This is a genomic window from Brevibacterium antiquum CNRZ 918 (genome assembly GCF_900169145.1).
Lineage (GTDB): Bacteria > Actinomycetota > Actinomycetes > Actinomycetales > Brevibacteriaceae > Brevibacterium > Brevibacterium koreense.
Window position 1 is genome coordinate 57,672 of sequence record NZ_FXZD01000005.1, and the last position, 224,566, is coordinate 282,237.

The 224,566-nt window shown below is 62.7% G+C and carries 194 protein-coding genes, 2 tRNA genes and 2 pseudogenes (1 of these 198 running past the window's edge); 83 read left to right on the plus strand and 115 right to left on the minus strand.

Features of this window, described 5'->3' with window-relative positions; translation table 11 throughout:
* A protein-coding gene (mtrA, locus tag BANT918_RS08540) for an MtrAB system response regulator MtrA (protein ID WP_101619852.1) crosses the window boundary here: on the minus strand, positions 1–118 show its 5' portion. Its footprint begins 563 nt before the window's first position; only the first 118 of its 681 coding nucleotides appear in the window; its start codon is at positions 116–118; the stop codon falls past the left edge of the window.
* A gap of 135 nt (positions 119–253) precedes the next feature.
* Here mtrA and BANT918_RS08545 point away from each other — a divergent pair, with 135 nt between their 5' ends.
* Genes BANT918_RS08545 through BANT918_RS08565 form a run of 5 tightly spaced genes read left to right on the plus strand, consistent with a single transcriptional unit; the run spans position 254 to position 5,518 of the window.
* Positions 254–1,306: a hypothetical protein gene (locus BANT918_RS08545; RefSeq protein ID WP_101619853.1), complete on the plus strand. Its 1,053-nt coding sequence runs from the start codon at positions 254–256 to the stop codon at positions 1,304–1,306.
* A complete protein-coding gene (locus tag BANT918_RS08550) occupies positions 1,303–1,959 on the plus strand; it encodes a DUF4129 domain-containing protein (RefSeq protein ID WP_101619854.1) in 657 nt (218 codons plus the stop codon). Before BANT918_RS08545 ends, BANT918_RS08550 begins: the two co-directional genes overlap by 4 nt.
* Entirely contained in the window at positions 1,956–3,221 is a 1,266-nt protein-coding gene (locus tag BANT918_RS08555; RefSeq protein WP_101619855.1) for a DUF4350 domain-containing protein, read from the plus strand. Before BANT918_RS08550 ends, BANT918_RS08555 begins: the two co-directional genes overlap by 4 nt.
* A complete protein-coding gene (locus BANT918_RS08560; RefSeq protein WP_208618059.1) occupies positions 3,218–4,231 on the plus strand; it encodes an AAA family ATPase in 1,014 nt (337 codons plus the stop codon). Before BANT918_RS08555 ends, BANT918_RS08560 begins: the two co-directional genes overlap by 4 nt.
* Complete coding sequence (locus BANT918_RS08565) at positions 4,232–5,518, plus strand: DUF58 domain-containing protein (protein WP_101619856.1); 1,287 nt, start codon at positions 4,232–4,234, stop codon at positions 5,516–5,518.
* A 31-nt stretch (positions 5,519–5,549) separates the two neighbouring features.
* On the opposite strand, the gene BANT918_RS08570 is transcribed toward BANT918_RS08565, so the two are convergent.
* Complete coding sequence (locus BANT918_RS08570; RefSeq protein ID WP_101619857.1) at positions 5,550–6,548, minus strand: stage II sporulation protein M; 999 nt, start codon at positions 6,546–6,548, stop codon at positions 5,550–5,552.
* Between the two features lie 93 nt (positions 6,549–6,641).
* Here BANT918_RS08570 and BANT918_RS08575 point away from each other — a divergent pair, with 93 nt between their 5' ends.
* A complete protein-coding gene (locus BANT918_RS08575) occupies positions 6,642–7,466 on the plus strand; it encodes an RDD family protein (RefSeq protein ID WP_233430407.1) in 825 nt (274 codons plus the stop codon).
* 42 nt (positions 7,467–7,508) lie between these two features.
* Here the strand turns inward: BANT918_RS08575 and ahcY are convergent, their stop codons facing one another.
* Genes ahcY through BANT918_RS08590 form a run of 3 tightly spaced genes read right to left on the minus strand, consistent with a single transcriptional unit; the run spans position 7,509 to position 10,881 of the window.
* Positions 7,509–8,969, minus strand: a complete 1,461-nt coding sequence (gene ahcY / locus BANT918_RS08580; protein WP_101619859.1) for an adenosylhomocysteinase — start codon at positions 8,967–8,969, stop codon at positions 7,509–7,511.
* Between the two features lie 44 nt (positions 8,970–9,013).
* A complete protein-coding gene (gene manB, locus BANT918_RS08585; RefSeq protein ID WP_101619860.1) occupies positions 9,014–10,489 on the minus strand; it encodes a phosphomannomutase/phosphoglucomutase in 1,476 nt (491 codons plus the stop codon).
* Complete coding sequence (locus tag BANT918_RS08590) at positions 10,486–10,881, minus strand: DUF3499 domain-containing protein (protein ID WP_267892087.1); 396 nt, start codon at positions 10,879–10,881, stop codon at positions 10,486–10,488. Before BANT918_RS08590 ends, manB begins: the two co-directional genes overlap by 4 nt.
* 73 nt (positions 10,882–10,954) lie before the next feature.
* Here BANT918_RS08590 and BANT918_RS08595 point away from each other — a divergent pair, with 73 nt between their 5' ends.
* Positions 10,955–11,314, plus strand: a complete 360-nt coding sequence (locus BANT918_RS08595) for a metallopeptidase family protein (protein ID WP_101619862.1) — start codon at positions 10,955–10,957, stop codon at positions 11,312–11,314.
* A 23-nt stretch (positions 11,315–11,337) separates the two neighbouring features.
* Here BANT918_RS08595 and BANT918_RS08600 read toward each other — a convergent pair whose 3' ends face one another.
* Genes BANT918_RS08600 through BANT918_RS18000 form a run of 3 tightly spaced genes read right to left on the minus strand, consistent with a single transcriptional unit; the run spans position 11,338 to position 16,357 of the window.
* Complete coding sequence (locus BANT918_RS08600) at positions 11,338–12,795, minus strand: DUF5719 family protein (RefSeq protein ID WP_101619863.1); 1,458 nt, start codon at positions 12,793–12,795, stop codon at positions 11,338–11,340.
* A complete protein-coding gene (locus BANT918_RS08605) occupies positions 12,792–15,917 on the minus strand; it encodes a glycosyltransferase (RefSeq protein ID WP_101619864.1) in 3,126 nt (1,041 codons plus the stop codon). The genes BANT918_RS08600 and BANT918_RS08605 overlap by 4 nt, the downstream gene beginning before the upstream one ends.
* Complete coding sequence (locus tag BANT918_RS18000) at positions 15,914–16,357, minus strand: WhiB family transcriptional regulator (RefSeq protein ID WP_269465931.1); 444 nt, start codon at positions 16,355–16,357, stop codon at positions 15,914–15,916. Before BANT918_RS18000 ends, BANT918_RS08605 begins: the two co-directional genes overlap by 4 nt.
* A gap of 494 nt (positions 16,358–16,851) precedes the next feature.
* On the opposite strand from BANT918_RS18000, the gene BANT918_RS08615 reads away from it, so the two are divergent.
* Genes BANT918_RS08615 through BANT918_RS08630 form a run of 4 tightly spaced genes read left to right on the plus strand, consistent with a single transcriptional unit; the run spans position 16,852 to position 20,177 of the window.
* Positions 16,852–17,982 (plus strand): coenzyme F420-0:L-glutamate ligase, encoded by a 1,131-nt coding sequence (locus BANT918_RS08615; RefSeq protein WP_233430408.1) that lies wholly within the window; start codon positions 16,852–16,854, stop codon positions 17,980–17,982.
* Between the two features lie 36 nt (positions 17,983–18,018).
* Positions 18,019–18,723: a hypothetical protein gene (locus BANT918_RS08620; protein ID WP_101619865.1), complete on the plus strand. Its 705-nt coding sequence runs from the start codon at positions 18,019–18,021 to the stop codon at positions 18,721–18,723.
* Positions 18,711–19,499: a CoA transferase subunit A gene (locus BANT918_RS08625; protein WP_101619866.1), complete on the plus strand. Its 789-nt coding sequence runs from the start codon at positions 18,711–18,713 to the stop codon at positions 19,497–19,499. Before BANT918_RS08620 ends, BANT918_RS08625 begins: the two co-directional genes overlap by 13 nt.
* Before the next feature lie 12 nt (positions 19,500–19,511).
* Positions 19,512–20,177 (plus strand): CoA transferase subunit B, encoded by a 666-nt coding sequence (locus BANT918_RS08630; RefSeq protein ID WP_101619867.1) that lies wholly within the window; start codon positions 19,512–19,514, stop codon positions 20,175–20,177.
* A 530-nt stretch (positions 20,178–20,707) separates the two neighbouring features.
* Here the strand turns inward: BANT918_RS08630 and manA are convergent.
* From manA to BANT918_RS08675, 9 genes are all read right to left on the minus strand, one after another.
* Positions 20,708–22,018: a mannose-6-phosphate isomerase, class I gene (gene manA / locus BANT918_RS08635; protein ID WP_101619868.1), complete on the minus strand. Its 1,311-nt coding sequence runs from the start codon at positions 22,016–22,018 to the stop codon at positions 20,708–20,710.
* 270 nt (positions 22,019–22,288) lie between these two features.
* Positions 22,289–25,306, minus strand: coding sequence for an NlpC/P60 family protein (locus BANT918_RS08640; RefSeq protein ID WP_233430409.1), 3,018 nt, complete (start codon positions 25,304–25,306; stop codon positions 22,289–22,291).
* Between the two features lie 263 nt (positions 25,307–25,569).
* Positions 25,570–27,090, minus strand: coding sequence for an LCP family protein (locus BANT918_RS08645; protein ID WP_101619870.1), 1,521 nt, complete (start codon positions 27,088–27,090; stop codon positions 25,570–25,572).
* Positions 27,091–27,394: 304 nt separating this feature from the next.
* The gene (locus BANT918_RS08650; RefSeq protein WP_180959914.1) at positions 27,395–28,546 is read right to left on the minus strand and encodes an acyl-CoA dehydrogenase family protein; all 1,152 of its coding nucleotides are present in this window, start codon (positions 28,544–28,546) and stop codon (positions 27,395–27,397) included.
* A gap of 34 nt (positions 28,547–28,580) precedes the next feature.
* On the minus strand, positions 28,581–29,156 hold the full coding sequence (purE, locus tag BANT918_RS08655; protein ID WP_373270349.1) for a 5-(carboxyamino)imidazole ribonucleotide mutase: 576 nt from the start codon (positions 29,154–29,156) through the stop codon (positions 28,581–28,583).
* A 1-nt stretch (position 29,157) separates the two neighbouring features.
* Positions 29,158–30,402 carry a 5-(carboxyamino)imidazole ribonucleotide synthase gene (locus tag BANT918_RS08660; RefSeq protein WP_096167471.1) on the minus strand — a complete coding sequence of 415 codons (1,245 nt, stop codon included), beginning with the start codon at positions 30,400–30,402 and terminating at the stop codon, positions 29,158–29,160.
* A gap of 73 nt (positions 30,403–30,475) precedes the next feature.
* A complete protein-coding gene (locus tag BANT918_RS08665) occupies positions 30,476–31,660 on the minus strand; it encodes a methyltransferase (RefSeq protein WP_096177446.1) in 1,185 nt (394 codons plus the stop codon).
* A 35-nt stretch (positions 31,661–31,695) separates the two neighbouring features.
* Positions 31,696–32,859 carry an alkaline phosphatase family protein gene (locus BANT918_RS08670; protein WP_101619871.1) on the minus strand — a complete coding sequence of 388 codons (1,164 nt, stop codon included), beginning with the start codon at positions 32,857–32,859 and terminating at the stop codon, positions 31,696–31,698.
* Positions 32,859–33,446 (minus strand): DUF5998 family protein, encoded by a 588-nt coding sequence (locus tag BANT918_RS08675; RefSeq protein ID WP_096167603.1) that lies wholly within the window; start codon positions 33,444–33,446, stop codon positions 32,859–32,861. The genes BANT918_RS08670 and BANT918_RS08675 overlap by 1 nt, the downstream gene beginning before the upstream one ends.
* Before the next feature lie 122 nt (positions 33,447–33,568).
* Here BANT918_RS08675 and BANT918_RS08680 point away from each other — a divergent pair, with 122 nt between their 5' ends.
* The 3 genes from BANT918_RS08680 to BANT918_RS08690 all read left to right on the plus strand — a co-directional run bounded on the left by BANT918_RS08680 (position 33,569) and on the right by BANT918_RS08690 (position 40,170).
* Positions 33,569–36,241 (plus strand): bifunctional GNAT family N-acetyltransferase/acetate--CoA ligase family protein, encoded by a 2,673-nt coding sequence (locus tag BANT918_RS08680; RefSeq protein ID WP_101619872.1) that lies wholly within the window; start codon positions 33,569–33,571, stop codon positions 36,239–36,241.
* Positions 36,242–36,609: 368 nt separating this feature from the next.
* Positions 36,610–37,164: a TetR/AcrR family transcriptional regulator gene (locus BANT918_RS08685; protein ID WP_009884548.1), complete on the plus strand. Its 555-nt coding sequence runs from the start codon at positions 36,610–36,612 to the stop codon at positions 37,162–37,164.
* 258 nt (positions 37,165–37,422) lie between these two features.
* Positions 37,423–40,170, plus strand: coding sequence for a DNA gyrase/topoisomerase IV subunit A (locus BANT918_RS08690; protein WP_009884549.1), 2,748 nt, complete (start codon positions 37,423–37,425; stop codon positions 40,168–40,170).
* Between the two features lie 276 nt (positions 40,171–40,446).
* Here BANT918_RS08690 and BANT918_RS08700 read toward each other — a convergent pair whose 3' ends face one another.
* Together BANT918_RS08700 and BANT918_RS08705 are read right to left on the minus strand one after the other, a co-directional pair.
* Complete coding sequence (locus BANT918_RS08700) at positions 40,447–42,030, minus strand: adenylate/guanylate cyclase domain-containing protein (protein WP_069599881.1); 1,584 nt, start codon at positions 42,028–42,030, stop codon at positions 40,447–40,449.
* Positions 42,027–43,001: a biotin--[acetyl-CoA-carboxylase] ligase gene (locus tag BANT918_RS08705; RefSeq protein ID WP_096158572.1), complete on the minus strand. Its 975-nt coding sequence runs from the start codon at positions 42,999–43,001 to the stop codon at positions 42,027–42,029. Before BANT918_RS08705 ends, BANT918_RS08700 begins: the two co-directional genes overlap by 4 nt.
* A gap of 67 nt (positions 43,002–43,068) precedes the next feature.
* On the opposite strand from BANT918_RS08705, the gene BANT918_RS08710 reads away from it, so the two are divergent.
* Complete coding sequence (locus BANT918_RS08710) at positions 43,069–44,649, plus strand: acyl-CoA carboxylase subunit beta (RefSeq protein WP_069599879.1); 1,581 nt, start codon at positions 43,069–43,071, stop codon at positions 44,647–44,649.
* The gene (locus BANT918_RS08715; protein WP_233430410.1) at positions 44,646–44,927 is read left to right on the plus strand and encodes a hypothetical protein; all 282 of its coding nucleotides are present in this window, start codon (positions 44,646–44,648) and stop codon (positions 44,925–44,927) included. Before BANT918_RS08710 ends, BANT918_RS08715 begins: the two co-directional genes overlap by 4 nt.
* Positions 44,928–45,154: 227 nt before the next feature.
* On the opposite strand, the gene BANT918_RS08720 is transcribed toward BANT918_RS08715, so the two are convergent.
* The 4 genes from BANT918_RS08720 to BANT918_RS08735 form a co-directional block, all read right to left on the minus strand.
* Complete coding sequence (locus BANT918_RS08720; RefSeq protein ID WP_101619873.1) at positions 45,155–47,002, minus strand: MDR family MFS transporter; 1,848 nt, start codon at positions 47,000–47,002, stop codon at positions 45,155–45,157.
* Entirely contained in the window at positions 46,999–47,811 is an 813-nt protein-coding gene (locus tag BANT918_RS08725) for a TetR/AcrR family transcriptional regulator (RefSeq protein ID WP_101619874.1), read from the minus strand. Before BANT918_RS08725 ends, BANT918_RS08720 begins: the two co-directional genes overlap by 4 nt.
* Positions 47,812–47,935: 124 nt before the next feature.
* Entirely contained in the window at positions 47,936–48,733 is a 798-nt protein-coding gene (locus tag BANT918_RS08730; protein WP_101619875.1) for a carbon-nitrogen hydrolase family protein, read from the minus strand.
* A gap of 91 nt (positions 48,734–48,824) precedes the next feature.
* Positions 48,825–50,021, minus strand: a complete 1,197-nt coding sequence (locus tag BANT918_RS08735; RefSeq protein WP_101619876.1) for an MFS transporter — start codon at positions 50,019–50,021, stop codon at positions 48,825–48,827.
* A gap of 299 nt (positions 50,022–50,320) precedes the next feature.
* Between BANT918_RS08735 and BANT918_RS08740 the strand changes: the two genes are divergently transcribed.
* Both BANT918_RS08740 and BANT918_RS08745 read left to right on the plus strand, forming a co-directional pair.
* Complete coding sequence (locus BANT918_RS08740) at positions 50,321–51,991, plus strand: DUF885 domain-containing protein (RefSeq protein ID WP_101619877.1); 1,671 nt, start codon at positions 50,321–50,323, stop codon at positions 51,989–51,991.
* A gap of 61 nt (positions 51,992–52,052) precedes the next feature.
* On the plus strand, positions 52,053–52,751 hold the full coding sequence (locus BANT918_RS08745) for a GntR family transcriptional regulator (protein WP_101619878.1): 699 nt from the start codon (positions 52,053–52,055) through the stop codon (positions 52,749–52,751).
* Positions 52,752–52,753: 2 nt separating this feature from the next.
* On the opposite strand, the gene BANT918_RS08750 is transcribed toward BANT918_RS08745, so the two are convergent.
* The 3 genes from BANT918_RS08750 to BANT918_RS08760 all read right to left on the minus strand — a co-directional run bounded on the left by BANT918_RS08750 (position 52,754) and on the right by BANT918_RS08760 (position 56,741).
* Complete coding sequence (locus tag BANT918_RS08750) at positions 52,754–53,479, minus strand: aspartate/glutamate racemase family protein (protein WP_101619879.1); 726 nt, start codon at positions 53,477–53,479, stop codon at positions 52,754–52,756.
* Between the two features lie 13 nt (positions 53,480–53,492).
* Complete coding sequence (locus BANT918_RS08755; RefSeq protein ID WP_101619880.1) at positions 53,493–55,010, minus strand: NCS1 family nucleobase:cation symporter-1; 1,518 nt, start codon at positions 55,008–55,010, stop codon at positions 53,493–53,495.
* A 315-nt stretch (positions 55,011–55,325) separates the two neighbouring features.
* Complete coding sequence (locus BANT918_RS08760) at positions 55,326–56,741, minus strand: MFS transporter (protein ID WP_167389428.1); 1,416 nt, start codon at positions 56,739–56,741, stop codon at positions 55,326–55,328.
* 761 nt (positions 56,742–57,502) lie between these two features.
* On the opposite strand from BANT918_RS08760, the gene BANT918_RS08765 reads away from it, so the two are divergent.
* Entirely contained in the window at positions 57,503–58,207 is a 705-nt protein-coding gene (locus tag BANT918_RS08765) for a DUF559 domain-containing protein (protein WP_145996960.1), read from the plus strand.
* A 213-nt stretch (positions 58,208–58,420) separates the two neighbouring features.
* On the opposite strand, the gene BANT918_RS08770 is transcribed toward BANT918_RS08765, so the two are convergent.
* The 5 genes and pseudogenes from BANT918_RS08770 to BANT918_RS08785 form a co-directional block, all read right to left on the minus strand.
* Positions 58,421–59,731, minus strand: coding sequence for an MFS transporter (locus tag BANT918_RS08770; RefSeq protein WP_101619883.1), 1,311 nt, complete (start codon positions 59,729–59,731; stop codon positions 58,421–58,423).
* A 98-nt stretch (positions 59,732–59,829) separates the two neighbouring features.
* Positions 59,830–60,387, minus strand: a complete 558-nt coding sequence (locus BANT918_RS17715) for a hypothetical protein (RefSeq protein WP_233429309.1) — start codon at positions 60,385–60,387, stop codon at positions 59,830–59,832.
* Between the two features lie 51 nt (positions 60,388–60,438).
* Positions 60,439–61,146: pseudogene (locus BANT918_RS17720) on the minus strand (NtaA/DmoA family FMN-dependent monooxygenase); the annotation flags it as partial.
* 21 nt (positions 61,147–61,167) lie between these two features.
* Positions 61,168–61,482, minus strand: coding sequence for an MHS family MFS transporter (locus tag BANT918_RS08780; protein ID WP_145996961.1), 315 nt, complete (start codon positions 61,480–61,482; stop codon positions 61,168–61,170).
* Positions 61,483–61,501: 19 nt separating this feature from the next.
* Positions 61,502–61,903, minus strand: a complete 402-nt coding sequence (locus BANT918_RS08785; RefSeq protein ID WP_145996962.1) for an MHS family MFS transporter — start codon at positions 61,901–61,903, stop codon at positions 61,502–61,504.
* A 289-nt stretch (positions 61,904–62,192) separates the two neighbouring features.
* Between BANT918_RS08785 and BANT918_RS08790 the strand changes: the two genes are divergently transcribed.
* The 3 genes from BANT918_RS08790 (at position 62,193) to BANT918_RS08800 (ending at position 64,234) form a co-directional block, all read left to right on the plus strand.
* Positions 62,193–62,720 (plus strand): flavin reductase family protein, encoded by a 528-nt coding sequence (locus BANT918_RS08790; RefSeq protein ID WP_101619886.1) that lies wholly within the window; start codon positions 62,193–62,195, stop codon positions 62,718–62,720.
* Positions 62,721–62,783: 63 nt separating this feature from the next.
* The gene (locus BANT918_RS08795) at positions 62,784–63,224 is read left to right on the plus strand and encodes a hypothetical protein (protein ID WP_418904346.1); all 441 of its coding nucleotides are present in this window, start codon (positions 62,784–62,786) and stop codon (positions 63,222–63,224) included.
* A 182-nt stretch (positions 63,225–63,406) separates the two neighbouring features.
* Positions 63,407–64,234, plus strand: coding sequence for a hydrolase (locus BANT918_RS08800; RefSeq protein ID WP_101619887.1), 828 nt, complete (start codon positions 63,407–63,409; stop codon positions 64,232–64,234).
* 167 nt (positions 64,235–64,401) lie between these two features.
* Here BANT918_RS08800 and BANT918_RS08805 read toward each other — a convergent pair whose 3' ends face one another.
* The 4 genes from BANT918_RS08805 to BANT918_RS08820 form a co-directional block, all read right to left on the minus strand.
* The gene (locus BANT918_RS08805; protein WP_233429307.1) at positions 64,402–65,553 is read right to left on the minus strand and encodes a fatty acid desaturase family protein; all 1,152 of its coding nucleotides are present in this window, start codon (positions 65,551–65,553) and stop codon (positions 64,402–64,404) included.
* 85 nt (positions 65,554–65,638) lie between these two features.
* Entirely contained in the window at positions 65,639–66,367 is a 729-nt protein-coding gene (locus tag BANT918_RS08810; protein ID WP_101619889.1) for a response regulator transcription factor, read from the minus strand.
* A complete protein-coding gene (locus BANT918_RS08815; RefSeq protein ID WP_101619890.1) occupies positions 66,364–67,785 on the minus strand; it encodes a sensor histidine kinase in 1,422 nt (473 codons plus the stop codon). The genes BANT918_RS08810 and BANT918_RS08815 overlap by 4 nt, the downstream gene beginning before the upstream one ends.
* Positions 67,786–68,020: 235 nt before the next feature.
* Positions 68,021–68,878 carry a DUF4352 domain-containing protein gene (locus BANT918_RS08820; protein WP_233430411.1) on the minus strand — a complete coding sequence of 286 codons (858 nt, stop codon included), beginning with the start codon at positions 68,876–68,878 and terminating at the stop codon, positions 68,021–68,023.
* A gap of 372 nt (positions 68,879–69,250) precedes the next feature.
* On the opposite strand from BANT918_RS08820, the gene BANT918_RS08825 reads away from it, so the two are divergent.
* Positions 69,251–70,600 carry a sensor histidine kinase gene (locus BANT918_RS08825; protein ID WP_233430412.1) on the plus strand — a complete coding sequence of 450 codons (1,350 nt, stop codon included), beginning with the start codon at positions 69,251–69,253 and terminating at the stop codon, positions 70,598–70,600.
* A 109-nt stretch (positions 70,601–70,709) separates the two neighbouring features.
* Positions 70,710–71,396: a response regulator transcription factor gene (locus BANT918_RS08830; protein WP_101619893.1), complete on the plus strand. Its 687-nt coding sequence runs from the start codon at positions 70,710–70,712 to the stop codon at positions 71,394–71,396.
* 140 nt (positions 71,397–71,536) lie between these two features.
* Here BANT918_RS08830 and BANT918_RS17390 read toward each other — a convergent pair whose 3' ends face one another.
* Positions 71,537–72,931 (minus strand): HNH endonuclease signature motif containing protein, encoded by a 1,395-nt coding sequence (locus tag BANT918_RS17390; RefSeq protein ID WP_167389429.1) that lies wholly within the window; start codon positions 72,929–72,931, stop codon positions 71,537–71,539.
* Here BANT918_RS17390 and BANT918_RS17395 point away from each other — a divergent pair.
* The 3 genes from BANT918_RS17395 (at position 72,899) to BANT918_RS08845 (ending at position 77,078) form a co-directional block, all read left to right on the plus strand.
* Complete coding sequence (locus BANT918_RS17395) at positions 72,899–73,321, plus strand: hypothetical protein (protein WP_167389430.1); 423 nt, start codon at positions 72,899–72,901, stop codon at positions 73,319–73,321. The genes BANT918_RS17390 and BANT918_RS17395 overlap by 33 nt on opposite strands.
* 945 nt (positions 73,322–74,266) lie before the next feature.
* Positions 74,267–75,565, plus strand: a complete 1,299-nt coding sequence (locus tag BANT918_RS08840; RefSeq protein WP_101619895.1) for an SLC13 family permease — start codon at positions 74,267–74,269, stop codon at positions 75,563–75,565.
* A 214-nt stretch (positions 75,566–75,779) separates the two neighbouring features.
* Positions 75,780–77,078: an ArgE/DapE family deacylase gene (locus tag BANT918_RS08845; RefSeq protein WP_101619896.1), complete on the plus strand. Its 1,299-nt coding sequence runs from the start codon at positions 75,780–75,782 to the stop codon at positions 77,076–77,078.
* 82 nt (positions 77,079–77,160) lie between these two features.
* Here BANT918_RS08845 and BANT918_RS08850 read toward each other — a convergent pair whose 3' ends face one another.
* Both BANT918_RS08850 and BANT918_RS08855 read right to left on the minus strand, forming a co-directional pair.
* Positions 77,161–78,666 carry an acetyl-CoA hydrolase/transferase family protein gene (locus tag BANT918_RS08850; protein ID WP_101619897.1) on the minus strand — a complete coding sequence of 502 codons (1,506 nt, stop codon included), beginning with the start codon at positions 78,664–78,666 and terminating at the stop codon, positions 77,161–77,163.
* A gap of 83 nt (positions 78,667–78,749) precedes the next feature.
* Complete coding sequence (locus tag BANT918_RS08855; protein WP_101620011.1) at positions 78,750–80,054, minus strand: amidohydrolase; 1,305 nt, start codon at positions 80,052–80,054, stop codon at positions 78,750–78,752.
* Between the two features lie 177 nt (positions 80,055–80,231).
* Here BANT918_RS08855 and BANT918_RS08860 point away from each other — a divergent pair, with 177 nt between their 5' ends.
* The gene (locus BANT918_RS08860) at positions 80,232–80,888 is read left to right on the plus strand and encodes a CDP-alcohol phosphatidyltransferase family protein (RefSeq protein ID WP_145996963.1); all 657 of its coding nucleotides are present in this window, start codon (positions 80,232–80,234) and stop codon (positions 80,886–80,888) included.
* A 57-nt stretch (positions 80,889–80,945) separates the two neighbouring features.
* A complete protein-coding gene (gene ribA / locus BANT918_RS08865) occupies positions 80,946–82,367 on the plus strand; it encodes a GTP cyclohydrolase II RibA (RefSeq protein WP_101619899.1) in 1,422 nt (473 codons plus the stop codon).
* On the opposite strand, the gene BANT918_RS08870 is transcribed toward ribA, so the two are convergent.
* From BANT918_RS08870 to BANT918_RS08895, 6 genes are all read right to left on the minus strand, one after another.
* Positions 82,285–83,157 (minus strand): lysylphosphatidylglycerol synthase domain-containing protein, encoded by an 873-nt coding sequence (locus BANT918_RS08870; RefSeq protein ID WP_167389432.1) that lies wholly within the window; start codon positions 83,155–83,157, stop codon positions 82,285–82,287. The genes ribA and BANT918_RS08870 overlap by 83 nt on opposite strands.
* Before the next feature lie 5 nt (positions 83,158–83,162).
* The gene (locus BANT918_RS08875; RefSeq protein WP_101619901.1) at positions 83,163–84,128 is read right to left on the minus strand and encodes a class I SAM-dependent methyltransferase; all 966 of its coding nucleotides are present in this window, start codon (positions 84,126–84,128) and stop codon (positions 83,163–83,165) included.
* Positions 84,125–85,198 (minus strand): glycosyltransferase, encoded by a 1,074-nt coding sequence (locus BANT918_RS08880; RefSeq protein WP_101619902.1) that lies wholly within the window; start codon positions 85,196–85,198, stop codon positions 84,125–84,127. The genes BANT918_RS08875 and BANT918_RS08880 overlap by 4 nt, the downstream gene beginning before the upstream one ends.
* Complete coding sequence (locus BANT918_RS08885; RefSeq protein WP_101619903.1) at positions 85,195–85,578, minus strand: 6-pyruvoyl trahydropterin synthase family protein; 384 nt, start codon at positions 85,576–85,578, stop codon at positions 85,195–85,197. The genes BANT918_RS08880 and BANT918_RS08885 overlap by 4 nt, the downstream gene beginning before the upstream one ends.
* Positions 85,579–86,571, minus strand: a complete 993-nt coding sequence (locus BANT918_RS08890; RefSeq protein WP_145996964.1) for a zinc-dependent alcohol dehydrogenase — start codon at positions 86,569–86,571, stop codon at positions 85,579–85,581.
* 145 nt (positions 86,572–86,716) lie between these two features.
* Entirely contained in the window at positions 86,717–87,169 is a 453-nt protein-coding gene (locus tag BANT918_RS08895) for a hypothetical protein (RefSeq protein ID WP_101619905.1), read from the minus strand.
* 275 nt (positions 87,170–87,444) lie between these two features.
* Between BANT918_RS08895 and BANT918_RS08900 the strand changes: the two genes are divergently transcribed.
* Both BANT918_RS08900 and BANT918_RS08905 read left to right on the plus strand, forming a co-directional pair.
* On the plus strand, positions 87,445–88,089 hold the full coding sequence (locus tag BANT918_RS08900) for an RNA polymerase sigma factor (protein ID WP_208618060.1): 645 nt from the start codon (positions 87,445–87,447) through the stop codon (positions 88,087–88,089).
* Entirely contained in the window at positions 88,086–88,310 is a 225-nt protein-coding gene (locus tag BANT918_RS08905; protein ID WP_101619907.1) for a hypothetical protein, read from the plus strand. The genes BANT918_RS08900 and BANT918_RS08905 overlap by 4 nt, the downstream gene beginning before the upstream one ends.
* An 81-nt stretch (positions 88,311–88,391) precedes the next feature.
* On the opposite strand, the gene BANT918_RS08910 is transcribed toward BANT918_RS08905, so the two are convergent.
* The 3 genes from BANT918_RS08910 to BANT918_RS17400 form a co-directional block, all read right to left on the minus strand.
* Positions 88,392–89,648, minus strand: a complete 1,257-nt coding sequence (locus BANT918_RS08910; protein ID WP_101619908.1) for a phospholipase D-like domain-containing protein — start codon at positions 89,646–89,648, stop codon at positions 88,392–88,394.
* 120 nt (positions 89,649–89,768) lie between these two features.
* Entirely contained in the window at positions 89,769–90,272 is a 504-nt protein-coding gene (locus BANT918_RS08915; RefSeq protein ID WP_101619909.1) for a nuclear transport factor 2 family protein, read from the minus strand.
* Positions 90,273–90,435: 163 nt separating this feature from the next.
* Positions 90,436–90,579 carry a GPGG-motif small membrane protein gene (locus BANT918_RS17400; protein ID WP_167389433.1) on the minus strand — a complete coding sequence of 48 codons (144 nt, stop codon included), beginning with the start codon at positions 90,577–90,579 and terminating at the stop codon, positions 90,436–90,438.
* Positions 90,580–90,655: 76 nt separating this feature from the next.
* Between BANT918_RS17400 and BANT918_RS17225 the strand changes: the two genes are divergently transcribed.
* From BANT918_RS17225 to BANT918_RS08940, 4 genes are all read left to right on the plus strand, one after another.
* Positions 90,656–91,711 carry a hypothetical protein gene (locus tag BANT918_RS17225; RefSeq protein ID WP_145996966.1) on the plus strand — a complete coding sequence of 352 codons (1,056 nt, stop codon included), beginning with the start codon at positions 90,656–90,658 and terminating at the stop codon, positions 91,709–91,711.
* Positions 91,712–91,862: 151 nt separating this feature from the next.
* On the plus strand, positions 91,863–93,443 hold the full coding sequence (locus tag BANT918_RS17725) for a macrolide 2'-phosphotransferase (RefSeq protein WP_233430414.1): 1,581 nt from the start codon (positions 91,863–91,865) through the stop codon (positions 93,441–93,443).
* Between the two features lie 18 nt (positions 93,444–93,461).
* Positions 93,462–94,916, plus strand: a complete 1,455-nt coding sequence (locus BANT918_RS08935; protein WP_101619911.1) for a dihydrolipoyl dehydrogenase family protein — start codon at positions 93,462–93,464, stop codon at positions 94,914–94,916.
* 29 nt (positions 94,917–94,945) lie between these two features.
* On the plus strand, positions 94,946–95,734 hold the full coding sequence (locus tag BANT918_RS08940) for a fructosamine kinase family protein (protein ID WP_101619912.1): 789 nt from the start codon (positions 94,946–94,948) through the stop codon (positions 95,732–95,734).
* A 106-nt stretch (positions 95,735–95,840) separates the two neighbouring features.
* Here BANT918_RS08940 and BANT918_RS08945 read toward each other — a convergent pair.
* Positions 95,841–96,074 (minus strand): annotated as a pseudogene (locus tag BANT918_RS08945) (transposase); the annotation flags it as partial.
* A gap of 69 nt (positions 96,075–96,143) precedes the next feature.
* Positions 96,144–97,067, minus strand: a complete 924-nt coding sequence (locus BANT918_RS08950; RefSeq protein WP_233430415.1) for a DUF4190 domain-containing protein — start codon at positions 97,065–97,067, stop codon at positions 96,144–96,146.
* Positions 97,068–97,642: 575 nt separating this feature from the next.
* Here BANT918_RS08950 and BANT918_RS08955 point away from each other — a divergent pair.
* Positions 97,643–98,632 (plus strand): universal stress protein, encoded by a 990-nt coding sequence (locus BANT918_RS08955; protein WP_101619913.1) that lies wholly within the window; start codon positions 97,643–97,645, stop codon positions 98,630–98,632.
* 65 nt (positions 98,633–98,697) lie between these two features.
* Here BANT918_RS08955 and BANT918_RS17730 read toward each other — a convergent pair whose 3' ends face one another.
* Both BANT918_RS17730 and BANT918_RS17735 read right to left on the minus strand, forming a co-directional pair.
* Positions 98,698–99,141, minus strand: a complete 444-nt coding sequence (locus tag BANT918_RS17730; protein WP_418904415.1) for a nucleoside hydrolase — start codon at positions 99,139–99,141, stop codon at positions 98,698–98,700.
* A complete protein-coding gene (locus tag BANT918_RS17735) occupies positions 99,117–99,887 on the minus strand; it encodes a nucleoside hydrolase (protein WP_324761562.1) in 771 nt (256 codons plus the stop codon). The genes BANT918_RS17730 and BANT918_RS17735 overlap by 25 nt, the downstream gene beginning before the upstream one ends.
* 81 nt (positions 99,888–99,968) lie before the next feature.
* Between BANT918_RS17735 and BANT918_RS08965 the strand changes: the two genes are divergently transcribed.
* The 3 genes from BANT918_RS08965 to BANT918_RS08975 are packed head-to-tail and all read left to right on the plus strand — an operon-like array spanning position 99,969 to position 101,929.
* Positions 99,969–100,754: a GntR family transcriptional regulator gene (locus BANT918_RS08965; RefSeq protein WP_233429515.1), complete on the plus strand. Its 786-nt coding sequence runs from the start codon at positions 99,969–99,971 to the stop codon at positions 100,752–100,754.
* Positions 100,755–100,791: 37 nt separating this feature from the next.
* A complete protein-coding gene (locus tag BANT918_RS08970; RefSeq protein ID WP_101619914.1) occupies positions 100,792–101,691 on the plus strand; it encodes a PfkB family carbohydrate kinase in 900 nt (299 codons plus the stop codon).
* Between the two features lie 52 nt (positions 101,692–101,743).
* Complete coding sequence (locus tag BANT918_RS08975) at positions 101,744–101,929, plus strand: hypothetical protein (protein WP_145996967.1); 186 nt, start codon at positions 101,744–101,746, stop codon at positions 101,927–101,929.
* Positions 101,930–101,944: 15 nt separating this feature from the next.
* Here the strand turns inward: BANT918_RS08975 and BANT918_RS08980 are convergent, their stop codons facing one another.
* Both BANT918_RS08980 and BANT918_RS08985 read right to left on the minus strand, forming a co-directional pair.
* Positions 101,945–102,703, minus strand: a complete 759-nt coding sequence (locus tag BANT918_RS08980) for an SDR family NAD(P)-dependent oxidoreductase (RefSeq protein ID WP_101619916.1) — start codon at positions 102,701–102,703, stop codon at positions 101,945–101,947.
* A 32-nt stretch (positions 102,704–102,735) separates the two neighbouring features.
* The gene (locus tag BANT918_RS08985; protein ID WP_101619917.1) at positions 102,736–103,737 is read right to left on the minus strand and encodes an acetamidase/formamidase family protein; all 1,002 of its coding nucleotides are present in this window, start codon (positions 103,735–103,737) and stop codon (positions 102,736–102,738) included.
* A 257-nt stretch (positions 103,738–103,994) separates the two neighbouring features.
* Between BANT918_RS08985 and BANT918_RS08990 the strand changes: the two genes are divergently transcribed.
* Positions 103,995–104,627, plus strand: a complete 633-nt coding sequence (locus BANT918_RS08990) for a phosphatase PAP2 family protein (RefSeq protein WP_233430416.1) — start codon at positions 103,995–103,997, stop codon at positions 104,625–104,627.
* 889 nt (positions 104,628–105,516) lie between these two features.
* On the opposite strand, the gene BANT918_RS08995 is transcribed toward BANT918_RS08990, so the two are convergent.
* From BANT918_RS08995 to BANT918_RS09005, 3 genes are all read right to left on the minus strand, one after another.
* Entirely contained in the window at positions 105,517–105,699 is a 183-nt protein-coding gene (locus tag BANT918_RS08995; RefSeq protein ID WP_101619919.1) for a hypothetical protein, read from the minus strand.
* Positions 105,700–105,918: 219 nt separating this feature from the next.
* Positions 105,919–106,824 (minus strand): ectoine hydroxylase, encoded by a 906-nt coding sequence (thpD, locus tag BANT918_RS09000; protein ID WP_101619920.1) that lies wholly within the window; start codon positions 106,822–106,824, stop codon positions 105,919–105,921.
* Between the two features lie 149 nt (positions 106,825–106,973).
* The gene (locus BANT918_RS09005) at positions 106,974–108,830 is read right to left on the minus strand and encodes an acyl-CoA dehydrogenase (protein ID WP_233430417.1); all 1,857 of its coding nucleotides are present in this window, start codon (positions 108,828–108,830) and stop codon (positions 106,974–106,976) included.
* A gap of 188 nt (positions 108,831–109,018) precedes the next feature.
* Here BANT918_RS09005 and BANT918_RS09010 point away from each other — a divergent pair, with 188 nt between their 5' ends.
* From BANT918_RS09010 to BANT918_RS09035, 6 genes are all read left to right on the plus strand, one after another.
* Positions 109,019–110,347 carry a dicarboxylate/amino acid:cation symporter gene (locus BANT918_RS09010; RefSeq protein WP_101619921.1) on the plus strand — a complete coding sequence of 443 codons (1,329 nt, stop codon included), beginning with the start codon at positions 109,019–109,021 and terminating at the stop codon, positions 110,345–110,347.
* Between the two features lie 258 nt (positions 110,348–110,605).
* The gene (locus BANT918_RS09015; protein ID WP_101619922.1) at positions 110,606–111,076 is read left to right on the plus strand and encodes a hypothetical protein; all 471 of its coding nucleotides are present in this window, start codon (positions 110,606–110,608) and stop codon (positions 111,074–111,076) included.
* Between the two features lie 68 nt (positions 111,077–111,144).
* The gene (locus BANT918_RS09020; protein ID WP_101619923.1) at positions 111,145–112,170 is read left to right on the plus strand and encodes a D-cysteine desulfhydrase; all 1,026 of its coding nucleotides are present in this window, start codon (positions 111,145–111,147) and stop codon (positions 112,168–112,170) included.
* Positions 112,171–112,222: 52 nt separating this feature from the next.
* A complete protein-coding gene (gene rraA / locus BANT918_RS09025) occupies positions 112,223–112,690 on the plus strand; it encodes a ribonuclease E activity regulator RraA (RefSeq protein ID WP_101619924.1) in 468 nt (155 codons plus the stop codon).
* A 182-nt stretch (positions 112,691–112,872) separates the two neighbouring features.
* The gene (locus BANT918_RS09030) at positions 112,873–113,934 is read left to right on the plus strand and encodes a 2,3-butanediol dehydrogenase (protein WP_101620016.1); all 1,062 of its coding nucleotides are present in this window, start codon (positions 112,873–112,875) and stop codon (positions 113,932–113,934) included.
* A 94-nt stretch (positions 113,935–114,028) separates the two neighbouring features.
* Complete coding sequence (locus BANT918_RS09035) at positions 114,029–114,286, plus strand: PH domain-containing protein (protein ID WP_101619925.1); 258 nt, start codon at positions 114,029–114,031, stop codon at positions 114,284–114,286.
* A 42-nt stretch (positions 114,287–114,328) separates the two neighbouring features.
* Here the strand turns inward: BANT918_RS09035 and BANT918_RS09040 are convergent, their stop codons facing one another.
* Positions 114,329–114,826, minus strand: a complete 498-nt coding sequence (locus tag BANT918_RS09040) for a hypothetical protein (RefSeq protein ID WP_101619926.1) — start codon at positions 114,824–114,826, stop codon at positions 114,329–114,331.
* 459 nt (positions 114,827–115,285) lie between these two features.
* Positions 115,286–116,875 (minus strand): acetolactate synthase large subunit, encoded by a 1,590-nt coding sequence (locus tag BANT918_RS09050; RefSeq protein WP_101620017.1) that lies wholly within the window; start codon positions 116,873–116,875, stop codon positions 115,286–115,288.
* 139 nt (positions 116,876–117,014) lie between these two features.
* On the opposite strand from BANT918_RS09050, the gene BANT918_RS09055 reads away from it, so the two are divergent.
* Positions 117,015–117,680 (plus strand): VOC family protein, encoded by a 666-nt coding sequence (locus BANT918_RS09055; RefSeq protein ID WP_208618061.1) that lies wholly within the window; start codon positions 117,015–117,017, stop codon positions 117,678–117,680.
* 229 nt (positions 117,681–117,909) lie between these two features.
* Here BANT918_RS09055 and BANT918_RS09060 read toward each other — a convergent pair whose 3' ends face one another.
* The 3 genes from BANT918_RS09060 to BANT918_RS09070 all read right to left on the minus strand — a co-directional run bounded on the left by BANT918_RS09060 (position 117,910) and on the right by BANT918_RS09070 (position 121,697).
* Positions 117,910–118,680 (minus strand): CPBP family intramembrane glutamic endopeptidase, encoded by a 771-nt coding sequence (locus BANT918_RS09060; RefSeq protein WP_208618064.1) that lies wholly within the window; start codon positions 118,678–118,680, stop codon positions 117,910–117,912.
* Between the two features lie 69 nt (positions 118,681–118,749).
* On the minus strand, positions 118,750–119,520 hold the full coding sequence (locus BANT918_RS09065; RefSeq protein WP_101619928.1) for a MerR family transcriptional regulator: 771 nt from the start codon (positions 119,518–119,520) through the stop codon (positions 118,750–118,752).
* Between the two features lie 62 nt (positions 119,521–119,582).
* On the minus strand, positions 119,583–121,697 hold the full coding sequence (locus BANT918_RS09070) for a heavy metal translocating P-type ATPase (protein ID WP_101619929.1): 2,115 nt from the start codon (positions 121,695–121,697) through the stop codon (positions 119,583–119,585).
* A gap of 216 nt (positions 121,698–121,913) precedes the next feature.
* Between BANT918_RS09070 and BANT918_RS09075 the strand changes: the two genes are divergently transcribed.
* The 4 genes from BANT918_RS09075 (at position 121,914) to BANT918_RS09090 (ending at position 126,699) form a co-directional block, all read left to right on the plus strand.
* Positions 121,914–123,416, plus strand: coding sequence for a GntP family permease (locus BANT918_RS09075; RefSeq protein ID WP_101619930.1), 1,503 nt, complete (start codon positions 121,914–121,916; stop codon positions 123,414–123,416).
* Positions 123,413–124,834: a four-carbon acid sugar kinase family protein gene (locus BANT918_RS09080; protein ID WP_233429520.1), complete on the plus strand. Its 1,422-nt coding sequence runs from the start codon at positions 123,413–123,415 to the stop codon at positions 124,832–124,834. Before BANT918_RS09075 ends, BANT918_RS09080 begins: the two co-directional genes overlap by 4 nt.
* An 85-nt stretch (positions 124,835–124,919) precedes the next feature.
* Positions 124,920–125,963, plus strand: coding sequence for a 4-hydroxythreonine-4-phosphate dehydrogenase PdxA (pdxA, locus tag BANT918_RS09085; RefSeq protein ID WP_180957475.1), 1,044 nt, complete (start codon positions 124,920–124,922; stop codon positions 125,961–125,963).
* Between the two features lie 10 nt (positions 125,964–125,973).
* Positions 125,974–126,699: a DeoR/GlpR family DNA-binding transcription regulator gene (locus BANT918_RS09090; RefSeq protein ID WP_101619931.1), complete on the plus strand. Its 726-nt coding sequence runs from the start codon at positions 125,974–125,976 to the stop codon at positions 126,697–126,699.
* 26 nt (positions 126,700–126,725) lie between these two features.
* Here the strand turns inward: BANT918_RS09090 and BANT918_RS09095 are convergent, their stop codons facing one another.
* Positions 126,726–128,303, minus strand: a complete 1,578-nt coding sequence (locus BANT918_RS09095; protein WP_233430418.1) for a BCCT family transporter — start codon at positions 128,301–128,303, stop codon at positions 126,726–126,728.
* Between the two features lie 417 nt (positions 128,304–128,720).
* On the opposite strand from BANT918_RS09095, the gene BANT918_RS09100 reads away from it, so the two are divergent.
* Entirely contained in the window at positions 128,721–130,337 is a 1,617-nt protein-coding gene (locus tag BANT918_RS09100; protein ID WP_101619933.1) for a nuclease-related domain-containing DEAD/DEAH box helicase, read from the plus strand.
* 33 nt (positions 130,338–130,370) lie between these two features.
* Here BANT918_RS09100 and BANT918_RS09105 read toward each other — a convergent pair whose 3' ends face one another.
* Together BANT918_RS09105 and BANT918_RS09110 are read right to left on the minus strand one after the other, a co-directional pair.
* Positions 130,371–131,933 carry an AMP-binding protein gene (locus tag BANT918_RS09105; RefSeq protein WP_101619934.1) on the minus strand — a complete coding sequence of 521 codons (1,563 nt, stop codon included), beginning with the start codon at positions 131,931–131,933 and terminating at the stop codon, positions 130,371–130,373.
* 103 nt (positions 131,934–132,036) lie between these two features.
* Entirely contained in the window at positions 132,037–132,735 is a 699-nt protein-coding gene (locus tag BANT918_RS09110) for a TetR/AcrR family transcriptional regulator (RefSeq protein ID WP_167389434.1), read from the minus strand.
* A gap of 167 nt (positions 132,736–132,902) precedes the next feature.
* On the opposite strand from BANT918_RS09110, the gene BANT918_RS09115 reads away from it, so the two are divergent.
* Positions 132,903–134,045 (plus strand): thiolase family protein, encoded by a 1,143-nt coding sequence (locus BANT918_RS09115; RefSeq protein ID WP_101619936.1) that lies wholly within the window; start codon positions 132,903–132,905, stop codon positions 134,043–134,045.
* 59 nt (positions 134,046–134,104) lie between these two features.
* Positions 134,105–135,271, plus strand: coding sequence for an acyl-CoA dehydrogenase family protein (locus tag BANT918_RS09120; RefSeq protein WP_101619937.1), 1,167 nt, complete (start codon positions 134,105–134,107; stop codon positions 135,269–135,271).
* On the opposite strand, the gene BANT918_RS09125 is transcribed toward BANT918_RS09120, so the two are convergent.
* A complete protein-coding gene (locus tag BANT918_RS09125) occupies positions 135,272–136,243 on the minus strand; it encodes an NADPH:quinone oxidoreductase family protein (RefSeq protein ID WP_101619938.1) in 972 nt (323 codons plus the stop codon).
* 153 nt (positions 136,244–136,396) lie between these two features.
* Here BANT918_RS09125 and BANT918_RS09130 point away from each other — a divergent pair, with 153 nt between their 5' ends.
* The 4 genes from BANT918_RS09130 (at position 136,397) to BANT918_RS09145 (ending at position 141,339) form a co-directional block, all read left to right on the plus strand.
* Complete coding sequence (locus BANT918_RS09130; RefSeq protein WP_101619939.1) at positions 136,397–137,431, plus strand: phosphotransferase family protein; 1,035 nt, start codon at positions 136,397–136,399, stop codon at positions 137,429–137,431.
* Positions 137,428–138,336: an SDR family oxidoreductase gene (locus tag BANT918_RS09135; RefSeq protein ID WP_101619940.1), complete on the plus strand. Its 909-nt coding sequence runs from the start codon at positions 137,428–137,430 to the stop codon at positions 138,334–138,336. Before BANT918_RS09130 ends, BANT918_RS09135 begins: the two co-directional genes overlap by 4 nt.
* Entirely contained in the window at positions 138,320–139,537 is a 1,218-nt protein-coding gene (locus tag BANT918_RS09140) for an acyl-CoA dehydrogenase family protein (RefSeq protein WP_101619941.1), read from the plus strand. The genes BANT918_RS09135 and BANT918_RS09140 overlap by 17 nt, the downstream gene beginning before the upstream one ends.
* A gap of 65 nt (positions 139,538–139,602) precedes the next feature.
* On the plus strand, positions 139,603–141,339 hold the full coding sequence (locus BANT918_RS09145; protein ID WP_101619942.1) for a class I adenylate-forming enzyme family protein: 1,737 nt from the start codon (positions 139,603–139,605) through the stop codon (positions 141,337–141,339).
* A 112-nt stretch (positions 141,340–141,451) separates the two neighbouring features.
* Here the strand turns inward: BANT918_RS09145 and BANT918_RS09150 are convergent, their stop codons facing one another.
* Both BANT918_RS09150 and BANT918_RS09155 read right to left on the minus strand, forming a co-directional pair.
* Positions 141,452–144,100, minus strand: coding sequence for an AAA family ATPase (locus tag BANT918_RS09150; RefSeq protein ID WP_101619943.1), 2,649 nt, complete (start codon positions 144,098–144,100; stop codon positions 141,452–141,454).
* The gene (locus BANT918_RS09155) at positions 144,097–145,230 is read right to left on the minus strand and encodes a metallophosphoesterase family protein (RefSeq protein ID WP_101619944.1); all 1,134 of its coding nucleotides are present in this window, start codon (positions 145,228–145,230) and stop codon (positions 144,097–144,099) included. The genes BANT918_RS09150 and BANT918_RS09155 overlap by 4 nt, the downstream gene beginning before the upstream one ends.
* Positions 145,231–145,565: 335 nt before the next feature.
* On the opposite strand from BANT918_RS09155, the gene BANT918_RS09160 reads away from it, so the two are divergent.
* The 5 genes from BANT918_RS09160 to BANT918_RS18085 all read left to right on the plus strand — a co-directional run bounded on the left by BANT918_RS09160 (position 145,566) and on the right by BANT918_RS18085 (position 150,666).
* Positions 145,566–146,735, plus strand: a complete 1,170-nt coding sequence (locus BANT918_RS09160) for an ABC transporter substrate-binding protein (protein ID WP_101619945.1) — start codon at positions 145,566–145,568, stop codon at positions 146,733–146,735.
* A gap of 93 nt (positions 146,736–146,828) precedes the next feature.
* On the plus strand, positions 146,829–147,704 hold the full coding sequence (locus BANT918_RS09165) for a branched-chain amino acid ABC transporter permease (RefSeq protein WP_101619946.1): 876 nt from the start codon (positions 146,829–146,831) through the stop codon (positions 147,702–147,704).
* On the plus strand, positions 147,704–149,440 hold the full coding sequence (locus BANT918_RS09170) for an ABC transporter permease subunit (RefSeq protein WP_101619947.1): 1,737 nt from the start codon (positions 147,704–147,706) through the stop codon (positions 149,438–149,440). The genes BANT918_RS09165 and BANT918_RS09170 overlap by 1 nt, the downstream gene beginning before the upstream one ends.
* A gap of 8 nt (positions 149,441–149,448) precedes the next feature.
* Positions 149,449–150,150 carry an ABC transporter ATP-binding protein gene (locus tag BANT918_RS09175; RefSeq protein WP_167389435.1) on the plus strand — a complete coding sequence of 234 codons (702 nt, stop codon included), beginning with the start codon at positions 149,449–149,451 and terminating at the stop codon, positions 150,148–150,150.
* Positions 150,151–150,375: 225 nt separating this feature from the next.
* Positions 150,376–150,666, plus strand: coding sequence for an ATP-binding cassette domain-containing protein (locus tag BANT918_RS18085; protein ID WP_418904416.1), 291 nt, complete (start codon positions 150,376–150,378; stop codon positions 150,664–150,666).
* A gap of 1 nt (position 150,667) precedes the next feature.
* Here BANT918_RS18085 and BANT918_RS09185 read toward each other — a convergent pair whose 3' ends face one another.
* Positions 150,668–151,579: a helix-turn-helix domain-containing protein gene (locus tag BANT918_RS09185; RefSeq protein ID WP_101619949.1), complete on the minus strand. Its 912-nt coding sequence runs from the start codon at positions 151,577–151,579 to the stop codon at positions 150,668–150,670.
* Between the two features lie 18 nt (positions 151,580–151,597).
* On the opposite strand from BANT918_RS09185, the gene BANT918_RS09190 reads away from it, so the two are divergent.
* On the plus strand, positions 151,598–152,017 hold the full coding sequence (locus BANT918_RS09190; RefSeq protein WP_233430419.1) for a VOC family protein: 420 nt from the start codon (positions 151,598–151,600) through the stop codon (positions 152,015–152,017).
* A 15-nt stretch (positions 152,018–152,032) separates the two neighbouring features.
* On the opposite strand, the gene BANT918_RS09195 is transcribed toward BANT918_RS09190, so the two are convergent.
* From BANT918_RS09195 to BANT918_RS09205, 3 genes are read right to left on the minus strand one after another with little or no spacing between them, the layout of a single operon-like run.
* On the minus strand, positions 152,033–152,683 hold the full coding sequence (locus tag BANT918_RS09195; protein WP_101619951.1) for a hypothetical protein: 651 nt from the start codon (positions 152,681–152,683) through the stop codon (positions 152,033–152,035).
* Positions 152,676–154,214, minus strand: coding sequence for a sodium/proline symporter (locus BANT918_RS09200; protein WP_101619952.1), 1,539 nt, complete (start codon positions 154,212–154,214; stop codon positions 152,676–152,678). Before BANT918_RS09200 ends, BANT918_RS09195 begins: the two co-directional genes overlap by 8 nt.
* Positions 154,211–154,414, minus strand: coding sequence for a hypothetical protein (locus BANT918_RS09205; protein ID WP_101619953.1), 204 nt, complete (start codon positions 154,412–154,414; stop codon positions 154,211–154,213). The genes BANT918_RS09200 and BANT918_RS09205 overlap by 4 nt, the downstream gene beginning before the upstream one ends.
* A 342-nt stretch (positions 154,415–154,756) precedes the next feature.
* On the opposite strand from BANT918_RS09205, the gene BANT918_RS09210 reads away from it, so the two are divergent.
* A complete protein-coding gene (locus BANT918_RS09210) occupies positions 154,757–156,775 on the plus strand; it encodes an acetoacetate--CoA ligase (RefSeq protein WP_101619954.1) in 2,019 nt (672 codons plus the stop codon).
* 5 nt (positions 156,776–156,780) lie between these two features.
* Here the strand turns inward: BANT918_RS09210 and BANT918_RS09215 are convergent, their stop codons facing one another.
* The 6 genes from BANT918_RS09215 to BANT918_RS09240 form a co-directional block, all read right to left on the minus strand.
* Complete coding sequence (locus tag BANT918_RS09215; protein ID WP_101619955.1) at positions 156,781–158,355, minus strand: molybdopterin-dependent oxidoreductase; 1,575 nt, start codon at positions 158,353–158,355, stop codon at positions 156,781–156,783.
* A gap of 158 nt (positions 158,356–158,513) precedes the next feature.
* Complete coding sequence (locus BANT918_RS09220) at positions 158,514–158,861, minus strand: hypothetical protein (protein ID WP_101619956.1); 348 nt, start codon at positions 158,859–158,861, stop codon at positions 158,514–158,516.
* Positions 158,862–158,927: 66 nt separating this feature from the next.
* Entirely contained in the window at positions 158,928–159,722 is a 795-nt protein-coding gene (locus tag BANT918_RS09225) for a Bax inhibitor-1/YccA family membrane protein (protein ID WP_101619957.1), read from the minus strand.
* A 303-nt stretch (positions 159,723–160,025) separates the two neighbouring features.
* On the minus strand, positions 160,026–161,609 hold the full coding sequence (locus BANT918_RS09230; RefSeq protein ID WP_101619958.1) for an AbgT family transporter: 1,584 nt from the start codon (positions 161,607–161,609) through the stop codon (positions 160,026–160,028).
* Positions 161,610–161,882: 273 nt separating this feature from the next.
* A complete protein-coding gene (locus tag BANT918_RS09235; protein ID WP_101619959.1) occupies positions 161,883–162,968 on the minus strand; it encodes an inositol-3-phosphate synthase in 1,086 nt (361 codons plus the stop codon).
* 186 nt (positions 162,969–163,154) lie between these two features.
* Complete coding sequence (locus tag BANT918_RS09240; protein ID WP_101619960.1) at positions 163,155–164,747, minus strand: peptide chain release factor 3; 1,593 nt, start codon at positions 164,745–164,747, stop codon at positions 163,155–163,157.
* 128 nt (positions 164,748–164,875) lie between these two features.
* Here BANT918_RS09240 and BANT918_RS09245 point away from each other — a divergent pair, with 128 nt between their 5' ends.
* Positions 164,876–165,250, plus strand: a complete 375-nt coding sequence (locus BANT918_RS09245; protein WP_101619961.1) for a hypothetical protein — start codon at positions 164,876–164,878, stop codon at positions 165,248–165,250.
* 185 nt (positions 165,251–165,435) lie between these two features.
* Here BANT918_RS09245 and hrpA read toward each other — a convergent pair whose 3' ends face one another.
* On the minus strand, positions 165,436–169,782 hold the full coding sequence (hrpA, locus tag BANT918_RS09250; RefSeq protein WP_233430420.1) for an ATP-dependent RNA helicase HrpA: 4,347 nt from the start codon (positions 169,780–169,782) through the stop codon (positions 165,436–165,438).
* A 259-nt stretch (positions 169,783–170,041) separates the two neighbouring features.
* Between hrpA and BANT918_RS09255 the strand changes: the two genes are divergently transcribed.
* The 5 genes from BANT918_RS09255 to BANT918_RS09275 all read left to right on the plus strand — a co-directional run bounded on the left by BANT918_RS09255 (position 170,042) and on the right by BANT918_RS09275 (position 173,358).
* Positions 170,042–170,422, plus strand: coding sequence for a YidH family protein (locus tag BANT918_RS09255; protein WP_101620022.1), 381 nt, complete (start codon positions 170,042–170,044; stop codon positions 170,420–170,422).
* Complete coding sequence (locus tag BANT918_RS09260; protein WP_101619962.1) at positions 170,419–170,769, plus strand: DUF202 domain-containing protein; 351 nt, start codon at positions 170,419–170,421, stop codon at positions 170,767–170,769. The genes BANT918_RS09255 and BANT918_RS09260 overlap by 4 nt, the downstream gene beginning before the upstream one ends.
* 59 nt (positions 170,770–170,828) lie before the next feature.
* Positions 170,829–171,146, plus strand: a complete 318-nt coding sequence (locus BANT918_RS09265; RefSeq protein ID WP_101619963.1) for a hypothetical protein — start codon at positions 170,829–170,831, stop codon at positions 171,144–171,146.
* 104 nt (positions 171,147–171,250) lie between these two features.
* On the plus strand, positions 171,251–172,177 hold the full coding sequence (locus BANT918_RS09270) for an AEC family transporter (RefSeq protein ID WP_101619964.1): 927 nt from the start codon (positions 171,251–171,253) through the stop codon (positions 172,175–172,177).
* Between the two features lie 131 nt (positions 172,178–172,308).
* A complete protein-coding gene (locus BANT918_RS09275) occupies positions 172,309–173,358 on the plus strand; it encodes a TIGR01906 family membrane protein (RefSeq protein ID WP_101619965.1) in 1,050 nt (349 codons plus the stop codon).
* Positions 173,359–173,531: 173 nt separating this feature from the next.
* On the opposite strand, the gene ppk2 is transcribed toward BANT918_RS09275, so the two are convergent.
* Positions 173,532–174,434: a polyphosphate kinase 2 gene (gene ppk2 / locus BANT918_RS09280; protein ID WP_101619966.1), complete on the minus strand. Its 903-nt coding sequence runs from the start codon at positions 174,432–174,434 to the stop codon at positions 173,532–173,534.
* Positions 174,435–174,538: 104 nt separating this feature from the next.
* On the minus strand, positions 174,539–175,861 hold the full coding sequence (locus BANT918_RS09285) for an MFS transporter (protein WP_233430422.1): 1,323 nt from the start codon (positions 175,859–175,861) through the stop codon (positions 174,539–174,541).
* Between the two features lie 77 nt (positions 175,862–175,938).
* Here BANT918_RS09285 and BANT918_RS09290 point away from each other — a divergent pair.
* Positions 175,939–176,012: transfer RNA gene (locus BANT918_RS09290), tRNA-Leu, on the plus strand.
* A gap of 306 nt (positions 176,013–176,318) precedes the next feature.
* Positions 176,319–176,780 carry a hypothetical protein gene (locus tag BANT918_RS09295; protein ID WP_101619968.1) on the plus strand — a complete coding sequence of 154 codons (462 nt, stop codon included), beginning with the start codon at positions 176,319–176,321 and terminating at the stop codon, positions 176,778–176,780.
* A gap of 346 nt (positions 176,781–177,126) precedes the next feature.
* Here BANT918_RS09295 and BANT918_RS09300 read toward each other — a convergent pair whose 3' ends face one another.
* The 5 genes from BANT918_RS09300 to BANT918_RS09320 form a co-directional block, all read right to left on the minus strand.
* A complete protein-coding gene (locus BANT918_RS09300; RefSeq protein ID WP_101619969.1) occupies positions 177,127–178,500 on the minus strand; it encodes an NAD(P)/FAD-dependent oxidoreductase in 1,374 nt (457 codons plus the stop codon).
* Positions 178,501–178,580: 80 nt separating this feature from the next.
* Positions 178,581–179,876 carry a S8 family peptidase gene (locus BANT918_RS09305; protein WP_101619970.1) on the minus strand — a complete coding sequence of 432 codons (1,296 nt, stop codon included), beginning with the start codon at positions 179,874–179,876 and terminating at the stop codon, positions 178,581–178,583.
* Positions 179,873–180,820, minus strand: coding sequence for a Ppx/GppA phosphatase family protein (locus tag BANT918_RS09310; protein WP_101619971.1), 948 nt, complete (start codon positions 180,818–180,820; stop codon positions 179,873–179,875). Before BANT918_RS09310 ends, BANT918_RS09305 begins: the two co-directional genes overlap by 4 nt.
* A 9-nt stretch (positions 180,821–180,829) precedes the next feature.
* Entirely contained in the window at positions 180,830–181,360 is a 531-nt protein-coding gene (locus BANT918_RS09315; RefSeq protein ID WP_101619972.1) for a DUF501 domain-containing protein, read from the minus strand.
* Positions 181,360–181,851, minus strand: coding sequence for an FtsB family cell division protein (locus tag BANT918_RS09320; RefSeq protein WP_101619973.1), 492 nt, complete (start codon positions 181,849–181,851; stop codon positions 181,360–181,362). The genes BANT918_RS09315 and BANT918_RS09320 overlap by 1 nt, the downstream gene beginning before the upstream one ends.
* Before the next feature lie 519 nt (positions 181,852–182,370).
* On the opposite strand from BANT918_RS09320, the gene BANT918_RS09325 reads away from it, so the two are divergent.
* Positions 182,371–183,408, plus strand: coding sequence for a DUF559 domain-containing protein (locus BANT918_RS09325; protein WP_233430423.1), 1,038 nt, complete (start codon positions 182,371–182,373; stop codon positions 183,406–183,408).
* A 272-nt stretch (positions 183,409–183,680) separates the two neighbouring features.
* On the opposite strand, the gene eno is transcribed toward BANT918_RS09325, so the two are convergent.
* The 5 genes from eno to mfd all read right to left on the minus strand — a co-directional run bounded on the left by eno (position 183,681) and on the right by mfd (position 190,357).
* Positions 183,681–184,961: a phosphopyruvate hydratase gene (gene eno / locus BANT918_RS09335; RefSeq protein WP_101619976.1), complete on the minus strand. Its 1,281-nt coding sequence runs from the start codon at positions 184,959–184,961 to the stop codon at positions 183,681–183,683.
* Positions 184,962–185,043: 82 nt separating this feature from the next.
* Complete coding sequence (locus tag BANT918_RS09340) at positions 185,044–185,859, minus strand: tyrosine-protein phosphatase (protein ID WP_101619977.1); 816 nt, start codon at positions 185,857–185,859, stop codon at positions 185,044–185,046.
* A complete protein-coding gene (locus BANT918_RS09345; protein WP_233430424.1) occupies positions 185,856–186,314 on the minus strand; it encodes a MazG nucleotide pyrophosphohydrolase domain-containing protein in 459 nt (152 codons plus the stop codon). Before BANT918_RS09345 ends, BANT918_RS09340 begins: the two co-directional genes overlap by 4 nt.
* A gap of 109 nt (positions 186,315–186,423) precedes the next feature.
* A complete protein-coding gene (locus BANT918_RS09350; protein WP_101619978.1) occupies positions 186,424–186,618 on the minus strand; it encodes a CsbD family protein in 195 nt (64 codons plus the stop codon).
* 121 nt (positions 186,619–186,739) lie between these two features.
* Positions 186,740–190,357: a transcription-repair coupling factor gene (mfd, locus tag BANT918_RS09355; protein WP_101619979.1), complete on the minus strand. Its 3,618-nt coding sequence runs from the start codon at positions 190,355–190,357 to the stop codon at positions 186,740–186,742.
* Positions 190,358–190,442: 85 nt separating this feature from the next.
* Here mfd and BANT918_RS09360 point away from each other — a divergent pair, with 85 nt between their 5' ends.
* Both BANT918_RS09360 and BANT918_RS09365 read left to right on the plus strand, forming a co-directional pair.
* A complete protein-coding gene (locus BANT918_RS09360) occupies positions 190,443–191,903 on the plus strand; it encodes an arylsulfotransferase family protein (protein WP_101619980.1) in 1,461 nt (486 codons plus the stop codon).
* 106 nt (positions 191,904–192,009) lie between these two features.
* Positions 192,010–192,762: a rhomboid family intramembrane serine protease gene (locus tag BANT918_RS09365; protein WP_101619981.1), complete on the plus strand. Its 753-nt coding sequence runs from the start codon at positions 192,010–192,012 to the stop codon at positions 192,760–192,762.
* 9 nt (positions 192,763–192,771) lie between these two features.
* Here the strand turns inward: BANT918_RS09365 and pth are convergent, their stop codons facing one another.
* The 6 genes from pth to BANT918_RS09395 form a co-directional block, all read right to left on the minus strand.
* Positions 192,772–193,371 (minus strand): aminoacyl-tRNA hydrolase, encoded by a 600-nt coding sequence (gene pth / locus BANT918_RS09370; protein ID WP_101619982.1) that lies wholly within the window; start codon positions 193,369–193,371, stop codon positions 192,772–192,774.
* Positions 193,372–193,544: 173 nt separating this feature from the next.
* Positions 193,545–194,180, minus strand: coding sequence for a 50S ribosomal protein L25/general stress protein Ctc (locus BANT918_RS09375; RefSeq protein WP_101619983.1), 636 nt, complete (start codon positions 194,178–194,180; stop codon positions 193,545–193,547).
* Positions 194,181–194,337: 157 nt separating this feature from the next.
* Positions 194,338–195,378 carry an alpha/beta hydrolase gene (locus BANT918_RS09380; protein WP_101619984.1) on the minus strand — a complete coding sequence of 347 codons (1,041 nt, stop codon included), beginning with the start codon at positions 195,376–195,378 and terminating at the stop codon, positions 194,338–194,340.
* Between the two features lie 102 nt (positions 195,379–195,480).
* On the minus strand, positions 195,481–196,452 hold the full coding sequence (locus BANT918_RS09385; protein ID WP_101619985.1) for a ribose-phosphate diphosphokinase: 972 nt from the start codon (positions 196,450–196,452) through the stop codon (positions 195,481–195,483).
* Positions 196,445–197,902: a bifunctional UDP-N-acetylglucosamine diphosphorylase/glucosamine-1-phosphate N-acetyltransferase GlmU gene (gene glmU / locus BANT918_RS09390; RefSeq protein ID WP_101619986.1), complete on the minus strand. Its 1,458-nt coding sequence runs from the start codon at positions 197,900–197,902 to the stop codon at positions 196,445–196,447. Before glmU ends, BANT918_RS09385 begins: the two co-directional genes overlap by 8 nt.
* 33 nt (positions 197,903–197,935) lie before the next feature.
* Positions 197,936–198,007 (minus strand) — tRNA-Gln (locus tag BANT918_RS09395).
* 63 nt (positions 198,008–198,070) lie between these two features.
* On the opposite strand from BANT918_RS09395, the gene BANT918_RS09400 reads away from it, so the two are divergent.
* Complete coding sequence (locus BANT918_RS09400) at positions 198,071–198,490, plus strand: hypothetical protein (protein ID WP_101619987.1); 420 nt, start codon at positions 198,071–198,073, stop codon at positions 198,488–198,490.
* A 160-nt stretch (positions 198,491–198,650) separates the two neighbouring features.
* Positions 198,651–201,146, plus strand: a complete 2,496-nt coding sequence (locus BANT918_RS09405) for a UvrD-helicase domain-containing protein (RefSeq protein ID WP_101619988.1) — start codon at positions 198,651–198,653, stop codon at positions 201,144–201,146.
* Positions 201,147–201,314: 168 nt separating this feature from the next.
* Here BANT918_RS09405 and BANT918_RS09410 read toward each other — a convergent pair whose 3' ends face one another.
* From BANT918_RS09410 to purN, 4 genes are all read right to left on the minus strand, one after another.
* On the minus strand, positions 201,315–201,497 hold the full coding sequence (locus tag BANT918_RS09410; RefSeq protein WP_101619989.1) for an antitoxin: 183 nt from the start codon (positions 201,495–201,497) through the stop codon (positions 201,315–201,317).
* Between the two features lie 139 nt (positions 201,498–201,636).
* Entirely contained in the window at positions 201,637–201,888 is a 252-nt protein-coding gene (locus tag BANT918_RS09415) for a DUF3017 domain-containing protein (protein WP_233430426.1), read from the minus strand.
* A gap of 91 nt (positions 201,889–201,979) precedes the next feature.
* Complete coding sequence (gene purH, locus BANT918_RS09420) at positions 201,980–203,563, minus strand: bifunctional phosphoribosylaminoimidazolecarboxamide formyltransferase/IMP cyclohydrolase (RefSeq protein WP_101619991.1); 1,584 nt, start codon at positions 203,561–203,563, stop codon at positions 201,980–201,982.
* A 49-nt stretch (positions 203,564–203,612) separates the two neighbouring features.
* On the minus strand, positions 203,613–204,233 hold the full coding sequence (gene purN / locus BANT918_RS09425) for a phosphoribosylglycinamide formyltransferase (RefSeq protein ID WP_101619992.1): 621 nt from the start codon (positions 204,231–204,233) through the stop codon (positions 203,613–203,615).
* Positions 204,234–204,341: 108 nt separating this feature from the next.
* Here purN and BANT918_RS09430 point away from each other — a divergent pair, with 108 nt between their 5' ends.
* Positions 204,342–204,788 carry a hypothetical protein gene (locus BANT918_RS09430; RefSeq protein ID WP_096177513.1) on the plus strand — a complete coding sequence of 149 codons (447 nt, stop codon included), beginning with the start codon at positions 204,342–204,344 and terminating at the stop codon, positions 204,786–204,788.
* Positions 204,789–204,889: 101 nt separating this feature from the next.
* Here the strand turns inward: BANT918_RS09430 and BANT918_RS09435 are convergent, their stop codons facing one another.
* Positions 204,890–206,170 carry a DUF6350 family protein gene (locus BANT918_RS09435; protein ID WP_101620024.1) on the minus strand — a complete coding sequence of 427 codons (1,281 nt, stop codon included), beginning with the start codon at positions 206,168–206,170 and terminating at the stop codon, positions 204,890–204,892.
* Between the two features lie 116 nt (positions 206,171–206,286).
* Between BANT918_RS09435 and BANT918_RS09440 the strand changes: the two genes are divergently transcribed.
* Positions 206,287–207,996 (plus strand): hypothetical protein, encoded by a 1,710-nt coding sequence (locus tag BANT918_RS09440; RefSeq protein WP_101619993.1) that lies wholly within the window; start codon positions 206,287–206,289, stop codon positions 207,994–207,996.
* A 119-nt stretch (positions 207,997–208,115) separates the two neighbouring features.
* Here the strand turns inward: BANT918_RS09440 and BANT918_RS09445 are convergent, their stop codons facing one another.
* From BANT918_RS09445 to clpS, 10 genes are all read right to left on the minus strand, one after another.
* Positions 208,116–209,516 (minus strand): amidase, encoded by a 1,401-nt coding sequence (locus BANT918_RS09445; RefSeq protein ID WP_101619994.1) that lies wholly within the window; start codon positions 209,514–209,516, stop codon positions 208,116–208,118.
* A 52-nt stretch (positions 209,517–209,568) separates the two neighbouring features.
* Positions 209,569–211,374: a dipeptide ABC transporter ATP-binding protein gene (locus BANT918_RS09450; RefSeq protein WP_101619995.1), complete on the minus strand. Its 1,806-nt coding sequence runs from the start codon at positions 211,372–211,374 to the stop codon at positions 209,569–209,571.
* Positions 211,367–212,269 (minus strand): ABC transporter permease, encoded by a 903-nt coding sequence (locus BANT918_RS09455; RefSeq protein WP_096177518.1) that lies wholly within the window; start codon positions 212,267–212,269, stop codon positions 211,367–211,369. Before BANT918_RS09455 ends, BANT918_RS09450 begins: the two co-directional genes overlap by 8 nt.
* A complete protein-coding gene (locus BANT918_RS09460; RefSeq protein ID WP_101619996.1) occupies positions 212,266–213,213 on the minus strand; it encodes an ABC transporter permease in 948 nt (315 codons plus the stop codon). The genes BANT918_RS09455 and BANT918_RS09460 overlap by 4 nt, the downstream gene beginning before the upstream one ends.
* A gap of 13 nt (positions 213,214–213,226) precedes the next feature.
* The gene (locus BANT918_RS09465) at positions 213,227–214,729 is read right to left on the minus strand and encodes an ABC transporter substrate-binding protein (RefSeq protein WP_101619997.1); all 1,503 of its coding nucleotides are present in this window, start codon (positions 214,727–214,729) and stop codon (positions 213,227–213,229) included.
* Between the two features lie 166 nt (positions 214,730–214,895).
* Complete coding sequence (rdgB, locus tag BANT918_RS09470) at positions 214,896–215,501, minus strand: RdgB/HAM1 family non-canonical purine NTP pyrophosphatase (RefSeq protein WP_101619998.1); 606 nt, start codon at positions 215,499–215,501, stop codon at positions 214,896–214,898.
* The gene (gene rph / locus BANT918_RS09475; protein WP_101619999.1) at positions 215,498–216,220 is read right to left on the minus strand and encodes a ribonuclease PH; all 723 of its coding nucleotides are present in this window, start codon (positions 216,218–216,220) and stop codon (positions 215,498–215,500) included. The genes rdgB and rph overlap by 4 nt, the downstream gene beginning before the upstream one ends.
* Positions 216,221–216,267: 47 nt before the next feature.
* A complete protein-coding gene (locus tag BANT918_RS09480) occupies positions 216,268–217,089 on the minus strand; it encodes an MBL fold metallo-hydrolase (protein WP_101620000.1) in 822 nt (273 codons plus the stop codon).
* On the minus strand, positions 217,086–217,661 hold the full coding sequence (locus BANT918_RS09485) for a DUF2017 family protein (protein WP_101620001.1): 576 nt from the start codon (positions 217,659–217,661) through the stop codon (positions 217,086–217,088). The genes BANT918_RS09480 and BANT918_RS09485 overlap by 4 nt, the downstream gene beginning before the upstream one ends.
* Before the next feature lie 3 nt (positions 217,662–217,664).
* Positions 217,665–217,970, minus strand: a complete 306-nt coding sequence (clpS, locus tag BANT918_RS09490; RefSeq protein ID WP_101620002.1) for an ATP-dependent Clp protease adapter ClpS — start codon at positions 217,968–217,970, stop codon at positions 217,665–217,667.
* Between the two features lie 52 nt (positions 217,971–218,022).
* Between clpS and BANT918_RS09495 the strand changes: the two genes are divergently transcribed.
* Entirely contained in the window at positions 218,023–219,342 is a 1,320-nt protein-coding gene (locus BANT918_RS09495; RefSeq protein ID WP_101620003.1) for a nicotinate phosphoribosyltransferase, read from the plus strand.
* 59 nt (positions 219,343–219,401) lie between these two features.
* Here the strand turns inward: BANT918_RS09495 and BANT918_RS09500 are convergent, their stop codons facing one another.
* Together BANT918_RS09500 and BANT918_RS09505 are read right to left on the minus strand one after the other, a co-directional pair.
* Entirely contained in the window at positions 219,402–221,183 is a 1,782-nt protein-coding gene (locus BANT918_RS09500; RefSeq protein WP_101620004.1) for a DEAD/DEAH box helicase, read from the minus strand.
* Positions 221,184–221,438, minus strand: coding sequence for a DUF3039 domain-containing protein (locus tag BANT918_RS09505; protein ID WP_092102889.1), 255 nt, complete (start codon positions 221,436–221,438; stop codon positions 221,184–221,186).
* A 31-nt stretch (positions 221,439–221,469) separates the two neighbouring features.
* On the opposite strand from BANT918_RS09505, the gene BANT918_RS09510 reads away from it, so the two are divergent.
* Positions 221,470–221,985, plus strand: a complete 516-nt coding sequence (locus BANT918_RS09510; RefSeq protein WP_101620005.1) for a flavin reductase family protein — start codon at positions 221,470–221,472, stop codon at positions 221,983–221,985.
* Between the two features lie 157 nt (positions 221,986–222,142).
* On the opposite strand, the gene gdhA is transcribed toward BANT918_RS09510, so the two are convergent.
* Positions 222,143–223,489 carry an NADP-specific glutamate dehydrogenase gene (gdhA, locus tag BANT918_RS09515; RefSeq protein WP_101620006.1) on the minus strand — a complete coding sequence of 449 codons (1,347 nt, stop codon included), beginning with the start codon at positions 223,487–223,489 and terminating at the stop codon, positions 222,143–222,145.
* Positions 223,490–223,629: 140 nt separating this feature from the next.
* Here gdhA and BANT918_RS09520 point away from each other — a divergent pair, with 140 nt between their 5' ends.
* Positions 223,630–224,283, plus strand: a complete 654-nt coding sequence (locus BANT918_RS09520) for a GNAT family N-acetyltransferase (protein WP_233430427.1) — start codon at positions 223,630–223,632, stop codon at positions 224,281–224,283.
* A gap of 107 nt (positions 224,284–224,390) precedes the next feature.
* On the opposite strand, the gene BANT918_RS18090 is transcribed toward BANT918_RS09520, so the two are convergent.
* Positions 224,391–224,561 carry an integrase core domain-containing protein gene (locus BANT918_RS18090; RefSeq protein ID WP_418904359.1) on the minus strand — a complete coding sequence of 57 codons (171 nt, stop codon included), beginning with the start codon at positions 224,559–224,561 and terminating at the stop codon, positions 224,391–224,393.
* Between the last annotated feature and the right edge of the window lie 5 nt (positions 224,562–224,566).

Genomic DNA, 224,566 nt, shown 5'->3' on the forward strand with positions numbered 1-224,566 from the left:
CGAAGGCCTGATCGCCGGTAGCGCAGAAAAAGGGCTCGAAGCCTTCACTTCTGAGCACAATTCCGATCATTTCGGCCAAAGCCGTGTCATCATCAACTACGAGGATACGAGCGTTCATCTCTCCATTGTCGCTTATGAGCGTCCCATCTTTCGACCTCGACACCCCTTCCCGTGAATGCAGACGTTGTGAACTCGGCTTCAGGAGCGGTTCGACTCGGCGGTGGGCTGAAAATCATGGCAGGATTGTCCGGTGATGGGACGATCGAATGCGTGGACCTCCGAGGTCGACTGGCAGACCGGTCAGTGGCAGCGACGAGATCAGGGCCCGACGCATCACGAATGGCACCCGCCTTCCCCGCGTGGAGTCCTGGCCAAGCGGCCACTGACCTTCTTCGAGGTGCTCGATTCCGGCTTCCGACTGCTGCGTTTCGTCCCCGGGCTCACCATCGGTGCGGCCCTCATCGTGTTCACGCTGTGGACTCTCGTCCTCACCGCGGTCGGTACCTTCGCCGTCCTTGAGTTCCTGCCCTTCCTCAACGACCTCGTCAGCAATGACGATGCGATGTCCGGGTTCTTCCTGCTCGCACAGATGGGGTCGTTTGCGATCAGCCTGCTCAGCCTCGGCGTCGCTCATTTCCTTGCCGGACTTGCCGCCAGCGGTGCCGAGAGCTCGTTCGGGGCACGTAAGACCACTCTGACGCACTCGTGGAGGTCTCTGCACGGGCGCCGCTGGTCACTGATTCTGACTGCCCTGCTCCTGGGAGCCATCAATCTGGGCCTGCTCATTCTGCTCGGGCTGCCCTCTCTTCTGTTTGCACTGTTCGACAACACGGGCCTCGCGATCGTCACCGCTTTTCTCGCGCTGGGACTCTGGCTGTGCGCCTTGATCTGGCTCAATCTGCGGTTCGCCTTCACCGGCTCCGCAATCGCCGTCGAAAGGTTAGGCGTGCGAGCCGCTCTGAGACGCTCCTGGAAGCTGACCGGCAGCGGATTCTGGCGTACCTTCGGACAATTGGGCCTCGGCTACTTCCTGTCCACCCAGCTGGTGCAGCTCATCATCACCCCCCTCGTCACAGTCGTCACCGTCGTCGCCACGATCGCCATCGGCACCGCTGCTGCCGGTTCTTCATCGACGACGGTCATCCTCGTCATCGCCGGAGCGATTCTCCTGCTCCTGACGACGGTGTCATCGGCAATTCTCTTCGCCTACTTCTCGTGCCTCGTCTGCGTCTGCTACTTTGACCAGCGCATGCGCTCCGAAGGGTTCGACCTGGTCCTCATCCGCCGTGAGGAGGGCACTGCATGAGCATGCTTGGCAGTTCGACCATCGATCGTGAAACCGGCCGGGAATGGGTCGAAGGCGAGCTCTCGAAGAAGGAGTACTCGGACACAGACCTCACCCCTTTGGAGCAGCTCGGACAATGGCTGAGCAACATCTGGGACTCGATCGTCTCCAGCGCACTTCAAGGCAACTCTCCCTGGCTGATTCTCATCGTCGTCGTGGCACTGGCTGCCATTGTCGGACTCATCATCTGGCGGGTCCGCCGAGTCGGGCTGAGGAAGACTTCTCTGCCTCTGTCGGCCTTCGACCCTGTCGTCGCCTCGCCAGAGCCCGGCCCTTGGAGGGACAGTGCGCTAGCCGCCGCCGAGCGCGGCGACATGATGACCGCGGTCATCGATTCCGCACGTGCCATCTTCGCAGTGCTCTCCCAGAAGCAGATCATCACACTCGATTCGGCGTCGACAGCCAGCGAGCTCAGCCGCACTGCCGGAGGCGAACTGCCCGAGCATCGGCAGGAACTGGCCCGGGTTGCCAACGCCTTCAACGACCTCCTCTTCGGTGCGGACCCGGCCCAGACCTCGATTGCTTCACTGAATGCGACTTATAGCGAGTTCCTTGCACTTGATGAGAGCCTGAGTGCCCTGACTCCACGGCATCGATCGGCGGTGGCATCATGAGCGCCCTCATCGACGTCGCCACCAGAGGCACTCGCGCCAGCGCGGCGGTCCCAGTGACCGCTCGGCTGAGATCGGCTGGGGTGTGGATCGTCGCGGCCGTCGTCATCCTCATCACCGTGATCGCGACGATGCTGATGACCTCTGACCGTGGGTCCCAGCTGCCGCTGCATTACGATTCCACTGCTCGCGATGGTATGAAGGCCATGGTCGAAACACTGCGCGACCACGGGGTCGACGTCACCACCACCGAGGATTTCGACACGGCTCACAAGGCCTCCGGACAGCCGGAGACGACACTCCTGATTCCAACGAAGGCCGACCTGCTCTCGCAGGGCGACATCGACGGCTTCCGGTCTCAGCTCGCTGCCAACGACAACCGGCTGGCGCTCATCGATCCCGGCTACACGGTCCAGGGCTTCACCAACCGCATCACGGTCGATGACAGCGTCAGTCCCCTGGCGACACCGGAGAAGATCTCACAGGCTGATTGCGATGTGCCGGCTGCCCAGGCTGCCGGCTCGGTTGAGACCGGCGATACGGAGTATGCCGAGGCCCGGAAGGGCACCGAGGGTCTGAGCACCTGCTATCCATTCACCGGCCCCGGCGTCACACAGATCGACGGCGGCGAAGTCACCCCCGGGTCGGCGCGCGGCCAGCTCATCGTCGATGAGGGCGACGGAGGCAAGGGAGGCTTCCCCATCACCGTCCTGGGCAATCCCGACTGGGTGACCAACGCCGGCATCGATGACGAGGGCCATGCCTCACTGGTGCTCTCCCAGCTGTCGCAGACCGACCACCTTGTCGTCTACTACCCCACCGAGTCCGGTGAGTTCGAGTCGCCGCCGTCGACCCTGGACTATGTGCCCAGCTGGTTCATCGCCGGAGCCCTGTGGCTGGTTCCGTGCGTCTTCATCCTCCTGCTCATCCTCGGCCGCAGATTCGGTCCCCTGGCGATCGAACGACTGCCGGTCATCGTTCCCGCGGTGGAGACGGTGCACGGCCGGGCGGCTCTGGCCGCGCGCAGCCACGACCGGACCGGGGCTCTGCACACCCTGCGCACGGGCTCCCTGCTGCGCATTGTGAAACGGTTGGCCCTGAGTCCCGAAGCCGGCCATCGCGACATCATCGCCGGCATCGCGAACGCGACAGGCCGCGACCCGGCCCAGGTCGAATGGGTCTTCTCCTCGGCCACGCCCCGCACCGACTCAGAGCTGCAGAAAATCGTCCATCTGCTCACCCTCATCGAAAGTGAGATCTCATGACACAGGTTCCAAACGAGAACTCCGCCCAGCAGCAGGTCCCCGCACAGCCGCCTCAGGAGCGCGACCCTTTGCGGGAGGCGTTCGTCGACGTGCGCACACAGATCGCCAAGGCCGTCGTGGGCCAGGACGAGGCGGTCACCGGCATGCTCATCGCACTGCTGTGCCAGGGTCACGTGCTGCTCGAGGGTGTGCCCGGTGTCGCCAAGACCCTTCTGGTGCGCAGCTTCGCCACCTCGGTCAGTCTCGACAACACCCGTATCCAGTTCACGCCCGACCTCATGCCCAGTGATGTCACCGGCTCGCTGGTCTACGACGCGTCCGTGTCGAACTTCGAATTTCGTCCCGGTCCCGTGTTCACGAACATCCTCATCGCCGACGAGATCAACCGCACCCCGCCCAAGACTCAGTCGGCCCTGCTCGAAGCCATGGAGGAACACCAGGTCTCGGTGGGCGGTGGATCCCGTGCCCTGCCCGAACCGTTCATGGTCGCGGCCACACAGAATCCGCTTGAGTACGAGGGCACCTATCCCCTGCCCGAAGCACAGCTCGACCGGTTCCTGTTCAAACTCGTCCTCGGACTGCCCGAACGCGACCTGGAGTTCGAGATCCTCGACCGCCATGCCCGCGGTTTCGACGCCTCTCATCTCACCGAGGCGGGACTGACACCCGTCGTCGACGCCGCTATGATCGCTCAGGCCCGGGAGCGCATCGCCGAGATCTATATTGCTCCGCAGGTCATCACCTACATCGTCGATCTGGCCCGGGCAACCAGACAGGCGCCATCGCTGGCTCTGGGCGTCTCCCCTCGCGGTGCCACCCGCATGCTCGGTGCCGCGCGTGCCTTTGCCTGGCTATCGGGTCGCGGCTATGTGACACCCGACGACGTCAAGGCGCTGGCCCACATGACCCTGGGCCACCGTGTGATTCTGCGTCCTGAGGCGCAGATGGACGGACTCAACGTCGATCAGGTCCTCAACTCGATCATCGCGACCACCGAAGTCCCCCGCTGAATGACCACCCGACTGCTCCTGCTGGCCCTGCTCGGGCTCGTTCCCGTCATGCTCGTGCCGGGGTGGACGAGTGCACTGATCGTGGCCGGCGTCATCGTTGTCATCGCACTGTTCGACTTCTTCCTCGTTCCCCCGCCGAGGTTGGTCTCCCTGCAGCGCACACCTGGGCCGATGGTCCGGCTGGGTGACCCCACCGACTGCACACTCACCCTGGTCAACGAGTCCCCCAAACGTCTGCGCGTCGCGGTTCGTGATGCTTGGTCACCCAGTGCAGGAGCCAAGAACACCCGCTCACATTTCGACCTGCCCCCGGGCGAGAACACACGGGTGGTCACACAGCTTCTGCCCGTGCGCCGCGGCGCCCTGCACGCGGACAAGGTCACCATCCGCTCCCGCAGCGTCCTCGGGTTCATCGCCCGACAGAAGAGCTTCGATGTGCCGGCGATCGTCCGGGTCCTGCCCCCGTTCATCTCCCGACGCGAACTTCCGTCGAAGACGCAGAAGCTGCGTGAACTCGACGGCCGATCTGCCGTGATGATCCGCGGCATGGGCACGGAGTTCGATTCCCTGCGCGACTACGTCGATGGTGATGATGTGCGCTCAATCGACTGGCGTGCCAGCGCCCGCGCCCAGGACCTGGTCGTCAAGACCTGGCGACCCGAGCGTGACCGCAGGGTCGTCATCGTCGTCGATTCCTCGAGGCTGGCTGCGCGACGGTGCGGAGACGGCACGATCTTCGATGCTGCCCTGGAGTCTGCCCTGCTGTTGACTGCTCTGGCCTCTGGAGCAGGTGACCGAGTCGATGTCATCGTCGCCGATGCACGTATCCGCGCAATCGCCTCAAGCCATCGTTCGAAGGATCCAGTCCATGACCTGTCTGTGGCGCTGACAACGGTCCACCCGGAACTCTACGATGCCGACTGGGAGCAGATCTCGTCGACCGTTCTGGCCACCTCACGCCAGCATGCCCTCGTCGTCCTCGTCACCGCTTTGGATGAGGGCAGCGTCTCTGATGAGATCCTGCCGGTTCTGCCGACACTGTTGGCCCGTCACCGGGTGGTGCTGGCTTCGGTGGAGGACCCTGGCCTGAGCGAACTGACGGCGAAGCGCGAGAGCCCAGATGAGATCTTCACGGCCGCCGCTGCAGAATCGGAGCTGCTGACGTCGAAGTCCCTGCAGACTCGTCTGCGTGGAGCCGGTGTCCAGTCCGTCGAAGCCGGCCCCGATGACCTGCCTGGTGCACTGGCCGATCTCTACATCAACCTCAAGGCCACGGGCAAGCTTTAGTGCCCTCACACAGCGGTGGAGGTTCTGCCGGTCACCGGTCTGTGGCGAGGATCGAGTAGCCGGCTTGGTGTTCGTCGAGATCGGCACTGAGCCCGGCTCTGGCGGCACGCTTTCCGAAGTACCACGCGTAGGCGATGACTGCGGCAGTGTAGAGGACGCCGATGGCGATCTTGAGTGTCGGCGGAATCGGGTTGGGGGTGACGAATCCTTCGATGAGTCCCGAGATGAACAACATGATGACCAGCCCACCGGCAACGGTCAGCAGCGACCTGGCCTCCGAGGCGAGTTTGTTCCGCCGCAGCTGCGGTCCCGGCACCACCCAGGCGAAGAACAGTCTCAGACCCGCTGCTGCTGCGAGGATGATGCAGCTGATCTCGGGGATTCCGTGCGGGAGGATGTACCAGAAGAAGTCCGAACCGCGGTCGAACTCGAACATCATCGCACCGGAGAAGCCCACGTTGACAGCGTTGGAGAACAGCCCGGAGACGACGAAGACTCCGGTAATGCCCAAGAGCACGAACTGCACCGCGATCCACGCGTTGTTCGTCCACACGCCCACGGCGAAGAACCCGTTCGGATTCTCCTTGTAGTAGTCGACGAAATCATGTTCGGCGAACTGTTTGCGGAAGGAGTGGTCGCCGAAGGTCTCGAGGACCTCCGGGTGCATGCCCGCCCAGATCCCGGCCAGGCTCGCCACGGCCAGGAAGCACGCGGCGACGATGAGGAAGTCCCACCTCAGCCGGTAGATCGACAGCGGCAGGCTGATCACGAAGAAACGAGAGAAGCCAGACAGCCCGCCGGCGGGAACTGCCGAGAGATGGTTGCGTGAACGATGGACTATCGCCGACAGCCGCGCAGCCTCCAGAGAGTCAGGAGCCACCGTCATGATCCGTGACAAGTCCTTCGACGCATCTCGATAGAGGTCGAGGAATCTGTGGGTCTGGGCCGGGTTCAGCGAGTTCTTCTTCGCCAGCATGGACAGCTCTCGCCACTTGTCGCCGTGCAGTTCGGCCAGCAGATTCGGGTCCATGGTTCAACCCTATCTGAGAGCTCCACCGACCAGAATGTGTGTCCCAGGCGATCCGCTGTGAAGTGGGGGTGCCGATTATGACAGGATGGATTTGTGAGTACTTTGGTGACGGGTGAAGCCGTCGAGCTGAGCATCCAACCTGCGGCCCTGGCGGCACGCGCGTTGAGCTGCCTCATCGACTACATCGTCTACACGATCGTCAACATCGGGCTCATCATCGCCATGTTCTGGTTCCTGCTGCGGGTCCTCGACGTCAATGAACTACTGCTGACATCGGTTCTGACCATCATGAGCATCTCGGTGTTCGTGCTCCTGCCCATGGTCATCGAAGTCCTCACCCATGGCCGCTCGATCGGCAAGCTCATCCTCGGCCTGCGAGTCGTCCGCGACGACGGTGGTGCCGTGCGCGCCAGGCATTCGTTCATCCGCGCCATCCTCTGGCCCTTCGAGATCCTATCGACCGGCGGCGGACTGGCTGCCCTTTCCGGTCTGGTCTCGCCACAGTCCAAGCGCCTCGGCGACTACATGGCCGGGACCATGGCCGTCAGCGAACGCAGCGCCCCACCCCAACCGGTCCGCACGCATGTCTCACCGCACCTGCGGAATTGGCTGGCAGAGACCGACATCGCCACGCTTCCTGCCGGACTGCACCGACGAGTTGTGCAGTTCCTGGCGATGTCGGAGAATCTGGGCCGCGATTCGCGCTGGGAGCGGGCGAAGGAGCTCGCCACCGAACTCAACCCCTATGTCGCACCGGCACCGCCGGAGGGGACGATGCCCGAACAGTTCCTGTCAGCGGTCATCCACCGGCAACGGTCCGCAGAGTTCGCGAAGCAGCAGCGCCGCAGCGAGCAGTCTCAAGCCTTCCGTGCAGGAGTCAACTCTCTCCCTCATGGACTGAGCCTGCAGAGCCGCTAGGGCTCCACAGGCTCAGGTTCGACTCAGTACCTCATCAGTCCCTCAGTACCGGTAGTGCTCGGGCTTGTAGGGTCCGGCGACGTCGACTCCGATGTATTCGGCTTGTTCCTTCGACAGCTCGGACAAGTTCGCTCCAAGTGCAGGCAGGTGGAGGCGGGCGACCTTCTCGTCGAGTTCCTTCGCCAGACGGTGCACATCGTTGTCGTAGCGATCGGGGCTGACCCAGAGTTCGATCTGGGCGAGCACCTGATTGGCGAACGAGGCGCTCATCACGAACGAGGGGTGACCGGTCGCGTTGCCCAGGTTGAGCAGGCGGCCTTCGGAGAGGACGAGGAAGTCCGTCTGATCGCGGTCCAGCCCCATGTCGGCAGGGACGGGCACGCGCCATTCGTGGACCTGGGGCTTGATCTCGACCTTTGCGACTCCGGGGATCTTGGCCAACCCGGCCAGATCGATCTCATCGTCGAAGTGCCCGACGTTGCCGATGATTGCCCCGGGTTTGAGGCTGCGGAGCACCTCGACTCCGACCACACGCGTGTTGCCGGTGGTCGTGATGACGATGTCAGCGGTTGGTGCCACAGTGTCGAGGTGTTCGACCTGGTAGCCGTCCATCGTCGCCTGCAGAGCACAGATCGGGTCGATCTCGGTGACGATGACCCTGGCACCCTGACCGCGCAGAGCCTCGGCGGCTCCCTTACCGACGTCACCGTAGCCGACGACGACGGCGATCTTGCCGCCGATGAGAACATCGGTGGCACGGTTGAGGCCATCGGGCAGGGAGTGGCGAATGCCGTAGCGGTTGTCGAACTTCGATTTCGTCACCGAATCGTTGACGTTGATGGCGGGGAAAGGAAGGTTCCCCTCCTCGGCCAGACGGTAGAGGCGATTGACTCCCGTTGTGGTCTCCTCGCTGACGCCCTTGATGTCGGCAGCCATGCGACCGAAGCGGCCAGGTGAGGCCTCAAGCGATTTCTGCACCTGTGCCAGAAGGACCTTGAATTCCTCCGGGGCGTCCTCACCCGCGGCGGGGACTCCCCCGTCGAGTTCGGCCTGGGCACCCTTGAGGACGTACATGGTGGCGTCGCCGCCGTCGTCGAGGATGAGGTTCGCGCCCTGCGCGAAGTCGAAGATCTTGTCTGCGGCCCACCAGTACTCTTCGAGGGTCTCACCCTTCCAGGCAAAGACCGGCACACCGGCCGGGGCGTCGACACTGCCGGTGCCGACGACAACGGCGGCAGCCGCCTCGTCCTGAGTGGAGAAGATGTTGCAGCTGGCCCAACGCACCTGTGCCCCGAGTACGACAAGAGTCTCGATGAGCACAGCCGTCTGCACCGTCATGTGCAGGCTGCCGGCGATGCGGGCCCCGGTCAGCGGCTTGCTCTGACCGAATTCTTCACGCAGTGCGATGAGCCCTGGCATCTCACGTTCGGCCAGTCGGATCTGGTGCCGGCCGGCCTCGGCCAGGCTCAGATCGGCAACCTTGAAATCGGTGGATTCGAGCACAATACCTCCATCGGGAACGGAAACTGTTGTCGTCTGAGTCGAGTCTATTGCCTTCGAGCCTCGACGAATTCACTGGCCTGTGCGGTCAGTTCGCGAAGTCGTTGCGGATCGCTGGCTTCAACATTGAGTCGCACCAGGGGCTCCGTGTTCGACTTGCGCAGGTTGATCCACCAGTCCTCTCCCTGCAGCCCGATCCCGTCGAGGTCGTCGACCGTGTTCGTCGGGAAATCACCGGACTTCGTGGCGAAGGCGGTCAAGACTGAGTCGGGGTCTGCCACGGTGAAGTTGATCTCTCCCGATTGGACGTAGAGGTCGTAGTCGGAGACGAGTCGTGACGCCGGTGCCCCGGTCTTCGCCAGGGCGGCAATCAAGTGGCAGGCAGCGAGCATACCGGAGTCCGCACCGTAGAACTCGTCGAAGTAGAAGTGAGCGGAGTGTTCGCAGGCAAAGACGGCATGCTCGGTGCGCATGAGTGTTTTGATGCCCGAATGCCCGACCTTCGAACGGACCGCCACCCCGCCGGCGGCTGCGATTGTGGCCGGAACACTGCGTGAGGTGATGAGATTGTGGATGACCACCGGTTCAGCGACACCGGCGGCCTTGGCGCGGGCGATCTCGCGTTCGGCGACGAGTGCGCCCACGGCCGAGGGCGACATGGTCGCTCCGGTTTCGTCGATGAAGAAGCAGCGATCGGCATCCCCATCGAAGGCCAGCCCCAAGTCCGCACCGTGAGCGACCACCGCACGGGAGACGTCGAGGAGGTTCTCCGGTTTCAGCGGATTCGCCTCATGGTTGGGAAACGTGCCGTCGAGTTCAGTGAAAAGACCGATGACATTGAACGGCACCCCTGCGTACCCGGAATCGGTGCCGAAGACCTCACCGAGGAGTTTGCCCGCCATGCCGTTGCCGCAGTCGACGACGACCTTCAGCCCTGTGACCTCGTCGACGTGAGTCAGGGTTCGGATGCGTTCGACGTAGCGTTCGCGCATCTCCGCGGCGGCGGCCCCATCGATGCGGACCGCAGGTGCCGAGCCAGAGGCTGCGTGATCGGTGGGTGCCTGCGGTGCCAATTCCTTGATCCGGCCCAGGCCTGAGGCGAGGCTGACACCTGCGGCACGTGGGCCGCAGATCTTGATCCCGTTGTAGTCGGCCGGGTTGTGACTCGCAGTGATCATCGCGCCGGGAAGGTCGAAGATCCCCGAGGCGAAGTACAGCTGGTCCGTCGAGCACAGGCCCAACACCACCGCTCGATATCCGGCCGCTTCGATGCCTGCGGCGAAGGCCTGGGCGAAGCCGGGTGAACTGGGTCGCATATCGTGTCCGAGAACCAGCTCGGTGGTCGAATGGAGTTCCGACATGGCAGTGGCGGAGGCCCAGCCGAGGGCGTAGAGGACATCGGCATCGAGCTGGTCGGGGATGCGGCCACGGATGTCATAGGCACCGACCGCGAAGTCGAGCGCAGTCGCACGAGCAGCGACGAGTTCGGGACTGGGATCGGCGCCGCGACTGGGTTCGGTCATGAATCGCCGATGATGCGCAGGTGACCGTGTTTGCGGCCAGGCATCGATCCGTCGCTGCGCCTCTCGGTCGTCGACGTCGACGGCGCTGCTGCCTCACCTGTTCTCGCGCCGTCCCCGGGTCGTCCCGCGGCTTCCCGGACAGCGTCGGCGATGGCCAACAGGTCGTCATGGGTGCGCTCGGGCGGCGCCTGCTCACCTTGAATGCGGATGAGCTGCCACCCCACCGGCGGGGTCAGTTTTGCGGCATGGTCGGCACACAGGTCATGGGCACCGGGCTCGGCACGACGCGACAGCGGACCGATGACGACACAGGCATCAGCGTGCACGTACGTCATGGTGGCTGCGGCACTGCGCGAGCAGCTGACTTTTGAACACAATCTCACGGCTGACACAGTCGACCACTTTACACGCGAGGACCGCCTGTCCCCGTCAGCCAGGGCCGTATGGTCAGTACAATGTTGACTCATGAGTACCAGGCGTCATCGTGACCGGCACGGCCGCGGACTGCGGTCCCCGCTGTTCTTAGCCGACGTCCCAGCGCGTCTGCGCCGGGCGGAGAGCTTCGCTCGTGTCGCGGCCGAGGAGTTCGCCCGTTTCCGGGTGCAGGAACCGGCACTGCTCGCCGAGGTGGTGCTGGCCATCGATGCAGTTCCACCGGCAAGTTCTACTGAACCTGCCTTCGGCCGGGTCTTTCCGGCCACCGCGCACAGGCTCACGCACATCGTCCTCTATCGGCGAGTCATCGAGTACCACAGCAGCGGGCAGCGGGATTCCCTCATTGCCGAAGTGGTCGCCGACCAGGTCGAAATCCTCCGCAACTCATAGATGCGACTACGCTCTCACGATTGTCAGCCGAGGCGGATGTCGCGGTAGGCCACACCGGCAGGTGCCGGAGCCGGCTGCACGGCGGAGATCCCGGAGTCGGTGGTGACCACATAGCTGGCGTGGACGCCGTCGGACTGGGATCCCGAAGCATTCTCGCCGCTGATGACGATGGCGCGAACTGCATCCGGTGAGACCTCAGCAGGGCTGAATTCGGTGGTGCCGGTGGGGTTGAGGTCGATCGACTGGGGCTGCGTGAGCGATCCATCGTCGAGCATGCCTCTTACCTGCACCCGTCCCTGCCCTGGTGAAAGGTACAATTTTCCGGTGCCCGTGCGAGGCAGGGCCATGATCTGGGAGTCGGCGAGGGTGTCGGTGGCGTTGATGCTTCCGAAGTCTGCGCTGCCCTTCTCTCCGTCCTGACCGATGAATGCGCTGGCCTGAATGCTCTGGTTTGAATCGAGGACGACGCTCGTGGCTTCAAGATCACCGAGCTCAGCCTCGGCGACTCCGTGTGCGACCACGGTCATCGATGAGCGCGGTATGTCGATCTCCCCGTCAGGTCCGTAGGCCTTGAGCGAAACCTCCGCCAGGTCGTCGCCCGGGTTGGCCACGCGCAGGCGTGCGTCCTTCCCGTCGAGTCCGGTGACGACCTGCTGCGAAGCGGAATCTGCTCCGCTGGTGGCCAGGTCGATGCCCTTGGGGGTCAGTCCGTCGAGCACGGTCTCTTGGAGGGAGCCGGCCACGACTCCCCCGTCGACCTTAACGTCGACGGCCAGTGCCTCGGCTCCCGCGGCGAGGCCCGCCAGTCGGATAGCTCGCTGTTTCCCGGCTTTGATGCTCACCTCTGTCGGCTCCCCGCGCTGTCCGGATGGTGTCATGAGAGTGACCTCGGCTTGGACGGGAACGTCGCCGGGATTGCTCAGCAGCAGCTGGGAGTTCGATCCTGTGCCCCCGGAGCCAGCCAGAATCCGGAAGTTGCTCGCCGCTGACCCGCAGGTCAGGGTCGCCAGTCCGGTGAGATCGCCGGATGTGCCTTCAACGGTTTCCACGCCGGTCGTCAGCGCCGGCGCCCCCGGACGGGCGAACCCGGTGATGAGTTTGGTCTTGTCGATCGGATCGTCACCGGAGACGAAGCCGTCGGAGCTGGGGTTGTCGAAGTTTGCTGACCCGCCCAGATCCGCAACCTGAAGACGGGCGGCGGAGACCGAGCCGTCGGCGGCACTGATCGGAGCGGAAGCGGAGACGGCACGAGTGGACACGTTCGAGTCGTCGACGAACTCCGCGTCGGTGCCCTCTGCCTCCTCATCGGTCAAGAGTGGGCCGGGGCAGATCACACGGGTGTCGGCGGTGGGCATTCTCACCTGCTCGGGGCTGCGGTCGAGTGTGCCCGGTGTCAGCGGGGTCAGGAATGAGGTCGTGGCTACGAGCACTCCAGGCACGGCGATCGCCGCGAAGGTCACGATGCTGCGCATGTGTTTCATGGCTTCGCCTCCACAGGATGCTCGGTTGTTCGTCCGGACTTCCGCTTGGATCTCACACCAGTCGATCGCTTGGTTTTCGCACGAGTTGTTCGTGACCAGGCCAGGGTCTGGCGCTGAGATCCGAAGGGGATCGCAACGATGATGGTGAGAAGGCCGAGGATCCAGCCGACGATGATGCCCGGGGCGTAGAGCGCCGAACCGTAGGTGAGATCGACTTCTCCGCCTGCGGCAGGCAGTGAGAATTCGGAGGCCCAACCGATCGCGGACTTCTCCGGCTGAGGCAGGTCCTTGCCATCGATGCTGGCGGTGATGTTGTCTGAGCTGTCGGACACGATCAGGGTGCGGCCATCGTCACCGGGGGCCACCTCGGCGATGCTGCCGTGCATCGGTGCGGTGCTCATCGAACCGTCGGGTTCTCGGATGAGGAACCGGCCGCTGTAGGGGGTGTCGACCCGCCACAGTCCGCCCGATTCGGTCGGTCCGACCTGGACCACTCCATCGGCGGCGGCCACCGAATTCGCCAGGTTCTTCGCACCCGAGTCGACGAGGACGAAATCCACGCCCAGCTGACCCAGAATGGATCGGACATCTCCGGCGTCATCGCCCGAAAGCGCTGCGGCGGCCTGCGCGATGAGTGTCTGGTCTTCGCTGATGGGCAGGGGTCGACGCTCCCACGGCCAGCCACCGACCGCCTTTGCCGACTGGATGGTCGAGGTGCCGATGACGGTTCCGTCGGCGGATGAGAGCAGTCGGGCGCGGACCTCGCCGTCGAGGACATCGAGTCTCAGGGTGCGTGCCTGGGTGTCACCAGCGGCACGGTCGGCGGCCAATGCCGGAACGGTGCCGTGTTCCTGGGTGGTGACGATGTCCGCCGAGGTGGTGCTGCCTCCGGCGCCGACGATGATGAGGCCGACGGCCGCGACGACCACGAGCCCGGACAGACCGCGCATGGGCAGTCGGCGGGAGTTCGTCGATCGCGTCGTCGTGGTCTGTGCACCGAGCGTGAGCAGCATGATCGCGCCGAGGCTGAGCAGGGTCAGGCCCGCGGCAGGATAGGAGCCGATGAGGTGGAAGGGGCCGGTTTGGGCCGGGATGAGGACCTGGACTGTGGCCAAGAGCAGACCCGCGAGGTAGAGGCCCACGGCCCACATCAGGCGGGAGAGTTGGAGGTGAGCTTCGATGAGCGTGAGGAACCCGAGGATGAGCATCGGCAGCACCAGAATCGGGGCCCACAGCTGCAGGATCCCGGGACTGACGCTGCTGACGCCGACGGCGGACAACAGATCTGCCAGCCAGCTCATGTCGATCGGTGAGGGGAAGCCGACCGCAAGGAGGTAGGTCGGAGGAGCGGGTGGGGCCAAGGTCTGGCCGGGCATGACGAAGACCGCACCCGGGTCGCTCACGAGCGCGACCAGCCATGGCCAGGCCAGAAACAGGGTCGGGGCCAGCAGCCACAGATGACGCAGACCGCAACCGGTACACAGCAGCACGACAGTGAGGATGATGCCCAGTGGCAGCATCAGCGGCACGCCGGCGATCATCAGGAACAGCAGGAGTCCCGCACTCGCGGCAGCGGCGATCGACCCGGTGCGCAGGCTGCGGCGCAGGGCGATGACGAAGAGCGGTGCCGCAATCCAGACGAGGATCACGCCGAGGCGGCCGGCCGAGAGTGCGGTGACGAAGAGTGGGGCGGCGATCCACAGCAGACCGGCGAATCCGCGGACCCACTTCCGTTTCACGATCGCACCCGCTGCGCTGTAGGCGGCGATGACGGCAAGGATCGGAGCGAGGAGGATCAAGGTGCGGACCATGATGTCGACGTCACCCAGGAACGGAACGCTGAAGGCTGCGAGGACCAGCTGGTAGGGGTCGGCGACAGCAGCGGCCCCGGTGGAGACGTCGAGGCGAGGGCTGAGCAGACGGCCGACGAGATCGCCCAGTGTCACGTCGGTGGAACCCAGCCCACCGCCGACGACGTGGCCGGGACCGAAGAGGCGGAACGAGGCGAAGCCGCTCAGCGCCGCGGCCGCGAGGAGGAGGTAGGTCAGGGGATTGCGGAAGAGTCCCGAACCTCCGGTGACCTCGAGGCGTGAGAACGAGTCGATGGCCTCTTCCGTGTCACCTACAGGGTTGAGCTCGGTTTCGTCGATGTGCTCCGGGCCTGTGCCGGCTGCCGAGCCGGCCTGGGTCAGCCGGGCTTCCTGGGCGGAGTTCATGCTCCGGCGCTGAACGGCGAGTTCGTCCGGGTCCGCGTAGAGCGCGGCCACATGGGAGTCGGTGGTGCGCTTCACCAGACGGCTGCGACGGGCGTTGGACCGTCTCAGATGCGAGGTGGTGCGGGCGTCGGCGACGAGACCGAGCAGCGCGGAGAAGTACCAGGAAGCGGCGCGGACGTTGTTCGACAGCAGGCCCGCCAGAGTGTTCTTGAACTGGGTGAGGATGAGGAGGCAGAAGATGCCGCCGAATCCGGGGCTGGCGAGGCTGAGTCGGTAGCGCTGTTCGCTCCGGATCTGAGACTTCGAGCGCGGTGGCAGCGGTGAGGACCCCAGCTGGGCGGCCGAGGTTGCGGACACCGTGAGTCTGGCACGTGGGGCGACGACGACCCGACGGCCGAGGTCGCGCAGTCGACGCGAGTATTCGAGACCACGATAGGCCACGCCGAGGACACGGGACGGAGCTCCGATTCTCTCGAACTCAGTAGTGGAGATGAGCATGCCGGGCAGGTCGAGGCCCAGCGCCTCCGACTGGCCGTCACGCTGCCCCTGATCGATTTCTCCCTCCGCCACCGGGTTGACCCTGGCCCCCGCCGAGGTGGTAGTGACACCCGCGGAGACGATGTGGTCTGTGTGCATGATCTTGGGGCCCACAGCAGCGATTGATTCGGTCGCACCGATGGCGTCGAGCAGTTCTCCGAGGCAGTCGGGCTCTGGACGCGAGTCTGCGGTGAGGAACCACAGATGGGTGCTTTCGGCAACAGCAGGGAGGGCAAGTGCCTCCCTGATGGCAAGACCCCCGAGATCCACGATCGGAATCCCGGGGTAGGTCGTACTCAGAGCTGTTTCGAGCTCCATCCTGCTGTTGTCGTCGCCTGAGGCGACGACAACGGTGACGGCAGATTTCACACGACCTGTTTCTTGAGTCGACGGCGTTCACGTTCAGACATGCCGCCCCAGATTCCGAAGCGCTCGTCATTCGCCAGCGCGTATTCGAGGCAGTCCGAGCGGACGTCGCACGAGGCACAGACACGTTTGGCCTCACGAGTAGATCCGCCCTTCTCAGGGAAGAACGCCTCGGGGTCAGTCTGAGCGCACAGCGCTTGGTCCTGCCAGGAAAGCTCGCCGTCCTCTGCAGCTCCGAAGAGCAGTGAGAGCGGCGATACGGCGGAGTTGTCCGTGGGCAGCGGTGTCAGATCGTTCGGATCGATCGCCAATGGATCAGGCAGAGTATCCGGTGTACGCGCCCCTGGTTCGACGAACCAGTCCTCGGCACTTCGAGAAGTGACTCCGGGCACGACTGTGGAGAAGTCTTCCCTCTCCTGCCTTTTGCTCTGTGCGCTTTGCACGGTTTTCCCCTTTCTCACGCTCAGCTCACCTACCACTGCGAGCTCCTGTTCCGGTACCGTTCGAGGAGTGAAATGGTCTGGGTGCGACCGACTCCCCGGATGGTTCCGGAGGTGAAGCTCGTGCTGACGGTATCAGCGTGGTGGATGCTCGAATCCGAGGATTCGTGCTAAGTGCGTTCCCCTGTTAAGTCTAAATTACACGCGTGTCATTACCGCCTCGTCAAGCCCTCGTGGAGTATTACGGGGGGCACTTGCGGATTATTCGAACACACCTTCACATACACACGCGCCAGGAACACCACATATAGCGACCGCCGTCTGGCATTGACACAACCTGTGGTGCCCACCTGATCAAATCTGGAGAATTTCGAAAACATTTGCCGTCGGTGGGATTATGGAGGCATGAGAGTCGAATCACTCGCGATCGTCGCCCGATCCCCGCATCCGCCCACTGATCCCGGGCGCCGAGGCTGCCCGACGACGATACGGACGCGATGATGAATGACCGACTGCTCACCGTCTATGCGCCGCCCGTCGAAGAGGACATCGCGCCCGGTTCCGATCTGGCAGCGATACTTGTCAACTCCCTGCGCCGGAATCGGATCGACCTCAAGGACGGCGACATCCTCGTCATCGCGTCGAAAGTAGTGTCCAAAGCTGACGGGCGCCTGCGCAACGTGAATGATCGGGCGGAGTTCGAGGACCTCGTCAGAGATTGCTCGAACCACCTCGTTGCCGAACGGACTTATGCCTCGGGAAGCACCGTCCAGATCGTGCGCACCCATTCAGGCACCGTGCAGGCGGCGGCCGGACTCGACCAGTCGAATTCGAGCGGCGCCGTCGTCTTCCACCCTCACGACAGCGATGATTCGGCTGAGAAGCTGCGCCTTCGGGTCGAAGAGTCCTTCTCCGTGCGGATCGGGGTCGTCATCTCCGACACCATCTCCCGGCCTTGGAGGATCGGCGTCGGTGACTTCGCGCTCGGTCTCTCCGGCTTCTCCGGCCTCGACGATCAGCGCGGCAAACCTGACGACGATGGCCGCGTGCAATCGGTGACTGTCCGCGCGGTGGCCGATGAGATCGCCGCCGCAGCCGATCTGGTCAAGGGATCATCGCGAGGTCTGCCGATGGCACTCGTTCGAGGTGCCGGCGGATACCTGGACAATGGCCGAGCCGGGGCAAAGGCTCTGAGCCGCGACCTCGGTGAGGATTGGTTCCGCTACGGCCATGTCGAAGCAATCCACAGGGGACTCGGCGTCACCGAGCTGCCGGGCCGTGCCGCTGCCGGTGACAACAGCGACGACATCCTCGAACGCGTCTCCCGCGCCATCCGGGTCGTCCGCGCCGGAGCCTCACGCACCCCTGGGCAGGCTGCTTGGCGGATGCGCATCGAAGGGTCCGGATCCCGGATCACGATGGGGCCCTCCGACTCACCCGCAACGCCGCAAGCCGGTGGCCCTCCCCTCCTGGAGGCGATGGTCGGCCTCGGCTCTCTCGTCGAGCGCATGCACACTGCACTCTTCGCCGAGGATCTCAGCGCGACCACGAAATGGGAGTGGGCCGACGGAGAGCTCGGAGCATTCCCCCGCGGGGTCCGCATCAACATCGGGCTTCTGTCCCACTGAACGCCTCACAACCATTGAGAAAGCAGGTCATCCCTCGTGGATCTTTCCATCATCAGCCGCACAGGCGGACCCGTCCTCTTCTGGCGCGGCCCCGACTTCGACCGACTCGACCTCACCGGTCCGGTCGTGGCGAACTGGGTGAACAAGGGCGTTGGCCTCTTCGGAGACTACGATCTCGGCCCTGATTTCACGCTCTTCGTGCCGATGCCTGCTGGACTGCACTGGCGGGAACTCGTCGCGATTCTCAGCGTCCTCCTCGCCGACGGTCGTGTCGTCCTCGGCACGGACGCTCAGGCCAGCAGATCGGCAGCACCGGATGCCGACTTCCACGCGTTCGTGCCACTGGGCCACGAGGACGATGAGTGCCTCACCGCGGCAGAGGAGGTCTTCGTCTACAACCCACCCGCCCTGGCTCTGAGCACACCGATCGATGAGGACTTCATCGACGTCAACTCGGCGATCCGCGCCTACCCGGACGTGACACCTCGGCGCCTCCAGTCCACCGGGACTCTCCTCGTCGGTGACCAAGAGATCCAGTGGACCGAGTCTCCGAACGACTCCAGCTCAGCCATCCTCGTCTCGAACTCGACACCCCGCCCCGAGGAGTGGGCGACGTTCCTGTGCCACCTTCTTCGCGGGGGTGAGTCTCTGCTGGCCAACGGGATGGACGATGGTGGCATGACGGACCTGGCGAGCAGCCTCGGCGAGGTCCGTGGCAGACTGGGATCATGGACAAAGTAGTTGATACCCCCGCTGCAGCGGTAGCCGATATTGCAGATGGATCATCGATCGCCGTAGGCGGTTTCGGTGTCGTCGGCGTGCCTGAGTTCCTGATCCGAGCGATCAAGGACCAGGGTGCCAAGGACCTCGAGGTGATCTCGAACAACGCCGGAGTCGACGGGCGGGGCTTGGGCCTGCTGCTCGCTGATCACCGCCTCCGCCGCATCATCGCCTCCTACGTCGGTGAGAACAAGGAATTCGCTCGCCAGTACCTCTCCGGCGAACTCGAGGTCGAGCTGACCCCGCAGGGAACCCTCGCCGAGAAGCTGCGCGCCGGTGGAGCCGGAATCCCCGCGTTCTACACGATCACCGGTGCCGGCACCCAGGTCGCAGACGGCGGGATGCCGTGGAAGTACGATACCGAGGGCAACGTCGTCAAGGAATCACCGGCCAAAGACACACGCGTCTTCGACACCTTCGGCGAAGAGAAGGAATACGTCCTCGAAGAGTCACTGGCACCCGACTACGCGCTCGTCCGCGCCGCTGTCGGAGACCGCCACGGCAACCTCGTCTTCAACTCTTCGGCCAGGAACTTCAATCCCCCGGCCGCACAATCGGCCCGGATCACCATCGCCGAGGTCGAGAAGCTCGTCGAGCCCGGAGAGATCGATCCCGATGACGTCCACGTTCCCGGCATCTTCGTCCACCGCGTCGTCGAGCTGACCGCGGAACAGGTGGCCGACAAGCCCATCGAAAAACGCACCGTTCGCACAGATCCAACCGTTGACAAGGGCTGAGGAGAACTAGTTATGTCATTGACAAGAAACCAGATGGCGGCCCGCGCAGCCCAGGAACTCGAAGACGGCAGCTACGTCAACCTGGGCATCGGAATGCCGACACTCGTGCCCAACTACCTGCCCGAGGGCGTCGACCTCGTCCTCCAGTCGGAGAACGGTCTCCTCGGCGTCGGCCCCTACCCCACCGAGGACGAGATCGACCCTGATCTCATCAACGCTGGCAAGGAGATCGTCACGATGCTCCCCGGTGCTTCCTACTTCGATTCTGCCGCCAGCTTCGGCATGATCCGCGGCGGCAAGGTCAATGCTGCGATTCTCGGCGCCATGCAGGTCGCCACGAACGGCGACATCGCGAACTGGATGATTCCAGGCAAGATGGTCAAGGGAATGGGCGGTGCCATGGACCTGGTCCACGGAGCGCAGCGCGTCATCGTCATCATGGACCATGTCGCCAAGGACGGCTCGCACAAACTCCTGTCCAGTTGTGAGCTGCCACTGACCGGCAAGGGCGTTGTCAGCCGCATCATCACCGATATCGCCGTCCTCGACGTCTCCGGAGACTCATTCACCCTCGTCGAACTGGCTCCCGGTGTCACCGTCGAAGAAGTCAAGGAGAAGACCGGCGCCCAGGTGAACGTCCCCGACGACGTCCCCACCATCAGCGTCGACGCCGCCTGAGGCACTGACCGCCGGGTGGCTGGAGGGTTGCGGCGTTCAGCCTCCTGATGCACCCAAGTGCTGGGTGGTACCACGAGGTGCTGCTGTCGCGGTAGTTTGCTGCGAGGCCGTTCTGGGCCGATTCCTTCCGAGGAACTCTGCCCGGGGCGGCCTCTTCGCATGTCTCAGGGTGCCGCGAGTGACCCGGGTGAGCACTTCGCTAGCGCGTCTCGGCGATCAGAGCACTTGCCGCCCGGTGCACCACGCACCACCAGTCGCTGAACACCGCGTTAGCTGCATAGACACCATGTAGTTCAGCAACCCCTACACTCAGCAGCAAACGGCACGTCAGCAACGAGTTGATCTGCTGCTGACGGTACGGGGTGCGCGAGGCCTCAGTGCCCAAATCGCCCGCTGCCCAAATCGCTCGCGCCCACCAACACCAACACACGTCGAATATGCGAGAGGCACAGGCGGAATCTGCGCGACACGTCCAGCAACGGCAGGTGGCTCGGACCACCGCTAGTCGGCTCGGACCCAGCGCAGACGGTTCAGGCGAAGGGCAGCGAGGTATCGAGACCGGTAGTCGCCACGAACAGATCCCCATGGCCGTCCGCGGTCACTGTGGGCTCGTTTGCCGGGATGAACACGCTCTGACCACGTGTGAGTGTCACTGTGGACCCGAGGGAGGCCACAGTGATGCTTCCCGACGTGCACAGGGCGATGCTCGCGCCTCGGCGTTCAACCTGCGTCAGTCGTGGGCACCGCAGCGACTGCAGTGCGAAGTCCTCGGTCGTGCCGAGGAGGATTCCGTCACGGTCAGGTTCAACCATGCGAGGCTTGGCCGCGGTGAACTTCGCAACCTTGCCCAGCTCCGGGATATCGATGTGCTTGTTCGTCAGTCCCCCGCGCAGAACATTATCGCTCGAGGCCATGACCTCGATCCCGGTCCCACCCAGGTAGGCGTGCAGCACGCCCGATTCCATCGCCAGGGCTTCCCCCGGTTGGAGATGGACGCGATTGAGCATGAGTGCCATGAGCACCCCCGGATCGGAGGGGTAGTCAGCCACAAGTTCGTGAAAGGTCTCAGCAGGATCGACTGCTGTGCCTGAACGACTGATGTGGCCTTCGGGCAGTTCTGCCAAATCCTGACTGGCGACCTCGTCAACGAAGCCAGCAGACCGCGAGTCGCCGAGGACGAGCTCGACTGCTTTGGCGAAGGCCTTGGCCTCGATCACGGATTTCAGCGCCGAGATCACGTCACCCAGAAAGTCCAGGGAGGTCGGTGACAATGACAGTGACAGCAGACGCTCGAAGGTTGCACGCACGGCCTTGCGCGACCGGAATCCGGTCAGCGCGTGGAATTCGGTGAGGGCGTAGATGAGTTCCGGTTTGGCGGAGGTGTCTTTGTAGTTGCGAGTCGGGGCGTCGAGATCGGGGCCCTCAGACTCCTCCCGGGCGAATCCGATGACCGCCTGCTCCGGATTCGGATGCACCTGGATCGAGAGCGCCTTCCGCGCGGAGAGGACCTTGAGCAGGAATGGCAGACGTGGACCGAATACCTGCAGCGAATCGTGGCCCAACAGGCCCGCAGGGTCGCCGGCAAGGTATTCGATGAGGTTGGGGCCAACCGTGCTGCTGTCCGTCTTCACATCCAGAGATGATGATCCCTGCTGCGCGGCACGGCAGGTCGAGCGCTGCTGATCAAACTGTCCGGTGTCCAGATGAGAGGGGCTGAGGGGGTGCGCTCCGAGCCAGAGCTCTGCGCAGGGAGTGCCGTCGGGTGCGGTTCCCAGAATTGCTGGGATCGCGTCCGTACTGCCCCAAGCGAAATTCTTGACCGTGTTGTGCAATCGACGCACTGTCTTGGTCCCCTTCGGCTGGACTCATCGGATGAACATACGCAATTGTCGTGCGTGTTTCTCCACGTTAGCGCGTTCACCTGGACTAATCACGGTTTTCCGAGGTGGCTTCACTGACTGTTCAGACCAGTACATCTGCAATTCATCGCATGGTCAAAGGCGCATGGAACCGCAACCAAAAGTGCCTCGCGGCCGGTTCATTTCAGAACCGGCCGCGAGGCACTGGAGCTATCTGCCGAGTCTTACCCGACCGATGCAACCTTGCAGTCATCAGCCGACGACGCGAATGACCTTCGCTCCACGATTGAGCATCCAGCTGTAGCTGCGCTTCGTCGTGTTCGTCCGGGTCGAGCCCGCATCGTACATCTGCCCCTTGGTCTCGGAGATGATGCCGATGTGTCCTGGGATCCAGATCATGTCGCCTGCTTTGGCTTCGCTGGCCGGGATGACCGTGCCGGCGTTACGCTGCTGACTAGTAGTACGCGGCAGGTTGATGCCGTGTTTGCCATAGACGTACTGGGTGTATCCCGAGCAGTCCCAGCCCCTCGTCGGTGAGGTTCCGCCCCAGACGTACCTCACGCCGAGGTGAGCTTTCGCTTCCTTGACGATGGAGTCACGCTGAGCCTGGATCTTCTCAGCCTTCGACGGCTTGTCGTCCTTCTTGTCGTCCTTGGACTTTTCGTCCTTGTCTTTCTTGTCATCCTTAGGCTTGTCCGACTTCGGCTTGTCGTCGTCCTTGGACTTGTCGTCCTTGGACTTGTCGTCATCCTTAGGCTTGTCCGACTTCGATTTATCGTCGTCCTTGGACTTATCGTCCTTGGACTTATCGTCCTTAGACTTATCGTCCTTAGACTTATCGTCGTCCTTGGAATCCTTGTCGTCACCCTTGGCGTCTGTATCGTCTGTAGAACCTTCCCCGGAGTCTGCAGCCGAACCGCCATCGGTGGCGTTGTCCCCCGGTGGCGCCGACTCATCGGCACCACCGGAGGCCTTGGCATCATCGGGATCACCCGGACCATTGGTATCGACTACGCCGCCGTCAATGGTTCCGGTGGGCGAGAACTCTGTGGTTCCATAGCCCTCGGCCCAGACGAGTCGAGCACCTTCGAACAGCTGCTCTCCTCGTCCGTCCTTGTACACCGGATCCGACTCGGGGTAACCGAGGTGTCCTTTGACGGTACCTTTGTCACCCCAATACTTCAGAAGTGTTCCGGTGGTGTAGTGAGCACCTGTGTCTTTCGACCAGTAGATATTGCCCTTCTGGAACGACTGCGCCGCTCCCCCGTCCTTCAAGCCACCCTTCTCTTTCGAAGTGGGCAGGCCCAGCTGGGTCACGACATCACCCTTATACGAGTTCTTGATCGCTCCCGAGAGGTGGTAAGCACCGGTCTTCTTGGACCAGTAGACATTGCCCTTCTCGTAGGCACGGGCACGTGCGCCGTCCACGCCCTTGAGGTCGTGTTCCTTGCCTGTGGCCTTGCCGAGTTCCTTCGCGTGGTCCGCAGCGTACTTCTCGATCTCGGTCTTCGGCTTCGGCGTCGCCGTCTTGCCGTCGTCCTTCTTGGAGTCGTCCTTCTTGGAGTCGTCCTTCTTGGAGTCGTCCTTCTTCTTGTCGTCCTTCTTCTTGTCGTCCTTCTTGGAGTCGTCCTTCTTCTTGTCGTCCTTCTTCTTGTCGTCCTTTTTGCTGTCGTCCTTCTTCTTGTCGGACGGCAGGTCACCGGACTTCATGACGTCGGAGACGGTTGAACGGATTTCGCCGAACTTGGCGTAGAAGGCATCGCCCGGGCAGGCAGTGGTGCCGAGGTTACGGTGACCGACGATGGTCGACTTACCGGCCTTGACGTTGTTGAGAGAGAACTTCCAGGCGATGGCCGCTGCCACCGCATCGCGGGTCTTCTTCGGCGGCGCCTTGGTGTCGAAGCTGCCCATCACGGAGATTCCGACAGTGCCTGTGTTGTGTCCTGCAGTATGTGCACCGATCACTGCTTTGTTGATGTCACCGCCACGGCCCTGCCACAGACGGCCGTACTTGTCGGCGAGGATGTTGTAGCCGATGTCGTTCCATCCACGGCCTTTCTGGTGGAAGCTCTGGATACCGCGCAGAATTGCCGGCACGTCTTCCGCGGAGTAGCTGTTCGATCCATCGGTGTGGTGGATGACGGCCTGTTTGATTCCGCTGGCGTAGTCGGGGCTTCCGCTGTAGGACTTCGCCCCCCATGAAGAGCGCGAGCCGATCTTGGGCTTCGGCACCTTCTTCGACTTCGCAACAGTCGTCACTGAAGACGAGTCAGGTACGTAGTTCTGATTGCTCACCTCAGCCTGACCGGGGGCGGCAACTGTCTCCACAGTTGAGTCATCTGAGGCGGCCGGTGAAGAGCCTCCGACGCCTTCGGATGGGTTGGAGCTCTGCGGCTCGATCTGAACCGGGTCATTTTCAGCCACAGCGGCAGCATCGTTGGCGTCGCGTTTGGGATCAACGAGGACGAGTTCGGCGTCGCTGGGCGCCTTGTCGCCCAGAATGCGCATCTGCACACCCGAGGCATGGTTGACCGTAAACGGCTCGGAACCCCGGTTCTTCGATTCGTCCTGCCGGTCCTCATCGAGAGAATCCCAGCTGCCCCACTCAGAACCGCTCTTGACCCGGACCTGGATGCGGATGTTGGACTGCGACTCGGAGAAGGTAAAGCCGACGAGGCTCGGGTTGTTGGTGGGAACGTCGAGCACGTCGGAGATCAGCGCGATATTTACGCCGTCCTCGGTCTTCTGACGAACCGAGCCGGAGATGTCGTCGCTGTCGCCGGACTTGTCGGACGATTCAGCCCCCTTGGACTTCTCGTCCTTCGTTGCTGAGTCCTGCTTACCTGATTCATCGGCAGGAGCAGATGGATCGGCCTTCGAGGCGGACTCTGCAGGGGCACTGGCTTCGCTTCCGCCCTCGGGTGACGACAGTCCCGTGGAGACGGGATTGATCGAACCGGTGGAAGCGCCGACAGCAGAAGCGCCCGAACTCACGTTGACGGTGGCAGGCACACGCGTAGAGGCGACAGCGGTCTGCGACTTGAAGATGTTCGGCAGGTTGCTGGTTGCGCTCTGGTTGGCGACATTGGCAGAGGAATCACTGGAAGCGCGGGCGCCGGGGACGTTGAGTCCGTCTTCGCTCACGCTCAGCGCCTCTTGGGTCACTTCCGGCTCAGTCGACGCCGCGAAGGCAGTCGGTGCCGTGACCGCTAAGGTGCCGACGAGTGCGACCGAAGCGCAGCCCGCGACTGTGGGCAATAAAAGTTTCATCGTTACAGCCTTTTCGAGGAAGTCAGGGAAGTTCAGGCCCTGGAATCATCTCACCGTTGGCAGGACGGTGGGTAATCCCAACATCTCAAAATTGTTACACATATACGGCGTGTCAGACTAGCCAAATAACAAAATAATCAAGTTACACCGGTGTGGTTCCCAGTGTTTGCAAGGGACACACCGAGCGAAACTTTTTCCTGGAATCCGTCGCAATTCCCGGCTGCGGTCAGCCAGCGCACAAGGTCGACTGGGTCATCGATGCCTCAAGGCACGTAGCAGATAGCTCTCTCTGCACTCTCTTTGCCCTCGTCAGAGCCGCTTCCGGTGCCACTTTGAGCACTGATCTGGGTGCTGACACCGGTTGCGAGTCCACGGCTCGCATTGACCCCGGCGAGTGCTCCGGACGTGTCGCCTGGCGCTGCTTGAGCGTCTTTGTCCTTCTCAGCATCCTTGGATGATTCTGCGATCGCGTCCGCAACCAAGGTCCTGGCGGCGTCAAAGTCAGGGTGTGATGGTGTCACGTTCGGCGGAGTGAGGTCAAGCGATTCAATCTTCTGCGACTTCACCTTCAGCGCCAGGTCCAGGAACTCGTCGACCTCGGAGGAGGGAATGTCCGTCGACAGTGCCCCTGGGGTTGCCTTGGCGATCTCCTGGTACCGAGTGAGAACTGTGGCGGGGTCGAGCTGCTTGACCATAGCCGTCTGCACGCAGCGCTGCCGGATCATCCGTTCGTAGTCGCTGGAGAACTCACGAGAACGCGCGAACCACAATGCGTGGAAGCCGTCGAGCTTCTGCTTGCCCGGCTCAATCCACCCCTTGACTGGACCATGCTCGCCGGTGGTCGGATCGACTTTCGAGGAGATCGGCACCCGCTTTCCCGAGACCAGCGTGATCCCGCCCAGGGAATCGATGAGATTCTCGAATCCCTTGAGGTTGACCATGGCGAAGTATTGGACTTCGAGACCCGTGACCGCCGAGGCGGCATCCATCGTGGCCTGCTCCCCTGCTCGTTTCGGGTTCTCGAACTCGTCCTTGTGTCGCTCACCTTGCTGGAAGACCGCATTGAGCAGGCATTCGTCGCCGCAGTTGAACCCCTGTGGGTACTGCTTATGCAGCGGCGAATCCTTGGGAAACGGCACATTCTCCATGTTGCGCGGAAGACCGACGATGACGGTCTTGCCGGTCTTCGCATCGATCGAGACCAGGGACAGCGAATCCGGGCGGATGCCGGTGCGCCCCTTGCCCGCATCTGAGCCGAGGAGAAGGATATTGTAGCGACCGTCCACGGGTTTCGCGGCCGTCCCGGAGGCGAAGAGATCAGCCATCAGTCCGCGTTGGGAGTCCAGCAGCGTCGTGCCCCAGGCCAGCGGGCCCACAACGACGAGAACCAGAGCGCAGAACGCGGCGAGGAAGCGTTTGCGCGCCCTCGCCGACAGAGTGACCAGCTTGATCCGGCGCAGAGCATCGAAGAGGCACACGATCCAGTTGATGGCGATGACCGGCAGCCAGATGGTGAGGAACGTCAGCAGGAAGGTATTCGTGCCGATGGTGAAGAGGAACTTCTTGTCGATGAGAATCACGATCAGTGCAATGATCGCGAGTATCCAGCTGAGCGCGGTGATCGACAGCGAGATCTTGGCCCAGCGACGAGCCCGGAACAGCAGCTGCACTCCCCCGGGAATGAGAACGGTGACCAGGAGAAGAATCCACGCCCGTACATCCCGCGTCGGCTGTGAAGCGTACGACGGATGATGGATGGGGTCGACGTATCTCGTTTCGGCCACTGACCTACCTTTGCCTCGCGCTCGTTGCTGTTATGGCCACCTGCGCGGACCCGAAGCCCGCGGCGACACAGACCACTGTGCCAAACCTTCTGGAGAGTCCACTGTGTTCATCTATTGTGGCGCGTGCGAACCCGGGATTCCGGCACATTCGGCCTGCGCATGTCGCGTCGGGACAGGTGTACTTGATCACAGACGCTCGGCGCGTGTGCCTCAGTGTGAGCGCGCAGAGAAGAAGGCCACCTCCCGCAGGTGGCGACCTTCTTGCCTGAAACATGAGTTCCTCCCCGCCGAGGCGGGTCTGGCCTCAGCTGATGAGCTTGCGCCCCATCACCATGCGCTGGATCTGGTTGGTGCCTTCGTAGATCTGTGTGATCTTCGCATCACGCATCATCCGCTCGACAGGATGGTCGACGACATATCCGGCACCCCCGAGCAGCTGCACGGCATCGGTCGTGATCTCCATGGCTGCGTCCGAGGCGAAGGCCTTCGCCGCGGCTCCGAAGTACGTCAGGTCGTCATCGAAACGCTCGCTCTTGGCTGCCGCCGTGTACGTGAGCTGACGGGCTGCTTCGAGTTTCATGCCCATATCGGCGAGCATGAACTGGATCGCCTGGTTCTCGGCGATGTTCTTGCCGAACTGCTGGCGTTCCTTGACGTAGCCCAGCGCATAGTCGAGCGCCCCCTGGGCGATGCCGACGGCCTGCGCGGCAATCGTCACGCGAGTATGGTCCAGAGTCCGCAGAGCGATCTTCAGGCCCTCACCGGGGGCACCGATGATGCGGTCGCCGGGCAGACGGACATTGTCGAAGAGGAGTTCGCGCGTCGGCGAGCCTTTGATGCCGAGCTTGCGCTCCTTCTCACCGAAGGTGAATCCTTCGTCGGACTTCTCAACGACGAAGGCGGAGATGTTGCGTCCGCGCGCACCGTCTGGGTCAGTGACGGCCATGACCGTGTAGTAGTCGGAAACGCCGGCGTTCGTGATCCAGGTCTTGACGCCGTTGAGGATCCAGTCGTCACCATCGGCCAAGGCACGGGTCTTCATCGAGGCCGTATCGGACCCGGCTTCGCGCTCTGAGAGCCCATAGGAGAACCCGGCCTCACCGCGGGCCACTGACGGGAAGTACTTCGCCTTGATCTCTTCGCTGCCGCCGAGCTGGACCGGCATGCTGCCGAGCTTGTTCACGGCGGGGATCAGAGAGGACGAGGCGCAACCACGGGCGACCTCTTCGATGATGATGGCCACTGCCAGCGCGTCAGCACCCATGCCGCCATGTTCCTCGGGGATGTGGGCGGCGAAGAAGTCGGTCTCGACGAGAGCGTCGTGGGCTTCCTGCGGGTAGCGGGAATCGGCGTCAACCTCGGCGGCAAAGGGTGTGATCTTCTTCTCGACGACGTTGCGCACTGCGGCGCGAATCTCTTCGTGTTCTTCGCTGGGCTGATAGAGGTCGAACATCATTCTCCTATAACTGATCGATCGTTAAGTACCACCATTATCGCCGCAGGGCCTGCCCTTTGTCGAGAGCGATCTGCCGCAGCTGGCTCCGATACTCGTCGAGCCGGCCGCGGATCGCCTCCGCTGCAGCGGTGTCACCGGCGCCTAAGATTCGGGCGGCGAGGAGTCCTGCATTCTTGGCTCCGCCGATGGAAACGGTGGCCACAGGGACGCCTCCGGGCATCTGCACGATTGAGAGCAGAGAGTCCATACCATCGAGGTACTTCAGCGGGACGGGGACCCCGATGACCGGAAGTGATGTCATCGAAGCGATCATCCCGGGCAGGTGGGCCGCTCCCCCGGCGCCGGCGATGATGACACGCAGTCCGCGGTCTGCGGCGGTCTTGGCCCATTCGACCATATCCTCGGGCATGCGGTGGGCTGAGACGACCTCGGCGGTCGACTCGATGCCCAGTTCCTCCAGGGCCTCGGCCGCGGCCTTCATCGTCGGCCAGTCCGAGTCCGAGCCCATGACGATTCCAACGACAGCGGTGCCTGAATTCGCAGAGTCCGGCACCGAGGTGGCTCCTGGGTTGTCGTGAGTCGTGGAGCTGGCGTCATTCGCTGGAGACATATCAGACCCTTTCGTCGCCGGAGATGGCGGGAATGCCTGCGGAGTCATCGGCACCTGAATTCGTATTCGCGTCAAGGTCTGCCGGGGCCGGCATCTGAGGATGCGGGTTGACGTCGACGCCGGCGATGAAGTCCGCTGCATGACGGGCGCGAGCGAGCACGAGGTCCGCGTCCTGCCCGTAGGCGTTGACATGGCCGACCTTTCGGCCCGGGCGCACTCCCTTGCCATAGAGGTGGACCTTGACCGCCGGGTCGTGGGCCATCACATGCAGATAGGGGTGGTAGAGGTCTTCGTGGTCGGCGCCGAGGATGTTGACCATCACGGAGACATCTTCCCGCGCCGCGGGACTGCCCAGGGGCAGGTCGAGGACCGCGCGAAGGTGCTGTTCGAACTGGCTGGTCACGGCCCCGTCCTGGGTCCAGTGACCGGTGTTGTGAGGACGCATCGCAAATTCGTTGATGAGGAACCCCTCGGCGGTCTCGAACAGCTCCATCGCCATCACACCGGTGACGTCGAGGGCACCGGCGACCTTGAGGATCGCCTCGGTGATCTCTCTCGCCTTATCTGCGGCCAGCCCCGGTGCAGGCGCGATGGCCTCCTTGCACACACCGTTCTGCTGCCAGGTCTCGACGACGGGCCACACCGCCGTCTGGCCCATCGGGGAGCGTCCGACCATGACTGCGAGCTCACGGGTGAAGTCCACCTTCTCCTCGGCCAACAGCTGCCCGACTTCGTCGAGCCAGGTGAGAGCCTCATCGATGGTGTCAATGACTCGCACACCCTTACCGTCATAGCCACCGCGAGGTGTCTTGAGGATGAAGGGGAATCCGACTCGCTCCGCGAATGCGACAACATCGGCGCGCGATGTGATCTCCGCCCAGGCTGGATTCGGCAGCCCGAGTTCGTCCATCCTCCTGCGCATGAGGATCTTGTCCTGAGCGAAGATGAGGGCCTGCGGTCCCGGGCGGACTGCGTGGCCCGCCTCGGCGAGAGCCTGCAGGTGTTCCGGGGGAACATGCTCATGGTCGAAGGTCACCACGTCCACCGTCTCGGCGAAGGCCTTGAGGGTCGCGAAGTCCGTATAGTCTCCGACGCTCACCTCATTGATGACCTGAGTGGCCGGGGCATCGGCGGTCTCAGCGAGAACTGAGAAGCGGATGCCGAGGGCTTCTGCGGCAGGGGCAAGCATACGTGCCAATTGGCCTCCGCCAATGACACCAACACGAGGAAAAGTCACATTCTCCATCCTATCGTCCACCGCAGACATGAGACGCGCAGGTTCAGCATGCGAGTCCCGGCCGCGCTGAGGGAGCCCGGCCTCAGTTGGAGAGTCTCAGGCGCCATAGCGAGGTCACCTCTGCGCCGCGTGCCCTGTGAAGTTCGTCCTCGGTGTCCGAGGCACGAGGGTGGCGTGGAGCTGTGTCGTGTCGATCGTGGACTCGCAGCCCCGCAGCGGTGATGCGCTCAAGCAGAGCCTCTCGGGTCCTCAGACCAAGGTGCTCGGCAAGATCGGACAGAATCAGCCATCCCTCGCCGGCAGGGCTCAGATGCGCAGCCAGACCCTCGATGAAGCGGTGGAGGACATCGGAGTCGGGGTCGTAGATACCGGCCTCGAGCGCAGACGTCGGGCGGGCGGGCAGCCACGGCGGGTTGCACACGATGAGGTCGGCGCGTCCCTGCGGGAAGAGATCGGCCTCCACCACCTCGGCGGACTCAGCGAGACCCAGATGCTCCAGATTCTCCTGGGCACAGGTCACCGCACGGGGATTGATGTCCGTGGCCACGACGCGTTCGACCCCGCGGCGCAACAGCACTGCGGCGAGCACGCCGGTGCCCGTGCCAAGATCGAAGGCCGTCTCGGGTGCAGATGAATTGCCTGTCACGGACTCGGGAAATGGTGTCTGAGCGACGAGATCGACGTATTCGCCGCGGATCGGGGAGAACACACCGTAGCGGGGGTGGATGTCCTCGCCGAGGGCGGGAATGGCCACGCCCTTCAGTTGCCATTGGTAGGCACTGAGCACCCCGTTCAACTCGGTCAGCGAGACGCACATCGGTCCCGTCGACGGCCCGTAGGCGGCCTCACAGGCCAGCCTCACATCGGGGGCGCGGCGCAGGTTCAACTGGTAGCCATCGTCGAGTTCGACGATCAGCGCACCGAGCAGACGGGCACGATCGGCGATGGAGCGACGCTGCGCTTCGAATGCCCCCGCACCGCTGCCTCCGCCGCCACCGTGTTTGCCGGCTCCGCGGCGGGCACTGTGGCGTTTGACACGGCGGTCCATCGCCTGCAGCAGCTGACGACCGTTATGGTAGTCCCCGCGCCACAGCAGCCCAGCCCCGGATCGGGCCAGACGGTAGGCGGCATCGGCAGTGATGTCGTCGCTGATCACCGTCACTTGCGTCGGGGCTGCGGACTGGTTCTCCGAATGCCAGTGCGCCGACCGTTGGGCCCCGTCCTCGGTCCAGTCGAGTGCGGTCGTTGAAGGTTCGAGGCCGGTCACTGGGGGTTCCTGAAGGCGCTGATCACGGGCCCGACTCACACCACGAGCAGAGGAATCTGCAGCTCTCGTGCCGTCGTCGAACCATGGTGTCCGATGAGCGCGATCGCGGAGGCAGATTCGTTGTCCGAGTCGACGATGGCGAATTCGTCCTGGCAGATGACCATGAAGTCCCCGATGCGCTGCCGGAACCGGGGATCGACAGGGCCGAAGTAGCCGCGCCGGATGGCCTCATCGCGACTGAGGATGAGCGCCCTGTCCCCCACCGTCTCGGTCCAGGCCGAGTAGACGTCGGCCTCGGCACCTTCCTGGGCATAGAGATGGACCGCGCGCGGCTCGCCGCCGACGTGTCTGACCCCCGAACGCAGCGCGGGGGCATCGGCGAGGTCGAGACGCAGAGTGTGGTCGATGTCGACCATTCCATGATCGGCGGTGACGATCATCGTCGAATCGGCCGGCAGGCCGTTGGCCAGCTGCGACAGCGCCAGGTCGACGTGTTCGAGTTCCTCGGTCCACTGCGAGGAGTTCGACCCGTGGACGTGGCCGGTTTTGTCGAGGTTGCCCCAGTACAGGTAGACGAGTCGACGGCCGGGGGCCTTCGCCTCTTCGATGGCCTGGGCGCAACGCTGTTCGAGTGTCTTCGAAGCCCGGAACCGTCCCCCGCGCAAGGAGGCTCTGTTCAAGCCTCGTCCGGCGAACTTGGCCTCGCCGAGGCTGACCACGTCGACCTCGGCCTCGGTGAGACGTTCGAACAGTGTTGCGTCGGGCACCCAGGAGACCGGATCGACGTCGAGGTCCCAGGTCAGCTGGTTGAACACGGCGTCTTTGGCCGGGTCGAGCACACGGTATCCGACGACTCCGTGGCCACCGGGCAGACGTCCTGTGGCCAGCGAGGACAAGGAGTTCGCGGTCGTCGAAGGGAACCCTGTGGACAGAGTTCGTCGCGAAGCCGCCAGGGACCGGAAGAAAGGGGTGTAGCCGCTGTACTGCTTGAGCTGACTCTCCCCCATACCGTCGATGAGCACGACGATCGTTGTCCTCGAGTCCCGATCGAGGCCCAGTGACTGAGCCCGAGCTCGCGCCGTATCGTCGAAGATGTCCCCCGCGCCGAGGCTGAGTGCCGCGGCCGGGACCACGTCGGAGAGGATGGGACACGAATAGTCGGGCGGCCCCGTCAGCGGTGAAGTGCTCGCATCCGCCATCAGCGGCGTGACCGGAGCCTGGCGTGGAACACGGCGGCACGCAGCTTTCCGGCGAACTCCGCGATGCGGTCAACCGCCGCCTGGCCTTCGGCCTCGGCGGACACGCGCAGCATGACGTCTTCTGAGAAGATCGATCCGCCATAGCCGTGGTCAGCTGCGCACTCCGGGTCGCCGCAGGTCTCAGGGAAGGCTTCGATCCGTCGGGAGGCACCCCATGACATGGTCAGAGACACCTCAACCGGTTTGTCTCCGGGAATGAATGCGGCCGGGTCTGCGAAGGTCCGGCCGACCATGACGGTGCCGAGACGCTCGAGTTCGATGTCCTCGCTGCTCGTCACGGCCCGCGGTTTGGAGCCGGGGGCAGCGTTCGGGTCATCGTCGACGTGCGCGAGCAGCAGTCGTGTTTCGGTGAGCACGAAGGCGGTGACGTGACGGTGGATGGATTCGATGTCGACATGCGTGTCGATGTGGACGAAGTGAGCGAGAACCGGTTCGCCGAACAGAGAATCAGCCAGAATCCCCTGTGTGAGCTGTGGGTAGTATCCGGCCGACTGCAGATCGTGAACGAGAACTTCGGGTAAAGCCATGACTCCCATTGTGCCGTACTCGACCGTCTCTTCCCACTTTGCCCCATTCCTTCGGCGCCTGTTCTGCGACCTTGCAGTTCACGCACGGCCTGGGACCCTCCCCATCCGCTTATGCTGGGAACATGGAAAATTATCCTGCCGAGTGGGAAGCGGATGTCGTCCTCCGCGACGGTGGCACTGCCCATCTGCGTCCGATCGTCCCTGCCGATGCCGAAGCCCTGTCGAAGATGCACGAGGCCCAGTCACCCGAGTCGGTCTATCTGCGTTTCTTCGCGCCGCTGCCTCGGCTGCCCAAACGCGACCTCGACCGGTTCGTCACCGTCGACTACCGTGACCGCGTCGCCATGATCATGCTCGTCGGATCCGATATCATCGGGGTCGGCCGCTTCGACAAGATTTCGGCCACCTCCGCCGAGGTGGCCTTCAACATCGCCGATGCCCACCAGGGTCGCGGCATCGGCTCGATCCTCCTCGAACATCTCGCCGCTGCGGCCCGGGACCTGGGGATCCGAAAATTCACCGCCGAGGTGCTGCCTCAGAACCGACCGATGCTGCAGGTCTTCCAGGCCGCCGGCTACGAGGTCTCCCGCGGCTTCGACGACGGCGTCGTGGCCGTGAACTTCGACATCGACCCGACTGCGCGATCGATCGAGGTCCAAGCCTCCCGGGAGCACCGTGCCGAGGCACTGAGCGTGCGCACGGTCCTTCACCCCACCTCGGTGGTGGTCATCGGTGCCAGCCGCAAACGCAAATCCACCGGTCATCTCCTCATCCGCAACATCACCTCGGCGAAGTTCACCGGCGACCTGTGGGTCGTCCACCCGGAAGCAGACCAGATCGCCGGAGTCCAGGCGTACCCGAGCCTGGGCGATCTGCCCGGCAAAGCAGACCTCGCCGTGATCGCGGTGCCTGCAGAGTCCGCCACCGAGGTGGTCCAGGAGTGCGCGGCCCACGGAGTCAAAGCGGTCCTCGTCATCTCCTCGGGCTTCGCCGAGACCGGTGAGGCCGGGGCCGAACTGCAGAGAAGAATGGTCGCCACGTCCCGCGCCTACGGAATGCGCGTGGTGGGCCCGAATTCGTTCGGCCTCGTCAACGAGGCCGCCGATGTCTCCCTCAACGCCTCCCTGGCCCCGTTCCTGCCGGATTCGGGTTCGCTGGGACTCTTCAGCCAGTCGGGCGCGCTCGGGACCGCGCTGCTCTCGGCGGCGAAGAACCGCGGCCTGGGGATCTCGACCTTCGTCTCCGCGGGCAACCGCGCCGATATGTCCGGCAATGACGTCCTCCAGTATTGGGAGGAGGACCCGGACACGAAGACCGTCGGACTCTACCTCGAGTCGATCGGCAACCCGCGCAAGTTCTCCCGCATCGCCCGCCGCGTCTCCCGGGTCAAACCGATCATCGTCATCAAGTCCGATCTCACGGGCAGGGAACTGCCTCCGGGACACATCGTGCGCACCTCCTCCCTGGCCCCGAACACCCTTGACCAGGTGCTCGGACAGGCCGGAGTGATCAGGGCGGACACGATCCACCAGCTCTTCGACCTCGCTCAGGTCTTCTCGACTCAGAGCCTGCCCGCCGGGCGACGGGTCGGCGTCATCGGCAATTCGGCCGCGATGGCCACCCTCCTCGTCCAACGCTCACGCTCGGAGGGACTGCATGTCGAGGCCGAGCCGGTCTCCCTGCACCCCGAGGTCGACGCCGACCGATTCCGGACCGAGCTCGATGCCATGTATGCCCGCGACGACATCGACTCGGTCATCGTCACGTTCACCCCCTCGGCAGGAGCCGAGGAAGCGGAGATCGCAGCGCACCTCTCAGAGGCCGCGGCCAGATCCCAGAAGACGACCGTCGCCTGCTTCCTCGGAATCCACGGTGTCAAGGACGAACTGACGACCTACCTCACCGATGACGAGGGGGCGCGGGTCTCTCGCACCGTGCCCAGCTACGTGGGCCCGGAGGACGCCGTCTGGGCGCTGGCCAGGGCCACCGACTATTCGCGCTGGCGCGCCGCAGACCACGGCCGGTTCCTCGAGATCGAGGACCTCGACGACAAGGGGGTGCGCTCGATCATCGAGTCCGCCCTCTCCGATGCTCGGCCGGGAACTCCCATCCGCCTCGAACGCAGCGACACCCGGGCGCTGCTGTCCTGCTACGGCATCGAGGTCCTGCCCTACATCACGGCCGCCTCGGTCGAGGAGGGTCTGGCCGCTGCCGAAGAGATCGGCTATCCCGTGGCGCTCAAGGCAGTGACGAATGTGCTGCGCCATCGCATGGAACTCGGCGGGGTGCGGCTGAACATCGACTCCCCCGAGGAGCTGAGGGAGGACTTCACGGCGATCCAGCGGATCATCCGCCAGGTGATCGGGGACTCGGATCCCCTTGTCGATGTCCAGACCATGGCCCCACACGGAGTCCCCTGCGTCATCCGCGCCGGAGAGGATCCGCTTCTTGGGCCGCTGCTGTCGTTCTCTCTGGCCGGGGACACCACCGAGCTGCTCGGCGATGTCTCACATCGGGTCGCCCCGCTCACCGACAGGGAGGCCGGGGACATGATCAAGTCGATCAAGGCCTCGCCGCGACTCTTCGGGTACCGGGGACTGCCGCCGATGAATATCGACCCGCTGGGCAATGTGCTCGAACGGCTCTCGGTCCTCGTCGAACGCCACCCGCAGATCCGCGAGCTCGTCATCCACCCGATGGTCGCGACGGAGACCGAGGGGCATGTCCTCAGCGCCCGGATCGATCTGCTCCTCGACCCGACGCGCATCGACTCGACGAGGCGCCTGCTCAGCTGATCGGCGGCGGGCGGGCCGACTGGCACAGAGGCGCTGGTCGAATCGGCCGGCAGGTCCCGTGGCCGCTGCCGAGGAGGGTCTGGTGGCCAGACGGTGGCACCTTCGCGCGCATGACACTAAGGTGGAGTCAGAGCCCATGGGACGAAGACATGCCCCGTTTAGTGGGAACCGACTGTCAGTTTGGCGAGTCTTATACCAATTCTTCGCTATTGCAGGTAGTGTCTGTATCCGTTCGACACGAAACGTTATGAATTCGTGTTTTAGTGTGCGGCCAAACATTGGCCATAGTCTGTGGCCAACCGCTGGCCATCCACCATCCAAAAGGCACCTGTACTGCAGGTGCCTCACGAGAGTGAGGCCTGAAAGAAATGATTTCACGAAGAGACGTCGTCACCGACTCCGCGATTGCCGTAGTCGCCGAACAGGGAGTTCGTGGACTCACCCACCGGGCAGTCGATGCCCTCGCCGAGCTGCCTGTCGGCTCCACCTCGAATGTCTACCGCACCCGCGACGCCCTGATCACAGGAATCATGGGGCGCATCGGAGACCTCAACTCGCAGCAGCTCGACCGTCTGCCCGACATGTTCCGGGACAGTGGAAAGCCCGCACAGGAGATCGCCGTCGATTTCTGCATGAACTGGCTGACCACGGACCGCAATCGCTTCTACACGATGATCATGCTCAGCCTCGACCCGGCGTTGCCCGATGAAGCGGTGGTGGCGAAGCAGAGGAACATGCGCAGCATCAATGAGTTCATCATGCGCTTCGGTCAGGTCGACGCCGACCTCGCGCGCCGGATCAACAGCTCGGTGATGGGCATGATGGTCAGTGAGCTCATGGCCGGAACCGCGGACCGCTCGCACATCGAGCAGTACATGAGCGAGTTCCTCAAGTGGAAGCGCGACATCGCAGCGCAGTCTTAAACACACGACCAGCACTCCCCTCCTGTACCGCCTTCGCGTGCGACACTCCTCCATGACCTACGCCTGCGACACGAACCTTCGCCTGCGACACTCTTCTACGGCCTTCGCGTGCGACACGAACCCTCGACCGAGGCCGATTGGGCCATAGAACTCTAATCGAACGCTAGAATCAATGGGTGCTCTCCGTTGCGCCTGCACCGACTCGGCGCTCGGGAGAGCATCCGGAGAACATTCGCGCGTCCCAGTCAAAGGAGTTCCATGACCGAAGGCAGAGTCATCGATGTCGACGTCTCGTCGGAGATGGAGAGTTCGTTCCTCGAATATGCGGTCTCGGTCATCCACTCCCGCGCACTGCCCGACGCACGTGACGGCCTCAAGCCGGTCCAACGCCGCATCGTCTACCAGATGGGCGACATGGGTCTGCGCCCGGAGCGCGGCCATGTGAAGTCCTCCCGCATCGTCGGCGATGTCATGGGCAAGCTCCACCCTCACGGTGACACCGCAATCTACGATGCCCTGGTGCGCCTGAGCCAAAGCTTCATCATGCGCGTTCCGCTCGTCGACGGCCACGGAAACTTCGGTTCCCTCGACGACGGCCCAGCCGCCCCACGTTATACAGAGGCCCGACTGACATCGGCCTCGATGCAGATGATCGCCGGCCTCGACGAAGATGTCGTCGACTTCGTCGGAAACTACGACAACACTCTGACTCAGCCCGAGGTTCTGCCCAGCGCATTCCCGAACCTGCTCATCAACGGCACCTCCGGAATCGCCGTGGGCATGGCCACGAACATGGCCCCGCACAATCCCGGTGAGGTCATCGCCGCCTGCTGCCACCTGATCCGCAATCCGGAGGCCGGCCTTGCCGAGCTCATGCGCTTCATCCCCGGCCCTGATCTGCCCACCGGCGGGCGGATCATCGGACTCGACGGTGTGCGCGAAGCCTATGAGACCGGACGAGGAACGTTCCGCACCAGGGCCACCGTCTCAATCGAGAACATCAACGCCCGGCGCAAGGGCATCGTCGTCACCGAGCTGCCCTACCTCGTCGGCCCCGAAAAGGTCGTGTCCAAGGTCAAGGACGCCGTCGGGGCGAAGAAGCTCACCGGCATCGCCTCGATCGATGACTACTCGGACCGCAAGAACGGCATGCGCCTGGTCATCGGCATCAAGAACGGGTTCAATCCGGAGGCTGTCCTCGCCGAACTCTACCGGCAGACCCCGCTCGAGGAATCGTTCAGCATGAACAATGTCTGCCTCGTCGACGGTCAGCCACGGACGCTGGGTCTGCGCGAACTGCTGACCGTCTACCTCGCCCACCGCATCGACGTCATCCGACGCCGCACGGTGTTCCAGCTGCGCAAGGCCAAGGACCGCCTCCACCTCGTCGAAGGTCTGCTCATTGCGATCCTCGACATCGACGAGGTCATCCAGCTCATCCGCTCCTCCGACGATGCGGCCACGGCACGCACCCGCCTCATGGACGTCTTCGAACTTTCGGAGCTCCAGGCCACCTACATCCTCGACCTGCAGCTGCGCAGGCTGACCAAGTTCTCGCGGATCGAACTCGAGGCCGAACGCGACGAACTGCGCAAGAAGATCGCCTACCTCGAAGACCTGCTCGCCGATGAGGCCAAGCTGCGTGAACTCGTCGCCACCGAACTCGAGGCGACGGCGGAAGCCATCGGCTCACCTCGGCGCACGGTCCTCATCGAAGGCTCGATGAAGGAGCTCTCTGCCAAGGGCAAGAAGGCGCAGGCAGACCTCAAGATCGCCGACGCCCCCTGCCGAGTCCTGCTCTCAACATCGGGCCGGATCGCCCGGACCGCCGATGCCTCACCGCTGCAGAGGGTCGGGAAGCGCTCGAGCCACGACGCGCTGCGTTCGGAGATCGTGTCGACGACTCAGGGCAAGGTCGGTGCGGTGACCTCGACCGGTCGTCTGCACATGGTCGATGTCGTCGACCTGCCAGCCCTGCCCCCGGCCGCAACCCGGCCCAACGTCGCCGGCGGCGTCAAGATCGCCGACTACGTGACGCTGGAGAAGAACGAAACCGTCCTCGGCCTCATCGACCTCGATCGTGAATTCGTCCTCGGCACCGCGGGCGGAGTCGTCAAACGCGTGTCCGTGGCCGCGCGGCCGAACAAGAGCGAATGGGAAGCGATCACGCTCAAGGGCAAGGACTCCGTCATCGGCGTCGCCCAGCCGAAGGACATCGATGAGTCCCTGGCTGTGTTCGTGACCTCGAACGCACAGCTGCTGGCCTTCGACGCCTCCGGGCTGAGAGCCCAAGGCTGGAACGCCTCTGGTGTGGCAGGTATGAAGGTTGCCGCCGATGCGCGCGCCCTCTTCTTCGGAATGACGCCCAAGGCGGCCAAGACCGATGAGGAAGGCGACGCCGACACCAACATCGGCACGTTCGCCGTGGTCACCGTCGCCAGCGGCGAGAACTTCTACGGCGCACCCTCGTCATCGATCAAGGTCAGCGACTTCTCCGAATATCCGACCAAGGGTCGTGCGACCTCGGGTGTGCGTGCCCATAAGTTCCTCAAGGGAGAGACCGAGCTGTCCCTGGCATGGGTCGGCGACTCTCCGCAGGCCGCTGCGCAGGCGGGTGGGGCCAGGACCCTGCCAGCCGAGATGTCGAGGCGCGATGCCACCGGTTCGCCGCTGGAATCCAAGATCGACGTCATCGGGACGGTCCCCCGCCTCGGTGACGCCGAGGCGGCCCTTTCAGGCGGCGGAGCCGGTGCAGGTGACTCAGGCGCGGCAGGTACTGACGCTTCCGGTGACGGGGGTGCGGCCTCCGGCGGGGGCTCATCGTCCTCGGCTGCCACGCGCACTCAGGGCCTGGCGACGAACTTCGGTGAACTCGATCTCGACCTCGACGGCGGGCCGGATCTCGATGAGGCGAAGGAAGAGATCGCCCGCTCGAAGATCGACTCCGACGACGCCGTCATCGTCTCCCATGATGACGACGACGATGACGACACCGCACTGTTCTGAGGAACCTGGCAGGGCTTTCCGAGATATCGGACGAGAAAAGCTGCCCTGTCGTCAGCAGTGATTGTGATCACAGATCACTGCACACGTGGTACCCGTATTCGCACAAACAACCACTGCAACTGTATGCCTTACGGCTAACAGTGCGCAGCGCAGCCAACGGTGCTGTGTAGACCAACCGGTGCGTGATGCGTCGCGGAACCTGGCTCAGTTGGAGCCTCTGTCTCAGTTGGAGCCTCTGGCTCAGTTGGAGTGCCTGGCTCAGTTGGAGTCTCTGACTCAGTTGTCGTCGTCGTCGAGATCCAGCTGCATTTGGGCGGCCGTACCGCGCTTCATCTCGCCGATACCGGTCTCCCCCAGCCCCTGGAGCGACAGAGATTCGCGCCGCTCGAAGACATAGGCATCCGAGGCCGAGAGCACCCGAGCCGTGTCCTCATCGGTGAAGATCGTGCCGGGATCGGCCACGGCGGTGAGCCGGGCAGCCAGATTGACGCTGGAACCGAAGATGTCGCCCAGGCGAGACAGGACCCTGCCCCAGACGAATCCGACGCGGGCCTGCGGCAGATCCTGGGCAGCGGTAACGCGTTCCATCAGGGTCATCGCGATCTCCGCTCCGCCCAAGGGCGTCTCGGCAGCGAAGAACACCTCATCGCCGACAGTCTTGATGACGCGACCGCCACCAGTGGCGACGATGTTGTAGGCCATGCCCTGGAACTCCTGGACCAGATTCGCCAACTGTCTGGGCTCCATCTTCTGCGACAGCCGTGTATAGGAGACGAGGTCGATGAAGCCGACCGCACGTGCCAGCGGCATCGACGAGTCGTACCAACCCTGCCTGTTGTCGATGGCCAGACCATCGGAGACGTTGACGTTGAGGCGACCCATCACCTCGGCGAGGTTGCGCCGCCAGGAATACGTCAGCATCTTCTGCAGAGGATCGACCATGTCCTCGACGAGCTGCAGCGCGTCGCGTCTGGCCTCGGGATCGGTCAGGCCCTCCTCCTCAGTGAGGAAGTCGACGAGAGTCTCCATCTGCCATACGACGAGACGGTCCGTGGTCTGACCGATCGCGCGGGCCAGTGACAGGGCAGTGGACTGATCAATGAGGCCGTCGGCGACAGGCTTGGCCCACATGCGCAGCGCATGGGCGTCGCTGACGGTGTAGGCCTTCTCTATGCCGTCCGTCTGGGACATGCCCAATGCTCGCCACATCTTGCGCGCAGAGACCGTGGAGATGCCCCCGAGTTTCGCCGCTTCACGCCGGTCGAGCACGCGTTTGCCGTCGAGGAGGATCTCCTCGAGGCGTTCGGCCGCGCTGCGCGTTTCGTAGACGGTCTCGTCTTCGTCCTCGTCACCTTCGCCGACGATCTGCAGGGCCGCAGTTCGCGGGTCCTCATGCAGCCCTCCGAAGAAGTCTCCGCGAGCCTTCTCATCCAGCTGTCCCGAGGCCTCGGACGAATCCGTCTCACCGCTGGAACCGTCCTCGTCCCTGGGGACGGAATCCGTCACCGAGGTGGCCGGGAGGTCGTCATCACCGTGCTCGATTCCCGGCATCGAAGGGGATGGGGTGGCCGCGGGAGGTGCGTTGGAGGTGGACGAATCGTCGATCTGGTCCTCCGTGACCACTGGTATCGAGTTCATGCCCGATGACGCTGAGTTGTGAACCTCTTGGACCGAGTCGTGACTCTCCTGGCCGGAGCCGTGGGACTCATCTGCGACACCCTGAGGTTCATCGGCCGAAGCCTGTGGAGCGTCGGCCGAGTTCGGCGACTCATCGACAGGACCTTGCTGCTCGTCGACTGGGTCTTGACCGTCGTCGGAGACGATGTTGAATTCGGCGGTGAAGTCCGAGACACCTGTCATCTGTGGCCCTCGACTTCCGTGTTCGTCACTGTTGGCTCGTTCGACACTGCTGGCTCAGCTTCGTCAGCAGACTCGGCGGCCGGTCGCAGGTGGTGGACGTCGCCGGCGCTGACACTGATGTCGTTGTCGATGATGAGATCGCCGCCGGAGTCGAGTCCGGTGGCTCGGCCGTACAGGTTGCTTCCGTCGGGGCGTTCGACTCTGACCCGAGTCCCGAGGGTCACCATGTTCGCACGCACCTTGGCACCGGCTGCGCTGCGGCTGAAATCATCATCGTCATATTCGACAAGCTCCCTGTAGGCAGGAATCAGTGTGCTCAGGATTGAGATTAACAAGTCTTCATGAGCAACTTCTGAACCGTCGGTGTCCGTTTCGATGGCAATCGAACTGGCGCTCTCACGTGGCAGATCATCTGACTGCAGGCGGGTGTTGATCCCCATCCCCAAGACGATTCGCGGTCCACTCGGCGCCGGTTCGACCCGGGCCAGGATCCCGCACAGCTTCTTCCCGTCCTCCGTGAGCACATCGTTGGGCCACTTGAGTACGGCCGGCACTCCCGCCTCGGCGATGGCAGATCTGACTGCCTCACCGGCGATCAGGGGAATCCACCCCCAGGAGTCGAAGACGGCACCGGGCTCCAGCAGGATCGAAAACGTCAGCGAACGACGCGGGGGCACGGTCCAGGTCCGGCCCAGGCGCCCGTGTCCGGCGTTCTGATGATCGGTGCCGTAGACGGAGAACTGAGCAGGCACCTCGGCGAGGTCGATGCCGTCGGCGGCTGCGATCCGGCGGGTGCGATCGGTGGGGTGCTCGCGAAGCTGCGACTGCCCGCGGACCAGCGAGGCCAACTCGTCGTTCGTCGACGAACAGATGTCGTCCCAGATGACAGTGGGGAGATCGAAACCACGGTCCGCGGCCTTGCGGCGCAGTGATTCGACATCGACGAGGAAGGGAATGTGTTGGCTGTTCACCAGACCACTTTAGATTCTTTTGGTGAGAGTGCACAATGATCGCACCCTGCGTCGTTATTGTGGAGGCATGACGGATACCCCACGAACAACAGCCGAGCGCATCGACGCTTTCGTCCAGCGCCGGGATGCGGCCCACACCGGCAATGAGAAGTCGGTGGAGAACCAGCACAAGCGCGGCAAGCAGACCGCTCGCGAACGCATCGAGGCACTCCTCGACGAGGATTCGTTCCAGGAGATCGACGAGTTCGCCCGCCACCACAACCACCAGTTCGGCATGGAGAACAATCGCCCCGACGGTGACGGCGTGGTGTGCGGTCTGGGCACGATCGAGGGCCGGACCGTGGCCGTGTTCGCTCACGACTTCACCGTCCTCGGCGGCTCCCTCGCCGAGGCGAACGGCCGTAAGATCGTCAAGGTCCAGAAGCTTGCGATCAAGTTGGGCTGCCCCATCATCGGCATCAACGATTCCGGTGGCGCCCGGATCCAGGAGGGTGTGGGCTCGATCGCCCTGTTCGCGGAGATCTTCCGCCTCAACGTGGCCTCCTCCGGCGTGATCCCGCAGATCTCGCTCATCATGGGGCCCTCGGCCGGTGGTGCCGTGTACTCCCCCGCGCTCACCGACGTCACGATCATGGTCGATCAGACCAGCCACATGTACATCACCGGTCCCGACGTCATCAAGACCGTCACCGGCGAAGAGGTCGGCCACGAGGACCTCGGCGGCGGACGCACGAACAACACCGTCTCCGGCAACGCCCACTACCTGGCCAGCGACGAAGACGATGCGCTGAACTATGTGCGCGACCTGCTCTCATTCCTGCCCCAGAACAACCTCGACCCCGCCGATGCCGACGAGTTCGAATCGGATCTGAGCGTCGCACCTGAGGACGAGGCCCTGGATACGCTGATGCCGGATTCGCCGTCTCAGCCCTATGACATCCTCGACGTCGTCACCACGGTCCTCGACGATGCGGAGTTCCTGCAGGTCTCCGAACTCTTCGCCCCGAACGTCGTCACCGGCTTCGGCCGCGTCGAGGGAGTCAGCGTCGGCGTCATCGCGAACCAACCGATGCAGCTGGCGGGAACCCTGGACATCGACGCCTCGGAGAAGGCCGCCCGCTTCGTGCGCCTCTGCGATGCCTTCAACATTCCCATCCTCACCTTCGTCGACGTGCCCGGCTTCCTGCCCGGCACCGATCAGGAGTTCAGCGGCATCATCCGCCGCGGCGCCAAGCTCATCTACGCCTACGGTGAGGCGACGGTTCCGCTGATCACGCTCATCACCCGCAAGGCCTACGGCGGAGCGTACTGCGTGATGGGATCGAAGCAGCTCGGCGCCGATCTCAACCTCGCTTGGCCCAGTGCCCAGATCGCGGTCATGGGTGCTCAGGGGGCTGCCAACATCGTCTATCGGCGCAAGCTCAAGGCCGCCGGCGAGGCAGGCGAAGACGTCGATGCTCTGCGTGACGAACTGATCCAGGACTACGAGGATGCCCTCCTCAACCCGTATCTGGCGGCCGAAGAGGGCTACATCGACGCGGTCATCAAACCGAGCGAAACCCGGAACCGGATCGTGCGCGGGCTGCGGGCGCTGAAGAACAAGCATGTTGACGCTCCAGCGCGCAAGCACGGTAACATCCCACTATGAGCCAGGAAGCACAGGAGGCCACAGCCACCTCGGCGGTCGAGGATCGGACGCAGGTGCGAGCACACGACGGCGAGCCCGTCAGCGACGACTTGGCCAAGGCTGCAGCGGTGGCGGCCGTCGTTGCGATCCGCCAGGTGGCCCTTGCTTATGCTGCCAATCAGGCGGCGGCATTGGACCAGATGGAGACGGCGAAGCACGATCGCGCAGGGTTCAATGCCCCACGCCGCAACGTGCGCCGACGTCTCCCCCAAGCCTGGACGCAGACGCTGGGACGCTGACAGTAGGTCGCTGACAGCCAGCACTGAACACTCGGACGACACACTTCGGGCGCCGACAGTTGAACTGCCGGCGCCCGAAGCATGTCACCCTGTGCCCGTTCGCCAAGGGGACTACTTACCGTCGAGCGGGCAGATTACAGCTGGCTCCCTCGACGGTAAGCAATCCCCTCGATGGTAAGCAGTCCCCTCGATGCCGCCGGCGGGTCGGTGGCATTGGGGGTGTCAGCTCACCTCAGCCGGTATTGGTCCTTCGCCGGGTCGGCTCCAGGCTCCACCTGGTGATTGGCACCCACCTCATGGTTGGCCCCCACCTGATGGATGGTTCCTGTATCGACTCCGGGATGAGGTGCGTATCCGTCCTCGACGGTGACCGTGCTCAGACGCTGAGTACTGCGCCCGTCGGCCGTCGACGAACTGGCTGCCGAGTCACCCGAACCCGTCACCGAGTCCCCCGAAGCGCTCGTCACGCCTCGTGTCGGACCGCCCATATCGTCACCGTAGACAGCTTCACCGCGGGCCACCATTCCGGCGACGTCGGAGAGCTTGAGCTGCGGCAGGAACCAGGCGAGGACGAAGGCCACGAGGAACACCGGCACCATGTACCAGAACGAGGGTGCCAAGGCATCCGCGTAGGCGTTGACGACGAGGTCGTGGATGGGTCCGGGCAGCGAGGCCACAGACTCCGGTGTCAGCGAGTCAGTGGTCGGAGCGCCAGCTCCTGCTCCGCCCGCACCTGCGCCACCGCCGGGTGCCTGCGACAACGCTTCACCGAGCTTGTCTGCCAGTCGGGAGGTGAAGATCGACCCGAACAGTGCCGTGCCCACAGCGGCACCGATCTCGCGGAAGTAGTTGTTCGTCGAGGTCGCGGTGCCCACCAGCTCCGGTGCCACGGAGTTCTGGATGACGAGGACGATGATCTGCATGACCAGGCCCAGACCGAAGCCCATGGTGAAGATCATGGCGCCGATGAGCACCATCGAGGTGTCGGCCGTCAGCGTGGTCATCCAGGCCAGGGCAATGCCGGCTATGAGGGTGCCGAAGAGCGGGTAGATCTTGTACTTGCCGGTCTTTGACACGATGAAGCCGGAGACGATCGAGGTCAGCATGACGCCGGCCATCATCGGGAGCATGAGCAGGCCGGAACCCGTCACGTCGGTCCCGGATGCCATCTGCATGAACGTGGGCAGGAACGCCATTGCGGAGAACATGCCCAACCCCAGCAGCAGGCCGATGGCTGTGGAGAGGACGAAGGTCTTGTTCTTGAACAGGTTGATCGGGATGATCGGGTTGCTGACCTTGGACTCGACGTAGACGAAGACGAGGGCAGAGACCACCGTGCCGATGATCAAGGAGATGATAGTCGGCGAATTCCAGTCATAGTCGTGACCGCCCCAGCTGGTTACGAGGATCAGCTGCGAGGTCGCGGCCACCATGAAGATGATGCCGAGAACGTCGACCTTCTTATCCGATTTATGGCTCGGCAGCTTGAGTGCGAAGAGTGCGATGAAGAACGCGACGATGCCGATCGGGACATTGACCCAGAAGCACCAGCGCCAGTCCATGTGCTGGGTGAAGAATCCGCCCAGGACCGGGCCGAGCACGCTGGAGATCGCGAACAGCCCGCCGAGCGGACCCATGTATTTGCCGCGTTCGCTGGCGGGAATGATGTCGGCGATGATGGCCTGCGACAGGATCATCAGACCGCCGCCGCCCAGACCCTGGAAGCCGCGCCAAGCGATGAGTTCCCAGAAGTTCTGTGCCATGCCGGACCCGAACGAGCCGACGACGAAGATCGCGATCGCGACGAGGAAGATGACCTTCCTGCCCCACATATCGCCGAATTTGCCATACAGCGGCATGACGATGGTCATCGCCAGCAGGTAGATGGTGACCAGCCATGCCTGATGCTCGACGCCGTCGAGTTCACCGACAATCGTCGGCATCGCCGTCGACACGATCGTCTGGTCAAGGGTTGCTAGGAACATGGCGGCCATGAGCGCGGAGAAGATCAGGACGATCGTCTTCCTGGTCAAGACGATCGGCGCCGTCTGCGCAGTTGCGGTTGCTGAACTCATGCGGACTCCTCCTCAAAAACATCTCGCAGCTCGTCGAACAGTTCTCTGATGACCAGGGCGGGGGCGCCCTCAACCTTGCGCAGACGCATGAATGTGGCCTTGATCGCCATCATCGCCAAGGCGGCAAGGGCCTCGGCCCGAGTGGACACGGGCACGGCTTCGTCGTCATGGCAGTGAGCGGAGTCGGTGCCGGCAGAAGAGGAATCCATCGCCGAGGTGACGCTGAGATTCTTCTCGGCCGCTGAGTTCTCGTCGACTGCAGGCATTGCCGAGGCCGACGCTGCCCCGTCGAGACGACGTTGGATCATTTCCCGGAACAGGCGCTCGCTGTTGCCCATGCGCGACATCTGCACCTGCATCAGCGAGGGATCCTGCTTCATCAGCAGGTGATACTGATGCATCTCTTCGCGCTTGTTCAGACGCGTCCGCACCACCGAGGCCAGCAGGTGCTGGAGGTCGGCAAGGAGTCGTCCGTTCGGACCGCCGGCTTCGAAGGCGGCAATGTCGGGCTGATCCTCATCGTCGAAGACTGTGTCGGCACGGCCCAGCAGGGCTTCTTCTTTGCTTGAGAAGTAATTGAAGAAGGTGCGCCGGGAGACCCCGCAGCGTTCGCAGATGTCTTCGACGGTGACGTTGGTGTACCCGTTCTCGAGCGCCAGGTCGAGGGCAGCCTGGCGCAGAGCCTGACCGCGCTCACGCTTCTTCCGCTCGCGCAGCCCCTCGGACTGGTCGGCGCAGCCGGTGGCGTCGGAAGGCTCGGTCGCGGCAGAGTCGGTGCGCGTGGATTCGCCGGAAGGTGTAGATTGCATAACTACATTATTGCACCCAGTGCATTTTTGCCTCAAGTGCAACTAATGTGCTTTGCGGCACATTCCCAGCCCGCTCCCTGACTTCAATCGGTTCGCCAGCGTTCGGGCGCTGGAAGGTTATTCCTCAGTACCCGAGCTTCGCGTTCCTCAGCACCGGAATCGCCTCGGCGGCCTTGTCAGCTCCGGCAAGGTCCACCTCGACGACCTCGAGAGCCTCTTCACCCTCGAGTGAGGAGATGACATGACCGAAGGGATCGGAGACGAGACTGTGGCCGACACCTGTGGGCCCCTTCTTCGGCACCTCGACACCACTGACCTCGGGATCGGCCTGGCCGATGGCTGCCACGAACATGTTGGAGTCCAATGCCCGAGCACGGGCCAGAGTCTGCCACTGCTCGACCTTGCCCGTCCCAGCACCCCAAGAGGCGGCGACGATGGCGAGTTTGGCACCACGACGGCTGACCTCGGCGAACAGCTTCGGGAAGCGGATGTCGTAGCAGAGTGTCAGCCCGACGCTCTCACCGCCAAGGTCGATGACGACGGGATCCTCACCGGGAACGACGGTGTCGGATTCCTTGAAGCCGAAGGCATCGTAGAGATGGATCTTCGCATAGTCGCGGCGTTCACCCTGCGGCGGGTAGACGGCAAGCAGGTTGATCACCTTCTCCCCTGAGGTCGCGAACTCGCCCACGATGACGGTGATTCCGGTGTCGGCCGCCAGCTGGGCCATCGCAGCCCGCCACGACTCGGTGTTCGCCTCGGCGACTTCGCGCAAGCCGGGACCGAACGCGGACATCGTGGCCTCGGGGAAGACGACGAACTCGGCTCCGGCCTCAGCGGCCTTGTTCGTGTAGTCCCGAACCTTGTCGAGGTTGTCCGCAACTGTGGTGGTGGAATTGATCTGCGCGAGTGCGAATTTCATGGCCAGTCCTTGCGATCCGGGAGTGTCAACGATGCGTTCAGGCTATCGCGATCACACGCGCGGAGAAACCTCCACCCAGCTGAGAGGGACCTCAGTGCAGGTATTCGCGGCCGGGACGGCCACCTCGGCGACGGCCGTGGACGATGTAGTACACGACCATCCCGAGGGCCACGAGCACAGCACAGAGCATGAACATGCCGTTGCCGCCGGTCAGCGGCATGATGGCGCCGAGGATGATCGGGCCGATCCCCGACCCCGCGTCGAGGAGGAGGAAGAACGAGGCCGTGGCCACCGGCACCCGCGACATCGGTACGGATTTCACGGTGATCGCCTGCATGCACGGCATCAGTGAGCCGAAGCCCAGGCCGACGAAGACGCCGGCGAGGATGATTCCCGTCATCGTCGGCCACATCGCCAGCAGAATGTTTCCGACGAGGTTGAAGACGAAGACAGGATAGATGACGAAGTTGTCGCCGAGAGTGTCCTGCAGGCGACCGACGAACAGCCGCGCAACCAGTGACGCCACCGCGAAGGCGACGAAGAACAGGGATGCAGCACTCGCAACACCGTTGTCAGCGGCATAGCCGGCCAGGAACACCAGAGCCGCTGCATAGGCAGTACCTGCGATGAGCATGATCGAACCGATGCGCAGACCATCGCGATCGACGAGCGTGCTGATCTTCAGATGCCATTTGGTCCTGCGCTGGTAATCGCTGAGTTCCTGCTTGGGCAGCTTGATGACGACGCAGAGGATGAAGGCGACGACCGACATGAAAGCCGAGGCTGCGAAGAGCATCGGGAAGTCGTAGGCACGCGGGAGAACTACACCCAGGTAGGGTCCCAGAGCGGTGGACAGCGTTGTTGCGGTGCCGAAGTATCCGGTGCCCTCACCTCGGCGAGAGGCCGGGATGACGCTTTGGATCGCGGTCATGATGGCTGTGTTGCCGGCCCCGAAGGCGATGCCGTGGATGATGCGGATGGCGAAGAGCCAGACCAGGGTGTCGGCGAATATATAGGCCACGGAGGCGAGGATCGAGACCGCCATCGTGATGATGAGAAGCTTCCGGCGACCGATGAAGTCGAGGTACTTTCCGGTCAGCACACGGGCGACGACGGCACCCACGACGAAGGACGAGGACGCGAACCCAGCAGCTGCTTCACCAGCGGAGAACCTGGCGACGGCATAGCCGGCCATGGACGTCATGAGGAGGTAGAACACCATCGCCATCGACAGGTTGAGACCGATGCCGACGACGAAGTCCTTGGTCCATAGCTGTGCCCGTGCCACTGAAGATCAGTCTCTCTTCCTGTTGAATGATGCGTCCAGTCCCCCGGGGTGCCCGCTGAGATGGGCGATCTGCTGTGATGGCCCATCGGCTGTGATCGGCTGATCCGCTGAGATCGAGGCGGGAACCTGTCCATGCTATCCGGTGGCTCCTGTTGCCGGCGCCCCACCCCGGGGTGATCTTGCTCTAGTCGTCCGTCAATAGCCACCAAATCTCCTGGCCGAATATGAGTCGACGCAGCCGGGCTGTGGGTCCAAATCGACACAAGCTGGCGTGTTCTCAGTCATATAGGGTGAGAGACATGACCCAGAAGAGAACCCCCTCGGCCATTGACGCCGTCGCTGAAGAATATGTCGACAGATCACTTGCACTCTCCCCCTCCCTCGCCCTCTACCTCGGTCTCGACGGCGCGACGGGCTTCGATGACTTCTCCCCCGCCGGTCTGGCTGCCGCCAACGATCTCACCGTGGAGACCCTGGCCAAGCTCGCAGAGGCTGAGAAGTCAGCCGGCCTCGACGACGTCGACCTCGTCACCATCGACGCGATGCGCGACCGGCTGACCGTGGATCGCGACTATTTCGAGGCCGGCCTCGACCATTCGAGTCTCAACGTCATCGAGTCTCCCCTGCAGTCCATCCGCGATGCCTTCGACCTCATGCCCACCGAGACCACCCACGACTGGGAGACGGTCGACACCACGATGGCGGCGGTTCCAACATCGGTCGCCGGCTACCAGGAGTCCCTGTCCCTGGCCAAGAGCCGCGGCCAGGTATCCGCCCGCATCCAGGTTCAGAAGGTCATCGAACAGGCCCGCACACTGGCCGAACCCGGGAGCAACTTCGACCAGCTCATCGCCGGGGCCACCGCTGTTCCGGCGTCGTTGCGTGAGCAGCTGAACACCCACGCCGAGGCGGCCCGTGAGTCGTTTGCCCACCTTGCCGATTTCCTGGCTGACGAACTTCTCCCGGCAGCGCCGGAGAATGAGGCCTGTGGTCGTGAGGCCTACGCCCTGCACTCCCGGAACTTCCTCGGTGCCGAGGTCGACTTCGACGAGACCTATGCGTGGGGACTCGACGAACTTGCCCGCATCGATGCCGAGCAGCGTGAGGTCGCAGCTGCGATCCAACCCGGTGCCGATCTGTTCGAGGTCATGGAGACGCTGAACAATGATCCCGAGCGAACCCTGCACGGAGCCGACGGGCTGCGTGAGTGGATGCAGGAGGTCGCCGACGAGGCGATCACGGAGCTCGGGAAGTCCCACTTCGACATTCCCGAGCCCGTAAGCAGGATCGAATGCATGATCGCACCTTCGGCCACCGGAGGCATCTACTACACCGGACCCACCGACGATTTCTCCCGCCCGGGACGCATGTGGTGGTCGGTGCCCGAAGGCGTCACCGAGTTCGCCACCTGGCAGGAGAAGACCACGGTCTATCACGAAGGCGTGCCGGGCCATCATCTTCAGGTCGGCCAGGCCACGTATGTCTCTGACACCCTCAACCGCTGGCGCCGACTCATGTGCTGGGTCTCCGGGCATGGTGAAGGCTGGGCGCTCTACGCCGAGAAGCTCATGGCCGACCTCGGCTTCATGGGCGATCCCGGTGACTACCTGGGCATGCTCGACTCGCAGCGCCTGCGTGCCGCACGAGTGGTCCTCGACATCGGCTTCCACCTGGGACTCGACGCCCCGGCCAGCCTCGGCGGAGGAGTCTGGAACCGGGAGAAGGCGTGGCAGTTCCTCACCGACAATGTCGCCATGGACCGCAGCTTCCTCGCATTCGAACTCGACCGGTACCTCGGCTGGCCCGGGCAGGCACCGAGCTACAAGATCGGTCAGCGGCTGTGGGAGCAGTTCCGCGACGAGGCCAAGGCCGAGGCCGGAGCAGACTTCGACCTCAAGGCATTCCACACCAAGGCCCTCAACCTGGGATCGGTCGGCCTGGACACCCTGGGCCGAGCCATGAAGCGCTGAACTTCGGCACGAGGCTGACTAGTGCTGGGATGCTGATGAACACTGGTGGGAGAATGACCTGGTGAAGAACAATGGCAGTCCGCGCAGCGATGGCCCGCGCTCTGAGACCGTGCGGGTCACCGAGGTGCTGCGCGACGAGATCATCGACGGCGTCAGGCTGCCCGGCAGCAAACTGGTCGAGCGGAATCTGGCGACGGAGCTCGGTGTCAGTCGTGTGCCGATCCGCGAAGCCCTCAAACAGCTCGCCGCTGAAGGGCTGGTGGCGAATCGGCCCAACACCTGGTCAACGGTGCGCGAGTTCTCCCCCAGTGACATCGCCGACCTCAACGAGGTGCGGACGGTCTTTGACATCCTGTCCTTCGAACTCGCCGCTCAACGGCATAATCGGGAGGGCCTGGCCAAGCTCGAAGCCACACTGGCCAAGGGCAAGGAACTGTCGAAAGCCGGTGACGTGGTCGGCGCCCATCGCTCGGCGGCGGACTTCCATGCCATTGTCACCGAGCTCTCCGGCAACCGGCTCCTCGCCGAGATCGGTGAGCTCCTCGACTCGCGCATGCGCTGGCAGCTGCGCCAGCACGACGACCTCGATTTCGTCGCCACGGAGCACGCCCAGCTCTATGATGCGATCGCCCATCGAGATCAGGCGAAGGTCAGAGATCTGGCTGCCCGCCACCTCGGGACGAGTCAGGACCAGCACGACAAACACAAGGAACGCCTCGCCAAGGCCATCGACGAGGGACGCGAATCAGGCGAGGACTGACATCAGGCAGCGGAGAAGGGCCACCCGCTCAGCTGCTTCGGACGGGCCGGCGCGTAGGTGCGGACCTTCGAGGTCTTCAGCCCCAGCCCCACGAGTGATTCGGCCAGTTTCACTGCGGCGGTGACTCCGTCGACGACGGGGACATCGCAGCGTTCGACGATGACCTGCTTGAGGTCGGCCATTCCCCCGCACCCGAGGACGATGGCCTCTGCACGGTCACGTTCGACCGCCTCGGCGGCCTGATCAGCGATCGCTTCCACGGCGCGGTCGGGCTGATTCTCCAGCTCAAGCACGGCCATTCCCGAAGCCCTCACCGAGGTGCAGTGAGCGTTCAGTCCGGCCAGGAGGAGCCGGTCCTCGATGAGCGGAACGGTGCGATCAAGCGTCGTGACGACCGCGTACCTGTGGCCGAAGAACATCGCCAGGGCGGCCCCCGCCTCGGTGATGTCGATGACGGGCACGTCGAGGAGTTCCTGCAGTCCTTCGCGCCCATGCTCGCCGTACCCTGCCTGGATGACGGCATCGAAGCCTCCCTGGTATTTCATCACCGCATCCATGACCCCCAACGCCGCAAGGTAGCTCTCGACGTTGCCTTCACAGGATTCGGCGCCGAAGCTGGGGGTCAGCGCAATGATCTCGGTGGTCGCCGAGGCGGCCTCCCGTGCCGCACGGGCGATGCCCTCGGTCATTGACTCAGTTGTATTCACGTTGACGACGAGAATTTTCATGATGAGCTCTCAATCAGTGAGTGGTGGGGACGGCGATCTCTTCGCCGTCGACCTCACGGAAGGTGAAGTTGCGACGGGCGATGATGAAGTAGATGACCGCGGCGATGCCTGCCCCGCTGAACCAGGAGAACTCGGAGAATCCGGCGAATGCGGGAACCAGGGCAAAGACAAGTGAGATGAGGGCGGCCGGGATGAAGGCTCCGATGGCGCGCCAGTTGATCCCACGGTGGTAGAAGTACTCGCCGTCGTTGGCTTCGGTGTAGAGCTGGGGAACGTTGACTTTCGTCTTCCGGATCACCCAGTAGTCGACCATGATGACGCCGAACAGGGGTCCCAGCAGGGCGCCGAGTCCGCCCAAGAAGTAGACGATGACAACGGGTGAGTCGTAGAGATTCCACGGCAGGATGACGAAGCCGATGACCGCGCTGATGATTGCCGCGCTGCGGAAGTTGAGGTGACGCGGAAACATGTTCGTCAACGCGTAGGTCGGGGCGACGAAGTTGGCCATGAGGTTGACCGCGACCGTGAGGATCAGCAGGGCCAGGGAAGCCAGCGCCAGCAGGATCGGATTGCCGATGGTCTGCACGATGTCGGCTGGTGAGGTGATGACCGTGCCGTCGATCGTGTACTGGGCACCGGCCAGGGAGATGACGACGAGGCCGAAGACCAGCATATTGATCGGAATGCCCCAGAAGTTGCCGACGACGATCGACCCCTTGTTCTTGGCTGCGCGGGTGAAGTCAGAGAAATTGAGGACGAAGGTGTCGTAGATCGCGACCCACAGGGACCCGCCGCCGAGGATGTGCATCCACATCGGCCAACCGGACAGGGCACCGTCTCGGGCCCAGGAAATGGAGAAGTCGACGCGAGCGAGCATCCAGATGGCCAGCGAGACGAAGGTGACGAGGATGATCGGCCCAGCGATCGCCTCATATCTGCGGATCATCTCCATGCCATAGCTGACGATGATGACCTGGACGATCCAGAGCAGAGTGAATGAGAACCAGCCCAGTCCGGAGAGACCGAGGAACTCGACCTCGGCCCACGACTGGAAGCCGGGCACAAGGGTGATGAGTAAGACGCCCAGGACACTGGAGGCCAGGTAGGTCTGGATGCCGAACCAGGCGATGGCGACGATGCCACGCACCGAGGCTGCAAGCTGCGCACCGTGGATGCCGAAGGCGATGCGGCTCATCACGGGATAGGGCACTCCGGTCTTATGGCCCATGAAGCCGGAGAGCGTCAGCAGGAAGAAGAGCAGGCCGGCACCGACGAGAAGTGCGACGAGGATCTGCCAGGCACCGAGGCCGAGCGCGAAGAGTCCGAAGGCGAAGCCGTAGTTGCCAAGTGAGTGGACGTCATTGGCCCAGAGGGTGAAGACGCTGTATGCGGTCCAGCTGCGCCCTTCTTTTCGACTCGGTGCCAGATCCGAGTTGTAGAACCGTGGGCTGATGCGATGAGCCGCCAACTGCTCGGGGCTCGGCCCCATCCACTTGGGCGCGGAGTCCTGCGTGGCCTCAGTCTTTGCCATGGGGGTTCCTCACGTCTGAAAAGCACACCCCTGGGATACCAAATGTCGGATCACAGCGCTGTGGTGGTGATTTCTGTCCCGGTCAGCGTAACGTGAGTCACAGATCACACGCAATGGAGCTGCTCCGGAATCCGCGCTGAAATGCTCTACGACAACGGTTGTGCGGGACACAAGATCGCTGACCACAGGCTCGTCGACTGCTGAAATCTGCATCATATTTTGGCATACCATTATCTCGCTATGCGAGAGAAAGGACGCCACCGGCTGACAATCAGCCGATGGCGCCCGAGTGCACTCAAATCCTGCGTCGGAGCGTTACAGCTCCTCTTCGACGTCCTTCGCCGTCGGATCCCACTTGACGATGCCCACTGCGATCGCGCCGGCCAAGGGTGCACAGGCGACGATCCAGAAGACCCCGGTGCCCATGGAACCGGCCAGGATCGGGAACATGATGAGGGAGACGATCGAAAACGCACGCAGCACGGACTGGTTGAAGCCGATGCCGATTCCGCGCAGCCTCGTCGGGTAGGACAGGGTCGCATAGTTCATCAGGTTGGCTCCTGGCCCACCGGCTTGGGCGAAGACGAAGGCCGCGAGCATCGCCACGGAAACGAGCACGAGAGCACCGGTCGGGATGCCGACGATGGCCAGCAGAGCCAGTGCCACTGCCTGGATCACGAAGCCCACGAGGGTGATGCGGCGGGTGCCGAAGCGATTGACGATCGTCATGCCCAGCAGCCCGCCGATGGCTCCGAATCCGAGGTTGATGACGAGCGAGGCGATGATCGTGACCAGTGGCGTCTGGTGGAAGAGGGTCGTGATGATCAGCGGGGTGCCGTAGGCGACGGCGTTGTACCCGAAGGTGGAGAACACCGATACGCACAGTGCGACGATCGTGCGCACACGATACTGCGGGGCGAAGAGTTCCGCGAAACCGCTCCACTTGCCGCCGCTCTTCGACACCGCGGCTGTGCCTGTCCCTGCGCTGCCCACATCCGCGGCGAGTTCCACGTCGAGGTTGTGGTGTGAGCGCATGACATCAACGGCCGCGCGCAGGTCGCCCTGGTTCGCAAGCCATTCGGGTGATTCGGCGAGGTAGCGGCGGCGGACGAGGAGCACCACGAGTGCTGGGACCGCACCGAAGCCCACCACGAGGCGCCACAGGATGGCGTGCTGGTCATAGGGCAGGCTGATGAAGATGATGAGGACGACGAGGTAGCCGATTCCTGTGGCGATGTACCAGGCAGGAGACCAGGCATTGACGCGCTGCGAACGGTTGCCCTTGCCCTTGAGCTTGGAGAATTCGGCGAGGAAGGCCATCGCCACGGGCAGATCGAGCCCGACGCCGATGCCCATGACGAAGCGGAAGAAGATGAGAACCCATTCGTTGGGAGCCACGGCACAGCCGATGGCGGCGACGACGAAGAAGACCATATCGGCCATGAACAGTTTGTAGCGCCCGAAGCGGTCGACGAGGTATCCGCCGAACAGCGCACCGATGACGGCTCCGACCATGATCGAGGCGTTGACGAGCCCGGTCATGAAGCCCGAGAGCCCGAACTGTTCCTTGATCGCGGTGATGCCGAAGGCCAAGGACGAGAAGTCGTAGGCATCCATAAAGATCCCACCCAGGGCGAGGATGATGACGGCCTTGGTCTTCGTCCCCTGGGACCCGAATTCGGCGAGGACGGAGTGGATGTCCGAGGCGCTGCGGATGATCCGTGGGGACACCCCTCCCTCGCTTCTTCGCGTTCCATCGTCTCGGCAAGTGGTATCTGGTGCGTGAGCCGAAGTACCGGCAGGTTCAGGACTATTCACAATCACTCAGTATTGTCTGGGCAAGCCCCAGCCCGGCGCCCCGGCCGTCACAATATGTCATGGACGCCGATCGTCCCCGTTGGGACTGGCCCGATATGCCGCCTGGCCGCCGTCGATGTGCCTCCGTGATACCGACGTCGATGTGGACTTGCGTGCGACTATTGGGGATATTTCGAACGCCGGCCCACAATGACGCAGCATACGTCCGAAAGTCGTTGGCCTTTGCACGACCTTCGTCCGAGGTGACGGGGCCGAACCTGCCTTCAACTCGCGTGCACAGCTCCATGGCGGGGGCCACCACTCATGTGCAAATGGCCTGTGGATGCCAGATCTTCCTCCACAGGCACGCTCCTCATTGTTCCGTTGCAGGTGGGAAAGTGTCACTGTCACTGGTTATGAAGACCGACCACGACATGGCAGGACAGTCCAGCCCAGCGCCACTAGATCACCACCGCCTGACCGGGAACCGCCCAGTCCAGTTCCTCACCGCTCCTGTGCCATTCACCCGCCACGAAGCGTCCGCCCGTGGCATCAGCCCGTATCGGCTGCGAACCGACTCCAGGTATGTTCAGCTCACTCGCGGTATCTGGATCGACACTCAGCCCGAGACCTCTGTCATCGCCCCGCTGTGGGCTGATCACCAGTGGCTGCGGAAGCAGATGCATGTGAAAGCCATGCTCAAGCTCGACGACGAAGTCGCCGGGTGCAATCTCACCGCTGCACGACTCTATGGGCTCCCCCTCCCAGCTCACCTGAATGAGCGGAGCGTGCATGTCGTTACCCCAGCACTCAACGCGTCGATGACTCGACCCGGGGTAGCACTCCACCGGTACAAAGAGTTGAGGACCTCGAGCTTCTTCGACTTGCCACTCATATCTGTGCCGCAGCTTTTCGTCGAGCTTGCCCCGATTCTGAACGTCGCTGAACTCACAACGCTCGGCGAGGCAGCAATCGGCCCGTGGCATGGTGAGGCTCTTACCTCGCTGTCGTCGCTGAGGAGAGAGGTCACCGACCGTGACCGCATTCACGACAGGAAGACTACGGAAAGCGCTCTTGAAATGATGCGTGAAGGCGTCGACTCTCCGCGTGAAACCTGGCTACGACTCTGGCTGATCAATCATGGCTTCCCTGAACCTGTCATCCATCCTGCCATCCGCTGTTCAGTCGTACCCGGCGTGCTCCACCCCGACCTCGGATACCCCGAGAAGAAGGTGGCAATCGAGTATGAAGGTGACCACCACCGAAGCTCCGACGCACAGTTCGCCGCGGACAATCGTCGGTTAGAGGCGCTGAACGCCGCAGGCTGGACCGTGCTCAGAGTGTCGAAGAAAACCAACATGATGCAATTCGCAAGAATTCTCAAGCACCACCTCACATAGCGGCGAGGGCACAAACCTCTTCTGAGTGGCTCTCCCCTAGGTGTCCCTCCCTGCGAAGTTCTGGCTGGTCGAGTGCTCATCATTGTGGCCTAGCGTTCGACAACCTGGGTAATTTCGAACGCTAGGCCACAATGACGCGGGAATGCTCCGACCGTCCCTGGCCGGACGGGCCTGCCCGCTCCAGTTCGATGCCGCTATTCCAGTTCGATGCCGCTATTCCAGTTCGATGCCGCGCTTCTCCGGCAACAGGAACATGGCGAGGAACTGGATGATGTAGATGATCGGCAGCAGCGCGAGTGCGAACGCGAACCCGAAGGAGTCGGCGAGCAGGGCGATGACCACGGGTGCAAGTCCGCCCAGGGCACGTCCGATGTTGAAAACGACGTTCTGTGCTGTGGCTCGCACCTGCGTCGGGTACATCTCTGCCAGCAGTGCCCCGTGCCCGCCCAGCATGCCGTTGGCGAAGGCTCCCATGAAGAATCCTCCCACCAGCAGCGCGGTGGGATCGGTCATTTGGCTGTACACCAGGATCGAGACGATAGCTCCGGCCTGAAAGATCCAGAACGCCGGACGCCTGCCCAATCGATCGGCGACCTGACCGAAGATGAGGATGCCGGCGAGCATTCCGATCACCGTGACCGCAGTCCACAGCGATCCCTTCGTCACACCGAGCTCCATCTTCTCGGAGAGGTAGTTCGGCAGCCAGGCGATGATGCCGAAGTATCCGAAGTTCTGCACCGTCGAGAGGACGATGAGCGCGAACGTGATCTTCGCGGTCGCTTTGTCCCTGACCAGCGCACGGATTTTCGCGCCGAAGGTCGGAAGGTTCACTGCGGGTGCGCCGGCACCGTCGGACTCCGAGCCCTCCGACTCCCCTGGGCCCTCCGACTCCCCCACTTCATGACCCTGCCGAGACTGCACGAACTTGTCTGGTTCCTCGACACCTCGGCGGATGGCGAAGGCGAAGACAGCGGGGAACAGCCCGATGACGAAGAGTGCTCGCCACCCCCACAACGCTATGACGGGAGCTGCGACGATTGCGGCGGCGAAGACGCCGATCTGGAATCCCACACCGACCCATGATGTGGCGCGGGCACGCTGATGGGCCGGGACCGCTTCGGCGGCCAACGCCATGCCGATGCCGAACTCACCGCCGATTCCGATGCCGGCGATGAACCGATAGGCGGCCATGTCCCAGTACCCCTGGGCGACAGCACTCAGGCCGGTGAACACGGCGAAGACGAGAACGGTCCAAGTCAGAACCTTCACGCGTCCGTAGCTGTCGGCCAGGGAACCGAAGACGATACCGCCGAGGACTGCGCCGAAGAGGGTGATCGTCGACAGCGATCCCGCCTCGACATCGCTGAGCCCGAAGGTGGCGATGATTCCACCCAGTGCGAAGCTGAGAATGAGCAGGTCGAAGCCGGCGAGCCCGTATCCGACAGCAGCGGCGAAGAGTGCCTTGCGTTTGTAGGCGGGTGCCGAGGTGGTCTCGGCGGATGTCTGGGGCGTCGCTGCGCTCATGCGGGATCCTTGGTCAATCGGCGGATCGGAAAATGGCCGCAGACCATTATCCACCAGAAGTCACCGGTGGATGAACTCGCAGGGTCGCAGCGACCAGCTCACACGAGAGCGTTGGCACCCAAGCGGAATCCGGCACCCTTATGGTCATCGGCCAGGTGGGGGCCCTGTCCGGTGAGCTGTTCGCGGGCGGTCGCGCACTCGACCGGTTCGGGCAGGAGACCGCGGCGGCGCAGTTCGGGCGAGACATATTTCGTGAATCGTTCGGCGTCGGCTGGGCGCACGGCAGCGGCGATGTTGAATCCGTCGATGTCGGCCTCGGACATCCAGCGTTCCAACTCGTCGGCAATCGTCGCGGGTGAGCCGGTGATGACGGGTCCGCGTCCGCCGATGGCGACGAACTCGGCAAGGTCGCGGATGGTCCAGGTCCTATCACCGGCCAGGGTGGTGAAGGAGGCGAGCGCGAACTGATTCGCCTCGGTGGCCACGTGCTCCAGCGGGTCGTCCGGCTTGGTGCCGGAGAGGTCGACGCCGGTCCAGCCGCCGAAGAGCGAGAGCGCGGATTCGGTGTCGACATAGCGTGTGTAGTCGGCGAGCCTGAGTTCGGCTGCTTCCTCGGTGCCGTCGACGATGGCGGTGGCTAGCGCGAAGATCTTCACGCTGTCGCGGGACCGTCCTCGTTCCTCGAGGCCGTCGCGGACCTTGTCGACTCAGGTGCGCAGGATCTGCGGTGTGGGACCGGAGAAGAAGATCGCCTCGGCGTGGTCGAGGGCGAACTCCTGTCCGCGCTTTGAGGCACCGGCCTGGAACAGCAGCGGTGTCCCCTGAGGTCCAGGCACGGCGAGCGCCTGCCGGGGAAGGGTGAAGAACTTGCTTTGGTGGTTGATGTCGTGGACCGGCTCGGGATCGACGAACACGTCTTCCTCGGCGTCGGCGCGCAGCGCCTCGGGGGTGATCGAGCCTTCGAAGAGTTTGTACATGACGTCCATGTGCTCATCGGCCCGGTCGTAGCGTTCATCGTGGGGATTCTGGCCCTCGAGTCCCAGGTTGCGTGCCGTGGAGTCGACGTAGCTGGTGACGATGTTCCAGGCCACGCGCCCATTGGTGAAGTGGTCGAGGGTCGTCAGTGTCCGGGCCAGCAGGTAGGGCTGTTCGTAGGCCACCGAGGCGGTTGCGACGAATCCCAGCGTCTTCGTCGCTGCGGCCATGGCGGGGACTGCGACGAGCTGGTCGAGAAGGGGGAACTGGACTCCCCCACGGTTTGTCTCCTCGGCGTTGCCGTTGTCGATGTCGTAGACGCCGAGGATGTCGGAGAGGAACAGGGAGGAGAATCCTCCTCGCGCGAGAGTCTTGGCCAGATCCGTCCAGAGGGACAACTGGGTGAATTCCTCGACCCTGGGTTCGGGATGGCGCCAGAGGTCTGGTCCCTGGTCGCCAGCTCACCAGCGGGGCCCTTCGCCACCAGTGCCGCGATGAGTGAGAGCAGGCACAGCAGCGTGAGGTAGCCGCAGATCTGCCACGGCGAGTGGCGGCCGACGACGAGTGGCGGCCGACGACGAGTGGCGGCCGACGACGCAGAGCAGGGCCGCGACCGTCGGCATGATGGCCGCGCCGATGACGGTGCCCAACTGGCAGCCCATGTTGACTCCTGAGTAGCGGATCTCGATGGGGAACTGTTCGGCGAACCAGGCTGCCTGAGGTCCGTAGATGGCGTCGTGGGCGAGGTTCATACCGATGATGCCTCCAATTCTCACGCGCTTACGAGCGACTTTGTCAGAGCCCCACCCCCCCCCCCCCCCAAAGGGGCTCGGTGAACAGGCCGATGGCGGAGGCGATCATGACGGCGGTGACACCGGCGGTCGAGTCATCACGGTTATCGGCCAGGTAGCTGAGCGTGTAGACGGTGATGAGGTAGAAGACGCTGTTCTGCGCCAAGTGGAGTCCACTTGTCACGAGGAGGAGCCGCGGGAATTTGGTCAGGGCGTCGTGCAGGGGTGTTTTGGCGACGTTGCCGGAGTCCTTGAGTTCCTTGAACGCTGGAGCATCGGAGACGCCGAGGCGGATCCACAGTCCCAGTGCCACCAGCATCGCCGAGGTGAGGACCCGCTTCTTCCCGTCCAGGAGCCGCCGAGGTGGGCCCTGGGTGATCGTCTCCGCTACGGAGGACTGTGGCATGGGGGTCTCCCTCATCGGCATGGTCAGGGTTCTCATCTGAGTCAGGTTCCTCATCAGAGTCGACGTTTCGTTGAGCAATCCAGGGACTCCGCCGTGACCCGTGCCGCAGCCCTGTCACTGTGGGACTTTGATCGTCATATTGGAACACACGATGACCCGATGGCGTTCTAGGCGGATGTGCTTGTCCTCAAAATCTGTGATGATCACACAAGACCAGTGGGGTATTGTTGAGCAGTAAACTTCATCATTCACAGCGCCGCAACACTCACATTCCACCGGAGGCAAGTTCATGACGACGATCACACGAGCCGCAGCTGTGTCACCGGATGCTCTGCGCGAGACCTTTTCGCATTTCCCACAGGGTGTCGCACTCATCGGAGCGGAGGTCGCCGGAGCTCCCCTCGGGCTGGTCGCCTCGACGGTGACTGCGGGTGTCTCACTCGACCCGCCGTTGATCAGCGTCGCGGTCCAGACCACCTCGAGCACGTGGCCACTCCTGCGGACTGCGCCCGCGCTGGGGATCTCCCTCCTCGGCACCCATCAGTCACTCCTGGCCAGGCAGTTGGCGTCGAAAGACCGCGCATCGCGTTTCGCTGGGATCGACCCCGAGATCACTGCCGATGGCGCGCTGACCATTCCGGGCAGTCCCGCCCGCCTGTGGACGCGCCTCTACAACGAGGTCGAAGCTGGCGATCACACTGTCGCACTGCTGGAGGTCCTCGACACCAGCAGCGCTGATGTCGGCGCTGATGCCGGATCAGACAGCGACGCACTCGTGTTCCACCGCAGCGAATTCAAGGGCATGACGGTCTCATAGCGCGCATTCACGACCGCCGCACATGCCATTGACTTCGACTAGAACACGTGTTCGAATGTAGTCATGAGGTGGAATCAGCAGAGCGCGCTTGACCCGACTTCCGGAGCAGACGCCGGATCAGACGCCGACACTGAGGCCGGCACTGAGGCCGCCGGCGCCGATGCCCCGCCTGCCGAACTCTTCGGCCTCAAGGGCCTGGTGCGCAGTGTTCGAACACCGGAGTTCGCCGGCGTCACCTTCCACGAAGTGTTGGCCAAGTCAGCCCTGAACAAGGTGCCAGCCGCCAGCTCGATGCCTTTCACCTGGACGATCAACCCCTACCGCGGGTGTTCTCACGCCTGCGTATACTGCTTCACCCGCAGCACCCATCGCTACCTCGACCTCGACTCCGTCTGCCAAGGGAATGCGCGTGTGTTCGATGACGTCAACCCCGCGTGGGTTCGTGCGGTAGCGGTCGGCGGGTTCGTTGCCGGCAGAGGATGCCTCTGCTGTATCGGCCGGTAGTTCTGTACGTGTGTGCTGATGTGAAGAAGTTGTTGCCATAGTGCTCGAGGCTAACAGTGTTACTGCATGGCAGTTCAGTTGTTTCGCTCAGTGATATTGATTCCTTCCGGTGACACCTGCTACCTGTCACCTGGCCCCACCTGCACTCGAGGACTATCCTCAGGTGCAGGAGGTGCACACCGATGACAGCACTGACGAACGTGACGATCTGCCGGACGTGCGGTGTCGAGACGAGCACGCCTCCACCGGAGGTGTGTCCGATCTGCTCGGATGAGCGCCAGTGGCTGCCAGCCTCGGGTCAGGACTGGACGACGCGTGAAGAACTCGAATCCGAACACCACGGCGTCTCGATCGTCGAGCGCGAACCAGGCCTCTTTGCTCTGCGCGTGGAGCCGAAGCTGGGAATCGGGCAAACGTGCTATCTGGCGCAGACTGAGCATGGCAATCTGCTCTTCGATGTGCCGCCTTACATCGACGAGGACGTCATCGCCGCAGTGTCAGACCTCGGCGGTGTTCAGGCGATCGCTGCCAGTCATCCTCACATGTTCGGTCTGCAGCTCGAGTGGAGCGCGGCTTTCGAGAATGCCCCGATCTTCGTCTGCCGTGCAGATGCGCACTGGGTTCAGCGGGAGGGCCCGAATATCTGGCGCTACTACCACGTTGCCGAGCCCGTCCCCGGAGTCCGTTTGGTCCGCACGGGCGGTCATTTCCCCGGCAGCGCTGTGGCTCTGTGGACCGGTCAAGACGGCCTAGGCGTCATGCTCAGCGGAGACTCCATCGCACCAGTGGCTCGATCAGGCTGGGTGACGTTCATGCGCAGCTTTCCCAACTATCTGCCACTCTCAGCCGGAGTTGTCCGACGCATCGCAGCCTCGGTGGCTGACCTCGACTTCGATCGGATGTACGGCAACTTCGGTCAGACGATCTCGGCCGAAGCCAAAGAGGCGGTGACGACCTCGGCCGAACGTTACGCTGAATGGGTCACAGGCGTTCACGACGACCTCACCTGAGAGGACAGCCCGACTCCTTGTCCGGGGCCTTGTCCGGCCACGGAATCCGGGAACGAAACCCAGGCACGAGGTCCTAGTACACAGTCCTGGTGCACATTCAAGGCACGAAAAACCGGCCAGGTCCGAGTTGACGGACCTGGCCGGAAAATCCAGCGATACTGCGAAAATCAGCGTGAGCGGAACTGCGCGGTGACCGGGCAGTCGAAGGGATCAGCCTGGCCCAGTCCGGCCCGGTTGAGGTAACGGACGATGATGCCGAATGATTCGAAGAGCGTTGTCTCCGTGTATTTGATGTCTTTCTGAGCACAGTATTCGCGGACCATCGGCTGGACCTTGTGCAGGTTGACGCTGGGCATGCTGGGGAACAGGTGGTGTTCGATCTGGTAGTTCAGTCCGCCCATGAGGAAGCCCATCGGGCGACCGCCCGAGATGTTGCGTGACATCAGTGTCTGGCGGCGCAGGAAGTCGATCTTGACGTCCTTGGGAACGATCGGCTGTCCCTTGTGGTTGGGAGCGAACGAACCGCCCATATGCAGTCCGAAGACCATGACCTGGACGATCGTGAAGACGATGCCGATGAGTGGGCCGGCGGCCCAGATGGCGATGAGGGGGAATCCGATGATGCGGATGGCGATGAGGATGCCTTCGATCCAGCGGCGCTTGATCGAGGACTGTCCCTTGATGATCGCCTGCACAGAGTTCACGTGCAGCTGCAGGCCCGCCAGAGTCAGCAGGGGGAAGAAGAACCAGCCCTGGTGTGCGGCCAACCACTTCCGCAATCCGGTGAGTTCGTGAGCATCTTCGGGGTCGAAGATCAGGGCGCCCGGTGCGATGTCACCGTCGACGCCGGCTTTGTTCGGGTTGGCGTGGTGGAGAGCGTTGTGCTTCTTCAGCCACCAGCCGTAGCTGAGACCGATGAACAGGTTGCCGACGATGGTGGAAACCCACTCGCCGACCTTACCGTTGGTGAAGATCTGACGGTGCGCCGCGTCGTGGGCGACATATGCCGTCTGGGTGAAGAGGATTCCGAAGACGACTGCTGTGGCCATCTGCCACCAGCTTTCGCCGATGAGGAAGAGCATTGCGAAGGCAACGACGTAGGAGAGTCCGAGGAGGACGAAGCGCAGAGTGTTCCAACCCGGGCGTCGAGCGAGCAGACCGGCCTCTTTGACCTGCGCCATCAGCGCGCTGAAGTCGCTGGTGAACTCCTGCTTATCGGTACCGCGATTAGCTCGCCTCTGTTCGAGCACCTCAGCCCTTGATTCCTGCCCAAGGGTGGGTGTCGACAGCGGCCTATTCACGACATCTACTGGTTCCATATACTCACAGTACGAGGCGGGCCATAGATCTGGCGTCACCCCAGAGCACCGTATTTCACCCCCTACTCGGGTAGGGGGTGGCCGATCAGACCTGTGCGCCGGGCACTACGAGCCCGGACTCGTAGGCGGCGATGACTGCTTGAGCACGGTCTCGGGCGTCGAGTTTGTAGAGGATCCTCGAGACATGAGTCTTGACCGTCTGCATGGCGATGAACAGTGAGGCCGCGATCTCTGAGTTCGTCTCTCCGCGTGCCACCAGCACCAGGATCTCGCGTTCGCGGTCGGTGAGGTCGGGCAGGGCGGCAGCATTCGATTGCTGCGGTCCTGCGGCGAAGTGCTCGATGACGCGACGGGTGACGCTCGGGGCCAGCAGGCCATCACCAGAGGCCACCACCCGCACCGCCTCGGCGAGTTCACTGGGTGGGGCATCTTTGAGGAGGAAGCCACTGGCACCGGCACGGATCGCATCGAAGACATAGTCGTCGATGTCGAAGGTCGTGAGCATAATGATGCGCGGAACGTCATCGCCGATGGCGCTCGTATCCTTGGCACTCAACGTCGACTTCGGCGTTTGCGGGTTCGTGGTCTGCCGAGCCCAGGCCGAGAGGATCTCACGGGTGGCTTCGATGCCGTCGAGTCCCGGCATGCGCACATCCATGAGTACGATGTCGGGTTTCAGCTCGGCAACGAGGCTGACGCATTCGACGCCGTCCTGTGCCTGGCCCACCACCTCGATGTCGGGGTGCGCGTCCAGCAGCGCCGCGAAGCCGGCTCGAACCATTGCATGATCATCAGCAATCACAATGCGAATCACGCGTTGCTCCTCTCGTCACCCTGCGATTGATCTGCCGTGTCATCTGCATCTGCGCCTGTGTCGTTTTTGGCTGTGCCGCCTGAGCTTGTGCCGGTGAGAACCTCGCGACCGCTGGTCTTGTCTGAGTCAGTCTTGTGTGAGTCAGTCTTGTGAGATTTGCTCGTGTCCGAATCACCCTTGTGCGCATCGGCCACGGCCAGCGGCAGCACGGCCTCAACTTCGAAACCGCCGCTGCTGCTCCAGCCGGTCCGGAGTTCCCCTCCGACCGAGGCGGCACGTTCCCGCATCCCAATGAGGCCCTGATGACGGTGAGCCTCGTTCTTCGCCGCTTCCGTCGGGCCTTTTCCAGCAGTGTTGACGACGTTGATCCACAGGGCAGTGCCGCCGCTGTCGACCTTGATGTGGATCTGTGATTCGGCGGCGTGACGGATGGCATTGCTCAGCGCCTCCTGGACGATGCGATATCCGGCCAGCCCTGTGCTGTCGCGCAGGCTGTGATCGAGCGGTTCCCCGCTGCGTTCCATGGTGACGTTGACTCCGGCCTGCTGTGCCTTCTTCACCAGGCCCTCGACTTCGGAGAACTTCGGCTGGGGCGCGAGCTCCTGGCCCGAATCGTCATTGCGCAGCACGCCCAGCAGCCCTCGCATCTCGGTGAGGGCATGACGTGCGGAGACAGAGATGTCTTCGAACTCCTTCTCCACGTCCGAATCGATGTTGGGATGGCGGAACGGTGCGCTCGAGGCCTGGATATTGATGATCGACATGCTGTGGGCGACGATGTCGTGCAGTTCACGGGCAATCCGCGTCTTCTCCTCGACGACGACGCGCTTCGAATGTTCCTCGGCAGTGTTCTCCTGTTCTTGCAGCAGCTGCGATCGGATCAGATGCCACTGCTGGACAATGACTGCAGCCACATAGAAGCCACCGGCGATACAGGAGAAGACGACGATGTTGACGATCGCGGAATCCGACCTGCTTTCGGAGTACTGAATGTGCCCGAAGACGGCCGCGGCCGCAGAGATCGCGATGCTCGCCAACAGCGCGGCCAAAGCCACACCCCAGTGGGCACGAAGTCCGACGATGAGGATGATGAGGGTCTGAGTGATCATCATCGGCACCATCCACGGCCAAGGAGCACCCGAAAGATACGGGCCGAGCAGCGGCAGGACACCGCAGGCAATGACAGAGACGATCGCGCCGAAGAGTGGACGCAGCATCGACAGCGGCATCGACCCCGCGTGGATCACGGTGACGATGAATGCCAGGGCAACGGGAACTTCATGGACTCCCACCGCGATCGAGGATTCGACGGCGAGCATTACGATGGCAGTGAAGATCACCGCCACCCAGGCCAGGGCCTCAGGATTGAATCTGCGGTCTGGTGGCAGAAATCTGTCGAACAGCTTGCTGAACAGCACGAATTCCGGTTCTCCTTCTGCGGCCTTGAGCCGACCTGAAAGATCGAATCACTTGGCACACTTCGTCAGTGTGACATTAGCAAACACGGCTATGCGTCCGGTGAGAGTTCCGAGGCGGCACCGCTGCGAATCGGAAAATGGGAAAGCAGAAGCCAGAGACCGCCGAGGTGGTCTCTGGCTTCTGCCAGCTGTTCAGGCTGATCCGATCGAGTTCAGGCTGATCCGGTCAAGTCGCTCAGCCGAGTGAGATCTCGATCGGGTCGGAGAAGAGTCCGCCTTCGAATGTGAGTTTGTCCGGTGAGACATCGGCGGGTACGTCGAAGACGAGCACTCCCTTGGCTGTGTTGCCCGGGTTGATCTCTTCGGCGAAGAGGATGGAATCCTCGGCCGCATAGAGTCCGGCTTCCGAATCCGCGGAATAGGTGTTCCCGGATTCGTCGCCGAGCTTGATGTTGTCTTCCCAGAAGAAGTCCGGTGCTGAAGCCGTGTTCTTCACGGACAGGTCGACGACGACGAACTGTCCCTGAGCTTCTGCTCCCATGAACTCGTCACCGACAGAGGAGATACCGTCCTTGACGGAGTTGACTGTGACTTCCCAATCCTCAGCTGCCACCGCATCGCCGATGCCATAGCTGGCGGCAGCGTCCTCTGCAGCTGGCTCGTCTGCGGCTGGCTCTTCCTTCGCCTTGTCCCCGCCTGCTTCTTCATCCTCGGCGACGCCAGCGGATGATTCGGTGTTCTCTGTCGCGTCGTCTCCCCCGCCGGAGATGGCAGCGCCGATGACGATGACGACCAGAATGAGAACGATCCAGAACCACCAGCGCTTGAGCAGCGGCTTCTTGCGCTTCGGCGGCTTCTGTCCCGAATTGCCGGGACCGTGCGCGCCTGGACCGTACCCACCGGGTCCTGCTGTGGCGGTGCCCGGATAGGCAGCACCTGGGTAACCCGACGCCTGCGGATCAGTCATCTGCGGGCCGGGCACGCGGTAGGTGGGGCCTTGCGCATGGGCACCGGGCTGGGCGTGAGGCTGGGCACCGGGCTGTGTTTGAGGCTGGGCACCGGGCTGGGCGTGAGGATCGTTATGAGTGGACATCATGCTCCTTTGAAGATGAGCGCCGCGCTCCGCTGCGAGGCGGTTCGAAGTGGCGGGCGCAAGTGAAATAGCGAGGTTCGCGTTGATACCCCTTCAGCATTCCGCCTCGGCGAAGAATGAACATCAACCGATCGGATCGACCTCTATCATCGATCGGCCAGACGACGGCATCCTGATGGTTGACCTCTGGTGTCAGCCCGTGCGGTTACGATTCCTGTTGTGACAGGTCATCCGCTTCCATCGCCGCATCATGGCTCCCCCGTCCCACCGAGGCCGGCCCAGCCACCGATGCCTGCTGCTCCCACAGCACCTCACACCACGTCCCAGAACCACGGGCAGTCGGCTCCGACGACTGCCCGTGCAGATGGTCCTGTGGCCTCACCTTCCCCTGTTGCCTCGCGTTCCGACCGCAAACGGCATCTCAAGCACGGAGTCCAGCTGGCGGTGAGCATCCTCGTCGGCGTTGCCGCCTACGTGACGGGCTTGGTCATTTCAGCGATGGCGCTGCAGGCGAACCCGTGGGCCTTCGGCAGCAACGGTGAGCTCACGAACACGGGAATCGTCGTAGTCTTGCTGCTGTGTCTCGTCTGGCTCAGCGTCTTCTTGCGTCGTCGGTGGCCTCTCGTCCCGTTCATCGTCGGTGCGCTCCTCGCGGCGGGCTGGGGCGATGGTCTTCTGCTCCTCATCGGCATGTTCCATATCGTCGTTCGTGGGCCCCGAGCGCGGATGCTCGTCACAGCTGTCATAGGGTCGGCGCTCATCACCGCCGGAGTGATACGCCACTGCCTCCTGCCGCCCGAGCTCAACCCATTCGGGATCATGATTGTGGGAGATCCGACGGTGATCACCGACTCCGAGGCTTCTGCCCCACCCGCGGACTCTCTGCTGGCTATGAACCTGATGACGATCATCGCCGGTGTCGTTGGACTCGGCGTGAGCATCGGGTTCGGTCTGCTGCTGCGTCGGACTCGCAGAATGAGGGCAGTCGAGACGATCGCCCAGCGTGAGGCCGAACGCAGCGAATCGCTGACCTCGGAACTCGCTCGTCAGTCCGAGCGCAATCGCCTGGCCCGGGAGCTTCACGACACCCTCTCCCACCGCTTGTCCGTCATCTCCCTGCACTCCAGCGCCCTGGAAGTCGGAACCCAGGACGACGCCGAGGTGGCAACTGTCGCCTCCGCGCTGCGGCGAGAAGCACGTGCCTCGCTGGAAGATCTGCGCCACCTCGTCGGTGGTGTGCGTGAAGGAACCTTGAGTGAGCACAGCCAACTGGGACCGACATCGACCCCGCCGAGCCTGGCGTCCATGGATTCCATTCCGCAGCTCATCGCTTCGGTACAGGCAACCGGCACCCAGATTCGTCCGTCAATCATCTTGCAGGACGTTGAGAGTGCTCCCACGGTGCTTGACCGTGCGGTCTATCGCATTGTGCAGGAGTCGCTGACGAACGCGTTGAAGCACTCCCCGGACGCACCTGTGGATCTGAACCTGAGCGTTTCAGCGAATCAAGGAGCACGCATCGTCGTCTCGAACTCACTGCCGACGGCCACGACGAACCGAGATTCAGACTCAGTCTTGTCGACGAGCGGTTCGGGAGCCGGGCTTGAGGGGATTCGTGAGAGGGCGCACATGCTCTCGGGCACGGTCGATATCGGTCCTCGTGAGAGTTTTTTCGTCGTGGACGTGTCCTTCCCACCGTTCGAACGCCAGCCTCAGCGCTGAGGCTTCTCACCTGCCAGACGGCGTCCGTTCGTGGTAACTCTTCTCTGCCGATGCGGTGCCCGCACAGTTCCACCACTCCCGTGTCCTAGGCCTCCTGTAGTCTGTTTTCATGGCTCAGACTTCTCCCAGCATTCGTGTCCTCCTCGTCGACGATGACTCGATGGTGCTGACTGGTCTCAAGGCCATACTTCAGGTCGCTGACGACATTGACACGGTCGGAACCGCTGTCAATGGTGAAGGGGCGCTGGAGCAAGCCTCGCTGCATTTCCCGGACATCGTGCTCATGGATGTGCGGATGCCGGGAATCGGCGGCATCGAGGCGACACAGCGGTTGACCAACAGTGTGCGACCGCCCAAGGTCATTGCTCTCACCAGTTTCGATTCTGATGACTATCTCTTCGGCGCTCTTGAAGCGGGCGCCTCTGGTTTCCTCCTTAAAGACATCGGTCCTGCGGAGCTTGCCGAGGCCATCAGGAAGGTTCACTCCGGCGAGTCGATTCTGGCACCACAGGCCACGTTGAGGATCATCAGAGCCATCACCGCCAAACAAGACCATCGGACCAAACGCGAAGCTGCCGAGCTCATCTCCACGCTGACAGCGAAGGAACGTGAGATCGCCGTCCTCGTCGCTCAGGGGCTGTCGAATCGGGAGATCGCCGAGGCAACCTATTCCAGCGAGGCCACCGTGAAGACTCATCTCAACCGAGTGAACGTCAAATTCGATGCCAGCAACCGAGTCCGCATCGCTGTCCTTGTCGAGAGGTCTGGCTTGACCGAGGGATCCAGCATCAGCTGAAGGTTCCCGGCCCGCTCACGCCCGAAGATCACCACTGATATATCCTCATGATGATCTGCTCTGATGTGACCCGCCCGGTCTGAACTGGTCTGCTCAGCTCAGTAGCCTCGCGTCTGCACCTGGCACAGTTCTGCTGTGGTTCAGAACGGTGGCGGATCATTCGCGAGATCGTGTTCCCATTGAACACGTGCGGATCGCCAGGCCTTGTTGATGCGAACGTACTCGATCTTCGAAGTCCGGTTATCGGCTGACTTCTTCGCCCTGTAGTCGGGATGGATTCTGCGACGACCCCGCGGTAGTCGTTTCATTGTCACCGGGTTCGGCCCCGGCGGCAGGCAGCGTTGGAATACTGCGTTTTCCCAATCCAACATCCGATCAATCATCAGCTGTCGGCGCTTGACCCTCGCCAGGTCATAGCTCTCCTGCAGGCGCCGCTGCTGGTCAGCACGTCTCTGTTCGCTCCGCCTCGCTTCGTCACGTTCTCGAATAGTCGTCTCACCGGGCATGAGTTCCAAAACGTACGGCGGTGGAGGAACTTTGTCCTTCGGAAACCGCCACTTTCTAGGGCTGACCTCAGTGAGCGCGTAGAACTCGAGCGCTTGAGCGGCGTCGACGGGCTGATCGGGAGCCGCGACCGTGGCCGTCACACCATGAGAGAACTCGTATTCGACCAGGCCAGACTTTGGCATCCGCACTGAGTAGTTTCGGGCAGTCTTCACCGCATGGTGCTTTTTGCACAACGGATGCAAGTTACTGAATCGAGTCAGCCCGCCCTGGTCAGTGTGTTCATGGTCGAAGGGAATGATGTGGTCGATCTCTGACTTCTCAGCTCGTCGACTGCACCCCGGTACTGTGCAGATCGCCCATTTCGCAATCAGTGTTCTCCGAACATCGTTTGGAATCCGATAGGTGGTGGCCTTTGCGTCGATGGGCGTGCCTGTTGCCGGATCTGTCAGTATTCTCGTCAGCGTTTTCGAACGGGCCCCGATACGTCGTGCGGTCTCTGCTGGCACCGGCGAACCGTCCGCCAGAATTCCCGGAAGTTCGGATTCGCCGGCCAGTGTCAGGAAGGGAACCGTGACCACGACGGCCGCTTGGTTTGATATCCACCACTGGTCGGTGGGCATGCCAACCGTGACATCATATTCGGCGATTTCTTCTTGCGGTGGCGAGCCGAGTGAAAAGGCCGTACTGCTCGGGGCTGACCCTGCAGTACCTTTCGCACAGTCGGTTAGCCCGCTGACACCTTGATCATCGAAGTCGAACAGTGGATTCCCGTTGTCGTCAAGAAGCGAGAACTCGGAGGTGTTTTGGATTCCGGTCACCGGTTCGATCCGCTTGACCTTGATGTTCAACTTCGGCTGAGGGCGGGTTGCAATGTCAAACATGAGATTGCTGATGGTGCGCTCGTCGACGACTTCAACACCGGGCGCCAGATTGAAAGTGTTGGTCTCTCCTGCGTGAATCGCTCGCGCCATAGCTTGGATGCGCTGAAAACTGGCATGGACCTCAGCCGCCGGACCTGTCAGCGTCATGCACGCGGTTCCATCCTTGAACGTGTCGACATCTACTCGACGACGACGAGCGGCTGCCTCCGCCCGGTCTTCTGCCGGTTCGAGGAGTTGAATCTTCTTACGCAGTGCGGTTCGGAAGTACTCGCTCGTCACGTCGGCTCTTCTGACGGAGAGATGCTCGTCCAGTCGGGGCAGGAAACGCATGGCAACCGTTTGGCACAGGTCGGCGGCGGCATCAACGTGGGCCTGGGTGAATTCTCCGTCGCGGACGCGGTCGGCGAATCGTGGGAGACCGTGTATCACCGTCATCGCCGCAGTCAGGCGACGGTAAGTGCGGGGCGTGGAGGTTCCAAAAATTGCGGAGATCTCAACGAGGTCCTCGGTGAACACATTGTCGTGGATCCAACGTGAGAAGTCGGTTTCAGGGTCGAAGCCAGGGAAGTCCGGAGGTTCAACGGGTTCGGGTTCTGGTTCAACCTCAGGCGTACGAACGTTCTGCGCAAATTCGGCGTCATAGTGCATCACTGTTGTCGGAGTGTCGACGACGACTACGAGGTCGGTGCAGGGCTGGTCGATGTCGAATTCGTCCAGCGGTCCCGAATTCCAAGCAATATCGCTGACGGTCACACGTTCCGCGGCCTCTCTGACCCGTTCTTCTTCTGAGGGTTCTCGACATCGTTCGACTGAGCCGGCAATCGTGGCAAACGTGTACGGGTCGTCTCCATCAGGGACATCGGTTCCGTGGTGCTGGATGACCTGCTCGAGGATGACTCCAGCGCTGAGTTCGAATACCTTCAGCTGTGCTTGGTCGTACTCAGCAGATGCACTGCCGAGATGGGTGACGCTGGATTCGTAGCGAACGCTGTACCGAGGCGACGCACTTTCATCTGCACTTTCATCTGCACTTGCTCCGGCGTCTTTGCCGGCGGAGTCGGGTTTCCCCTTTTCTTCGCGGCGTTGGTCGTTGTGGGATTCGGATGTGCTTCTCATCGTGTGTCACCTGCCTCGTACATCTTTGTCGGGAAGAGTGAGTAAAGCATTAACTGAATCATCTGTTATCTATAGTTTATATTATTCGAATACTAATTGTACATACCAGACTGAGAATTACTTGTGACTCTTTTCAAATATCTTAGATACTCTCAGGTCTATTCGTTGTTCAATGTTCTCAGACGGCACTGACACGAGAGCGTTGTCACGACACCCCGCAATCTACGGCCCTCATAAGGACCAGGCCCCCGATGAAGGCATCCGGCCTCGCCTCTGCCGAGGGCGACTCACTCACCGGCCATGCCATGGCCTGCATTGCGAGATGGCGCTGTCAGCAAATGAGATTTCGTTTATGTTGAGGGGCGCGTGACGTGCGGTTTCATCTGCGCAATCGTCGTCGGGCTGATGTTCGTCATCGGCACCTGGCGTGACATCAACATGGGCCTGCTGGGCTTCGTCGCGGCGGCAGGAGTCGGCGGGCTCGTCCTCCACCATGCCCCAGAAGAGTTTCTCGCCGGCTTTCCCGTCGACCTGTTCCTCACACTTGTGGGTCTGACCTATCTGTTCGGCTTCGCCCAGAACAACGGAGTCATTGAGGTCATCGTCAGTTGGTGCGTCAATCTCGTCGGCGGTCGAACTGCGCTCATGCCGTGGATCTTCTTCACGCTCACCGCGATCCTCATCTCGCTGGGTGCGCTCTTCGCCGTGGCCATCATCGCACCGTTGGCTTTGTCGTTCGCGCGTAAGCACCGGATCAACCAGTTCATGGTCGGCCTCCTCGTCGTCCACGGCGCACTGGCTGGAGCCTTCTCCCCCATCAGCGTCTACGGCATCTTCATCAACGACTACCTCGCTAAGAACGGTCTGACTCCGACCCCGGTGTCACTGTTCTTGGCACCGCTGATCTTCAACGTGGTCTTCGCTCTCGTCGTTTACTTCGTCCTCCATCGTCGACCTGGATTGCGCGCCGAGGCAGACGATGCCCTGTCCCGTGGAATCGAGAGTTCCGAGACCGGGAGTTCCGTAGCCGCTACAAACATCACCCGCACAAGCATCACCCGGTTGACCCGGAGCCAGGTGCCGACCCTGATCGGACTCATCGCTATGGCGCTGTCGGTGCTGATCTTCGGCTGGGACGTCGGCATTGTGACGATCACAATCGCGGTCGCTCTCACCTTCATCAGTCCGGCCGCGGGTAAGGCTGCGATGACCAAGGTCTCGTGGTCGGTCGTCATTCTCATCACCGGTGTCCTCACCTACATCTCCGTCCTCCAGGCCGCTGGCACCGTCGAATGGGTCTCGGCGGGGATCTCGGCGATCGGCGTTCCACTGCTGGCCGCCCTTCTGCTCTTCTACATGTCGGGGCTCATCTCTGCGCTGGCCTCATCGCTGGCGATCATCGGCGTCGTTATCGCCTTGGCCGTTCCTTTCCTCGAGTCAGGGGACGTGCATGTGGGCGGATTCGTCGCAGCATTGGCGATAGCGGCGACGATCGTCGACATCAGCCCGTTCTCAACCAACGGTGCGATGCTGCTGGCCAATGTGCACTCGACGATCCGTGACCGTTACTACAAGCAGATGATCGGCTATGCCGGCCTCATGTGCCTCATCGGTCCCGGACTGGCTTGGGTGGTCGCAGCGGTGCCGTCTGTGCTGACGGTGTGAGTGCCGTCTGTGCTGACGGCGTGAGTGCCGTCTGTGCTGACGGCGTGAGTGCCGACCGTGCTGGCCGCATGCGGCCACCGACGAGTGGTGTGCTGTCGACTGAGACAAGAACTGAGACATGAACTGAGACATAGCCTCAGACCGATGAGCCGGGTGCGACAAATTGGCCGGGGCCAGTCCCCGACTCACAGGTGAGCTCGGCAGAGGAGACGACATGATCACGGACGCAGCGATACAGCGAATACTTGCGGCAGTCGACGCCGGGTTCGATAACCAGCTAGCAGCGACCGCTGAGCTGGTGAACTCGCCCTCCAGACGTGAACATGAAGAACCCGCACAGGATCTCATCGAGTCCCACCTGCAGAATCTCGACCTCGGCATCGACCGGTGGACCATCGACTCCCCCGAACTGAAGGCGCACCCTGGCTTCGGTCCTTCCACCGTCGACTACACGGGGATGACCAATATCGTCGGCACATACCAGCCCGCCCAAGACGACGGGAGGTCCCTGATCCTCAACGGCCACATCGATGTCGTGCCGCAGGGTCCGGAGGACAAATGGTCGCGCTCACCCTGGGACGCCGAGGTGCGCGATGGATGGATGTACGGCCGCGGTGCCGGTGACATGAAGGCCGGGCTGATCGCCAATCTGTTCGCGTTCGACGCCATCCGCCAGGCTGGATTCGACCTCAACGGTCGTGTCCACCTTCAGTCTGTCGTCGAGGAAGAATGCACCGGAAACGGGTCTTTGGCCGCACTGCTGCGCGGATACACTGCAGACGCCGTCATCATCTCGGAGCCTGAGGAAGATGCTCTCGTCCGTGCCAATGTCGGCGTCCTGTGGTTCACAGCCCGCGTGACGGGCAACCCGACGCATCCGCGGGAGATGGCCAATGGCTTCAACGCCATCGATGCTGCCTACGAGGTGATGCGCGCACTGCGCACCGTGGAAGAATCGTGGAACGAGAAGAAGGGAGAGCATCCCTATTTCGAGGATCTCGACCACCCCATCAACTTCAACTTCGGCGGAATCGAAGGCGGCGACTGGCCCTCCAGCGTCCCCGCATGGTGCGAACTCCAGGTCCGAGTCGCCACATATCCCGGCACCAGTGCCGATGAAGCGTGGGAGGAGATTGTCGAAGGCCTCGCCGAGGTGGGGCGCGGCGGATCGGCGAGCGACGGTTCGTCGTCGGCACCGTCATTCGAGATCGAGCTCACCCCGAATGGCTTCTACGCCGAAGGCTACGTCCTCGAACCGGGCAGCGACGCGGAGAGATTGCTCGAACGCACACACCGAGAGGCATTCGGTGCGCAGCTCACCAGTTTCACCACTCCGGGTTATCTGGATGGTCGGGTCTTCGTCAACTACGGCAACATGCCCACCCTGGTCTATGGTCCCGTCTCTGAGAATATCCATGCTTTCGACGAACGCGTGAACATCGAATCCGTGCGCAAGTGCACGAAGTCGATGGCGCTCTTCATCGCCGAGTGGTGTGGGATCGACGAAGGCTGAATCACCTCAGGCAACCACTACTTCGCCGGTGCAGATGCCGGTGCAGATGCCGGTGCAGGTGCGCCTCGCAAGCTCGGTATCGTCACATACGCCCGGTGGTCTGAAACTTCAAATGCCAGGACAGGGCCTCCCCCAACAGGTGCGGGGTGTGGCGTCCATGCGGGTTGGCCGCGATCGCCCGATCCAGATAGTCACCGAGGCGGTCCCGATAGTCAGGGTGTGCGCAGTTGGCGATGATTGTGCGCGCTCGTGCCACCGGTGAGAGTCCGCGCAGATCGGCCAGTCCCTGTTCGGTGACGAGGATCTGGGTGTCGTGTTCGGTGTGGTCGATGTGGCTGGCGAAGGGCACGACCGAGGAAATCGCTCCGTCCTTGGCCAGAGAGTTCGAGACGAAGAAGTTGAGGTAGGCGTTGCGGGCGAAGTCACCGGATCCGCCGATCCCGTTGATGATCGACGAGCCCATGACGTGGGTGGAATTCACATTGCCGTAGATGTCTGCTTCGACCATCCCGTTGATCGCGATGACGCCGAGGCGACGGATGGCTTCCGGATGGTTCGACATCTCCTGCGTGCGCAGCAGGATCCGTCCCTTGTAGGACTCGATGTTCTCGTTGAAGTCGGCGGCGCGCTCGGCAGACAGTGAGAAGGCGGTGGCCGAGACCGAGGCGAGTTTGCCGTTGTCGATGAGGTCGAGCATTCCGTCCTGGATGACCTCGGTGTAGGCGGCCAGTCCTTCGAATTCGCTCTCGGCCAGGTTGCCCATGACGGCGTTGGCGACGTTGCCGACGCCTGACTGCAGCGGCAGCAGTTCCGGCGGCAGTCGGTCGGCGCGGATCTCGTGGCGCAGGAAGTCGACGAGGTGGGAGGCAACGGCCGTCGAGTCCTCATCGGCGGGTTTGAACGGCAGGTTGCGATCGGGCGCGTTCGTCTCCACGATGGCAACGATCTTGGCCGGATCCACACGCAGGTACGGGTCGCCGATGCGCTGCATGGGTTCGAGGAGTTGGATCGGCAGTCGCTCGGGTGGTCGACGGGTGCCGTAGTAGACGTCGTGGAAGCCTTCGTAGGCGCGCGGATGCCAGGAGTTGACCTCGAGGATGACCTTGTCGGCCAGGTCGAGCCAGGTCTTCGAGTTGCCGACCGAGCTGCCGGGAACCAGCAGACCGTTGGGCAGGATCGCAGCGACCTCGACGACGGCCACGTCGAGGTTGCCGTAGAAGCCGAACCACGCCTGCTGGGCGGAGTGGCTGAGGTGGGTGTCGACGTATTCGGTCGAGCCGTCGTTGATCGACTTCCGCATCGCCGGATCGGATTGGAAGGGCAGGCGTTTGCTCACGGCGTCCGCCTCGGCGAGGGCACCGTCGAGCTCCGGGGCCGTCGAGGCTCCGGTCCAGAGTTCGATGGCGAAGTCACGACCGTCTTCGTGCTCAGTCCGAGCTTGGGAGGCGAGCGCACCAGGCACGGCCTTCGGGTAACCGGAGCCGGTGAATCCGCTCATGGCGACGCGATCGCCGTGGCTGATATGGACAGCCGCCTGTTCAGCGGTGACGACCTTCGAGCTCAGGTCCGAGCATGTGATCCTAGACATCACTTGCAGTTTATAGGACGTATTGTGGACCACCGACACAGCCCTCGCCGAGCGCACAAAGCCCAGCACAACGCCCCTCAGACCTACCGCCCCAGCCCGGCCAGGAACTCCCCCGCTCCCAGCGCAACCTTCGTCTCCGCCTCGACCCCAACGGCGAGCATGTCCTCGTCGACGTCGAAGCGCTCGGTGTGGTGGCCCCAGGAGGTGGCCATGCCGATCTGGACGTAGGTCGCCAGCCCCCCGCACTCCTTGACCCGCTTCATCATCGCCGTCGCGTCCTCGGATCCGCCGATACCACTCGTGTCGCTGATCGTCGAGACTCCCTGTACCCCCGAGAAGCTGTCCCGGATGTATGGCAGGAGTTCGGGGCTCGGGTCCTCCCTGTCTGCTCTGCCCACGACCGTGAGCTCATGATCGAGGTCGTACATGCGTGCTGCCCCGGCGACGATGTCCTGGGCCCGGGCAAACATGAAGTCGTTGATCTCGCTGTTCAAGCCCCGCGTCTCGACCCTGATCGTGGCCGTGCGCGGCACGACGTTGCGTCCTTCGCCGGCCTGGAATGTGCCCACGTTGATGCGGCTGGCACCTTCGGAGTGCCGTGGGATCGCGTGCAGGTTCAGTGCCGCCGATGCGGCCGCCAGCAGCGCGTTCTTCCCCTTCTCCGGATCCCCGCCAGCGTGCGAACCGAGCCCGGTGAACGTGACGTCGAACTTCGTGCTCGCGAGGTATCCGTCGGCGCCGGTGACGATCGCGCCTCTCTCGCCGTCGGCCATCAGGTGTGTGGCGACGAACAGGTCCACATCATCGAACCATCCCGCGGCAACGATCGAGTGTGCCCCGCGCACCCCCTCCTCGGCGGGTTGGAAGATGATCTTCACGGTGCCGGTCAGCTCGTCCCGGCGCTCTGCCAAGGTCGTGGCCAACCCGAGGCCGATCGCTGCGTGACCATCGTGGCCGCACCCATGCATGGCGCCAGCGTTGATCGAGGCGAACCCCTCGGCGAAGGGCCGGTGCGAAGCCTCGGAGCACTCGACCAGGTCGTTCGAGTCGATGTCGAAGCGAAAGCACACGACCGGTCCGGGCCGCCCGGACTCCAGCACGCCGAGGACACCGGTGAACCCGTCCCCCATCGCCTCGACGAGGCCAGGATCCGCACCCTGGTCAACGGCGCGTTTCCGCTCGGCGGCGAGCACCTCGGCGCTGGGCACCCCCAACCGGGATCCTGCGGCATGGAGCTTCGGTCCGTACACCGTGTCCCACCCCAGGTCACGAAGGACGGAGATAATCGCCGAGGTGGTCCGGAACTCCGTCCATCCTATTTCGGCGAACGTGTGGAAGTCTCGTCTCCAGGTCTTGAGCTGGTCGCTGATCTGGGATGTCACAGTCACGTGGGCGGCCTCAATTCGATCGGCAGAAGGATGTCTTCGCATCCTATTCCTTCACACCAACGTGGATCGCTGGTATCGCCGTTGAAATCTGCGGGGCAGATGGCTGTCTGATAAAACGGATGCATGCGCACTTCCCGTCCTCCCCGACCAGCATCTGGACTCCGTCTCCTCACGCCAGTGTGCTTGCTCATTGCTGCGATCATGATCTCCTTTGCCGTCCAGCCGCAGTGGTTGACGATTCCTCTCATGCTCGTCCTCGTCGGCATCGGTGGCGGACGGAGTCTCTTCCGTGAGGAGAACTGGCAGCCCGCCGATGACATCACGACGCTTCGCCTCGGGCTCTTCTTGATCTTCACCGCCCTCGTCCTCGACTCGGTGGGCTTCTCGTGGCCGGCCGTTGCGGTAGGCGCAGCGGCACTCATCCTCGACGCCGGCGATGGGTATGTGGCACGCCGGACCACACCCACATCGGCAGGGGCGGGCTTCGACGAATCCGTCGATGCACTCGTCGTCCTCATCCTCTCCGTCGCGCTCATCCCGGTCTGGGGATGGTGGGTGATTCTGCCGGGCACCTTCTACTACCTCTTCCGCGCAGCGCTCTTTCTGCGACCTGCTTGGAGACAGCAGCTGCCGCCGTCTCTCCGGCGCAAGACGATCGCGGCGAGCCAAGGCATTCTCCTGCTCGCTGCCGGGTCCCCCGTGGCGCTGGCGAATCCGTGGTTCGGCTTCACGTGCGCCGTGATCGCCCTCGTCTCCCTTGTCTATTCCTTCGGACGAGACCTCCTCTGGCTCGAGCAGCACGCCGGAATTCCGACACCGGCACATGCCCATTGACCTCGAGAAGGACCCCAGCCTTCCTCGCACAGACCCGCCTGACCGTACACTTGGACAATGACCGCCTGGCAACGAAGCACGGACCCGATCGGACTGAGCAGTGGACCGCCGAGCAGGCTGCCCACCGCCCATGGAGTCTTCACGCTTCGCTCGTTCACCTTTGCTGGGATGACCCACGCGGTGATGTCGCTCGGCAACCCGGCGATGGTCGATGCTCCCTTCGTGCGAGTCCACAGCGAATGCCTCACCGGCGACGCTCTGGGCTCACATCGCTGCGACTGCGGAGACCAGTTGTCGGCCGCTCTGGCGGCCATCGCCGACGCCGGTGACGGCCTCCTCATCTATCTGCGCGGGCACGAAGGTCGCGGCATCGGGCTGGAGAACAAACTGCGCGCCTATGCCCTCCAGGATGATGGCCTCGACACCGTCGCCGCCAACCGTGCACTCGACCTGCCGGACGATGCCCGGGACTACACTGCCGCAGCGGCGATCCTCCAGGAACTCGACTGCCCGCAGATCACCCTGCTGTCCTCGAATCCAAGCAAGATCACCGCGCTCGAGGACCTGGGAATCACGGTGACCGATCGTCGTGGCCTCCAGGTGCCCGACAGGCCGGAGAACTCCGCCTATCTTGAGACCAAACGTCGGTTCATGAACCACATCGTCCCTCCCGATCACCCGCACGCCGGCTCACCCGATCACCCGCACGCCAGCTCAGCGGAGACGAGTACTGACAACGCTCTCGAGGTCTACGACACGATCGCCGACGGTGATGAAGTCGTTGCGCAATTGGCGCAGAGTGAGGACGGTTTCATCGCGACATCCGATGGTGACGCCCAATTCGTCTCCGGGCAGATCGACCGTGCGCACCTCCATCGGATCCGGGCCTCCGTCGGTGCCGTTCTGGTCGGATGCGGCACGGTCATCGCCGATGATCCTCAGCTGACCGTGCGCGCCGTGCCCGGGAAGAATCCTGTCCGCGTCGTCCTCGACCCGCATGGTCGGGTCCCGGCCACAGCAACCGTCCTCACCTCGCCGGAGGCACCGACGCTGTGGCTCATCGGCGCCGAGGTTGCCCCCAGTTCGGACGTCGGCGACCACGTCCGTATGGTTCGGCTCCCGGTGACTGAGGATGACGAGAGCTCCCCGGCACTCATCGTCTCGCTCATCCGTGAGCATGTCGCCGGGTCGATCCTCGTTGAGGGCGGCGGACGGACCGTGTCGTCGTTCCTTGCCGCCGGCGTGCTCGACCGACTGTTCCTCACCTCGGCACCTGTGTTCATCGGCAATGGAATCCCGGGGATCCGCTTCGAGGGAACTCCGGTCATGGCGCAGGCGCTGCGTCGGCCATTCCGGCGCTACCAGTTCGGGGAGGACATGTGCACTGAATACCTGCTCAGCGAGCTGGCGAACGGTGCCTCAGCGCAGGACTCTCACCGCTGTCGTGGCGGCGGCCCCACAGCCTGGCAACAAGGGTGATCGCGCCCGGCAGAGTTGAGATCACAGCCAGGAGGCCGTAACCGGTCGATGAGGTGACCGCCCATTCGACGGAGCTTGCGAGGCTGCCGGCCAGAATGCTCACACTGATTTCGCGCACTCCCCAGCCACCGACTCCCAGCGGAATGCTCATCGCTGCGAGGCCGACGACGGCGAGCGCCGGAATGACCGGGCCACTGAGCGTTAGCATCGCGATGAGGTAGAGCCCGAGGAACGATCCGATGGTCACTGCTGCCGTCAGCCACACGAGCCCGATCGTCGATGCGCTCATCCCCCGCATGCCCAGGATGGAGAGGACTCCGGTCACTGCGGCGACCGCTGCGGCAATCCACGCGAAGTGTGGGGCCACCGGGATGAGAGTGAACGTGGCCGTGGCGAAGAGCAGGGTGGTGGCACTGAGCCGTTCGGCACCGACGATGCTGAGCGGGGACAACCACCGACGCTCGCCGGTATCGCGATAGGCGGCGACGCGCGCCAGGTCTCCGCCCAACCCGCCAGGCATGATCATGTTGAGCAGACTGGCCGAATAGCAGTCGGCGAGGGCTCGGCGTCGAGTCACATGTGTTCCGGACTGCTTGAGCAGCAGGGAGAATCGCATGGACTGTGCCACCGTGGCGAGAAGGCCGAGGCCCAGCGCTGCGAGAACCGTCACAGGGGTGACCACGCGTCCGCCGTCGAGCAGGGCCTGGACTCCGACGATGCGCACGGTGAGAGCAAGCAGGATGACGGTGATGAGCAGCATGAGTACCCGCCGCACCCACATCGAGCTCATCGTTGTCATTGCTTCGGCTCGCCGGACGTCTGAGCTTGCTGGTCGGCTGTTCGGCCACGGTTGCCTGCAGCGTCGATGAGCAGATCAGTGTGGTCGACGACGACGCTGAGCCCAGCAGCCTGACCGTCCGGCCGACCTGCCTGACCGTCCGGCCGCGACTCGATCTGCTTCAGCCGTTCCTGCAGCCACGTGCGACCCACCTCGCGCAGGTCGGGGTCTTCCTCGATGGCGGCATCGACGCGTTCGGTGAGGAATCGCGTGAGGAACTCCGAGTCTCGTGGTGCTTCGAGGTGCCAGGGACTGGCGGAGGTTTCCACTCGTGCACCGATACCGTCTGCCGCCGCCTCCAGCGCCGGCGCTGCCTGTGTGCCGAGCCGTGATTCGCGTCGCTGGTGGCGGGCGAACGCCTCGTCGATGACGCTGTCGTCTGCATGGGGCGGGCTGAGATGCCATTGGCCCGAGATGCTGAGCAGGAAGATTCCGATTCCGGAGAAGCGCTGCAGAGTGTCGACGATGGCCGCCATGTCATCACGAGTGAGCACGTCGAGCAGAGCGCTGCCGGTGATGAGGAGATCGCACGGATGCGGCGACACAGTGGGTGCCTTCACAAACACCTCAGCCAGCGCCTCGGCTGCGATGTCCGGCAGAGAGGAGATCGGGGCCGCCACTGTGTGCACAGGAGTGCCGAATCTGTCAGCAGCGATCTCGAGTGCGGATTCATCGGCATCGACGAGCACCCACTGCACCCGACGTCCGTGCAGTCGCTGGGTGAGATGGGCATCGAACCACCGCATGGAGTTGCCGGTCCCGGCCCCGATGTCGATGGCTACGAGCGGTCGTTCTGGGCCGGCTGTCAGCGAGCGGTTCGACAGCGCACTGGCCGCCTCGTCGAGGAGCGGGAACGCATACTCTCTGGCGGCATCGTCAACGGGCACCCTCAGGTCCAGCCACCCCGGCTCTGCTGCAGTCATGAGACTCCTTCCACACTATCCAGGACGGCAAGCACGGTGCGCGCCGTTTCAGCCCACTCGTGCATCGCAGACTCACGGGCGGCAAGAGCCTTCGCCGCGAGTTCGGCTCGGTGAGCTTCGTCGCCCAACCACCGTTCCAGCGAGTCTGCCCACGTTGAGACGTCGAGAGCCAGGCCACGACCGGCGCCAAGTGCTTCCTGTGCCCCGGTGCCCGCAGTGACGAAAGAGGGAATGGCCGCGGCCGCGGCTTCTCGCACGACCATTCCGAAGCTCTCTGCCTTCGAAGGCAGGAGAAGCAGGTCCGCGTGGCGGTAGAGGTCGTCGACAGCGTCTTTGTCGAGCTCACCCACACGCTCGACGGATGCCAGGCCCTCCAGCGCGTCATCAACGTCCTGCGCGTAAGCGGTGTCGGTGATGGGGCCGGCCAAGGTGCAGCGCCAGCCGGTGACACCCCGCCGTCGCAGCTCCTGGAGCACGCAGCTGAGAAACAGCTGGTTCTTGTTGTCCTCCATCGCACCGAGGCAGATGAAGTGAGCCGCACGCTGGCCACAGGAGTCACCGCTGCCTGCTGCTCCGACTGCGGACTGAGACGGCAACGGAGATGGAGACGGGTCGGGCTGGGTCACGGGACGTCTGTGCGTTCCGGGCTGGGCCACCTCGGCGGTGATGCCATATCTCCGGGTCACCTCGGCGGCGGCGAAGGCACTCGGAGTCACCACTGCTGATGCTGCTCGCAGGTGCTGGGCTTCACGGTGCTCGGACGCGGGTGTCTGTGCAAGCGAATGCTGGAGCATCACGATCGGGCCCGGCAGTGACGTGGACAGACTGCACCCGATGAGCCCGTCGATGAGAACCGGGCGGCTCTGCGCATTCGGCTCACCGTGTGAACCCGATTGGCACTCGGCAACCAGCTGGCGCAGCCTGCACACGTCGTCGTCCGACGGCTCGGGCCAGGCACCGGGAGCGACGATGCGTTCGAGTCTGCCTCCTGATGCGGCACAGAGCTCGGCGTTGAAGCGCAGTCCCCCGCTGATGCGCCCGAGCTCGGGTTCGATGAGGGTGAAGTTCACGGCCGATTCACAACAGTGTAGGACACCGCGGCTCGAGGGTTCTCGCGAAGGTGGACCGAGATCCCGATGTCGGGACGATCAGCGAGGGAGACGGACAGGCTGGTGCCGATGTGCTCGGCGATCGCTTCGCTCGTCGAGAAGCGTCCGGCGAAATCGGGATGCTCATCGAGGTTGGCATACTGCAGCGGTGCCAGGGCATCGTCGAGCATCTGCAGAGCCTGCCCGATGTCGAGGACGACCGAATGCTCGTCGAGCTGGTCCGAAGTGAACGTGGCTTCGACGGCGAGTGTGGCACCGTGGAGAGCCTGAGCAGGCCCGAAGAATTCGTCTGGCAGGCTGTGGGCGATCATGACGTGATCGTTGACGCTGAGGCTGAACATTCAGGTTCCTTCTTCGTAGTCGAACACGTGGCACAGAGTCTCTGCGGCTGTCGTGGTGTCGCTGCTGAGTTCGTCCATCAGCTGCGGCAGGTCCTGCCACCGGGACGTCCCGGTGATGAGGGCGTCGAACCGGTCATCGTGGAGTGCGGAGAGTGCGGCGCGCAGTCGTTGGCTTCGAGTCCTCCGCGCGCGGTGCCCGGCGGGGACCTGGCCCACTTGGCTGGCGACGATCGACAGGCGCCTGGCGTGGAAGTCGGCACCGAGGGCCACGGTGGGGCTCGTCTCGCCGTACCACGAGGCTTCGACGACGGTCCCGTCATCGCCGGTGATCTCGAGGGCCCGCGCCAACCCGCTTTCGTTCCCCGAGGTGTGGATGACGATGTCACAGTCGTCGCCTGCATCCTCAGGGGCGAGTGCGGTCAGGCCCAAACCGGTGAGTAGGGCACGCCGTTCGGGGTTCGTGTCGATGATTTCGAGGCGCTCGAGGCGAAGGTGCGACGCCAGCAGCGCGGTGGCGGTTCCGATCATGCCCGCACCGATGATCGCCACCCTGTCACCGTAGCGCGGCGGGGACTGCCAAAGAATGTTGAGCCCGGTTTCCGCGGCGCCGGCCAGCAGGGCCCGATGGTCAGAGATTGCCTCAGGGATCGGTTCGACGTCGTCGGGGGTGACCAGATGGTGACTGTGGTGGGGCAGCAGTCCGAAGACACGGGTCCCGAGCCACTCGGCCGGTCCTTCATCGACAACACCGACAGCGAGATATCCGTAGGAGACAGGAAAGGGAAAGTCACCCAATTGGTGCGGTGCGCGCATGAGTTCGGCGATCCGCGTCGGCACTCGACCGGTGTGAACGAGGGCTTCGGTGCCCTTCGATACCGCCGAGGCGGTCGTGCGGACCCGCATCATTCGTTCTGCGCCGGCTCCTGCGTGAGGGGTCGTCACCTGCCTCCAACATCCCTGTCGGTGGGCCTCGGTCCAGTACTGCCAAGCCATACGTGCATTCTAACAGCGCAGGTGAGTTCGGGTAGCGGGCAGCATTCGACTGCTGCGTCGGCCGCTCATACCCCACCTGGTTGAGGGCAAGCCCCGCCGCATCAGCGACGGGGCTTGCCCACGATCGTCATTCTTGCGACGAAGCTCAGGCATGCACGCGCTTGGGCCGGTCGAAGGCGAGTGCAGCCAGGGCAAGTGCACCGACGAGCAGTCCAAAGTCGCGCAGGGCGATGTCGAAGTACGTTCCCATCGAGACGAGGTCGATGATGATGCCGGCCAGCCAGGCGACGACGAGCAGCGATCCGAACTTCGGTGCGATGGCCACGGCGAGTCCGGCGATGATCTCGATGATGCCGATGGCAAACATTGCCTGATGAGCCGTACCGGGCAGGATTCCGTCGATCCACGGTGCAAGGTAGTGATCCCAGTTGGTCAGCAGTCCGAAGAACTTGTCGAGGCCGAAGAGGATCGGGGCCACGGTGAAGACCGTGCGCAGCAGGAAGAAGGCTCGATCCGAGCCGAGGTGTGATCTCAGAGCAGTCGAGCCGGTGCCCATCGGGGCAGGTGTGGCTGCGGGGGTGGCGAGATTGTGTGACATGATCGCGTCCTTTCAGGGTCGAGATCGCCTGATGGCATTCTTTGCCCTGTTCGTGTCGCATCCTCAAGAGGTTCTTACCCCGATCCCAAATGAGAATTGTCTTCCCACTCCCGGTAAGACCGACCGCACCGGCTGACACTCACGGAGTATGACCGTTTCAGCACAGCGTCGGATGACTTCTCTCAGCAGGACCCGCCTGAGCATGTCTCCGCTGAGCAATGCTCCTCGAAGCTCTGCCCTTCTCAACCCGACATGGTGGTGGCACAATGACGATCGTGAGTGATCTCCCCGTCTCCGGCGGTGACGAAATGCGCGAGGACAACTGGCACCACCACCTCGGCGCCGGTGGTTCTGTCGGACTCGACGCGCAGCGACAACTGCACGAACTGCTGCTCAAGGCCACGCGCTTACAGGTGTGGCGCCTGCGCCACCAACTGCCGGGGGCGGGGACGACCGACCTCGACGATCTGGCTCAGCAGGCCGCCGATGATGCGCACCTGGCGGTGCTGCGCAAGATCGACACGTTCGAAGGGCGCAGCAGGTTCAGCACCTGGGTGTACAAGTTCGGAATCCTGCACGCCGGCGTCGCAATCCGGCGGCAGGCGTGGCGACACCATGAGGTCGCACTGTCAGAGACCCTGCCGCTCATCGATCCGGAACACTCCCCGGCCAGCATCGCCGAAGGCGGTGACCTGCGACAGGCAGTTCAGGAGGCGATCGCCTCGGCACTGATGTCACATCAGCGGCAGGTCGTCATCGCACTGCTCATCGATGACGTTCCCATCGACGTTCTGGCCGAGCGGATGGACACCACCCGAAACGCGCTGTACAAGAATGTCCATGATGCGAGGAAGCGACTGTGCGAGGCACTCATCGCCTCCGGCCACCTCGACGCACGATCCGGAAGGACACCATCATGACCGACCCCACCAATCAGCCGCTGTCGCCGGACGTGGTCGACAAGCTGCTCAAGGACACGGACCCGTATCTGTCCTGCGACGACTGCTTCGCCCGCATCGACGAGTACGTCGAGCACAGACTCGCCGATCCGACGTATCAGGACGAACTCATGGACGTGCACCTGTCCGGATGCGAGGTGTGCGCCGAGGAGGCCCGAACCCTGACTGCGCTGCTGTCCTGACCGCTCTGCTGTCTTGATCGGGATGAGCGCGAGGACCAGCCACAGGAGGGCCGCGCCCACACCGGTCGGAGGACTACCGCATCAGAGGAACGGACGCATGGGCCGCAGCACCCATTCCGCGGCCTGGGTCAGCTGATGGCGGTCCAGCCAATCCGGTCCGAGCTCCTGGCTGTGCTCGGCGTCAGCGAGGAACGTCTTCTCCATCTCCGCAGCGAAATCGCTGTCGATGACCTCGACGTTGGTCTCGTAGTTGAAGGTCAGGGAGAGACGGTCGATGTTCGCGGTGCCCACTGTCGACCACTTCCCGTCAACCGTGGCGATCTTCGCGTGGATCATCGATGCCGTGTACAGAAGAACTGTGACCTTCGAGCGCACCATCTGCTCGAAGAACCCCCGAGACAGATAGTCGCCGAGGATGTGGTTGGATTCCTGCGGCACCATGACTCTGACATCGACGCCGCGTTCGGCTGCCTCCATCAGAGATTTGAGAAGCTGCTGGTCAGGAATGAAGTACGGAGTAGTGAGCCAGATGCGATCCTGTGCGCGTTCGAAGGCGTTGAGATACATGGACCGGATCGGATAGATCAGCTGGATCGGCTGATTGGCTGAGACCCGGATCTTCGACTCCCACGCTGAGGGTGCGACCCACGCGATCTGCTCATCGGCGTCGTGGTATTCGTTCCACACCTGGCAGATGGAATGGCGCAGTCCCCAGGTGCCGGGTCCAGTCACTTTGAGGTGGGTGTCTCGCCAGTGCCGGGCGTAGAGCGAGCCGATGTTGAAACCGCCCACATAGGCCACATCGTTGTCGATGACGAGGATCTTCGAATGATTGAGCCCGGAATAGCGCAGTGGGCCCTTCCAGAACTTCCTCGCCACGGTCGACAGGCGCAGAACCTTGATGCGATCATCCAGCTGGGCGTAGAACGAGCGCGGGATGGTCAGGTTGGCGAACCCGTCGTAGATGAGGTGGATGTCGACGCCGCGCTGCGCTGCGGCATTGAAGGCGTCGACGAACCTCTGACCCATCTCGTCGTTCTTCCAGATGAAGGTCTCCATCTGAATCGACTCCGTTGCGGAGCCGATCACCTCGAGCATGTCCTCATACAGGGTCTCACCGTCGGTGAAGATGCTCAGCTGGGAGCCTTCGACGCTCGAGTGGAAGATGCCCGGTCGCGGAGCCTCCCTCTGCTCGCGGTCGCGCTTCTGCAGCAGATCGATGACCATCGATGCTCCGATAGTGGCCGGAATCAGCGCGGCGGCCCCGGCAGCGACCAGGGGCGCGATATTGCGGAGTCTCTCAAAGCCGTGCTTCTTCTTCAGCGGATTGAATCCCATAGCGAATCACTTTAGCGTCTGGAACCGATCTGGCCACGACGATTTCACCGATCACGGGTGATATGGAGGAAGTATTGCCGAATCGATCAACTTCCGCTCGGAATCAGGGACAACCCTCGCCTAACGCAGGTCGAAGTCGACCCCGCGCTCCTCGGGAGGGCGGGGTCCAAGTATTCGTCGATCCGCCTCGGCGATGGGGACATCGTTGATGCTGGCCTCCCTGCGCGCCATGAGACCGATGTCGGTGAATTCCCACAGTTCGTTGCCGTAGCTGCGCCACCACTGCTCGTCGGCATCATGCCATTCGTACTGGAAGCGCACAGCGATGCGGTCATCGGTGAACGACCACAGGCTCTTGCGCAGGACGTAGTCGCATTCGCGCTCCCACTTGCGGGTCAGGAATGCCACGATCTCCTCCCGGCCGGTCACGAACTCATCGCGGTTGCGCCACACCGAATCGGGTGTGTACGCCAGCGCGACCTTCTGCGGGTCGCGGGTGTTCCACGCATCCTCCGCCCCCTGCACTTTCTGCGCGGCGGTCTCGGCGGTGAACGGCGGGAAGGGCGGGCGGGCCTCTGCCGGCGCCTCTGATGCTGACTCTGCTGCTGGCTCAGACTCTGACATTTTGATCCCTCTCAGTCCTGGCGAAGTGGTGTTCTTCAATCACTGTAGCCCTGAGCGTCGTCATCGGCAGTGGACTCGTCTGGCCCGAAACTTCCGGCCGCAGAAGCACTGCGGCGCCCCAACCCTTATTTGGGTTGAGGCGCCGCAGTGGTGCTTCAGCAGGTCAGGTGAAGATGCTCACTCCGCCTGGGCCGACGAGACAGCCGACGACGATGAGGACGACGCCCCACAGGATCTGCTTGCGGAAGATCGCGAAGATGCCCGAAATGACGAGCAGCGCGGCAATGATCCAAAGGATAGTAGCCATTGTCTTGTCCCTTCTGTTTCACACTTGGTGTTGCACCAACAGGACTGTTTGCCTGTCGGGGTCTGAGGAACTCTCAGTGCCGCGGAGTGTCCGGGTCTTCGAAGTTCCTGCCCTCTGCGGCACGTGGATCGTAACTTTGGTCGGTGAACCGAGGATCATTCTCAGCGGCTCGTGGGTCATCCGCGACTGGACGGTTGCCGCCCATACGGTAGTCGTCCTCGACCGGACGGTTGTTGTCCGCCACCGGTCGGTTATCGTCGACGACAGGGCGATCACTGTGTTCGACAGGCTCACGGCCTGCCCCGTTGTCCGCAACACGCGGATCATGATCGACAGGCGCCTGACGCTGGTCGGCGACCCGAGGATCGTTGGCGACGGGCTGCTGGTCGGCGACAGGTCCTCGGTCATCGACGCGAGGATCGTGAGCCGGACGACGATCGTCAGCGGGACGACGATCGTCAGCAACGCGAGGATCGTCAGCAATGCGAGAGTCATCGGCAGCGTGACGTTCGTCTGCTACCGGACGTGCGTCGGCGACAGGACGCTCGTCGGCAACCTGACGCTCGTCAGCAACCCGACGCTCGTCGGCAACTCGACGGTCATCGGCTACCCGACGATCATCGGCAACCCGAGGGTCGTGATCACGATGGTGTTTGTCCGCTGCATGACCGTCTCCGGCAACCGCTCCGGGAGCCGGCTTCCGATTGCCATGCGCGTCCACGTCAGGATCGAGCTCATCGGCGTGCTTGAGCTTGCGTTCGTGCTCAAGACGCGTCTCCTTGGCCCGACGATCGCGTTCAGCGGCGTCGGCGTCCAGCTTCTCGGCCTCGGCGGCCTTGCGCTTGGCTTCTGCAGCCTGAACTTCAGCGTCGGCGTCGGCCTTCTTCGCTTCGGCCTTGCGGTGTTCGGCGTCCGCTTCCCGAGCATGGACTTCATGCTGGTTTGCGGCGGTTTCCTGCCGGATCCGGGCGGCCTCCTTGCGCTGGTGTTCGCGCTTCTTAGCCGCGGCCTTTCGGCTGACCGCGATGATGATGCCGACGACAATCAGAACTACGACGATCGCTACGACTATCCAGATGATGGTAGTTGTACTCATGCGCTCTCTCCTTGCTGTCTATTCGGTTCTCATTGATCATGTGGACCCGATCAACAGGTTAATTTCATAGTTGCACGGCATGTCACCTCTGACAAGCGCATGAACAGTAACAACTTCGGTGTGTCGAGTGCACTTTGGCACCAACGGACCCTTTTATTGCACCTTTCGTCCTTCTAGTATCTGCGGCATGCCAGAGATTCGGTCTGAAGCGTCCGCGACACCCGGGTCGACCGCCAGAGCAGCGATCTGCTGGATTCTCGCCAGCATGGTCTATCTCCTCGCCGAGGCCCTTGCCGCATCTGCGTTCCCTCACTACTCATATGCGATGAATGACATCAGCGGTCTCGGCGTGCCCGATGTCGAGATGCTGGGTGATCGGGCCATTGATTCGACCCTGCATGTGGTCATGAACATCGCCTTCCTCGTCCACGGTCTCCTGTTCGCGTCGGCGGCCATATATATGACACGCAGACCAAGGGTGCCCTTGCCAGTGCCGATCATCACCCGCGCGATCACCCAGGCCCTGGGAATGGCGCTCATTGCCGTGGTCAACGGCGGAGCGCAGAACAACAGCCTCGGCTGGGTCCACCTCCTCGGCGCGTTTCTCGCCTTCTTCGGCGGGCACCTGACGGCAATTCGCATCGGCATCTTCCTCCTGAGGCGCCGCCGCAACCGCCTCATGCGCCGCAGTAGCCTGACCGGTGTCCTCAGCGTCGTCATCGGAATGTATTCGATCGTGGTGTGGGAACTGCTCTTCGGCGCAGTCCTGCTCAGCCGGCTGCCAATTGCCCCTGTCGAAGACTGCCACCACAGTCCTAGACTGACTGCAGACCCCCACGGATCGAGCCCCTTCCGGAAAGGCGGCCACATGCCAACCACGAATTCTGAGACTACGACCATCCGCGAGCTTGCGGAGTCGCATGGTCTCGACATCGATCCCAAGACCATCATCGTCAATGAGCTGGGACTCGACTTCCAAGTCGCCATCGCCAAGGCGGTCGACGGTCAGTCCTGGGTGTTGCGGATTCCCCGCCGCCCGGACGTCACCGACCGTGCCACCGTTGAAGGACGATTCCTCCGAAATATTGCACCCCACCTGAGCGTCGCCGTCCCCGATTGGCAGATCCACACCGAATACCTCATCGCCTATCCTCTACTTCCGGGTGAGCCTGGACTGACGATCGATGAGCAGGGACAGCCACAGTGGCACTTCGATGTCGAAGCCGCGGAGTATGCCGAGTCTCTTGGTGATTTCCTCGCGGAACTGCACAGCGTTGATCCGTCGATCGTTCGCTCCTCGGGGATCGCCGAGTATTCCCCCGCCGAGGTGAAAGCGCACAAACGCGATGACATCGCTCGCGTCGTGGCCGAGTTTGATGTGGAGCAGAGTCTGCGTGAACGGTGGAATGCGTGGCTCGACGATGACAGCTATTGGCCCAAGTTCACGACGGTCACCCACGGAGAGGTGTATCCGGCACACCAGCTTATGGACGGACCTAAGAACCTCAGCATCCTCGACTGGACGACGGCGGCCGTCGGCGACCCGGCCAGGGATTTCATGTTCCACCATGCCAGCGTCTCGGCCGAAGCATTTGACGCGACTATCCGGCGCTATGTGGAGAACGGCGGCCAGGTATGGCCGAAGTTCGCCGCGCACTGCGGCGAACTGTTCTCAACCTCTCCGGTCGAGCTGGGGCTCTACGCACTGCAGACCGGTGATGCCGACCATATTGAGGCAGCGAAGGCTCAGCTCAATCCCAGCAAATAATGGAAGCGCAGGTCAGATATGAGTGCGAACAATCTCGTCCCCGATAACGCGGAGACCGTGACCACCGATGTCATCGTCCTCGGTGGTGGACCGGTCGGTGAGAACGCAGCCCAATACGCAACCGAGGACTCCGGCCTCGAAGCGGTCATCGTCGAAGAGGAGCTACTGGGAGGTGAGTGCTCATATTACGCCTGCATCCCGTCCAAGACGATGCTGCGACCCATCGAACTCGCCCACGCGACTCAGCATCTGGACGGGCTGACCGGCGCCACGGTCGACCGGCGAGCGCTTTTGAACAGACGTGACGAATGGGTCTCACACTACGACGACACCGGTCAGGTCGAATGGGCACAGGCTGCCGGGCTGCGAGTCGAACGCGGTCACGCACAGCTCATCGGAGAACGACAGGTCCTCGTCAACGGCCCCAAGCCCGTGCTCGTGCAGGCACGACAAGCGGTGATCATCGCCACCGGGTCCCAGCCGTCCGTGCCGTCGACGTTTGCCGATGTCTCGCCCTGGTCATCCCGCGATGCAACTGGTGTTCAGGAGATCCCGGAGTCGTTGATCATCGTCGGTGGCGGTGTCGTCGCGGTGGAGGCTGCGACGTGGATGGCCGCACTGGGTACACGGGTGCGAATGCTCGTGCGCGGCGGTGGCCTTCTGGCCGGACACGAACCGTTCGCCGGCCACCACGTCACCGAGGCGCTTGACAGAGCAGGGGTCAGAATCGATCTGAGAACCGAGGTCACCGACTGCAGCCGACAAAGTGGCGAAGACACGGGCCTCGGCCGTATCCATGGCGGAGAAGTCACGATCCAGACCAACGGCCCGGACGGGGAATCCGCCTTCGAAGCCGACGAGATCCTGGTCGCGACGGGGCGAAAGCCACGCCTCGACGATCTGGGGCTGGAGAGTCTCGGACTGACCAGCAATGACATCACAGCGGGCACGATGCCGGAGTGGCTCTATGCGATCGGAGATGCCAGCGGCGAGGCGCCCGTGACTCATTGGGGCAAGTATCGTGCACGAGTCGTCGGCGCACAGATCCGGTCCCGGGCACTCGGGGAAGACGCCGAGGAGATCCCAGGGAACGTGCCGGTCCCCCAGGTCGTCTACAGCGATCCGCAGGTCGCCTCGGTGGGAATGACCGAGGCAGAAGCCCGCAAGGGCGGCCACCAGGTCGAGATCTCCCACCTGCCGTTTGCCAGCAGCGCCGGAACCTCGCTGCTGCGCGATGACGCCGAGGGAACGGCACAGATCGTGGTCGATGCCCGCACCGGATTGCTCCTCGGTGCCACGTTCGTCGGCCCGGAGGCGGCCGAACTGATCCACCCGGCCACGGTGGCAATCGTCGGCGATCTGCCCGTGCATGTCCTGCGGCAAGCGGTGCCGAGTTTCCCGGCGGCCTCGGAACTGTGGCTGCCGCTGCTGGAGGGGTTGCCGAGGCGGTTGCGGATTCCCCTCCCCACTTGATCTGGATCCTCTCCGACTAGGCTGGAAGCATGCGAGACTACGTCAAAGAGCGCGCCGACGCCCCACGCGGATTCTTCGCGGCCGAGGCTGCCGGTCTCCGATGGCTGGCCGAACCAGATGTTGTTCCCGTCGTCAGTGCAATCGATCATGACAACGGCAGCCTGCGACTGGACTACATAGAAGAGTCGGCACCGAATGCGCACTTGGCGTTCGGATTCGGTCGCCAACTTGCACTACTGCATAACTCCGGTGCTTCCGCATTTGGTTGGGCACCTGCGGAACCAGCCTGGTTCGGTCCGCTGGGGTCTCCGTTCGAGGTAGAAGTCGCCTCGTGTTCTTCGTTCACCGAGTTCTGGGTGGAGACACGGTTGGAACCGATGGCCACGGCGCTTGCCGATCACCTGTCGCAGGACCATCGGGAGACGATCACCAGTGCGATCCGGGCCCTCGCCGACGGCGCATTTGAGGGCATTTCAGGCACAGGAGGTGAGAATCCTGCCCGAGTTCACGGGGATCTCTGGGCCGGAAACCTTATGTGGACGCCAGCTGGCTGCACGCTGATCGACCCCGCCGCGCATGGTGGGCATCGTCTCGAGGACCTCGCTATGTTGGCGCTGTTTGGGACGCCGTTCCTTGAGGAGATCTTCGCCGGCTATGAGGCGACAAACCCCATGCCGGTCGGTTGGAGAAACGATCTGCCGGTGCACAGTTTCTTCGCGTTGCTGGCACACGTAAGGCTGTTCGGCGCGGGGTTCCTCGGGCAGACGCTCTCGGCGGCGCGGTCGATCATAGATCGCGCTGCAGATTTGAAGGGCTGAGGCACCTGAGCTCAGCATCTGACGAATATTGCTGAAGCCCGTTGTGCAACCCGGTCAAACGCCCAGCAGCTCCACCCATCGAGATCCCAGCTTTTCTGGCTCTTCACTATAGATCTTGTGGACTAGTTGGTCTGAATCCACCGGATTCGAATAAGCACCTCGCGATGTAATGAGTGAGATTGCGGAACCCCAGTGCCGATCCCCGCAGATGCTCGAGCCGACCATTGATCGATGCGGTTGGACCGTTCGACGTTCCCGGACGTGTGAAGAACACCAACACGTCGGCTGCTCGTCGCTTCAACGTTCGACCCAACCGTTTCAATTCCGCCAGCCCTGTTGGCAGACCCTCTCGCATTAGCGACGCTCGCACCAACACATTGTCTTCAGTGCTTGGTAGTTGCTACTTTGCCTACTTCACTGCGACATAAACCTTGTCAGCGAACATGTCGGGGTTGACTGCCAGAACACCGGCATCGGCATCCTCTGAAGGGATCTGGATGGCAATGGACCCGGATGTGGTTGCACCGTTGTACATGTTCTCCAAAGTATCGAGAGCGTTTGGCGCTACCACCATGTCGTCGAGACCGTCGAAGGTATTTCCTCCAGCGGACACGTATTCAAAGGTAGCCATCGGCATTTCACCATCGGGTGCGTCGCCTGTATATGTCATCTCGACATCAATCATCATGTACTGGTTGCCAGCATCCGGCGACTCGTTAAACTCGTTCTCTGCAAGGACTTGGTCAGTAGCATCCAGTGTGACGTTTGTAATCGTCATCTCCCAGGCGTCGCTGCTGATCTTAGTGCCGATGGAGTACGGATTCTCTCGGGTACCTTCTTCGGCTCCAGCTTCAGCCACAACCTCTTCGGCTGGCGGTTCCGCCGACACATCATCGCTGAAAGCATCGTCGAACGAAGAGGCAACGACAAAGAAGAACACAAGAATTGCCACAATAGTTCCAACGACAGACAAGATTAACGCCGCAATGGATAATCCCTTTCCACCCTTCAGGAAAAACGAAATGATCGCCAAAAGGAATGCAATTGGAAGAAGAATCCATCCCAAAATCAGTGCGCCCGGAATGCACCCGAAGATGAACCCTACGACGGCGAGTATGAACGCGACGATACCCATCACGTTTTTCTGACGCTTCCGTGTCGGGCGCGCGAAATTTCCACCGGCCCACTGCCCGTCCTCGCCGTATGCATTGGCATCGCTGTACTGCGGATGAGCATTGGCCTGCATGTCGGGCTCCTGGTACTGAGTACCCTGAGGCTGCCCCTGGATCGGGCTCTGTATCGGACGGCTGTTGGGGTCAAAGTTCTGGCTCATGCTACCTCGGTACTAGGAAGTTCAAATTTCTACCAGAATACCCTCCAGGAAACACTGACATTCCCCCAAGGAACCTCAACTACTCCAATGGTTACATAACCGTTACTACCACTAGAACCCCTCCGAAACATTGGGCCACGTTCGAAGTTCTTAATATTTCCTTAATATGTGTTGTAAGTCACAGAAATGAATAGAGTTCAGACAAATCTCCCGCGAAGAAGCCCGACACCGCTGGAGCTTCCCGAGTGCTCAACTCAGCTTCAAGTTCTCGAAATGAAATCTTCTGCACGACCCCCGGCCTTCCCTGGACGGAAAACTTAGGGGCACCCCCCAGAGGCAGAGCCACTGCGAAGTCACCTCTGTGCGCCCGGAATCCCACCTTTTTGGCAGCCGCGTTCGGTCAGTTGCAGTGAGGCCACCGAAGAATAGGATCCTCGCCGAGGCGTCGACGATGAGAAGAGAAACAGTTCTACATTTTGTACAACAGTTGCTATAATCGTAGTGACGAGGTCGATTGTCACCACCACGGCTTTCGTCTTCGTCGCAAATAGGGAAACTCCGATGAGAGGTTTGCAATGAATGGCGACGCTGGCACGACTCAAATCACCACTCCCTTCGATTCCGCGGAGCGAGATCTCGAGATCTTGGTCGGATTCGACGGCTCCGACCACGCACTTTCAGCACTCCACTTCGCAGCCGTCGAGGCGATGAACCGCAATGTCGGGCTCACAGTTGTCACCGCGTTCACTGTGCCGGTGATGATCTATCCCAATATGGCCTCGCTGCCGGCCAAACCCGAAGACGAGTTCAGGCAGGAAATCGCCGAGAAGACACTGGATGCGGCGCGCGAATACCTGAAGGAATATCCCGGAAAGGTGAGCTTCGCAACCGTGCAGGGAGATGCCACCGGTGCCCTCGTCGATCTGTCGACCCGGGCCAAACTCGTCGTCGTAGGAGCCCGCGGCCGGGGTGGATTTCTTGGCCGCATCCTGGGGTCCGTGGCCTCGGCGTTGCCCGCGCATGCCCACTGCCCCACCATAGTGGTGCCCAGCGACTACGAACCGGGGCAGGCAGAGGGAGTCAAACGCTTCACATCACCACAGAGCGATTCCCCAGTGCTCGCGGCAATTGATGGATCTGACAAGAGTCACTTGGTTCTGCTGGCAGCCGCGCAACAGGCGGAACACCGCGGCGCACCGCTGAAGGTCTTCGCTGCCATGCCCCTCCTGGGTGAATGGATGTATTGGTATCCCGAGATCCACGCCGACGAAGGCTCGATCGAAAAGCGCCGAGCTCATCTGCAGCAGTCGATCGATGAGGGACTCGCCTGGCTGCGCGATGACCACCACTCGCTGGACATCACGCTCGAAGTCACTGTCGGCGATCCCATTGCACTCATCGAGGACAAGACTCGCGCCTCGGCTCTCACTGTCGTAGGCACTCGCGGCCGCGGCGCAGTCAGGAGCGCACTGCTGGGTTCGATATCGCGGGGAGTGCTCAACCACGCAGAAGGGCCGGTCATGGTTGTCCCAACCGCTGCGGAAGACGACAGTCGCGAGCAGTAGTCAAACGCCCACTACTACTGTGAAGGCGGTCGAGAGGGAAACCAGGGAAACCTCAGCTCGGTCAGTCAGAGACCGGCATCGACGAGCTTGCGACCGAAGCTCAGGAGGTGGTCGATGAGCACGGGGCCGAGCTGGTCCTGTGCGTCGAGGACGACGCGGACAGTTGCCCCCTCCTTGTCCGTCGGGCCCATTCTCTGGCCCCGCAGATCACAGATCGTCTGTCCGCGCCCGGGACCGTCAGAGGTATCGACGGTGACCGGGACTCGCGGCGCATTCCCTGGTGCGATGGCTCCGATGGCGATCGCCACAGCCAGAGGATCGTGCAGTGCAGAGCATCGCCGGCCGAACTCGCCCACGTAGTAGTCGAAGTAGGGGTCGAGGATCTGTCCGAGGCTGCGGACGAACATCGCCTCCGCGGCAAGCAGCTTCTGCCGATCGGAGTCTTCGAAGACATTGGTCATTGTGGCATCGAGCGGTACGATCGTCACCGACCAAGGTGCTGAGACCACAGCCAACGCGGCCTCAGCGTCGTTGGCGATACTCCCCCCCGCCGCGGGTGGGGTGGTGCCGGGGGCGAGGCCCCCCCCCCCCCCCCCCCCCCCCCCCCCATGAGAGTCACCGAGGAGATCCGGCCGGCTACCGACGGATCTCGCTGCAGAGCAGTGCCCAGGTTGGTCAACGGCCCCACCGCAATAACTTCGAGGCTTCCCGCGTACTCGTGTGAGAGGCGCAGGAGCATGTCGGCTGCATCTTCTTCCACCGGTGCCGCCTCGGCGGCGGGCAGAACTATGCCGCCGAGTCCGTTGGAACCGTGGATATGGGGAACTCCACCGCCGAAATCACCGTACAGAGGCTGATTCTCTCCAACCGCCACAGGGATATCATCACGGCCTGCTAGAGACAGCAGGCGCAGTGTGTTCTCCACTCCCTGAGCCGCGCTGACGTTGCCGTGCACGCCCCCGATGCCAACGAGGTCGACCTCAGCAGAAGCAAGCAGCAGGCCGAGGGCCATGGCATCGTCGACCCCGGTATCGCAGTCTAAGTAAATGGGTGTGGTCACAGCATGTCCTTTGGGTGTCGTCGAATACCGAATATCGAGAGGCGCAGATTGCAGGTCCCAATTGCTCGGCCCGCGCTCGGAGTGAAGACCTGAGAGCACAAGAGGTGGGACACGGCCGCTCGCTTTCAAGTATGATGTTATACCTCTTGAGTATGATATGTATATTGCGCAGTATTCTTGTTTGAATAGGCACATGCTGGCAACCAGCTCCGATCGGTCGGAAACCGACCGATCGCTTCACCTCTCGCAGCAGCCCGCCCGACCGAAGGAATGACGATGACCGACGCCGAGTCACTGCTGTCGACACCGCTGAGCACAACAGCAGGCCAGCCGATGCGAGTCGCTGTCTACTCACGCATCGCCCAGGGTATCCGGTCGGGAGCCTTCCCCGTCGGTTCCGCTCTGCCTCGCGAGACGGAGATCGGGACTGCGCTGAGAGTCAGCCGCACAGTCATCCGCGAAGCACTGATGCTCCTGGAGGAGGACGGGCTGATCAGGACTCGCCGAGGGGTAGGGCGATTTGTCACCGCCTCGGCGCCCAGACTGGGCCTCGAGGGTCTGCGCCCCTTCGAAGTCGTACTGGCCGGTGAGCAGTCACCGCTCACGGTGGATGCCTCGCCAATGCTGCTCCAACCGAACACGGAGTTCGTCTCCGACCACCTCAACCTCGAAGCAGAGGCTAATGCCTGGTTCCGCGAGAGTGTGCTGCACCGTGCCGGCGAACCGGTGGCCATCGTCCAGGAGCACCTGCCGGCGGGGAGGTACCTCAGCGATTCCCATCCCCTCATCTCCGCGGCCCTGCCTCGTGCCGCAGAGGCACAGGCCACCCTGCTCGCCGGGATCCAAGAACTCTGCGGCCCGGTGCTCACAATGGCCAGCTGCCAGATCACACCGAGCATCATCGGCGCGTCTCGAGGCGAACAGCTCAACCTTCTCGAAACCGATCCAGTGCTCATCCTCACCCAGGTCGCCGAAGCCGATTCCGCTCGGGTCTACCTCGCAAAATGCATCATCTCCTCGATCGTGGGGCCTCTCACCGTGATCCAGAGCCCCACCGCATGACATCTGCCCTATCCTGACCGAAAACAGAGGACACCCGGTGACCACCACTCCCGATACACGCCCAGAACCGACTCCGACCTCCTCCGTCAGCCTCGCCGTCGTCGGCAGCATCAACATCGACGTCACCGCAACCTCTCAGCGGCTGCCGCAGGCCGGAGAGACCGTCAGCGGCGGCGCCCTCACCCGAAGCGCCGGCGGAAAAGGCGCCAATCAGGCAGCCGCTGCTGCCCGTTTGGGAGCACGAACACGAATGATCGGAGCGGTCGGCGACGACTCCGACGGCACGGCGATGCTTACCTCCCTGCAGCGGGCAGGCGTCGACGTCAGCGGTGTGGGAACCTCGGCGGAGGCCACCGGTACGGCTGTGATCATGGTCGACGCCGCCGGGGAGAATCAGATCTCTGTCTGCGACGGAGCCAATGCCACAGTCACCGTCGATGGTGTGGACTTCGGAGCGGACGAGATTGTGCTCGCTCAGCTGGAGATTCCGCTGGCCACCGTCATCGCAGCCGCACGACGCTGCCGCGGGTTCTTCGCCCTCAACGCCGCCCCGGCCGCTCGACTGCCCCAGGAACTCATCGAGCGTGCCGACCTCATCATCGTCAATGAGTCCGAGTTCGCACTCAACCCGGACCTGCGTGAAGCGCCCTTGGTAGCAGTGACCTACGGTGCGAAGGGAGCAGAGATTCTCCACCACGGTGAGCAGAGCGCCTTCGTCCCCGGGCTCAGCGCCGAGGTTGTGAGCACAGTGGGAGCCGGCGATGCCTTCTGTGCCGCGCTGACCATAGCACTGTGCTCTGGTACCTCCCACACAGAGGCCCTGCACACCGCGAATGCCGTCGGCGCTGCGGTCGTCGCCGATGCACAGGCCCAGCCGCAGTTGAAATCGATCACTGCATATTCCATAACCCGCCTGCCCCAAGTGATGTGGCCATAGCCGGGGCGTAGACTGAGAGCCACTTCACAGGTGATTGCGAAAGGTGAACATCATGCCGCTTGAAGACGGGATGCGCAAAGCCACCAAGAACCTCGACAAAGCGGCGGGAGCGGCTCCCACTTCGGATGTCGTACATGCCAATGACCCGGGCCAGCAGCACGGCGAGGATCACGACAAGGAAGAAGTAGTCAAGCAGAACGACGGCGAAGTCCCAGACGACGAGCCCGATGACGGCTGAGCGTTCCGCACAGATTCAGAACTGAATTCCTCGGGTCAATGCGCCATCGATCAAGAGGTTCGCACCAGTGGTTCGACTCGACAGTGGGCTGGATAGGAAGACGACGCTCGCAGCTGTCTCTTCTGGAGTGCCCATACGCCCAGTGGGATTCAGACCCATCGCTTGCGCGAACAGTTCAGGATTGGACGATTCGATTCCTGGCCAGACTCCTTCCTCGTGATACGTGTTGCCTGGCGACACGGTATTGACCCTGATTCTCTTGTCCGCGAGGCTCAGCGCAAGCCCTGCCATGTAGCCGATGATCGCGGTCTTCATCGTGCCATAGGGCCCGGAGGCGAAGTCAGCTTCTCGACCCGAGACACTCGAAATGGAGACCAGCGAGGCGACCTCGCTTTTCTCCAAATACGGAATCGCGAGTTTGGACAGATGCACTGTGCCCATCATGTCGACATTGAACGACTCGTACCAGTTCTCTTCTGTATCCGGAATCGCCAAGGCACTGACACTGTTGACGACCATGTCGATTCCGCCGAACTCAGCGGCGGTTGCCTCAACCCAAGCCGACAGAGACGTCGCATCGCTGACATCCAGAACCGTGCCCACAGCTTTTCCGTCTCGGGCCAGAGCCTCTTCTGCCTCGGCGACTTCCGTGCCATTTCTGGCGCAGAACGCAACGTGGGCACCCTCTGCGAGGAACCTTTCCACTATGGCACGCCCAATACCGCGTGTACCACCGGTGACCATCGCCGTCTTTCCGCTGATTCCTAAGTCCACAACTCGCCTTCTTTCTTCTTTGCTCTCATGAGCTAAACCAATGAACGTGCACGCCCTCGTAAGTCCGCGTGGAGCCCGTCGAACGCACTGCGCTCAGGCAGGAGGGACTTCGCGATCTTCGTCACGACGCTGTAGTTGGTGTCGACGACATTGGCGACCGGGACGAGGGAGATCTGGGTGAGCAGCTGATAGGCGTCCATGGTCTCCAACCCGTAGAGCTCGCGAAGCCAGCGGATCATTTCGACCTGGGAGATTCTCCACGAGTCCTCCATCGGTCTCGAGGAGCCGACGACCATCCAATGACCGTCGTTCTCCAGCCGCGGCCAGGCTGGGCCGCCTCCCTTGATGAGGTCGACGATGATCGTCGAGTTCATCGCTCCCTCGACAGCTGTGCCGCACGCTTCGCCCTCGCCCTGGCGGTAGTGTCCGTCGCCGATGGAGAACATGGCGCCGTCGACGTTGACTCCGAAATAGGCAGTCGTGCCGACCTTCATCTCCGGAGTATCCATATTTCCGCCGTAGCGTTCGGGAGTCAACGACGAATACACCTCTCCACCTGCCGGCGCTACGCCGACGGTGCCGAGCATGGGCTCGAGAGGCAGCGCCAGTTCGAAGTCGCCCCTGCACGTCTGAAATCCCACTGTCTGCGCGGCGGAATCGATCTCGTAGATCCAGACTCCTTCCGGCAGAGGCTCATGCAGGAGGTTGGTTCTGTCCGTTGCCGTCAGTCCGCCGAAGAACGGGATCATCGCAGAGGCTCCCCAGCCGCGGGCGGGAGTGAGATCGACGATGTGGATGGCCAGGGTGTCCCCTGGTTCAGCTCCTTCGACGTAGAACGGTCCCGTCTGCGGGTTCAGGAACCGGGGATCCAACTTCTCGCTGGGGATATCAGTGACAGATGTGATCGCATTGTTGAACGCATCCTCGGACCACAACCGCAGGGCAGTGCCAGGCTTGATCGTGGCGACAGGTTGAGAACCGCCAAAGGTGTAGACGAACTGGTCTCGCTCGGGAACAAAGTCGACAACAGCCATACTCGATGCTACGTGATACACGTCATAACGCCAATAGTGCCGATCGGCACGCTGTGTCGATATTTCAACTCCCATGATTCAGCCGTTTCCACGTCGACACCTCGAAGCGACTAAACTCACCCTTGATGGTTGTCGATTCGCGTATGGCGCCCGATGGTCCGACCGGCCTTCCCTCCGCTCGTGGCCGAATACAGGCTCAGAGTCAGGGATGGCTTAATCGGGCAACCTCAATTTGGGCACTGGCACTCGGATTCGTCGTGTTGGCAATCATCGCCGCGGGACCCGTGCGGGTCTGGGACTACCAACTCAATCGACGTTGGCTCTACCTCTTCGACCCTGATTTGGTGTGGTTCGCACAGAATGTTCTGGATCGCATTGCCGGGCAGGCGGTCTGTACGCCGGTGTTGGCGGTTGTCGCTATTGTGCTCGCGCACAGGAGGCAGTCCTGGCGCCCGATCGGATTTGCGCTGGCAACCGAGGCGGCCTTCTTCATCGGCATCGGAGGACTGAAGGTTCTGCTCGCCCGGCCAGCGATGACTCTGCACGATCCGAGATTCTTCCAAGGGGGTCTGCTCGAGCTCGGCGACCGTGGGATCAGTTTTCCCTCCGGACACTCCGCCGAGGCGGTCCTCATCTACGGCGCGGCCGTCTATCTCATCGCCAACTACAGTGGCGCATCCCGGCGGCTCGTACGAGTTCTGTGCTGGGTCGTCATCGCGATCAGCGTGAACTCCGTGGTCGTCTCATTCCTCCTCGGGTGGCACTGGGCCACCGATCTCATCGGCGGCCTCATCGCGGGCGGCTTGTTCCTGCGCATCCTGACCCAGTACGACACTCGTACGCGCTACCGGTGGAAACGTAGGGAGAGCTTCGCCGCAACATCACCGTGATCCTTCACAGTTCGGCATGATTCCCCTCCTGGTCTTGGGGATCACCCATCGGGACAGACCCACCGGGCAGACGACCGATGGGCATCAGCTCGGAGAGAAACCGATCTTTGCTGAGCCTTGGCGAAGAATCCGTCCGGCTCCGACTATCTGGGAAGCCCGATTTCACTGTGTCGGCCAGACCTTCCCCATCCCGTCAATTCAGATCGTGTCGTGACACGAGTTCAACCAATCGCCCTGGACGGTGCCATTCGCCTGAACAGTGCCACTCGACGTCGGATTGCCTGGCTTGAAAAGGAATGCGCCATGGATGTCATGCAGGGTGACGTTCCGTACCGGTTAGAGGAGAAATAGGAAGAGAGCAGCTGGGCAGGCGCTGTTTCTGCGGATTCCTTTTGTGTCAACAACCTTTGCGTCAGTTCCACGGATGTTCGGGCCCTGGGACAAGAATCTCTGGGGTGGCTCTCCATCGATGAGGCAAGACAAGCAACGCCCCAACTCGCTGCCGGTGCGATCTGGCGTTTATCCCGCGTACTCGCCGTCGGTGAACCTATGCGGCTGGAGCCCGTGATGACTGCCCCAGCGAAGGCGCCACTCAATATCGCCGCCCATTGTGAGGTCTCCGATGTTTGGCTGGCTCCTCGAGCCTCAGTGCAGACGCCCGCTGACAGAGTCATTCGCCCGGGAACAATGCTCGCCTCCGGAATGAACGGAACCTGGGTGTGATCAGCGCTGAGAATCCGGCGATCCGACGACGCCCGTGTCGCGGAGCGTGAGACAGACCGGATGACACCCCGTAGACCTTGGCCAACGTCAACAAAGCGCGCCACCACAGCAAGCCGATATCCCGGCCCTTTGCGGCGACGCGCTCGTCAGCTCAACTGTGAACTGATCAGCAGCGTCCCGGCGGGTCGCTGGCGGGGAATGATTCGTCTTCCCATTCGTCGACCATCTTGTCGTCGTGCTCGTAACGAATCTGATCCGCTTCTGACCGTTGAACGGAACTGCCGGTCGCCTCGGCGGGGGAGGTTGAGGACTCGTCCTGCCCGTTCTCTGGCTGATGATTCTCAGACATGGCTGCACCTCCTCTCGGATATCAGTGCTCGAACCTGTTATCACCATCATGCGCGCTCAATCACCTTTCCGATACGGCAACCCCATGATTTTCGGGAACCATTTCGGACACAATCGCTACGACTGCGGCCCCGACCGCGAACCAACTCAAACGGCTGACACCCACACGCCCCAAGGACGAAGCCCAGCACCAGCTCGTCCAGGTGCCGGGCTTCGTCTCTTAAGAACCGGCCGGAGTGAAGTCCGTGCTGCCAGCGAACTCGGGGCGCGGCTTCGGTGCGGCGAAGGGTTCGACGCATGTGTTGTCCACCGAGTTGTAGACGATGAAGATATTCGACCTCGAATACGGGGTGATATTGCCGTTCGAAGCGTGCATGCAGTTGGAGTCGAACATGACCGCACCACCGGCGGGCCCCTCGAGGACGTCGATGCCGTAGTCATCGGCGAAATTGCTCAGCGTCTGCGGATCAGGCGTGCCCGCGCCCTGCATGACCAGTGACTTCTTGTAGTTGTCTTCCGGGGTGCCGCCGACACAGCTGACGTAGCGCTGATGCGAACCGGGCATGATCATCAGCGGCCCGTTGAATGAGTAGTTGTCAGTCAGGGACAACGACAGACTCACCGCACGCGGTTCGGGCATGCCATCCTCGGCGTGCCAGGTTTCGAAGTCGGAGTGCCAGGAGAACTCCTTGCCCACAAACCCGGGCTTGTAGTTGATGCGACTCTGGTGGATGTAGACCTCGGACCCCAGCAGCTGCTCCGCACGGGCGATGACCCGGGGGTCGTTGGCGATCTTGCGAAAGATCTCATTGCTGCGGTGGATGTCGAAGATCGACCTGACCTCGTTGGACTTCGCCTCGACGATGGTGGCGTCATCGTCTTTGACCCTCGGGTCATTGGCCAGCCGGTGCAGCTCGGCCCGGAACGTCTCGAGCTCATCGGCGGTGATGAGCTCGTCGATGGTGAGATACCCCTTGTCGTCGTAATGCTGCAGCGACTTCGCATCGAACGGGCCCTGTTCGGCCGAATCGAAGGCGATCGGGCCCCTACGATCGAGGACTTCAGTCCTCTCGCCGGTACGAGTGGGGTAGAGATCCGTGGTTGTCGACGGTGAGAGTACTGTCATTGTGCTTCCCTCCTCGGATAGTGCGGAAGCCTCGTCGCTCCGGAACTGATTCTGAGGGGAACAACAAGTTCATTCCGCTTGTGCCGCCACCGTAACAAGGGGATGCCTTCGGTCAAAGCCCGTGCCGCGGCGTCACATCCTCGCTGGCCTCACAGGCACGTGTCATCCAAGTTGGTGAAGGTTGACGGGCCACTCTCCACAAGGTCGAACCAAGGCCCGGTCTGCGGCAGCTCGTGAACGAAGAAGTAGCGGGCGGCAGCGATCTTCCCGCGCAGCAGCGCCGAGTCACCACGCGAGTGCACGGCGGCCTCGGCAGCCATGCCCTGCTGCAGCCACAGCCAGGCGATGACCGTATGTCCCACCGCTTCGAGGTAGGTCCACGCATTCTCCAGCGCATGAACCGGCTCAGCCGACTTCCACACGGCAGCAGTGACGGTCTCGACGCGGTCGATGGCCTCTGCCAGAGCACCGGATTCGGCGTTCCACGAGGCCCCAGCGGCCGCCTCGGCGAGGGTGGACCGCATCTCCTCCACGAGGATCTTCAGCCCCTCTCCCCCGGCCATGATGACCTTGCGGCCCAGAAGATCCTTGGCCTGGATGCCGTGTGTGCCTTCGTGGATCGGGTTGAGTCGGTTGTCACGGTAGAGCTGCTCGACGGCGTGGTCGCGGGTGTAGCCAGCCCCGCCGAGGACCTGAATCGCGTGGTCATTGGCCTTGAGACCCCACACGCTTGGCCAGGTCTTCACAATCGGGGTCAGCACGTCGAGGAGGAGCGCCGCGCGTGCACGGCCGGCCTCGGTGTCTGCGGTTTCGGATTCGTCGAGGAGCGTGGCCGCGTAGAGGATGAGACCGAGCCCTCCCTCGACGTAGCTCTTCGAAGACAGGAGCATGCGGCGGACATCGGCGTGTTCGATGATCGGCACCTGCGGGGAATCCTTGCCGCGGCCGTCATCGGAGCGGCCCTGGCGGCGTTCACGGGCATAGCGCAGGGCGTCGAGGTAACCGTGGTAGCCGAGCGCCACGGCTCCGGCGCCGACCCCGATGCGCGCCGAGTTCATCATGTGGAACATGTAGGACAAGCCCTTGCCGCGCTCCCCCACGAGGTAGCCGATGGCTCCGCCTGAACCCTCGGGTGTGTGCGTGCCCTCGCCGAAGTTGAGCAGCGTATTCGTGGTTCCACGCCAGCCCATCTTGTGATTGAGTCCCGAGAGCACGACATCATTGCGCTCGCCAAGGCTGCCATCGTTGTTGACGAGGTGTTTGGGGACGATGAAGAGGCTCAGCCCCTTGGTTCCCGGCACGTCACCTTCAGCACGGGCGAGGACGAGGTGGACGATATTCTCGGACAGTTCGTGGTCGCCGCCGGAGATCCACATCTTCGTGCCGTGCACCCGGTAGGTGCCTTCATCTCCGCCAGGATCGGGAACGGCACGAGTGGTGACGTCGCCGAGTGAGGAGCCGATTTCTGGTTCGGACAGGCACATGGTCCCAAAGAATCGACCCTCGATTTCAGGGCGAACGAAGGTCTCGATCTGCTCTCTTGTCCCGTATTCCAGCAGCAGGCTCGCGTTGGCCATGGTCAGCATCGGGTAGCTCGAGGTCGCGATGTTTGCCGATTGGAACCAGGTGAAGCAGGCCGTGGCCACGGTCTGGGGCAGCTGAATGCCTCCGACCTCTTCGTCCATGGTCGCCGACAGCAGCCCGACGTCAGCGAATCGTTCAAGTGCGGTCTTGATCTCGGGGATAAGGGTGACGCTCTCACCGTCAAAGGTCGGTTCGTTGAGGTCTGACTTTCTGGCGTGCGGGGCGAAGTGCTCCTTGGCCAGCTCTTCACTGGCGGCCAGCACCGAGTCGAAGGTCTCGCGGGAGTGCCCGGCGAATCGTTCGCGCTCACAGAGCTTTTCAACTCGCAGCCAATCGTAGAGGAGGAACTCGATGTCTGCTGGCGAGAGCAGGGAGTCGGTGGAGGCCGGGGGGACAGCATTGTCCAGGTTCTGATCATTCACGAAACCCAGTCTAAACTAATTGATCGTTAAGTATAGAGTGTTTCGGTCGCCGCTCTCACAGGCCGCTCTCACAGACATCTCTCGCAGAAGGGGACGGCGCAGCCGGCATTCGCTCAATCCTTTAGGATTTCCTGGGCAGTTCTCCCTGCTCTCATCGCACCCCGATACTCCCGGAAGGTTCTCGCTCTATGCCATCCCCTGCAGGCCGCTCAGCTGCCAGCATCCCACCCAGGTCCCCGTCGAAGCTCGGCCGTGTCCTGCGCAACTATCGGTTCCCGCTGTTCATCCTCGCCGGCGTAGTCATCGGAGCGATCATCGGGTTGATCTTCGGGGAGAAGGCCACGGTCATCAAACCCTTCGGCACGCTGTTCATCAACATGATGTTCACCCTCGTCGTGCCCCTCGTCTTCTTCTCGATCTCCTCGGCGGTGGCGGGCACGTCCTCGGCCAAGAGGCTGGGCACGATCCTGGGCAGCATGCTCGGCATCTTCGCGGTCACCGGCGTCATCGCCTCGATCGTCATGATCGCCGCCCTGTGGATCTCCCAGGCCACCGAGGGCGTCCAAGTTGAGATGAGCGACCCCGAGAACGTCGAAGAGGTCGGATCCATCGGCGATCAGCTCGTACAGACCTTCGTCGTCGATGACTTCTCGAAGATTCTCTCTGCCGAGCACATGCTCGCCCTCATCGTCTTCGCCGTCATCGTCGGCATCGCCACGTCCAAGATCGGCGACCTGGGCAAACCGTTCGCCCAGTTCCTCCATTCGGGCTCCGAGGTATTCCTCAAGTTCACGTCGATCATCATGTACTACGCCCCGATCGGCCTGGGAGCCTACTTCGCGGCCCTCATCGGTGAACTCGGGGCCCAGCTCGTCGGCGACTACGTCCGCGTCTTCCTCGTCTACTACCCAGTGGCGATCGGCTACTTCTTCATCGCGTTCACTCTCTACTCATTCCTCGCCGGCGGCCGACGTGGGATCACCGCGTTCTGGTCGAACATCATCGAACCGACGGCGATCTCCCTGGGTACGTCCTCCTCGGTGGCGTCGATCCCGGCCAACCTTCGCGCGGGCAAACGCATCGGCGTGCCTCGCGACATCCGGGAGACGATTGTGCCGATCGGGGCGACGATCCACATGGAGGGCTCGAGCCTGTCCGCGATCCTCAAAATCGCCTTCCTCTTTGCAGTTTTCCAGCGCGACTTCTTCACTCCTGGCAACATCCTCATCGGCATCGCCGTGGCCTTGTTGGCCGGCATGGTCATGGCGGGCATCCCCTCCGGCGGGTTCATCGGCGAGCTGATGATCATCACCCTCTACGGGTTCCCGGCCGCGGCCCTGCCGATCATCCAGATCATCGGCACCGTCATCGACCCTCCCGCGACCACCGTCAACGCGGTCGGCGACCAGACGAGTTCCATGATGGTGGCCCGAATCCTCGACGGCAAGGGCTGGATGGACAGGGACGATGAATCGGAGAACACCCTCGCCGAGGTGTCTTCCACCGAAAATTCTTGATCACGATCGTATTTCAGCAGCTGAGTCGGAGGTGCCCCTGGCTGGTGCCCGAATCGGCCTTTTCACAAGGATTCATGTGACTATGTCAATTCTGCGATGGCACTGAAATAGCAGATCCGCAGAACTGTAACAGTCTCTGAGGATTTTCTCAGTCTGTGCGCTCGGGCTCTCACCTGCGGTGACGATAATCAACGTGATCGATGACAAATCCCTGGCGGTCACCAGCACTGTCAGACACCAACAGGAGGCAAAGACGCTATGAATCACACCATTTGCAATCGCGCCGCAGTCTTGGCGATCGCCGCATTCGCCGGGATTGCCGGCGCCGGGGTCGCCGGCGGATCCGCGCTGGCGACCCCGCATTCCGAGACAGCGACTGATTCCAGCGCTGAGGTGGCTCTTGCCCAGGAGCCGCAGAGCGCAGGGCATCCGAAGGTTTCGGCCGAATATGCCGATCGAATGGTGCGGTCATGGGGCGTCGGCGCCGATTCCAAGGTCAGAGACCGGGCCGTGCAGACGGTCATCGATGACCTTGCCGCCCACGGAGATGAGCACGTGTCTCGCTGGCATCGGGTCGCCGCAGATACGGGCGCGGACCCGAAGGTGGGCACGACTCACGTGGCCTATGTGAACTTGGATACCGACGAGACGATGACCCTTCGCGTCGACAATGCGCGATCCGACAACGGCGACGCCGAGGCTGTTCGCCAGGTCAGATTTCACGGCTGAAGGCGAGGCGACGTCTCGCGATCGCCTTGCACCCGATCGCATTGTGGCTCGCAGTAGACTCGGGAACCATGGTCAACCTGAACGAGCTGCCACGACGCCGCTACACCAACGGACCCACCCCGCTCCAGCACCTCGAACATCTGAGTTCACAGCTGGGTGGACCCCAGATCTGGATCAAACGTGATGACCTGTTGGGTCTGACTCAGGGTGGGAACAAAACTCGCAAGCTCGAGTTCCTCATCGCCGATGCGCTGGCACACGGGGCTGACACCCTCGTCACCGCGGGTGGGGTGCAGTCCAATCACTGCCGGCTCACGCTCTCGGCAGCCAGGCGCGAGGGGCTCGACTGCCACCTCGTGCTCGAAGAGGATCTCGGTTCCGATGACGCGCCGGTACCTGCGGACGCCGGTGGAAATCCGCCGAAGCTCACGGGCAATTTCCTGCTCTTCGACCTCCTCGGCGCGGACTCGACTGAGGTTCATCCCAATGGCAGTGACCTGGTTGCTCGCGCCAACGAGTTGGCCGCCGAGCTCATGACTCAGGGAAAGAAGCCCTATGTCATCCCGGTCGGTGGTTCCAACGTCACCGGCGCCCTGGGCTATGTCGACTGCGCACAGGAGCTGCTCACCCAATTCGCCGAGGTGGGCCTGGATGTATCGTCGATCCTGGCCCCGAGTGGGTCTGCTGGGATGCAGGCAGGACTCATCACCGGCCTCCATCGCGCTGGCAGTCAGATCCCCGTGGTCGGCATCAACGTCAGCCGCACGCAGGAGGACCAAGAACCGAAGATCGTCAACCTCGTCGATGAGGTGGCCTCGTTCCTCGAACTTCCACCAGTCCCCCGCGAACGCAGCCTCGGCCTGGGCGACTACTTCGGCACCGGGTATGCACTGCCCACGCCTGAGATGGTCGAAGCCGTGCGACTCTTTGCCAGCACCGAAGGAATCCTCCTCGACCCCGTGTACACCGGGAAGGCCGCGGCCGGCCTCATCGATCTGATCCGACAAGATCGCTTCGGGGACGACGATGACGTGGTCTTCATCCACTCAGGTGGAGTGCCCGGACTCTATGCTCGGGCCGGAGCATTCGCATAGTCTGGAACCAACGACGAATGTCATCTCAACTGACCTATCTGGAGGAAACACCATGACTGTCTCCACAGCTGATCTCTGGGACGAACGCGGACCAGAACTGAATTCGATTGCTCTGAACTTCGGTGACTTCGGCGCCAAGGACTCGTTCTCCGGCCCTGCCCGGACGGTTCGCTGCTTCGAGGACAATGCGCTGGCGAAGTCGACCCTGTCCCAGCCCGGCGATGGAGCTGTGCTCATCATCGATGGTGGCGGTTCGATCGCGACTGCGCTCATGGGTGACATGATCGCCGAGCTCGCCGTGAGCAACGGCTGGGCAGGTGTGATCATCAACGGAGCCGTCCGTGACCGAGTGGCACTGTCGTCGCTGGGACTGGGCATCAAGGCCCTGGCCAGCAACCCGCGCAAGAGCGCAAAGACCGGCGAGGGTGACCTCGATGTCACGGTTGAGGTGGGTGGAGCCACGATCCGCCCCGGTGCAATGGTGTTCGCAGATCCTGATGGTGTTGTGGTGGAGCAGTAGCCGCCCGCTGCGCCACATCCAACCGGTTTAGCGGACAGATTCTCACCTGACGAAAAAGCGCGGATAAGGCTGGTGCCTCGCAATGTAGAGTTTCATCTAGGAGCTATGGCCGTCGCGAGTCACCGATGAACTCCGACGATGGTCAGATCGGCTTCGTTTCAACGATGAAAGGTCAGTCTCACATGAAGGCAGCACGTTTCTACGACCGCAATGACATCCGCATCGAATACATTCCCGAACCAGAGTTGCAATCCGGGACCGTCGCGATCGACGTCGCCTGGTGCGGAATCTGCGGCACCGACCTGCACGAGTACCTCGAAGGACCGATCTTCGTTCCACCTGAGGGACACCCGCATCCAATTTCGGGCGAGTCCGCCCCGGTGACCATGGGACACGAATTCTCGGGAACGATCACCGACCTCGGCGACGGCGTGACTGATCTTGAGGTGGGACAGAATGTCGTCGTCGAACCGTACATTATCGCCGACGACATCGATACCAGCATCGGGCAGAGCTATCAGCTATCGAAGGACATGAACTTCATCGGGCTCGGCGGTCGTGGCGGCGGACTTGCCGAGAAGATCGTCGTCGAACGTCGTTGGGTTCATCCAGTCGGTGACATCCCGCTTGATCAAGCGGCTCTCATCGAACCGCTCTCCGTGGCCCATCACGCAGTCGTCCGCTCCGGCGCGAAATCCGGTCAGGTCGCCATCGTCGGCGGAGCCGGGCCAATCGGCCTGCTCACCGCTGCCGTACTCAAGGCCGAAGGCCTCACAGTCTTCATTTCCGAGCTTTCTGAGGCGAGGAAGAAGATGGCCCTCTCGACCGGAGTTGCTGACGAAGTCCTGGATCCACGCGAAGGCGACGTGGCGGAAAAGGTCCGTGAACGCACAAACGGCCAAGGCGCAGACGTCGGCTTCGAATGTTCATCAGTCCCGGTGGTACTCGACATGCTGCTCGACGCGGTTCGCCCGGGATCAGTGGTCGTCAACGTTTCCATCTGGGGCCACAAGCCGGAAGTCGATATGCCGAAGCTTGTGCTCAAAGAGATCGATCTGCGAGGAACTATCGGTTACTCGGGAGACCACCCGTCCACGATCGAACTCGTACGCAGTGGGAAGATCGACCTCTCCCCTTTCATCACCGGGCGCATTGGTCTCGATGAGTTAATCTCGGGCGGATTCGACGAGCTCATCAACAATAACGAACAACATGTGAAGATCATCGTCGATCCTCGAGCATGATCTGCCTGACAGCTGTTCTGCTTGGGCTCCACCCCTTCTGAAGTGGAGCCCAAGCAGATTCAACGAGCTACTACTTTCGTAGTCTGCTTTATTCATGAGTACAGACCTTCAGACATCTGCCGCATGGACGTTTACGTCCGAACGCCCCATTCCCGACGACCTCGGGCCGCTCCTGGTACCGGGCGAAACCCCGGTCACCGCTTTCAAGACCATCCGTGGCTCGGCGATCTACACGAACAAGAGACTCATCATTCGTGACTCTCAGGGGATGACGGGCAAGAAGATCGAGATCGGCAAGGGCCTCGACGTCCGACGCCTCGACCACCTCATCGCCCAGGCCGTCATCGGCTGATTCGGCCGGGAGCCAGGTGGCATCAGATGTGTGTGCTCAGCTTCAGCGATGCACCGAATCGAAATCCTGGTCCGCGACGTCCCACACCGTGTCAGCTTCGACGACAGATCCTCCGCCTGTCAGCTCATCCACGCTGTCGGTGCTGAACATATACGACCAGGTGCCCGCGTCGGTGGTGCCGGTGACCATGAGCACGTCATAGTCGAATTGGGCGCTTCCTGCAGCTTGGACGGCATCGGCGGTGGCTTTCCTGTCGGTGTTCGTCTGCCCGGCTGACGGAAACTCTACGTGCAGGCGCTCGGCATCTCCCTCGTGGTCGAAGTCCGGGTTGCTCTCGGACTCACGGTGCACATGAACCTCGTCGATGCTCTCGCGAAGGTAGTCACCGAGTGCATCGGTGCTCTCGAAGTCGCTGCTGGGCACCTCGGCACTCTGCCCGGGTTCGATGTCACCAGCGTCGGGCTCGCCGGCGCTGCAGCCGCCGAGTGAAAGGGCCAGTGCCACGGTTGACGCCGAGACAAGCTGAGGAACAGACTTCATAGTTCCACCCTATCTACCTCGGGCCAGCACACTGCACCCCAGGTGCCCCTCAGGCCGCGTTGCCGATCAGGTCGCACTGAGCAGAATCCTCGGGGCTTTCACAGCGGCCAGAGCTATAATCGGTCCAAGAGATCTGCGATGAAGCGGGGCGAATCATCATGAACGCAGAATTGAAGAATTCACACAGATCCACCAATCGGTTCAGCCGCTGGGCCAAGCGATTCACAAGCGTGAACATCGGCCAGGGACAGAAGGTCGGGTACACCGAAGACAGCTCGGAAGCGCGGATGCAGTCTACTGCGATGCACGAAGGAGTGAAGCTCTATCGGAATCCAGATGGCTCACATGAGGCTATCGATGAGTCACAAGCGGGCGAAACATTCGACTGACTACTGGGGATGGTTTTCCGCACGGATCGAAGCCGGTCCAGCCGTCACCGCGGACGGGATCCTGTCCTCCTCAGACCAGTACTTCGATGAGCCGCGGCCCCGACTCGGCCAGGCCCGCACGGAAATCGCGATCAAGCTCTTCGATGGTCTCGACTCGTGTCGCTGGCACGCCCATCCCGTGGGAGAGGGAGACCCAGTCGATGGCCGGGTTGCCGATGTCGAGCAGCGACTCGGCCTTCGGTCCGAAGTCGGCAACGCCGACATTGGACATCTCATTGCGCAGAATCTGATATTTCCGGTTGGCGAAGATGAGGACGACGATGTCGAGCTGCTCCCGCGCGTAAGTCCACAGAGACTGTGGGTTGTACATACCCGAGCCGTCGGATTCTAAGACGATGACCTTCCTGTCGGGGCTCGAGATCGCAGCCCCAGCACCCACCGGCAGTGCCCAGCCGATGGACCCACCGGTGCCGCCGAGGTAGTCGTGGGGCTGTGACTGCGCCGTCTGAGCATAGAAGTCCCACCCGGTGGTGATGGATTCGTCGAGGACGATCGCATTCTCAGGAATGGCACCCGAGAGCCACGCGGCGAGCTTCGCCGAAGTGATAGTGCCGCTGGGAACAGGAGCCGGAGCCAACTCCGCGAGCAAGGACGAACGGCCACGTGAACTGCCTACCGCCTCGGCGAGGTGATTGCCTGCCGACCCTGCCCCGACTGCCTCGTCAAGGTCCTCAAGCGCCTGCAGCGAATCGGCGCCGATGGGACTGAGCGTGAAGAAGGTGGTGCCTGGTGCGGTGAGCACGCTCGGCTTGTCGGGGTAGGCGAAGAAGGCGACAGGTGGTTTCGCATCAACGAAGATGAGGGCATCGAAGTTCTGCAGGAGTTCGACAGATGGTTCGACCGGATACGGGATCTTTGTCACCGTGGGCCGGCCTGCACCTCGTTCGGTCCGTGCGGCAAAGGTCTCTGCCAGCAACGTCGCACCGGTCGCCGCAGCAATTCGCGCGGCGGCCTCGAGCTGCGAGGTACGCAGGGCACGTCCGCCGAGGAGGATGGCAGTACGGGGACCGGAATCTCTCAGGCGTGCAGCGGCCGCGTCAACGTCGACCGGTTTGATCGACACTGAACTGGGTACGACCGCGTTCGGTGGCTGGGTGTACTGATCGGCGTTGTTCCACGCTGTGTCGGCGGGGAGAATGAGCGAACTGATCTGGCCCGACAGGCTGTAGCCGATGGCGTCTGCGGCATCCTTGGCGATCGAGTTCGCCGACGGAGAGGTGCGCACCCAATCGCTGAAGGGCCGGAGTGCTCCCTCGATGTCAGAGGTCAGCGGTGCGTCGAGGCTCCGGTGGTAGCCGGCATGATCGCCGATGATGTTGACCATCGAGGTGCGAGCCCGCAGTGCGTTGTGGAGACTCGAGAGACCGTTGGCGGCGCCCGGTCCCAGGTGCAGCAGTGTGGCCGCGGGCTTGTCGAGCATCCGTGAGTAGCCGTCGGCGGCCCCGGTGACAACACCTTCGAAGAGTCCGAGCACACCGCGGACGTGGGGCTGCCGGTCAAGGGCCGCCACGAAGTGCATCTCCGAGGTGCCGGGGTTGGCGAAGCAGACCTCGATTCCGTTGTGACCAAGTGTCTCCAGCAGGCTCTCCGCACCGTTCATGCCATCATCTCCTTTGAAGTCGGCCACGGAGGTCTTCGGGATCCGCAGTCAGCAGTTCGTTCTGTCTTATCACGCCGCGCTGCTGTCCCGCTCGATCGTCTGAATCGGTGGCTGGAAATATTCGTCTTGCGCCCTCGCGATGGAGTCCCTCGAAGAGGTCTCACGCGGCAACGAGATCCACTTCGCCACCCCGAACCTGCCCGGCCTCGATCACAGCCAGGCCGGTCTCGTCCACACCGCGTTCCTGTTCGAAAACCAGGGATCGCTGGCGACAACTGTCGCCCACGCCGCACACAACACGAACAGCCGCTTCGTCGGTTCGAGCGACCACGTCGTCAGCGAGGCCTTCTACTTCACCGATCCCGAAGGCAACGGCATCGAACTCTACGTCGACCGTGATCGTTCGCAGTGGCTGCGCACCGCCGATGGAGAGCTCCGCATAGGCACGGTCTGCCTTGACCCGACTGCCTTCCTGGCCGAGCACCTCAACGAGCAGACGTTTGCTCAGGCCAACACGCTGCCGGGCGTCGTCTTCGCTTCGGCCGGCGGCTACCACCACCACGTCGCGATGAACACCTGGAACAGCCATGGTGCGGGCCCACGCGCTGCCAGCCTCGGCCTCAGCGATGTGTCGCCATCACCGTTCCGGTTCGTGAGGACCTCGACGCACTCGTCGCTGGCCTCACGGCACGCACGATGGACTTCGCCGACGACGGACGCTCGGTCTGCCTCTGCCGATCCGTGGGGCACGCAGGTGACCCTGGGCATCGGCGCCAGCTCGATCGATCAGACCCTGACGCGGTAAGCAGAATGAGATTGCGGTTGTCGGGCTGCAGCCAACAGCCGTCGGGCTGCAGTCAACGGCCGCAGCCCAGGACGGGCAGAGAATCGCCACTGCCTACATGAATCACTGGATCAATCGCAGTGGAATGATCACAACCCACAGCTTCATCGTGCCGCTCCAGACGGCCACCTATATTCGGGTGGCCGGCCGGAGTGCATTGCGAACCGGGTGGAACGTGGGTGCCAAGAATTCACCCCATCAACGCCCAGATCAACGTCGGCAGGAAGAGCCCGGCCGCATTGTTGAATGCATGCACGACCACGCCGGGCCAGACTGAGCCGGTCCTGTGAAAGAGGAGTCCGGTGACGATGCCCACGATGAACGCGACAGGCAGGACCGGGTTGATGCCGTGGGCGAGCGCGAAAATCGCGGCGCTGACTATAATGCCGATCCAGGGCCCATACCGCAGCAGCCCGGCGGTGAGCACACCGCGGAAGAGGAACTCCTCACCGAGCGGGGTGAGCACCGACCCCATGAACAGTGTGGCGATCACGGCGAGGAAGCCGCCTGCAGCAGCGGCCTGGTAATCGCCCTGGATGTTCCCGATGCCGTCGTTTATGAGGTACGAGATGAGCGACACGATGGTGCCGAGCACCCAGCATCCGATTCCGAGTAGGGCCGCGATGAGCAGCGTTTTCTTTGAGGCACGAACGAACCCGAATGCCGCGAGGCCGCGAATGCGGACGAGCACAGCAGCGGAGAAGGCGAAGAGCCCCATGATCCCCGAGAGAGCAAGCTGGGCGATTCCGCTGATCACAGCCAGGTCGTCAGGGAGGGCCCTAACGATGAAGTAGGCCGCACCGAAGACGACGATGTAGGCGATGAGACCGACGATCATCTCCGGCCATCCCGGTCGGGTCAGTTCTGAAGTATTTCCAGGCCGAGCCTCGGCGGGATGAAACTTCCCAGACCGGTCGGTGTTGCGTGTGTCCTTGTCCATAGGGTTGAGCGAGAGATTCATTGTCTCGTCCTTTCGGTGTTCGACTGATGCCCACAGTCGAAACCGTGCCCCAAGGGCACGGTCAACCCCTCACTTCGAGTTCATTGCGTCCACGCGAACGAGCACGTCGAGCTGCGCCGGATTGTAGAGCTGCATGAGCGCCGCACCAATCGTCGACTGGACCTTTTCACGTTTCCAGTGTGAAATCTCGCCGAGGCTGTCCAGCCACCCGTATTTCGCCTGCACTTCACGAACCTGGGGCGCATACCGTCTGGCCAGCTCCTCGCGAACCGCGTCGTCTGCCTCTGCAGGCAGTCGTTGGAACTCCTGTGAGGCCTCGGACTGATTCACTTCCGCGAGCATCGCACGAAGCGAGTCCAGTGTCTCGGGATCCAACACCTGCGAATAGACAAGCAGGAGCCCTCGATCCGCCTCGGTGAGCTCACCCTTCACCTGCCCGAACCCGCTGGGCAGGTCGACAGCAGTGCCGTGCTCGAGGATGGCCGCGATGTCGTCGCGCATCTGCTGCTGTCGTGCGATCCCTGCTTCCAGTTCCGCATCGAGCGCGCGGAGCGTGGCGCGAAGATCATCGTCGACACGATCAGTGCCTGCGTTCGCCTCGGCGCCGTGATCGAACGCGGCTTCGCCTGCGAGGTCGAGATCGTGGATCTGCGCAAGCGTGAAGCCGAGGTCGCTCAGCCGCCTGATCTGGAGGACTCGGACAAGGTGCTCGACAGCGTACTGCTTGTAGCCATTGGACGCCCGCTCGGGCTCAGGGAGCAGGCCACGTGAGTGATAGTGGCGCACTGTCTTGACCGTAGTTCCAGCCCGGTTGGCCAACTCACTGGTGCTCCACGCCATGACATCCCCGAACCTCAGTCTCTCACCATCGTGACACCTCGCCCGTTGAGCCTAACCGCAATTCACCGTGCGGCTGAGGCTGATACCTCCGGTCGCAGGTCCAGCCTGCGCAGCAGCTGGGCGTTGAGCGCAACCACAACCGTCGAGATCGACATCAGGATCGCACCCACACTCATCGGCAATACAAAGCCGATGGGTGCCAGGACGCCAGCGGCCAGCGGCACGGAGATGAGGTTGTAGCCGGCCGCCCACCACAGGTTCTGCTTCATCTTCCGGTATGTGGCTCGAGAGAGCTCGATGACCGAGAGCACGGAACGCGGGTCATCGGAGGCGAGGATCACTCCCGCCGAACCAATGGCCACATCGGTTCCAGCTCCGATGGCGATGCCTACATCTGCGGCAGCCAATGCGGGCGCGTCGTTGACTCCATCACCGACCATGGCGACCTTTCGGCCCTCCCCCTGCAGTTCGGCGACCTTCGCCGCCTTGTCTGCAGGATGGACTCCGGCGAAGACTCGGTCGATGCCGAGTTCGGAAGCCACAGTCTGCGCAACCGCCTCGGCGTCACCGGTGATCATGACGACCTGCACCCCGCGCTGATGCAGCGCATCGACGGCCCTACGGGACTCGGGACGGATCTCGTCTGCCAGCTTGAGCGCTCCGACGACATCTCCGTCGACGAGGACGTGAAGGATGATGGCGCCTTCCTCGCTCCACTGCTCAGCAATGGAAGCTTCGCCCACGTCACATTCGCTGAGCAGATTCGGCCCGCCCACGGCCACCTCGGCGCCGTCGACCTCGGCCTTGACTCCGACGGCCGGGGAGGACGAGAAGCCCTGGCCTCGCGCGATGTCGAGGCCACGGCCCTGGGCGGCGCGGACGATAGCTCGCGCCAGGGGGTGCTCGCTATCGGCCTCAGCAGCTGCGGCGAGCGCAAGGGTCTCATCCTCGGTGTAGTTCGTGGTCGTGACTTCGACCGCAGTGACTGTCGGTTCGCCCTTGGTCAGGGTGCCGGTCTTATCGAAAAGCACCGAGTCAACGGAGCGCATCGTCTCCAGCGCCAGCCGGTCCTTGATGAGGACGCCCGCGCGGGCGGCTCTCTCGGTGGCGATGGACACGACGAGCGGGATGGCCAGGCCCAGGGCGTGGGGACAGGCGATGACGAGGACGGTGATGGTGCGCACGACCGCCGAATCCGGCAACCCCACCAGAGACCACACGATCGCGGTGATCACGGCGGAACCGAGGGCGAACCAGAACAGCCAAGCGGAGGCCCTGTCGGCGATGCGCTGTGCCCGCGATGTCGAGTTCTGAGCCTCGGCGACAAGCTTCTGAATGCCAGCGAGTGCAGTGTCATCGCCCGTGGCCGTGATTTCGAGGCGCAGGCCGGAATCTGTGGCGACGGTGCCTGCCACGACAGTGTCCCCCACCGAGCGGCGGACGGTCGTCGATTCGCCCGTGACCATGGACTCGTCCATGCTGGCCGAGCCGTCTATGACCCGACCGTCAGCAGGAACCGCAGAACCAGGACGGACCACGACAGTGTCGCCGAGGCTGAGGTCGGCCGGGTCGACCATCACAGCTTCTCCGTCGACGATCGTCTCCGCCTCATCGGGCAGGAGCGCCGCCAGGCTGTCGAGTGCCGACGATGTCTGCGCCAGAGATCGCATCTCCAGCCAGTGCCCGGCCAGCATGATGACGACGAGCAGAGCCAGTTCCCACCAGAAGTCGAGTTCGGCATCGAGGATCCCGAGCGAGGACCCCCAGGAGGACAGGAAGGCGACCGTGATGGCCAGGGCGATGAGGAGCATCATGCCCGGGTTGCGGTCCTTCATCTCGCTCAGCCCGCCGGCCAAGAACGGCCTTCCGCCCCAGAAGTACATGACAGTACCGAGGATCGGCGAGAGCCACCGCAGCCAGCCGAGGATGCCGCTCTCCGGAACCTCATAGCCAACGAGGTGGCCGAACATGGGACTGAAGACGATGACCGGAATCGCCATGACCAGCATGATCCAGAACAGGCGACGGAATTGAGCGGCATGGTCGCCATGGCCCGCGTGCCCGCCGTGGCCTTCGTGGCCTTCGTGGCCTTCGTGGCCTTCGTGGCCACTGTGCTCGGCGTGACCGTCGACGTCCACATGACCATTGCGGTGCTGATGTTCGTTCTGTGCTTCCATCTCAACAGGATATACCCCGATAGGGTATAAGCCAATAGCGACAGTCGTCGCAACGTCAGGCCGCGACGCATGTAGCTGCCTCGGCCACACATTGCATACTTGAGCATCTATGCGCAATACTTGCTCAAGCTGTTCAACTTCACATTCGGTTCACAGGGAACCGGATCGGCTCAACCCCGACTCCACGACTGAGTCGGCCTCACTGCGGAGGACCTCATGGACCTGCAACTCCTCGTGGCGCTTGTCGCCGGGATCGCGACGATCGTCGTCATCGTCTTGGCGACCCGCCTCGACGCCTTCATCGCACTTCTCCTGGCCTCGGTCGTCACCGGCATCGTCGCCGGTCAGGATCTGCTCTCAATCGTCGACTCCATCACCACCGGCTTCGGCGACACTCTGGCCAGCATCGGCATCGTCATCGGACTGGGCGTTGGAATCGGCAAGATCCTCGAAGTCTCCGGCGCCGCCGACTCCCTGGCCCGAGCCTTTTTGAGCGCCTTCGGCAAGGGTCGCGAACCTTGGGCCATGGGCACCGTCGGTTCGCTTGTCTCCATTCCGGTCTTCTGCGACTCCGGCTACGTCATCATGAATCCTCTGGCCCGCTCCATAGCTCGCGTGAAGAGGGGCGGCTACGTCACACTTGCACTCGCCCTGGGCTGCGGCATGACGCTGACCCACCACATGGTGCCACCGACTCCAGGCCCACTGGCCGCGACCGGGATCCTCGGCGCCGACATCGGCTCCGTCATCCTCGCCGGCGTTGTCTTCACCATCTGCCTCCTGCCCGTCGTCGTCATCTACGCCCGCTGGATCGGGCCGAAGCTCGAGCCCGTCCTCAATGCGGCCGTCAAGCACGATGTCTACGGTTCGGTGACAACTGCCTCCGCGGATGTGCACTCGACCAGCGGCAGCGTCGATACCCTCACCGGCGATGCCTCCACCGCAGGCCAAAGCTCTGCGACCGACAACTCACCCACCGACGCAGCCGGCGCCGCTGCCGGAAACGACGGATCCACCTCAGCGAAGAAGCCGGGTGCCTTCCTCGGATTCCTTCCGCTCGTCGTCCCACTTCTGCTCATCGTCGCCAACACCGTGTCCACCGCAATCGACAAGAACGCTCAGGGCGAACTGTCCGGCGATGCCTATGAGCCCTCGGCCTGGGTCGCCCCGCTGGCGTTCCTCGGCAATCCGGTCATCGCCCTCATCATCGGTCTCGTCCTCGCCGTCTACACGCTTCTGCCCCGCGTGACTCCGCGCAACAAGGTGCAGAACTGGCTGGCCGACGGCGCAGCCTCCGCCGGGCTCATCCTGCTCATCACCGGAGCCGGCGGCAGCTTCGGACTGGTGCTGCGCGAATCGGGCGTCGGCGATGCTCTCGCCGAGGCGATCGCATCCATCAGCCTCCCGGCCCTCCTTGTGCCGTTCCTCATCGCATCGCTCGTGCGTCTGGCTCAGGGTTCGGGAACCGTCGCGATGATCACCGCGGCCTCGGTCACCGCACCATTGGTCGCGCCCCTGGGGCTGAGCCCGCTCGTGGCAGTCATGGCCTGCACCGCAGGCTCGATGGTCTTCTCCTACTTCAACGACTCGTACTTCTGGGTCGTCACCCGGTTCGCCGGCCTCGACGGCATCGGTGCGATCAAGGGCTGGTCGGGCATCACAACGGCCGTCTGGATCTGTTCCCTTCCGCTCCTGTTTGTGCTCGACTTGATCGTATGAGCCAGCCGAACTCGGCCGCAGACCCCGACGTGCCTCAGCCCGGTCCGCGGATCCTCATCCTTGCCGACGACCTCACCGGCGGCAACGCCTGCGGTGCCCTCTTCGCCGAGGCAGGCCTGCGCACAATGACGATCACCGGTACGGGCGGCAATGACTCGATCAGCCTCGATGGGATGCTCGACGACTATGACACCGTCGTCGTCAATGCGAACTCCCGGCACATGGATCCCGCCGAAGCCGCCAGCCTCACCGATGCCCTCGTCCGCATCGCGGGGCCCGTCGATCTCGTGTCGTGTCGGATCGACACGACCCTGCGTGGCAATGTCGGTCCCACCGCCGAGGCGGCCCTGCGCGCCCGTCAATCCCTGGCGTCCGAATCAGGGCCGAGTCGAGTGATGGGGCTGTGCCTTCCCGCCTTCCCGTCCTCCGGTCGGGTCACGGTCGGCGGGCAGCAGCTGCTCAACGGTCAGCTGCTCGAACACACGGAACTGGCCCATGACGTCCGCTCCCCCATGACCACCTCGGTCGTCGAGGACATTCTACGTCTCAACACCGATCTCAAGTGTCACACCATCGAGCTTTCGACAGTGCTGGATGGCAAACAGGCGATCCGCGCCGACGTTGTCAGCGCCATCGCAGTCGGCGCCGAGGTCATCGTCGCCGACGCCATGACGAATGAGCACATCAGCCTCATCGCGGCCACCGTCGTCGACCTCAGCCGTGAGGTCGCGTCAACTCCCGCCGGTGCTCCTGGTGAGAATGCTCGCCTGCATGCGAATCTGCGCCACGGTGAGCGCCTCGAATGGGTGTCCATCGATCCCGGCCCGGGCAGTCTGGCCCTGTCTCGGGCGCTCCTGCCGGCTCGCGAGACCGGGATCATCCTCGGGGTCTCCGGTTCGGCGACCGAGATCACTCGGGCGCAGCTGGCCAAACTCGATGATGATCCCACGATCACGGTGCTGCGAACCATCAACGATGCCGACGCCCTGCCCGATGTCGACGCCACGGTCGAGCAGGTCCGCGCAGTCGCCTCGGCGCAGCTCGGATCGGTGCAGGCGATCATTCTCGCCACCGTCGTCGATGCCTCCGATCTCCTCGAGCTCACCGACGAGCAGTCCGAGATCATCCCACGCAGGCTGGCCCAGATCACCGCCGAGGTGATGGCTTCGCCCGCCCCCTCCGTCACGGGTCTCTACACCACCGGCGGCGATGTCACGGCCGCGGTGCTGCGAGAGGTCGATGCCATCGGCATGGAGATCGAGGCCGAGATCATCCCCCTGGCCGTCGGCGGTCGCATCGTCGGCGGAACGGCAGCAGGCCTGCCGATCGTGACCAAGGGCGGGCTCATCGGGGACTCAGACACGACGGCGCTGTGCTTGGACCACCTCCAAAAGGTCGCACGGATCGGGCTCCCATGAGGACGTGCACGAAGTTGGACCCCACCCAGATGTTCGCGTGCATCGTGCGCGTGACCCCAGAAAACGCAATGTTGAGGAGACTGACATGACCGCACCCGTACTCGCCATGACCGTGGGCGACCCGGTGGGCATCGGCCCCGAGATCACCGCGACGGTGCTCGCCGAGTTCTCCGGTCGCGACGACCAACACGGTGTCTCCGTGGCCGACTTGGCCGTGATGACGCGGGCCGTTGACGTACTCGGCCTTGACGTCGAGCTGCGGCCGATCACCGACTGGTCGACGCCGTCGGCCGGGCAGGGCGTCATCGACGTCTTCGACATCGGAGTGCTCGGCGACGATCTGCCCGACTGGGGTATCGTCGATGCCCGCGCCGGCCAGGCCGCCGTGACCGCGATCGAGGTCGCCACCAAGGCCGCAATGGACCGTGAGATCGCCGGCATCGTCACCGGCCCCATCAACAAGGAAGCCGTCTGGAAGTCGGGGTCTGCTCACCTGGGCCACACGGAGATGCTCGGCGAACTCACCGGCGTGACCAAGCAGGACACGATGTTCGTCGTCGAGAACACGAAGGTCCCCGAGCACAAGCTCCAGATCTTCTTCGCCACCCGCCACATGTCGCTGCGCAAGGCCATCGACGCACTCACCGTCGACACTCAGGTCGATTCGATCGAACGCGCACACCGTGCCCTGCAGCTCTACGGTGTGGCCTCGCCGAGGTTGGCCGTCGCCGCGCTCAACCCACACGGCGGGGAGAACGGTGCCTTCGGCGACGAGGAGATCGAGATCCTGTCACCCGCTGTGGAGCGCGTCGTCGACTCCGGTCTCGAGGTCGCCGGGCCGATCCCAGCCGACTCGGTGTTCCACCAGGGACTGTCCGGCCGCTTCGACGGGATCCTCTCCCAATACCACGACCAGGGACACATCGCCTCGAAGACCTTCGACTTCGATGGCACGATCTCCGTCACCGTCGGGCTGCCGATCCTGCGCACCTCGGTCGATCACGGAACCGCCTTCGACATCGCAGGCCAGGGCATTGCCGATGCCGGCACCATGCGCTCGGCCTACACCGCAGCCATCGGCTACGCACCATTCGTCGACGGCATCCGCGCGGAGTACCTGCCGAAGTAGGATTCTCACTATGGCAATCCGCACCCGAACGCAGAAGCGTCGTGATGACATCCAGTCGCTGCTGGCGACCGGTTCGTGGACCATCGGCCGCTTGGCAACCGAGCTGAACACCTCGGAGTCGACGATCCGACGGGACCTGCGCGAGATGTCGGTCACGGGCGAAGTCATCCGCACGATCGGCGGCGCCACCGCCGCCGGCTACATCGAACCTCCGCTGGGTCAGCGCATGGAGGCCAACGCCGAGGCCAAGGATGCGATTGCCACGGCCGCGATGGACTACCTCGGCGATCAGAGTGTGCGCACCGTTTTCCTCGACGCCGGTTCGACCACGGTCCGGGTGGCCCAACGCATCCGTGAACGACACGATCTCACCGTCTACACACGCGGACTCGAGGTCGCCCAGACGCTGGCCCATCCGACCGGTCCTGAAGTGATCATGGTCGGGGGCCGCGTCTCAGCCAAGTCCCACGGGACGACCGGGGCCTTCAGCGATCATGCTCTCAGCCGGATCCACGTCGATCTGGCCCTGCTGGGGGCTGACGCGGTGGATACGACGAGGGGTCTGGGCGAGCCGACCTTGGACGAGGCGCGGACCAAGGAGCTCATCTCCGACCATGCCCGCATGGTCGTCGTCCTCGCCGACAGCTCCAAGGCAGCCCGCCAGGTGGCTGCGTGGGCGCCGTTGCCCAACGGCTGGGTGTGGATCGATGAGCACGGATCCCACACGCAGCGTTGAGCCTCAGCTCGCAGTGCCGCTGACGATCAGACCAGGTTCTGCTCCTTGGCCATCTGCCTGACATAGACCGGCGCTGCGAACAGCGAGGGCAGCATGACGAAGCCCACCGGCACTGCGGTGATGACGATCGCCGACTGCAGGGCGTCGACCCCGCCATCTCCCAAACTGATGAGCACGGCAGCGGTGACACCGATGAGCAGAGCCCATGTGGCCCGCAGCTTCGGCGAGGGTTCACCGCTGGTCATGCACGACTGCGACATCGCGAACGACATGGAGTCCGTGGTCGTAGCCACGAAGGTCATGGTGAGAATCAGGAAGCCGATGCTGATGATCAGCGACAACGGAAGATTGTCGCTGATGGCCATGACAGCGGCCGGCAGTCCCCCATCCGACAGCGGTCCGGAGATGGATCCAGCGGATTTCTGTTCGAGGAAGATGCCGGTGCCACCGAGAACAGCGAACCAGAATGTCGTGGCGATGGGAGGCAGCACAGTGGTGCTGATGAGCAGGTCCCGCACGGTTCGTCCCTTCGAGATGCGGGCGACGAAGATGGCCATCAGTGGGGCATAGCCGAGGAACCAACCGAAGAAGAACACTGTCCAGCCCGAGAGCCATTCGGTGTCACCACGGTAGAGCGTCATGCTGAAGAAGTCGGTCATGTACAAGGCGAAGCCGCTGAAGTAGCTCTTGATCACGAACCATGCCGAGCCCAGCGCGAGCACCGCGGCCATGAGCGCCAGGGCAATCCAGACGTTGGCGCTGCTGAGGAAGCGGATTCCTCGGCTGACACCGGAGAAGACGCTGACGCCGGCGATGGCGGTGAGCACTGCGATCACGACGAGCTGCACGCCATAGACATCAGGGATGCCGAACAGAGAGTGGAGACCATAGGAGACCTGCATGCCGAGGAATCCGACCGGCCCGATCGTTCCCGCGGCCACAGAGATGATACACACGACGTCGACGATGGCGGCGATCGGTCCGGTGGCAGCGCGCTTGCCCAGCACCGGGTACAGGAGACTGCGTGGCCGCAGGGGCATGCCCTTCTCTGCCGCGCGCATCATCACAATGGCGCCGAGCGAGCCGAGGATCGCCCAAGCGAGGAAGCCCCAGTCAATGAAGCTCGTGGCCAGAGCGGCAGCCACCGCATCGACGGCGCTGCCTCCGTCGTCGGTGAAGTACGGTGGGGTCGTCGCATAGTGATACATCGGCTCCGCCGCCGCCCAGAACACTCCTCCTGCGGCGAGCAGGGTCATCATGATCATGGCGACCCAGCTGAAGCGTTTGAAGTCCGGGCGCGCCTGGTTGCCCAGCCGCGCCTTGGCCCATGGGGTGAAGATGAGGACGAGTGCGACGAGGAACGTGGCCAGCAGAAGAATCTGCCAGTACATGCCGAAGATGTTCGCGCAGGCGGTGAATGCGGTCCCGACCCACGAGGACATCGTGTCGGGAATGATGAGGGCGAGTGCGACGAAGGCGGCAAGGATGCCGACGCTGGTGCCAGCCACCGGCAGGTCGATGCGGTGACTCAACTTTGTTTCAGACGCCTCGCCCGGCCTCGGTTCGGGGTCCCCGTCCGCATCGACATCGGCGCTGCCCGTCATCGGCGGCGTCTCCTGTCTGACTGATCCTGATTGATCCCTGGTCTCGTCCATGTGTCTGCTGCCTTCCGGACTCCGTCACATCGAATGCTCGAGGTGGAGCCGCTTGTTGTTGCAATCGATCGTTCTGTCAGATTTCGCAGCGATCCACTCTAGTGTCTGAAGGTCTTGAACGGTACCTTGCCCACACGGAATACACCGTGATATCCCACTCATTGTTAAAGGGACGCGGTGTGGGTCTTCGGCAATCTGTTCACCGGGCACTGGAGGCGGCTGCTCATCCTCGGCGCTGTCTGCTTCCTCATCCCTCGGTTGCGGAATAACGCAGTGAGTACCAGGCGCTGAGAATCGATAGAAACACAGAACCCGCAGAGTCAGCCTTGGCAGAGAGATAGCTTCGTTGTCGGTTAGTCTCGAGCCATGGTCACGTTGATCCCGCAGCACCCTGATTTCAATGACTCCACCGCCGAGGCGACAGTGTGGAATGCTCTGTGTCAGCAGCTTCCCGACGAGACGACGATGATTCACAGCCAGCGACTGACCGGCGACGATAAGGACGTCGAGATCGACATCCTGGTGCTCTGGCCCGGTTTCGGCATTGCCGTCCTCGAGGTCAAAGGCGGTCGGGTCGGCGTCGAGGACGGCCGCTGGATCACGCAGGACTCTCAGAGCCATCGCAATCGGCTCAAGGTCTCCCCACTTGAGCAGGCGATGGTCGCCAAGCACACCCTCGTCGACTATCTCCATTCGCGGGTCTCCGCGACGCCGGGTCCCATCAGCCACCTCGCTGTCCTCCCCTACACGCAGCTGCCATCGGACTGGGACCAGCCCGACGCGCTGAGGCGGCAGCTCGTCGACTCCACTCAGCTCGCCTCGATAGCAGCGGCGATCTCCACTCAGCTGCGCTTCGACTTCGACCCGGGGCGTGACAACCTCAATACGCCCCACGAATTCGTCCTCAAGAACCTGCACAGGACCAACCAAGCCGTGGAGAACGTCAGCCTCAAAGCCACCGAGATCTCCGACCGTGCTGATGCGCTGAGCCGGGAGCAGGCGAAGCTCATCAGCATTCTGCGCCACCAGAATCGTGCGGAGATCAGCGGCGGCGCGGGTTCGGGCAAGACCTACCTGGCGCTGCTCAAAGCCAGGGCGCTGACACAGGCAGGCAACAAGGTCGCGCTCATGTGCTATTCGCGTGGCCTGGGCCGACTCCTCCAGCTCTTCACCACCCAATGGCCAGAGGAAGATCGTCCCGCATACGTGGGGCTGTTCCACGACCTGCCGATCTCCTGGGGAGCTGCTCCAGGCAGCGACGACGACTCCGACTACTGGGAGAACAGTCTTCCCTTGCAGCTCAAGGACCTTGCCGATGGACGGCCGCGCAAAAGTCTCTTCGATGCGATCGTCATCGACGAGGGGCAGGATTTCAGCCTTCTGTGGTGGGAGGCGGTCCAGTCGTGTCTGCGCAATCAGGTCGAGGGGATCCTCTATGCCTTCACAGATGAGAGACAGCGGATCTTCGGCCGTGAGGGCGAATCACCGATCACGATGAATCCCATCCAGCTCGACGAAAATCTGCGCAACTCCGAACAGATCGTCGCCGGCTTTGCCGACCTCGCGTTCGAACCGCCCATCCCCCGCAACGGGCCGGGTGAGGACATCGAGTTCAGCGAGGTCGACATCGACGATGCCCTCGCCGAGGCGGATTCCCAGGTGGAATCGCTCATGGACTCCGGATGGAGCCCCGGAGACATCGCACTGCTGACAACAGGCAGCCGGCACCCTGTCCAGCGCGAGATCGTCGAGGCAGAAGGCACCTCGGCCTATTGGGATCAGTTCTTTGCCGCCGAGGACGTCTTCTACGGCCACGTGCTCGGATTCAAGGGCCTCGAACGCCCCGTCGTGGTGCTGTGCATCAACGGGTTCCGCGACCCCGACCGGGCATTGGACATGCTCTACGTCGGAATGTCGCGGGCGACGACGAAGCTCGTCGTTGTCGGTGACCTCAGCGTCTTCGACCAGGTCTACGGCACCTGAGAACGAGGCACGACCTGCCCTTCTGAACGCGATTCATCCTGCCAGCACCGCAGGGTCCGGCAACTTCCGCTTGACCAGCTTCCCCGTTGGCGTCCGCGGCAGTTCGGGGACGAAGTAGAACTCGCGGGGAATCTTGAATCGAGCCAAGCGATCACTCAGCCAGCTGCGGATCTCATCCGCCTGACCAACCTCGGCGAGGCCATCGGCCAACTGCACAAACGCAACAGGAACCTGTCCCAGCTCATCATCGGTCTTGCCCACGACGGCCACATCGGCGATCGAAGGCCGCAGCGCCAGCGCATTCTCGATTTCCTGCGGGTAGACGTTGACTCCCCCGACGATGATGAGACCCGTGGTGCGTTCGGCGATGTAGAGGAACCTGTCTTCGTCGAGGTAGCCCATGTCTCCGGTCGTCGCCCAGGTGTCCGCATGGTCCGGGTGCCTGGAGGCTGCTGTCTTCGCCGGGTCTTTGTAGTACTCGAACAGGGCCGCTGTGGCTTCGAAGTAGATGACTCCGATCTCACCGGCAGGCAGCTCCTCCCCCTCAGGTCCGCAGATGTGGACGATGCCTTTGACTCCGTCGCGGCCGACCGATCCCGGCCTCTCGAGCGCCTGCTGACTGTCAATGATGGTCAGACCGTTGCTCTCCGTGGCCGCATAGTATTCGAAGATCACCGGGCCCCACCATTCGATCATGGCCCGTTTGACCTCGGGCGGGCATGGTGCCGCGGCATGGATGGCGACCTTGAGACTGGAGACATCATAGGACAGGCGCACCTCGTCGGGCAGTTTGAGCATTCGGATGAGCATCGTAGGCACCCACTGCGAGTGAGTGACGTTGTGCTTCTCGATCAGTGCCAACGCCTCCTCGGCGTCGAAACGAGGCATGACGACGACGGTGCCGCCCTGCGAGTGCGTCGTCATCACGAACCGCAACGGTGCCGCGTGGTAAAGAGGTGCTGGTGACAGGTAGACCGTATCCTCGTCGAATCCGTAGAGGCTACGGAACAGACTGATGAGGGAGACATCCTCGTCCTCGATGAGCAGATCGGTGGCTCCGGGCAGGATGCCTTTCGGTCGTCCGGTCGTGCCCGAGGAGTAGAGCATGTCATCGCCGCGGGGTTCGACGTCAGGTTTGTCCGCCGAAGCAGCACCGAGCACCGCTTCATACTCGTCCCAGCCGGCGAAGGCCTGCCTCGCCTCACCGTCGGGAAGAGCGTCGATGCGGATCCGGTTCTCGACCTGCTGGCACTGTTCGGCAACCTCGCTCGATTTCTTCAGCTGGGTCGAGAGGAGGAAGGCTCGGGCATCGCAGTCGTCGACGATGTAGGCCGATTCCGCTGCAGTCAGGTGGGAGTTGACGACCGTGACGATGCCACCGGTGCGCAAGGCTGCCCACAGTGCTTCAATGATCTCGAACCGGTTCTCGGCCATGACGGCGATGTGGTCGCCCTTCTCGAAGCCCCTTGAGCGCAGATGGTTGGCCAGTCGCAGGGAGCGATCCTCGAGTTCGCCGAAGGTGAGCACCGCTTCGGTGTCAGCCATGATGACGGCGGGTTTGTCAGGGTTCTTCGCTGCCCATTTTCCTGGATACATGTCACTTCCTAGTCATCGTCGACCTTGGTGGTCATCGGGTCGGTTGAGTGCGGGTCGCTTGAGTGCGGGTGGTCGCGTTGCGTCACGCCCTCGGCAACTGGATTCATCTGTCATCCTCGGAAGGTGCGCCGCTCAGGAGCGATCGTGCAATCTGCTGCCACGTTGCGATCATCGGTTCGGTCTGCGGGTCGAGGTGGGAGAAGGTGTAGGTCACGGCCATCCCGCGCATGCTCGAGAAGAGCACGGAGAACATGTGATCGTATCCGGCCTGCGTTGCGATGACTGGGCCAAACAGCTCTCGAGCGTTCTCCCGCACCCTCTCGAACACGTTCCTCTCATGCGTCCTCACCTTGTCGGCGAGCGCATCGTCGGTCCGCGACGCGATCCACAGCTCCAACGCGGTGAAGAAGCTCGAGTGCATCAGTCCCGCCCACAGGATCATCACGGCCCAGTCAGACCTCGTGTCCAGCTCGTCAGCGGGCGGACGCTTCCGGGCCAGGGACCGGCTGAAGTCGTCGGTGCGGTCCTCGAGATTACGGTTGAGACGCTGTTCGCCGAGGCGGGTGACCGCTGCCGTGAGCAGTTCCTGCTTCGACGGGAAATGATGCAGCAGCCTGCCGCGGGTCACTCCTGCCTTAGCCTGGACCTTCATCGTGGTCGTCGCCGCGTACCCTTCGGCGAGCAGGCAGTCGATTGTCGCGTCGAGGATGAGTTCCTTCGACCGTGCGGTCCGATCCGCCTGGAACCTCCCGTTGGCCCGGACTGAGCGGTCGGCGTGGCTTGTCCGGTCTGACTGGTCCACTGAGTTCTCCTCCACCTGCGGATCAGCAGGCTCCGGCGACTTACGGTCTGCCTTGACTGTTTTACCCGTTCGTGAAAATCTTAACGCATGATCAGTTATCTGGGTCACATTTTCCACGGCGAATTTCTTCACCGCCGCTGCACAGACACCATCACAGAGGAGCACAGATGAACGACGCAGTCATCGTCGCCGCACGACGCACACCCACCGGCAAGCGCAAAGGCATGCTGTCCGGAATCCACCCGGCCGACCTGGGCGCCACTGCCATGGCCGACGTCGTCGCCCAGACCGGCATCGACCCATCGGTCATCGACGACGTCATCTTCGGATGCGTGTCCCAGTCCAGTGAACAGACCGGCGACATCGCTCGCACCGTCGCTCTGTCCGCCGGACTCCCCGAGTCGGTTCCCGGTGTCACCGTCGATCGCCAGTGCGGCTCTTCCCAGCAGGCTGTCCACTTCGCTGCGGCCGGCCTCATCGCCGGTCAGTACGATGTTGTCGTCGCCGGCGGAGTCGAGTCCATGTCCCGCGTGCCCATGGGCTCATCTGCCGCAGGCCAGTCCCCGTACGGTGAGAAGTTCAACTCCCGCTATGACAATGTCACACCGAACCAGGGCATCGGTGCCGAGATGATCGCTGAACAGTGGAAACTGAGCCGCACCCAGCTCGACGAACTTGCCGTGCGCTCCCACGAACTCGCAGCGGCGGCGACCGATGCCGGTCGCTTCGACTCTCAGATCATCCCCGTGCCCACCGGGGCCGGGGCTGTCACCGCCGATGAGGGCATTCGCCGCGGCACCAGCGTGGAGACGCTCGCCGGCCTCGACACCGTATTCAAGCAGGACGGCGTCGTCACCGCAGGCAACGCCTCGCAGATCTCCGACGGCTCGGCAGCCCTGCTGATGATGACCTCGGCCAAAGCGAAGGAACTGGGGCTCAACCCCATCGCGAAGGTGCACACAGCCGTCCTCGCCGGCACCGATCCTGTCATCATGCTCACCGGCCCCATCCCCGCGACAGCGAAGGCCCTGAAGAAGTCCGGGCTCTCCATCGACGACATCGGCGTCTTCGAGATCAACGAAGCGTTCGCCTCGGTGCCTTTGGCCTGGCTGCAGGAGACAGGGGCCGATATCAGCCGCCTCAACCCCAACGGCGGGGCCATCGCACTGGGCCACCCCCTCGGCGGCTCGGGCGCGAGGCTGATGACGACGATGATCCACCACATGCAGCAGCAGGGAATCCGCTACGGACTGCAGTCGATGTGTGAGGGTGGCGGCCAGGCCAACGCGACAATTCTGGAACTGGTCTGAACCAACTCGCAACCACCCTGAACCTGCCCTGAACCCGTTCGACGAAGAGGACACCACCCATGAAGAGAGACCTGTACAACGAGGACCATGAAGCCTTCCGCGGCACCGTCGCCACCTTCCTCGACCGTGAGGTCGTGCCCCACGTCGAGAAGTGGGAGGAGAACCACCTCGTCGACCGATCGATGTGGAAGAAGGCCGCCGAGGCGGGCGTCATCGGTCTGACCATCCCCGAGGAATTCGGTGGGGCCGGAGTCGCTGACTTCCGGTTCGAGATGGTCCGCAGCGAAGAGATCGCCCGCCGAGGCGTCGGCGGGGCCACGAGCGGATGGGGCGTGTCCGACGGCATCGTTCCCGGTTATCTCCTGGCCTTCGGCACTCAGGCCCAGAAGGAGAAGTACCTGCCGGGCCTCGCCGCGGGCGAGTCGATCGGTGCGATCGCCATGACCGAGCCGAATGCCGGCTCGGACCTCCAGGCCATTACGACCAAGGCCGTGCGCGACGGGGACGACTGGGTGATCAACGGCGCGAAGACCTTCATCACCAACGGCTACCACTGCGACTTCGTCATCGTCGTCGCTCGCACGAACCCGGATGCCAAACCGTCCCAGGGCACGTCACTGTTCATCGTCGAGGACGGGACACCGGGCTTCGAACGCGGACGCAAGCTCAAGAAGCTCGGCATGGATGCCCAAGACACATCGGAGCTGTCTTTCTCCGATGTGCGAGTGCCCGCCGATGCCCTCCTCGGCGAGCTCGACCAGGGGTTCATCCATCTCATGGTCAATCTGCCGACCGAACGCATGCTCATCGGTTCGGGAACCCTGGCAGGCGCCAGAGCGGCACTCGGGTGGACGGGCGAATACGTCTTCACCAGACCTGCCTTCGGACAGACGATCGGGGACTTCCAGAACACACGCTTCGAACTCGCCGAGCTCGAAACCCGCGTCGATGCCCTCGAAGCATTCGTCGACCGCTGTGCTCTGGCGCTCAATGACGGGGAGCTGACCCCGGTCGATGCGGCCAAGGCGAAGTACCTCGGCTCTGACCTCGAGATCGAGGTCATCAACCGGTGCCTGCAGCTCTTCGGCGGCTATGGCTACATGCTCGAATACCCGATCACCCGAGCGTTCAAGGACAGTCGCGTCCAGGCGATCTTCGGCGGGTCCAACGAGGTGATGAAGGAACTCGTTGGCCGCGACATCGCAAAGCGCTACCGCCAGAAGTGATCACTCGCCCTTGACCTCGAGCAGGACCTTTCCCTGCACGCTGCGAGAGTCGAGTTCGCCGATCGCGGCTGCGGCCTGACTAAGGGGGTAGGTGGCGTGGATGGCCGGATTGAGCTTGCCCGCGGCCACATAGTCGGCGATCGCGTCCCACTGTTCGGCGATGTAGTCGGGCCGTTCGCGGGCCGCGGCTCCCCACGCCACACCGTCGACCGAGATGTTCTTCAGCAGCAGACGGTTGACCTTGATGGAAGGGATCTCGCCGGCAGTGAATCCGAGGACCAGAATACGGCCATAGGGGGCCAGGACGCGGGTCGAGTCCGTGAAGCGGTCCCCGCCGACCGGGTCGAAGACATAGTCGACTCCGTTCGGGTAGAGCTCTTTGACAGCGTCCTTGAAGCCATCAGCCATGACCACATGCGTCGCGCCGAGCTCGCGGACAGTCTGCGCCTTGGTCTCAGTCGAGACGACCCCGATCACCTCGAGGCCGATGGCCAGAGCCATCTGCACTGCGGCCGAGCCCAACCCGCCCGCGGCCCCGTGGACGAGGATGGTCTGCCCTGCTTTGGCCTGGGCCCGAAGGCGGAGGGCGAAGTCAGCGGTGAGCAGGTTCATCGGCATTCCTGCTGCGTGAGCCAGGCTGATGCCATCGGGCACCGGCACGGTCTGCTCGTCGCCGACGACCATGAATTCGGCGAACGAGCCCGTGCCGGGAATTGCGGCAACACGGTCACCCACGGAGAACCGTGAACCAGCGCCGGCCTCGACGACGACTCCGGCGGCCTCGGAACCGAGAACGAAGGGAAGTTCGTGCTTCGTCTGGTACATGCCCCGGGTCTGGAGCAGTTCGGGGAACGTCACGCCGGCATAGGCCACCTCGACGAGGACTTCACCGTGTCCCGGACTCGGCCGTTCCGCCTCGGCGAGCTCAACATCGTCTGGTCCGGTCAAGGTGGCAACGCGAATGGCTCTCATGATTTCCTCACTGTGGATGAAAGAAGCTTGGGATGACCCACTCATCACTATCACATTCGGTGGTGACCGGCATCACGATTTCAGCTTGACTCCCACGCCTGGTTTGAATACTGTGATTGAAACTGAACGATTGTTCACTCGGGAGGGTCGACGTTGACCACAGCACCTGCAGGATTCGATGTTTCAACCATTGGACGATGGATTGAGGACCGGTTCGGAGTCACGGACTTCGACGTCGAAGTCATGTCCATCGGACGTTCGAATCTCACCTTCACCATCACCGTGGACGGGCTCCCTCGCTGGGTGCTTCGACGTCCACCGCTGGGTCACTCCGGGGGAAGCGCCCACAACGTCTCACGCGAGGGTCGGATCATGGCCGCGCTGGCCGACAGCCCCGTTCCCGTCCCTCATGTCATTGACATCGTCGACGATCCTGAGGTCCTCGACGTACCGTTCGTCTTCATGGATCACTGCCCCGGGTTCGCCATGAACGAACCCGCTGATTGGGCACGGATTCCTGATGGTCCTGGCCCTGGCGACAAACGGGCGTGCGCGTTCGGCATGGTCGATACTCTGGCGGCGGTCCATCGCGTCGACATCGACGAGTTGGGGCTCGGGGATCTGCGCAGGAACGGCGGTCTCATAGAACGGCAGCTGCGACGCTGGCTCGGACAGGTCGAAGAGATCTCGATGCGCGACATCCCCATCATCCGCGAGGTCCACGACGCCCTCGCTCAGAGTACGCCCGACCCGGCCGGCAGCCCTGTCGGCCTGGCCCACGGCGATTTCAAACCCAACAACATGATCTTCGCCCCCGATGGAGCGGTCAACGCGGTCGTCGACTGGGAGCTCACCGCCGTCGGCGAGGTGCTGACCGATCTGGGCTACTTCGTCGCAATGCTCACGGTGCCAGAGGACTACACAAGCATCTGGGTGCCGACCCCCGAGCTCGGCTTCCCGGAATCCGCCGAGATCATCGATCGCTACCAAGAGGTCAGCGGGCACGAGGTCCACGACGTCGACTACTACGCGGCCTTCGCCATGTGGAAACTCGCGTGCATCCGCGAAGGCGTCTACACCCGACTGCTGACCGGGAAGATGGGCGACCTCGACCTTGATCCGGAAACCGCCGGCGCCGGAGTCGAAGACCTGGCCCGGCAGGCGCTGACACTTCTGGAGAAGTCATGAGCACATCTGAGAACAACGCGACGATCACCACCGACAGCGTGAAAAGCCCCGTTGCCGATAAGCGCGTCATCGTCACCGGCGCTGCCGGCGGCATCGGTGCAGCCCTCGCGACCGAGCTCATCGCACGAGGCGCCCGAGTGGTCCTCGCCGATGTCTCCCCCGCGGTCACCGACACCGCGGCGTCACTCGACTCCCCGGCAGAATCGGGTTCGAGCGCCGAAGACGCCGCCTCTGCCCATGCCTGGGTCGGGGATGTGTCCTCGGTGGCAGGCATCGACGATCTCATCGCCTTCGCCGATGATCGCCTCGGCGGGGTCGACATGTACTTCGCGAACGCCGGCATCATCGGACCCGCAGGACTCGGCGACTCCGACGGCGATTGGGATGCGATCATCGACGTCAACCTGCGCGCCCACATCCGCGCAGCTCAAGCCCTCATCCCCCGCTGGCAGGAAGCTGGATCGGGATATTTCGTCGCGACCGCCTCGGCGGCCGGCCTGCTCACCCAGATCGGATCGGCCGCGTATTCGGTGACCAAGCATGCCTCGGTCGGATTCGCCGAGTGGCTGTCACTGACGTACCGCGACGACGGAATCCGGGCCTCGGTGATCTGCCCGATGGGTGTCGACACCGACCTGCTGCGCGACAGCGGTGCCGACGGGCCGGCACAGTCCGCGGTCACCGAAGCCGGCACCGTGCTCACACCCTCAGTGGTCGCGAACGTGGCCCTCGATGCCGTCGAGGTTGAGCAGTTCCTCATCCTCCCCCACCCCGAGGTGCTCGACATGTATCGCATGAAGGGCAGCGACTACGACCGCTGGCTCAAAGGAATGAGCCGCTACCAGAACCGACTCAACGAAGCGAACCGACTCAACGAGGAGACCACACATGCTGGAAACGACTGAACGCGGCCGCGAATACCAGGAGCGTCTGGGCAAGTTCATGGACGACTTCGTCTACCCCGCGGAGTCCGTCTATGCCGAGCAGATGGCTGCGGCACACAGCCCGCACACCCAGCCGCAGGTCCTCGAGGACCTCAAGGCCGAGGCCAAGAGCCAGGGCCTGTGGAACCTCTTCCACCCTGATCCCGAGTGGGGGCCGGGACTGACGAACCTCGAGTACGCTCCCCTGGCTGAAATCACCGGCCACAGCATCGAGATTGCTCCCGAGTCGATCAACTGCAACGCCCCCGACACGGGCAACATGGAAGTCTTCACCCGCTTCGGCACCGATGAGCACAAGGAGAAGTACCTAGGGCCGCTGCTCGATGGCACGATCGCCTCGGCGTTCGCCATGACCGAACCCGCGGTTGCCAGCTCCGATGCCACGAACGTCGAGATGCGCATGGAACCCACGGAGGACGGGTTCGTCCTCAACGGCCGCAAATGGTTCGCCTCGAACGGCATGCATCCCAACTGCCGTGTCCTCATCGTCATGGGCAAAACCTCCCCCGACGCCGAGGTGCACCGTCAGCAGTCGATGCTCGTCGTTCCGATCGATGCCCCCGGTGTCACCGTGGTGCGCAACCTGCCCGTCTTCGGCTACCACGACCGGGAGGGCCACGCGGAGATCACCTTCGAGGACGTCCATGTGCCCTCCAGCGATATCCTCAAGGGCGAAGGTGAGGGCTTCGCGATCAGTCAGGCTCGCCTGGGTCCAGGTCGCATCCACCATTGCATGCGTGCGATCGGTGCGGCCGAACGGGCGCTGGAACTCATGGTCAAACGCGCAGAGGAGCGCGTGACCTTCGGTGAGAAGCTGTCGTCTCGTGCCAACATTCAGGACTGGATCGCCGAGGCCCGGATCGAGATCGATCAGGCCAGGCTGCTGACGCTGCACGCGGCGGACATGATGGACAAGCACGGCAACAAGGTCGCCAAGAACGAGATTGCTGAGATCAAGGTCGTCGCTCCGGCCATGGCATTGAAGATCATCGATCGCGCGATCCAGGTCCATGGCGGTGCCGGCGTGACTGAGGACTTCCCGCTCGCGAGCATGTGGGCGCATATGCGCACCCTGCGTCTGGCCGACGGACCCGATGAGGTCCACAAGCGCAGCATCGCTCGCAACGAGATCAAGAAGTACCGCAAGCAGCCTGCAAGGTAGGCGACCTGGCTGTCGAACTCGATAGTCCTTTGGACATAGCATTCAACGATGAAGGAAGTGAAGCGATGAGCACGTGGGCAGACACCCGTCCCTGGCTGAAAACCTGGGGAGATCTCGCGAACAAGCCGTACACACTGGAGAAGTCAACAACACTGCAGGATCTGGCTACGACGGTTGCCACCCACGGTGATGAAAAGGCCATCAGCTACTACGGGTTCGGCCTGTCCTGGTCGGAGTTCGATCGGTACTCGACGGCCTTCGCCTCGTATCTGGCCGAACGCGGCATCGCTGCAGGTGATCGCGTCGCGATCTATGACCAGAACACTCCTGCCTTCATGATCGCCACCTACGGAATCTGGAAGGCGGGCGCTGTTGTCGTTCCGCTCAATCCGATGTACCGCGGAGAGCTGGAGCACATCTTCGCCGACGCCGAGGTGAAGGGACTCATGGTCTCGAAGGCGGCATTCCTCGACCGAGTGGCTCAGTACGCGACTTCCATCCCGGTGGTCGTGCTCAGCGACGACCGCAGCTTCCAAACCGACGGCCCCGAAGCGATCTTCTCGATGTTCGACGCGCTGCCCGGCACACCCGGTCAGAACCCGGAATCCACCGAGGTGCCCAACCTCCCCGACTTCCAGGCCGTCGTCGAGTCCCGGCTGGACACCGATTTCACTCCCGCCATTCCCTCTCCCGAGGACGGTGCGATCGTTGTGTACACCTCCGGGACTTCCGGGAGGTCCAAGGGTGCCGCCGGCACACACGGGTCCGTGTCGAGCAACTCCCGGTACTGCGTGCGGACGCCGACGTTCGAACCCGGGGATGGATTCCTCACTCTGGCTCCGATCTTCCACATCACCGGGTTCGTCTGCCAGTTCATCGCCGGTGTGGCCGGCGGTGCGCGGCTGATACTCAACTATCGCTTCGAACCAGGTTCCCTCCTCGAGCTCTTCCTGCGCGAGAAGCCGACATATATGGCGGGCCCTGCCACGATCTATACCGCCATGTTGGCCCATCCCGCCGCGTCGGCGCAGCACTTCTCATCCTTCAAGCGGATCATGTCGGGAGGTGCCCCGCTGCCCGAGGGCTTGGTCAACAAGTTCGAGGAGAAGACCGGTGTCTACATCGGGCAGGGCTACGGTCTGACCGAGACCTGCGCCCAAGTCGCCACGGTCCCGCACGGGCTGAAGGCGCCCGTCGATCCCGACAGCGGCAACCTTTCCTGCGGTCTGCCGCAGCCGGACACGATGATTCGCATCCTCGATGATGTCGGCGAACCCCTGGGCCCGAAGGAGATCGGAGAGGTCGCCATCTCAGGCCCCGAAGTCGTCTCCGAGTACATCAACAATGAGAAGGCCACGGCCGAGCAGATACCTGGTGGGGAGCTGCGCACTGGCGATGTCGGCTATATGGATGAGGACGGTTGGCTGTTCATCATCGACCGCAAGAAGGACATGATCAACGCCTCTGGTTTCAAGGTCTGGCCGCGGGAGGTCGAAGACGTCCTTTACACCCATCCCGCAATCCAGGAGGCAGCCGTCGTCGGCATTCCCGATGAGTATCGGGGTGAGAGCGTTGCTGCGTTCGTGACTCTGCAGTCGGGCCCCGAAGCCGATGAGGTCACCGAGGCCGCGATCGTCGAGTTCTGTCGCGAGAAGCTGGCCTCCTTCAAGGCTCCACATCAGGTGACCATCATCGACGAGTTGCCGAAGACCAGTTCAGGCAAGATTCTGCGGCGCACCATTCGCGCCGATGCGGTTGCTGCCGCACAGGAGGCGAAGGCCAGCGCGGTCGGCTCCGACTGATCCGAGAGCTACCGGCACGCTGCCAACGATGTCAGCCGGTCACGGCCGTCGCGTCTGCTCGACGCGGCGGCCGTTTCTGTTCATTGGGCCTGATCGACTGCTGTGCGAATGGTTACGTCAGGCTCACCGTCTTCGCACCGCCGAGGCGCGCAAAGCGGTCCGGCTGGCAGGTGAGCACAATGACCTGAGCGCTCTTCCCGACTGTGCTCAGGATGACGTTGAGCGCGTTGAGGCGCTGCGCATCGGCAAAGCCGAAGGCGTCATCGAGGACCACAGGTGCCCCGGAATCGCTGTCGACGAGTGTCGCCACTGCGAGTCTGCCGATGAGCGCAAGCTGCTCCTTCGTTCCACCCGAGAGTGATTCGAAGGGCACGGTTCGTTCGTTCAGGGTGCGTGAGACGATTTCGAGGTCTTCGGAGACCTCAACGGAGAGCCCTTGGCCGAAGACCAGCCTGCCCAGACGTTCGATCTGCTCCTTGAAGGGAGCCACGTACTTCCGCTGGGATTCTTCTTTATGTTTGAGGACAGTGGAGCGCAGGAGGTTGATTGCCATCGCCTGATGGCCCAGTCGTGCCCGCTTCTTCTGAGCCGATTCCATTGTCTCTTCGGCGGCTGCGAGCTTTTCATAGATGCCTTCGCTGGCACGATCGTCGATGAGAGCCGACAGGCGATCGACTTCCTGCCGAACTTCTTCTCGTTGGGATTCCTTGCTGCCGACGAGTTGCCGCACGTTCTGCAGCTGCATCCCCAAGGTCTCGGGATCGGCTGCTTCGTAGGCGACTCGTGCTTCGTCAACCTTCGACTCCACATTCGTCGCTCGAGCCTCGGCAGTCTTCACTGCCTCATCCAGATCGGCGTCGGAGTCCGTCTTTCGTGCCTCAGCCAGACTGCTCGTCAGACGCTCGTGCTGGGTTTCAGCTTCTTTCAGGCTGGTCTGGGCTCGTACCGTCTCCACGCGCGCGTCATCTCGGCTCGTGCGAATTCGTTCGAGTTCGACACGGGTGGAATCCACCGCGGACTGAGCGTCGTCAACAGTATTCTCGGACTCTGTGACCGCCGTTTCGAGCTCGCTGAGGCTCCTGTCACCAGTTTGGCTGCCCGCTTCGGTATCGTCTCCAAAATTTTCATCGCCGCCTGGGCCGGTTCCAACGGCTCCGAGGATCTGCTGTGCGCGGGCGAGCGCGGCTTCGAGCTTGTCACGCCTGTCCTGGCCCAGGAGCACCTTGAGCGTCGAATCGGCCTCTGCCTTGACTGCTTCTGCATCCGCACGAACATTGGCTCTCTCCCGGGCTTGCGCCACGGAGTCGACGTCGAGACGTTGCAGCTCTGCTTCGAAGGCTTGCTTTGCCGAGGTCAGTTCTTTGTCCAGCTCGACGGGAGATGCCCCGGGGCGCACTGTGATGTCGGCAATGCCGTCGATTGTGATCCGCACGTCCTTGACCGCGGCGAATTCTCCACTGACTCCATCGCCGAGTTCACTTCCGTCGACACTGATCGCCTGCGAGCCGAGTTGTTTCGCGACGATCTGTGCCGCGGCGGAAGTCTTCGCGTTCTCTGCGATTCGCACCTCTGTCTCAAGCGAGCTCAGCGCCTCGACGTCCTTGGTCGTGACTGTGATCGATGCGATCGTCGCCTGGGCCCGGCTCTTCTTCTCATCATGGTCACGAATGGTGTCGAGCCGTCGCGTGAGTTCGGTGAGTTCAGTTCGAGCGCGTGCCTCAGTCACCTCTTTGGCGGCCGCTTTTGCCAGTGCACGTGACTCATCGAGTGCGGTCTGCTTCTCCTCGAGAGTCGTCTGCGCTCGATCGAAATCCGAGTCCTTGTCACTCTGCGTCGTTTCAAGGTCAGAGACCGAGGCCCGGGCAGCCTTCACAGTCTCCTCGGCGGCGGCAACATCGTCGATGAGCTGCGCGCGTCGGTCCAAAGCTTCCCGGGCGATCTGGACGTCACGCTGCACTGACTGCGCCTGTTCGACTGCCTGGTCGAGCACTGCCTTGAGTTCGGCCACCGCCTTTGCCGCCTGTTCGGCTTCGTCACGATCAGCAAGAGCTTGTGTCAGCTGAGCACGGACAGATTCGAGGCGAGTGGCAGCTCGGGCATGGTTGTCGACGAGGTCGTCCATCCCGCGGCTGCGTTCACGCAGTTGTTCAAACGCGGCTTCGGCAAGAGGGACTTCAGCGTTGACTGCTTTGTAGTCTCCGGTCTCTTTGCCGGATTTGGTGAAGTACTTCGCGTATTCGGCCTCGATCCGGTCAAGGAAGTCGTCGTGATCGGCGACCTCGACGCCCGATTCGTTGAGCGCACTGTGCAGAGCCTTGATCTGAGCCAGCGGTGCCTGCGCCAGGCTCTCCCCCTGCGCCACATCGAGGGCGACGAGAAGGTCGACATCAATGGTATCGGCAAGGATCGAGAGAAACCGGTCGTGCGCATCATCGCTGCTCAGTTGTTCCGGCCTGGGGCTGATGACGCTGAGTTCGGTGAAGGGCTGCTTGATCCACCGCTTCCGGTACTTGAGTTCATACTCACCGGTGCTCAGGTGCAGTTCGACTTCGGGCCCGGCATCAACACCGACCGGTTGGGTCTCTTTGACGCTGGCCTTGCGTGAACTCGCTTTGTCCTCGCGCAGATGGGTGATGGCCTCATGAATTGAGGACTTGCCGACCTCGTTGGGCCCTTCGACTACGGTGACGCCATCGCCGAATTCGACGCGAGAGTCGGCAATACCGCGGTAGTTGCGCAGGTGGATGGAATGGAATTTCATGATCCGCTCCTCGCAAATCTATACAGCAGCCCCAGCGCGTCCTGTGCTGCTGTGGCAGACGAGTCCTCTCCCGCCGCCGCTGCTGCCAACTCGTCGAGAGTCTCCTGCATGTATCCGCTCAAGCCGAGGCCGGCGAAGTCCTCGTCGGCAGCGACCACGGCAATGTCCGTGTGCCGTTCCCACAGGGAGACTAGGGCGAACAGGTCTGTTGCGTGGTCGAGGACTTCGTCGAGTCGTGACTTCGCTGCCGTGGACAGGGTTCCCCGGAGGATAAGCCAAACAGCGGTGCTGTCCTTGTTCGGGATGTCTGTCAGTCGCTGTTCGAGGCGGCTGACGTCCTCACCCGAGTTCATGTCCTCCTCAACGACGAGGTAGGACCAGCGACCGATGTGCACCTTCTCCACCGAGCTCGCATGAGTCTGCGGATCGATATCGACGAGGAGAACGTTGCCCGGATCGTCTTCTCGGCGTGAGGTCACCTCCGGGGCACCGGGGTACCAGATATTTTCGTCTACGGAATAGGTGGCGTGCCGGTCACCGAGTGCGATGAACTGGGCACGGTTTTCTCGCAGCACGGCCTTGAGGCTCTCGGTATCGATCGTGGCCAGGGACTCCCGATCCGGGTCCAGAGTGCTCACGGCACCGTGACCGGCGATGATGCGCACCGTCCCGGGAGCCACCTCGGCGAGGCTCTGTGTTGCCTGGGCGACCAGGTCACCTTGGGGACGTTTTGAGAACCATGGGGCACCGACGATCTCGACATCGGGGATGGGCCCGAACGGTTCGCTGCTGCGCAGGACGTGGACGTGGTCAGGCTGACGGGAGGTGAAGGCCGGGGAATCGTAGATGGAGGCGGCGTCGAGGGGATCGTGGTTGCCCGGCAGCAGGACAACGGGCACGGTGAAGGCGGCCAGGGCCTCGAAAGTGCGGGAGATGATGGCTCGGTCGAGTTGGTTGGACTCGAACACGTCACCGCAGACAACAACAAATTCGCATGACTGTTCGGCAGCGATCTCACCAATGCGTTTGACTGCGTCAAGGCGGGCACGGTGAAACCGCGGGCGGGCTTCAGCACTGAGATAGTGCGCCGTCATGCCCAACTGCCAGTCTCCGGTGGCGACGAATCTCATGGGTTCCTCCTTGGTTCTCCCCCATCCTATGTATGCACACCCACCCTACGGACAGGCACTGACATGGAATGTGAGCCAAGTCATCAGCGCGTCGATTGCGAACGCAGAATGGGTCGCGAACGATTCGTGAAGCAGTCGAGTCCAACTACGAAAGCCATGACATGCGGGATGATACGAAGACGTTACCCAGGCCCCGGAATCCGTGTCTGTGACCTCTGTTACAGTGGTCAATGCGCAACCGACACCGATGCGCGCAGGTGACATTGTCCGAGGTGATCCGGCATAGAGGCCGTCGACACGACAATTCGCTGCTCATGTAATAAGGGAGTTACATCATGACGCACAAACTCATTCCTGCTCTCGCGTTCGCTTCGGCGCTCGTGCTCGCGGCTTCCGGTTGCGGTTCGTCCTCGAGCGGAGGCTCGGACGCTGAGCTCAAAGGAGAGGGAAGCGGTGACTCCTGCACTATCACTGCCGAGATACCAGTTTCCGCTGCCTTCAGTCTCACCGGTGCAGCCGCGAACTATGGGGCCACACAGAAGAATGGGCTCGAACTGGCCGCGAAGAAGCTGAATGAGAACGACGGAGTGAAGTACAAGGTCACCGTCGAAGATGACCAGACCGATCCGAAACAGGGCATCCAACTGTTCCAGCAGTTCGCCAGCGGCGATGCCAGCGTCATCGTCGGACCGACGCTGTCGAATACTGCCAAGCAGACCGACCCCGTGGCTCAGGACTCCAAGATCCCGGTTCTCGGCGTATCGAACACGGCCGGCGGCATCACGGAGATCGGCGACTACGTCTTCCGCGACTCGCTCACGGAAGAAGCAGTCATCCCGCAGACGGTCACGCAGGCGAAAGAGAAGCTCGACCTCAAGAAGGTCGTCGTCATGTACAGCAATGATGACGCCTTCACCGAGTCCGGGTACACGGCCTTCGCGGAGGCGCTCAAGGCCGATGGCGTCAAGGTGGACCAGACGCTGAAGTTCTCGAAGTCCGATACCGACTTCCACGCTCTGCTCAACAAGGCCAAGCAGTCGAAGCCAGATGCGATCGTCGTCTCCGCGTTGGTCGAAGCCGCCATTCCGCTCGTCACGCAGGCACGTGAGCTGGGCATCGATGTGCCGATCATCGGCGGCAACGGATTCAACTCCCCCACCCTCATTTCTGACGCAGGTGACGCATCGGAAGGCGTCATCGTCGGTGCGGCGTGGAACTCTGCGTCGAAGAATGAGCAGAACCAGGCGTTCCTCAAGGACTACAAGGCAGAATACGACTCCGCCCCCGACCAGTTCGCCGCCCAGGCCTACGCCGGGCTTCAGGTCATCGATGCAGCGGTGCGTGAAGGTTGCTCGGGCGAGCGCGAGGACATCAAAACCAACCTCAACAAGGTCAAGGATCTGTCCACCGTGCTCGGCGACTTCAGCATCGACGAAAACCGCGATGCCAAGCATGAGGCACTTGTCCAGATCGTCAAGGACGGCAAGTTCGACATTCTCAAATGATCGATCCGATCCTCAACCCTGTGCTGTGTCGCTTGGTCGCGCTTTCGAACGCGGCCGGGCGACACCGCCTGCACATGACAAGAAAGCACTGACATGCAGCAGCTCCTCGACGGAGTGTTCCTCGGCTCGATCTACTCGCTCTTCGCCATCGGCTTCACACTGGTCTTCGGAGTTCTTGATCGGCTGAACTTAGCCCATGCAGCCGTGTTCACCGCGGCCGCACTGATCGGAATCGAAATCGTCGAGCGTCTCGACATCTCCATCTGGCTGACCATCCCCATCGTCCTTGTCGTGGGTGCCGTACTTGGTCTCATCATCGAGCGTGTGGCTTTCCGGCCCCTCGAGAAGCACCACGACGCACACTTCGGCGGTCTCATCTCGTCCATCGCGCTGGGATCGATCTTCATCGCGCTGCTCCAGTCCCGCTACGGTGCGGGAACTCAGCGCTTTCCGGCCGGGTCGTTTCCCGAAACGCAGTTCAAGCTGTTCGGGGCGACCGTCTCTCTCCTCCAGTTCATCATCCTCATCGTCAGTGTGACGCTCATGGTCATCCTTGCCTGGGTCGTCACCTCATCCAAGCTCGGCCGGGGCATGCGCACCATTGCCGAGAACCCCCATGCCGCAGCCGTCCTGGGGATGAATGTCCACCGCATCTCGAGCCTCACATTCGCCATCTCCTCGGCACTCGGTGCAGTCGCTGGCGTGCTCTTCGCCCTCAACGTCAACAGCGCACAGCTGGGAATGGGTCATGCGATCGAGCTCAAAGGACTCGCAGTCATCATCGTCGGTGGAATGGGATCGCTGCCCGGGGCCATGATCGGCGGCCTCATCCTCGGCATCGCCGAGGTCTTCGCCGTCAACTACATCGGCAGCTCCTGGCGTGACATGGTCGCGTTCGGCCTCCTCTTCCTCATCCTCGTGCTGCGCCCGCAGGGGCTGTTCGGCAAGCGCAAAGTGAGGGAGGTCTGATGTTCTTCGAATACAGCGCGCTGATCACCCTCATCGCCCTGACTGCAATCCTTGCCTACAGCTTCTACGCGGTTCTGCTCGCCGGTCAGCTCAGTCTGGCCCAGATCGGTCTTGCATCGTTCGCGGCCTTCACCTCGATACTCGTCGTTCCCGAAGAACCACTGTTCGGAGTGATTCCGCCCTTGGTGATCGGCATCGTCTTCGGCATGGCTGTCGGCATGATCGCCGCATTCATCCTCGGCCTGCCGGTAGTCCGACTGCGTGGGGTGTTCCTCGCGATCGCCACCCTCGCATTCGCTGAAATGGTCCGCATCTTCCTCATCAACCAGTCCTGGACCAACGGGGCCCAGGGCATGTCATTTCCCAAACTCGTGGGACCGATCACCGCGTGGGTCCTCCTCATCCTCGTCGCCTTCTGGTTCTGGAGGCTCTCCGGCTCCAGGCTGGGCCGCACCTTCGACGCCATTCGTGAGGACGAGCTGGCCGCACTGTCGATGGGTATCAACGTCGCTCGCTACAGGATGGCCTCGTTCGTCATCGCCGGTGCGGTTTCTGGCCTATACGGTGTCCTCCTCGCCTACTTCTCACGCTTCGCCGACCCTAACGAGTTCTCCTTCACCGCTGCAGTCGATGGCCTGGTCACTGCAGTCGTCGGTGGTGTCTCGATGTTCATCGGACCAGTACTCGGCAGCACTCTGCTCACCGTCCTGCCTGAGGTCCAGCGCGTCCTCGGCATCGACGCAGGCTGGATTAGACCGCTCATCTCCGGAGTCGTCCTGCTCCTCGTCATCCTGTTCCTGCCCGGCGGCCTCTCCGCACTCATCCCGCGCCGTAAGTCTGCAACGAAACTCGTCGATGACGATGCGGGAGTCCTCAGTGAATTGCCCGCAGCCGGCACTGTCGTCGCGACTCTCAACGGCCTCGGAAAGTCCTACGGTGGGGTCCGGGCGGTCGATTCGGTCAGCGCCCAGGTCAAGGCGGGCTCAGTCTTCGGCCTCATGGGGCCCAACGGTGCTGGCAAAACCACTCTGGTCAACATGCTCACAGGCATGACCCCACCGACGGACGGAAACGGCACCATCCTCGGCGTCACTCTGGGGAAGCGGACTCAGGCCCACCACCTCGGCGCGGCAGGAGCTGCACGAACCTTCCAGCAGATCAAGGTGTTCTCCCGTCTCAGCGTCCTCGAGAATGTCCTCGTCGGCGGCTATCGGGTGACCAAATCCACGCTGTGGCGTCGCATGCTCTTCCTGCCCTCAGCCAGGCGAGACGAACATACGGCAGTGGCCAATGCCTCTGCCCAGCTGCGCCGGGTCGGACTCGCCGACAAGGCAGCGCTGTCCGCCGGCAACCTATCCTACGGCGACCAACGAAGACTCGAAATCGCCCGTGCCCTGGCCGCTCAGCCGACGATCCTCATGCTCGACGAACCTGCTGCGGGGATGAACCACGTCGAAGCCACCGAACTGTCGACGCTGATCCGAGCACTCGCCGCAGATGGGATCGCTGTAGTCCTCATCGAACACAATGTTCGGATGATGATGAAAACCTGCGATGAGATCCTCGTGCTCAACTTCGGCAAGATGATCGCCTCCGGCGAGCCCGAAGACATCGCCAGGGACGAAGCTGTCATGGCCGCCTACCTCGGCGACTCAGCACGCACCGAGAATACGCAAGGACCAGACGACGCAGGTGGACCGGTGCAGGCACCGAAAGATTCGGAGCAGAACTCATGAGCGACGCAATCCTGACCGTTGAAAACCTGCACGTCAGCTACGGGCAGGTCAATGCCGTCCGCGACGTGTCGATCAGGGTGCCAACCGGTTCCGTGACCGCTCTGGTCGGAGCCAATGGTGCAGGCAAGACGTCCATCCTCTCCGCTGTCAGCGGACTTGTGCGACCGAAGTCCGGGACCATCACCTACAAGGGCGCCGAGGTGACCCGCCGTCCCGCTCATGCCATGGTCAAGTCCGGCCTCGTGCTTGTTCCCGAAGGACGTGAGATCCTCTCCACACTGTCAATCGCGGAGAATCTGTCGCTGGGTGGGTGGCATCGCGGCAGAAACCTCACCGCCAATGTTGAGAACATGTACGAACGCTTCCCAGTCCTGGCCGAACGCAGGAAACTACCCGCGGGGTCACTGTCCGGGGGCGAGCAGCAGATGCTCGCGATCGCACGGGCGCTCATCGCCGAACCTGAAGTGCTCCTCCTCGACGAACCATCGATGGGGTTGGCCCCAAAGATCGTCGACCAGGTCTTCGAGGTCATCGAGCAGATCCGCACCGACGGAACAACGGTCGTTCTCGTGGAGCAGAATGCCCGCCGTGCCCTGGCAGCCGCAGATTTCGGCTACGTCATCGAAACCGGAGAGATCACGCATTCCGGCCCAGCCGACGAATTGTTGGCCGACGAAGCGATCATCGAAGCGTACCTCGGCCTCGACTGATGCAATGACACCCGCTTCCGAGCAAGTTGTCGCGCTCTGCAACCGATCGTCATCCGCGTGGTGGCCTACAACGGCGCATGACATACCTGAGCATGTTTGCCGCGCTGTTGTTCCAGGGGCTGTCACACCGGGGGAATACTTGACCACGACGTGAGCATGACCAGCCTCCACGCTTCGAGCCCGTACCTACGCTAGGACCGCACACCCGTCGTCCATGATGTGCCTATGTCGATCGCTCCCGGTCGGGTCACGGCGCTCATCGGTCCCAACGGGTGCGGCAAGTCCATCGCCCTGCGGTCTTTGGCCCGCCTGCATCCAATCAGCTGGGCGACGTCTGCGTCGGATTCGCCGAGCCGACTACTCCGACAACCGCACTCTCCGCGTCGATCATCGTTCCGGGCGAACTGTTCAATCAGGCCTACGTTGGTCGAGGCCTGGACGCCAAGAACCTCTCACGCACCCTCGAGGACTCCGGCTGCACGACACTGGTTCAGGGCCGTCGCCGCACCACGCTGAATCACTGCTTGGGCCGGCTGCTCCGCTCGCGGGCGCTGAGGTATTCGGTCGGGGTGTATCCGGTGACACGGTGAAAATCCGCTGTGAAGTGCGATTGGTCGAACCAACCGAACAATGCCGCAAGCTCGACAAACGACCGATCCCACCCCTGATCGATCGTCGCTACAGCATCTGTGACACGGGCACGAGTGAGAATCTTCTTGACCCCGACACCGCAGTATTCCTGGAACATCCGCTGCAGCGACCGTTCGCTCATTGCACAGCGCGATGACAGTTCACCGAGGCTGATCACGCTCGGGTCATCGAGGCGATCCAGCACCTGTGCGAACCGGGCATATCCCTCGGTCATCGTCGGACGCTGAGAGAGCAGCCAGGCCTGAAGCACCTCGGCGGCGGAGTGCAGGTGCGAATCGCGAACCTGGTCGACGTCCAGTAGCTCACGGAGTCCCAGGTCCTCATCAATCCGCGGAAACCAGTCACCGGCTGGCACTGTCGTGTCCCGAATCAGTGCCGGTGCCTCGTTCGCGAACGCCAGTGTTCCGCCGAGGTGGAAGTTGACCCCGATGACACCGCCACGACCGTAGAGACCGACGTCGAATCGACGAGTGGTCACCGGACCGGTCAGCCAGATGCCTGCGCCCGTCGTGTTCGCACGATGGATATCGCCGAACTCCACGGTGAGGTTGATCCCCGGTTCCGATATGGTCGCCGTCTGATAGCGCTCGCCCTCTGGCAGGTCCCAGGTCACCGACCATAAGCGCTTCACCCAGGGACGCAGCCCTTCGGCGACTGCAGCCGGCACTGAATACTGGGCGTGCTGAAGCATCTCCGCCGGTTTGAGCACACGTCCGTAGAAATGTTCGGGAGGAGAATTCCCCGGTGGCGGAATTTTCCTAGCGACGACATCGTCCATGGCACAAGAATGGCAGACATGACTGACACACAGATGAACGAAACCCCTGCCGCTGCCTTCACCACCGATGCCACACCGGTCGCGAAATTGGCCATGATCACTCTTGACGCCTCGAATGCCGCCGCACTCGGTGACTTCTGGTCGAAGGTCCTGGGCTGGCCGGTGGCGTATTCAGACGAGAACTATGCCATGCTCACCGGCCCCAGCCATGCGCTGGGCATCGGCACCATCCCCGACTACCAGCGACCAGACTGGCCCGACGATGGCCACAAACAGTTCCACCTGGACCTCGCGGCCGAGGACATCGAGGCTGCTGCCACCCGCTGCGTCGAATTTGGGGCCGAACGAGCCGATCCTCAGCCCGGCGAGACATGGGTGGTCCTCTTCGACCCAGCCGGCCACCCCTTCTGCATCACCGATGCCAAGAACTGGGGCTGAGGAAGGAGTACGCGTCTAGAGCTTCGCCACCCGCACAATGTAGTGGGAGGAGTCGAGACCATCGACGAGGATCGTGGCCGAGTACTTGTCATTGGCGCCGGTGACCACCCAATTGGGTTTGAGGAGTCCACGAGGCTCCCCTACTTCGTCGATGTTCACCCCCATACCCAGCTTCACCGTCTTGAGCACCTTCGTGCGCACCAGCGAGCGAGCCGAACGCCTGACCTCAGAGCTCTCGGGACGGGCGCCTGCCTGATCCGAGGATTCGAATGCATCGAGCCACTCCTCGATGGGAACAGCGTGCCCTCCCGGTTCGAATTCGGCGATGAACCCCTTGCCCGAATAGGCATTGACCAGGACGTTCATCCGCTGCCCAGCCACCGGCCCCGCCGATCGCGAACCGGCTGTGGCTGATCCGGCCGGCATCGACGATGCTCTCCGCCGGAAGATGCTGCTCGTCTGCGCATTGAACACCGTCCACCAGAAAGGATGGAACGTGGATCGAACCTCGGCATCGGCACCGGGGAGCTTGCGCCGGAACACGGCGAGCGCCTCGGCGTCGGTGATGTTAGGTGCCATCCTCAGCGCCGTCTCGGGCACGAACGGACGGGACTGGCTCTGCCCTTCAACCCGTCCGGTGAAGCCGGATTCCGGGTGCTCAGTCATCCTTGGGCACCTGTGCGGCCAGGGCATCGTTCTGCCCGGTGAGCATGTGGGCCGGGATGGCACCGATCTTGTCAGTCTCCTTCAGCGCGGCAACGACGTGTGCCGGGACCGGGTGGGACTTCTGTGTGGCCAGGGAAACGAAGATAAGGGCCAGTGTCGAGCAGACGATTCCGATACCCATCGGATCGACGCCGGTGACGTCGACGAGGCCGGCCAGCTGCCACACGACCGAAGATACTGTGCCCAGGACCATCGAGGAGATCGCGCCGGGAACGTTGGCCTTCTTCCACCAGGCGGCAGCGATGTAGACCGGGACGAATGCGGCGCCGAGCACGGTCGTGGAGAAGATGACCACCTCGGCGACGGCCGGAGGATCGTTGACGGCCACCACATAGCCGATGATGGCGAGGATGAGGACGGTGAAGCGTGAGACCCATACCGATTGGCTATCGGACACGTCCTTCTTGATGAAGCGCTGGAACAGGTCCTGGCTGGCGATCGTGCCCGACTGCAGGAGCAGCGCATCGGCGGTGGACATGATCGCGGCCATGATGCCGGCCATGACGATGCCCACGGCGAAGTTCGGCAGCACAGTGTCGGCAACTTCGAAGACTGCGAGTTCGGGGTTGTCGAGGTTGGGCAGGATGATAAGCGCCATGATGCCCACAATGTAGGGCGCGGGGATGAACAGGAGGTTGAACCCGGTGGCGTACATGCTCGCTGTGCGAGCGACCGAGGGCCGCTTCATCGCCATGTGGCTGACGTTGACGTGCGGCCAGCCCATGTAGCCGATGGAGAAGACGAGGACCGCTCCGATGATCACGCCCCACTGGACGGAGCCGAAACCCTCGGGGCCCCACATGGTGAGCAGGTTCGGGTTGATCTCTCCGACTGCGTCATTGCCCGCCGTCCAGCCGCCGATGGCCTGCATGGTGCCGATGAGGATCCAGATCATGCCGATGAGCATGATGATGGCCTGCACGAAGTCGGTGTAGGCCACGGCGAGGTACCCGCCCAGGAACGTGTAGAAGACGATGACGCCGACGGCGATGAGCAGGGCCCAGGCATAGGGCACTCCGGTGACCATCTCGAGGCCGCGTCCACCGGCGATGAACTGGCTCATGACGTAGAAGAAGATGCAGAACACGGCGACAGGGGCGGCGATGGCGCGAATCCACTTCGAGGGGTACCGGTGCTCGAGGTATTCGATCGAGGTCAGGGAGCCCAGTATCTGCGAAAGTTTGCGCATCCGCCGGCCCAGGATCGACAGGCTGAGGACGCCGCCGCCGATGTCGCCCATCGCATACCAGAGGGAGAAGTAGCCCTTGGTGTAGGCCAGGGAGCCGGCGCCGAGGAACATGTAACCCGACATCGACGAGCTCTGCAGGCGCAGCGCGGTCACGGCCGGGCCCAGGCTGCGCCCGCCCAGCAGGTAACCTTCGGCGCCTTTGTTTCCGGTCTTGAGCGTCCACACGCCGATTCCGGCCATGGCGAGGAAGTAGATGATGAGGAACCAGGTTTCGAGGTTCATGCCAGTCCTCCGTTCTCAGTCTCCGAACGATGATCGTTCGTCGCGGCGGATGGACCGGAAGGTGCTGTGGTGAGCTGGTCCTCAGCGATGTCCTCGGCCTTCCAGCCGCGGGAGAGGTAGACGAAGACAAGCGTGTAGATCACCCATATTGCGGGGATGCCGAAGATGATGACGACTGTTGCCGTCGGAAGGCCGAACATGGAGACCACCTCATTGTGTCGCTGAACATAACTGATGGATGCGCCCAGAAGGGCGACCCCGAGGTGCGTTGACGACCGCTCGCAGTGTGCGAAAGCCGGTGCCGCACTGAAGTGACCATACAACGTTTTCTCAGAGGGATCACAAGTTTCTCAGATTGAGCCACCATGCAGACAAATTTCGGGCGAGCCCGGAGTCCGCCGTTCACACCCCTACTCACCAGTGCATTCGTGACATCATTGAATCGACTCAGCGCGGCGCATCCGCTTCGCCTATCGCGACGACACCACCGCTGACGGCCGAGGCGGGCAGAGCAGCACCGAGACGGACAGAGGGAGCGATACATGGACAGGAACAAGCTCTGGGAACCCAGCGCAGAGAGAGTCCGGGACTCGGAGATCCGCCGATTCCAAGGCTGGCTGCAGGACACCCACGGTGTGTCGACGAACTCCTACGACGAGCTCCACCGATGGAGCATCGAACATCTCGACGAATTCTGGGAATCGGTCTGGGAGTACTTCGCCGTCATCGGTCAGCGAGGAGACTCCCCGGTGCGCACGGGTGAGTCCATTCCGAACACACGCTGGTTCCCGGGAGCCAAGTTGAACTTCGCGGAGAATCTCCTCAGACAGGCCGATTCGACTCCTGACACCGAGGCGGTCGTCGGCCTCCATGAGAGCCGCCCGCGGGAGGCTCTGACCTGGGAGCAGCTGCGTAGGCAGGTCGCCGCGCTGAGCAAGCACCTGCGCAGCCTCGGCATCGGTCCCGGTGACACGGTCTGTGCTGTCCTGCCCAGCTTGACACAGACCGTCGTCGCCCTCCTGGCCAGCGCCAGCCTCGGCGCGATCTGGTCGGTGGTGAACACCGACTTCGGAGTCGACGGCATCGCGGATCGGTTCGCTCAGATCGAACCCAAGGTACTCATCACCGTCGATGCACACGAGTTCAACGGTCATGTCATCGACCAGGTGCCACAGCTGCCGAAGATCCTCGCCGCACTGCCAACGGTGCGCCACCACATCCTCGTCGACTCAGGAGCCCTGGTCAGCTCAGGCGAGGGCTCCCCCATACCCGCGGCCGAGCTCGACCTCGAAATACCCAGCGTCCGGTTCAGCAAGATCATGTCGGACCGGGCCGAACCGAAGTACGAAATCCTGGGCTTCTCCCACCCACTGTGGGTGCTCTACTCCTCCGGCACGACAGGCAAACCCAAGGGGATCGTCCATTCCCACGGCGGAATCGTGCTCGAGGCGCTCAAGGCGAATGCGTTCCAGTACGATGTTCGGCCCACCGATCGAGTGCACTTCGCAGTCTCGACGACCTGGGTGGTGTGGAACCTCATGGTTGATGCCATGATGCGCGGAGCCACCATCATCACCTATGACGGTGCCCCGACCTTCGAACGCCCCGACCGCCATCTGAAGATATGCAGTGACGAGGACGCTACCCTGTTCTGCACCGGGGCGGCAGTCCTGTCCCTCGCAGCACGCTCGGGAGCATCACCGAAGGAATCCTACTCGTTGACGAATCTGCGCACGATCATCTCGACAGGCTCACCCCTGCCAACGGCAACCTGGACCTGGGTCTATGAGCACGTTAAGGCCGACATGCTCGTGGGCTCCGATTCCGGCGGTACGGACATCTCCTCGGGAATCTTGGGATCGAACCCGCTCGATCCCGTCTACAGCGGAGAGCTTCAGGGCCCCTACCTCGGTGTGGATGCTCGCACCGTCGACGGCGCGGGCACCAGTGTTGAGGGCGAGGTAGGCGAACTCGTCATGGCGCAGCCGCTTCCGTCGATGCCGGTGATGTTCTGGAATGATCCGAGCGGCGAGAAGTTCCGCAGTGCCTACTTCGACGACTTCCCCGAGCTTTGGCGGCAGGGCGACTGGGCGACGAAGATGCCTGGAGGCGGCTTCATCATCCACGGGCGTTCGGACGCGACCATCAACCGGGGCGGCATCCGCATGGGATCGGCCGATATCTGCCAGGTCGTGGATTCGGTTCCCGGCGTACACGAATCGATGGTGCTTGGAGCCGAACTCGAGGACGGAGACTACTTCATGCCGCTGTTCATCGTCCCTGCGCCCGGCACGGAGGTTGACGATGCGCTCAAAGCCGCAGTCGTGCAGGCGATCAGGTCACGCGTGTCCCCTCGATATGTTCCCGACGAGATCTTTCCGGCCCCCGGTGTGCCCCGCACCCGCACCGGCAAGATCATGGAGGTCCCGATCAAGAGAGTCTTCCAAGGTGGAGATCCCGCTGCGGTGAATCGGACCACGGCCGCCGAGGCTGACATCGTCGAGTGGTTCGTCGACTTCGCCCACCGCTTCGCCGAGAACCGGGGCGCTCGCCCACGCTGAAACGCTCAGTCCACGACGAACTGGCGGTCGTGGAGGCCGGTGGCGCTGCCGGGAATCGCGGGTCGGCGTTCGGAGATCTGGACGTTGCCGTCGGCATCGACTGCTCTCACCGTCACAGTGTGGGTGCCGGGTTCAAGGTTGTTGAAGGGACACCGCCATTGCCGCCAGGTGTCGGTGGTCAGTTCCTTGCTCAGCTCCGCTGTGTGCCAATCGCCGTTGTCGATGCGGACTTGCACCTCGGCGATGCCGACGTGCTGAGCCCAGGCCATTCCCGCGGTGATGATCTGTCCGTCCTTGTTGGGGCTGGCATGGTCACCGGCACGGGGAACGTCAACGCGGGAGGCCACGAGTACGGGCCCGTGGGTGGCCCAGCCGCGTTTCGTCCAATAGGCCTCCTTATCAGTGAAGCGGGTGACTTCGAGTTCCGTCACCCATTTGGTCGCCGACACGAACCCGTAGAGTCCGGGCACGACGAGCCGAGCGGGGAATCCGTGGTCGCGGGGCAACGGTTCACCGTTCATCCCGACGGCCAGCAGGGAGGCCCGATCATCGGTGAGGACCTCGAGGGGTGTTGAGGCGGTGAAGCCGTCGTCGGATGTCGACAGCACCATGTCTGCGTCCGCGCTCGGTTTGGCGCGTTTGAGCAGGTCTCGTACCGGGTATCCCAGCCAGGTGGCGTTGCCGACGAGGTCACCGCCGACCTGGTTCGAGACGCAGGTCAGGCTCACTCGGTGCTCTTCCAGTGGCAGGTCGAGCAATTCGGCCATGGTGATCGTGACTTCGTCTTCGACCATTCCGTGAATGTGCAGCGACCAGGAGGATGCGTCGACCGACGGTGGGATGAGCGCGGTGTCGATGCGGTAGAAGTCGTCGTTGGGTGTCATGATCGGGGCGAGTCCGTCGATGTCCAGGTCGGCTCCCGCTGGGATCTCCGGCGCCGAGGTGGCCGGTCGTGGCAGCACGAGCTTCGTCACAGCTCCTGCCGCGTTCCGGGCGAGGATCGATGCCGACTGACCTGCCGCAATCGCAGCGATGCCGACAGCGCTCAGGCCCGCGGCAAGACCGAAGAAGGCACGCCGGTCGGTGCCTGGCCGACCGTCGATGTCGGCGCTCCGGTCTGTGCTGGCGGAGTCCTCCGAACGTAGTTCTCGGCCATCGCCGAGGCGGATCAGTCCCATGTATGCCGCGCAGCCCAGTGCCACTCCCCCCAGGGCCGGAATCGAATCGAGGAGCGCCCCGCCTGTGCTCAGCAACAGGAAGACCGGCAGGATGCCGAGACCGATGAGGAGCACGAATGACAGGGTTCGCCGACGTAAGCCGATTCGTCCGATCACACCCCCGACGACGGCTCCGACGACGACCAGGGTGATGATGAGAGCGAGTTTGTCGTTCGTGCCGAAGATGCTGATGGCGGCCTTGATCATGGCCGTCGGCGTGAGAGGAATGATCGCCTGCCCCAGGATCAGCAATGGGGCCGTCGTCGCGGAGAAGGCACCGGCAATGAATTCGGCAGCCCCGAAGTAGACAAGGGTAGCCACGACACCGGCGAGGGTGAAGAGCAGTGGGCGGCGATCGGTCATCTGAATTTCGCACCTTCTCGGGGCAGCGGATGGTGCCCTCGATTATCCTCGTCTGCAACCGTCCGTGGGGGCGGAAGACCTTACAGAACAATGACGTCGGCTTCGTCTAGAGGGTTCGGAGGCATCAGGCCAGAATTCGTCAGTGGTTGCCGATGGTCTCAGGCAAGGCCCCGACGGAGTCGAACCGCGGCGTCCAGCATCAGCTCCAGACGCTCCAGTCGCTGTGTTTCCGGCAGGTTCGCAGCAGACTCTATTCCGTCGTCGATGAGCACCACGACCTGGTCAGCCAGGCTCTGATCTCCCAGTTCCGGGACCGCGCGGCCTTCGGAGCCGATAGACGAGAACTGCGCAAGCGCCTCGGTGATGGTGCCGCGACGTGACAATATGCCAGCCGTGCTGTCGGGGGAATTCGGACCTGTCTCAGCGAGCTGACGAGGGTTCAGGCCGATGATGCGGATACGCAGACGGCGGACCTCTGTTTCGAGGTCCGCCGTCACGTTGTTCATGGCTCAATCATAGACGTCGATCCCGGGACCACACAGCTGGTGTGTGAGGCCTGGGGCCGGGAGTGTCTAGTTCCTGAAGTAGGAGATGAGGCGCAGGATTTCGATGTAGAGCCATACGAGGGTGACCATGAGGGAGAATGCGCACATCCAGGAGTACTTCTCCGGGATCCGCTGCTTCACGCCCTGTTCGATCATCTGGAAGTCCATGATCAAGGTCATGGCCGCGAGCACCGTGGCGACGATGCCGATGATGACACCCAGCGGCATGGTTATACCCATGATGTTGATCTCGACGCTGCGTGCGCCACCTGAGCCAGTCATCATCGCGATGCCGAAGTTGATGAGCGAGAAGATGGCATAACCACCGACGGCGATCAGCATGAACTTCTTCATCTTCGAGCCGTAGCGCACGCCCTTGAACTTGAACAGGGCGAGCATGACGCCGAAGACGCAGAGCGTGGCGAGAACCGCCTGGATGACGATGCCGGGGAACATGGTCTCGAACATAGAGGAGATGCCGCCGAGGAAGACACCTTCGAAGGCGGCATAGCCGATGATCAGGCCCTTGTTCGGCTCCTTCTTGAAGGCGTTGACAAGTCCGAGGACTAACGCGATGAGCATCGCGGGAAAGGCCAGGGGCGTGACGAACCAGCCGAGTACGGCGCCGGCGAGAAGAATGGTGAAGAGGACACCGGTCTTCATCATCACATCGTCGTAGGTCATTGCCCGTTCGGCGGTCTGCGGACCGGCATTGCGGGTCTGCGCGGCAGGCTTGTCGAACAGGTTGTTGAGCTCCTGGTCGGACATGACCGGTTCGTTGCGTCCGGCCTGAACTCCCTGGTTGAGAGCCCGGTTCATCATGGGGTTACTCACGGTCGAGATCCTTTCGATCTGAGCAGGTTGCTCGCACAGACGAAATGCCGCACGAGAGTTGAATCATGGTCTCAGTCTAGTCACTTGAGCTGGACACATACTGAAGATCTGGTGCTCGAGAAGACGAGCGTTGCACGATCGTAACGCTCATCCACTGCCCGACTATTCCCGCAGCCACAGGTGTCGCTGCGACCCTCCCACATCGAACGCAGAGCCGAGCGTCGAGAGCAGGCTGCAGGAATCTCCTCTCGACGGTGCGGCGTGCTTTCGCCGGTGCGAGACAGTGCGGCCTCAGCCCATGTGGTAGCTCGTGGCCGAGCCCGGTCCCCAGGGGATTCCGGTGGACCACCAGATGAAGAACAGCAGTCCCCAGAAGACGAACATTGCGAACGACAGCGGGATCGTGAACGAGAGCAGGGTGCCGATTCCCGCGTCCTTCTTGTAGCGCTGGATGAAGCCGAGGACAACGACGAAGTAGGGGCTCATGGGCGAGATGATGTTCGTCGTCGAGTCACCGATGCGGTACAGGGCCTGCGTGGTCTCTGGGGCGATGGACAGGAGCATGAACATCGGCACGAGCACCGGGGCCATCAATGTCCACAAACCCGATCCCGAAGTCAGGAACAGCGCACCCAGGGCCACGAGCACCCATCCGCCCATCAGGATGACGAACGTCCCGGTGTTGAGCGAGCCGAAGAACTCCGCTCCCCGGATCGCTAGGATCTCGCCGAGGCTGGACATCTTGAACAGGGCCAGGAACTGGCTGGCGGCGAAGAACAGGACGATGACGGGCACGAACGGGAGGAGCCCCTTGCCCATCATGTCGGGGATATCGGAGGTCTTCTTGATCGTACCGGTGGCGTAGCCGTAGACGATGCCGACGATGAAGAAGCCGAAGCCGATGATGGCGGCGATGCCCGACATCAGTCCTGATTCGGGGCCGAATGCCCCGGCCTCGTCGCGGAGGAACGAGTCCTGGGGCCAGGCGAGGAGGAACAGGATCGCTGCGCAGGCGACGATGGACAGCACGGCAAGGACCATGCCCCGCTTCTCGTTGGAGTCCAACGCCATCTTGACGTCGAAGTTGTCCGGATCGTTCTCGTCAGGTGCGTCGAGTTCCATCTGATCGGCACGTTTGGTCAGCAGGAGTTCGGTGACCAGGGTGATGGCACCTGCCACGACGAACATCGAGATGAAGTTGAAGTAGAAGTTCGCGAGCGGGCTGACGACGTAGTCCGGGTCGATGATCTGAGCCGCCGAGGTGGAGAGTCCACCGAGGATTGTGTCCATGGAGTTGACCATGGGCGCCGCTGAATACCCGCCCGAGGTGGCAGCGTAGGCGACGACGCAGCCCAGCAGAGGGTTGCGCCCCACCGCTTTGAACGCAAGTCCGCCGAGGGGAATCATGATCATGTACGAGGCATCCGAGGCGATCGATGCGGCGGTGCCGGCGAGTGCGACGATGAAGGTGATCCACTTCGGTGAGGCACCAGCGATCGTTCCACGCAGCATCGCCGGAATCAGACCGGACTGCTCAGCCACGGCGACGCCGATGAGGACGATGAGGACCAGACCCAGTGGTGGGAACGTGACGAAGTTGTTCGTGGCTCCGGCGACGATCGCACGCAGGGACTCAGTGCTGAAGAGGTTGGTGACCGTCACCGTCTCATCGGTGGCCGGATTGACGGCCTGCAGGCCGGTGCCGGAGAAGATCGCCGAGAGCGCCATGACCACGACGGCCAGCGACAGGAACAGCCAGAATGGGTGGGGAAGTTTGTTTCCGGCCTTCTCGATGATGACCAGCAGGCGCATGAGCCAGTTGAGATCGGCCGGCCTTTTCGTTTTGGTGTCGGTGACAGCGGCGGTGCGCGACATCGATGCTCCTCAGTGATTCGTACAGGGTATGTGCAGATGAGCCGGTCGGTGCCCCTCATACAGTGGTCGAGACACGACTGATCTGTGGCAGGGGACACTGTGTGCACCGCCCAGTGTTATAGAGATCACTGATTGCGGCGAGACGATCTCATATCCTGGATCGACTGCGACATCCGCTGCGCTGGTGCAAGAGCATGTGCACGCCTGCGGGCAAAGAGAAAGCCGACCGCACGAAGGTGCGATCGGCAATCTCAGGCCGCTGGGGCGTTCAGCTCAGCGTTCGAGGTTTCCTTGGATGAAGGCTTCGACTGCGTCGTGAGCAGAATCGTCGCCCGTCTGTTCCGGAGGCGACTTCATGAAGTACGACGATGCCGAGATGAGGGCTCCGCCGATTCCGCGGTCGAGTCCGATCTTTGCCGCACGGACGGCGTCGATGATGACTCCGGCGGAGTTCGGCGAGTCCCAGACTTCGAGCTTGTATTCCAGCGACACCGGAGCATCACCGAAGTTACGGCCCTCGAGACGGACGAAGGCCCATTTGCGATCGTCGAGCCACTCGATGTAGTCGCTGGGTCCGATGTGGACGTTGCGGGGAGCGAGCTCGGCCGAGGTGTTCGAGGTCACGGCCTGAGTCTTCGAGATCTTCTTCGACTCGAGGCGCTTTCGCTCGAGCATGTTCTTGAAGTCCATGTTTCCGCCCACATTGAGCTGGTACGTGCGGTCGAGGACGACGCCGCGGTCTTCGAACAGTTTGGCCATCACCCGGTGAGTGATGGTCGCACCGATCTGACTCTTGATGTCGTCACCGACGATCGGCACACCAGCGGCACGGAACTTCTCGTCCCACTCCTTGGTCCCGGCGATGAAGACAGGCAGGGCATTGACGAATGCGACCTTCGCGTCGATGGCGGCCTGTGCGTAGTACTCGACGGCCTCCTGCGAACCTACGGGCAGGTAGCAGACGAGAACATCGGCTTTCGCGTCGCGCAGCGCCTGTGCGGCGTCGACAGGTTCGATATCGGATTCGACGATGGTCTCGCGGTAGTACTCGCCGAGCCCGTCCAGGGTCGGTCCGCGTTGAACCTCGACTCCGGTCGCTGGCACGTCGGCGATCTTTATCGTGTTGTTCTCACTGGCCGTGATGGCCTCAGCAATATCGGTGCCGACTTTCTTGCCGTCGACATCAAATGCGGCAACGAATTCGATATCACCGACGTGATAATCGCCGAATTCAACGTGCATGAGGCCCGGTACTTTACTTCCTGGGGCCGTATCCCTGTAATACTCAACACCTTGGATCAGGGAAGAGGCGCAGTTGCCCAATCCGGCAATCGCGACTCGAATCGATTTCGTTCCCACGTCTGTGATCTCTCCTTTGTCATTCCGGGTCTCCCCGAGCGTCAGGTCTCCCCAACTGGGGCCACCTTGAAATGACCCCGACTATTCATCTTAATGTCCTCGTCAAAACGGCGAGACGTCTTCGTCGAAACGGCGAGACGTGTGATCGGCTGAGGGTTTGGCCTCCGCCGATCGCGGTGTGTGGGCTCAGCTGACGACGAGCGGTTCCAAGACCAGATCCGGGTGATTCTTCTGCACACCTTGGAGACGCCACCTATCAGAGAACAGGGCGAGCAGCTCACCGTCAGACCGGTGCAGAACCTCAACTGATCGTTCCCTTGCCAGAGTCGGCACGCATTCCGGTGTGGTGCGCCGAGCCAAGGAGAAGTTGAGGCGCTCCAGCGCACAGGGTGCATGGAATTCGTTGTTCATCCGGTCCTCGGCAACCTCGAACTGCATCGGCCCGACAGCTCCGAGGACAGGGGCCTGGTCACCGCGCAGGTCAGAGCGCAGCACCTGAATGACGCCTTCGTGGTCGAGCTGTTCGATACCGCGGCGGAACTGCTTGTACTTCGAGGAGTCCTTGGCCTTGATGACCATGAAGTGCTCTGGAGAGAACGTCGGAATGCCGGGGAATTCGACCTTCTTGTCCAAGTAGAGCGAATCGCCCACGCGCAGAGCACTGGCGTTGACAAGGCCGACGACGTCTCCTGGAAATGCTTCGTCGACGACGTCACGGTCACGGCCGAAGACCTGCTGCGCGTACTTAGTGGCGAAGGGTTTGCCGGTCGCGGCGTGGGTGAGCACGGAGCCGCGTTCGAAGACACCGGAACAGACCCGAATGTAGGCCAGCCGGTCGCGGTGGTTGGAGTCCATGCCGGCCTGGACCTTGAAGACGAACCCGGAGAACGGGTCGGCCACGTCGCGGGGCACATCGTTCTTGTCCAGACGGGCCTCTGCGGCAGGCGCCAGGTCGACGAGCATGTCGAGGAGTTTGTGGATGCCGAAGTTGAGCACCGCCGAGGCGAACATCACCGGAGTCGATTTGCCGGCCAGGAACGTCTCTTGATCGTGGTTCTGATCTTCCATGTCGAGGAGATCGGATTCGTCGACGGCGGCTTGCCAGGCATCACCTTCGAGCTCGATGGCCTTGTCTGCTGCGTAGGTCTCTTCGCCGGCGATGGTGGCGCCGGCATTGGTGCGGTCGTACTTCGTGTAGTCACCGGTGAGACGGTCAAGAACACCCCTGAAGTCACCGGACTGTCCGACGGGCCAGGTCAGCGGGGTGGGCAGGAGACCGGTGCGTTCCTGGACCTCATCCATGAGCTCCAGAGCGTCGAGACCGGCACGGTCCCATTTGTTGATCACGGTGATGATGGGAATATTGCGGTGGGCACAGACTTCGAAAAGCTTCATGGTCTGCGCTTCGAGCCCCTTTGCCGCATCGATGAGCATCACTGCACAGTCGACGGCGGAGAGCACACGGTAGGTGTCCTCGGAGAAGTCCGCGTGGCCCGGGGTGTCGACGAGGTTGAAGACCGCATCCCGGTACTCGAACTGCAGCGCGGCCGAGGAGATCGAGATGCCGCGGTCCTGCTCCATCTTCATCCAGTCGGAGACAGTGGCGCGGCGACCGGCCTTGCCATGGGTCGCGCCGGCCTTGCCGATGGCTCGCGCGTGCAGGGCGAGCGCCTCGGTGGTCGTCGATTTACCCGCGTCGGGGTGCGAAATGACAGCGAACGTCCGACGGCGAGCCGCCTGGGTTCGAATGTCCTTGTCAGAATACTGGCCAGAAGTCACCAAAATATCTTATCTCTCTTCTGTCCCTGAACGTGTGTCCGGTCAGTCACAGTTGTGTTCGGTGTGCGTATGCGGTTCCGCGGAGGCATCCAGCGTCCTGTCGGATTCTGCGTTTATGCTGGGTGGCGATGACTGAGGAATTTGTTGAATACGCCGGACGCTCGGAACCGAAGGAACGCCTGCTCAAGGCCCTGCCGCTGATTCTCGCGGCGATCCTCGGTATCCCATTCCTGGTGCTGGCGATCAAGTTCTCCCTCTCGATGGGGCAGTACACGAAGTACATGTTCGACATTGAAACCTCCGCATGGTTCGCCACGGGCATGGTGCTGCTCAGCCTCTCCGGTGCATTCTGCCTCGTCGGCTACCTCGTCTTCCTCTTCATCGGCACCCGCAGGCGCACGTGGAAGTGGCGCATCTGGTGGTCCGTCGCGGCCTTCCTGGCCGCCGCGATCCTCCCGATCTGGTGGCTGTTCGCCGGCTACTTCACCAACGCCTCCGCATAGCCGCGGCTTCCGGTGCCAAGTCCTGCACATAGCGAGGTTACCTACCCGCAGTGTCACTTCCTCCCGTGAGTTTCGCACCCCACACCCGCAGCACCTAAACCTCTCGTTGCAAAGGTACGTTGAGAGACTAACGGCGCGGGGTGCGTGCCCGCCCCAGCCACAGGCACGGCCACAGCCGCGGCTCATCACAACTGCGCGAGGGCTTTCGCGATCCTCTTCTCCGACACCGGGTGGGCAGTACCCAGTGAGTTCGCGTAGAGGCTGACGCGCAGCTCTTCGAGCATGATGATCGTCTCCCGCCACTGGCTGGGCACCGAGACCACAATCTGTGACCAGTCTGCTTTCGCCAGTTCGGGGAACCTGTTGCCGACCTTCTTCATCACCGCATCTGCGCTGCCGCTGATGCGGTCCATGAGCTGTTTGTCACGCATCGGCGAGTTCTGCATTCCTTCGATGCGCACCACCTCCGCCTGCACCCATCGCGGTAGATCGCGAACCATCTGCCCGGTCATCGCGGCCACAGACTCCCCCGTGACCCGCGAGCCGCGCCATGCCTGGACATCGGCGAGGTTTGACAGGATCGCCAGGGACGAGGCCTTCGACACAAGCCGGTCGAGCTCGGTCGCCGACCGCAGCGCCTTCATCAGATGAGGCAGCAGGCTCGAGCACATCTGGGTCAGCGTCGCCTGCATGGTGGTTTCAAGCCGCCCGAACTCGTCGGCATCTGCCACCCAGGCTGTCTCCGCTGGTCCCAGTTCGGCCTCGACGACACTGCGGATCCCTGCCCTGATGAGTGCGTGGAGCAACTCGTCCGAGGATTTCTGGTGACCGGCGAAAACAAGTTTCTCATCGGTCGTCAGTCCCTCTCGCAGGTATTTCAGTGCCTCGTTCGTGCGCAGGCTCAGCAAGGTGATCAGTGCCTCGCGTGAGGCCAGTCGCGCCTGGGTAGCGGTGTCGAAGGCGATGAGGTCGACACTGGCGCCACGGTCGACCAGACCCTGCACGGCACCGACTTCCGCCTCGTCTGGACTGGTCAGCGTGCCGAACGACCATGAGGTCAGCCCCGTCTTGGCAGTGAACGAGACCTGCTTCGCCCGAGCCTTGCGCACCTGCGGTTTCGCCGTTGCCGTCAGCGTGGTCAGGTCCTCGCCGATACCCACGGTGGTCGTCCCGTCGACGACGCGGAAGCGGATCCGCAGGTGCGGTGGGATGCGGTCGAGGTCGAAGTCCTCGGCGCTCACGGTGATGGGCACGAGGTCGTTCAGGCCTCCCCCGCCTGCACGTTCGCTCAGATGAGCGGCCAGCACCTCGGGCAGCGCCCCGCGATAGGGAGTGAGCACGGGCAGGATGTCGCGGGCGACGTCCGGTGCGGGCACGAAGTAGCGGCGTTTGTTCTTCGGCAGCGACCGAATGTAGGCGGCGACGAGTTCCTCACGCAGCCCCGGGACCTGCCAGGAGAATTCTTCGGGATCCACCAGGGGCACGGCGGCTGCGGGCAGCTCAACGGTCACTCCGTCCTCGGTGCTGCCGGGTTCGAAGGAGTACCGCAGCTTCGCCATCGAACCGTCGACCAGTTCCCATTCCATCGGGAAATCATCGGCCACCGAGGCAGTCAGTTCCTCGCTGTCTTCACTGAGCAGGATCGACGTGGTCAGATCCAGCAGGTGCGAGTCGCGACGCTTCTGCTTCTTCCACCAGGCCCTGAAGTCCGCCGCCGAGGTGGTCGTGACCGGAATCCGTTCATCGTAGAATTCGAAGAGCGCATCGTCCTGATCGAGGACCCGGCGGTTGCGTGTGCGTGAGGCCAGCGCTTCCGCCTCATCGATGACCGTGGCATTGTGGTCGAGGAATCCGAAGTGTTCGTGCCAGTCACCTTCGATGAGGCCCTTGCGAATGAACATGTCACGTGCGGCCTCCTGGTCGAAGCTGCCGTATCCGACACGGCGGTCGGTCACGAGGGTGACGCCGTAGAGCGAGATCTTCTCATAGACCATCGAGCCGCCGGCCTTCTTCGACCAGTGCGGGTCCGAGTACTGCCTGGTCACCAGGTCACCGGCCGCTTCGACGACCCAGTCGGGTTCGATCGCTGAAACGGTGCGCGCCCATAGCCTGGACGTTTCGACGAGTTCGGCGGCCATGACGAAGTCGGGCTTCTTCTTGAACAGGCCCGAACCGGGGAAGATCGCGAAGCGGGTGCCCCGGGTTCCCTGATAGTCCTTGTTCCGCTCTGACCTGGCTCCGATCATCGACAGCAGCCCGGACAGCAGCGCACGGTGAATGGCTGCGGCATGCGGGTCGAGCCTCGCACTGGCAGCACTCTGCCCGGAGCCCTTCTCAGCCTCCTGCCCGCTGTTTTTCTTCCCGCTGCGCTTCTGCGCACTGAGTTCAGCGAATCCGACCTTGCCGTTGGCGCTCTTCGGCCCTGTCGTCGCTGCGGCAGCGTTCGACGCGGTCACTTTCGCAGCGCTCGCCTTCGGTCCCTTCGCATTCGACGCAGATCCAGGGCCCGCCTCACTACGGCTCTGAGACCCGGAGGTCGATCCGGAGGACGCCGCGTCGTCGACAGCGGACGCCTCGACCGGGCGCCACACGGACTTGTTGACGCGGATACCGGCGGATCCGAGCAGGGAGCGCAGCTGACCGACAAGGTCCTGCCATTCGCGGATGCGCACGAAGTTGAGGAATTCGGCCTTGCACTGGCGGCGGAACTTTGAGCTCGTCAGCGCCGACTGCTGATCGTCCAAGTAGTTCCACAGGTTGAGGTAGCTCAGGAAGTCACTGCCCGGGTGGGTGAAGCGGGCATGCTTCTCATCGGCGGCTGCGCGCACCTCGGTGGGGCGTTCGCGGGGGTCCTGAATGGACAGCGCGGCCACGATGATGGTGACCTCTCCCCCACATCCCGCCTCGGCGCCGGCGATGACCATACGCGCCAGTCTCGGGTCGATCGGGAGCAGGGACAGCTGCCGACCGGTCGGGGTGACCGTGATCGTTCCAGCCTTGTCGCTGGTCAGGGCACCCAGCTCGGAGAGCATGGTGCGTCCGTCGCGGACGGCCTTGGCCTCTGGTGGGGTGAGGAACGGGAACTCGAGGATCTCCTTGTCACTCGACGCGAACCCAAGGTCGGCCATCTGCAGGATGACGCTGGCGAGATTGGTGCGCAGGATCTCGGGGTCGGTGAACTCGAGTCGCGAGTCGAAGTCGGCTTGCGAATACAGGCGAATGCAGATCCCGTCGCTGGTCCGACCAGACCGGCCCTTGCGCTGATTCGCACTCGCCTGGGAGATGCGTTCGATCGGCAGACGTTGGACGCGAGTGCGGTTGGAGTACCGGGAGATACGGGCGGTGCCGACGTCGATGACGTATTTGATGCCCGGCACAGTCAGTGAGGTTTCGGCGACGTTCGTGGCCAGCACGAGGCGAGGCCTGGAATGGGGTTTGAATACCTTCTGCTGTTCACCGGCGGAGAGGCGGGCGAAGAGCGGCACGACTTCCCAATTGCTCAGGCGTGGGCGCCCCCGCAGGTGAGCCTCGAGGGCATCGGCGGTGTCGCGGATCTCGCGTTCCCCGGAGAGGAAGACGAGAATGTCGCCGGGATCTTCAGCACTGAGTTCGTCAAAGGCTGCGATGATGCCTTCGGTCTGCTCCTCGGGCCCCGTTTCGTAGCTGCCCGATTCCCCCGGGCCGTCGACGTCGTCATCATCGTCATCGTCGATGAGCGGACGGTAGCGCACCTCGACCGGATAGGTTCGTCCCTCGACCTCGATGATCGGAGCATCGTCGAAATGCGCGGCGAAGGACTCCGGATCGATCGTCGCCGAGGTGATGATGACCTTGAGTTCGGGCCGCTTCCCCATCACTTCCTTGAGGTAGCCGAGCAGGAAATCGATGTTGAGACTGCGCTCGTGCGCCTCGTCGATGATGATGACTTCATAGTCGCGCAGCAGTTTGTCCCGAGACAGCTCTGCGAGCAGGATGCCGTCGGTCATGACCTTCACCCGGGTCGATTCGGCGACCTGTGCGGTGAACCTCACTTGGTAGCCGATGGTCCCACCGAGATCCTCACCGAGCTCGTCGGCGATGCGATCGGCCACGGTCCTGGCAGCGATTCGCCGAGGCTGTGTGTGCCCGATCAGCCCGTTGACTCCCAGCCCCAGCTCGAGGCAGATCTTGGGCAGCTGGGTGGTCTTGCCTGACCCCGTCTCACCGGCGACGATGACGACCTGGTTGTCGCGGATGGCCGCGGCGATCTCGTCCTTCGCAGCGGAGACCGGCAGGTTCGCCGGGTAGGTGACGTCGACGGACTGTGACTGGCGGGCGGCCGCCAGCCGGGCCCGGCGTTCGCGATGACCGGCGCCGGTGTTCTTGTGCCGCTGGTTCTTCCGCCGAGGCGAGCGCTTCGCAGATTGCCCGTCCTTGTCGGATTTCGCGACTTTGCGTGGGGACTGCGCTTCGGTCTGCGGGAAGCGCGTTTCGCCGCGCGGGGACGATCCGTCGGTGCGCGGGGGTGACGATGCTGAGTTCTCATGTGCCATTTCAGTTCCCAGCTTAACGTCTGCCCCCAGCGGGACGGGCGCACTCAACTGCGTGACGTTCACGAACGTTGCCTGTCGGTGTCCGCAGTCTGGTGCTGCAGGCATCCCAGTGTTGATCCTCGGGGATGGCCGGAGTGGCGAAGGAGCACGCATTCGCGGCGCCGAGCCCGACCCGGACGTCGAGGCTCTCGCAGAGGAACGGCGGCTGAAATCGTCGCACAGTGACTGGCTTTTCGACCACAGCGGTTATCCTCGATATGTGACCTCCGATGACTCACGCGGCAGGATCGCCAGACGGATGTTTCCCGACGGTGAGGATCCTGATCCGCGTTTCACCCTCGCCAACGAACGCACCTTTCTGTCATGGATCCGCACAGCACTGGCGTTCATCGGTGGCGGCATTGCGGTCGAAGCCTTCACCTCGGCGATTTTCACCTCCGGGCTGCGGGCGACCCTGTCGATCGTGCTCATGACCATCGGCTTCATCCTGGCCGGCGGTGCCGCCTTCAGATGGCACCGCATCGAAACGGCCATGCGGCACAAGACCTCGCTGCCACTGCCCCTCATCATTCCCATCGTCAGCCTCGCATCCGCACTGGGTGCGGGCCTCCTCGTCCTGGTCTTCGCCGGAGCCCTGTGAGCACGCCGCGTCCCAGGCGGCCCCAGCCCCATACAGATCCGGGCCTGCAGCCCGAGAGGACGACCCAGTCTTGGCTTCGCACCAGTCTGACGATGACGGTTGTCAGTCTGCTCTTCATCCGCTGGATCAATGTGTTCGAAGGCCTGTCCGTCGTGGTCTTCGTCGTCTGCATCACGTTGGCGATTGCCGCGATCGCCATGCAGGTCAGGCGCTACCGCCTCGGAGCAGTGTCCATTCGTGCCGAAAGAGGCCGCCCGACTCCTTGGGCGGTCATCTTCCTCACATGTTCGGTTTGCCTCATCGCAGCGCTAGGGATCGCCTCGGTCCTCAAGATCACAGTCGGTTGACCGTCCTCGTTGTGAGACCGCTGTCCGGGTGCTGACCGACGTTGCCTAAACTGGGCTGTATGAAGGACGCACGTGAAGTTTCGACCGCCCCACTTGTTGCCGTTGGCCTGGTCGGCGGATTTCTGACCGCTCGCGAGACCGGGATCCGTCCCCTCGGTGGGGTCGTGCTCGCGGCGGCCGGCGCCTACGCCGCCCGCACCTGGTTCACCAAGCAGGGCTGGCCCATCGGCACGGCACTGACCCTGGGCTACCTCGGTGGGTTCGCAGCCTCGCACCCTCTGGCGAAGAAGATCGGTGCGTGGCCCGCAGTGCTCAGCGTCGCCGCCGCCAATGCTGCGGTCGCCTACATGGCCGTCGACTCTGCCGAAACCAACTGAACCGGCTGCCACTCACCCGCCTCGTCCGAGGCTTCCTGACCTGTCACAACAGTCTGCCTCGGCCTCAGCCGACTGATCCCGAAAGCGAGGACCACAGGTAGCTCATGCTGGCTGTTTTCGAAGGCTTCGCCGTCATCGCAGGTGTCATCCTGGTCGGATTCATGCTGGGACGATCCGAGGTCCTCGGGCCCACTGGCCAGCAGGTCATCGCAAAACTCGTCTTCTACGCCGGCACCCCAGCTCTTCTCTACGTCACTGTTGCCGACACCGACCTGGGGCTGATCTTCAATACCGCGCTCCTGGCCACAGGCGGGTCCGCAGTGATCGTGGGCCTGCTGCTCTTCGTCCTCACCCGATACATCCGCAGACGCAGCACCGGCGAGGCGATGTTCTCCGCCTGGGCTGTCAGCTACGTCAACATCGGCAATCTCGGCATCCCGATTGCAGCCTACGTGCTCCACGACATCGGATATGTCGCACCCGTCCTGTTGTTCCAGCTGCTCATCCTCGCGCCCATCGGCATGGCTGTTCTCGACGGCGCGGGCAAGAAGAAACACGATCAGCGTTGGTACTCAGGAGTGCTCCCCGTCCTCCGGAACCCCATTGTCCTCGGTGCCGCAGCAGGTGTGGCCGCCTCGGCGACGGGCTTCGAACTTCCGCGCTTCATCTTCGAGCCCATCGACATGATCGGCGCCACGGCAGTCCCCGGAGCACTGCTGGCCTTCGGCATCTCACTCAAGGACGGCTGGGCACTGCCAGCCCCTGGCACCAGGAAGCAGCTGACGTACATCACGATCGCCAAGCAGGTCATCCAACCTGTGTTGGCCTGGGTCATCGGTGGCCCTCTGCTGGGTTATTCCGGCATCGCACTCTTCGCCATCGTCGTCACTTCGGCGCTGCCGACGGCGCAGAACGTCTACATCTACTCCATGCAGTACAGACAGTCCGAGGCCCTCATGCGTGATGCGGTCTTCATCACAACCGTGCTGGCTGTGCCGACTCTCGTCATCATCGCAGCCCTGCTGGGCTGACGATCCAGGCGGACTGCGGGGCAGAATTCGGAGACGGCGAGCCACCTCGGCGATCCCGGTCGCCTCGGTGATCTGGGGGTCTGTGGCGTGTCGGGGCCCGCTTGCCCGCCCGGGTCAATGACAATGGAAACGTGGCTGGAGACGAGAAGAACGAGACCGAAGACCTCCTGAGCAGACGGATGAGCTCAGGATCGGGTAGTGCTGCCGAAAAGCAGACGGAGCATCCTCTGGAGGCCGCGAACGACCCTTCGACCGACACCGAGGCGTTCGACCCGATCCGGGAGCCGATCGCCAAGGACGAGCCAAAACCTTCAACCGGGCCGGTGCGCGTTGCGCCCGCTCACTCATCGAATCACACCGAGACATCTCGGACCCGCGAGGTCCCGGCCAATTCCCGGACCGCGGTGATGAGCGAAGCGGACTGGGCCGCCGTGACTCAGGCCGCGACGTCGACCGAGACCCGAGACCCCGATGTGCCCGAGCGGCGCCGCAGCGTCCTCGATGTCATCGGCACCATCTGGATCACGCTGGCGACGCCTTTCATTCTGCTGGCTCTGGCCGTACGGTTCGTGGCCTCGGGGGTGTTCCTCAAGTTCGAGTACTTCCGCCCCGGGTTTCCGGCTGACCAGTTCGGCTTCGGCAGCGCCGACCGCGAACATTACGGCACATACGTCATCGACTATCTGGCGAACCTCGACTCTCGGCGCTATCTCGCCGATGTGATCATGCCCAACGGCGAGCCCATCTTCATCTCCGAAGAGCTGGGTCACATGGCCGACGTCAAGGGCCTCATCTCGCTGCTGTACCTGATTGCGCTGATCGGCCTCATCGGTGCGGTCCTCTTCGGCCTCTACATGTCACGCAGGCACGGCATGGGTTTCCACGTCGGACTGCGTTTGGGCGCCATCATCAGCATCATCGTCATGGCGGGCGCGGCTACGCTCGCGTTCCTCGGCTGGGACACCTTCTTCCGCGGGTTCCACAAGATCTTCTTCTCCGACGGGACCTGGGAGTTCTACGCCGACGATTCCCTCATCCGACTGTTCCCACCCCAGTTCTGGGTCGATGCGGGCATCGCCGGGGGCGGACTCTTCGTTCTCCTGGCCATCGTCTTCTTCTGGCTCAGCTTCGCCGGCCACAAGAAGCGCCGCGCACTGAAGAAGGCTCGGCGAGAAGCCTGAGCACGGCGGGCGTCGCGCCCCAGTGAACTCTGCGGACTCTGTCCGCTCCACGATTGTCGGCCGGGTGGTCTTTCCCCTTCCACCCGGCTGCAGCATATTCACCCCCGCAGCTGGCTCACCGGCCGTCGGGCCAGCTCACCGACCGTCGGGCCAGCTCACCCGTCGACGGCTGCTCAGTCGTCGACGGCGTCGCGTCCGCGGCGGACGATGATCGGGTCGGGTTCGTAGACGATCGAGGCGTCCTTGTCCTCGTAGTCGAACTGGTTGAGGAAGTAGCGCAGCGCATTGAGCCGTGCCCGCTTCTTGTCATTGCTCTTGATGGTGATCCACGGAGCGTGATCGGTGTCCGTGCGCCGAAACATCTCTTCCTTCGCCGCTGTGTAGTCGTCCCAGCGATCCAGGGATTCGAGGTCCATGGGAGAGAGCTTCCACTGTCGCACCGGGTCGATCTGGCGGATCGCGAAACGGGTTCGCTGTTCCCGCTGGGTCACGGAGAACCAGAACTTGGTGACGTGGATATCGGAGTCGATGAGCATCTTCTCGAACAGCGGGGCCTGTTCCATGAACGTCTCGTACTCGTCGTCGGTGCAGAAGTTCATGACGCGCTCGACGTTGGCCCGGTTGTACCAGGACCGGTCGAACATGACGAACTCACCGCTGGTGGGCAGGTGACTGATATAGCGCTGGAAGTACCATTGCCCCGCCTCCTTGTCCGAGGGCTTATTCAGTGCCACGACGCGTGCCGCACGCGGATTGAGATGCTCGGTGAAGCGTTTGATCGTCCCACCCTTGCCAGCAGCGTCACGGCCTTCGAATACGATGACATGCTTACGGTCGGTGTCTTGCCCCCAGTACTGGAACTTCAGCAGCTCCACCTGCAGCTGGTACTTCTCGAGCTCGTATTCTTCCCGGTCCATGAGCTCCGGGTACGGGTAGCCTTCGCGCCAGGTCTCTACCGCACACCCCATCGGATCGATGAGGTGCGGGTCCGCGGTGTGCGAGTCCTCGACCGTGTAGCCTTCGACTCGAAGTTTGTCGATGTATTCGCGCAGATTCTCATTGAGCAGGTTGTTCACGGGCGCTCCTTCACATCGACAGCATCGGTCTTCTTCAGCGGCTTGGCCTCGTCATGTCGGGGTCGTCACCAGTCCTCAGGCACAGTACTGAGCAAAGATGAACATCAGGTTATCCGATCGATGTCGTGTTTCGGGATGATTCCAAGGCTGAGCAGGGGTGCCGCCGCGACGAAGGCGAATGACAGCGGGTAGCCGAACACGGTGATCAGCGCTCCGAATCCCGGCCCTAAAATTGCGGACATGGCGAACTGGCCGGTGTTCTGAGTTCCCATCGCCTTGCCGGACCATCGGGGCCCCGCCGCCTCTGCGACCGAGGCGAAGGCAAGTCCGTTGTCAGCAACCGAGACCGCAGAGGCCAGGATGAACACCACAGACGCGGTGATCGGCTTCGGGCTCAATGAGAGCAGCGCAATCGCCGCGACGAAGACCACTGCAGCGATCGCGACGACCCGCAGCAGCCCCACCCGGGAACCGAGTCGATCGGAGAGCCCACCGACGACCATTCGACCGAGAGCTCCCACGATCTGAGAGGCGGCGACGATGCCGCCAGCGATTCCAGCGCTGATGTGCTGATTCGCGATGAGCCAGATGAGACCGTAGGTGGCGAACGCGAACTGGGGGATGACGAGCAGCGCGGAGACACCATGGATTCGCCACAAGAAGGAATCCATCCGGTACGGATTCGTCATCTTCGCTGGTTCCCCCCGAAGTTCCGGCTCAGGGGCGGGTGCCAGTCGTGCATCGTCCGCAGAGGTTCGTGCGACGGCGGCCTCCACCCCCGCACCGGGAGGGTTCCGAACGAAGGCAAAGCACACGACGGTCATGGCACCGGTCAGGACAACGACGAACCAGAGGTAGGCGGTGAGTCCGTGGGCCGCGGCGATGGGCGGAATTGCCAATGCGGCCACACTGGTGCCCAAGGGCGGAGACATCTGTCGGATTCCCATGGCGAGCCCGCGGCGATGCCGGGGGAACCAGCCCATGACGACGCGACCGCTGGCAGAGTTCACCGAGGCGGCCGCAGCACCGGATGCGGCGATGCCGATGACGGTCCACACCGGTGAATCGACAACGAGCACTGCCAGCGCGCACGCCACCGCCGTCAGACCGATGCCAAGGGTCATCGCCAGTCGTTCGCCGAACCTGTCGGCGAAAGCGCCCCAGGCGATGAGTGTCACGATGAGGCCGAAGCTGGGGGCCGCGGCCACGGTGCCGGCCTGGGCGAGCGTGTAGTCGAGTTCCGTGTGCATATACGGAATGAGGAAGGCCGGCCCGGTAATCGCGACAGTGGCCGCCATCTGTGACAGCACTCCGATGACGAGGATCACCCAGGCCTGTCTGCTGGGCGGATTCACTGTCATGTGTTTGAGACTAGCCGTCTCACGTACGGCTCGGTGTCGTGTCTCAGATCGCGGCGGACGCCGCACTGCCGTGTCTCGGATCGCGGCAGACCTCGCTACGCTATAAAGTGAGTGCTGGCGTTGCGATTGCAGTGCACGCACATCCCCCTATAGCCCAATCGGCAGAGGCAGTCGACTTAAAATCGATCAAGTGTGGGTTCGAGTCCCACTGGGGGGACATTTTTCTGCCCGCCACTCTCTTCATCCCTGCGCACAATCTGATCATTCGCCGAAGGCAAGCACAGGAGATTCACCATCATGGCCGCGACCTAGCCGACTCGTCGTCCTCGGCGGAAGTCTTCGTCTACCCTGGCGACCAGCATCTCTTCACCGACTCAGCTCTGGATTCTTTCGACGCGGTCGCGAGTGCGCTGCTGCCGAAACGGGCTCGTGGGTTCCTCGCCGCCTTCTGAGCGTCGCACACACGGAACGTAGGAACGCGGGGAGGTTCGCATCCGGCCGTTCGCCCAGGCAAGATGGTGACATGACGAATGTTCTGCTCACCCCGCAGGGTCCGCCTCTGTCAGTCGGCGGTGTGGAAGATCCCAGCGTCGCCACCACACCGGGACCTGCCGTTCTCTTCGCGACTCCAGCGACTTCGGGAGATGTCGGCCGAGACTCAGCACCTGAGACGCCGGAGGCAGAAAGCACCGTGGCTACTGCGTCCAACCGCCCTCTGGCTTACCGCGAAGCAGGTGCCGATTGGCACCAGCTCGGCTATGAGGCAGTCGATCACTGGGAGGGCCTCTCCCCCGAATTGCGTCAGCGACTGATCGCCGACAGGACGGCGCAGCTCAGCCGTGAGGAGTACTCGACCACCACCGATGGCGCGAGTGCGTCGATGATCACGAGCAACTGGACCTACTTCGGTTCGCCTCGCATGTACCGCGTCGCGGGTGAGCTGCGCGAACTCGCCGAGGTGCTCGCGGAGATCACCAGTGATTGACGCCTGAGTCCAGTCCCCGTTCCCGGCTGTCGACTCGATGGCATCGTTGACGGCATTGCGGAGCTCGTCGTCTCCCTGGGCAGGTCAGTTCCACAGTGGTCTTCGGAAAACGGCGAACCACCATCGAAATACGCGCGTCGGCCGGACGGTCTGGGCGCAGTCCACTCGCGGAGGAAGCTGGGCTCGAACCTCAGATTCTCCGGGCCGATCCCCCAGACCTTCTGAGCCCACCTCGCAAGGAAAGACAAGAACGCCGGGAGTGCAGCAGTTGCACTCCCGGCGTTCTTCAGACCTCATCAAGGTTCACATCACGATGACGACCAGATGCGAATCCTGTACTCAGGTCTCAGGCTTTAGCGGCTTCCTTCTTGGGAGCCGGCTTTGAGTTGGCTGCCTCGACGAAGTTCCTCCGAGGAACATCGAGATCGGCCAACGGCATCGCGTCGCGGCCGACGATTGCGTTGAGGATCCAGTTGCCGAAGACCTTGACCTTGCGGTCCATCGTCGGGATCGCGTAGCCGTGGTAGGCACGGTGCATCAGCCAAGCGAGGACGCCACGGGCTTCGAAGTCGCCCATCTGCGAAACGCCCTTGTACAGGCCGAGGCCGGCCACGGAGCCGATGGTCTTGTGGAAGTACTGTTTGAACTCGGTCTCTCCGCGCAGCGCGGCGAGAACGTTGGCAGCCAGCACTGGCGCCTGGCGCACGGCGTGCTGAGCGTTGGGCACGCAGTAGCCACCCACGCCGCCACCGGAGAGATCAGGCACAGCAGCGTTGTCACCGGCAGCCCATGCGCCTTCGACCACACCGTTGTCGCCCTCGATGCGCAGATCGGCGCGCACGGTCACACGACCGCGCTCATCGAGCGGAAGGTCTGAGTCGACGAGGATCGGGTTGGCTTTGACGCCAGCCGACCACACGATGGTGTCGGCGTCGAATTCTTCGCCGCTGGAGAGCTTGACGTGCTTGTCGGTGCAGTCCTGGAGGAAGGTCTCGAGGTACACGTCGATGCCGCGTTCGCGCATGTGCTCGACGACCCAGCGAGCCTGAGCTTCGCCGACTTCGGGCATGACACGGTCGAGTGCTTCGACGAGAACGAAGCGGACATCGGCTTCGGTCAGCGTCTCGTACTGAGCCACCGCGGACCGGACGACGTCTTCGAGCTCGGCAAGGAGTTCGATGCCGGCGAATCCGCCACCGACGAAGACGAAGGTCAGCGCCTTGCGACGCTCGTCATCGTCTTCCATCAGCGAGGCATCGGCCAAGCGGCTGAGGAGGTGATCGCGCAGTGCGACGGCTTCCTCGATGCGCTTGAGCCCAATGGCGTTCTCCTTGAGACCGGGGATCGGCAGGGCACGTGCCACCGAACCGGCAGCCATGATGATGTGGTCGTAGTCGAGCTCGAACGCTTCATCGTTCTCCGGCTCGACGGTGACGAACTTATCGCCGTGGTTGATCGAGGTGACCTTCGCGGTGATGACCTCAGCACCGGAGAGGTTGCGACGCAGCGGCACGACGGCGTGACGCGGTTCGATGGACCCGGCTGCCACCTCGGGGAGGAACGGCAGGTAGGTCATGTAGGGGTTGGGATCGACCACGGTCACTGTGGCTTCGCCACGACCGAGGTTCTTCAACAGATTCTGAGCGGTAACGAGACCAAGGTAGCCGCCACCAACGACGAGGATTCGAGGACGCAATTTTGAGTTTCTGATGAGTGCCATAGTCCCATCTTAGGCCCTTGTGAAAACTTTCACGAATTGCATCTCGACGCTCCAGATCAGAGGTTCAGCGCTGGCTTCGTTCACCGGCGGCGCCGGATGAAAACCACTGCGGAGAGCACGAAGAGGATCACCGCGATGAGGCCTCCGACACCCAGCACCGAGAAGCCCAACTTGGGTATCGACTGCGATGAGACAACGTCCTTGGGCGCGACCGCTTTCGGGTTGTCGTCCTGCGCTGGGGTCGCATTCTCAGTCTCAGCCGGGTCGGACTTCGCCCGCCTGTGCATCTCCACCCAATCGGCGAGAGCCTCGGCTGCGCTGGGCACCGTCTTCGGAACGTCCGACTTCATCGCGGCTTTCGGATCGAGGCGACCCCAACCGACGATCGGATCCGGCTTATCCTTTTTGGTCTGCCCCTTGTGTCCGGGGACGGGCTTGGCCGTCGAGGTCAGTTTGGCGGTGACCTCGTCGGCGCTGAGGTCGGGGTCGTCAGCCCGGATCAGCGCTGCCACTCCGGAGACGATGGGTGAGGCGAACGAACATCCTTGCCCCTCTGCGTAGCCGCCTGAGTAGTAAGGGATCGGAATGTCTGCCGCCGGCCCCATGAGATCCACAGCTGTTCCAGGAGCGGTCGACTCGGACTGAACACGGTCGTTCTTGCCCAGTCCGCCGACGCCGATGACTCCGGGCACCGTCGATGGTGACCACGCCTGAGTCGCCCCCTGAGAGGCGTTGCCGACACAGGCGACGATGACAACGTCCTTCTCATAGGCGTAGGCGAAGGATTCGTCCCAGCTGGCGGGCCAGGCAGGATCGTCCCAGCCCAGCGACATGTTGATGACCTTGGCTCCGGAATCCACGGCCCATCGGATAGCTTTGTCGGCCTGCTCGCGAGTGGAGCCTGATTCCTTCGGGCGGTCGGGCCCCAACCACATCGAGGCAGACAGGATATCGACGTCGGGGGCGACTCCCGTCGGCCCGGCTCCCTTGCCCTGTCCGGCGATGACGCCGGCTACGGCTGTGCCGTGGTGGATCGTGGTCTTGCCGCCGATCGGCGTTTTGCCGTCTTTGTCGAGTCCGCTGAAGTCCTTGGACTTGCTCACCACGCCGCGAAGGTCTTCGTGCTTGGCGTTGACCCCGGAATCGATGACAGCGACCTTCACCCCTTTGCCTGTGGACTTCTTCCACAGATCGTCGATGCCGTAGTCCTTGATGAACCACTGACCCGGGCCAGGCTCCGGCGCGGCCATGGCAGGTTGAGTCGTGCCCATGACCAGTCCCAGCACAAGGGATCCGATGACGGCGAATTTCGCGGTGCGCTGTCCAGCACGTGGACGTTTGGATGCTGTCGGTGTCCGCGCAGCGGCGGGCCTCACGACTGCCGGCGCGCGAGATCGAGCGCGGTGCCGTCGAGGATGTCCGTCTCCGAGACCATGATGTCGAGTTCGGCTCCCACACCTTTGACTGCGGAGTCGATGCGGGCCGCGATTCGCGCGAACAGCAGTCCCCCCGCCGCGATGACGTCGACGCGTCCGGGGTGCATGTATGGCAGTGCCGCACGGGCCTCACGCCCCATGCCCAACAGTTCGTCGGCCTCGCCGTCGATGTCTGCCACGCGCAGATGGGTGCCGTGGATGCGCTCGCGCTGGTAGCTGTCGAGGTCGAGGATTCCCGCGGTCAGTGTGGTGACGGTGCCTGCGACTCCGATCATCGTCCGCGGAGCAGCGAGATCGACGATCTCTGCCGCCTTGTCGAGGTTGGCGTCGATGTCCTCGATGGCCGCCTGGACCTGCGCCGGGTCGGGGATGTCGACGGACATGTGACGTTCGGTCAGGCGCACGGACCCGATGTCCATGCTGACCGCCGAGGTGACGCTTTCGGTGCCGAGGACCAGCTCGGTTGAGCCCCCGCCAAGATCCATGACAAGGAACGGGCCGCTCTTCGCGTCGTGTCCGACGGTGGCGCCGAGGAATGACAGGTGGGCCTCTTCGTCACCGGTGATGACGTCGGGCACGACGCCCAGGATGCCGAAGATGCCTGCGGAGAATTCGTCACGGTTCTTCACATCACGGCTGGCGGAGGTGGCGACGAATCTCAGCTTCTCCGGTGAGAACTCGGCGGCCACCTCGGCGAATTCCCGGGCTGCGGTGAATGTGCGCTCGAGCGCTTCGGGGGCGAACTCACCCGTCGCGTCCACTCCCTGGCCGAGGCGCACGATCCGGGTCTCGCGACGAAGCTCGGTCATCTGCCCCTGCGCATCGACGTCGGCGATGAGCAGACGCAGGGAGTTGGTCCCACAGTCGAAGGCGGCAACTCGCATGAGCCTCTCCTATTCGCTTGCTTCGGCTGAAGAGTTTTCTGCGCCCGCCGGGGTGGGGACGTCGGTCATGAAGGAGATTGCGCGGTCGCCGATCGGGTTGAGACCGGGCCCAGCGGCCAGGGAATGTCCGACCAGAGCGTGCAGGCATTTCACACGGTTGGGCATGCCACCGGCGGAGTAGTCCTTGATCTCGGTCACCTCGGCGATGCCGGCTGTCTCACCGATCTCGGAGCGTGTCGCGAGGTAGGCGGAGTGGGCCTTGGCGTAGGCAGCTGTGAGCTCTTCGTCCTCGGCGAGCTCAGCGGTCCACTCGGCCATAATTCCAGAGGCCTCGAGGCGCGAGCACTCGGTGACGAAGGCGGGGTGTGTGAGGTAGAAGGCAGTGGGGAACGGTGAGCCGTCCTCGAGTCTGGGAGCAGTGGCGACAACCAGAGGCTCACCCGATGTGCTGCGGGCGGCAACCCCGACGACGCCGCGCGGAATCCGCCCGAGCTGGTCCTTCAGGATGGCGAAGTCCGCCTCGGTGCACTCTGTGATCATCAGCCCTTCTCCACGGTATTGCCGACCTCTTGAATCGACTCCAGCAACTCAAGGTACCAGGCTTGTTTGCGTTGCGGGCGGTCCGTATCCGAATCGTCACCGTCGATCGCCTCTTGGTTGGTGACGATGACCGCGTTCTTGCCCTCTTCCACGTAGTACTGATCCTTGCGGGCCTTGCGTTTGATGTACGCCGGGTCCTTGAGATTCTCGTTCCGCTCCTCCAGCCCCTGGACTTCGGACTTCGTCGATTCGATCTCGCTGTTGAGCGCGGCGATCTGCTGTGCCTGCTTGAGGGCTGAGTTGATCGAGGGCAGGAAGGTGACGAGCACGATGGCGATGACGAGGAGGAAGACGCCAGTCTGCCAGGACAGTTTCCGTTTGCGAGTATCTTCGGTGGGCTGAGCCTCGACGACCGGTGTGGGGCGTCGACGGGGAGCGGCTCTGCCCGGAGCCGATTTGGGGGCGCTGTTTCTAGGCTTACTCGGAACCATGTCTCTTTCCTCTGCGACCGGGGATGGGGAAGGCAGTCGCAACACATCTAAGTCTGCCGTGTCAGCATCCGGACTGCGAGGATTTGGGGGCCGTGGCGTGTTCTATTTTTCGAAAGCCGGCATCCACCGGGCGGCTTCGGTCGCGTCACCTGCCCGCATCGGACGCCCGCGGCCTGTCCGCCTCCGCCTCGGTCGCCCGTGGCGTGCCCGCCACCGTCTTGGGGCCACGCCCTACCTGCACCACTGCGTCATACAAGCAATTCGGCTACCAGCACCGCTGACTCTAAAACCTCCCGCTGCTGATGGGTGAATTGGAAGTTACGGTACGGGGTGCGAAATCTGCGGCCCCGCACTGCACCCCCTCCGCATGCTCGAATGCCCGCCAGCACTGCGGAATTCCCTGATCCCGCTGTCCGCGTCCACCGCAATCACTACCTATCCACAGGCTTATGCACAGGTTGAATATTCATCATTGCGCTTTCTCATCTTTTGATGCAGTTGAATATCATGTACAAGATTATGACCACACGACAGATCATCCGACTCGGATTCACTCACGCAGACATCCGGCGTGTCCGAAGCTGCTGCGTTCGTCGCCTGTCGCGCGGCGTCTATTCGGTCAGACATGTCTGCGCCGAGGAAGACCACCGGCGGCTGTGGGCGAGCATTGATGAAGGAACGCATTCGGAGTTCACAGAGCACGGAGACATCCGTGATGAGATCGCAGAGCTCGACGCCGCAGTCATGGCGCGATGCGAAGTCAGATTCCAAACACAGGGGCAGCAGGAACGTCGGGCAGAATCTGACGCCGCCGCTGGGTCATCCGCATCAATGCGAACGTCGTCTGCTTCACCCCCACCCGAGGTGTTCTCGCACATCTCCGCTGCTCTCATCCACGGCCTGCCTATTGCTTACCCTGTCACCCACCAGGTGGAGGTAGTGCGCCCCGGAGTCAACCGCAGGTTCAAGAGCATCCATGTCAGCGGCGTGACAATACCGAAGCATCACCGGCAGGGAGTTCGCGGGACCGAGGTGACAACGCTCGAACGCACACTCATTGATGTGGCTCGCACATACAACCCCGATATCTCGGTTTCCATGCTCGACAACGCTTTGCGCCGCGGCCTGACGACGCGGGAGAAGATCCTCGTGACGCTGGCACAATGTGTGGAGACGAGGAACACCAAGAAAGTTCATCGCGCTCTCGACCTGGCCGATGCCCGTCGCGAATCTCCCGCCGAATCGATCGCCGCGGTCAGATTCTTCCAACACGGATTCGTCGGCTTCGTCCCCCAAGTCGAGTTCGACGTGACCTCACAGCGGGCAAAGGTTCGCGTCGACTTCTGCCACCGGGCAGCTCGGCTGATCGTTGAAATCGACGGAATCGGGAAGTTGTATCTTGGCTCGGGAGTGCCACGTGAGGAACTCGAACGCGAAAGGCGCAGAGAGCAAGGGCTGCGTGATCAAGGATGGCGAGTCATCAGAATCAGCTGGAAAGAGCTGTTCAAAGAGTCGAAGTTCGAGGAGATCAGGCGAGTTCTCATGGGAACCAAATGATTGTCCGAAGATGCTCTCAGAGGTCGCAGCTGCTGCAACAGTTGCAATGGCCGCCCCTCACCCGCAGCTTCGTGAACAACCTCTGCAGCAGTATGAATTGCGCGGGACGGGTGGACTTGGGTGACTCCCGGGGTGCTCTGCGAATCCCAGGAGGTTTTGTGACCGCCGGGACGCCGCGCTTCCTCCGGAGGGTTTTGGAGATGAATAGCGCCGAGGCGGGGGGCAGGGGGCCATTGATGATAAACTGACCCCCGCCTCGGGGACGAAGCCATTCAGCCGTCGAAGCGTGGGAAGGCTCCTCGGCCGGCATAGCGGGCGGCGTCGCCGAGCTGCTCTTCGATACGCAGCAGCTGGTTGTACTTAGCCACGCGCTCGGACCGTGCCGGAGCGCCGGCCTTGATCTGGCCTGCGTTCGTGGCAACGGCCAGATCGGCGATCGTCGTGTCCTCGGTTTCACCCGAACGGTGAGAGATCATCGTCGTGTAGCCGTTGGTCTGCGCCAGCGACACTGCGTCGAGGGTTTCCGTCAGCGTGCCGATCTGGTTGACCTTGACCAGCAGCGAGTTGGCGGTGCTGTTGTCGATGCCGCGCTGGAGGCGCTCGGGGTTCGTCACGAACAGGTCGTCGCCGACGAGCTGAACCTTTGAGCCGATGGACGCGGTCAGGGTGGCCCAACCTTCCCAATCGTTCTCGTCGAGTGGATCTTCGATCGACACCAGCGGGTATTTGGCAAGCAGGCCCTCATAGTAGGCAGCCATGTCCTGAGCCGACTTCTTATCGCCTTCGAATTCGTAGGCTCCATCGGAGTAGAACTCGGAAGATGCCACATCAAGTGCCACCGCGATGTCGCGGCCCGGACGATGCCCAGCGAGTTCGATGGCCTCGAGGATGAGGTCGAGTGCCGCGGCGTTGGAGTCGAGGTTCGGTGCAAACCCGCCCTCATCGCCGAGGCCGGTGGACAGGCCGCGCTCCTTGAGCACGCCCTTGAGCGCGTGATAGACCTCGACGCTCCACTGCAGACCCTCTTGGAAACTGGCCGCTCCGATCGGGGCGATCATGAATTCCTGGATGTCGACGTTGGAATCAGCGTGCGACCCACCGTTGAGGATGTTCATCATCGGAACGGGCATGACGTGGGCATTCGGTCCGCCCAGGTAGCGGTAGAGCGGCAGGTCCGCGGACACGGCTGCTGCACGAGCAACTGCCAGCGAGGTGCCCAGGATGGCATTGGCACCCAGGCGGGATTTGTTCTCGGTTCCATCGAGGTCGATCAGGGCCTGGTCGACCAAACGCTGATCATCACTTTCGAGACCGACGATAGCTTCGTGGATCTCATCGACGACTGCGTCAACAGCACTGGTGACGCCTTTGCCCAGGTAACGTTCCGGGTCTCCGTCGCGCAGCTCAACAGCTTCGAACTCACCGGTGGAGGCACCGGAGGGGACACCAGCACGACCGACGGATTCGTCGGCCAACAGCACTTCCACCTCTACGGTGGGATTTGCCCGGGAATCCAGGATTTCACGGGCGTTTGCGGCAACAATCTCAGCCACTGATTACTCCTTCGCAATTGGTTTCACATGGGGAACATGTGCCTGCAGGACAGCTTAGTGTACCGAAGGACCGAGCTCATTTTCAGTCCCGGATGGTTTCTACTCTGTCGGCAGGCGTCAACAGCTGCCCGCGCAGTCTATCCGGGCTCGCCGGGTCCATTCCATGCTCGAGCAGATAGGATTCGACTCCGTTCTTGGCATACTGCGCGTCGATGGAGTCGAGGGTATTCGCCATGAGTTCCGGCGGTGCCGCTGTTGCAGTCTCGGCGAGGTTCCCGGAGATTCCGGCGTCGGAGAAGTTCCTGATGATGTTCTCGAGGAATCCTCCTGACAGGTACTGCGAGGTAATCGCATACTCCTCGAGGATCTCGTGACGCCCAACGCCCAGAAGGGTGAGGATGAAGGCGGCGACGACACCGGTCCGGTCTTTGCCGGCAGAGCAGTGGAAGACCACTCCGCCTTCGCAACGCTGTGCAACGACGTCGACTGCCATGGCCAAACGGGGTCCGAAATGACCGATCATGAGGTGATAGATCTTGCTCAGCGAGCGATCGGAGAGGTCCATCCCGGTTGCCTCGGCGGCCTTCGCCATCTCCTCGCGGCTGAGCTGTTTCGCGGGGAAGAAGTGATCGTCGAAGATGGGCAGCTCGATGTGTTCCACCTCGAGTCCCTCGAGCGCATCGGGCAACTTGGAGCGTTCTCCGACGTCACGCAGATCCACGACGGTTCTGATCCCGAGTGCTCTGATGTCGACTCGCGACCTGTCGGTGAGTTGAGCGAGACCGTCGGAGCGGTAGACCTTCCCCGTTCCGACTCTCGACTCCCCCGCCGAGGTGGGAGATCCTCCGATGTCACGGAAGTTGAATGTGCCTTCGATGTCGATGCGGTCCAAGCTCACTGATTCGTGTCTTTCTGCTGTTTCTCTTCGGTCTTGATCCGGCGGTACTCCCGCTCGACGTCCTCTAGGGAGGCCATCTGCTCATCGCTGGCGTCCTCACCGAACGCCAGGGGATGGCGGCGGATGAGTTTTGCTTCCAGCCCTTCGACGATCGTCCCCAAGGTGTGCCCGTAGGGAGCGGAGCCACTCTCGTCCAGCAGAGCGGAGTGGAAGAGCACCTGGTAGAAGACGTCGCCGAGCTCCTCGACGACGGCGGCGCGGTGGTCCGGGTTCGGATCGGCTCGGTAGTCTGCAAGCGCTTCGATGAGCTCTTCGGTCTCTTCACGCGCATACTTCTCGAGGCTGCTGTGGTCCTGCCGGCTCGACCAGGGGCACCGGCGCCGCAGTGTCGCCATTGCCTCGATTGCTCCCTGCGTCCGAGCACCGACGACGCCCGCTGTCTCTGACTGCTCCACTGTTGTGACACCTTCCGATTCCTGCGCCGCTGCGAGGGCTCGACGCGCTATGAGGGTCGAACAATAAGAATGACCCCCACCGCAAGCGCGATGGGGGTCGAGTTCTGCATTACTTGCTGAACTTGTCCTTGACGTCGTTTCCGAGGTCCTTGACCTTCTCGCCGACCTGCTTGGTCTTGCCCTTGAGCTGGTCTGCGGAGCCCTCTGCCTTGAGCTCATCATCGCCGGTGGCTTCACCGACGGTCTCCTTGGCCTTGCCAGAGAATTCTTCGGCTTTGTTGTCGAACTTGTCGTCAAAACCCATGGTGGCTCTCCTTAAGTCTCACGGTACTTCTGTACCCGTATTCTCACTCTACGCCAGGAACAGCGGATGAATGTGAGTTTTCAGAATACGTGCAGATTCCAATCGAGTCGATCATCGTGGTTCAATCGTTGCGGCATTTTGGCATGCAGACTCCAGCCTCGACGACCTCGGAGGCGACGACTGGGACGATCGCGTCGAGGAACTGGTGGGCCCAACGCAGGATGTCGGAATCCGTCATCTCCTTCGCATCGAAGCCGCTTCCGGACATCGGCTTGGGCACGAGCACCGACCGGATCGCGGGCTTGAGCAGCGACTTCGGGTACAGGCGTTTGAGGCGCACGACCTGCGAATCCTCGAGCTCGAGCGGACCGAAGCGGACGAAGTTGCCTTGGACGACGATGTCGTTGATGCCCGAGGCTTTGGCTCTGATCCGCAGCCGGGCGACATCGGCGAGAACTCCCACAGCTTCTGGGTAGGGACCATACCGATCGACGAGTTCGTCGAGGACTTCCTGCAGCTGGTTCTCGTTGGCCGCTGCCGCGAGTTTCCGATAGGCCTCAAGTCGCAGACGTTCGTGGGCAACGTATTCGGCCGGCAGGTGCGCGTCGACAGGAAGTTCGATCCGCATGTCTGCCTCCGGTTCCGTGTCCTCGCCACGGAAGTTCGCAACGGCCTCTCCCACGAGGCGCACGTAGAGGTCGAATCCGACCCCTTCGATCTGCCCGGACTGCTGCCCGCCGAGGAGGTTGCCGGCGCCGCGGATCTCGAGGTCTTTCATGGCCACCTGCATGCCAGCGCCGAGTTCGGTGTGGGCGGCCAGCGTCGTCAGCCGATCGTGGGCAGTCTCCGTGAGCTGGGTGTCTGCCGGGTAGAGGAAGTAGGCGTAGGCACGTTCTCTGCCGCGTCCGACTCGACCCCGCAGCTGGTGCAGCTGGGACAGCCCGAACCGATCAGCATGATCGATGATGAGCGTGTTGGCGTTGGAGATGTCGATGCCGGTCTCGACGATGGTCGTGCACACGAGCACGTCGAACTTCTTCTCCCAGAAGTCGACGATGACCTGCTCCAGTCGCTGTTCGTTCATCTTTCCGTGGGCAATCGCGATCCGAGCCTCGGGGACGAGTTCGGCGATGTGACCGGCCACGGATTCGATGTCCTTGACGCGGTTGTGGATATAGAAGACCTGGCCCTCGCGCATCAGTTCACGACGGATCGCGGCCTTGATCTGCTTGTCCTCTTTCTTGCCCACATAGGTCAGCACCGGATGGCGCTCCTCGGGCGGGGTGGCCAGGGTCGACATCTCGCGGATGCCGGTCACTGCCATCTCCAGGGTCCGCGGGATCGGAGTCGCGGACATCGCGAGCACGTCGACGTTCGTGCGCATCGCCTTGAGCGTCTCCTTGTGCTCGACGCCGAAGCGCTGCTCCTCGTCGATGATGACCAGTCCCAGGCTCTTGAATCTCACCTCGCCGCTGAGCAGGCGGTGCGTGCCGATGACCAGATCGAGTTTGCCCGCGGCCAGATCCTCGACGACTTTGTCCGACTCCTTCTTAGTCTGGAAGCGCGAGAGTGCACCGACGGTGACGGGGAACCCCGAGTAGCGTTCGGCGAAGGTCTCGAAGTGCTGCTGGACAAGCAGTGTCGTAGGGACGAGCACAGCGACCTGCTTGCCGTCCTGGATCGCCTTGAACGCGGCGCGAACCGCGATCTCGGTCTTACCGTAGCCGACATCGCCGCAGATCAGACGATCCATCGGCACAGCCTTCTCCATATCCCCCTTGACCTCGTCGATGGTCGTCAGCTGGTCGGCTGTCTCCACGTAGTGGAAGGCATCCTCCAGTTCACGCTGCCACGGGGTATCGGGCCCGTAGGTGTGACCGACGGTGGCCTGACGAGCGGAGTAGAGGCGAACGAGTTCTCCCGCGATCTCTTTGACCGCTTTCCTGGCCTTGGCCTTTGTCGTCGACCAGTCGGCGCCGCCCATCTTGTTCAGGCTCGGGCTCTCCCCGCCGACGTAGCGACTGACCTGGTCGAGCGCGTCGCTGGGCACATACAGGCGGTCGCCGGGCTGGCCGCGTTTGGCTGGGGCGTATTCGATGATGAGGTATTCGCGGGTGTGCTTGTTCGGGCCCTTGCCGGTCGTTCGCTGCGTCATCTCAACGAACTTGCCGACACCGTGCTGGTCGTGGACGACGTAGTCCCCGGGTGCCAGGTTGAGCGGGTCCACCTGATTGCGTTTTCGTCGGGTGGGCAGGCGACGCATGTCCCTCGTGGAGGTGGCTGCGGCGCGACCGAGCACTTCGGCTTCTGTGAGCACAGCCAGTTTGAGGTCGTCGAAGACGAATCCGCCGAAGGGCGCGGCTGTGGTCACGGTCACCAGAGCTTCTGCAATGTCTGTCGGGTCATCGACGAAGGTCGCCGGCACGCCAGCCTCCGAGAACACCTCGACCATGCGCTGGCCCGGCCCCTGTCCTTCAGTGAGCACGAGGATGCGCCACCTGTCGTGGATGAGTCCCTTGACGTCGGTGAGAATCGCCTCGACGTCACCGGCATATCCTCGAGGTGCGCGAGCCGGAACGGAGAACAGATTCTCCGCGGGTGAGACGAGTTCTTCGTCGGTGGCGAATCCGCCGAGCTCCCACCAGGCCAAGCCGATGAGGCGAGCGCCGGCTTCCATCTCTTCCATTGTCCGGAACGTCGCAGCAGACAGGTCGATCGGGGATTCGCCGCCGGCTGCGGCCCCTGACCATGCTGCTTCGAGGAATTCGTTCGTCGTCACGACGAGGTCGGCGGCCCTGGCCTGCACCCGTTCGGGTTCGGTGATGATGATCTTTGTGGATTCGGGCAGCAGAGCGATGATCGGCTCCATGCCATCGGCCAGCACCGCCGACAGTGATTCCATGCCTTCGACGGCGACTCCTCCGGCGATCTTGTCGAGCATGTCCGATGCTGCCGGCAGCGTCGGTGACAGTGCGGCCGCACGCTCCCGGATGGAGTCGGTGAGCAGGAGTTCCCGGCAGGGTGGAGCCGACAGCTTCAGTGGCACAGCGTCCGCCTCGGCGCGGATGGATCTCTGGTCGCTGACGGAGAACTCGCGGATCTCGTCGATCTCGTCACCGAAGAATTCGATGCGCAGGGCATGATCCTCGGTCGGTGGGAAGATGTCGACGATGCCGCCGCGAACCGCGAACTCTCCTCGGCGGGAGACCATGTCCACGCGTGAGTAGGCAAGTTCGGTCAGGCGGTGGGAAAGCTGGTCGATCTCGTATTCGTCGCCGACGGCCAATTCCACCGGCTCGATGTCGCCGAGCCCCTTGACCAACGGCTGCAGGAAGGCGCGCACGGGGGCGATGATGAAGGTCAGAGGTCTGTCCGGGCTCGGGTGGGCCAGGCGGTGCAGAATCTGCAGACGCGCTCCGACGGTGTCAGACCGAGGTGAGAGCTTTTCGTGTGGGAGGGTCTCCCAGCTGGGGAAGATCGCGATCGAATCCTCGGCAACCCAGTCCGCCAACGACCGGGCCAGGTCTTCCGCTTCACGCGTGGTGGCCGTGACGATGAGCTGCGGCGCCGAGGTGGACGGATCATTATCAGCCGACACCAGCGTTCGGCGCAGGATCGATGGCCACAGACCTCTGATCGCATCAATCGTTCCACCTGCTGTCTCCGGGTCGTTGAACGCTGAGACGAGGTCAGTGATGGTGGAGTTCTGGCGTGTGAGATCGAGTCCGTTGAGCACCATGCAATTCTAGGCCACCGGCCGGACACGAGAAATCGCGACGACCAGACTCCAACCACTCTTCGTACAAACGTGTGAAGATGAAGACATGGCTTACCGGACCCTGTTCGCATCTGTGGCGGCCGCGGCGCTGCTCCTGTCAGGATGCGCCGCTGAAGAAGAAGTCCCACAACCCGAACACTGGGACTTCCAGACCAGGCCTGACCTGGACCCGCCGAAGTTCGACATCGACGTCAACTCGCAGCCGCCCGCGGAAGAGAATGACCTCAAGACGTTCCTCGGCCTCAAGGGCCAGACTGGCGACGACGAGGAGTCCTGGGTCGGTGGGCTCATCCTCGACTCGGCCGGAGAGCCGGTCTGGATCCGGCAGGGTTCGGGCCAGATGTGGGACCTGCGGGTCCAGGAGTACAAGGACGAACCCGTTCTCACCTGGTGGGAGGGATTGGCCGAGACTCCTCACACCGCCGGTGAGGTCGTCATGCTCGACGACAGCTACAACGAGATCGCACGTGTTGGCATGGGCGGGGATTTAGCCCACAAGACCGTCGATCTGCACGACACGACGATCACCGACGACGGAACGATGCTCCTTGTCTCCTACATCAAGACCCAAACGGATCTCAGCTCCGTCGGTGGCCAGAAGGACGGCTGGGCCTGGGAAGGAGTGGTCCAGGAGGTCGACATCGACTCCGGAGATCCCGTTGTCGAATGGCGATCACTCGACGACGTTCCCATCGACCAGACACAGTCGAAACTCAAGGACGGCGAAGGCACAGAGGAAGAGCCCTTCGACTACATCCATGTCAATTCGGTGTCCGAAGACGACGACGGTGATTCCCTGCTCGTCTCCGCCCGCAACACCCATGCGATCTATCAGCTCGATCGGAAGACAACCGACCTGAACTGGGTGCTGGGCGGATCTGCCAGCGACTTCGAGATGGGCGAGGGGGCGACCTTCGCCTGGCAGCACGACGCCATCCGCCGCGACGACGGCACGATCACCCTCTTCGACAATCATGCCGCGCCCCGCCTCGGCGAGACACGAGGGCTGCGCCTCGACGTCGATGAGGACACGAAGAAGGCCACTGTCGACACCGAGTACCCAGCTCCCGACGACCGCTCATCGGGAAGTCAAGGCAATCTGCAGGAACTCGACAACGGCAATGTGTTCATCGGCTGGGGCTCCGAACCCTACTTCTCGGAATTCACCAACGATGGCAAGCTGCTCTACGATGCCACTTTCACGGGCGGCTCGAATTATCGGGCCTATCGCTTCGCCTGGCAGGCGACCCCGTCAGCACCGCCCACGGCGACGAAGTCCGAACCGGGTGAGGGCATCACTCGGGTGCACATGAGCTGGAACGGAGCGAGCAGAGTCGCGGCCTGGCGCATCCTCAGCGGCGACAGCGAGGAGCAGCTTGAGGAGACTGCAGTCGTCGATCGCACGGGCTTCGAGACCGCGGCTGACATCACGCCCGCCGGCTCCCGGATCGTCGTCGAAGCCGTGGACGAGAACAATGAGCGACTCGGCGCCACTGCGGTGGACTGAGGCACCGGAGATCTCAAGACCGTAACGGGACTAACGGATCGGAAACGATTGCCCGCAGATTTCGGTTCTTCGGCGTTCTCCAAGCTTCATCACCGACAATTGAGGCATGAGTCCCGACCAGTCCCCTCGCTTCACCGCTGAAGAATCCCAGTTCATCTTCGGCAAAGAATCAACTGCCCCCGATTCACCCAGGTCAGGCGGTCACCCGCACGCAGGACAACCTAAGATCGCCAACTTGCGGACCACCGTCAGTCGCGATCACCGATTCTCGCGTTTCGTCCCTGTCCTCGTCCTGCTGGCGATCATGTGGGTCATTGAGATCGTCGACACCATCCTGCCCGCTGATCTCGACATGTTCAGCCTGGCGTCGTGGAACCCACTGTCCCTCTACGGGGTGGTCACGTCTCCCTTCCTGCACTCGGGATTCGGGCACCTCACGGCCAACACGTTCCCCTTCCTCGTTCTCGGCCTGTGCATCGCCATCGAGGGGGCGCGGCGTTTCTGGCTCGTCACCGTCATCACGGCCGTGGTGTCCGGGCTCGGGGCCTGGCTGACGACGCTGCCGGTTGGTCAGCACATCATCGGAGCCTCTGGCATCGTGTTCGGCTTCTTCGGCTACTTGGCCGTGCGCACCTGGTTCACCGACGACGTGCTCCGCAAGATCGTCTACTTCACCATCGGCTTCTTCGTCTTCATCACCTACGGCGCGTCCATGGTCTTCGGAATGATGCCGCAGGCCAATGGGATCTCCTGGCAGGGGCATCTGTTCGGCTTCGCCGGAGGCATCTTCGCAGCCTGGTTCATCCACCGCAAGCGTCCGAGTCGCCCGTCTGAGAAGCGACCGGCGTCTGAGCGGTGATCGCCACTGTCATTTCGAGTGGTATTCGAGCTGCACTTTCTCTAGCCCCTCGACGATGTACATCTCGACGGCATCTGCGATATCCGAGATGAACATCGGAAGTGTTGCGCGTTCGTCCTTGGAAAAGGGTTTGAGAACGTAGTCTGCAGTGTCCTGACGTCCCATGGGACGTCCGACGCCGGCACGGATGCGGGGATAGTTCTTCGTCCCCAGCGCCGATGTCATCGACCGCAGTCCGTTGTGTCCGCCCTCTCCCCCGCCGACCTTGGCCTTGATCGAGTCGAAGGCAATGTCCACGTCGTCGTGGACGGCGATGATCCGGTCGGTGTCGATCGAATAGAAATCGGCGAGCTGTCTGACCGGGCCGCCGGATTCGTTCATATAGCCCGTCGACGTTGCCAGCACCACTCGTGGCCCCGGAACCCCCGGAACTGAGCCTGAAGGCAGTCGGGACGTGCCGACGTTGGAGCGCAGTTTAGTTCGCGTCAGATTGACGCCGATGCGGTGTGCGAGTTCGGCAATGACCATCTGTCCGATGTTGTGTCGGGTCGATTCGTATTTGGGGCCAGGATTGCCCAGGCCGAAGACCAGCCATGCCTCATTCGTCATCGTCGTCCTTCGCTCGTTCTTTGTCACTGCTCATCGAGGTTGTCCGGTCAGCCAGGATGCCTCACACCTTGCGTGCTCACAGAGCGAATTCGGTGGGCCGTTTCTGCAACGACCCACCGAATTCATACCTCAGGCTGTGCCCAGATGTAGGGCGCAGACGGAAGAGGTCGAGGTCACTCGTCCTCGGACTTCTCCGCTGCTGAGTCCTCGGCCGACTCGTCGGTCGATTCTTCGTCGGTCTCGTCTGCATCCGACTCGGTGTCCATCTCGGCTTCTTCCGAAACGTTGACGACGAGAAGTTCGGGATCGGCAGCGAGTTCGACGCCCGAAGCCAGCTCGACCTGTCCGGCCAGAACGTGCTCGCCGGCGGCGCGGCCATCGACGGTGACCTCGATGTACTCAGGCAGCTTGGTGGCGTCGGCCTTGATGAGGATCGTCGACTCTTCCTGCTGCACCATGGTGCCCGGAACGGATTCACCGATGATGTGGACGGGAACGTCGACCTCGACCTTTTCGCCGCGCTTGACGATGATCAGGTCAAGGTGCTCGATCTGGCGAGTGACCGGATCGGTCTGCACGTCGCGAGCGATTGCGAGAACGTTCTTGGCACCGTCGGTGCTTTCGATCTCGAAGAGGGCGTTGGCGTGCTTGAGAGCCATCATGGTGGCGTGGCCATCAATCGAGATGTGCACAGGATCTCCGCCGTGTCCGTAGACGACTGCGGGGATGCGTCCAGCGCGGCGGGTCCGGCGGGCAGCGCCCTTGCCGAATTCATTGCGGGGTTCGGCGATGAGTTTGAAGTCAGCCATTTTCTCTCCTTCGTGGTGTACTTATCTTGCAAGCACCACGGCGAAACAGCCTTCAACCACACTGCACTGACTCAAATCGGCTCCGAAGTGCCGGTCAGCGTTGTGGGTCAGGACCGCGTCGATAACGGAAACATGTGTTTCCCTCGCCGAGGCAACCCTATGATTCTAGGCCACCTTCATCGGTGGCGCCAAGTCGGGCGGTCACAGCCTCAGCGCAGGCATCGATGCCTGTCTCCGTGAGCAGGATGTCGTAGTGATTCGTGCCGGGCACCTCAATGACTGTCAGGTCCTCCCACCGTTGCCGGTAGGAGGCCACCAGTTCCGGCGGGTAGAGACCGGGCTCGGACGCGACGAGGTCACGTTCGGCGAAGAGGAAGGTCACTTCGGACTGGCGCGCCTGGCTGCTCATGATCTGGTCCAATGCGTTCTGGTAGGCGCCGCCGGAGTACATGTCCGCCGCGTCGGCCTGCATCGCCTCGATGGACGTCGAAGGTTGGAAACTGTGATCGTCCTTGGCCGCGAGATCGTAGACGAAGCTCTCAGTGGCCACAGTGTCGAGGCCATCGACGAAGGCCGGATGCGCGGCGAAGAACGCGAGGTACTCTTCGACCGAGGCGAATGACATCGACAGCCGTTCGGCGGCAGGCCCGAGCACCGCGGCGATGAGGTCATCGGTCTCGAGATCATGGTCGTTGAGATCGTCGGGAGCTTCTGTGGCTCCGTCTCCCCCGGCCGGCGGCACTGGCAACGGCAGCCCTCCGTCGATGAGGACGGGGCCATGGAAACGATCGGCCACCTCGGCGTCGGAACCGACACCTGCACCCATACCGGCCACTGTCATGGCGACGAACCCGCCCATGGAATGTCCGGCCAGTGTGACCGGCCCAGGCTCGGCGAAGGTGTCGATGGCGACGAGGACGTCTTCGGCATGGGCCTTCATCCCAAACGGTCCACCCAGCAGACGGGAGTCTGCACGTCCGCGCAGGTCGGGCCCGATGATGCGCACCCCGGGCAGCGCCGAGGCGAGACCGGCGAAGAACAGATGGTTCGAGGTGATGCCGTGGATGACGCACACGGTGGGAACGCGACCGGGCCCGTAGGCCACAGGTTCCCAGACGCCGACGGACAGTTCGCCGCCGGAGACGCTCACCCGGTACCGGTTGTAGTCGTGGGACGACATCGTCACGGTTCCCTTCACTCAGTTGTCTCCAGTGTAGATCGAACTCCACACCACAGAACGAACCCCGAGCCGAAAGTTCGGCTCGGGGTTCGAATCAGTTGGAATGCTGGGAAAGGCGGCTCAGACCTCGAAGAGGCTGGTGACCGATCCGTCCTCGAAGACCTCGTGCACGGCGCGGGCGATCAGCGGAGCGATCGAGAGCACGGTGAGCTTGTCGAACATCTTGTCCTCGGTCAGCGGCAGCGTGTTCGTCACGATGACCTCCTGCGCAACGGAGTTCGACAGACGCTCGACGGCCGGGCCGGAGAACACCGCGTGCGTCGAGACCACAATGACTCCGGTGGCTCCGGCGGCCATGCAGGCGTCGGCGGCCTGGACGATCGTGCCGCCCGTGTCGATCATGTCATCGACGAGGACACAGGTGCGGCCCTCGACCTCACCGACGACGCGGTTGGCCTTGGTTTCATTCGGGCGCGTGATGTCACGAGTCTTATGGATGAAGGCCAGCGGCACTCCGCCCAGGGAGTTCGACCAGTTCTCCGCGACCTTGATGCGGCCGGCGTCGGGTGAGACCACGGCCAGATCGGTCGGATACTTGTCCTTGACGTAGCCGGCGAGGATCGGCATCGCGATGAGGTGATCGACCGGTCCGTCGAAGTAGCCCTGGATCTGCGCGGTGTGCAGGTCCACGGCGATGATGCGGTCGGCACCGGCTGTCTTGTAGAGATCGGCCACGAGGCGAGCCGAAATGGGCTCCCGTCCACGGTGCTTCTTGTCCTGCCGGGCGTAGGGGAAGAACGGTGCGATGACCGTGATCCTCTTGGCCGATGCGCGCTTGAGCGCGTCGACCATGATGAGCTGCTCCATCAGCCATTCGTTGATGGGTGCACAGTGCGACTGGAGGACGAAGACGTCACAGCCGCGGACCGATTCGGAGAACCGGACGTAGATCTCTCCATTGGCAAAGTTGTAAATGTCAGTGGGGAGGAGTTCGGTCCCCAGGTTCTCTGCGACTTGCTCAGCAAGCTCATTGTTCGCGCGCCCGCTGACCAGGACGAGCTTCTTTTCGCTCGCCGTCGTAATTTCATTCACTTGCCGGTTCCCCTTCAGATGCGGCCTCGGCTGCCTGCGCTGCAGGTGTGCCGGGGCGGTTGCTGACGACCCAGCCCTCCAGGTTACGCTGTGGCGCCACGGTCATGGCAAGCGCTCCCGCAGGGACATCTTTGCGCACCGTTGTGCTCGCACCGGAGTAGGCGCCGTCGCCTACCGTGACAGGGGCAACGTACATGTTGTCCGCGCCCATGCGTGCGTGCTTTCCGACGACGGTGCGGTGCTTGTTGACACCGTCGTAGTTGACGAAGACCGATGCGGCACCGATGTTGGAGCCCTCGCCGATCTCGGCATCGCCGACGTAGGACAGGTGCGGCACCTTCGCCCCGCGTCCGATGTCGGCATTCTTCGTCTCCACGAAGGTGCCGATCTTTCCATCCTCGCCGAGGTTGGTCCCAGGCCGCAGGTAGGCGAACGGTCCGACCTTGGCATGGGGCCCGACAACGGCGAGTTCCGAATGTGTGCGTATGATCTGTGCGCCAGCACCCACCTCGGTGTCCTTGAGGGTTGAGTCGGGACCGACGACGGCGCCGGTGCCGATGTCGGTGGCACCGAGGAGCTGAACCCCGGGGAGGATCGTGACGTCCTCACCCAGGGACACGTCCATGTCGATCCAGGTGGTGTCAGGGTCAATGATGCTCACGCCTGCGCGCATCCACTGTTCGCAGACGCGGCGGTTGAGCTCCTTGCCGAGGTTGGCCAGCTGCACACGGTCGTTGGCACCCTCGACCTGCCACAGGTCCTGGGTGGCGGTGGCGGCGACGGACTGACCGGCGTCGCGAGAGAATCCGATCACGTCGGTGAGGTATTTCTCACCCTGAGCATTGTCAGTGGTCAGTGAGTCCAGACCCTCTTTCAGCGCCGAGGCGTCAAAGGCGTAGATGCCGGAGTTGATCTCCCTGATGCTGCGCTGATCATCGCTGGCGTCCTTCTGCTCGACGATGCGCAGCAGGGCTCCGGAAGCGTCACGGACGATGCGCCCGTACCCGGAGGGATCGTCCACCTCGGCGGACAGGACGGTGACGGCGTTGTGTGAGGATTCGTGGACCTCGACGAGGCTGTTGATCGTGTCAGCAGTCAGCAAGGGCACATCGCCGTAGGTCACGACCACGGTGCCGGACAGGTCCTCGGGCAGTTGGGTCAGCGCGCATTCCGTGGCGCGGCCGGTGCCGGGAACCTCGTCCTGATCGGCGATGAGCACCGTCTGCGTGGAATTGATCGGAAGAGATTCGAGATGAGAGACGAGCTGGTCGCGTTCGTGTCTGACGACGACGACGAGGTGCTCGGGAGCGGCGCCGGCGGCTGCCGCGATCGAGTGGTGGAGCAGGGAACGGCCACCGATCGGGTGCAGGACCTTCGGCAGGGTCGACTTCATACGGGTGCCCTGGCCTGCGGCCAGAACGATGACGGCGATGGGTCTGGTCTGCGACATCTGTTGAATCCTTCGCAAGTCGGATTGGGCCAGCTCCGCCCATAGGATTCGAACCTATACCACACGGCTCCAAAGGCCGGCGTGCTGCCATTACACCAGGGCGGAACAGCGTGCACCAGTTGAGGGCCCGCGCTCACGAGACACCATCATGCCACTACGATGAACCGTATGGAAATTCTTCGCGAGATTTTGCTTGCCCTCCACCTCATCGGAATGGCCATCATCGTGGGCGGATATCTCACTCTCATCCGCTCTCCCAAAGTTGCTCCCGGCATGCTGCACGGCGCCTACCTTCAGCTGATCACAGGGCTTCTCCTGCTCACGATCGCCGAGATGGGTGACGGCGACGTCAACCACATGAAGATCGGGATCAAACTCCTCATTGCGGTTCTCGTCACCGTCTTCGCATTCATCGGCAACAAGAAGCAGAAAGCCTTCGCTGCCGGCTCGGTTGCGAATGTCGCACCTGCTGGAGGCGGCACCGATGGAGCCGTCGCAACAGCGGTGAAGAACCCCTCGGCGACGATGGCGCACCTGGTCTTCGCCGGAGCGATCATCAATGTGCTGGTGGCCGTTTTCGTCCACTGAAGTTCTCGTCCCAACTTTCCCGCAGTCCTTTGGCCGCCTTCCGGTCGCTGGGCAACCTCCAGCTGGGTTTGCACAGCGCCCGGCAGGTGGCTGAGTCAGCTCTGCCGTTTTCCCAGCCCTTTTCTCTGCGTCAGTCCCGGACGGTATCGTTGATCGGGACATGACTGCTGCAGCTGAAAACATCGAAGAAGCCACTCCGGGAGCCGACTCACGTGCGGCCGAACTCCTCACCGGGCTCAACCCGCGACAACGCGAGGCCGTTGCCCATACGGGTTCACCACTCCTCATCGTGGCGGGTGCCGGTTCGGGTAAGACAACCGTTCTGACCAGACGCATCGCCTACGCTCTGGCCACCGGTCGAGCGCATCCCGGTGAGGTCCTGGCGATCACGTTCACGAACAAGGCGGCCAAGGAGATGGCTGAGCGTGTGCGCTCCATCGTCGGTCCGGCTTCGCGAGCGATGTGGGTCTCGACATTCCACTCCTCATGTGTGCGGATCCTCCGCCGTGAGGCGAAAGTGCTGGGCATGAAGACCAACTTCACGATCTACGATGCCCAGGACGCTCAGCGGCTCGTGTCCCAGATCCTCAAGGAACTCGGAATCGACACGAAGAAGTACACGCCGCGGTCGATGCTGCACCGGATCTCCAATCTCAAGAACGACCTGCAGACACCCGACGACTTCATGCCCCGGCCGAACAACCCCGCGGATGAGGTCCTCGCCGACGTGTTCAAGCGCTACACCTCTCGCCTGCGTCTGGCCAACGCCTTCGACTTCGATGACCTTATCGCTGAGACTGTTCATCTCTTCGGCGCCTTCCCCGAGGTGGCCGACTTCTACCGCCGACGGTTCCGGCACATCCTCGTCGATGAGTACCAGGACACGAACCCAGCCCAATACGCCCTCATCAAGACTCTGGCTGGCGACGGCGCCGGTGGTGCCACCGGCGCTGAGCTGACAGTCGTCGGTGACGCTGACCAGTCGATCTATGCCTTCCGCGGGGCGACCGTGCGCAACATCGTGGAGTTTGAGAAGGACTTCCCCGATGCGGAGACGATTCTGTTGGAGCAGAACTATCGCTCCACACAGAACATCCTCGATGCCGCGAATGCTGTGATCGCGAACAATCAGGACCGCAAGGACAAGAAACTGTGGACGTCGGAAGGCACAGGCGAATCCATCGTCGGCTGGGTAGCGGAGAACGAGCAGTCGGAGGCCCGTTTCATCGTCGACCGGGTCGATGAACTCATCGACAACGAGAAGTACACCTATGGTGACTTCGCCGTCTTCTACCGCACCAATGCTCAGTCCCGCGCCATAGAGGATGCCCTGGTCCGCTCGGGCATCCCCTACAAGGTCGTCGGGGGCACACGATTCTACGAGCGCAAGGAGATCAAGGACGCACTCGCGTATCTGCGCGTGGTCGCCAATCCAGACGACGATGTGAATCTGCGCCGCATCCTCAACGTCCCCAAGCGGGCCATCGGTGACCGCACCGAGGGCATCGTCGCAGACTTCGCCGATCGTGAGGGCATCAGCTTCTACACGGCGCTGGGACGTCTTGATGAGATCGTCCATCTGTCCGCCCGGGCGAAGACCTCCGTGTCGAAGTTCTACGATCTCATGCGTGATCTGGCAGCCACTGCCGAGGCGGCTCCGCTTTCGCGGGTCATCGAGGCGATTCTCGAGCAGAGCGGCTACCTTGAGTCACTGCAGAAGAGCACAGACCCGCAGGACGAGTCACGTGTCGACAACCTCGCCGAGCTCGTGGCCGTGGCCGAAGACTTCGTCGCCACTCAGGCCCTGGCCGGCACCGGCGATGAAGACGATGCCGATGCCGAAACTGCTGTGAGCAAGGACGCCGAGAGTGATGCCGCGGCTGCTGGCGAAGGTGATGCAGGTGCGCAGATTCCCGAGTCATCTGCGGCAGGCAACTCGTCGATCGAGGCCTTCCTCGAGCAGGTGGCGTTGGCCTCCGACACGGACCAGATCCCCGATGCAGAACTTGGGCAGGTCACGCTCATGACCCTGCACACAGCGAAGGGTCTGGAGTTCCCGGTCGTCTTCCTCACCGGCCTCGAGGACGGAGGCTTCCCCCATGCCCGTTCCTTTGAGAACCCCAATGAACTCTCAGAAGAGCGTCGGCTGGCCTATGTGGGTCTGACCCGGGCCCGGCAGCGTCTGATCGTCACTCGTGCGGAGACCCGCAGTATGTGGGGACAGCCGCAGTACAACCCGCCGAGCCGGTTCCTCGCCGAGATTCCCGAGAACCTGATCGAATGGGAGAACACCGGCACCTTCTCATCGAGCCTCGGCGGCTTCTCTTCCGGCGGCTATGCCGGGGGCAGCCAGGGCTACAGTGGCTCGCGCGGCGGCGGGTTCGGTTCCGCCCGGGAATCGGGCAGTTCGTCTCGCTCGCGCTCAGGTTCGGCAAACTCTTCGTCTCCTGTGGCCGGTTTCCCGAATCGGATCCGGCCCAACAGAGAGGTCATCACCGTGTCGGTGGGCGAGAAGGTCTCACACGAGTCCTTCGGGCTCGGAACAGTGACAGAGGTCAACGGTGTCGGCGACAAGACAGTGGCCGTCGTCGACTTCGGCTCCCTGGGCACGAAGCGCCTGCTGCTGCGCTACGCCCCTATCGAAAAGCTCGGCTGAGAACCACCACCAGGAGAATCTCTCCCGCTCCCTCATCCAGCTGCCGCCCCACCGGTTCACCGCCCACCAACATGCAGAGATGCAGGAATGCAGACATAAAAGAAGCGCCGAGGTGAAATGCATTCACCTCGGCGCCTTCCCATGCCGGACGCGGCTATGGGTTAAAGATCATTCGTTGCCAAGCTTGTCGTCGGCGCCGTCGCGACCCTTGTCGATCTGGTCTTCGAACTTGCCGCCGGTCTTGTCATTGGCGAAGTCAGTAGCCTTATCCAGACCCTGATCGCTGAACTCTTCACCCTTTTCGCTACTCATGGCGTCCTTGGCTTTGTTTGTAAGATCGTCGAGTCCCATACTGTCTCCCTTCAATGGAAAAGGTTCTTGCGAACCTCCTTACATCTCTCACCCTGTCATTTATTCTGCTCTGGTGTAACCGAACCTTCCCATTTCTCAGGAAATGCACAAAGTGACTGCAGTTCGGCTGTCGGTAGCTTCAGCGCGTCTCCGGAACAACGAACGCCAAAGCCACGAGAACCAGAGCGAAAAACAGGCCCGTCGCCACGTCGACGCTCTTCGACCGATTGGCCCAGACCTCAGCCCAAGGATCGGGCATCGCGCGCATCATCGCCAACCCGGCCGGTACGACGGCCAAAACGATCGCGCCGAGACGGAAGTCGATGATGGTGCATGCGGCCGCAATCAAGATGCCCAGCAGACAGGCCAAGAGAGCCCAGTCGCGGAGCACGGGGTTCGAGTAGCGCCGTTTCCAATAGATCCAGCGCTTGGCGATCGGGCCCCGCCCACGCCTGGCATGGCGTGGGTGGGGCTTCGTCTTCTCAGTGGAAGAAATGGCGGCTCCCGGTCAGGTACATGGTGATCCCTGCCTTCTCGGCCGCTTCGACGACCTCATCATCACGGATGGAGCCACCTGGCTGCACAACCGCGCTGATGCCGGCATCGATGAGGATTTGAAGTCCGTCTGCGAAGGGGAAGAAGGCATCCGAGGCGGCCACGGCACCGGTTGCCCTCTCCTCACCGGCACGCTCGACGGCCAACTTCGCTGAGTCGACCCGGTTGACCTGACCCATGCCCACACCCACGGACGCACCGTCCTTGGCCACGAGAATTGCGTTGGACTTCACTGCACGGCAGGCCTTCCACGCGAATTCCAGATCGGCCAGAACCTGGGAGGAAGCGGGTGTGCCCGCGGCCAGGGTCCAGTTCTTCGGCGTATCGCCGTCGGCCTGGAACGCATCGCGGTCTTGCACGAGGAACCCGCCGGTGATCGGCTTGATCTCCGAGGGTGCGAAGTCGACGTCACCGAGTTCGAGCAGGCGCAGGTTCTTCTTGCCTGACAGCAGCTCCAGTGCTTCGGCAGAGAACGAGGGTGCGGCCAGACACTCGGTGAAGATCGGCTTGATCGAGGCAGCCAGCTCGGCGTCGACCTCACGGTTGGTCGCGATGACCCCACCGTAGGCGGACAGGGAGTCGCATGCATGTGCTGCCTTGTGTGCGGCGGCCGCAGTGTCTGCCACGGCGATCCCGCAGGGGTTGGCGTGCTTGATGATTGCCACAGCCGCGCGGTCGAAGTCGAAGGCCGCACGAATCGCGGCATCGGTGTCCGTGTAGTTGTTGTACGACATCGCCTTGCCGCCCAGCAGTTTCGCACCGGCGATTCCACGGGTTCCGTCGGAATACACTGCCGCTGCCTGGTGGGGGTTCTCGCCGTAGCGCAGGTCGGTCAGCTTCTCCCCCGTGACTCCTGCGAAGGCAGGCTTGCCAGCCGCCGAGGCTGAATCGCCGGCTCCTGCTTTCTCTGCACCGGAAGCGACTTCGGCCGCGAACCAGGAGGCCACGGCCGTGTCATAGGCTGCGGTGTGGGCGAAGGCCCGGGCCGCGAAGCCTCGCCGGGCGTCGAGATCGAAGCCCTGTCCTTGCGCCGCTTCGATGACGGCGGTGTAATCGCTGGGGTCGGTGATGACAGAGACGGTCGGGTGGTTCTTCGCCGCTGCCCGGACCATGGAGGGACCACCGATGTCGATCTGCTCCACACAGTCGTCGAAGTCGGCTCCGCTGGCCACGGTTTCGGCGAATGGGTAGAGGTTGACGATGACAAGGTCGAAGGGTTCGATCTCGAGCTCTTCGAGCTGCCTCATGTGATCCGGCTTGCGCGAATCGGCGAGGATGCCGGCGTGGACCCGCGGATGCAGGGTCTTCACTCGGCCTTCGAGACATTCGGGGAACCCTGTCAGGTCTTCGACTTTCGTGACTGCAGCGCCCGCCTCGGCGATCTTCGCTGCTGTGGAACCGGTGGACACGATCTGCACACCAGCGGCTTGCAGTCCGCGGGCCAGATCCTCCAATCCCGATTTGTCGTAGACGCTGACGAGCGCTCTCTTGATCGCGCGGGTTCCTGTCACAAGTCCTCCTTGAAGGCTCGGTTGCCGTTTCGTGCGGTTGGTGAGTGGGTCAGGCCGTGGACGCCGAGGTGACATATCCGCTGACATGCCGTCCATCGATGACGAGGTCGTGATGAGCGAGGTGGGCCAGGAGGTGGACGAGCTCCGACCTCTCCTGGGTCTTGATGCGTTCGTGCACCGTGTCTTCTGTGTCCTCGTCTCTGACGGGAACCGCAAATTGAGTGATGATCGGGCCCGTGTCAACCCCAGAGTCAACCAGGTGGATGGTGCCGCCGGTGATGCGCACACCGTGGGCAAGCGCATCGCGGACACCGTGTGCGCCGGGGAACGCCGGCAGCAGAGCCGGGTGGGTGTTGATGATGCGGTTGTGAAAGGCCGCGATGAATGCGGGGCCGAGGATCCGCATGAATCCGGCCGAGATCACCCAATCTGGTGACAGATCTGCGACGGCGTCGCGCAGGTGGAGATTCCAATCCTCACGGCTCGCACAGTCCCTGGGTCGCACGACGAAGGTGGGGATCGAGTGGGCTTTCGCCCGGTCGAGAACACCCGCCGCCTGCGAGTCGGATCCGACCCCGACGATCTCGACCCCGCGATGCGATTCGGCGAATGCGTCGATGACTGCCTGCGTGAGGGTACCGGAGCCGGATGCCAGAAGAACGATGCGCACAGACCCATTCTAACGTTTGAATCACCTGCTGTCGGTCGCGGGCTGGAAGACTGGGGACTCTTGACTTGCGTCAAGGCATTTGTCAGTGGACTGTGACAAACTAATGCTGTGACGTCACCAAACAATACTGAAGAGAAAAGCGCGCCCACTCCCGAAGAGGAGAAGCAGGCCGCGCCCGCTCGACATGGCCTGGTCCTGATCCTGCTGATCCTCGCCTCGGTCCTGACGTTCACGTACCCGCTGCCGTTCAAGGTCGCGGCAATCGCATTCGCCATCGCCGCCGTCGTGTGGTCGATCCGCTACATCATCGCCGTGGTCAGGACGAAGCAGAAGCGCAACATGTCTTTGGGCATTTTGGGCGGACTGCTCAGCATCTACCTCATCTTCTCGACGCTGTCCTCCGTTGTCCTCTGGCCAGTCCAGTCGAAGTATGAGGAGTGCGTGCGCGATGCCATCACTCAGCAGGCCCAGCTCTCCTGCACGTCGGAATATCAGACCGGCCTTGGCGATTGGTTCAAGCAGCTGACCGGCCAGGACCTGCCTGGCACGAACTGAGACATCCCCGGTCCACAGCACCGGTCATTGCCGCTCAGTCCTTGTAACTTCGCCGTCGTTCTCCCTCGCGACCTGGCCCAGCCGTCGTCGTCATCATCCGATCACTCATCGTCCGAATAGTCGGCGCTTCGTTCATCTCCAATGCGACCCAAGAGTTCGTCGTCTTCGTCGGAACCCTCCTGGTCTTCGGAGGCCTGGGGTCCGGCCTGCATATCGGAGAGTCTGGTCAGGAGCAGCCCCCCAGCCATTCCCACCGCCAGCCACGCGGTGACAACCAGCGCAGATGTCAGTGCCGAGGGCCCGAATGCCGAAAGACCCAACGGCCCCATGGCCCCTCTCGCGAAGATCGCAAGGACCTGGAGCACGACGAAGAGTTTGACTGCTGCAGTGGCCAGCCCGAGCCACGAAGCCATCATCACCACGCGGGCATGGCCCCGCCCGACGATGACGCTGAGCACTCCGACCAGCACGAGCAGCACCGGCGCCGCATTCGTCCACGCCGGGTAGTCACCGACGAGCAACTGCAGCACCGGAACATGTGGAACTGGTCCCGCCGCAGTCTGGAACACCGAGCTCAACGCCCCGTCTCCCGCACTCACACCGGTGCCTGCGATCCAGGACAGGGAGGCGAACAGGATTCCCGGAGCGAAGAGAATCTGAATCATCAGCAGGCCCACGCCGGCAGACAGGGGTGAGCTGTAGCCCTGCAGTGATTGGGCCAGTTCGTCCCACCTCAGCACGATGCCGGTGGCGAGGACGAGGACCGAGAGGAACGCCGCTGCCCAGAGGAGCCTCTTGACCAGGGATGCGCCGGCATCCCAAACCTCGCTGTCGAGATTCTGCAGTCGCGGGATGTCGTCGACTCCGCGTACCCAAAGGAACCCGGCCGCCGAGGCGGACAGCAGCATGAGTGCAAGTCGGAGGAAGCCCAATGGTGTCAGCGTCGCCTCCCCTACCAAGAGGGTCAATACGATCAGTGGGACGGCATAGGCAATGACGTAGGTCGCCACCGCGACGAGGACCGGCTTCCACCAGGAAGCTTCCATACTGTCGGTGTCATCGAGGCCTGCTTCTGTGAAGCCGGCGACCAGCCGTTTGGCGCCTGCGGCGAAGAAGAACCACACGCCCAGTGTGATCAGGCTCGGAGCCAGCGAGAACTCGAAGCCCATCGTCGACACACTCAGGCCGTGGACGACGCCCCACAGGGCGAATGCCCACTCCGGGATAATCGAATACGGCAGCTGTGAACCGAGTCCGATGATCCAGAAGACGGTGGCGATGACGAAGGCCGCGGGGACGGCGATGAGGTCGATTCGCAGTGCCTCCAGCAGTCCCAGCAGGACTGGATGGCGGTGGGTTCGAGGGTGCGGAGAAGTGTGCATCTCTTCCATTTTCGCTGATTCGGCACCTGCTTCCTGGTATTGACCACGCGATTCTCTTTCGTGGGAAGTACAATTGCGCCAGGACACGCTTGAAGACACGAAGGATGCATCCAACGATGAGCAACGGGAACGACGAACCGAATTTCCCGCCGCCTCCTAAGAACCCTCCCGAGAACAACAGAACGGGATCCGGTGCGGAGACGTCGGCGGACAACACTACTGATGATTCGGTGGATACCAGCAGCTCCGGTCCGCAGGCGCCAGCCGGTGGACCCGAACAGGCTCCGTCCTACCGCGACGATCAGGCCCCTCCGTTCACGGCGAACGATCAGACCAAGAGCAATCAGCCATCCCAGCCGAACCAGCCCGGGCAGTACCAGCCGCCGCGCCCCGAAGTGCAGCAGGCCAGCTCGAATCAGGCCCCGAATTACAACGGCGGTCAGCAGAACGGCGGTCAGCAGCGACCCGGTCACCACCAGGGTGGCCAGTACCAGGGTGGCGCACCCGAGCCGGGCGGTCCGTACCAGCCGGGCTCAGCACAGGATTCGTCCTATCAGCCGGCGCCCGGTCAGCCCAGTCAGTACCAGACAGGTCATCCTGGCCAGTACCAGACCGGTCAGCCCGGCCAGTACCAGCCCGGTTCGGGTCCTGTTGCCCCTCGGACGGGTTCGGGTCCGGGCCAGTCCCAAGCGATCCCACAGCCGGCGCCGGCTCCCGGGTTCGCCGGCCCTGCGGCCACCGCGACCCGCGCCGATGCCCGCCCCAAGAAGAAGAAGAGCAGGATGCCTCTCTTCATTGCTCTGGGTTCGGTGGCCCTCGTCATCATTCTCGTCCTTGTCGGGTTCCTCGTCGTCAACACGGTCAATAAGAACAACTACGGCCCCGATAAAGTTGCCGAAGACTATGTGTCATCGTTGAGCAAGGGCGACTTCGCCGCTGCTGAGAAGATCGCGCCCTCGCCTCGTCCGGAGGGAACGAATCTGGACCTCCTGTCCAAGGAGTTCACCGACGCGTCCTCGGCGAAGGTCGAGAATGCAAAGGTCGAGTCCTCGAAAGTCGACGGTGACAAGGGCACAGTCATCGTCTCCTACGATCTCGACGGCTCCAAGTACAACGTCGAGCTGAAGGCGAAGAACGATGGCAAGCAGGATCTGTTCTTCGACAAATGGTCACTGACCGGACCTGCGCTCAACGTCATCGCGCTCGACATCCCTGCATCTGATGGCCTCAGCGTCAACGGCAAGGATTACACGGCTCAGGCTGGCACCACGTCCTTCGCTGTGTATCCGGGCAACTATGACTTTACGATCCCCCAGAGCAAATGGGTCGGTGAAGCCAAGGACACGGCAGCGGTGAACTTCCCACAGGCCTTCGCCCCAGGTGAAAAACCGACCAACGATGAGGTCTCTCCGATCACGCTCAATCTTGATCTCGCCCCGACGAGCGCCTTCCAGAAGGAAGTTCAGAAACAGGTCGAGAAGGAGCTCAAGAAGTGCTTCGACAACAAGGACATCAAGCCGAAGTGCAAATTCATCAAGTACGATCCGACAAAGAGCCCGGTCGCCGGTACCGACAAGAAGCTGGCCGATCTGGCCAAGAAGAACTCCGCCAAGTGGGACATGAAGGACATGCCCAAGGTGGAAGCGAGCTTCGGTTCGGGTGACACGACCACCGGTTCGTTCTTCACCAAGAAGCCGGGCAAGTTCGACTTCACTGTGAAGGGCAAGAATCAAGGTCCGTACTATAACAACGATGTTCCACTGTCGGTGTCCGGAAGCGTGAAGATCGACGGAGACAAGCTCTCGGTCGAGTTCTTCGACTTCTGATTCGAGTCATCGACGACGTGCGGCACTGCCCTCGCCGAGGTGGTCCCGCCTGAGTGGGAAAGCGTAGTTGAGGAGGGCCTGGGTTCTGCAGAACCCAGGCCCTCCTCACGTCCTCGCCTTCAGTTCATCGCAGCACGCACGGGTGCTGGCACATCCGCTGCCTGTTCGAACCAGGACCCGGCCGCCATCACGAGCTCGTCGGCGAAGCGACGACCCGAGATCTGAGCGCCGATGGTCCGACCGTCATTCGTGTAGCCGGCCAAGACTGTGCCTGCTGGCTGCTCTGACATGTTGTAGGGCATGGTGAAGCCGATGTGTCCCATCGGTTCGTGGACCCTGGGGTAGGGCATGGGCTGTTCGGCTGGGAATGCTGCGTCGGGTGAGACGGGCGAGATGACCAGGTCATAGGCCGCAGTGGCTGCCACACTGCGACGTCTGATCTCCTGCACGCTGTGGTAGCACTCCATGAGCCGCAGTCCCGTGACGTCAGCCCCGCCCTGGGCCCATTGCTGGATGTAGGGCAGGATGAGCGCCTGTTCTTCCACCGGCAGGGCGCGTAGGTCACTCCATGAGCGGACTCGCCAGAACAGGTCCATGTCTCTCAGCAGCCCATCATCGATGAAGGGGTCGACGGTGTCGACGACGGCTCCGGCTCGTGCGAAACATTCGGCAGCCTCGGCGATTGTGGACGCGATTTCCGGGTTGACGGGTTCTCCACATCCGGCATCGAGCTGGAGCCCGATCTTCAGCCCCTTCGGGTCGAAGCCGGGACGGCTGGGAGTCTCAAAAGCTGGCTGGGGCAGGCGGGAGTAGTCACGGTCGTCGGGGGCAGAGATAATGTCCATCGCGGCCTTGACGTCGGGCATCGTCCTGGCCAGTGGCCCGGCGCATCGTCCCATGTACGGGGCGTCGAGTGGGACCCTGCCGAAGCTGGGTTTGAGGCCGGCCAGTCCCAACCAGGTGCAGGGCAGACGGATCGATCCGCCGATGTCAGAGCCGATGTGGATGGGGCCGTAGCCGGCAGCGGCGGCAGCACCTGCACCTGCACTCGATCCACCGGTGGTGAGGCTCGGGTCCAGGGGCGAACGGGTGATGCCGTGCAGCGAGGAGACACCGGAGGAGAGCATGCCCCAGTCGGGCATCGTCGTCGATCCGAGGATGAGCGCACCGGCTTCTTCGAGGCGCTGCGTGATCGGAGCGTCGTGAGTCGACACCGGGACCTTGGCCCAGGCATGACCGCCGGGCATCGACACTCCCTTTCGTGCGACGTTCTCTTTGATCGTGACCGGCACCCCGTCCAAGGCCCCCAGGGACCGGCCCTCGCGCCAACGCTGAGCACTGGCTTCTGCCGCAGCGCGCGAGCGTTCGTCGTCCCGATGGTGGAGTGCGTTGATAACGGGTTCGCACTCGTTCATTCTCTCCACGACTGCGGCGAGGACCTCGAGAGGAGTGAAGTCTCCCGAGGTGTAGCCGCTGGTCATGGCGTCCGCTGTGTGGTCGGCAAGCGTGTTCTGACTCAAGTGCCGTCCTTTCTTCTATTGCCTCTGCTGAGGAAGTGGCGCAGAGTCGGATTCAGGTGACTGAGGCGAGCGCTCCGGCCAGACTCGGGGTGGCCGCGATGAGCTTGCGGGTGTAGTCCTCGCGCGGGTTGGCGTAGATGTCTTCGGTCGCCCCGGATTCGACGATGTGCCCGTCCTTCATGACGATGACGTCGGAGCACAGGTGTTTGACCACACCCAAATCGTGGGAGACGAAGAGCAGGGTCAGTGCGTAGTCATCAACGAGGTCGGTGAGCAGGTTGAGGACCTGGGAGCGCACGGAGACGTCGAGAGCAGAGACGGGCTCATCGGCGACAAGGATCTGCGGCCGAGTCACCAGCGCCCGGGCGATCGAGATCCTCTGCCGCTGTCCACCGGAGAATTGGTGCGGGTAGCGTCGCATGGCCTTCGTATCGAGATCGACGGCCAGCAACATCTCTTCCACCCTGGCCAGGCGTTCTTCCCGTGCCATACCGCGGGCGGTGAGGGGTTCGGAGACGATGTCTTCGACCCGCATACGTGGATCAAGGGAGGCAAAGGGGTCTTGGAAGACGATCTGCAGATCCTCGCGCAGCGACCTCAGCGCCGGTGCGCTCGCTGACTCCACCCGGATATCGCCGACCCTCACCCGGCCGGAGGTCGGTCGGTCCAATCCGGAGAGGATGGTCAATAGGGTCGATTTCCCCGACCCCGACTCCCCCACGATTCCCAGGCGCTGTCCGGAAGTGACGCTGAAGCTGATGTCATCGAGTGCGCGAACCGGGGACCGTCGTCGCAGCAGCCCTCGGGAGCGGAAGTGCTTCGAGACTCCGCTGACGTCGATGAGCGGCGCGGATTCGTCTGCTGCGCCAGTCTCCCTCGCCGAGGCGGACGCGGGGTCTCGCACATCGGCTGGCCCACCGGCAGCAGTCGAATCTGCTTTGACCGGCTCTGCCTCGTTGACCGGCTCTGCCTCGTTGGTGTGCCCAGGCATCTCGCCCGACCCGGCGCCATCGACCGGTCCGGCGTATGACAGCGCGGTTTTGAGAGTGAAGAGTTTCCCATGCGTGTCGGTGGCTTCGAGGTCGGAGGAGGCCAGCAGCCCACGGGTGTATTCGTGCTGGGGATCGGTGAAGATCTGGTGGACGGTGCCGGTCTCGACGATACGACCGGCGTACATCACGATCACCCGGTCACAGACTCCGGCGACGACGGCCAGGTCGTGGGTGATGAACAGCAGTCCTGCCTGCACTGCTGCGACGCGTTCGGCGATGAGGTCGAGCATGTGCTTCTGCACCGTCACGTCGAGTGCGGTGGTCGGTTCGTCACAGATGAGCAGCCGTGGCGAGTTCGCCAGGGCGATTGCCAGCATCACGCGCTGTCGTTGGCCGCCCGACATCTGGTGCGGGTAAGCATAGCGGGCACTGTCCGGATCGGGCATGTGCACGCTTGCCAGCAGGTCGAGGACTCGCCCGGGAATGTCACCGCGCGCCACCTCACCGTGGATGCGCAGCACCTCGGCAATCTGGTCGCCGATGCGCATCAGCGGGTTGAGTGCGCTCATCGGCTCCTGGAACACCATAGAGACGAGGTCCGAACGCATCTTGGCGAGGGTCTTCTCCTTCGCCTCAAGAACATTTCCAGCAAAGCCCTGCAGAGACACAGTGCCCTGGGCCCGCAGCTCTTCGGGCAGCAGTCCCATCACGGACTGCGCGGTCAGCGACTTCCCCGATCCTGATTCGCCGATGAGTCCGACCCTCTCACCGGGTGCCAGACTCAGCGACACATCGTGGAGAACAGGCGCCTCGGCGCCTGCAGGGGTGATGGTGAGGTCACGGACCTCGAGCAGGTTCTCAGCCATTGCCGCGGGCCTCCATCTTCGGGTCGAATCGGTCTCGGAGTCCGTCGCCCAGGAGGTTGAACCCGAGCACGGCGAGGGCGATGAACAGCCCTGGCCACAGCGCAAGTTCGGGCTGGGTGGACAGGAACTGCTGGGACTCCTGCAGCATCCGGCCCCAGGAGGGCACGGGAGCCTGTGTGCCCAGTCCCAGGAAGGACAGGCCCGCCTCGGCGAGGACGGAGATCGCGAACGCCACGGAGGCCTGCACGATGACCATGCCGGCGATGTTGGGCAGGACGTGGACGATGGCGATCGCCGGGGCACTCCGGTTCGAAGCCTTGGCCGCGCGCACATATTCGGAGCCGAGCACCTGCATCGTGCCGGAACGGGCGACCCGAGCGAAGCCGGGGATCGCAGCGATTCCCACGGCCACCATGGCCGGCCCGGTGCCGGGTTGGTAGACGGCGGCGAAGACGATCGCCAGCAGCAGCGCAGGAAAGGCGAGCAGGATGTCGTTGGCGCGCATGATCACCGCGCTCAGCCACACACCCCACGGGTACTGCGCGAAGACCGCGGCGATGATGCCGATGGGAGTGCCGATGAGCACGGCGATGCCGACGGCCACGATGCCGACCATGAGGGTGATCCGGGCCCCGTACATGATCCAGGTCAGAGTGTCGCGGCCGAATTTGTCCGTTCCGAACAGGTGCTCGGGACTCGCTGCCTGCAGCCGTGCGACCGGGTCGACGACGCTGGGATCGTAGGGGGTCCACACGAAGGACACGAGTGCAAGCGCGACGATGACGAAGATGAGGACGGCACCTATGACCATCGAGGCATTGAGCCTCAGTTTCGTACGTCTGCGACGATCCATTGAGGTCTCCCCCGCCGAGGTGGTGCTCGGGTTCTCGCTCATGACGCGTTCCTGATCCGGGGGTCGACGATCGGGTACAGCACGTCGACGATGAGGTTGATGATGAGCACGAGGAAGACGAGGACCATGACGATTCCCTGGACCGTGACGAGGTCGCGGTTGGCTACGGCGCGAACGAGTTCGGAGCCGATGCCGGGAATCACGAAGATCTGTTCGATGATGACGGCTCCGACGAGGAGTGTTGCCAGCTGAACCCCGGCCACGGTGATGACGGGGATGGCAGCGTTGCGCAGACCATGGACGAACAGCGCCTTGGTTCGGGTCAGACCTTTGGCTCGGGCGGTGCGAATGTAGTCCTCGCGCATGACGTCGAGGACCGCCGATCTCACGTACCGGGTGAGGATCGCGGCCTGGACGAGTGCCAGGGACACGACAGGCAGCACCAGTCGGATGAGGAACCCGCCCAGTCCTTCGACCGGGGCCATCCACCCTTGGGAGGGGAACCAGCCAAGTGTCAGGGAGAAGACGATGACGAGGATGATGGCCGCGAGGAAGTTCGGCACGGCGATGCCGATCTGGCTCAGCGCGGAGATCGTGACTCCGATCCAGTTGCGCTGTTCAAGGGCCGCGAAGGTGCCCAAAGGAACGGCGATGACGATCGCCAGAAAGATCGCGGCGATGACGAGGATGCCGGTGACCTGGACGCTGCCGACGATGACCGGGGTGATCGCTGCCCCGGTCACATACGAGGTTCCGAAGTCGCCGGTGAGCATGCCCATGACCCAATTGAAGTAGCGGATGAGCGGCGGCTGGTCGAGTCCGTACTGGGCTTCAAGCGCCGCCACCGCATCAGGCGTGGCGTTCGTTCCCAACGCGACCTGCGCGGCGTTGCCGGGCAGGATGCTCATGAGCGCGAAGACCACAACCGAGGCGACGATCAGCGCCAGAACGAACTGTATCGCACGGTTGGCCACATAGATGATCATGGGTGGAGGTACTTCAGTTCCAGCTCAGATCCGCGATCCTGAATGCGTCGGAGACCCTGTTGGCGGGAATTCCAGCGACGTCGGATTTCGCGATGACGAGGTTCGGAAACAGGAACAGGAAGTCAGAGGCTGCGTCTTCGGTGATCGTCTTCGCGATCTCCTTCATCCCTGAGACGTATTCCTCTTCCGTGCCGGTGTCGGCCTTCTCCGCGATCTTCTTGATCTTGGAGTCGTCATAGCCGATGTAGTAGTCGTTGGAGAAGACGGTGAGGATGTCACGGGGCTCGGCATGATTGATCACTGACATGTCGAACTTGTGTTCGGTGAAAGTCTTGTCCAGCCAGACTGCCGGGAATTCCTGGGTCTCGATGTCGGCTTTGAGCCCGACCTCCTTGAGCTGAGCGGACACGATTTCCGAGATCGCCTTCGCATACGGCAGGTTCGGCACGGTGAAGGCGAACGTCTCCCCCTCGATACCGGCTTCTCTGACGAGATCTTTGGCCTTCTGCGGATCGTAGTCCCAGACTCCCGTCAGATCCTCGTAGTACGGGTCCGTCGGCGGGACCATTGAGCCGATGAGCTCGCCGTAGCCGGCCCATGCGGTGTCAAGGACTGCCTTGCGGTCGATAGCATGCATGACCGCCTCGCGCGCCTTTTTGTCTTTGAAGATGCCCTTCGCGTTGTTCATCGAGAGCACGACCTCACCGTTCGTGGTGCCCGAGATGATCTGGTAGTCGCTGCTCTGGAATTCTCCGGCCAGTTCGGGGGCCTGGAGGTTGGAGACGACGTCGATCTCTCCGGACTTCAGTGCGTTCGAGGCCGAGACCGCGTCTTGAAAGTATTTGAATTGGACGTTCGTGACCGCTGGAGTCTCGCCCCAGTAGTCATCCCGCGCTGTGAAGTCGATCGACTGTCCGCGGGTGAATTTCTCGATGGCGAAGGGCCCGGTGCCGATGGCTTCGTTAGCCAGGTCGTCGGTGCCCTCGGTGTCGAAGACAGCTCCGACGAGGCTGGTGAGATTGAACAGCCACGTGTTGGACGGTTTCTTGAGAGCGATCTCCACGGTGAGGTCGTCAGGAGTTTCGATCGAATCGACGATGTCCATCTTGGACTTCAGTGCGTTCTTCCAATCGTTCTGCACTCGTTCATAGGAGAACTTCACATCCTCGCTCGTGAGGTCGGCGCCATTGGAGAACTTCACACCCTTCTGCAGATGGAAGGTGTAGGTCTTGCGGTCCTCGGACACGTCCCAGTCCTGGGCCAGGCCCGGCTGGATCTCGCCCTCACCGTCGACGCGGACGAGCGATTCATAGACGTTCTCCATCAGTGCCTCGGGAATGGCGATCCCCGAGGTGGAGGTGAAGTCGAGGTTGACCGGTTCAGCGGTGAACGCGATCGTCATCGAATCCTTCTTCGCCTGCTCGTCGGAGTCCGAGGCCCCTGCCGAACAGCCGGCCAGGAACAGGCTCGAGGCAACCATTGCTGCCATCCACGTTCTGATGCCCGAAGTCTTCATCGCTCTCCCAAATTCACGAACCCACGCTGGCTCATTCGTCGTCTCCAGCTGGTCCTGCGCAGTCGCACACCAGCCTCGCCAGCTTAGCGGAAGTTCTCACTATTCGAAGCATCATTGTTCATATCGTGGCGCAGCTGGAGAAACGGCGATACAGCGCCGGCGGGTTTCAGAGTCCTGCCTGTGCCGCGAGGACTGCGGCGAGCTTGTCGAAGGCGACTCTTCGATGTGACCGGGAATTCTTCTCCTCCGGTGTCATCTGCGCCGCGCTGATGTTGCCGCCGTCGGGGACGAAGATCGGGTCATAGCCGAACCCGTGCGCTCCCGATGGGCCCGTGGCCAGGCGCCCTGGCATGATTCCCTCGGCTGAGAATTCGCGGCCGTCCGGGGTCACTGCTGCGGCAGCGCAGCGAAACTGTGCCCCGCGATGTTCGCTCGAAATGTCAGACAACTGGGCGAGGAGAAGCTCGAGGTTGGCCCGATCGTCTCCGTGTCGGCCTGCCCATCTGGCGGAGAAGATTCCCGGCGCCCCGCCCAGGACGTCCACAGCGATCCCCGAATCATCGGCGATGGAGGTCCGGCCGGTGGCCTGCGCTGCGGCTCGGGCTTTGATCAGGGCGTTCTCTGTGAACGTGACTCCGGTTTCCGGGATGTCGCCCAGGCCTGCCTCGGCGGCGGTCATGACGTGGGTGTCCTCCCCCAACGTGGGGAGGAGGATCGCGAGGAGTTCGCGCCTCTTCCCTTCGTTGTGGGTGGCCAGCACGAACGTGGTCATTTGCCCAGCACCTCGGTCTGGATGCTGGTGAGGTCGGTGCAGCCCTTAGCAGCGAGGTCGAGCAGACGGCCCAGTTCCTCACGGTCGAAGGGTGCGCCTTCGGCAGTGCCCTGGACCTCGACGAACTGTCCGCTGCCGGTCATCACGACGTTCATATCGGTATCGGCACGCGAGTCCTCGACGTAGGGCAGGTCGAGGACGGGTTCTCCGTCGATGATGCCGACGCTGATCGCAGCGATCGAGTCCTTGATCGGGTTGTTCGCAGCGGGGATGATGCCCGTTGAACGACCCTTGTCGATCGCATCGGCCAGTGCCACGTAGGCGCCGGTGATCGAGGCGGTACGAGTGCCGCCGTCTGCTTGGAGGACGTCGCAGTCGAGAACGAGGGTGTTCTCGCCGAGCTTCTCGAGGTCGATGACAGCCCGCAGGCTGCGGCCGATGAGGCGCGAGATCTCATGTGTGCGACCACCCAGCTTGCCTTTGACGGACTCGCGGGTGTTGCGGGAGTCCGTGGCGCGCGGCAGCATCGCGTATTCGGCGGTGACCCAGCCACGGCCCTGGCCCTTGAGCCAGCGCGGCACGCCCGCGGTCAATGAGGCCGCAACCAGGACGCGGGTGTTGCCGAATTCCACCAGAGCGGATCCTTCGGCAGTGTTGATCCAATTGCGGGTGATGGTCACTTCGCGGAGTTCATCGGCGAGTCGTCCGTCTGCGCGCACTGTGTGCCTCTTTCAGTTGTCGGTGCTGTTCTGTTCTGGTCGGTGCCTCACACGGTCCAGCTGTTGCCCGGTTTGGCCAGCTCGATGGGTCCCCGGTATTCGCGGGCGGCTTCACCGCGGACGATGGAACAGTCCGTCCAGGAAGGAATATGGGTGAGGACGAGGGACTTGGCGTCGGCCGCCTGAGCCACGCGTCCGGCACGTTTGCCGGTGAGGTGAATGCCGCGAGTGCTGTCGCGGTCTTCCTGGAAGGCAGCTTCGCAGAGGAACAGGTCTGCTCCGCGGGCGGCCTCGACGAGGTTGTCGCATTCGTCGCTGTCACCGGAATAGGTGATCACTGCGCCGTTGGCGTCTGTGATCCGCAGGGCATAGGCCTCAACCGGGTGGTCAACGAGGAAGGATTCGATCTGCAGAGTTCCCACCTGATGGCTGGTCCCGTGGTCGAGGTCGGCGAAGTCGAAGGCATGGCTGAGGTCGGTGTCATGTGCGCTGGCGGCGACTGGGGACTTTCCGGGGTCCGTGTAGTAGGCCCGGGTGAGTCGTTCTTGTGCGCCGGCCGGGGCGAGGACGCTTGTCCTGGTGCGGATCGATCCGGTGTCGGAGATGTTGCCGTTGAAGAACTTCGGATCGTAGCAGTGCTTGACGTACAGGCCGGTCATGTCCATGCAGTGGTCGGGGTGCAGGTGGCTGAGTACGACCGAGGTCAGCCCATCCGTGTTGACGGCACGCTGCAACGGGCTCAGCGCCCCGGACCCGAGGTCGAGCACGATGCGCGTCGGTGATTCCTCGTCGGTTTCGATGAGATAGCAGCTGGCTGCGGAGTTGGGGCCGGGGAAGGAACCGGCGGTGCCGATGGCAGTGAGCTTCATGTGTCGTCGTCCCCCGGCAGATCGCTGAGCAAGGTGGTGGTGAGTCGATCCTGAATCCAGGTCAGGAAGTCGTACAGGGTCAGAGTGAGCTCTTCGGACTCCTCGAGGTCGTCTCGGTGAGCATATTTCTCCTCTTGGGCTTCCTCCGTGTCGATGCCCATACGAACGGCAAGTACCAGGCGTAGGTCGTTGAGGCCTTTCATCCATGCCAGAACCTCATCGTGGCTCAAAGCAATCGAGGAGCCTTTGGCCAGACCGTTGAGGACGATGCGCACGTTGTGGGCCTTCGCCTGCTGGAGGTCGAACTCGGTGAGACGCCGGAACTCCTGTGAACGTTCCTCGTCGAGCGGGTCGACGTCGGGGAAGAGTCGCAGCAGCGCCGGGTCCTGGGGCCGTGGCCGTTCGACCAGTCCGAGGCGTGCTTCCCAGTTCTCCGAGTCGGGACGACCGTCTTCGTTGTCGTCTTCTGCCAGGAGTGCTGCCAGATCGGTGAAGACGGTGAGCATGAGGGATCGTTCGTTGTCCTCGAGTTTGAGGACGACATCGTCCCCATGAGCGTCAATTGCTGCCATATGTCAGTCGGATCCTGTTTCAGGTTGGCACGCGGCCCACAAACCGTATTCGTGCATGGCTTGGGTGTCCCTCTCCATAGCTTCGCGTCCGCCTGTGGCAACGACACAGCGACCGTTCTCATGGACTTCAAGCATCAGCGACTGAGCCTTCTCGGCCGAATATCCGAAGTAGGCTTGGAATACGTAGCTGACGTAGCTCATGAGGTTGACGGGGTCGTTGAAGACGACGGTCTTCCATGGCTTTGCCTGTTCTGTCGCCGGTCGAATGTCGACCTCCGGCTCCAGAACTGGAGTCGTTGGATTGCTCACGTTTCCACCTTACGGCAGAACACTGACGCTGTCGTGACGTAGTATCGCGCCTATGAGTGATCTCACACGGACCGCTTCGACGGCTTTTTACACCGATCAGTACGAATTGACGATGGTCCAGGCAGCACTGGAATCAGGCGCCGCTCACCGTAGGAGCCTGTTCGAAGTCTTCGGTCGCAGCCTGCCTGCCGGTCGGCGCTACGGAGTCGTTGCCGGCACTGGCCGCATCCTCGAGATGCTCCGGGATTTCCGCTTCGGCGACGAGGAGCTCTCGTTTCTCAGCCGCGAGCAGATCGTCGATTCGAAAACCATCGACTGGTTGGCCGACTACTCCTTCTCCGGCAGCATCCGTGGGTATGCGGAGGGCGAGATCTACTTCCCAGGCTCCCCGCTGATGACGATCGAAGCCACCTTCGCAGAAGGGGTCATCCTCGAGACGCTCATCCTCTCAGCGATGAACTATGACAGTGCGGTCGCCTCGGCGGCCTCGCGCATGGCTCAGGCTGCAGGAGATCGACCCTGCGCGGAGATGGGCGGTCGCCGCACCAACGAACATGCCGCGGTCGCCGCTGCCCGCGCGGCCGTCATCGGCGGTTTCGCGTCGACGTCGAATCTCGCCGCCGGGCTCCGGTACGGTCTGCGCACGATCGGCACGTCTGCCCACTCCTTCACGCTGCTCCACGATTCGGAGCAGGAAGCCTTCGCCGCTCAGCTCAAATCCTTAGGCACAGACACGACTCTGCTCCTGGACACCTATGACGTCGAGGAGGCGCTGGCGACGGCGGTCCGCCTGGCAGGTGAGAATCTGGGTGGGGTGCGCATCGACTCGGGCGACCTTGTCGAACAGGCCAGTGAAGTCCGTGCGGGCCTCGACCGTCTCGGCGCTCATGATACGACGATCACGGTCACCAGTGATCTCGACGAATATGCCATCGCTGCTCTCGCTGCCTCCCCCGTAGATTCCTACGGTGTCGGAACACGAGTGGTCACAGGCTCGGGCGCTCCGGCCGCCGGGCTCGTCTACAAGCTCGTGGCCCGCGCCGACGAGTCGGGGGCATGGACCTCGGTGGCGAAGAACTCCACCGGCAAACCCTCACGTGGAGGGCACAAGGACGCTTTGCGCCTCATCGATGGTGCGATCGCGGTCGAAGAAGCCGTCGGCATCCCGACGCTGCCAGACGACCTCGGCGATGGCAGGTCATTGACCGTTGATCTTGTCGTCGACGGTGAGATCAATGAGACCTATATCGGCGCTGCCGGGGTCACGAAGGCCTGCGCTCGGCATGACGAGTCCTTGGCCGAGCTGCCGCGTTCGGCCAGGCGCATGCAGGACGGCGAACCGGCGATCCCCACAGTGTTCTATCCCAAATGATCGGGACCGAGTCAGCTGAGCTGAGGTCGGCCCGTCTGCCTGCATAGACGCAGTGGACGTCATTTCTTGCCGACGAACCAGCCTTGGAGCTTTGCGATCCGCGCCTGTATCTGCTCCCGGGTCGCCTGCGCCACGGCCGGTCCCCCACAGGCCTTGCGCAGTTCGACGTGGACGGCCTTGTGGGGTGAACCGGTTCGCCGAGACCAGGCACCGACGAGGCTCTGAAGCTGGTTGCGCTCTTCCTTCATCGCCCGGTGATCGAGCTCGCTGGGCTCGGTTTCTGGCGCCGGCGGTGCCGCAGCAGTCTTGCGTTTCGCCTGACGCGCCTGTTGGCTTCGCAGCAGTTCGTGGACTTGGTCTGGTTCGAGCAGCCCGGGAATGCCGATGAAGTCAAGTTCGTCCTCGGAGCCGACTGCTCCGCCTGTGCCGAACTCGCCACCGTCGAAGAGCACCCTGTCGAAGAGCGCCTCGGCGCCCAATGCCTCGAAGGAACCCAGCTGGTCAGAGGCGCCCTCTTCACGGTTCGCCTGCTCCATGGCCTGGTCGTCGAAGACGACGACATCGTTCTCATCCTCATTCTTCGGCCGGTCGAGGGCGTGGTCGCGTTCGACCTCCATCGTGTTGGCCAGCGCCAGGAGAATCGGGACGGAGGGCAGGAACACAGAGGCGGTTTCACCGCGTTTGCGCGCACGCACGAAACGTCCGATGGCCTGTGCGAAGAACAGTGGAGTCGCCGAGGAGGTCGCGTAGACCCCGACACACAGGCGCGGCACGTCGACACCTTCGGAAACCATGCGAACCGCGACCATCCACCGGTCGGTGGAATTCTGGAACTTCTCGATCCGTGCCGAAGCTCCTACTTCGTCGGAGAGGACGACCGTAGGTGCCTCACCGGTGAGTTCGCGCAGCACCTTGGCATAGGCACGGGCGTTGTCCTGGTCTGTGGCGATGACGAGGCCCCCGGCGTCGTGCACGGTCCGCCTCACCTCTGTCAGACGCCGGTCGGCGGCCTTGAGCACGGCTGGTATCCAGTCGCCGGCTGGGTCGAGAGCAGTCCGCCACGCCTGAGAGTTGATGTCCTTCGTCGTCTCTTCGCCGAGTACGTGGGACATCTCATCACCGGCTCTGGTCCGCCAGGACATGGCACCGGCATAGGCGAGGAACAGGACAGGGCGGACCACGGAGTCTTTGAGCGCCCGACCGTAGCCGTAGGAATAGTCTGCCACCGAGGTGCGGATGCCGTTTTCGTCTGGGGCATAGGTGACGAATGGGATCGGTGAGGTATCCGAGCGGAAGGGGGTACCGGTCAGGGAGAGTCTGCGCACTGCCGGGCCGAACGCCTCCCGAACTGCATCACCCCAGGACAATGCGTCACCTCCGTGGTGGACCTCATCGAGGATGACGAGAGTGCGGCCCGCCGCGGTGCGGTTGTGGTGCAGCACGGGCTTGGCGGCCACCTGCGCGTAGGTGATGGCCACACCATGATAGCCGGGAGCGTGTTTGCCTTGGGCGTTCTTGAAGTGCGGGTCGAGTTTGATGCCGACGCGTGAGGCGGAATCGGCCCACTGCACCTTGAGGTGTTCTGTGGGGGCCACGACGGTGACTCTATTGACGACGCGCTGCGCCAGCAGCTCGGCAGCGACCCGCAGGGCGAATGTCGTCTTGCCGGCGCCCGGTGTCGCTACTGCGAGAAAGTCCTTCGGCTGATCCCGAAAATACTGTTCCAGGGCCTCAGCCTGCCAGGCGCGCAACTTTCCGGCCGTTCCCCAAGCAGCACGCTCGGGAAAGGCCGGTGGCAGTTGTTCGGCGGCGGAGGTCCCGGGGAGACGTTCCGCGGCCATTTACTCCTTGGGTCCTTCAGACATTGTTGAGTAGATTTCTTTGCATCGCGGGCATACGGGGAACCGCTCGGGGTCGCGGGTAGGCACCCACACCTTTCCGCACAGGGCGATCAGCGGTGTGCCCGTGACCATGGATTCCATGATCTTGTCTTTAGGTGCGTAGTGGCTGAAACGTTCGTGGTCTCCGGGTTCAACACGCTGCTCGGACTGCTCACGCTCGATTGTTGCTGAACCACCTGATGCTGGATAGGTCATGGCTCCATTGTAGTTCCCTAGAATGAGTGCCATGGACAGAACTCACGAGGACTCCCTCACAGAACGCTATCGCGAACTCAGCGACGATATTGCTGCTGCAGTGGCTGTGGTCTCGGCCAAGCGGGGCAATGCCTTGCACGCGATCACCGTCGACTCCTTCCTCGACGTGTCCTATGATCCGCCGACGATGGCGGTCAGCGTCTACGGCGGATCACGGATGATGGAGACCTTGGAGATGAGTGAGCACTACGCCATCTCCCTGCTCAACTCATCCCAGCGCGACATCTCCGAGCGGCTGGGTGCGTCCGGCCAGCCCCTCTACGGTTCGCTGAAAGGCATCGATACGTTTCCCGCTCCTCATTCGGGGCAGCCTGTGCTCACGGATGCGATCGCCTGGTTCGAACTGAGGACCACGCAGATGCTCGAAGTGGCAACGCATAGCCTCGTCGTCGGCGAGGTCGTTTCAATGGGGGCTGGCGCGCACAGCAGCAAGAACAAACCACTGCTGAGGTGGCGCAAGGCCTACGGAACGATGGGGCCTCGCTGATCCGGGCCTTCGGGTGAAGGCCAGCGGCCCTCCGAACTCTCATCGGCTTCGTGTGAAGCTGACTGAGAATCGGAGGGCCGCTGTGCGCAGGTCAGTCCCGGCTGCTGTCTGTGCCTTGTCTGTCTGCGCTTTGCTTGTCTGCGGCTTGTCGCCGAGGTCAGACGACGCCCTGTGCAAGCATCGCTTCGGAGACGCGGATGAAGCCTGCAATGTTGGCGCCGGCAACGTAATCGCCTGGTGAGCCGAACTCTGCGGCTGCAGCGGCGCAACTGTCGTGGACGTCGCCCATGATCTCTGCCAGGCGGGCTTCGGTGAAGTCGAAGTCCCAGGTATCACGACTGGCGTTCTGCTGCATTTCCAGTGCGCTGGTGGCCACACCGCCGGCATTGGCCGCCTTGCCCGGGGCGAAGAGAACGCCGGCATCGGAGAAGGTCTTCACAGCCTCGGGCGTACACGGCATGTTCGCTCCCTCGGCAAGGGCGATGACCCCGTTGCGGACGAGAGTTCGGGCCGAGTCGGCATCGAGCTCGTTCTGAGTGGCGCAGGGCAGTGCGACGTCGACCTCGATTTCCCAGACATTGCCGCCCTCGTGGTAGGTGGCCCGTCCTCCACGTTCGTCGACGTAATCGGAGATGCGACCGCGTTCTTCGAACTTGATCCGCTTGACGATGTCCGTGTCGATGCCATCCGGGTCATGGATGAACCCGCTCGAGTCCGACATGGTGATGACGGTGCCGCCGAAGGCTGTGGCCTTCTCGGCGGCGAACACAGCCACGTTTCCCGATCCGGAGATCGAGACGGTGCGTCCGTCGATGTTCTTCTTCGCAGCGGCGAGCATGTCCTTGAGGAAGTACACAACACCGAACCCGGTGGCTTCCGTGCGGACCATGGATCCGCCGTAGGAGAGGCCCTTACCGGTCAGGACTCCGGCTTCGTACTCGTTCTTCATGCGTTTGTACTGACCGAACAGATAGCCGATCTCGCGCCCGCCTACACCGATGTCGCCGGCTGGAACATCCCGGTATTCCCCGATATGCCGGGAGAGCTCAGTCATAAATGACTGGCAGAAGCGCATGACTTCAAGGTCGCTGCGGCCCTTGGGGTCGAAATCAGAGCCACCTTTGCCACCCCCGATGGGCAGTCCGGTGATCGCGTTTTTGAAGATCTGCTCGAAACCGAGGAACTTGACGATTCCCAGATTCACCGAGGGGTGGAAGCGCAGCCCACCCTTGTAAGGGCCGAGAGCAGAGTTGAACTGGACCCGGAATGCTCGATTGATCTGGACAACGCCCTGGTCGTCGATCCACGGCACCCGGAAGATGATCTGCCGTTCGGGTTCGCAGAGACGCTCGAAAGTGGAGAGTTCGAGGTATTCAGGGTGTTTGTCAACGACAGGGCCCAGGGAATGGAGAACTTCCTGTACCGCTTGATGAAACTCCGACTCTCCGGGATTGCGGTGGAGCACCGTGTCGAAGATTGGCTGCAGTGATGGATGTAAGCTCATGGGATCAATTTACCGTGACCTGCATAACATGAGCTGAGGCGCCCGAATAATGGACAGCACGGTGTTGGAAAGCACGATTGGTATAATGCGGGCTTCGGAGAAGAAAGATGTGCAAAGGCCCCCGACGCTAGACTCATCGTATGGATCTAGAAGAAGTCTGGCCCCCGTTTGCCTTGAGAATCCGATGCGGCGATATGGAGTTGTCGCCGGTGCGTGAATCCGACTATCCGGAATTGGCCGTCATCGCAGACGGCGGGGTGCGCAGCCACGGCAGACCAGCCTTTCTCGTCAATTGGGATTCGGGTGCTCGGGCGGACATCGCTCAGTCCATCGCACAGTATCAGTGGAGTACGCGGGCGAACTTCCGAGCCGAAGACTGGACCATCGAGCTCACCGCCAGGGTTGACGGGCGTGTTGTCGGCGTACAGGGCTTGAGTGCCAAGGACTTCGTCCGCACCCGGTCGGTATCAACAGGCTCCTGGCTGTCCCTGCACGAGCAGGGCAAAGGGTACGGCACCCAGATGAGGAGGGCTGCGGCGATAGCGTTTGCCGACTATTTCGATGCCGCAGTGTTCCACTCCGAATACCTTGAGGGCAATGACGCCAGCCGCAGGGTCTCAGAGAAGCTCGGCTACTCCCCCAACGGGGAGAAGTCCATCGTCGCGCAAGACGGGCTGGCTCACACCGAACACCGGATGATTGTGGCAGCTTCGGACATCGTCCGCGGTGCGGAACCGGTGGAGGTTGCCGGCACAGAGGTGGTTCGCCGGTTCCTGGGACTCGACGCTTCCTGAAGATGTAGCCAATAACCTGAGGTGTGGCCGATCACCGGCGAGGCAAGGGTCTCTCGACGGTGATTTGCCAAGCACCGGGTTTCATAGAGGCTGTTTTTCCTGGTTTTCTATGCAGCTACGCTCGCGGTCGCACCCTGGTTGGTCCACTCAGCTTGGACCTCGAACGGAGGTCGATATCCGATCGCCGAATGCAGTCGTTGCCGGTTGTACCACCCGATCCATTTCGATGTCGCTGCCATCACCTCGATCAACCCCGACCATTCGCGACGGTCGATCAGTTCCG

Excerpts from the sequence above, each read along its gene's own strand:
- BANT918_RS08545 (WP_101619853.1), top strand. The coding sequence starts at position 254 with ATGGGACGATCGAATGCGTGGACCTCCGAGGTCGACTGGCAGACCGGT.
- BANT918_RS08550 (WP_101619854.1), top strand. The coding sequence starts at position 1,303 with ATGAGCATGCTTGGCAGTTCGACCATCGATCGTGAAACCGGCCGGGAA.
- BANT918_RS08555 (WP_101619855.1), top strand. The coding sequence starts at position 1,956 with ATGAGCGCCCTCATCGACGTCGCCACCAGAGGCACTCGCGCCAGCGCG.
- BANT918_RS08560 (WP_208618059.1), top strand. The coding sequence starts at position 3,218 with ATGACACAGGTTCCAAACGAGAACTCCGCCCAGCAGCAGGTCCCCGCA.
- BANT918_RS08565 (WP_101619856.1), top strand. The coding sequence starts at position 4,232 with ATGACCACCCGACTGCTCCTGCTGGCCCTGCTCGGGCTCGTTCCCGTC.
- BANT918_RS08570 (WP_101619857.1), bottom strand. The coding sequence starts at position 6,548 with ATGGACCCGAATCTGCTGGCCGAACTGCACGGCGACAAGTGGCGAGAG.
- manB (WP_101619860.1), bottom strand. The coding sequence starts at position 10,489 with ATGACCGAACCCAGTCGCGGCGCCGATCCCAGTCCCGAACTCGTCGCT.
- BANT918_RS08595 (WP_101619862.1), top strand. The coding sequence starts at position 10,955 with ATGAGTACCAGGCGTCATCGTGACCGGCACGGCCGCGGACTGCGGTCC.
- BANT918_RS08600 (WP_101619863.1), bottom strand. The coding sequence starts at position 12,795 with ATGAAACACATGCGCAGCATCGTGACCTTCGCGGCGATCGCCGTGCCT.
- BANT918_RS08615 (WP_233430408.1), top strand. The coding sequence starts at position 16,852 with ATGATGAATGACCGACTGCTCACCGTCTATGCGCCGCCCGTCGAAGAG.
- BANT918_RS08625 (WP_101619866.1), top strand. The coding sequence starts at position 18,711 with ATGGACAAAGTAGTTGATACCCCCGCTGCAGCGGTAGCCGATATTGCA.
- BANT918_RS08630 (WP_101619867.1), top strand. The coding sequence starts at position 19,512 with ATGTCATTGACAAGAAACCAGATGGCGGCCCGCGCAGCCCAGGAACTC.
- BANT918_RS08640 (WP_233430409.1), bottom strand. The coding sequence starts at position 25,306 with ATGAAACTTTTATTGCCCACAGTCGCGGGCTGCGCTTCGGTCGCACTC.
- BANT918_RS08650 (WP_180959914.1), bottom strand. The coding sequence starts at position 28,546 with ATGATGTTCGACCTCTATCAGCCCAGCGAAGAACACGAAGAGATTCGC.
- purE (WP_373270349.1), bottom strand. The coding sequence starts at position 29,156 with ATGTCTCCAGCGAATGACGCCAGCTCCACGACTCACGACAACCCAGGA.
- BANT918_RS08660 (WP_096167471.1), bottom strand. The coding sequence starts at position 30,402 with ATGGAGAATGTGACTTTTCCTCGTGTTGGTGTCATTGGCGGAGGCCAA.
- BANT918_RS08670 (WP_101619871.1), bottom strand. The coding sequence starts at position 32,859 with ATGGCGGATGCGAGCACTTCACCGCTGACGGGGCCGCCCGACTATTCG.
- BANT918_RS08675 (WP_096167603.1), bottom strand. The coding sequence starts at position 33,446 with ATGGCTTTACCCGAAGTTCTCGTTCACGATCTGCAGTCGGCCGGATAC.
- BANT918_RS08680 (WP_101619872.1), top strand. The coding sequence starts at position 33,569 with ATGGAAAATTATCCTGCCGAGTGGGAAGCGGATGTCGTCCTCCGCGAC.
- BANT918_RS08685 (WP_009884548.1), top strand. The coding sequence starts at position 36,610 with ATGATTTCACGAAGAGACGTCGTCACCGACTCCGCGATTGCCGTAGTC.
- BANT918_RS08690 (WP_009884549.1), top strand. The coding sequence starts at position 37,423 with ATGACCGAAGGCAGAGTCATCGATGTCGACGTCTCGTCGGAGATGGAG.
- BANT918_RS08700 (WP_069599881.1), bottom strand. The coding sequence starts at position 42,030 with ATGACAGGTGTCTCGGACTTCACCGCCGAATTCAACATCGTCTCCGAC.
- BANT918_RS08710 (WP_069599879.1), top strand. The coding sequence starts at position 43,069 with ATGACGGATACCCCACGAACAACAGCCGAGCGCATCGACGCTTTCGTC.
- BANT918_RS08715 (WP_233430410.1), top strand. The coding sequence starts at position 44,646 with ATGAGCCAGGAAGCACAGGAGGCCACAGCCACCTCGGCGGTCGAGGAT.
- BANT918_RS08720 (WP_101619873.1), bottom strand. The coding sequence starts at position 47,002 with ATGAGTTCAGCAACCGCAACTGCGCAGACGGCGCCGATCGTCTTGACC.
- BANT918_RS08725 (WP_101619874.1), bottom strand. The coding sequence starts at position 47,811 with ATGCAATCTACACCTTCCGGCGAATCCACGCGCACCGACTCTGCCGCG.
- BANT918_RS08730 (WP_101619875.1), bottom strand. The coding sequence starts at position 48,733 with ATGAAATTCGCACTCGCGCAGATCAATTCCACCACCACAGTTGCGGAC.
- BANT918_RS08740 (WP_101619877.1), top strand. The coding sequence starts at position 50,321 with ATGACCCAGAAGAGAACCCCCTCGGCCATTGACGCCGTCGCTGAAGAA.
- BANT918_RS08750 (WP_101619879.1), bottom strand. The coding sequence starts at position 53,479 with ATGAAAATTCTCGTCGTCAACGTGAATACAACTGAGTCAATGACCGAG.
- BANT918_RS08755 (WP_101619880.1), bottom strand. The coding sequence starts at position 55,010 with ATGGCAAAGACTGAGGCCACGCAGGACTCCGCGCCCAAGTGGATGGGG.
- BANT918_RS08765 (WP_145996960.1), top strand. The coding sequence starts at position 57,503 with ATGCTCAAGCTCGACGACGAAGTCGCCGGGTGCAATCTCACCGCTGCA.
- BANT918_RS08770 (WP_101619883.1), bottom strand. The coding sequence starts at position 59,731 with ATGAGCGCAGCGACGCCCCAGACATCCGCCGAGACCACCTCGGCACCC.
- BANT918_RS08785 (WP_145996962.1), bottom strand. The coding sequence starts at position 61,903 with ATGCCACAGTCCTCCGTAGCGGAGACGATCACCCAGGGCCCACCTCGG.
- BANT918_RS08790 (WP_101619886.1), top strand. The coding sequence starts at position 62,193 with ATGACGACGATCACACGAGCCGCAGCTGTGTCACCGGATGCTCTGCGC.
- BANT918_RS08795 (WP_418904346.1), top strand. The coding sequence starts at position 62,784 with ATGAGGTGGAATCAGCAGAGCGCGCTTGACCCGACTTCCGGAGCAGAC.
- BANT918_RS08800 (WP_101619887.1), top strand. The coding sequence starts at position 63,407 with ATGACAGCACTGACGAACGTGACGATCTGCCGGACGTGCGGTGTCGAG.
- BANT918_RS08805 (WP_233429307.1), bottom strand. The coding sequence starts at position 65,553 with ATGGAACCAGTAGATGTCGTGAATAGGCCGCTGTCGACACCCACCCTT.
- BANT918_RS08820 (WP_233430411.1), bottom strand. The coding sequence starts at position 68,878 with ATGTCCACTCATAACGATCCTCACGCCCAGCCCGGTGCCCAGCCTCAA.
- BANT918_RS08830 (WP_101619893.1), top strand. The coding sequence starts at position 70,710 with ATGGCTCAGACTTCTCCCAGCATTCGTGTCCTCCTCGTCGACGATGAC.
- BANT918_RS17395 (WP_167389430.1), top strand. The coding sequence starts at position 72,899 with ATGGACCTCAGCCGCCGGACCTGTCAGCGTCATGCACGCGGTTCCATC.
- BANT918_RS17390 (WP_167389429.1), bottom strand. The coding sequence starts at position 72,931 with ATGACGCTGACAGGTCCGGCGGCTGAGGTCCATGCCAGTTTTCAGCGC.
- BANT918_RS08845 (WP_101619896.1), top strand. The coding sequence starts at position 75,780 with ATGATCACGGACGCAGCGATACAGCGAATACTTGCGGCAGTCGACGCC.
- BANT918_RS08850 (WP_101619897.1), bottom strand. The coding sequence starts at position 78,666 with ATGTCTAGGATCACATGCTCGGACCTGAGCTCGAAGGTCGTCACCGCT.
- ribA (WP_101619899.1), top strand. The coding sequence starts at position 80,946 with ATGACCGCCTGGCAACGAAGCACGGACCCGATCGGACTGAGCAGTGGA.
- BANT918_RS08870 (WP_167389432.1), bottom strand. The coding sequence starts at position 83,157 with ATGAGCTCGATGTGGGTGCGGCGGGTACTCATGCTGCTCATCACCGTC.
- BANT918_RS08875 (WP_101619901.1), bottom strand. The coding sequence starts at position 84,128 with ATGACTGCAGCAGAGCCGGGGTGGCTGGACCTGAGGGTGCCCGTTGAC.
- BANT918_RS08885 (WP_101619903.1), bottom strand. The coding sequence starts at position 85,578 with ATGTTCAGCCTCAGCGTCAACGATCACGTCATGATCGCCCACAGCCTG.
- BANT918_RS08890 (WP_145996964.1), bottom strand. The coding sequence starts at position 86,571 with ATGGCTTGGCAGTACTGGACCGAGGCCCACCGACAGGGATGTTGGAGG.
- BANT918_RS08895 (WP_101619905.1), bottom strand. The coding sequence starts at position 87,169 with ATGTCACACAATCTCGCCACCCCCGCAGCCACACCTGCCCCGATGGGC.
- BANT918_RS08905 (WP_101619907.1), top strand. The coding sequence starts at position 88,086 with ATGACCGACCCCACCAATCAGCCGCTGTCGCCGGACGTGGTCGACAAG.
- BANT918_RS08910 (WP_101619908.1), bottom strand. The coding sequence starts at position 89,648 with ATGGGATTCAATCCGCTGAAGAAGAAGCACGGCTTTGAGAGACTCCGC.
- BANT918_RS08915 (WP_101619909.1), bottom strand. The coding sequence starts at position 90,272 with ATGTCAGAGTCTGAGCCAGCAGCAGAGTCAGCATCAGAGGCGCCGGCA.
- BANT918_RS17400 (WP_167389433.1), bottom strand. The coding sequence starts at position 90,579 with ATGGCTACTATCCTTTGGATCATTGCCGCGCTGCTCGTCATTTCGGGC.
- BANT918_RS17725 (WP_233430414.1), top strand. The coding sequence starts at position 91,863 with ATGCCAGAGATTCGGTCTGAAGCGTCCGCGACACCCGGGTCGACCGCC.
- BANT918_RS08935 (WP_101619911.1), top strand. The coding sequence starts at position 93,462 with ATGAGTGCGAACAATCTCGTCCCCGATAACGCGGAGACCGTGACCACC.
- BANT918_RS08940 (WP_101619912.1), top strand. The coding sequence starts at position 94,946 with ATGCGAGACTACGTCAAAGAGCGCGCCGACGCCCCACGCGGATTCTTC.
- BANT918_RS08950 (WP_233430415.1), bottom strand. The coding sequence starts at position 97,067 with ATGAGCCAGAACTTTGACCCCAACAGCCGTCCGATACAGAGCCCGATC.
- BANT918_RS08955 (WP_101619913.1), top strand. The coding sequence starts at position 97,643 with ATGAATGGCGACGCTGGCACGACTCAAATCACCACTCCCTTCGATTCC.
- BANT918_RS17735 (WP_324761562.1), bottom strand. The coding sequence starts at position 99,887 with ATGTGCCTATTCAAACAAGAATACTGCGCAATATACATATCATACTCA.
- BANT918_RS08965 (WP_233429515.1), top strand. The coding sequence starts at position 99,969 with ATGACCGACGCCGAGTCACTGCTGTCGACACCGCTGAGCACAACAGCA.
- BANT918_RS08975 (WP_145996967.1), top strand. The coding sequence starts at position 101,744 with ATGCCGCTTGAAGACGGGATGCGCAAAGCCACCAAGAACCTCGACAAA.
- BANT918_RS08985 (WP_101619917.1), bottom strand. The coding sequence starts at position 103,737 with ATGGCTGTTGTCGACTTTGTTCCCGAGCGAGACCAGTTCGTCTACACC.
- BANT918_RS08995 (WP_101619919.1), bottom strand. The coding sequence starts at position 105,699 with ATGTCTGAGAATCATCAGCCAGAGAACGGGCAGGACGAGTCCTCAACC.
- thpD (WP_101619920.1), bottom strand. The coding sequence starts at position 106,824 with ATGACAGTACTCTCACCGTCGACAACCACGGATCTCTACCCCACTCGT.
- BANT918_RS09010 (WP_101619921.1), top strand. The coding sequence starts at position 109,019 with ATGCCATCCCCTGCAGGCCGCTCAGCTGCCAGCATCCCACCCAGGTCC.
- BANT918_RS09015 (WP_101619922.1), top strand. The coding sequence starts at position 110,606 with ATGAATCACACCATTTGCAATCGCGCCGCAGTCTTGGCGATCGCCGCA.
- BANT918_RS09020 (WP_101619923.1), top strand. The coding sequence starts at position 111,145 with ATGGTCAACCTGAACGAGCTGCCACGACGCCGCTACACCAACGGACCC.
- rraA (WP_101619924.1), top strand. The coding sequence starts at position 112,223 with ATGACTGTCTCCACAGCTGATCTCTGGGACGAACGCGGACCAGAACTG.
- BANT918_RS09030 (WP_101620016.1), top strand. The coding sequence starts at position 112,873 with ATGAAGGCAGCACGTTTCTACGACCGCAATGACATCCGCATCGAATAC.
- BANT918_RS09035 (WP_101619925.1), top strand. The coding sequence starts at position 114,029 with ATGAGTACAGACCTTCAGACATCTGCCGCATGGACGTTTACGTCCGAA.
- BANT918_RS09040 (WP_101619926.1), bottom strand. The coding sequence starts at position 114,826 with ATGAAGTCTGTTCCTCAGCTTGTCTCGGCGTCAACCGTGGCACTGGCC.
- BANT918_RS09050 (WP_101620017.1), bottom strand. The coding sequence starts at position 116,875 with ATGAACGGTGCGGAGAGCCTGCTGGAGACACTTGGTCACAACGGAATC.
- BANT918_RS09055 (WP_208618061.1), top strand. The coding sequence starts at position 117,015 with ATGGAGTCCCTCGAAGAGGTCTCACGCGGCAACGAGATCCACTTCGCC.
- BANT918_RS09060 (WP_208618064.1), bottom strand. The coding sequence starts at position 118,680 with ATGAATCTCTCGCTCAACCCTATGGACAAGGACACACGCAACACCGAC.
- BANT918_RS09065 (WP_101619928.1), bottom strand. The coding sequence starts at position 119,520 with ATGGCGTGGAGCACCAGTGAGTTGGCCAACCGGGCTGGAACTACGGTC.
- BANT918_RS09070 (WP_101619929.1), bottom strand. The coding sequence starts at position 121,697 with ATGGAAGCACAGAACGAACATCAGCACCGCAATGGTCATGTGGACGTC.
- BANT918_RS09075 (WP_101619930.1), top strand. The coding sequence starts at position 121,914 with ATGGACCTGCAACTCCTCGTGGCGCTTGTCGCCGGGATCGCGACGATC.
- BANT918_RS09080 (WP_233429520.1), top strand. The coding sequence starts at position 123,413 with ATGAGCCAGCCGAACTCGGCCGCAGACCCCGACGTGCCTCAGCCCGGT.
- pdxA (WP_180957475.1), top strand. The coding sequence starts at position 124,920 with ATGACCGCACCCGTACTCGCCATGACCGTGGGCGACCCGGTGGGCATC.
- BANT918_RS09090 (WP_101619931.1), top strand. The coding sequence starts at position 125,974 with ATGGCAATCCGCACCCGAACGCAGAAGCGTCGTGATGACATCCAGTCG.
- BANT918_RS09095 (WP_233430418.1), bottom strand. The coding sequence starts at position 128,303 with ATGACGGGCAGCGCCGATGTCGATGCGGACGGGGACCCCGAACCGAGG.
- BANT918_RS09100 (WP_101619933.1), top strand. The coding sequence starts at position 128,721 with ATGGTCACGTTGATCCCGCAGCACCCTGATTTCAATGACTCCACCGCC.
- BANT918_RS09105 (WP_101619934.1), bottom strand. The coding sequence starts at position 131,933 with ATGTATCCAGGAAAATGGGCAGCGAAGAACCCTGACAAACCCGCCGTC.
- BANT918_RS09115 (WP_101619936.1), top strand. The coding sequence starts at position 132,903 with ATGAACGACGCAGTCATCGTCGCCGCACGACGCACACCCACCGGCAAG.
- BANT918_RS09120 (WP_101619937.1), top strand. The coding sequence starts at position 134,105 with ATGAAGAGAGACCTGTACAACGAGGACCATGAAGCCTTCCGCGGCACC.
- BANT918_RS09125 (WP_101619938.1), bottom strand. The coding sequence starts at position 136,243 with ATGAGAGCCATTCGCGTTGCCACCTTGACCGGACCAGACGATGTTGAG.
- BANT918_RS09135 (WP_101619940.1), top strand. The coding sequence starts at position 137,428 with ATGAGCACATCTGAGAACAACGCGACGATCACCACCGACAGCGTGAAA.
- BANT918_RS09140 (WP_101619941.1), top strand. The coding sequence starts at position 138,320 with ATGCTGGAAACGACTGAACGCGGCCGCGAATACCAGGAGCGTCTGGGC.
- BANT918_RS09145 (WP_101619942.1), top strand. The coding sequence starts at position 139,603 with ATGAGCACGTGGGCAGACACCCGTCCCTGGCTGAAAACCTGGGGAGAT.
- BANT918_RS09150 (WP_101619943.1), bottom strand. The coding sequence starts at position 144,100 with ATGAAATTCCATTCCATCCACCTGCGCAACTACCGCGGTATTGCCGAC.
- BANT918_RS09155 (WP_101619944.1), bottom strand. The coding sequence starts at position 145,230 with ATGAGATTCGTCGCCACCGGAGACTGGCAGTTGGGCATGACGGCGCAC.
- BANT918_RS09160 (WP_101619945.1), top strand. The coding sequence starts at position 145,566 with ATGACGCACAAACTCATTCCTGCTCTCGCGTTCGCTTCGGCGCTCGTG.
- BANT918_RS09165 (WP_101619946.1), top strand. The coding sequence starts at position 146,829 with ATGCAGCAGCTCCTCGACGGAGTGTTCCTCGGCTCGATCTACTCGCTC.
- BANT918_RS09170 (WP_101619947.1), top strand. The coding sequence starts at position 147,704 with ATGTTCTTCGAATACAGCGCGCTGATCACCCTCATCGCCCTGACTGCA.
- BANT918_RS18085 (WP_418904416.1), top strand. The coding sequence starts at position 150,376 with ATGTCGATCGCTCCCGGTCGGGTCACGGCGCTCATCGGTCCCAACGGG.
- BANT918_RS09185 (WP_101619949.1), bottom strand. The coding sequence starts at position 151,579 with ATGGACGATGTCGTCGCTAGGAAAATTCCGCCACCGGGGAATTCTCCT.
- BANT918_RS09190 (WP_233430419.1), top strand. The coding sequence starts at position 151,598 with ATGACTGACACACAGATGAACGAAACCCCTGCCGCTGCCTTCACCACC.
- BANT918_RS09195 (WP_101619951.1), bottom strand. The coding sequence starts at position 152,683 with ATGACTGAGCACCCGGAATCCGGCTTCACCGGACGGGTTGAAGGGCAG.
- BANT918_RS09200 (WP_101619952.1), bottom strand. The coding sequence starts at position 154,214 with ATGAACCTCGAAACCTGGTTCCTCATCATCTACTTCCTCGCCATGGCC.
- BANT918_RS09205 (WP_101619953.1), bottom strand. The coding sequence starts at position 154,414 with ATGTTCGGCCTTCCGACGGCAACAGTCGTCATCATCTTCGGCATCCCC.
- BANT918_RS09210 (WP_101619954.1), top strand. The coding sequence starts at position 154,757 with ATGGACAGGAACAAGCTCTGGGAACCCAGCGCAGAGAGAGTCCGGGAC.
- BANT918_RS09215 (WP_101619955.1), bottom strand. The coding sequence starts at position 158,355 with ATGACCGATCGCCGCCCACTGCTCTTCACCCTCGCCGGTGTCGTGGCT.
- BANT918_RS09220 (WP_101619956.1), bottom strand. The coding sequence starts at position 158,861 with ATGAACAACGTGACGGCGGACCTCGAAACAGAGGTCCGCCGTCTGCGT.
- BANT918_RS09225 (WP_101619957.1), bottom strand. The coding sequence starts at position 159,722 with ATGATGAACCGGGCTCTCAACCAGGGAGTTCAGGCCGGACGCAACGAA.
- BANT918_RS09230 (WP_101619958.1), bottom strand. The coding sequence starts at position 161,609 with ATGTCGCGCACCGCCGCTGTCACCGACACCAAAACGAAAAGGCCGGCC.
- BANT918_RS09245 (WP_101619961.1), top strand. The coding sequence starts at position 164,876 with ATGACTGAGGAATTTGTTGAATACGCCGGACGCTCGGAACCGAAGGAA.
- hrpA (WP_233430420.1), bottom strand. The coding sequence starts at position 169,782 with ATGGCACATGAGAACTCAGCATCGTCACCCCCGCGCACCGACGGATCG.
- BANT918_RS09265 (WP_101619963.1), top strand. The coding sequence starts at position 170,829 with ATGAAGGACGCACGTGAAGTTTCGACCGCCCCACTTGTTGCCGTTGGC.
- BANT918_RS09270 (WP_101619964.1), top strand. The coding sequence starts at position 171,251 with ATGCTGGCTGTTTTCGAAGGCTTCGCCGTCATCGCAGGTGTCATCCTG.
- BANT918_RS09295 (WP_101619968.1), top strand. The coding sequence starts at position 176,319 with ATGACGAATGTTCTGCTCACCCCGCAGGGTCCGCCTCTGTCAGTCGGC.
- BANT918_RS09300 (WP_101619969.1), bottom strand. The coding sequence starts at position 178,500 with ATGGCACTCATCAGAAACTCAAAATTGCGTCCTCGAATCCTCGTCGTT.
- BANT918_RS09310 (WP_101619971.1), bottom strand. The coding sequence starts at position 180,820 with ATGCGAGTTGCCGCCTTCGACTGTGGGACCAACTCCCTGCGTCTGCTC.
- BANT918_RS09315 (WP_101619972.1), bottom strand. The coding sequence starts at position 181,360 with ATGATCACAGAGTGCACCGAGGCGGACTTCGCCATCCTGAAGGACCAG.
- BANT918_RS09320 (WP_101619973.1), bottom strand. The coding sequence starts at position 181,851 with ATGGTTCCGAGTAAGCCTAGAAACAGCGCCCCCAAATCGGCTCCGGGC.
- BANT918_RS09325 (WP_233430423.1), top strand. The coding sequence starts at position 182,371 with ATGACCACACGACAGATCATCCGACTCGGATTCACTCACGCAGACATC.
- BANT918_RS09350 (WP_101619978.1), bottom strand. The coding sequence starts at position 186,618 with ATGGGTTTTGACGACAAGTTCGACAACAAAGCCGAAGAATTCTCTGGC.
- mfd (WP_101619979.1), bottom strand. The coding sequence starts at position 190,357 with ATGGTGCTCAACGGACTCGATCTCACACGCCAGAACTCCACCATCACT.
- BANT918_RS09360 (WP_101619980.1), top strand. The coding sequence starts at position 190,443 with ATGGCTTACCGGACCCTGTTCGCATCTGTGGCGGCCGCGGCGCTGCTC.
- BANT918_RS09365 (WP_101619981.1), top strand. The coding sequence starts at position 192,010 with ATGAGTCCCGACCAGTCCCCTCGCTTCACCGCTGAAGAATCCCAGTTC.
- pth (WP_101619982.1), bottom strand. The coding sequence starts at position 193,371 with ATGACGAATGAGGCATGGCTGGTCTTCGGCCTGGGCAATCCTGGCCCC.
- BANT918_RS09375 (WP_101619983.1), bottom strand. The coding sequence starts at position 194,180 with ATGGCTGACTTCAAACTCATCGCCGAACCCCGCAATGAATTCGGCAAG.
- glmU (WP_101619986.1), bottom strand. The coding sequence starts at position 197,902 with ATGTCGCAGACCAGACCCATCGCCGTCATCGTTCTGGCCGCAGGCCAG.
- BANT918_RS09400 (WP_101619987.1), top strand. The coding sequence starts at position 198,071 with ATGGAAATTCTTCGCGAGATTTTGCTTGCCCTCCACCTCATCGGAATG.
- BANT918_RS09405 (WP_101619988.1), top strand. The coding sequence starts at position 198,651 with ATGACTGCTGCAGCTGAAAACATCGAAGAAGCCACTCCGGGAGCCGAC.
- BANT918_RS09410 (WP_101619989.1), bottom strand. The coding sequence starts at position 201,497 with ATGGGACTCGACGATCTTACAAACAAAGCCAAGGACGCCATGAGTAGC.
- BANT918_RS09435 (WP_101620024.1), bottom strand. The coding sequence starts at position 206,170 with ATGCACACTTCTCCGCACCCTCGAACCCACCGCCATCCAGTCCTGCTG.
- BANT918_RS09440 (WP_101619993.1), top strand. The coding sequence starts at position 206,287 with ATGAGCAACGGGAACGACGAACCGAATTTCCCGCCGCCTCCTAAGAAC.
- BANT918_RS09450 (WP_101619995.1), bottom strand. The coding sequence starts at position 211,374 with ATGGCTGAGAACCTGCTCGAGGTCCGTGACCTCACCATCACCCCTGCA.
- BANT918_RS09455 (WP_096177518.1), bottom strand. The coding sequence starts at position 212,269 with ATGAGCGAGAACCCGAGCACCACCTCGGCGGGGGAGACCTCAATGGAT.
- BANT918_RS09460 (WP_101619996.1), bottom strand. The coding sequence starts at position 213,213 with ATGATCATCTATGTGGCCAACCGTGCGATACAGTTCGTTCTGGCGCTG.
- BANT918_RS09465 (WP_101619997.1), bottom strand. The coding sequence starts at position 214,729 with ATGAAGACTTCGGGCATCAGAACGTGGATGGCAGCAATGGTTGCCTCG.
- rdgB (WP_101619998.1), bottom strand. The coding sequence starts at position 215,501 with ATGACCACGTTCGTGCTGGCCACCCACAACGAAGGGAAGAGGCGCGAA.
- BANT918_RS09480 (WP_101620000.1), bottom strand. The coding sequence starts at position 217,089 with ATGAAGCTCACTGCCATCGGCACCGCCGGTTCCTTCCCCGGCCCCAAC.
- BANT918_RS09485 (WP_101620001.1), bottom strand. The coding sequence starts at position 217,661 with ATGGCAGCAATTGACGCTCATGGGGACGATGTCGTCCTCAAACTCGAG.
- BANT918_RS09495 (WP_101620003.1), top strand. The coding sequence starts at position 218,023 with ATGAGTGATCTCACACGGACCGCTTCGACGGCTTTTTACACCGATCAG.
- BANT918_RS09500 (WP_101620004.1), bottom strand. The coding sequence starts at position 221,183 with ATGGCCGCGGAACGTCTCCCCGGGACCTCCGCCGCCGAACAACTGCCA.
- BANT918_RS09505 (WP_092102889.1), bottom strand. The coding sequence starts at position 221,438 with ATGACCTATCCAGCATCAGGTGGTTCAGCAACAATCGAGCGTGAGCAG.
- BANT918_RS09510 (WP_101620005.1), top strand. The coding sequence starts at position 221,470 with ATGGACAGAACTCACGAGGACTCCCTCACAGAACGCTATCGCGAACTC.
- gdhA (WP_101620006.1), bottom strand. The coding sequence starts at position 223,489 with ATGAGCTTACATCCATCACTGCAGCCAATCTTCGACACGGTGCTCCAC.
- BANT918_RS09520 (WP_233430427.1), top strand. The coding sequence starts at position 223,630 with ATGGATCTAGAAGAAGTCTGGCCCCCGTTTGCCTTGAGAATCCGATGC.